Annotated in this window: 200 protein-coding genes, 1 tRNA gene, 2 pseudogenes and 1 riboswitch (1 of these 204 running past the window's edge); of the genes and pseudogenes, 104 read left to right on the top strand and 99 right to left on the bottom strand. The window is 72.0% G+C overall.

Annotated elements, in window-relative coordinates:
- Positions 1-725: the end of a catalase gene (locus tag IE108_RS04000; RefSeq protein WP_064731959.1), read on the top strand. The gene continues 727 nt to the left of window position 1, outside the view; 725 of the gene's 1,452 nt are visible here — the last part of the coding sequence; its start codon lies beyond the left edge, outside the window; the stop codon is at positions 723-725.
- Between the two features lie 82 nt (positions 726-807).
- Here the strand turns inward: IE108_RS04000 and IE108_RS03995 are convergent, their stop codons facing one another.
- Both IE108_RS03995 and hisN read right to left on the bottom strand, forming a co-directional pair.
- A complete protein-coding gene (locus IE108_RS03995; protein WP_064729739.1) occupies positions 808-1,218 on the bottom strand; it encodes a CBS domain-containing protein in 411 nt (136 codons plus the stop codon).
- Between the two features lie 133 nt (positions 1,219-1,351).
- The gene (gene hisN / locus IE108_RS03990) at positions 1,352-2,152 is read right to left on the bottom strand and encodes a histidinol-phosphatase (RefSeq protein WP_064729740.1); all 801 of its coding nucleotides are present in this window, start codon (positions 2,150-2,152) and stop codon (positions 1,352-1,354) included.
- A 181-nt stretch (positions 2,153-2,333) separates the two neighbouring features.
- Here hisN and IE108_RS03985 point away from each other — a divergent pair, with 181 nt between their 5' ends.
- Positions 2,334-2,945, top strand: a complete 612-nt coding sequence (locus IE108_RS03985) for a TetR/AcrR family transcriptional regulator (RefSeq protein ID WP_064729741.1) — start codon at positions 2,334-2,336, stop codon at positions 2,943-2,945.
- A gap of 18 nt (positions 2,946-2,963) precedes the next feature.
- On the opposite strand, the gene IE108_RS03980 is transcribed toward IE108_RS03985, so the two are convergent.
- The 4 genes from IE108_RS03980 to IE108_RS03965 form a co-directional block, all read right to left on the bottom strand.
- Positions 2,964-3,287 (bottom strand): DMT family transporter, encoded by a 324-nt coding sequence (locus IE108_RS03980; RefSeq protein ID WP_064729742.1) that lies wholly within the window; start codon positions 3,285-3,287, stop codon positions 2,964-2,966.
- Between the two features lie 161 nt (positions 3,288-3,448).
- Positions 3,449-4,462 (bottom strand): ribosome small subunit-dependent GTPase A, encoded by a 1,014-nt coding sequence (gene rsgA, locus IE108_RS03975; RefSeq protein WP_064729743.1) that lies wholly within the window; start codon positions 4,460-4,462, stop codon positions 3,449-3,451.
- 12 nt (positions 4,463-4,474) lie between these two features.
- Positions 4,475-5,791 (bottom strand): 3-phosphoshikimate 1-carboxyvinyltransferase, encoded by a 1,317-nt coding sequence (aroA, locus tag IE108_RS03970; RefSeq protein ID WP_064729744.1) that lies wholly within the window; start codon positions 5,789-5,791, stop codon positions 4,475-4,477.
- An 86-nt stretch (positions 5,792-5,877) separates the two neighbouring features.
- Positions 5,878-6,600: a M50 family metallopeptidase gene (locus IE108_RS03965; protein ID WP_064729745.1), complete on the bottom strand. Its 723-nt coding sequence runs from the start codon at positions 6,598-6,600 to the stop codon at positions 5,878-5,880.
- A 50-nt stretch (positions 6,601-6,650) separates the two neighbouring features.
- Here IE108_RS03965 and IE108_RS03960 point away from each other — a divergent pair, with 50 nt between their 5' ends.
- The 10 genes from IE108_RS03960 (at position 6,651) to IE108_RS03915 (ending at position 16,707) form a co-directional block, all read left to right on the top strand.
- On the top strand, positions 6,651-7,466 hold the full coding sequence (locus IE108_RS03960; protein WP_064729747.1) for an SOS response-associated peptidase: 816 nt from the start codon (positions 6,651-6,653) through the stop codon (positions 7,464-7,466).
- Positions 7,467-7,476: 10 nt separating this feature from the next.
- Entirely contained in the window at positions 7,477-8,115 is a 639-nt protein-coding gene (locus tag IE108_RS03955; RefSeq protein ID WP_064731960.1) for an alpha/beta hydrolase family protein, read from the top strand.
- Between the two features lie 261 nt (positions 8,116-8,376).
- Positions 8,377-9,060, top strand: a complete 684-nt coding sequence (sigR, locus tag IE108_RS03950) for an RNA polymerase sigma factor SigR (RefSeq protein WP_064729748.1) — start codon at positions 8,377-8,379, stop codon at positions 9,058-9,060.
- Positions 9,057-9,368, top strand: coding sequence for a mycothiol system anti-sigma-R factor (rsrA, locus tag IE108_RS03945; protein ID WP_064729749.1), 312 nt, complete (start codon positions 9,057-9,059; stop codon positions 9,366-9,368). Before sigR ends, rsrA begins: the two co-directional genes overlap by 4 nt.
- A gap of 129 nt (positions 9,369-9,497) precedes the next feature.
- Positions 9,498-10,844, top strand: coding sequence for an HD-GYP domain-containing protein (locus tag IE108_RS03940; protein WP_064729750.1), 1,347 nt, complete (start codon positions 9,498-9,500; stop codon positions 10,842-10,844).
- A complete protein-coding gene (locus tag IE108_RS03935; RefSeq protein WP_064729751.1) occupies positions 10,841-12,100 on the top strand; it encodes an HD-GYP domain-containing protein in 1,260 nt (419 codons plus the stop codon). The genes IE108_RS03940 and IE108_RS03935 overlap by 4 nt, the downstream gene beginning before the upstream one ends.
- Positions 12,101-12,213: 113 nt before the next feature.
- Positions 12,214-13,194 (top strand): tetratricopeptide repeat protein, encoded by a 981-nt coding sequence (locus IE108_RS03930; RefSeq protein WP_064729752.1) that lies wholly within the window; start codon positions 12,214-12,216, stop codon positions 13,192-13,194.
- A 153-nt stretch (positions 13,195-13,347) separates the two neighbouring features.
- Entirely contained in the window at positions 13,348-13,998 is a 651-nt protein-coding gene (gene def / locus IE108_RS03925) for a peptide deformylase (RefSeq protein WP_064729753.1), read from the top strand.
- A gap of 250 nt (positions 13,999-14,248) precedes the next feature.
- Positions 14,249-15,334, top strand: a complete 1,086-nt coding sequence (gene cyc1, locus IE108_RS03920) for an epi-isozizaene synthase (protein WP_064731961.1) — start codon at positions 14,249-14,251, stop codon at positions 15,332-15,334.
- The gene (locus IE108_RS03915) at positions 15,331-16,707 is read left to right on the top strand and encodes a bifunctional albaflavenone monooxygenase/terpene synthase (RefSeq protein ID WP_064729754.1); all 1,377 of its coding nucleotides are present in this window, start codon (positions 15,331-15,333) and stop codon (positions 16,705-16,707) included. Before cyc1 ends, IE108_RS03915 begins: the two co-directional genes overlap by 4 nt.
- A 3-nt stretch (positions 16,708-16,710) precedes the next feature.
- Here IE108_RS03915 and IE108_RS03910 read toward each other — a convergent pair whose 3' ends face one another.
- A complete protein-coding gene (locus tag IE108_RS03910; protein ID WP_064729755.1) occupies positions 16,711-17,679 on the bottom strand; it encodes a GlxA family transcriptional regulator in 969 nt (322 codons plus the stop codon).
- Between the two features lie 92 nt (positions 17,680-17,771).
- Here IE108_RS03910 and IE108_RS03905 point away from each other — a divergent pair, with 92 nt between their 5' ends.
- Positions 17,772-18,029: a hypothetical protein gene (locus IE108_RS03905; RefSeq protein WP_064729756.1), complete on the top strand. Its 258-nt coding sequence runs from the start codon at positions 17,772-17,774 to the stop codon at positions 18,027-18,029.
- Here IE108_RS03905 and IE108_RS03900 read toward each other — a convergent pair.
- The 6 genes from IE108_RS03900 to IE108_RS03875 form a co-directional block, all read right to left on the bottom strand.
- Complete coding sequence (locus tag IE108_RS03900; protein ID WP_064729757.1) at positions 17,942-18,955, bottom strand: ribonucleotide-diphosphate reductase subunit beta; 1,014 nt, start codon at positions 18,953-18,955, stop codon at positions 17,942-17,944. The genes IE108_RS03905 and IE108_RS03900 overlap by 88 nt on opposite strands.
- Entirely contained in the window at positions 18,955-21,342 is a 2,388-nt protein-coding gene (locus tag IE108_RS03895; RefSeq protein ID WP_064729758.1) for a ribonucleoside-diphosphate reductase subunit alpha, read from the bottom strand. Before IE108_RS03895 ends, IE108_RS03900 begins: the two co-directional genes overlap by 1 nt.
- Positions 21,343-21,465: 123 nt before the next feature.
- Positions 21,466-21,609, bottom strand: a riboswitch (cobalamin riboswitch).
- A gap of 64 nt (positions 21,610-21,673) precedes the next feature.
- Entirely contained in the window at positions 21,674-22,180 is a 507-nt protein-coding gene (locus IE108_RS03890; RefSeq protein WP_064729759.1) for a GNAT family N-acetyltransferase, read from the bottom strand.
- A 72-nt stretch (positions 22,181-22,252) separates the two neighbouring features.
- On the bottom strand, positions 22,253-23,863 hold the full coding sequence (mctP, locus tag IE108_RS03885; protein WP_064729760.1) for a monocarboxylate uptake permease MctP: 1,611 nt from the start codon (positions 23,861-23,863) through the stop codon (positions 22,253-22,255).
- A complete protein-coding gene (locus IE108_RS03880; RefSeq protein ID WP_064729761.1) occupies positions 23,860-24,135 on the bottom strand; it encodes a DUF3311 domain-containing protein in 276 nt (91 codons plus the stop codon). The genes mctP and IE108_RS03880 overlap by 4 nt, the downstream gene beginning before the upstream one ends.
- Before the next feature lie 147 nt (positions 24,136-24,282).
- On the bottom strand, positions 24,283-25,047 hold the full coding sequence (locus IE108_RS03875) for a GntR family transcriptional regulator (protein ID WP_064729762.1): 765 nt from the start codon (positions 25,045-25,047) through the stop codon (positions 24,283-24,285).
- A gap of 453 nt (positions 25,048-25,500) precedes the next feature.
- Between IE108_RS03875 and IE108_RS03870 the strand changes: the two genes are divergently transcribed.
- The 4 genes from IE108_RS03870 (at position 25,501) to IE108_RS03855 (ending at position 30,188) form a co-directional block, all read left to right on the top strand.
- Positions 25,501-26,778, top strand: a complete 1,278-nt coding sequence (locus IE108_RS03870; protein WP_064729763.1) for an extracellular solute-binding protein — start codon at positions 25,501-25,503, stop codon at positions 26,776-26,778.
- Positions 26,779-26,874: 96 nt separating this feature from the next.
- Positions 26,875-27,861 (top strand): carbohydrate ABC transporter permease, encoded by a 987-nt coding sequence (locus IE108_RS03865; RefSeq protein WP_064729764.1) that lies wholly within the window; start codon positions 26,875-26,877, stop codon positions 27,859-27,861.
- Positions 27,858-28,688 carry a carbohydrate ABC transporter permease gene (locus tag IE108_RS03860; protein ID WP_064729765.1) on the top strand — a complete coding sequence of 277 codons (831 nt, stop codon included), beginning with the start codon at positions 27,858-27,860 and terminating at the stop codon, positions 28,686-28,688. The genes IE108_RS03865 and IE108_RS03860 overlap by 4 nt, the downstream gene beginning before the upstream one ends.
- A 9-nt stretch (positions 28,689-28,697) precedes the next feature.
- Entirely contained in the window at positions 28,698-30,188 is a 1,491-nt protein-coding gene (locus IE108_RS03855; RefSeq protein WP_064729766.1) for a glycoside hydrolase family 3 protein, read from the top strand.
- A gap of 62 nt (positions 30,189-30,250) precedes the next feature.
- Here IE108_RS03855 and nagB read toward each other — a convergent pair whose 3' ends face one another.
- On the bottom strand, positions 30,251-31,036 hold the full coding sequence (gene nagB / locus IE108_RS03850) for a glucosamine-6-phosphate deaminase (RefSeq protein ID WP_064729767.1): 786 nt from the start codon (positions 31,034-31,036) through the stop codon (positions 30,251-30,253).
- A 501-nt stretch (positions 31,037-31,537) separates the two neighbouring features.
- Between nagB and IE108_RS03845 the strand changes: the two genes are divergently transcribed.
- On the top strand, positions 31,538-33,013 hold the full coding sequence (locus IE108_RS03845; protein WP_064729768.1) for a sensor histidine kinase: 1,476 nt from the start codon (positions 31,538-31,540) through the stop codon (positions 33,011-33,013).
- 244 nt (positions 33,014-33,257) lie between these two features.
- On the opposite strand, the gene IE108_RS03840 is transcribed toward IE108_RS03845, so the two are convergent.
- Complete coding sequence (locus IE108_RS03840) at positions 33,258-33,515, bottom strand: WhiB family transcriptional regulator (protein WP_003973730.1); 258 nt, start codon at positions 33,513-33,515, stop codon at positions 33,258-33,260.
- Positions 33,516-33,834: 319 nt separating this feature from the next.
- On the bottom strand, positions 33,835-34,803 hold the full coding sequence (locus IE108_RS03835) for a diacylglycerol/lipid kinase family protein (RefSeq protein WP_064729769.1): 969 nt from the start codon (positions 34,801-34,803) through the stop codon (positions 33,835-33,837).
- A gap of 128 nt (positions 34,804-34,931) precedes the next feature.
- On the opposite strand from IE108_RS03835, the gene IE108_RS03830 reads away from it, so the two are divergent.
- Positions 34,932-35,378: a hypothetical protein gene (locus tag IE108_RS03830; protein WP_064729770.1), complete on the top strand. Its 447-nt coding sequence runs from the start codon at positions 34,932-34,934 to the stop codon at positions 35,376-35,378.
- Between the two features lie 58 nt (positions 35,379-35,436).
- On the opposite strand, the pseudogene IE108_RS03825 reads toward IE108_RS03830, so the two are convergent.
- The 3 genes and pseudogenes from IE108_RS03825 to IE108_RS03815 all read right to left on the bottom strand — a co-directional run bounded on the left by IE108_RS03825 (position 35,437) and on the right by IE108_RS03815 (position 37,454).
- A pseudogene (locus IE108_RS03825) lies at positions 35,437-36,500 on the bottom strand (RNA polymerase sigma factor SigF).
- A gap of 29 nt (positions 36,501-36,529) precedes the next feature.
- Entirely contained in the window at positions 36,530-36,943 is a 414-nt protein-coding gene (locus tag IE108_RS03820; protein WP_003973726.1) for an ATP-binding protein, read from the bottom strand.
- Between the two features lie 250 nt (positions 36,944-37,193).
- Entirely contained in the window at positions 37,194-37,454 is a 261-nt protein-coding gene (locus IE108_RS03815) for a UBP-type zinc finger domain-containing protein (RefSeq protein WP_064729771.1), read from the bottom strand.
- A gap of 61 nt (positions 37,455-37,515) precedes the next feature.
- Here IE108_RS03815 and IE108_RS03810 point away from each other — a divergent pair, with 61 nt between their 5' ends.
- The gene (locus IE108_RS03810) at positions 37,516-39,108 is read left to right on the top strand and encodes a Na+/H+ antiporter (protein WP_064729772.1); all 1,593 of its coding nucleotides are present in this window, start codon (positions 37,516-37,518) and stop codon (positions 39,106-39,108) included.
- 28 nt (positions 39,109-39,136) lie between these two features.
- Here the strand turns inward: IE108_RS03810 and IE108_RS03805 are convergent, their stop codons facing one another.
- Positions 39,137-40,045, bottom strand: coding sequence for a 1-aminocyclopropane-1-carboxylate deaminase/D-cysteine desulfhydrase (locus tag IE108_RS03805; protein WP_064729773.1), 909 nt, complete (start codon positions 40,043-40,045; stop codon positions 39,137-39,139).
- A gap of 67 nt (positions 40,046-40,112) precedes the next feature.
- On the bottom strand, positions 40,113-40,691 hold the full coding sequence (locus tag IE108_RS03800) for an N-acetylmuramoyl-L-alanine amidase (protein ID WP_064729774.1): 579 nt from the start codon (positions 40,689-40,691) through the stop codon (positions 40,113-40,115).
- Between the two features lie 328 nt (positions 40,692-41,019).
- On the opposite strand from IE108_RS03800, the gene IE108_RS03795 reads away from it, so the two are divergent.
- The 4 genes from IE108_RS03795 (at position 41,020) to IE108_RS03780 (ending at position 45,227) form a co-directional block, all read left to right on the top strand.
- Positions 41,020-42,426, top strand: a complete 1,407-nt coding sequence (locus tag IE108_RS03795) for a family 2B encapsulin nanocompartment shell protein (RefSeq protein ID WP_064729775.1) — start codon at positions 41,020-41,022, stop codon at positions 42,424-42,426.
- 87 nt (positions 42,427-42,513) lie between these two features.
- Entirely contained in the window at positions 42,514-43,674 is a 1,161-nt protein-coding gene (locus IE108_RS03790; RefSeq protein WP_064729776.1) for a family 2 encapsulin nanocompartment cargo protein polyprenyl transferase, read from the top strand.
- Positions 43,675-43,946: 272 nt separating this feature from the next.
- Entirely contained in the window at positions 43,947-44,567 is a 621-nt protein-coding gene (locus tag IE108_RS03785; RefSeq protein ID WP_064729777.1) for a GNAT family N-acetyltransferase, read from the top strand.
- 75 nt (positions 44,568-44,642) lie between these two features.
- Positions 44,643-45,227 carry a dihydrofolate reductase family protein gene (locus tag IE108_RS03780; RefSeq protein WP_064729778.1) on the top strand — a complete coding sequence of 195 codons (585 nt, stop codon included), beginning with the start codon at positions 44,643-44,645 and terminating at the stop codon, positions 45,225-45,227.
- 126 nt (positions 45,228-45,353) lie between these two features.
- Here IE108_RS03780 and sodN read toward each other — a convergent pair whose 3' ends face one another.
- Positions 45,354-45,749 (bottom strand): superoxide dismutase, Ni, encoded by a 396-nt coding sequence (gene sodN / locus IE108_RS03775; protein ID WP_064729779.1) that lies wholly within the window; start codon positions 45,747-45,749, stop codon positions 45,354-45,356.
- Positions 45,750-45,894: 145 nt separating this feature from the next.
- Here sodN and sodX point away from each other — a divergent pair, with 145 nt between their 5' ends.
- Positions 45,895-46,332, top strand: coding sequence for a nickel-type superoxide dismutase maturation protease (sodX, locus tag IE108_RS03770; protein WP_064729780.1), 438 nt, complete (start codon positions 45,895-45,897; stop codon positions 46,330-46,332).
- Here the strand turns inward: sodX and IE108_RS03765 are convergent.
- Positions 46,236-46,865 carry a CGNR zinc finger domain-containing protein gene (locus tag IE108_RS03765; protein ID WP_064729781.1) on the bottom strand — a complete coding sequence of 210 codons (630 nt, stop codon included), beginning with the start codon at positions 46,863-46,865 and terminating at the stop codon, positions 46,236-46,238. The genes sodX and IE108_RS03765 overlap by 97 nt on opposite strands.
- Positions 46,866-46,964: 99 nt before the next feature.
- Here IE108_RS03765 and IE108_RS03760 point away from each other — a divergent pair, with 99 nt between their 5' ends.
- On the top strand, positions 46,965-47,753 hold the full coding sequence (locus tag IE108_RS03760) for a class I SAM-dependent methyltransferase (RefSeq protein WP_064729782.1): 789 nt from the start codon (positions 46,965-46,967) through the stop codon (positions 47,751-47,753).
- 68 nt (positions 47,754-47,821) lie between these two features.
- Here IE108_RS03760 and IE108_RS03755 read toward each other — a convergent pair whose 3' ends face one another.
- Genes IE108_RS03755 through IE108_RS03745 form a run of 3 tightly spaced genes read right to left on the bottom strand, consistent with a single transcriptional unit; the run spans position 47,822 to position 50,520 of the window.
- Complete coding sequence (locus IE108_RS03755) at positions 47,822-48,583, bottom strand: amino acid ABC transporter ATP-binding protein (protein WP_064729783.1); 762 nt, start codon at positions 48,581-48,583, stop codon at positions 47,822-47,824.
- On the bottom strand, positions 48,580-49,530 hold the full coding sequence (locus IE108_RS03750; RefSeq protein WP_064729784.1) for an amino acid ABC transporter permease: 951 nt from the start codon (positions 49,528-49,530) through the stop codon (positions 48,580-48,582). The genes IE108_RS03755 and IE108_RS03750 overlap by 4 nt, the downstream gene beginning before the upstream one ends.
- 30 nt (positions 49,531-49,560) lie before the next feature.
- Complete coding sequence (locus IE108_RS03745) at positions 49,561-50,520, bottom strand: ABC transporter substrate-binding protein (protein ID WP_064729785.1); 960 nt, start codon at positions 50,518-50,520, stop codon at positions 49,561-49,563.
- Positions 50,521-51,158: 638 nt separating this feature from the next.
- Between IE108_RS03745 and IE108_RS03740 the strand changes: the two genes are divergently transcribed.
- The 4 genes from IE108_RS03740 (at position 51,159) to IE108_RS03725 (ending at position 54,374) form a co-directional block, all read left to right on the top strand.
- A complete protein-coding gene (locus tag IE108_RS03740; protein WP_064729786.1) occupies positions 51,159-52,388 on the top strand; it encodes an NAD(P)-dependent malic enzyme in 1,230 nt (409 codons plus the stop codon).
- A 175-nt stretch (positions 52,389-52,563) separates the two neighbouring features.
- On the top strand, positions 52,564-53,529 hold the full coding sequence (locus IE108_RS03735; RefSeq protein WP_064729787.1) for a zinc-binding dehydrogenase: 966 nt from the start codon (positions 52,564-52,566) through the stop codon (positions 53,527-53,529).
- Positions 53,530-53,586: 57 nt separating this feature from the next.
- Complete coding sequence (locus tag IE108_RS03730) at positions 53,587-53,796, top strand: helix-turn-helix domain-containing protein (protein WP_064729788.1); 210 nt, start codon at positions 53,587-53,589, stop codon at positions 53,794-53,796.
- Positions 53,796-54,374 (top strand): Clp protease N-terminal domain-containing protein, encoded by a 579-nt coding sequence (locus tag IE108_RS03725; protein ID WP_064729789.1) that lies wholly within the window; start codon positions 53,796-53,798, stop codon positions 54,372-54,374. The genes IE108_RS03730 and IE108_RS03725 overlap by 1 nt, the downstream gene beginning before the upstream one ends.
- Positions 54,375-54,471: 97 nt before the next feature.
- Here IE108_RS03725 and IE108_RS03720 read toward each other — a convergent pair whose 3' ends face one another.
- The gene (locus IE108_RS03720; RefSeq protein ID WP_064729790.1) at positions 54,472-55,518 is read right to left on the bottom strand and encodes a PadR family transcriptional regulator; all 1,047 of its coding nucleotides are present in this window, start codon (positions 55,516-55,518) and stop codon (positions 54,472-54,474) included.
- Position 55,519: 1 nt separating this feature from the next.
- A complete protein-coding gene (locus IE108_RS03715) occupies positions 55,520-56,470 on the bottom strand; it encodes a DUF4097 family beta strand repeat-containing protein (protein WP_159394653.1) in 951 nt (316 codons plus the stop codon).
- Between the two features lie 137 nt (positions 56,471-56,607).
- Here IE108_RS03715 and IE108_RS03710 point away from each other — a divergent pair, with 137 nt between their 5' ends.
- Positions 56,608-57,417: a hypothetical protein gene (locus tag IE108_RS03710; protein ID WP_064731963.1), complete on the top strand. Its 810-nt coding sequence runs from the start codon at positions 56,608-56,610 to the stop codon at positions 57,415-57,417.
- Positions 57,418-57,501: 84 nt separating this feature from the next.
- Here the strand turns inward: IE108_RS03710 and IE108_RS03705 are convergent, their stop codons facing one another.
- The 5 genes from IE108_RS03705 to IE108_RS03685 form a co-directional block, all read right to left on the bottom strand.
- The gene (locus IE108_RS03705; protein WP_064729792.1) at positions 57,502-57,687 is read right to left on the bottom strand and encodes a DUF6104 family protein; all 186 of its coding nucleotides are present in this window, start codon (positions 57,685-57,687) and stop codon (positions 57,502-57,504) included.
- A gap of 172 nt (positions 57,688-57,859) precedes the next feature.
- On the bottom strand, positions 57,860-61,678 hold the full coding sequence (locus tag IE108_RS03700) for a multifunctional oxoglutarate decarboxylase/oxoglutarate dehydrogenase thiamine pyrophosphate-binding subunit/dihydrolipoyllysine-residue succinyltransferase subunit (protein WP_064729793.1): 3,819 nt from the start codon (positions 61,676-61,678) through the stop codon (positions 57,860-57,862).
- A 281-nt stretch (positions 61,679-61,959) separates the two neighbouring features.
- Positions 61,960-63,084 carry a sensor histidine kinase gene (locus tag IE108_RS03695; RefSeq protein ID WP_064729794.1) on the bottom strand — a complete coding sequence of 375 codons (1,125 nt, stop codon included), beginning with the start codon at positions 63,082-63,084 and terminating at the stop codon, positions 61,960-61,962.
- On the bottom strand, positions 63,081-63,821 hold the full coding sequence (locus IE108_RS03690; protein WP_064729795.1) for a response regulator transcription factor: 741 nt from the start codon (positions 63,819-63,821) through the stop codon (positions 63,081-63,083). The genes IE108_RS03695 and IE108_RS03690 overlap by 4 nt, the downstream gene beginning before the upstream one ends.
- Before the next feature lie 113 nt (positions 63,822-63,934).
- Positions 63,935-64,633, bottom strand: coding sequence for a spermidine synthase family protein (locus IE108_RS03685; RefSeq protein WP_064729796.1), 699 nt, complete (start codon positions 64,631-64,633; stop codon positions 63,935-63,937).
- A gap of 173 nt (positions 64,634-64,806) precedes the next feature.
- Here IE108_RS03685 and lon point away from each other — a divergent pair, with 173 nt between their 5' ends.
- Positions 64,807-67,239 carry an endopeptidase La gene (gene lon / locus IE108_RS03680; RefSeq protein WP_064729797.1) on the top strand — a complete coding sequence of 811 codons (2,433 nt, stop codon included), beginning with the start codon at positions 64,807-64,809 and terminating at the stop codon, positions 67,237-67,239.
- Positions 67,240-67,299: 60 nt separating this feature from the next.
- On the opposite strand, the gene IE108_RS03675 is transcribed toward lon, so the two are convergent.
- Positions 67,300-68,118, bottom strand: coding sequence for a lysozyme (locus IE108_RS03675; RefSeq protein WP_064729798.1), 819 nt, complete (start codon positions 68,116-68,118; stop codon positions 67,300-67,302).
- A gap of 249 nt (positions 68,119-68,367) precedes the next feature.
- Here IE108_RS03675 and IE108_RS03670 point away from each other — a divergent pair, with 249 nt between their 5' ends.
- The gene (locus IE108_RS03670; RefSeq protein ID WP_064729799.1) at positions 68,368-68,862 is read left to right on the top strand and encodes a MarR family winged helix-turn-helix transcriptional regulator; all 495 of its coding nucleotides are present in this window, start codon (positions 68,368-68,370) and stop codon (positions 68,860-68,862) included.
- Between the two features lie 38 nt (positions 68,863-68,900).
- Here IE108_RS03670 and IE108_RS03665 read toward each other — a convergent pair whose 3' ends face one another.
- On the bottom strand, positions 68,901-69,692 hold the full coding sequence (locus IE108_RS03665; protein ID WP_064729800.1) for a protein phosphatase 2C domain-containing protein: 792 nt from the start codon (positions 69,690-69,692) through the stop codon (positions 68,901-68,903).
- A 440-nt stretch (positions 69,693-70,132) separates the two neighbouring features.
- On the opposite strand from IE108_RS03665, the gene IE108_RS03660 reads away from it, so the two are divergent.
- Genes IE108_RS03660 through IE108_RS03640 form a run of 5 tightly spaced genes read left to right on the top strand, consistent with a single transcriptional unit; the run spans position 70,133 to position 75,953 of the window.
- Positions 70,133-73,078, top strand: coding sequence for a sensor histidine kinase (locus IE108_RS03660; RefSeq protein ID WP_064729801.1), 2,946 nt, complete (start codon positions 70,133-70,135; stop codon positions 73,076-73,078).
- Positions 73,075-73,614 carry a roadblock/LC7 domain-containing protein gene (locus IE108_RS03655; protein ID WP_064729802.1) on the top strand — a complete coding sequence of 180 codons (540 nt, stop codon included), beginning with the start codon at positions 73,075-73,077 and terminating at the stop codon, positions 73,612-73,614. The genes IE108_RS03660 and IE108_RS03655 overlap by 4 nt, the downstream gene beginning before the upstream one ends.
- Positions 73,611-74,051, top strand: coding sequence for a DUF742 domain-containing protein (locus IE108_RS03650; protein ID WP_064729803.1), 441 nt, complete (start codon positions 73,611-73,613; stop codon positions 74,049-74,051). The genes IE108_RS03655 and IE108_RS03650 overlap by 4 nt, the downstream gene beginning before the upstream one ends.
- Positions 74,032-74,673, top strand: a complete 642-nt coding sequence (locus IE108_RS03645) for a GTP-binding protein (protein ID WP_161340986.1) — start codon at positions 74,032-74,034, stop codon at positions 74,671-74,673. The genes IE108_RS03650 and IE108_RS03645 overlap by 20 nt, the downstream gene beginning before the upstream one ends.
- Positions 74,674-74,687: 14 nt before the next feature.
- Entirely contained in the window at positions 74,688-75,953 is a 1,266-nt protein-coding gene (locus IE108_RS03640; protein WP_064729805.1) for a styrene monooxygenase/indole monooxygenase family protein, read from the top strand.
- On the opposite strand, the gene IE108_RS03635 is transcribed toward IE108_RS03640, so the two are convergent.
- The 9 genes from IE108_RS03635 to IE108_RS03595 form a co-directional block, all read right to left on the bottom strand.
- A complete protein-coding gene (locus IE108_RS03635) occupies positions 75,914-77,077 on the bottom strand; it encodes a C40 family peptidase (RefSeq protein ID WP_064729806.1) in 1,164 nt (387 codons plus the stop codon). The two genes, IE108_RS03640 and IE108_RS03635, sit on opposite strands and share 40 nt — an antisense overlap.
- Before the next feature lie 103 nt (positions 77,078-77,180).
- Positions 77,181-77,504, bottom strand: a complete 324-nt coding sequence (locus IE108_RS03630) for a DUF8847 domain-containing protein (RefSeq protein WP_064729807.1) — start codon at positions 77,502-77,504, stop codon at positions 77,181-77,183.
- A gap of 31 nt (positions 77,505-77,535) precedes the next feature.
- Positions 77,536-78,189, bottom strand: a complete 654-nt coding sequence (locus IE108_RS03625) for a TetR/AcrR family transcriptional regulator (protein WP_064729808.1) — start codon at positions 78,187-78,189, stop codon at positions 77,536-77,538.
- Positions 78,190-78,241: 52 nt separating this feature from the next.
- Positions 78,242-79,180, bottom strand: a complete 939-nt coding sequence (locus IE108_RS03620) for an AurF N-oxygenase family protein (protein WP_064729809.1) — start codon at positions 79,178-79,180, stop codon at positions 78,242-78,244.
- A 129-nt stretch (positions 79,181-79,309) separates the two neighbouring features.
- Complete coding sequence (locus tag IE108_RS03615; RefSeq protein ID WP_064729810.1) at positions 79,310-80,812, bottom strand: penicillin-binding transpeptidase domain-containing protein; 1,503 nt, start codon at positions 80,810-80,812, stop codon at positions 79,310-79,312.
- The gene (locus IE108_RS03610) at positions 80,809-82,170 is read right to left on the bottom strand and encodes an FtsW/RodA/SpoVE family cell cycle protein (protein WP_064729811.1); all 1,362 of its coding nucleotides are present in this window, start codon (positions 82,168-82,170) and stop codon (positions 80,809-80,811) included. Before IE108_RS03610 ends, IE108_RS03615 begins: the two co-directional genes overlap by 4 nt.
- Positions 82,171-82,213: 43 nt before the next feature.
- Complete coding sequence (locus tag IE108_RS03605; RefSeq protein WP_064729812.1) at positions 82,214-82,654, bottom strand: SH3 domain-containing protein; 441 nt, start codon at positions 82,652-82,654, stop codon at positions 82,214-82,216.
- Between the two features lie 125 nt (positions 82,655-82,779).
- Positions 82,780-84,024 carry an ATP-binding protein gene (locus IE108_RS03600; protein WP_064729813.1) on the bottom strand — a complete coding sequence of 415 codons (1,245 nt, stop codon included), beginning with the start codon at positions 84,022-84,024 and terminating at the stop codon, positions 82,780-82,782.
- Positions 84,021-84,827, bottom strand: a complete 807-nt coding sequence (locus tag IE108_RS03595) for a hypothetical protein (protein ID WP_064729814.1) — start codon at positions 84,825-84,827, stop codon at positions 84,021-84,023. The genes IE108_RS03600 and IE108_RS03595 overlap by 4 nt, the downstream gene beginning before the upstream one ends.
- 253 nt (positions 84,828-85,080) lie before the next feature.
- Between IE108_RS03595 and IE108_RS03590 the strand changes: the two genes are divergently transcribed.
- Positions 85,081-85,884 carry a nuclease-related domain-containing protein gene (locus tag IE108_RS03590; protein WP_064729815.1) on the top strand — a complete coding sequence of 268 codons (804 nt, stop codon included), beginning with the start codon at positions 85,081-85,083 and terminating at the stop codon, positions 85,882-85,884.
- A gap of 11 nt (positions 85,885-85,895) precedes the next feature.
- Here IE108_RS03590 and ligD read toward each other — a convergent pair whose 3' ends face one another.
- A complete protein-coding gene (gene ligD, locus IE108_RS03585; protein WP_064729816.1) occupies positions 85,896-86,780 on the bottom strand; it encodes a non-homologous end-joining DNA ligase in 885 nt (294 codons plus the stop codon).
- Positions 86,781-86,907: 127 nt separating this feature from the next.
- Between ligD and ku the strand changes: the two genes are divergently transcribed.
- The gene (gene ku / locus IE108_RS03575; protein ID WP_064729817.1) at positions 86,908-87,951 is read left to right on the top strand and encodes a non-homologous end joining protein Ku; all 1,044 of its coding nucleotides are present in this window, start codon (positions 86,908-86,910) and stop codon (positions 87,949-87,951) included.
- 46 nt (positions 87,952-87,997) lie between these two features.
- On the opposite strand, the gene IE108_RS03570 is transcribed toward ku, so the two are convergent.
- The 10 genes from IE108_RS03570 to IE108_RS03525 form a co-directional block, all read right to left on the bottom strand.
- Complete coding sequence (locus IE108_RS03570; RefSeq protein WP_064729818.1) at positions 87,998-88,597, bottom strand: hypothetical protein; 600 nt, start codon at positions 88,595-88,597, stop codon at positions 87,998-88,000.
- Between the two features lie 167 nt (positions 88,598-88,764).
- On the bottom strand, positions 88,765-89,511 hold the full coding sequence (locus tag IE108_RS03565; protein WP_064729819.1) for a DUF4142 domain-containing protein: 747 nt from the start codon (positions 89,509-89,511) through the stop codon (positions 88,765-88,767).
- A gap of 115 nt (positions 89,512-89,626) precedes the next feature.
- Complete coding sequence (locus IE108_RS03560) at positions 89,627-90,061, bottom strand: PPOX class F420-dependent oxidoreductase (protein ID WP_064729820.1); 435 nt, start codon at positions 90,059-90,061, stop codon at positions 89,627-89,629.
- Between the two features lie 169 nt (positions 90,062-90,230).
- On the bottom strand, positions 90,231-90,566 hold the full coding sequence (locus IE108_RS03555) for a TcmI family type II polyketide cyclase (protein ID WP_064729821.1): 336 nt from the start codon (positions 90,564-90,566) through the stop codon (positions 90,231-90,233).
- Between the two features lie 46 nt (positions 90,567-90,612).
- On the bottom strand, positions 90,613-91,092 hold the full coding sequence (locus IE108_RS03550) for an SRPBCC family protein (RefSeq protein WP_064729822.1): 480 nt from the start codon (positions 91,090-91,092) through the stop codon (positions 90,613-90,615).
- A gap of 1 nt (position 91,093) precedes the next feature.
- The gene (locus IE108_RS03545) at positions 91,094-91,363 is read right to left on the bottom strand and encodes an acyl carrier protein (protein ID WP_064729823.1); all 270 of its coding nucleotides are present in this window, start codon (positions 91,361-91,363) and stop codon (positions 91,094-91,096) included.
- 69 nt (positions 91,364-91,432) lie between these two features.
- Positions 91,433-92,701 carry a ketosynthase chain-length factor gene (locus IE108_RS03540; protein WP_064729824.1) on the bottom strand — a complete coding sequence of 423 codons (1,269 nt, stop codon included), beginning with the start codon at positions 92,699-92,701 and terminating at the stop codon, positions 91,433-91,435.
- A complete protein-coding gene (locus IE108_RS03535; protein ID WP_064729825.1) occupies positions 92,698-93,981 on the bottom strand; it encodes a beta-ketoacyl-[acyl-carrier-protein] synthase family protein in 1,284 nt (427 codons plus the stop codon). Before IE108_RS03535 ends, IE108_RS03540 begins: the two co-directional genes overlap by 4 nt.
- Complete coding sequence (locus IE108_RS03530; protein ID WP_064729826.1) at positions 93,978-94,418, bottom strand: cupin domain-containing protein; 441 nt, start codon at positions 94,416-94,418, stop codon at positions 93,978-93,980. Before IE108_RS03530 ends, IE108_RS03535 begins: the two co-directional genes overlap by 4 nt.
- A 148-nt stretch (positions 94,419-94,566) precedes the next feature.
- Positions 94,567-95,811 carry a SchA/CurD-like domain-containing protein gene (locus IE108_RS03525; RefSeq protein ID WP_079163663.1) on the bottom strand — a complete coding sequence of 415 codons (1,245 nt, stop codon included), beginning with the start codon at positions 95,809-95,811 and terminating at the stop codon, positions 94,567-94,569.
- Positions 95,812-96,142: 331 nt separating this feature from the next.
- Here IE108_RS03525 and IE108_RS03520 point away from each other — a divergent pair, with 331 nt between their 5' ends.
- From IE108_RS03520 to IE108_RS03500, 5 genes are all read left to right on the top strand, one after another.
- Positions 96,143-98,065: an FAD-dependent oxidoreductase gene (locus tag IE108_RS03520; RefSeq protein WP_064729827.1), complete on the top strand. Its 1,923-nt coding sequence runs from the start codon at positions 96,143-96,145 to the stop codon at positions 98,063-98,065.
- Positions 98,066-98,180: 115 nt separating this feature from the next.
- Positions 98,181-99,035: a patatin-like phospholipase family protein gene (locus IE108_RS03515; RefSeq protein WP_064729828.1), complete on the top strand. Its 855-nt coding sequence runs from the start codon at positions 98,181-98,183 to the stop codon at positions 99,033-99,035.
- A gap of 85 nt (positions 99,036-99,120) precedes the next feature.
- A complete protein-coding gene (locus IE108_RS03510; protein WP_064729829.1) occupies positions 99,121-99,678 on the top strand; it encodes a dihydrofolate reductase family protein in 558 nt (185 codons plus the stop codon).
- Between the two features lie 113 nt (positions 99,679-99,791).
- Positions 99,792-100,232, top strand: coding sequence for a VOC family protein (locus IE108_RS03505; RefSeq protein ID WP_064729830.1), 441 nt, complete (start codon positions 99,792-99,794; stop codon positions 100,230-100,232).
- Positions 100,233-100,274: 42 nt separating this feature from the next.
- Positions 100,275-100,868, top strand: a complete 594-nt coding sequence (locus IE108_RS03500) for a DinB family protein (protein WP_064729831.1) — start codon at positions 100,275-100,277, stop codon at positions 100,866-100,868.
- 453 nt (positions 100,869-101,321) lie between these two features.
- Here the strand turns inward: IE108_RS03500 and IE108_RS03495 are convergent, their stop codons facing one another.
- Positions 101,322-102,839: an AAA family ATPase gene (locus IE108_RS03495; RefSeq protein WP_064729832.1), complete on the bottom strand. Its 1,518-nt coding sequence runs from the start codon at positions 102,837-102,839 to the stop codon at positions 101,322-101,324.
- Positions 102,840-103,439: 600 nt separating this feature from the next.
- Between IE108_RS03495 and IE108_RS03490 the strand changes: the two genes are divergently transcribed.
- Positions 103,440-103,967, top strand: a complete 528-nt coding sequence (locus IE108_RS03490) for a hypothetical protein (protein WP_064729833.1) — start codon at positions 103,440-103,442, stop codon at positions 103,965-103,967.
- 295 nt (positions 103,968-104,262) lie between these two features.
- Here the strand turns inward: IE108_RS03490 and IE108_RS03485 are convergent, their stop codons facing one another.
- From IE108_RS03485 to IE108_RS35195, 3 genes are all read right to left on the bottom strand, one after another.
- Positions 104,263-106,623, bottom strand: a complete 2,361-nt coding sequence (locus IE108_RS03485; RefSeq protein ID WP_079163664.1) for a UvrD-helicase domain-containing protein — start codon at positions 106,621-106,623, stop codon at positions 104,263-104,265.
- The gene (locus IE108_RS03480) at positions 106,620-113,897 is read right to left on the bottom strand and encodes a DEAD/DEAH box helicase (RefSeq protein WP_064729834.1); all 7,278 of its coding nucleotides are present in this window, start codon (positions 113,895-113,897) and stop codon (positions 106,620-106,622) included. Before IE108_RS03480 ends, IE108_RS03485 begins: the two co-directional genes overlap by 4 nt.
- Before the next feature lie 175 nt (positions 113,898-114,072).
- Entirely contained in the window at positions 114,073-114,258 is a 186-nt protein-coding gene (locus IE108_RS35195; RefSeq protein WP_308433738.1) for an ATP-binding protein, read from the bottom strand.
- 449 nt (positions 114,259-114,707) lie between these two features.
- Between IE108_RS35195 and IE108_RS03470 the strand changes: the two genes are divergently transcribed.
- Entirely contained in the window at positions 114,708-115,577 is an 870-nt protein-coding gene (locus tag IE108_RS03470) for a helix-turn-helix domain-containing protein (RefSeq protein ID WP_064729835.1), read from the top strand.
- Complete coding sequence (locus tag IE108_RS03465; RefSeq protein WP_064729836.1) at positions 115,574-115,786, top strand: DUF397 domain-containing protein; 213 nt, start codon at positions 115,574-115,576, stop codon at positions 115,784-115,786. The genes IE108_RS03470 and IE108_RS03465 overlap by 4 nt, the downstream gene beginning before the upstream one ends.
- A 68-nt stretch (positions 115,787-115,854) precedes the next feature.
- Here the strand turns inward: IE108_RS03465 and IE108_RS03460 are convergent, their stop codons facing one another.
- From IE108_RS03460 to IE108_RS03445, 4 genes are all read right to left on the bottom strand, one after another.
- Complete coding sequence (locus tag IE108_RS03460) at positions 115,855-121,554, bottom strand: Eco57I restriction-modification methylase domain-containing protein (protein WP_064729837.1); 5,700 nt, start codon at positions 121,552-121,554, stop codon at positions 115,855-115,857.
- Positions 121,555-121,672: 118 nt separating this feature from the next.
- Positions 121,673-124,879: an SNF2-related protein gene (locus IE108_RS03455; protein ID WP_064729838.1), complete on the bottom strand. Its 3,207-nt coding sequence runs from the start codon at positions 124,877-124,879 to the stop codon at positions 121,673-121,675.
- 250 nt (positions 124,880-125,129) lie between these two features.
- Positions 125,130-126,515, bottom strand: coding sequence for a serine/threonine-protein kinase (locus IE108_RS03450; RefSeq protein ID WP_189397572.1), 1,386 nt, complete (start codon positions 126,513-126,515; stop codon positions 125,130-125,132).
- 179 nt (positions 126,516-126,694) lie between these two features.
- Positions 126,695-127,198: a hypothetical protein gene (locus tag IE108_RS03445; RefSeq protein ID WP_064729840.1), complete on the bottom strand. Its 504-nt coding sequence runs from the start codon at positions 127,196-127,198 to the stop codon at positions 126,695-126,697.
- Positions 127,199-127,497: 299 nt separating this feature from the next.
- Here IE108_RS03445 and IE108_RS03440 point away from each other — a divergent pair, with 299 nt between their 5' ends.
- The 3 genes from IE108_RS03440 to IE108_RS03430 all read left to right on the top strand — a co-directional run bounded on the left by IE108_RS03440 (position 127,498) and on the right by IE108_RS03430 (position 132,526).
- A complete protein-coding gene (locus IE108_RS03440; RefSeq protein ID WP_079163666.1) occupies positions 127,498-128,073 on the top strand; it encodes a hypothetical protein in 576 nt (191 codons plus the stop codon).
- A gap of 94 nt (positions 128,074-128,167) precedes the next feature.
- The gene (locus tag IE108_RS03435) at positions 128,168-131,980 is read left to right on the top strand and encodes an ATP-dependent DNA helicase (RefSeq protein WP_064729841.1); all 3,813 of its coding nucleotides are present in this window, start codon (positions 128,168-128,170) and stop codon (positions 131,978-131,980) included.
- Positions 131,981-132,103: 123 nt separating this feature from the next.
- Positions 132,104-132,526, top strand: a complete 423-nt coding sequence (locus IE108_RS03430) for a hypothetical protein (RefSeq protein ID WP_159394626.1) — start codon at positions 132,104-132,106, stop codon at positions 132,524-132,526.
- Here the strand turns inward: IE108_RS03430 and IE108_RS03425 are convergent.
- Both IE108_RS03425 and IE108_RS03420 read right to left on the bottom strand, forming a co-directional pair.
- Entirely contained in the window at positions 132,451-132,699 is a 249-nt protein-coding gene (locus tag IE108_RS03425) for a hypothetical protein (RefSeq protein WP_159394627.1), read from the bottom strand. The genes IE108_RS03430 and IE108_RS03425 overlap by 76 nt on opposite strands.
- A 449-nt stretch (positions 132,700-133,148) precedes the next feature.
- Positions 133,149-133,220: transfer RNA gene (locus IE108_RS03420), tRNA-Arg, on the bottom strand.
- Between the two features lie 130 nt (positions 133,221-133,350).
- On the opposite strand from IE108_RS03420, the gene IE108_RS03415 reads away from it, so the two are divergent.
- The 26 genes from IE108_RS03415 (at position 133,351) to IE108_RS03290 (ending at position 161,453) form a co-directional block, all read left to right on the top strand.
- A complete protein-coding gene (locus IE108_RS03415) occupies positions 133,351-133,830 on the top strand; it encodes a response regulator (RefSeq protein ID WP_079163853.1) in 480 nt (159 codons plus the stop codon).
- Positions 133,831-133,930: 100 nt separating this feature from the next.
- Positions 133,931-135,001 (top strand): ArgS-related anticodon-binding protein NrtL, encoded by a 1,071-nt coding sequence (nrtL, locus tag IE108_RS03410; protein WP_064729843.1) that lies wholly within the window; start codon positions 133,931-133,933, stop codon positions 134,999-135,001.
- Positions 135,002-135,026: 25 nt separating this feature from the next.
- A complete protein-coding gene (gene lysA, locus IE108_RS03405; RefSeq protein ID WP_064729844.1) occupies positions 135,027-136,418 on the top strand; it encodes a diaminopimelate decarboxylase in 1,392 nt (463 codons plus the stop codon).
- Positions 136,419-136,591: 173 nt separating this feature from the next.
- Positions 136,592-137,884, top strand: coding sequence for a homoserine dehydrogenase (locus IE108_RS03400; protein WP_064729845.1), 1,293 nt, complete (start codon positions 136,592-136,594; stop codon positions 137,882-137,884).
- 6 nt (positions 137,885-137,890) lie between these two features.
- The gene (gene thrC, locus IE108_RS03395) at positions 137,891-138,949 is read left to right on the top strand and encodes a threonine synthase (RefSeq protein ID WP_064729846.1); all 1,059 of its coding nucleotides are present in this window, start codon (positions 137,891-137,893) and stop codon (positions 138,947-138,949) included.
- A gap of 271 nt (positions 138,950-139,220) precedes the next feature.
- Positions 139,221-140,150, top strand: a complete 930-nt coding sequence (thrB, locus tag IE108_RS03390) for a homoserine kinase (RefSeq protein WP_064729847.1) — start codon at positions 139,221-139,223, stop codon at positions 140,148-140,150.
- A 411-nt stretch (positions 140,151-140,561) separates the two neighbouring features.
- Positions 140,562-142,601, top strand: coding sequence for a transcription termination factor Rho (rho, locus tag IE108_RS03385; protein WP_189397571.1), 2,040 nt, complete (start codon positions 140,562-140,564; stop codon positions 142,599-142,601).
- A gap of 206 nt (positions 142,602-142,807) precedes the next feature.
- The gene (locus IE108_RS03380; protein WP_064729849.1) at positions 142,808-144,580 is read left to right on the top strand and encodes a trypsin-like serine protease; all 1,773 of its coding nucleotides are present in this window, start codon (positions 142,808-142,810) and stop codon (positions 144,578-144,580) included.
- Between the two features lie 344 nt (positions 144,581-144,924).
- Entirely contained in the window at positions 144,925-146,070 is a 1,146-nt protein-coding gene (locus tag IE108_RS03375) for an LCP family protein (RefSeq protein ID WP_064729850.1), read from the top strand.
- Between the two features lie 136 nt (positions 146,071-146,206).
- Positions 146,207-146,431: a 50S ribosomal protein L31 gene (gene rpmE / locus IE108_RS03370; protein WP_064729851.1), complete on the top strand. Its 225-nt coding sequence runs from the start codon at positions 146,207-146,209 to the stop codon at positions 146,429-146,431.
- Positions 146,432-146,539: 108 nt separating this feature from the next.
- Positions 146,540-147,616, top strand: coding sequence for a peptide chain release factor 1 (gene prfA / locus IE108_RS03365; protein WP_064729852.1), 1,077 nt, complete (start codon positions 146,540-146,542; stop codon positions 147,614-147,616).
- 51 nt (positions 147,617-147,667) lie between these two features.
- On the top strand, positions 147,668-148,513 hold the full coding sequence (gene prmC, locus IE108_RS03360) for a peptide chain release factor N(5)-glutamine methyltransferase (protein WP_064729853.1): 846 nt from the start codon (positions 147,668-147,670) through the stop codon (positions 148,511-148,513).
- A gap of 50 nt (positions 148,514-148,563) precedes the next feature.
- Entirely contained in the window at positions 148,564-149,211 is a 648-nt protein-coding gene (locus IE108_RS03355; RefSeq protein WP_064729854.1) for an L-threonylcarbamoyladenylate synthase, read from the top strand.
- On the top strand, positions 149,208-149,888 hold the full coding sequence (locus IE108_RS03350) for an arsenate reductase/protein-tyrosine-phosphatase family protein (protein WP_064729855.1): 681 nt from the start codon (positions 149,208-149,210) through the stop codon (positions 149,886-149,888). Before IE108_RS03355 ends, IE108_RS03350 begins: the two co-directional genes overlap by 4 nt.
- A gap of 157 nt (positions 149,889-150,045) precedes the next feature.
- Positions 150,046-151,311 (top strand): serine hydroxymethyltransferase, encoded by a 1,266-nt coding sequence (gene glyA / locus IE108_RS03345; RefSeq protein ID WP_064729856.1) that lies wholly within the window; start codon positions 150,046-150,048, stop codon positions 151,309-151,311.
- 130 nt (positions 151,312-151,441) lie between these two features.
- Positions 151,442-152,743, top strand: a complete 1,302-nt coding sequence (locus IE108_RS03340) for an MraY family glycosyltransferase (protein WP_161346887.1) — start codon at positions 151,442-151,444, stop codon at positions 152,741-152,743.
- 288 nt (positions 152,744-153,031) lie between these two features.
- On the top strand, positions 153,032-153,466 hold the full coding sequence (locus tag IE108_RS03335; protein ID WP_064729857.1) for a Cg1360 family ATP-synthase-associated protein: 435 nt from the start codon (positions 153,032-153,034) through the stop codon (positions 153,464-153,466).
- A gap of 210 nt (positions 153,467-153,676) precedes the next feature.
- Complete coding sequence (gene atpB / locus IE108_RS03330; protein WP_064729858.1) at positions 153,677-154,516, top strand: F0F1 ATP synthase subunit A; 840 nt, start codon at positions 153,677-153,679, stop codon at positions 154,514-154,516.
- A 75-nt stretch (positions 154,517-154,591) separates the two neighbouring features.
- The gene (atpE, locus tag IE108_RS03325) at positions 154,592-154,816 is read left to right on the top strand and encodes an ATP synthase F0 subunit C (RefSeq protein ID WP_030545783.1); all 225 of its coding nucleotides are present in this window, start codon (positions 154,592-154,594) and stop codon (positions 154,814-154,816) included.
- Between the two features lie 40 nt (positions 154,817-154,856).
- Positions 154,857-155,417 carry a F0F1 ATP synthase subunit B gene (locus IE108_RS03320; RefSeq protein ID WP_181849295.1) on the top strand — a complete coding sequence of 187 codons (561 nt, stop codon included), beginning with the start codon at positions 154,857-154,859 and terminating at the stop codon, positions 155,415-155,417.
- A gap of 5 nt (positions 155,418-155,422) precedes the next feature.
- Positions 155,423-156,238: a F0F1 ATP synthase subunit delta gene (locus tag IE108_RS03315; RefSeq protein ID WP_064729859.1), complete on the top strand. Its 816-nt coding sequence runs from the start codon at positions 155,423-155,425 to the stop codon at positions 156,236-156,238.
- A gap of 157 nt (positions 156,239-156,395) precedes the next feature.
- On the top strand, positions 156,396-157,985 hold the full coding sequence (gene atpA / locus IE108_RS03310; protein ID WP_064729860.1) for a F0F1 ATP synthase subunit alpha: 1,590 nt from the start codon (positions 156,396-156,398) through the stop codon (positions 157,983-157,985).
- Between the two features lie 21 nt (positions 157,986-158,006).
- Complete coding sequence (locus tag IE108_RS03305) at positions 158,007-158,924, top strand: F0F1 ATP synthase subunit gamma (protein WP_064729861.1); 918 nt, start codon at positions 158,007-158,009, stop codon at positions 158,922-158,924.
- Positions 158,924-160,372 (top strand): F0F1 ATP synthase subunit beta, encoded by a 1,449-nt coding sequence (gene atpD, locus IE108_RS03300; RefSeq protein WP_064729862.1) that lies wholly within the window; start codon positions 158,924-158,926, stop codon positions 160,370-160,372. The genes IE108_RS03305 and atpD overlap by 1 nt, the downstream gene beginning before the upstream one ends.
- A gap of 130 nt (positions 160,373-160,502) precedes the next feature.
- Positions 160,503-160,877: a F0F1 ATP synthase subunit epsilon gene (locus tag IE108_RS03295; protein WP_064729863.1), complete on the top strand. Its 375-nt coding sequence runs from the start codon at positions 160,503-160,505 to the stop codon at positions 160,875-160,877.
- A gap of 129 nt (positions 160,878-161,006) precedes the next feature.
- Positions 161,007-161,453, top strand: coding sequence for a DUF2550 domain-containing protein (locus tag IE108_RS03290; RefSeq protein WP_064729864.1), 447 nt, complete (start codon positions 161,007-161,009; stop codon positions 161,451-161,453).
- A 73-nt stretch (positions 161,454-161,526) separates the two neighbouring features.
- Here the strand turns inward: IE108_RS03290 and IE108_RS03285 are convergent, their stop codons facing one another.
- The 3 genes from IE108_RS03285 to IE108_RS03275 form a co-directional block, all read right to left on the bottom strand.
- Positions 161,527-163,350, bottom strand: coding sequence for a glycoside hydrolase family 18 chitinase (locus IE108_RS03285; RefSeq protein ID WP_064729865.1), 1,824 nt, complete (start codon positions 163,348-163,350; stop codon positions 161,527-161,529).
- Positions 163,351-163,484: 134 nt separating this feature from the next.
- The gene (locus IE108_RS03280; protein WP_064729866.1) at positions 163,485-164,126 is read right to left on the bottom strand and encodes a response regulator; all 642 of its coding nucleotides are present in this window, start codon (positions 164,124-164,126) and stop codon (positions 163,485-163,487) included.
- A complete protein-coding gene (locus tag IE108_RS03275; protein WP_064729867.1) occupies positions 164,123-165,319 on the bottom strand; it encodes a sensor histidine kinase in 1,197 nt (398 codons plus the stop codon). Before IE108_RS03275 ends, IE108_RS03280 begins: the two co-directional genes overlap by 4 nt.
- A 152-nt stretch (positions 165,320-165,471) precedes the next feature.
- Here IE108_RS03275 and IE108_RS03270 point away from each other — a divergent pair, with 152 nt between their 5' ends.
- The gene (locus IE108_RS03270) at positions 165,472-166,146 is read left to right on the top strand and encodes a hypothetical protein (protein ID WP_229851594.1); all 675 of its coding nucleotides are present in this window, start codon (positions 165,472-165,474) and stop codon (positions 166,144-166,146) included.
- Here IE108_RS03270 and IE108_RS03265 read toward each other — a convergent pair.
- From IE108_RS03265 to IE108_RS03255, 3 genes are read right to left on the bottom strand one after another with little or no spacing between them, the layout of a single operon-like run.
- Positions 166,143-166,715 (bottom strand): cob(I)yrinic acid a,c-diamide adenosyltransferase, encoded by a 573-nt coding sequence (locus IE108_RS03265; protein ID WP_064729868.1) that lies wholly within the window; start codon positions 166,713-166,715, stop codon positions 166,143-166,145. The genes IE108_RS03270 and IE108_RS03265 overlap by 4 nt on opposite strands.
- A 13-nt stretch (positions 166,716-166,728) precedes the next feature.
- Positions 166,729-167,478, bottom strand: coding sequence for an ABC transporter permease (locus IE108_RS03260; RefSeq protein ID WP_064729869.1), 750 nt, complete (start codon positions 167,476-167,478; stop codon positions 166,729-166,731).
- Between the two features lie 43 nt (positions 167,479-167,521).
- A complete protein-coding gene (locus tag IE108_RS03255) occupies positions 167,522-168,304 on the bottom strand; it encodes an ABC transporter ATP-binding protein (RefSeq protein WP_064729870.1) in 783 nt (260 codons plus the stop codon).
- Positions 168,305-168,385: 81 nt separating this feature from the next.
- Here IE108_RS03255 and IE108_RS03250 point away from each other — a divergent pair, with 81 nt between their 5' ends.
- The 4 genes from IE108_RS03250 to IE108_RS03235 all read left to right on the top strand — a co-directional run bounded on the left by IE108_RS03250 (position 168,386) and on the right by IE108_RS03235 (position 173,386).
- The gene (locus IE108_RS03250; protein WP_064729871.1) at positions 168,386-169,027 is read left to right on the top strand and encodes a TetR/AcrR family transcriptional regulator; all 642 of its coding nucleotides are present in this window, start codon (positions 168,386-168,388) and stop codon (positions 169,025-169,027) included.
- A 136-nt stretch (positions 169,028-169,163) separates the two neighbouring features.
- On the top strand, positions 169,164-170,012 hold the full coding sequence (locus IE108_RS03245; RefSeq protein WP_064729872.1) for a 3-hydroxyacyl-CoA dehydrogenase family protein: 849 nt from the start codon (positions 169,164-169,166) through the stop codon (positions 170,010-170,012).
- 173 nt (positions 170,013-170,185) lie between these two features.
- Positions 170,186-170,509, top strand: a complete 324-nt coding sequence (locus IE108_RS03240) for an STAS domain-containing protein (protein ID WP_003973611.1) — start codon at positions 170,186-170,188, stop codon at positions 170,507-170,509.
- A 276-nt stretch (positions 170,510-170,785) separates the two neighbouring features.
- A complete protein-coding gene (locus tag IE108_RS03235; RefSeq protein ID WP_064729873.1) occupies positions 170,786-173,386 on the top strand; it encodes an ATP-binding protein in 2,601 nt (866 codons plus the stop codon).
- A 93-nt stretch (positions 173,387-173,479) separates the two neighbouring features.
- Here the strand turns inward: IE108_RS03235 and nucS are convergent, their stop codons facing one another.
- Positions 173,480-174,151, bottom strand: coding sequence for an endonuclease NucS (nucS, locus tag IE108_RS03230; RefSeq protein WP_064729874.1), 672 nt, complete (start codon positions 174,149-174,151; stop codon positions 173,480-173,482).
- Between the two features lie 279 nt (positions 174,152-174,430).
- Between nucS and IE108_RS03225 the strand changes: the two genes are divergently transcribed.
- Positions 174,431-174,823, top strand: coding sequence for an SCO5389 family protein (locus tag IE108_RS03225; protein WP_055421911.1), 393 nt, complete (start codon positions 174,431-174,433; stop codon positions 174,821-174,823).
- A gap of 76 nt (positions 174,824-174,899) precedes the next feature.
- On the opposite strand, the gene IE108_RS03220 is transcribed toward IE108_RS03225, so the two are convergent.
- The gene (locus IE108_RS03220) at positions 174,900-175,928 is read right to left on the bottom strand and encodes an LLM class flavin-dependent oxidoreductase (protein WP_064729875.1); all 1,029 of its coding nucleotides are present in this window, start codon (positions 175,926-175,928) and stop codon (positions 174,900-174,902) included.
- Positions 175,929-176,183: 255 nt separating this feature from the next.
- Here IE108_RS03220 and IE108_RS03215 point away from each other — a divergent pair, with 255 nt between their 5' ends.
- Complete coding sequence (locus tag IE108_RS03215; RefSeq protein WP_064729876.1) at positions 176,184-176,516, top strand: Rv1322 family protein; 333 nt, start codon at positions 176,184-176,186, stop codon at positions 176,514-176,516.
- A 6-nt stretch (positions 176,517-176,522) separates the two neighbouring features.
- Here the strand turns inward: IE108_RS03215 and IE108_RS03210 are convergent, their stop codons facing one another.
- The 7 genes from IE108_RS03210 to mce all read right to left on the bottom strand — a co-directional run bounded on the left by IE108_RS03210 (position 176,523) and on the right by mce (position 186,393).
- Positions 176,523-177,392 carry an ABC transporter permease gene (locus IE108_RS03210; protein WP_064729877.1) on the bottom strand — a complete coding sequence of 290 codons (870 nt, stop codon included), beginning with the start codon at positions 177,390-177,392 and terminating at the stop codon, positions 176,523-176,525.
- Entirely contained in the window at positions 177,389-178,645 is a 1,257-nt protein-coding gene (locus IE108_RS03205) for an ABC transporter ATP-binding protein (protein WP_064729878.1), read from the bottom strand. Before IE108_RS03205 ends, IE108_RS03210 begins: the two co-directional genes overlap by 4 nt.
- Before the next feature lie 166 nt (positions 178,646-178,811).
- Positions 178,812-179,582, bottom strand: coding sequence for an ABC transporter permease (locus IE108_RS03200; protein WP_064729879.1), 771 nt, complete (start codon positions 179,580-179,582; stop codon positions 178,812-178,814).
- A gap of 2 nt (positions 179,583-179,584) precedes the next feature.
- The gene (locus IE108_RS03195) at positions 179,585-180,568 is read right to left on the bottom strand and encodes an ATP-binding cassette domain-containing protein (protein WP_064729880.1); all 984 of its coding nucleotides are present in this window, start codon (positions 180,566-180,568) and stop codon (positions 179,585-179,587) included.
- Between the two features lie 96 nt (positions 180,569-180,664).
- On the bottom strand, positions 180,665-181,597 hold the full coding sequence (locus IE108_RS03190) for a coiled-coil domain-containing protein (RefSeq protein WP_064729881.1): 933 nt from the start codon (positions 181,595-181,597) through the stop codon (positions 180,665-180,667).
- A 207-nt stretch (positions 181,598-181,804) separates the two neighbouring features.
- Positions 181,805-185,719 (bottom strand): polarized growth protein Scy, encoded by a 3,915-nt coding sequence (gene scy, locus IE108_RS03185; protein ID WP_064729882.1) that lies wholly within the window; start codon positions 185,717-185,719, stop codon positions 181,805-181,807.
- Positions 185,720-185,952: 233 nt separating this feature from the next.
- Positions 185,953-186,393, bottom strand: coding sequence for a methylmalonyl-CoA epimerase (mce, locus tag IE108_RS03180; protein WP_064729883.1), 441 nt, complete (start codon positions 186,391-186,393; stop codon positions 185,953-185,955).
- A 149-nt stretch (positions 186,394-186,542) separates the two neighbouring features.
- On the opposite strand from mce, the gene IE108_RS03175 reads away from it, so the two are divergent.
- The 3 genes from IE108_RS03175 to IE108_RS03165 all read left to right on the top strand — a co-directional run bounded on the left by IE108_RS03175 (position 186,543) and on the right by IE108_RS03165 (position 190,294).
- Positions 186,543-187,748 carry an acetyl-CoA C-acetyltransferase gene (locus IE108_RS03175; protein ID WP_079163667.1) on the top strand — a complete coding sequence of 402 codons (1,206 nt, stop codon included), beginning with the start codon at positions 186,543-186,545 and terminating at the stop codon, positions 187,746-187,748.
- A 56-nt stretch (positions 187,749-187,804) separates the two neighbouring features.
- A complete protein-coding gene (gene meaB / locus IE108_RS03170) occupies positions 187,805-188,761 on the top strand; it encodes a methylmalonyl Co-A mutase-associated GTPase MeaB (RefSeq protein WP_064729885.1) in 957 nt (318 codons plus the stop codon).
- A 237-nt stretch (positions 188,762-188,998) separates the two neighbouring features.
- Positions 188,999-190,294 carry an MFS transporter gene (locus IE108_RS03165; protein WP_107420281.1) on the top strand — a complete coding sequence of 432 codons (1,296 nt, stop codon included), beginning with the start codon at positions 188,999-189,001 and terminating at the stop codon, positions 190,292-190,294.
- Here the strand turns inward: IE108_RS03165 and IE108_RS03160 are convergent.
- Entirely contained in the window at positions 190,230-190,967 is a 738-nt protein-coding gene (locus IE108_RS03160) for a PepSY domain-containing protein (RefSeq protein ID WP_064729886.1), read from the bottom strand. The two genes, IE108_RS03165 and IE108_RS03160, sit on opposite strands and share 65 nt — an antisense overlap.
- A gap of 124 nt (positions 190,968-191,091) precedes the next feature.
- Between IE108_RS03160 and IE108_RS03155 the strand changes: the two genes are divergently transcribed.
- Together IE108_RS03155 and IE108_RS03150 are read left to right on the top strand one after the other, a co-directional pair.
- Positions 191,092-191,814, top strand: coding sequence for a response regulator transcription factor (locus IE108_RS03155; protein ID WP_064729887.1), 723 nt, complete (start codon positions 191,092-191,094; stop codon positions 191,812-191,814).
- Entirely contained in the window at positions 191,811-193,241 is a 1,431-nt protein-coding gene (locus IE108_RS03150) for a sensor histidine kinase (RefSeq protein ID WP_064729888.1), read from the top strand. The genes IE108_RS03155 and IE108_RS03150 overlap by 4 nt, the downstream gene beginning before the upstream one ends.
- Positions 193,242-193,257: 16 nt before the next feature.
- On the opposite strand, the gene IE108_RS03145 is transcribed toward IE108_RS03150, so the two are convergent.
- The 4 genes from IE108_RS03145 to IE108_RS03130 form a co-directional block, all read right to left on the bottom strand.
- Positions 193,258-193,734: a MarR family winged helix-turn-helix transcriptional regulator gene (locus tag IE108_RS03145; protein WP_064729889.1), complete on the bottom strand. Its 477-nt coding sequence runs from the start codon at positions 193,732-193,734 to the stop codon at positions 193,258-193,260.
- 101 nt (positions 193,735-193,835) lie between these two features.
- The gene (locus IE108_RS03140; RefSeq protein WP_064729890.1) at positions 193,836-194,612 is read right to left on the bottom strand and encodes an AIM24 family protein; all 777 of its coding nucleotides are present in this window, start codon (positions 194,610-194,612) and stop codon (positions 193,836-193,838) included.
- Positions 194,609-195,259 (bottom strand): AIM24 family protein, encoded by a 651-nt coding sequence (locus IE108_RS03135; protein ID WP_064729891.1) that lies wholly within the window; start codon positions 195,257-195,259, stop codon positions 194,609-194,611. Before IE108_RS03135 ends, IE108_RS03140 begins: the two co-directional genes overlap by 4 nt.
- Before the next feature lie 2 nt (positions 195,260-195,261).
- Positions 195,262-195,894 carry an AIM24 family protein gene (locus IE108_RS03130; RefSeq protein ID WP_064729892.1) on the bottom strand — a complete coding sequence of 211 codons (633 nt, stop codon included), beginning with the start codon at positions 195,892-195,894 and terminating at the stop codon, positions 195,262-195,264.
- 174 nt (positions 195,895-196,068) lie between these two features.
- On the opposite strand from IE108_RS03130, the gene IE108_RS03125 reads away from it, so the two are divergent.
- The 5 genes from IE108_RS03125 to icmA all read left to right on the top strand — a co-directional run bounded on the left by IE108_RS03125 (position 196,069) and on the right by icmA (position 199,522).
- Positions 196,069-196,413 carry a DUF3817 domain-containing protein gene (locus IE108_RS03125; protein ID WP_064729893.1) on the top strand — a complete coding sequence of 115 codons (345 nt, stop codon included), beginning with the start codon at positions 196,069-196,071 and terminating at the stop codon, positions 196,411-196,413.
- Complete coding sequence (locus tag IE108_RS03120) at positions 196,410-196,703, top strand: MTH1187 family thiamine-binding protein (RefSeq protein ID WP_064729894.1); 294 nt, start codon at positions 196,410-196,412, stop codon at positions 196,701-196,703. The genes IE108_RS03125 and IE108_RS03120 overlap by 4 nt, the downstream gene beginning before the upstream one ends.
- Before the next feature lie 96 nt (positions 196,704-196,799).
- Entirely contained in the window at positions 196,800-197,309 is a 510-nt protein-coding gene (locus IE108_RS03115) for a MarR family winged helix-turn-helix transcriptional regulator (RefSeq protein ID WP_064729895.1), read from the top strand.
- 98 nt (positions 197,310-197,407) lie between these two features.
- Positions 197,408-197,746: a DUF3817 domain-containing protein gene (locus IE108_RS03110; protein ID WP_064729896.1), complete on the top strand. Its 339-nt coding sequence runs from the start codon at positions 197,408-197,410 to the stop codon at positions 197,744-197,746.
- A gap of 75 nt (positions 197,747-197,821) precedes the next feature.
- Entirely contained in the window at positions 197,822-199,522 is a 1,701-nt protein-coding gene (icmA, locus tag IE108_RS03105) for a coenzyme B12-dependent isobutyryl-CoA mutase large subunit (RefSeq protein ID WP_064729897.1), read from the top strand.
- 46 nt (positions 199,523-199,568) lie between these two features.
- On the opposite strand, the gene IE108_RS03100 is transcribed toward icmA, so the two are convergent.
- Positions 199,569-200,204 carry a TetR/AcrR family transcriptional regulator gene (locus IE108_RS03100; protein ID WP_064729898.1) on the bottom strand — a complete coding sequence of 212 codons (636 nt, stop codon included), beginning with the start codon at positions 200,202-200,204 and terminating at the stop codon, positions 199,569-199,571.
- 247 nt (positions 200,205-200,451) lie between these two features.
- On the opposite strand from IE108_RS03100, the gene IE108_RS03095 reads away from it, so the two are divergent.
- The 4 genes from IE108_RS03095 to IE108_RS03080 all read left to right on the top strand — a co-directional run bounded on the left by IE108_RS03095 (position 200,452) and on the right by IE108_RS03080 (position 204,853).
- The gene (locus tag IE108_RS03095) at positions 200,452-201,429 is read left to right on the top strand and encodes a tetratricopeptide repeat protein (protein WP_079163668.1); all 978 of its coding nucleotides are present in this window, start codon (positions 200,452-200,454) and stop codon (positions 201,427-201,429) included.
- A 618-nt stretch (positions 201,430-202,047) separates the two neighbouring features.
- Entirely contained in the window at positions 202,048-202,680 is a 633-nt protein-coding gene (locus tag IE108_RS03090) for a DUF6230 family protein (protein WP_064729900.1), read from the top strand.
- Positions 202,681-202,797: 117 nt separating this feature from the next.
- A complete protein-coding gene (locus IE108_RS03085; protein WP_064729901.1) occupies positions 202,798-203,436 on the top strand; it encodes a DUF6114 domain-containing protein in 639 nt (212 codons plus the stop codon).
- Complete coding sequence (locus IE108_RS03080; RefSeq protein ID WP_064729902.1) at positions 203,426-204,853, top strand: prolipoprotein diacylglyceryl transferase; 1,428 nt, start codon at positions 203,426-203,428, stop codon at positions 204,851-204,853. Before IE108_RS03085 ends, IE108_RS03080 begins: the two co-directional genes overlap by 11 nt.
- 116 nt (positions 204,854-204,969) lie before the next feature.
- Here IE108_RS03080 and pyk read toward each other — a convergent pair whose 3' ends face one another.
- The 3 genes from pyk to pta form a co-directional block, all read right to left on the bottom strand.
- Positions 204,970-206,400, bottom strand: a complete 1,431-nt coding sequence (pyk, locus tag IE108_RS03075) for a pyruvate kinase (protein WP_064729903.1) — start codon at positions 206,398-206,400, stop codon at positions 204,970-204,972.
- A 91-nt stretch (positions 206,401-206,491) separates the two neighbouring features.
- Positions 206,492-207,706: an acetate kinase gene (locus tag IE108_RS03070; protein WP_064729904.1), complete on the bottom strand. Its 1,215-nt coding sequence runs from the start codon at positions 207,704-207,706 to the stop codon at positions 206,492-206,494.
- Positions 207,703-209,796, bottom strand: coding sequence for a phosphate acetyltransferase (pta, locus tag IE108_RS03065; protein WP_064729905.1), 2,094 nt, complete (start codon positions 209,794-209,796; stop codon positions 207,703-207,705). Before pta ends, IE108_RS03070 begins: the two co-directional genes overlap by 4 nt.
- A gap of 203 nt (positions 209,797-209,999) precedes the next feature.
- On the opposite strand from pta, the gene IE108_RS03060 reads away from it, so the two are divergent.
- Positions 210,000-211,025: an ATP-dependent 6-phosphofructokinase gene (locus tag IE108_RS03060; RefSeq protein WP_064729906.1), complete on the top strand. Its 1,026-nt coding sequence runs from the start codon at positions 210,000-210,002 to the stop codon at positions 211,023-211,025.
- 41 nt (positions 211,026-211,066) lie between these two features.
- Here IE108_RS03060 and IE108_RS03055 read toward each other — a convergent pair whose 3' ends face one another.
- From IE108_RS03055 to IE108_RS03040, 4 genes are all read right to left on the bottom strand, one after another.
- Complete coding sequence (locus IE108_RS03055) at positions 211,067-211,780, bottom strand: helix-turn-helix domain-containing protein (protein ID WP_064729907.1); 714 nt, start codon at positions 211,778-211,780, stop codon at positions 211,067-211,069.
- A gap of 129 nt (positions 211,781-211,909) precedes the next feature.
- Complete coding sequence (locus IE108_RS03050) at positions 211,910-212,758, bottom strand: carbohydrate ABC transporter permease (protein WP_064729908.1); 849 nt, start codon at positions 212,756-212,758, stop codon at positions 211,910-211,912.
- Positions 212,759-212,762: 4 nt separating this feature from the next.
- A complete protein-coding gene (locus IE108_RS03045; protein ID WP_064729909.1) occupies positions 212,763-213,719 on the bottom strand; it encodes a carbohydrate ABC transporter permease in 957 nt (318 codons plus the stop codon).
- Complete coding sequence (locus IE108_RS03040) at positions 213,716-215,086, bottom strand: extracellular solute-binding protein (protein WP_064731970.1); 1,371 nt, start codon at positions 215,084-215,086, stop codon at positions 213,716-213,718. Before IE108_RS03040 ends, IE108_RS03045 begins: the two co-directional genes overlap by 4 nt.
- Before the next feature lie 224 nt (positions 215,087-215,310).
- On the opposite strand from IE108_RS03040, the gene IE108_RS03035 reads away from it, so the two are divergent.
- Positions 215,311-215,850, top strand: coding sequence for a hypothetical protein (locus IE108_RS03035; RefSeq protein WP_064729910.1), 540 nt, complete (start codon positions 215,311-215,313; stop codon positions 215,848-215,850).
- A gap of 31 nt (positions 215,851-215,881) precedes the next feature.
- Here the strand turns inward: IE108_RS03035 and IE108_RS03030 are convergent, their stop codons facing one another.
- Together IE108_RS03030 and IE108_RS03025 are read right to left on the bottom strand one after the other, a co-directional pair.
- The gene (locus IE108_RS03030; RefSeq protein WP_064729911.1) at positions 215,882-216,568 is read right to left on the bottom strand and encodes a response regulator; all 687 of its coding nucleotides are present in this window, start codon (positions 216,566-216,568) and stop codon (positions 215,882-215,884) included.
- Positions 216,565-218,232, bottom strand: a complete 1,668-nt coding sequence (locus tag IE108_RS03025; RefSeq protein ID WP_064729912.1) for a sensor histidine kinase — start codon at positions 218,230-218,232, stop codon at positions 216,565-216,567. Before IE108_RS03025 ends, IE108_RS03030 begins: the two co-directional genes overlap by 4 nt.
- Positions 218,233-218,386: 154 nt before the next feature.
- On the opposite strand from IE108_RS03025, the gene IE108_RS03020 reads away from it, so the two are divergent.
- The 4 genes from IE108_RS03020 to IE108_RS03005 all read left to right on the top strand — a co-directional run bounded on the left by IE108_RS03020 (position 218,387) and on the right by IE108_RS03005 (position 223,034).
- Positions 218,387-219,781 (top strand): cation:dicarboxylate symporter family transporter, encoded by a 1,395-nt coding sequence (locus IE108_RS03020; RefSeq protein WP_064729913.1) that lies wholly within the window; start codon positions 218,387-218,389, stop codon positions 219,779-219,781.
- A 137-nt stretch (positions 219,782-219,918) separates the two neighbouring features.
- On the top strand, positions 219,919-220,317 hold the full coding sequence (locus IE108_RS03015) for a MerR family transcriptional regulator (RefSeq protein WP_064729914.1): 399 nt from the start codon (positions 219,919-219,921) through the stop codon (positions 220,315-220,317).
- 11 nt (positions 220,318-220,328) lie between these two features.
- Positions 220,329-220,643: a thioredoxin family protein gene (locus IE108_RS03010; protein WP_064731971.1), complete on the top strand. Its 315-nt coding sequence runs from the start codon at positions 220,329-220,331 to the stop codon at positions 220,641-220,643.
- A 120-nt stretch (positions 220,644-220,763) separates the two neighbouring features.
- Complete coding sequence (locus IE108_RS03005; protein ID WP_064729915.1) at positions 220,764-223,034, top strand: HelD family protein; 2,271 nt, start codon at positions 220,764-220,766, stop codon at positions 223,032-223,034.
- Positions 223,035-223,094: 60 nt separating this feature from the next.
- On the opposite strand, the gene glgB is transcribed toward IE108_RS03005, so the two are convergent.
- The 4 genes and pseudogenes from glgB to IE108_RS02985 form a co-directional block, all read right to left on the bottom strand.
- A complete protein-coding gene (gene glgB, locus IE108_RS03000; protein WP_079163669.1) occupies positions 223,095-225,581 on the bottom strand; it encodes a 1,4-alpha-glucan branching enzyme in 2,487 nt (828 codons plus the stop codon).
- Positions 225,582-225,622: 41 nt separating this feature from the next.
- On the bottom strand, positions 225,623-227,011 hold the full coding sequence (locus tag IE108_RS02995; RefSeq protein WP_064729916.1) for a maltokinase N-terminal cap-like domain-containing protein: 1,389 nt from the start codon (positions 227,009-227,011) through the stop codon (positions 225,623-225,625).
- Positions 227,012-227,099: 88 nt separating this feature from the next.
- Complete coding sequence (treS, locus tag IE108_RS02990; RefSeq protein ID WP_064729917.1) at positions 227,100-228,800, bottom strand: maltose alpha-D-glucosyltransferase; 1,701 nt, start codon at positions 228,798-228,800, stop codon at positions 227,100-227,102.
- Positions 228,797-229,295 (bottom strand): annotated as a pseudogene (locus IE108_RS02985) (DUF3459 domain-containing protein); the annotation flags it as partial. The gene treS and the pseudogene IE108_RS02985, both read right to left, overlap by 4 nt.

Here is a 229,295-nt window from a genome sequence, read left to right as displayed (position 1 = left end):
ACCTGCGTCAGGCGATCGAGCGGGGCGAGTTCCCGTCCTGGACCGTCGGCGTGCAGATCATGCCCGTCGCCGAGGCCGCCAAGTACCGCTTCAACCCGTTCGACCTGACCAAGGTGTGGCCGCACGCGGACTACCCGGTCATCGAGTTCGGCAGGCTGGAGCTGAACCGGAACCCGGAGAACGTCTTCGCCGAGGTCGAGCAGTCGATCTTCTCCCCGGCGCACTTCGTGCCCGGCATCGGCCCCTCCCCGGACAAGATGCTCCAGGGCCGCCTCTTCGCCTACGGCGACGCCCACCGCTACCGCGTCGGCATCAACGCCGACCACCTCCCGGTGAACCGCCCGCACGCCACCGAGGCGCGCACCCACTCCCGTGACGGCTTCCTGTACGACGGCCGGCACAAGGGCGCGAAGAACTACGAGCCGAACAGCTTCGGCGGCCCGTTCCAGACGGACCGCGCGCTGTGGCAGCCGGTCGCGGTCTCCGGTGTCACCGGGGAGACCGAGGCTCCGTCGCACGCCGAGGACAACGACTTCGTCCAGGCGGGCAACCTCTACCGGCTGATGACGGAGGAGAAGAAGGGGCGGCTGATCGACAACCTGGCCGGCGCCCTCTCCGACGTCTCGCGCGACGACATCGTCGAGCGCGCGGTGAACAACTTCCGTCAGGCCGACGGTGACTTCGGCAAGCGGCTGGAGGCCGCGGTCCAGGCCCTGCGCGGCTGACGTCCGGCACTGGACCGCTTGTCGCGGCGGCGGGCCGGATCCCCGGGGACGGGGGTCCGGCCCGTTCGGCGTCGGTGTGGGGTCAGGCCGTCACGGCCGGGGCGGCGGCCGGGCGGGAGCGCTGCGGCGCCCAGTGGCGGATGATGTCGCGGACCGAGACGATGCCCACCGGCTCGCCGCCGTCGAGCACGATGAGGTGGCGGAAGCCGCCGTGCGCCATCGCCGCCGCGGCCTCCTCCACGGTCCACGACGGTGCGGCGAAGACGACGTCGGTGGTGGTGTGGGCGTGGGCCCGCTCGGTGTCCGGGTCCTGGCCCCCGCCCACGGAGACCAGGACGTCGCGTTCGGTGAGGATGCCGATGCCGTCGGCGTCCGGGTCGTGCACCACGGCCGCGCCGACGCGGCGTGCGGACATCAGGGCGGCGGCCTGACGGAGTGTGTGGGCGGGGCCGATGGTGAGGACTACCTTGCTCATGACTTCGCGGACGAGCATGGGGTGGAGCCACCTCCTGCCGGTGATCCATGAGTTAGTTCATGGATTCACAAGTTCACAAGTGGGGGAACTCTCAGGGTGGCAGGTAAAGCGGGGGTCAACAAGGGGGCGTGAAGGGCGAGTCGGCGGGTGCTCAGCGGTGTTGGCCGAGATGGCCGAGGAGCTCGTCGTGGAGGTGGCCGTTCGACGCGGCCGCGTTGCCGCTGTGCGGGCCGGGGCGGCCGTCGAGGCCGGTGAAGGAGCCGCCCGCCTCCGTGACGATGATGGCGTTCGCCGCCATGTCCCAGAGGGACAGCTCGGGTTCGGCGCAGATGTCCACCGAGCCCTCGGCGACCATCATGTACGGCCAGAAGTCGCCGTACGCGCGCGTGCGCCACACCTTGCGGGTGAGGTCGAGGAAGCCGTCCAGCCGGCCCCGCTCCTCCCAGCCGCCGAGCGAGGAGTACGCGAACGAGGCGTCGGAGAGGCTGGAGACCTGGGAGACCTGGAGCCTGGACGCGGAGGTCAGGCTGCGGCCGGTGAACGCCCCGTGGTCCTGGACCGCCCACCAGCGGCGCCCGAGGGCCGGGGCGGAGACGAGCCCGACCACCGGCCGGTAGCCGCCCTCGCCCGCCTCCATCAGGGCGATGAGCGTCGCCCAGACCGGGACGCCCCGGACGTAGTTCTTGGTGCCGTCGATCGGGTCGACGACCCAGCGGCGGGTGCCGGCGCCGGTCGTGCCGAACTCCTCGCCCTGCACCGAGTCGCGGGGCCGGGCGCGGGCGAGGTGGCCGCGGATGAGTTCCTCGGCGGCCTTGTCCGCCTCGCTCACCGGGGTCATGTCCGGCTTCGTCTCGACCTTCAGGTCGAGGGCCTTGAAGCGGTCCATCGTCGCCGCGTCGGCGGCGTCGGCGAGTACGTGGGCGAGGCGGAGGTCGTCGAGGTAGTCGGGCATGCGGCAACCGTATCGGGCCGGGACTGCGGGGGGCCACCAGGGGTTTGGCGGGCGTGGCGGACCGCGGCCGGAGCGAAACGGGGCGGGGGCACCGCCGGCCGCCGGGCGCGAGGACCCTTGACAGTGTCCCCATACCCGTCAAATCTGGGCACGGAAGCCGCTCGGCCCGAGGGAGGCGACGGTGCCCGCAGCCCGGGAGTCCCTGCTCGACGCCGCCTACCAGGCGTTGGCGCGCCGGCCGTGGTCCGCCGTGCGGATGGTGGACGTGGCCGCGGCGGCCGGGGTGTCCCGGCAGACCCTGTACAACGAGTTCGGCAGCAAGGACGGCCTCGCGCGGGCGCTCGTGCGGCGGGAGGCCGACGGCTACCTCGCGGGCGTGGACCGCGCGCTCGCCGGGCCCAGCGACCCGCGGGACCGGCTCGCCGCGACCGCCGAGTGGATGATGTCCGCGGCCCACCAGAACGCCCTGGTCCGCGCGATGCTCACCGGCTCCTGGAGCGAGCGGCTGCCCGCGCCCGTGCCGGCGGCCGTGCCGTCCACCGCCACCGCGCCGGCCCAGCGCCGGGCCGACGGCCCGCTGCCCTCGCCCGGCGACTTCGTCGCCCTGGTCCGCGACCGCGCCGTGGCCGTGCTGTACGGCGCCGACCCGCTGGCCCCGCCGGACACCGCCGAACTGGCCCGCTCCTGCGAACTGGCCGTGCGGCTCGCCCTGTCCTGCGTCGCGGCACCCCCGGCCGGGGGCGGGGTGGCCGACCTCGTACGCGCCGCCCTGCCGGCGAGGCCGAGAGCCTAGGGCCCGCCCTGCCGGGGCTCAGTGTGCCGAGCCCGACAACTGGAGTCCGATCACGCCGATGATGACGAAGCTGATCGAGACGATCTTCAGGGTCGAGACCAGGTCGCCGAGGAAGACCATGCCGTAGATCGCGGTGCCCGCCGCGCCGATGCCCGTCCAGACGGCGTAGGCGGGTCCGACGTCGAGCCGCTTCAGGGCGAGCGTCAGCAGTCCGAAACTGCCCAGCGCGAAGGCGCAGAAGGCGACGGTCGGCCACAGCCGGGTGAAGCCGTGCGACAGCTTGAGGCAGACGGCGAAGCCGGTCTCGAGCAACCCGGCCACTATGACCAGCAGCCACGCCATGTCTTGTCCTCCCGTGGTTCCGTACCGTGACCGCTGCGTCGTCCGGAGTTCCGGCCGGTGTCCGGCGCGAGGGCGCTTTCGTCCGGCTTTGCTCGGGGTTGGTTCCGGCTTGGTGCGATTATGCACTTACCGGTGCCACGGCACGGCAAACAACGCGGAGGTCAGTCGCCTTCCTTCCGTTCGCGCGTCGACAGCAGCCGGCGCAGCGAGTACAGCCGCGCCGGATCGGCGTGGCCGTCGGCGACCCACGCGTCCAGCGCGCAGTCCGGCTCGTCGTGGCTGCACGCGCGCGGGCATCCCTCGGTGCCGGGCACCAGGTCGGGGAAGGCGTTGATGACCCGCGACGGGTCGATGTGGGCCAGCCCGAACGACCGTACGCCGGGGGTGTCGACGACCCAGCCGCCCGCCTCGGACGACAGCGGCAGGGCGAGCGCCGAGGTCGTGGTGTGCCGGCCGCGGCCCGTCACCGCGTTCACATGGCCCGTCACCCGGCGGCGGTCCTCCGGCACCAGGGTGTTGACGAGCGTCGTCTTGCCCACGCCGGAGTGGCCGACGAAGGCCGTGATCTTCCCGTCCAGGTGCTCGCGCACCAGGCCGGCCGCCGCGCCGTTCTCCAGCTCCTCGCGGCTGGTGACCACGTACGGGATGTCCAACGCGCCGTACAGCTCCAGGAGTTCGTCCGGCGGTGCCAGGTCCGACTTGGTCATGACCAGCAGCGGGGTGAGACCGCCGTCGAACGCCGCGACCAGGCAGCGGTCGATGAGGCGGGGGCGCGGCTCCGGATCGGCCAGGGCGGTGACGATGGCCAGCTGGTCGGCGTTGGCCACGACCACGCGCTCGTAGGGGTCGTCGTCGTCCGCGGTGCGGCGCAGCACCGAGTCGCGCTCCTCGATGCGGACGATCCGCGCGAGCGTGTCCTTCTTGCCGGACAGGTCGCCGACCAGGGCGACCCGGTCGCCGACGACGGCCGCCTTGCGCCCCAGTTCCCTGGCCTTCATGGCCATCACGACCCGGTCCTCGACCAGGCAGGTCAGCCGGCCCCGGTCCACGGTCAGGACCAGGCCCTCGGCGGCGTCCTCGTGCTTCGGGCGGATGTGGGTCCGCGGCCGGTTGCCCTTGCGGTTGGGGCGGGAGCGGATGTCGTCCTCGTCGGTGTGCTTGCCGTAGCGGCGCATGGCGAACGGTCCCTACGCCCCGAGCATCCCGGTCCACAGGTCGGGGAAGTCGGGCAGGGTCTTGGCGGTGGTCGCCACGTTCTCGATGCTCACGCCCTCGACCGCGAGGCCGAGGATCGCGCCCGCGGTGGCCATGCGGTGGTCCTCGTAGGTGTGGAAGACGCCGCCGTGCAGGGGGCGCGGGCGGATGTGCAGACCGTCGGCGGTCTCGGTGACGTCGCCGCCGAGTTCGTTGATCTCCTTGGTGAGCGCGGCCAGCCGGTCCGTCTCGTGCAGCCGCAGGTGGGCCACCCCGCGCAGCGTCGAGGGGGAGTCCGCGAGGGCGGCGACCGCCGCGATGCCCGGGGTCAGCTCGCCGACCTCGCCGAGGTCGACGTCGACGCCGTGCACGGCACCCGATCCGGTGAAGGCCAGTCCGGCGTCGGTGAGTTCGCAGGAACCGCCCATCTCGGTGAAGATCTCCCGCAGCCGGTCGCCGGGCTGGGTGGTCTGGGAGGGCCAGTCGGGGATCAGCACCTTGCCGCCGGTGATCAGGGCGGCGGCCAGGAACGGCTGGGCGTTGGACAGGTCCGGCTCGACCGTCAGGTCGCGGCCCAGCAGGGCGCCCGGGGTGACCCGCCAGACGTTCGGCTCGCCGCCGGACTCCGGGGTGTCGACCTGGGCGCCGATCGAACGCAGCATGTCGACGGTCATCCGGATGTGCGGCATGGACGGCAGCGCGGACCCAATGTGGCGCACCTCGACGCCCTGGTTGAAGCGCGGGCCGGAGAGCAGCAGGGCGCTGACGAACTGCGAGGACGACGACGCGTCGATGTCGACCGGCCCGCCCTCCAGCGCACCCCCGCCGTGCACGGTCAGCGGCAGCGAGCCGCGCCCGTCGTCGTCGACGCGGGCGCCGAGGACGCGCAGCGCGTCGATCACGCCGTGCAGCGGGCGCTCGTAGGAGCGCGGGTCGCCGTCGAAGCGGACGGGGCCGTCGACTAGGGCGGCGACCGGGGGCAGGAAGCGCATGACCGTGCCGGCGTTGCCGACGTCGACCGTGGCCGGGCCGCGCAGTCCGGCCGGGATGACCCGCCAGAACTCGCCGCTGCCGTCCGGGCCGACGCCCTCCTCGATCTCGACGCCCATCGCGCGTAGGGCCTCGGCCATCAGGAGGGTGTCGCGGGAGCGCAGCGGACGGCGCAGCCAGCCCGGCTCGGAGGCGAGGGCGGCGAGCACCAGGGCGCGGTTGGTGACCGACTTGGACCCGGGCACATGGACGGTGGCGTCGACGGCTCCGGTCGCGTGCGGTGCGGGCCAGAGGGCGGTGTGCGTGGGGTTCACGGTCATGGGGCCCACTTTAATGGCTGGGGGCGACCGGAGATCTTGATCAAAAGTGTCGAAGCCCGACCGAAAGCGCGACGGTGCGCCTGCCCTCACAGCTCCAGCAGCCAGCGCCCCCCGCCGACCAGCGCGCACAGCGACACCGCGTGGAACAGGAAGAACCACACCCCCGCGGGTGCGTGGGTGAGCCGCGCCAGCTGGTCCGCGTCCGAGTCGCCGGCGCCGCCCCGCGACCGCTTGGCCTGCAGCTCGAAGGCCGGACGCACCCCGCCGAGCAGCAGGAACCAGACCACCGCGTACGCGAACGCCGCCTGCACCTGCGGCCCGGCCAGCCAGGAGACCAGGACGAACGTGCCGCCGGTGAGCACCACCGTCAGCACCCCGTACGCGTTGCGCACCATCACCAGCAGGGCGACCAGCAGCGCCGTCGCCAGCCACAGCAGCAGGGTGATGCGCCCCGCGGCCAGCAGCGCGGCCCCGCCGAGACCGAGCAGCGGGGGAGCGGTGTAGCCGGCCACGGCCGTGAGGATCATCCCGACGCCGGTCGGCTTACCGCGGCTCACCGTGAGGCCGCTGGTGTCCGAGTGCAGGGTGATCCCGGTCAGCGTGCGACCGGTGAGCAGCGCCACGAGCCCGTGGCCGCCCTCGTGCGCGATGGTGATCGCGTTGCGGGCTATCCGCCAGGGCCGGTGCGGCACGACGACGACCAGCGCGGCCACCAGGGTCGCGACCACCACCCACAGGTCGGGGTCGGGCTGGGTGCCGGATACCTCGTCCCACAGAGAGGGGAGCGAGGCCGTTGCGAGGTGGTCCATGTTCGGTGAGGGCTCCTCGTGTCTGCGCGGGGTCTGGCAGTGTGGCACGTATGTGCGGACGGTATGCGGCGAGTCGTCGACCCGAGGATCTCGCGGGAATCTTCGAGATCGAGAAGTGGGAGCCCGAGGAGCGGCTGGAGCCCGACTACAACGTGGCTCCCACCAAGGAGGTGTACGCGGTCCTGGACCGCCCCCTCAAGGACGCCGAGGACCCGAAGCCGGTTCGGCAGCTGCGGAAACTGAAGTGGGGCCTCGTCCCGTCCTGGTCCAAGACGCCCGAGGGCGGCGCCCGGATGATCAACGCCCGCGCGGAGACCGTCCACGAGAAGCCCTCCTACCGGCGCGCCTTCGGCAGCAGGCGCTGCATCCTGCCCGCCGACGGCTACTACGAGTGGGTCACCGGCAAGCAGGAGCGGGACCTGGAGGTCGAGGGGCGCAAGAAGCGTCCCCGCAAGCAGCCGTACTTCGTGACGCCCGCCGACGGGTCCGTGTTCGCCATGGCCGGGCTGTACGAGTTCTGGCGGGACAAGACGCTGCCGGACGACCATCCGCAGGCCTGGTGGGTGACCTGCTCGGTGATCACCACCGAGGCCGAGACCACCCCGCTCGCGGTGGCCCCGGCCGACGGCCCGCACGCGCTCTCCGACATCCACCCCCGGATGCCCCTGATGCTGACGCCGGACCGCTGGGACGACTGGCTCGACCCTACGCGCACCGACCCCGACGCGCTGACCTCCCTGCTGGCGCCCCCGCCCGCCGGCCTGATGCGCGCGTTCCCGGTCTCCACGGCGGTGAGCAACGTCCGTAACAACGGACCGGAGCTGCTCAAGGAGCTGGAGGCACCGGAAGAGGGCACACTCTTCTAACGTGACGCATGTGACGACGGATCCGCCCGAGGCGGTCGAGACCGAGGCGGGGACCGCCCGCATCACCTGGCACCGGGCGCCGCGCCCCCGCCTCGTCCTCGCCGCGAGCCACGGCGCCGGCGGCGGCATCGAGGCGCGCGACCTCCGGGCGCTGGCGGCCGCGCTGCCCGCCCACGGAGTCAGCGTGGCCCTGGTCGAGCAGCCCTGGCGGGTGGCCGGCAAGAAGCTGGCGCCCGCGCCGAAGACCCTCGACACCGGCTGGCGCGGCGTCTGGCCCGCGCTGGCCGCACCCGGGCTGCCGGTGATCGCGGGCGGCCGCAGCGCCGGCGCCCGCGTCGCCTGCCGCACCGCCCGCGACCTCGGCGCGCACGCGGTGCTCGCGCTGAGCTTCCCCCTGCACCCGCCCGGCAAGCCGGAGAAGTCCCGGGCCGACGAGCTGCTCGGCGCCGGCGTCCCCACCCTCGTCGTGCAGGGCGGCAACGACCCGTTCGGCAGACCGGCGGAGTTCCCCGAGGGCGCGTACGACCGGATCGAGGTGGCGTACGCCGACCACGGTTTCGCCGTGCCCAAGCGGGCGGCGACCACCCAGGAGCGGGCGCTGGAACTGATCACCGGTGGTGTCGCGAAGTGGGCCGGTTCACTCGGCTGAACGCCCCGGGAATGCCCGGCGCGCGGTCACTGTTGTCCTCGACGTACGTTGCTGGGAGCCAGCACCGACGCCGTAGGAGAGGAAGTCCGCCGCATGGGTTCGACCTTCTGCCCTCGTCGCAGCAGCAGCCGCGCCGACCTCGACTGGACGGTGCTGCACGCGACGAAGACCGCCCCTATTCGGGCGGCGGGCGGACCGGATCGTCGTCTATCCTCCGATTCGAGTGAGACCGGTCTCGGTCTCACGACGTCACTGGAGGAGGTGGGTCCGGTCACTGGGACCGACGCAGGGACCGAACACGGCCAGGCGGAGCAGCCCGAGGGCCGGGGCGAGAGCGCGGAGTCGACCGCCGAGCGCAGCGCGCGCTTCGAGCGGGACGCGCTGGAGTTCCTCGACCAGATGTACTCGGCCGCGCTGCGCATGACGCGTAATCCGGCCGACGCCGAGGACCTGGTGCAGGAGACCTACGCCAAGGCGTACGCGTCCTTCCACCAGTTCCGCGAGGGCACCAACCTCAAGGCGTGGCTGTACCGCATCCTCACCAACACCTTCATCAACTCGTACCGCAAGAAGCAGCGCGAGCCCCAGCGCAGCGCGGCCGAGGAGATCGAGGACTGGCAGCTCGCGCGCGCCGAGTCGCACATGTCGACCGGTCTGCGCTCCGCCGAGTCGCAGGCGCTCGACCACCTGCCCGACTCGGACGTGAAGCAGGCGCTCCAGGCCATCCCCGAGGAGTTCCGCATCGCCGTCTATCTGGCGGACGTCGAGGGGTTTGCCTACAAGGAGATCGCCGACATCATGGGGACACCCATCGGTACGGTGATGTCCCGGCTGCACCGTGGACGCCGTCAGCTGCGCGGCATGCTGGAGGACTACGCCCGCGACCGCGGCCTGGTCCCCGCCGGCGCCGGAGAGTCGAACGAAGCGAAAGGCTCGGGGTCATGAGCTGCGGAGAGCCGCACGAGACGGATTGCAGCGAAATCCTCGATCATCTCTACGAGTTCCTCGACAAGGAGATGCCGGACTCGGACTGCGTGAAGTTCGAGCACCACTTCGAGGAGTGCTCGCCCTGCCTGGAGAAGTACGGGCTGGAGCAGGCCGTGAAGAAGCTGGTCAAGCGGTGCTGCGGACAGGACGACGTGCCGAACGACCTGCGGGCCAAGGTCATGGGCAGGCTCGACCTGATCCGGTCGGGGCACTCCGTCCCCGAGCACGACGTCACGGCGACCCCGCCGACTCCCCAGGAGTCCTGAGCGGGGATCCCGGGCCCCGCGCCGCCCGGCTTTTCACCCGTACGTGCTAATCCGCGGGTTGTCTTCCCGCACCTCCCCGCCGCCGTCCTAGGCTCCGGAGCCTGACAGGCATGGCCGGGGGAGGGGCTCATGGACGCGGTACCGGCGCGGGCGCGCGCGTACGTCGGCGGCATCGCACTCCTCGCCCTCGTCGCCCTCCTGTGCCCGCGACCGCCGGCCGAGGTGCGGACGTCCTGGTGGGCGGTGCTGCTGCTGGCCGGTCTCTACGCCGGTTCCGAGCTCGTCGCGCGGTCCCGGTTCGTCGGGACCTGCTACCCCGTCCTGCTCGCCGGGGCCTTCCTGCTGCCGCCGCCCGCCGCCGCGCTGGTGGCGCTGCCGGGGGCCCTGCTGGCCCCGGTGACCCGCCGCCCGGCCGGCCTGCGGCGGATCTGGCGGGCCGCGTGGCTGACGCTCGCCGTGTGGGCCGCCGCGCGGGTGCACTGGCGGCTCGGCGGGCGGGACGCGGTCGCCGGCGCCGACCTCCCCGGCGCGCTCGTGCCCGCCGGCGCCGCGGTGCTCGCCTTCTGCCTGGTCCTGGCGGTGCTCGACGCCGGCATCCGGACGCTGACCGGCACCTCACCCCGCGTGGCCCTCGGCCGGCCGGGGCTCCTCACCCGCTCCCTCGGACCCGTCGCCGTGCACGGGCTCGCCGGGCTGATGATGGCCGTCCTCTGGCTCAGTCCGTACGGCCCCGTGGCCGCGCTGCTCGTGCTGCTGCCGATGTGCGTCGCCTGGTGGGCCTTCGCGCAGTACCACCGGGAGCGGGCCGCGCACCAGGCGACCATCCGCGCACTCGTGCAGGCCGTCGACATCAAGGACGGCTACACGCGCGGACACAGCGAGCGCGTCGGCCGGGCCACCATGATGATCGCCCGCGAGCTGGGCATGGACGACGAACGGGTCGAGACGCTCCGCTTCGCCGGGATCCTCCACGACGTCGGCAAGCTCGGCGTCCCCACCCGGCTGCTGCGCAAGGAGGGGGCGCTCACGCCCGAGGAGCGCCGGGTGATCGAACTGCACCCGGAGTACGGGCACGAGATGGTGCGCGGCATCCGCTTCCTGGGAGAGGCCCGCGCCGCCGTCCTCCACCACCACGAACGGCTGGACGGCAGCGGCTACCCCTACGGCCTCGTCGGCGACCGCATCCCCGAGTCCGCCCGGGTGGTGGCCGTCGCCGACGCCTTCGACGCCATGACCTCCACCCGCTCCTACCGCAGGGCGCGTCCCGTCGCCGCGGCGCTCGCGGAACTCCAGCGCTGCGCCGGACGCCAGTTCGACCCCCGGATGGTGGGCGCCCTGGTCCGCGCCCTGGCCCGGCACGGCTGGCACCCCTCGGTGACGGCCGACTCCCACCCGGTGCCGCCCCCGGCCACGCCGCTCCCGGGGCGGCGCCGCGGCGAGAGCGCACGCGACGGCTCCGGACGGCGTGCCGTATGACGACGCCCCCGCCGCGCGGCCGGCCGCCAGCGATACCCCGGCTCGCCCGCGCCGCCGCCGCGCTCGTCGCCGTGGTCTGCCTGGCCCACGTGCTCTGGTCGGGGCTCGCCCACCGGCCCGTCGCCCTCGCCTTCGGCGCGCTGGTGGCCCTCGGCGAGCTGACCCGCCGCGCCGACGCCGAGGCCCGCGAGGCCGCCCCGCTGGGCGCCGCCGGGGCGCTGGCGTACGCCCTGCTCGGCGAGGTCGCCGGGCACGCCGCCCCGCACGGCGTCGCCCAGACCGTCGCCGTCGTCCTCGCCGCGTCACTGGCCGGCAGCGTGCCCTACACCGCGCGCGGCAGCGGCCCCGTCCTCGACCACCTGGCCCGGCGCGTGCTCACCGTCGCCTTCGCCGCCGTGTGCTTCCAGCCCCTGGCCGCACAGGGCACCTTCCGGGACTGGAGCGGCCCCGCCCACGCCCTGCTGCTGATCGCGCTGCTCGCCCTCACCACGCTGTGCGACGCCGTGCTCGCCGCGGCGACCGCCCACGCCCGCACCGGCTGGCCCTTCGGACCGCTGCTGCGCGAGGAACTGCGCGGCATGGTCGGGATCACCTCCGCGGTGTGCGCGACCGGCGTGGTGATGGCGCTCGCGGTCGGCGTCGCGGGCCTGTGGGCGCTCCCCGTCTTCTGCGTGCCGCTGCTGCTCGCCCAGCTGTCCTACCGCCGGTACGCCGCCGTCCGGGCCACCTACCGGCAGACGATCGCCTCCCTGGCCAGGGCCACCGAGATCGCCGGGTACACCCCGGCCGGACACGCGCACCGCGTCGCCGAGCTGAGCGGGGCCGTGGGACGCGACCTGGGGCTCTCCGGCGCCGAGCAGAGCGTGCTGGAGTACGCGGCGCTGATGCACGACATCGGGCAGCTCAGCCTGGTCGACCCGGTCCCCGCCGGCGCCACCGCCTCGCTCCCCGTCCCCGAGCAGCGGCGGATCGCGCTGCTCGGCGGCGCCGTGGTCCGCCAGACCGGCGTCGACCCGGCCGTCGCGGTGGTCGTCGAGCGGCAGGCCGACCCCTGCCGCGACCAGCCGCCGGCCGCGCGGATCGTGCGGGTGGTGAACGCCTACGAGGAGAAGGCGCGGGACGCCGGACCCGGCGGCGGGCTGGCCGCCCTGGAGGAGCTGCGCCTGGCCCCCGCGGACGACTACGCTCCGGACGTGGTGGAGGCACTGGCCCGAGTGCTTTCACGCGGCAGCCTTACCGGGCCCGCGGCTGGGTAACCCATGGGTAATGAGCGCCTCTCCAGCCGTACGTGGTTTGATGCGCAGGAGAGGGTGTCCGGGGGCGCGAAAGGCACAGCCAGCCCACAGAACGGAACTGGCAGGCGGGAATCGTGAGGATCTTCGGCAAGGCACGGCACCGGCCCTCCGCCTCCTGGCGGCAGGCCACCGACCGCGCGTTCACGCTGATCGGCGACGGTCGCTACGAGGACGCGGGGGCACTGCTGACGCGGGCCGCCGACCTGGAACCCTGGCTGTCCGAGTCGTGGTTCAACCTCGCCCTGCTGCACAAGTTCCGGCACGACTGGGAGCAGGCCAGGGCGGCCGGGCTGCGCGCCGTCGCCCTGCTCGACCGCGACGCCGGCGCCCCCGACTGGTGGAACGTCGGCATCGCGGCCACCGCCCTCCAGGACTGGCCGCTGGCCCGCCGGGCCTGGCAGGCGTACGGACTGCGCACCCCCGGGGACGCGACGGACGCCGGAGAGCCGCTCGGGATGGAGCTGGGCAGCGCCGCCGTACGGCTGTCCCCGGAGGGGGAGGCCGAGGTCGTCTGGGGGCGGCGCCTGGACCCCGCCCGGGTGGAGGTGCTGTCCATCCCGCTGCCGTCCTCCGGGCGCCGCTGGGGCGAGGTCGTCCTGCACGACGGGGTGCCGCACGGTGAGCGGACCACCGCCGCCGGGCACTCCTTCCCGGTCTTCGACGAGATCGAGCTGTGGGCGCCCTCTCCCGTGCCCACCTGGGTGGTGCTCCTGGAGGCGGCCACCGAGTCCGACCGCGACGCGCTGGAGCAGCTGGCGGCCGACGCCGGGTTCGCCGCCGAGGACTGGTCGTCGTCGGTCCGGCTGCTGTGCCGGATGTGCTCGGAGTCCCGGATGCCGTCGGACGAGGGCGAGGGCGAGCACCTCGACCCGCACGACCACAGCGAACCGGGCCACCCGGGGCCGCTGGGCCACCGCACCGACGGGCAGCTGTGGGTGCCGGAGCGGGAGTGCGGGGTGGCCGCGCCGGCCGCGCTGGTGAAGGGGTTGCTGGACGGGTGGGTCGCGGACAGTCCCGACTCCCGGGACTGGCGGGATCTGGAAGAGGTCTGCTGAGGTTCCCGGCCGACCGCGGGTTCGTCATGGCTGGTCGCGCCCACGCGGCGGAGCCGCGTATCGACACAGTCCCGCGCCCCTGACGGGGCGCATCCCCCGTACCCTGTATCAGGCATCAACCCCCTGTTTCATCCAGGAAGGCATACGTCGGTCATGGCCCAGCAGGACACCGATCAGCAGCACGCGGGCGTGCTCCCCGTGGACGACGAGGGCTTCGTCGTCGACACCGAGGACTGCGAGGAGCGCGAGGCGGCCTGGCGTGAGCGGGGCACCTCCCGGCCGATCACCGTGGTCGGCAACCCGGTGCTGCACACGGAGTGCGCGGACGTCACCGACTTCGGCGAGGAGTTCCAGCAGCTGGTGGCGGACATGTTCGCCAGCCAGCGCACCGCCGAGGGGGTCGGCCTGGCCGCCAACCAGATCGGCGTCTCCCAGAAGGTCTTCGTCTACGACTGCCCCGACGACGAGGGCGTCCGTCACGTCGGCGTGGTCTGCAACCCGGTCCTCGTCGAGCTGCCCGCCGACCGGCGCCGCCTGGACGACAGCAACGAGGGCTGCCTGTCCGTGCCGACCGCCTACGCGCCGCTGGCCCGCCCCGACTACGCCGAGGTGACCGGGCAGGACGAGAAGGGCAACCCGGTCAAGGTGCGCGGCACCGGCTACTTCGCACGGTGTTTGCAGCACGAGACGGACCACCTGTACGGGTACCTGTACATCGACCGGCTCTCCAAGCGGGAGCGCAAGGACGCCCTGCGGCAGATGGCCGAGAACGAGCCGCGTTACCCCGTGGTCGCGAACGACTGACACCGCCCCACCGGTCACACATCTCCCTTGCGCACGGCGCCTGTTCGGGTCTCACCCCGGGCGGGCGCCGTTCGTCTGCCCGAACCTGCCACACAACAGGAGAATTCAGGCATCAGGGGGTAGTGAATGGAGCAAATCCGTTCCCAGAACGGTCAGTTGTGGTGCTGAATGGGAAGTGCGGGGATACGCAACGGCGCACGCCCCGCTCAGCGAGAGGGGTGCGCCACCGGCGGCTGAGAGGGGTTTGTTCGTGCATGCTTTCCCACACGGCACCACAGCGACACCGACCGCGATCGCAGTACCGCCATCGCTCCGTCTTCCGGTGATCGAGGCGGCATTTCCCCGGCAACTGCACCCGTATTGGCCGAAGCTCCAGGAGAGGACCCGTACCTGGCTGCTCGAAAAACGGCTCATGCCGGCGGACAAGGTCGCGGAATATGCCGACGGCCTGTGCTACACGGACCTCATGGCGGGCTACTACCTGGGCGCCCCCGAGCCGGTGCTCCAGGCGATAGCGGACTACAGCGCGTGGTTCTTCGTCTGGGACGACCGGCACGACCGGGACATCGTCCACGGCCGCACCGGCGCCTGGCGGCGGCTGCGCGACCTGCTGCACACGGCACTCGACTCACCCGGGGACCACCTGCACCACGAGGACACCCTGGTGGCCGGGTTCGCCGACAGCGTGCGGCGCCTGTACGCCTTTCTGCCCGGAACCTGGAACGCCCGGTTCGCCCGGCACTTCCACGCGGTGATCGAGGCGTACGACCGGGAATTCCACAACCGCACCCGCGGTATCGTGCCGGGCGTCGAGGAGTATCTCGAACTCCGGCGGCTCACCTTCGCCCACTGGATCTGGACCGATCTGCTGGAGCCGAGCGCGGGCTGCGAATTCCCGGACGCGGTGCGACAGCACCCCGCATATCGCAGGGCCGCGTTGCTGAGTCAGGAATTCGCCGCCTGGTACAACGACCTCTGCTCCCTTCCCAAGGAAATCGCGGGCGACGAGGTCCACAATCTCGGGATCAGTCTCATCACGCATCAGGGACTCACCCTCGAAGAAGCCATCGTGGAAGTCAGACGCCGCGTCGAGGAATCCATCACCGAATTCCTCGCGGTGGAGCAGGACGCGTTACGTTTCGCCGACGGGCTCGCCGACGGAACCGTGCGCGGAGAAGAACTGAGCGCTGCCGTGCGGGCCGGCGTCGGCAATATGCGGAACTGGTTCAGTTCCGTGTACTGGTTCCACCACGAGTCCGGCCGCTACATGGTCGACAGCTGGGACGACCGGTCCACACCCCCCTACGTCAACAACGAAGCGGCAGGTGAGAAATGACCATCGAGTCCGTCAACCCCGAGACCCTCGACCCGGCCGCGCGGGAGCTGCGCGAGCCGCCGTTCGCGGGCGGCGGCGTCCCGCTGCTCGGCCACGGCTGGCGGCTTGCCCGCGACCCGCTGGCCTACATGTCCCAGCTGCGCGACCACGGCGACATCGTGCGCATCAAGCTGGGCCCGAAGACCGTCTACGCGGTCACCGCCCCCGAACTCACCGGCGCCCTCGCCCTGAGCCCCGACTACCACATAGCCGGCCCGCTGTGGGAATCGCTGGAGGGCCTGCTCGGCAAGGAGGGCGTGGCGACGGCCAACGGCCCGCTCCACCGGCGCCAGCGGCGCACCATCCAGCCGGCGTTCAAGCTCGACGCGATCCCGGCCTACGGGCCGATCATGGAGGAGGAGGCGCACGCGCTCGCCGAGCGCTGGCGGCCGGGGCGGACCGTGGACGCCACCTCCGAGTCCTTCCGGGTGGCCGTGCGCGTCGCGGCCCGCTGCCTGCTGCGCGGGCAGTACATGGACGAGCGCGCCGAGCGGCTGTGCGTCGCCCTCGCCACCGTCTTCCGGGGCATGTACCGGCGCATGGTCGTCCCGCTGGGGCCGCTCTACCGCCTGCCCCTTCCGGCCAACCGCAAATTCAACAGCGCGTTGGCCGATCTGCACCTGCTGGTGGACGAGATCATCGCCGAGCGCCGGGCATCCGGTCAAAAGCCGGACGATTTGCTCACGGCATTGCTGGAGGCGAAGGACGACAATGGGGACCCGATCGGGGAACAGGAGATCCACGACCAGGTCGTCGCGATACTCACCCCCGGAAGTGAGACCATCGCCTCCACGATCATGTGGTTGCTGCAGGCACTTGCCGACCACCCGGAACATGCCGACCGCATACGTGACGAAGTCGAAGAGGTCACCGGCGGCCGCCCGGTGGCATTCGAGGACGTGCGGCGGCTCAGGCACACCGGCAATGTCATCATCGAGGCCATGCGTTTGCGTCCGGCCGTATGGGTATTGACCCGCCGCTCCGTGGCCGAGACCGAACTCGGTGGCTATCGCATTCCGGCCGGTTCGGACATCATCTACAGTCCGTACGCAATCCAGCGCGATGCGAAGTCGTACGCCGACAACCTGGAGTTCGACCCGGACCGCTGGCTCCCGGAACGCGCGGGGAATGTGCCGAAATACGCCATGAAGCCGTTCAGTGTGGGCAATCGCAAGTGCCCCAGCGACCACTTCTCGATGGCGCAGCTGACGCTGATCACGGCCGCGCTCGCCGCGAAGTACCGCTTCGAGCAGGTGGCGGGCTCGAACGACGCGGTCCGGGTCGGCATCACGCTGCGTCCGCACGACCTGCTGGTCAGGCCCGTGGCGCGGTGAGGCTCAGGCGGCGGCCTCCGGGCCCCGGAAGGTGCGCCGGTAGGCGTGCGGGGTGGTGTTCAGGGCCCTGACGAACTGGTGTCTGAGGGCTGCCGCCGTGCCGAAGCCGGTGCGCCAGGCGATGGCGTCCATCGTCTCGTCCGTCGCCTCCAGCAGCCGCTGGGCCAGCAGCACCCGCTGGCGCAGGATCCAGCGGTAGGGGGTGGTGCCCGTCTCCTGCTGGAAGCGGCGGGCGAAGGTGCGCGGGGACATGTGGGCCCGCACCGCGAGCTGCTCGACCGTGACCTCCTCGTCGAGGTGCTGGTCCATCCAGGCCAGCACCTCGCCCACGGTGTCGCAGGAGGAGCGTGGCAGGGGGCGCTCGATGTACTGCGCCTGACCGCCGTCCCGGTGCGGCGGCACCACCATGCGCCGGGCGATCCGGTTGGCGACCTCCGGTCCCTGCTCCTTGCGCACGATGTGCAGGCAGGCGTCGATGCCGGCCGCGGTGCCCGCCGAGGTGATCACCGGGTCCTCGTCGACGTAGAGCACGTCGGGCGCGACGGCGGCCCGCGGGTACTGGCGGCCCAGCTCGGCCGCGTGGTGCCAGTGCACCGCGCACCGCCGGCCGTCCAGCAGCCCGGCGGCGCCCAGCACGAACACCCCGGAGCACACGCTCAGTACGCGCGCCCCCCGGTCCACGGCCCGCCGCAGGGCGTCCAGCAGCGCGGGCGGGTACTCCCGGCGTACGAAGTCGCTGCCGGCCGGCACGGTGATCAGGTCGGCCTCCTCCAGCCGGTCGAGGCCGTACGGCGTCGAGACGGTCAGACCGCCGACGTGCGTGCCGAGCGAGGGCCCCTCGGCGGAGACCACCGCGAAGTCGTACACCGGCAGGCCCTCGTCGCTCCGGTCGATGCCGAAGACCTCGCAGACCACGCCGAGTTCGAAGGGATGCACACCGTCGAGCAGGACGGCCGCCACGTTTTCCAGCATGCCGCCAGTGTGCCCCGGAACTGGCAGGAAATCGAGGCCCTACGGCAGTCCTGCCACTCCCGGTAAGGAGTCAGGGGCGCGACAGTGGTGTCATGACCGGAAACCAGATGGAAGCCCTGATCGGAATGTCACTGACCTTCGGACTCCTGGTCCTCATGGTCCTCCCCTCGGTGATCGGCATCGTGCGCGACCGGCGCATCGACCGTCAGCTCAGGGAGGCCCGGGAGAACGTCCGGGAGAACGTCCGGGAGGGAGAGGAGACTCAGAAGTCCTCGTCCAGGTCGACGGTGCCCTCCACCGCCACCTGGTACGCGGAGGGACGCCGCTCGAAGAAGTTGGTCAGCTCCTGAACCCCCTGGAGCTCCATGAAGGAGAAGGGGTTCTCCGAGCCGTAGACCGGAGCGAAGCCGAGGCGCGTGAGGCGCTGGTCGGCGACGCACTCCAGGTACTCCCGCATCGAGTCGGTGTTCATGCCCGGGAGGCCGTCACCGCACAGGTCGCGCGCGAACTGCAGCTCGGCCTCGACGGCCTCCCGCAGCATGTCGGTGACCTGCCGCTCCAGCTGGTCGTCGAAGAGGTCCGGCTCCTCCTTGCGCACGGTGTCGACCACGTCGAACGCGAAGGACATGTGCATCGTCTCGTCCCGGAACACCCAGTTGGTGCCGGTGGCCAGACCGTGCAGCAGACCGCGGCTGCGGAACCAGTAGACGTACGCGAACGCGCCGTAGAAGAACAGGCCCTCGATGCACGCGGCGAAGCAGATCAGGTTCAGCAGGAAGCGGCGGCGGTCGGCCCGGCTCTCCAGGCGGTCCATCGACTCGACCGAGTCCATCCACTTGAAGCAGAACCCGGCCTTCTCCCGGATGGAGGGGATGTTCTCCACGGCCGCGAAGGCCGCGGCGCGGTCCTCCGGATCGGGCAGGTAGGTGTCCAGCAGGGTCAGGTAGAACTGGACGTGGACGGCCTCCTCGAAGAGCTGCCGGCTCAGGTAGAGCCGCGCCTCGGGGGAGTTGATGTGCTTGTAGAGGGTGAGCACCAGGTTGTTCGCCACGATGGAGTCGCCGGTGGCGAAGAAGGCCACCAGGCGCCCGATCAGGTGCTGCTCCTCGGGGCTGAGCTTCGCGAGGTCGGCGACGTCGGAGTGGAGGTCCACCTCCTCGACGTGCCAGGTGTTCTTGATGGCGTCCCGGTAGCGCTCGTAGAAGTCGGGGTAGCGCATGGGGCGCAGGGTCAGCTCGAAGCCCGGGTCGAGCAGGTTCTTCGTGTTCTCGGACATTACTGGCAGGCCTCGCAGGACTCGGGGTTTTCCAGGGAGCAGGCGACCGCCTCGGGATCCGGGACGGCCTGGGCGGGGACGGTGGCGCGGCCGGCGGCGCGGGCGATCCTCGTCGCGGGGCGCGAGCGCAGGTAGTACGTGGTCTTCAGGCCCTGCTTCCAGGCGTACGCGTACATCGAGGAGAGCTTCCCGATGGTCGGCGTCTCCAGGAACAGGTTCAGCGACTGCGCCTGGTCCAGGTACGGGGTGCGGGCGGCGGCCATGTCGATCAGGCCGCGCTGCGGGATCTCCCACGCGGTGCGGTACAGCGCCCGGACGTCCGCGGGGATCCAGCTGAAGTCCTGCACCGACCCGTTGGCCTCGCGCAGCGCCTCGCGGGTGCGGGCGTCCCAGACGCCGAGCCGCTTGAGGTCGTTCACCAGGTAGGAGTTGACCTGGAGGAACTCGCCGGAGAGGGTCTCGCGCTTGAACAGGTTGGAGACCTGCGGCTCGATGCACTCGTAGACGCCGGCGATCGAGGCGATGGTGGCGGTCGGCGCGATGGCCAGCAGCAGGGAGTTGCGCAGCCCGGTGGTGGCCATGCGCTCGCGCAGCGCGGCCCAGCGCTCCGGCCAAGCGGGCTCGACGCCGTAGTGGTCGGGGTGCAGCACGCCCCGGGCCGTGCGGGTCTTCTCCCAGGCGGGCAGGGGGCCGTTGCGCTCGGCGAGGTCGGTGGACGTCTCGTACGCGGCGAGCATGATCCGCTCCGCGATGCGAGTGGACAGGGCCTTCGCCTCGGGCGAGTCGAAGGGCAGGCGGAGCTGGAAGAAGACGTCCTGGAGCCCCATCGCGCCCAGGCCCACCGGGCGCCAGCGGGCGTTGGAGCGGCCCGCCTGCTCGGTCGGGTAGAAGTTGATGTCGACGACCCGGTCCAGGAAGGTGACCGCGGTGCGGACGGTGGCGTCCAGCCGCTCCCAGTCGATGTCGCCCCGGGCCGCGTCGACGAAGGCGCCGAGGTTGACCGAGCCCAGGTTGCAGACCGCGGTCTCCCCGTCGTCCGTGACCTCCAGGATCTCCGTGCAGAGGTTGGAGGAGTGGATGACGTTGCCCGGCTCGGCCGTCTGGTTGGCGGTGCGGTTGGCGGTGTCCTTGAAGGTCATCCAGCCGTTGCCGGTCTGCGCGAGGGTGCGCATCATGCGGCCGTACAGCTCGCGGGCGGGCAGGGTCCTGCGGGCCAGCCCGGCGGCCTCGGCCTTGCGGTAGGCCGCGTCGAACTCCGCGCCGTACAGGTCGGTCAGCTCGGGCACGTCGGCCGGCGAGAAGAGCGACCACTGGCCGTCGGCGTCCACGCGGCGCATGAACTCGTCCGGGATCCAGTGCGCCAGGTTCAGGTTGTGCGTGCGGCGGGCGTCCTCACCGGTGTTGTCCCGCAGCTCCAGGAACTCCTCGAGGTCCGCGTGCCAGGTCTCCAGGTAGACCGCCGCCGCGCCCTTGCGCCGGCCGCCCTGGTTCACGGCCGCCACCGAGGCGTCCAGCGTCTTCAGGAACGGGACGATGCCGTTGGAGTGCCCGTTGGTGCCCCGGATCAGGGAGCCGCGGGAGCGGACGCGGGAGTAGGCGATGCCGATGCCGCCGGCGTGCTTGGAGAGCCGGGCGACCTGGTGCAGGCGGTCGTAGAGGGAGTCCAGCTCGTCCTTGGGGGAGTCGAGGAGGTAGCAGGACGACATCTGGGCGTGCCGGGTGCCCGAGTTGAACAGGGTGGGGGAGGAGGGCAGGTAGTCGAGGCGGCTCATCAGGCCGTAGAGCGCGGCGACCTCGTCGACGGAGCGGGCGCTGTCGTCCTCGGCGAGTCCGGCGGCCACCCGCAGCATGAAGTGCTGGGGCGTCTCGACGACCTTGCGGGTGATCGGGTGCCGCAGCAGGTAGCGGCTGTGCAGCGTGCGCAGCCCGAAGTAGCCGAAGCGGTCGTCGGCGCCCGTGTCCACCAGCGCGTCCAGCCGCTCCCCGTGCAGCCGCGCGAACTCGGCGGTGCGGTCGGCGATCAGGCCCTCGCGGTGGCCGGTGGCGACGGACTCGCTGAAGCACGTGACGCCCTGGGAGGCGGCCTCCGCGCGGATGGAGATGGTCAGCAGCCGGGCGGCCAGCCGGGAGTAGACCGGGTCCTCGGAGATGAGACCGGCCGCCGACTCGGTGGCCAGCTCGCGCAGCTCGGCCTCGTCGGCGTGGGCGGACCGGCCGCGCAGCGCGGCGGCGGCGACCCGGCCGGGGTCGGCGCCGGGGAGGTCGGCGGTCAGCTCGGTCAGCGTCCGCAGCAGGGCGGCACCGGGTCCGTCGGACTCCTCGGTCACCGGCATCGCTGAAGTCGTCACCGGGGTCGCGGTGGCCGGATCGGCTGGCGCGATGGTCACGTGGGGCACTCCCTCGCTCGGCACGGGGCCTGGCGGAGGGCAGGGGGCAGCTCACGAGCGCACGCGGCGTCGCGTCCACCGGCCCACTCCACGAGGCCCGGACGTCATGGCACCCGGGCCGGGAGGCCGGGCGCGCTGTCGGCAGGTCCTCGGACTGGACACGCGGGCGCGGACGCCGGGGGGCGTTCGGATGCACGCATGTACACCGTTGCGGGACAGTTCCGGATTCGCACCGGATTCCCCTGCGGCGACAGCGAGCACGAGCATACATCTTGTGCCGGGCTCCGCCAGCACCCCCAGATGTTGTGTCCGTGAGCGTGTCGGCGTGGTGTCAGAGCGTCAGTTCATAGGTGAGCAGAGTGATGTCGTCCAGCTCCGGCAGGGGGTTCCAGTCGCGGTCCGGGGTGCGGGTGAAACCCAGGCGCTCGTAGAGGCGGTGGGCACCGTGCATGGTGCGCTGGGTGGACAGCACGACCCGCACGCAGCCCGGCACCGACCGGGCGCGCTCGACGCAGGCCCGCACCAGTGCCTCGCCGGCCCCGCGTCCGCGCGCCTCGCGGGCGACGGCGAGCATGCGTATCTCGGCCTCGCCGGGCCGGGCGATGTCCGCCATGGGCCCGCCGGAGGGCACGAAGGTCGCGCCGCCGAGCACCCCGCCGTCCGCCGCCGCGACCAGCACCTCGGCGGCCGCCGCCCGCTTGGCCACGGCACGCAGCTCGTGCAGGTACGCGTCGTCGTCCCCGAAGTCGAGGAGGCCGTCGCCCAGGTAGGCGTGTGCGGTGATCTCGCCGAGGGTGTCGTACTCCTCGGCCGTCGCCCGCCGGATCACGAAGTCCATGCCCCGAGTGTGCCCGACGGGTACGACAGCGGGCCGCCGGATGTCTCCGGCGGCCCGCTGACGAGAAGGGGGCTAGTGCGAGGTGCCCGCCGTGGCCGGGGGCAGTTCGACCTCGACGCCCGGGTCGCCCGCGTCCGCCGTGTAGTCGCCAGGCTTGGTCTCGTCGACGCCGTCGGGCGCCTTGACCGCCCGCAGGACGAAGGTGAGGACCACGGTGACCAGGACGTTCAGCACGAAGGCGGTGAGACCGATGTAGCCGATCTCGCCGATGCCGGGGATCTCGTCGGAGGAGCCGCCGAAGTGCTTCTGCGTCGGCGAGGCCACGCCGTACGCGGCGACCGTGCCGTAGACCATGCCGACCGCCCAGCCGCCGAGCAGCGCCCAGCGGTGGAACCAGCGGGTGAACAGGCCGCCCACCAGGGCCGGGAAGGTCTGGAGGATCCAGATGCCGCCGAGCAGCTGGAAGTTGATCGCGACCGTCTTGTCCATGCCGAGGACGAAGATCAGCGCGCCCACCTTCACCAGCAGCGACACCAGCTTGGAGACCTTGGTCTCCTGGGCCGGGGTGGCGTCCGGCTTGATGAAGTCCTTGTAGATGTTGCGGGTGAAGAGGTTCGCGGCGGCGATGGACATGATCGCCGCCGGGACCAGCGCGCCGATGCCGATGGCCGCGAAGGCCACGCCCGCGAACCAGTCCGGGAACATGTTCTCGAACAGCTGCGGGATCGCCAGCTGCCCGTTCTCCACCTTGACGCCCGCCGCGATCGCCATGAAGCCCAGCAGGGCGAGCAGGCCCAGCATCAGCGAGTACAGCGGCAGGATCGTGGTGTTGCGCCGGATCACCTCACGGCTGCGCGAGGACAGCGTCGCGGTGATCGAGTGCGGGTACATGAAGAGCGCCAGCGCCGAGCCGAGCGCCAGTGTGGCGTACGTCCACTGCCCGCCGTGGTCCGGCACCAGGCCGCCGTTGCCCGAGGCGGTGAACTTGTCGTTCGCCGCGGCGAAGATGTCGTCGAAGCCGCCCAGCTTGATCGGGATGTAGATGATCGCCACCGCGATGACGATGTAGATCAGCGTGTCCTTGACGAACGCGATCAGCGCGGGCGCGCGCAGCCCCGACGAGTAGGTGTACGCCGCGAGCACGCCGAAGGCGATCAGCAGGGGCAGGTCCTTGATGAACCAGTTGGTGTCCTCGCCGCCGCCGACGCCCATCACGTCCAGCACGGCCTGGATGCCGACCAGCTGGAGCGCGATGTACGGCATCGTGGCGAGGATGCCGGTGACGGCCACCGCCAGCGAGAGCCCCTTCGAGCCGAAGCGGCCGCGCACGAAGTCCGAGGTCGTCACGTACCCGTGCTTGTGGGAGACCGACCACAGGCGCGGCAGGAAGGTGAAGATCAGCGGGTAGACCAGGATCGTGTACGGCACCGCGAAGAAGCCGGCCGCGCCCGCCGCGTAGATCGCCGCCGGGACGGCCACGAAGGTGTACGCCGTGTACAGGTCGCCGCCCAGCAGGAACCAGGTGACCCAGGTGCCGAAGGAGCGGCCGCCGAGGCCCCACTCGTCGAGGCTGTGCTCGTTGGCGGCCCGGCGCCAGCGGGCCGCCAGGAAGCCCATCGCGGTGACGAGGACGAAGAAGAAGATGAAGACGCCGAGCGCGACGCCGTTCACGCCGTCGTTCATCGCGGCTCACCGCCCTTCGCGGCTCCGTGGGCGGCCCGTCCGCGCTGGTCGCGCCGCCACAGCTGGTACGCGATCACGGTCAGCGCGGTGGAGATGAGCACCCACGCCATCTGGTACCAGTAGAAGAACGGGATGCCGATGAAGGCCGGGTCGGTCTTCGCGAACGAACCCACCCACAGCATGGCGACGAACGGTGCGACTAGGCAGAGGCCGATGACGACGCGCACCGGCGTCACCACCGGGCCTCTGCTCACTTCCGGGGCTTGTGACATGCGGTGGCTCCGTCCCCTCGCTGATCACCTCGTGCAGTGCGCACGAAATGTAGGTGACGGTGTCGAGACAGCGGAAGCCCTCGTCCGCATATCGGTCCTGAACTGCAACTTCGCAGCCGGGAGCGGCATGTTTTCGTCGGGTATGCGTCAGTCCTGCGGGCGCTTGAGGCGGGCCACGAACTTGTAGCGGTCGCCGCGGTACACCGAGCGCACCCACTCCACCGGCTGGCCGGTGCGGTCCAGGGAGTGGCGGGAGAGCATCAGCATCGGCAGGCCCACGTCGGTGCCGAGCAGGCCGGCCTCCCGGGGGGTGGCCAGCGAGGTCTCGATGGTCTCCTCGGCCTCGGCGAGATGGACGTCGTACACCTCGGCGAGCGCGGTGTAGAGGGACGTGTACTTCACCAGGGACCGGCGCAGCGCGGGGAAGCGCTTCGCCGAGAGGTGGGTGGTCTCGATGGCCATCGGTTCGGCGTTGGCCATGCGCAGCCGCTCGATGCGCAGCACCCGTCCGCCGGCCGTGATGTCGAGGAGCCCGGCGAGCCGGTCGTCGGCGGTGATGTAGCCGATGTCCAGCAGCTGCGAGGTGGGTTCGAGGCCCTGGGCCCGCATGTCCTCGGTGTAGGAGGTGAGTTGCAGCGCCTGCGACACCTTGGGCTTGGCGACGAAGGTGCCCTTGCCCTGGATGCGCTCCAGGCGGCCCTCGACCACCAGTTCCTGGAGGGCCTGGCGCACGGTGGTGCGCGAGGTGTCGAACTCGGCGGCCAGGGTGCGCTCCGGCGGGACCGGTGTCCCCGGCGTCTGCGTCCGGGTCATGTCGAGCAGATGCTTCTTCAGACGGTAGTACTTGGGCACGCGCGCGGTACGGACGGTCGCCCCACCCTCGTTCTCCGCACTGCTGACGTCGGTGCTCATGCTCTGCCTTCCCGGCTCCGGGTGCCGAAGTGACCGGCATTCCTGTCGGCCACGGCTCACATCGTGGCACGGCTCCGCGCCGGGATGGCCCCGCACGCTCCGTGATCCCTTCTGTATACCCCTGGGACCCCCCTTGGTCTAGTCCACAGCAGGGTCGGACGTCGCTGGTACGCGCGTTCGGACCCCGGTCGGCGGGCCCTTCGGCCGGGGGTGGTACACCCGGTCCCGGTCCGCCCGATCTGGGGCTTGCGCAATGAAAGGTCCCTGCATATCTCGGTCGCATCACGGACGCGGGGAGCGTGGTTGCACACCCTTGACAGCCCTATTGGTCTGGGCCAAGCTCCCCGTACTGGTCTACACCATTGGTCCAGGTCCCGGCCCCATGGGCGGTCCGCGTCGACGAGCAACCGCGGGGAGGCAGGGGGGTTTTGTGGCATCCCTGAGGAGGGTGGCGTGAAGCGCAAGCTGATAGCCGCGATCGGTATCGCGGGCATGATGGTCTCGATCGCGGCGTGCGGGGGCGACAGCGGCGACGACGGCAAGAAGGCCGGGGCGGACGGTTACGCCGGCGAGACGCTCACCGTGTGGGTGATGGACGGGTCTTCGCCGGACCAGTGGCAGAAGGACGTGGCGGCCGCCTTCGAGAAGAAGACGAAGGCCAAGGTCAAGTTCGAGATCCAGACGTGGAACGGTATTCAGCAGAAGCTGACGACCGCCCTGTCCGAGGAGAACCCGCCGGACGTCTTCGAGATCGGCAACACCCAGACGCCGGCCTACGCGAAGACCGGCGGTCTGGCCGACCTGGCCGACCTGAAGAGCTCGATCGGCACGGACTGGTCCGAGTCGCTGAACGAGTCCGCCGTCTTCGACGGCAAGCAGTACGCCGCCCCGTGGTTCGTGGTCAACCGCGTGGTGGTCTACAACAAGAAGGTCTGGGCCGACGCGGGCATCAAGGAACTCCCCAAGACCCGCGACGAGTTCTACGCCGACCTCAAGACCATCGGCGACAAGACCGATGCCGAGCCGATCTACCTGCCGGGCCAGAACTGGTACCACTTCGTGGGCCTGGCGATCGGCGAGGGCGCCGAACTGGTCAAGAAGGACGGCGACAAGTACGTCTCCAACCTGGCCGACCCGAAGGTCGCCGCGGCCATGGAGACCTACAAGAAGTTCCAGGCACTCTCCAAGGCGCCCAAGGACAAGGACGAGGCCACCCCGCAGCAGGGTGAGGTCTTCGCCAAGGGCAAGACCGGCGCCTTCATCGGCATGGGCTGGGAAGCCGGCATCGCGATCGAGACCAACCCGGCGATCGAGAAGGACCTCGGCTACTTCACCATCCCGGGCGCGACGGCGGAGAAGCCCGAGGGCGTCTTCCTCGGCGGATCCAACCTCGCCGTCGCCGCGGGCAGCAAGAAGCAGGAGCTGGCCAAGGAGTTCCTTAAGGTCACGCTCTCCGACGAGTTCGAGGGCGCGCTGGCCAAGGCCAACGGCGTCATCCCGAACAAGGACTCGCTCCAGTCCAACCTGAAGGGCAACGCCGCCGCCGAGGCCGCCGCGCCGGCCGCCGGGGGCGGTGGCACCACGCCGCTGATCCCGGAGTGGGCCGCGGTCGAGAACGCGCCCAACCCGATCAAGACCTACATGACCGCCGTGCTCAACGGCAAGAGCACCGCCGAGGCGGCCAAGCAGGTCGAGGAAGAGTTCAACAAGCGCCTGTCGCAGCAGCAGTAACACCGGGTGTGCCGGGGCGGGGTGGCCGGTGACGGCTCCCGCCCCGGCGACCGTACGCGGGTCGACGTACACAGGTCGAGAAGAGAGAACGCGAGCATGACCGTGCAGACCGAACGGCCGCCCTCGGGCCCGGCGGACGTCCGCAAGGCGGACGGCGGGGGATCCGGCGGACCGAGAACGAGAGCCGCGTCGCGCGCCGGCGCCCTCGCCCCGTACCTGTTGCTGCTGCCCGCCGTCGCGGCCTCCGTGCTGCTGCTCGGCTGGCCGCTGCTGAAGGACGTCCTGCTGTCCTTCCAGAACCTCAACATGGCGCAGCTGATCCAGCACGTCACCGAGTGGAACGGCGTAGAGAACTACAAGGAGACCCTCACCAGCGAGCAGTTCTGGCGGGTCACCCTCCGCTCGATCCTCTTCACGGCGGCCAACGTCGCCCTGATCATGGTCCTCGGCACCCTGATCGGCCTGCTGCTCGCGCGCCTCGGCAGGCGGATGCGGTTCACCCTGCTGATCGGCCTGGTGCTGGCCTGGGCGATGCCCGTGGTGGCCGCCACCACCGTCTACCAGTGGCTCTTCGCCACCCGCTACGGCGTCGTCAACTGGGTCCTGGACAAGCTCGGCTGGCACTCCATGGCCGACTACAGCTGGACCAGCAGCCAGATGTCGACGTTCTTCGTCGTCACCCTGCTGATCGTCTGGATGTCCATCCCGTTCGTCGCGATCAACCTGTACGCGGCGACCACCACCATCCCGGGCGAGCTCTACGAGGCCGCGTCCCTCGACGGCGCCGGCGTCTGGCGGAGCTTCACCACGGTCACCATGCCCTTCCTGCGGCCCTTCCTCTACGCCACGACCTTCCTGGAGATCATCTGGGTCTTCAAGGCGTTCGTGCAGGTCTACACCTTCAACGAGGGCGGCCCGGACCGGCTCACCGAGATCCTGCCCGTGTACGCGTACGTCGAGGGCGTCGGCAACCAGCACTACGGCATGGGCGCGGCGATCGCGGTCCTGACCATCCTGATCCTGCTCGGCCTGACCGCCTACTACCTCAGGATCGTGCTCAAGCAAGAGGAGGACGAGCTGTGAAGCGCTCGCTCTTCGGCCGCGTCTGGCCCAACGCCACGGCGGTCGTCCTGTTCATCGGCTTCGTCTTCCCCGTGTACTGGATGTTCGCCACGGCCCTCAAGCCGCGGGGCGACATCCTCGCGGACAACCCGGTCTGGTTCCCGACCGACATCACCTTCGAGCACTTCGAGACCGCGACGGGCGCCGACCACTTCTGGACGTACGTCACCAACTCGCTCACGGTGACGGTCCTCGCGGTCGTCTTCTCCCTGATCATCGCCCTGGCCGGGTCCTTCGCCCTGGCGCGGATGCGGTTCAAGGGGCGGCGCGGCTTCATCATCGGCTTCATGCTGGCCCAGATGGCGCCCTGGGAAGTCATGGTCATCGCGATGTACATGATCGTGCGGGACGCGTCGATGCTGAACAGCCTCGTGCCGCTGACGCTCTTCTACATGATGATGATCCTCCCCTTCACCATCCTGACGCTGCGCGGCTTCGTCGCCGCGGTGCCCAAGGAGCTGGAGGAGTCCGCGATGGTCGACGGCTGCACCCGCGCCCAGGCGTTCCGCCGGGTCATCCTGCCGCTGCTCGCGCCGGGCCTGATGTCCACCTCGCTGTTCGGCTTCATCACCGCCTGGAACGAGTTCGCGCTCGTCCTGGTCCTCAACAAGGACACCGAGGCCAAGACGCTGCCGCTGTGGCTGTCCAGCTTCCAGACCCAGTTCGGCGACGACTGGGGTGCGACCATGGCCGCGTCGTCCCTCTTCGCCATCCCGATCCTGATCCTCTTCGTCTTCCTCCAGCGCAAGGCCGTCAGCGGCCTGACCGCCGGCGCCGTGAAGGGATAACGCCACCCGATGACGACCATCGCCAGCGGCACCGACACACTCACGCAGAACGCGCTCACCGTCCTCCAGCCCGGCTTCTCCGGCACCACCGCCCCCGACTGGCTGCTCCGCCGGCTCGGCGAGGGCCTGGCCTCCGTCGCCCTGTTCGGGCGGAACGTCAGCACGCCCGAGCAGGTGGCCGCGCTGACCGCGCAGCTGCGTGCCGAACGCGAGGACGTCCTGGTCGCCATCGACGAGGAGGGCGGCGACGTCACGCGGCTGGAGGTCCGCACCGGCTCCTCCTTCCCCGGCAACCACGCCCTCGGCGCGGTGGACGACGTGGGCCTCACCCGCGCGGTCGCCGCCGAACTGGGCCGCCGGCTCGCGGACTGCGGCGTCAACTTCAACTGGGCCCCGTCCGCCGACGTGAACTCCAACCCGGACAACCCCGTCATCGGCGTCCGCTCCTTCGGCGCGAGCACCGACCTGGTCGCCCGGCACACCGCCGCCTACGTCACCGGCATGCAGTCGGCCGGCGTCGCCACCTGCACCAAGCACTTCCCGGGGCACGGGGACACCGGCATCGACTCGCACCACGCCGTGCCCCGCATCGACGTGGACGCGTCGGTGCTGGCCGAGCGCGACCTGGTGCCGTTCCGCGCGGCCATCGCCGCCGGGAGCCGCGCGGTGATGAGCGCCCACATCCTCGCCCCGGCCCTGGACCCGGACCGCCCGGCGACGCTGTCCCGGCGGATCCTGACCGACCTGCTCCGCGGCGAGCTGGGCTACGAGGGCCTCATCGTCACCGACGGCATCGAGATGCGGGCCATCTCCGGCACCTACGGCATCGAACGCGGCAGCGCCCTGGCCATCGCGGCGGGCGCCGACGCGATCTGCGTGGGCGGGGGCCTGTGCGACGAGGACACTGTGCGGCGGCTGTCCGACGCGCTGGTGGACGCCGTCCGCTCCGGGGAGCTGCCCGAGGAGCGGCTGGCCGACGCCGCCGACCGGGTGCGGGCGCTGTCCCGCTGGACCGCGGCGAACAGGCCGGACGCCCGCACGGCCGGCGCCCCGGACGAGGAGGTCGGTCTGCGGGCCGCCCGCCGCGCCCTGCGGGTCACCGCCACCGAGGGCTTCGGTCCGGTCACCGAGCCGCCGTTCGTCGCCGCCTTCACCCCGGTCGCGAACATCGCGGTCGGCGACGAGACCCCCTGGGGCGTCGCCGCCGAACTCCGCCGCCTGCTCCCGGGCACGGAGACGGGCAGCTTCACCGGCCCCGACGCCGGGCAGGGGGCGCTGGCCGCCGCGGGCACCCGCCGGATCGTCGCCGTCGTCCGCGACGAGCACCGCCACCCCTGGATGGCGGCGGCCCTCGACACCCTGCTGGCGGCCCGCCCCGACACGGTCGTCGTCGAGATGGGCGTGCCCCGGGCCGAGCCCCGCGGCTCCCTCCACCTGGCCACCTACGGCGCGGCCCGGGTCTGCGGCCGCGCGGCCGCGGAGGCCGTGGCCGGCGCCTGACGGACGCGCGCACGACGAAGGCGCCGGACCCCGCACGGGTCCGGCGCCTTGGTCGTGGTGGATCAGATGCCCTGCCAGTCGGGCTTGTGGGCGTAGGCGTGCCGGAAGTAGTCGGCGAGCTTGAGCTTGCCGGCGGCGGCCTCGTCGACGACGACCGTCGCGTGCGGGTGCAGCTGGAGCGCGGAGGCCGGGCACAGGGCCGCGACCGGCCCCTCCACACTGGCGGCGACCGCGTCCGCCTTGCCCTCCCCGGTGGCGAGCAGCACCACGTGCCGGGCCTCCAGGATGGTGCCGATGCCCTGCGTGATCACGTGGTGCGGGACCTGCTCGATGTCACCGTCGAAGAAGCGCGCGTTGTCGACGCGGGTCTGCTCGGTGAGCGTCTTGATCCTGGTCCGCGAGGCCAGCGAGGAGCACGGCTCGTTGAAGCCGATGTGCCCGTCGGTGCCGATGCCCAGCAGCTGGAGGTCGACCCCGCCGGCCTCGCCCAGCGCCCGGTCGTACTCCTCGCAGGCCGCCTGGACGTCCTCGGCCGTGCCGTCGGGGCCCAGGAACGCGTCCATGCCGATCCCCAGCGGTTCGAGCACCTCGCGCCGCAGCACCGAGCGGTACGACTCGGGGTGGTCCGCCGGGAGCCCCACATACTCGTCGAGCTGGGCGATCCGTGCCCGCGCGGTGTCCACGGCACCGGAGCGCACCCTGGCCGCCAGCGCCTCGTACACGGGCAGCGGCGTGGAACCGGTGGCCACCCCGAGCAGGGCGTCGGGCTTGCGCCGCAGCAGCTGCGCCATGGCCTCGGCTATGAGTTCGCCGCCCGCCTTGGCATCGGGAACGATGACAACTTCCACGCTGGCCTGCCGTTTCGAAGAGAGGACTGACCCGGGGCCCGGGACTGGCATGTGGTGCTGTGTGGTTTAGACCAATCTAACAGAGCAGGGCCCGCCGGGCGCGGGGAACGATCGGCTAAATTGCCCCCGCGCTCCGGCCCCGCGGGTGCGCCATCAGGGTTAGGCTTCTGGCGGATGCCGACGCCCGGACGACGGGCGGAACGCGCAAGAACAAACACGGTCCACCGCATGGACACGCTTAGTGGTCTAGTCCAGAATGGTGACGAGACGCTGACCGTGTCCCTCACGCGAGGTGACCGTCAGGCCTCCGCCTTCCCCGCACAGGAGGGCGGACCGAGGAACCGGTGCTCTCTGCCCTGACTGCCCCGGCTCCTCATCCTTCGGCCGACCGGGACCGCACACCCCACGGCCGATGTTGCTCCGGGCTGCGGTGCCGGGAGGGTTGAGGGTCCCTCCCAGGCGCCGCGGCCCGCGGGTGTACCGCCAGGTACGCTCGGCCCCGTGCCCTCCATGAACGAACTCGTACGCCAGCACACCGCGCTCGACGACTCCGACCTCGAGTGGCTCCACCTGCTGGTCTCGGAGTGGCAGCTCCTCTCCGACCTCTCCTTCGCCGACCTGGTCCTGTGGGTCCCCACCCGGGACGGCACCCGGTACGTCTCGGTCGCCCAGATGCGGCCCAACACCGGCCCCACCTCCTACCAGGACGACATGGTCGGCCACCTGGTGCCGCGCGGCCGGCGCCCCATGCTGGACGCCGCCCTGGACGAGGGCCGGATCGTGCGCGAGGGCGACCCCGAGTGGCGCGAGGAGGTCCCGGTCCGGGTCGAGTCCATCCCCGTACGCCGCCAGGGACGCGTCCTCGGCGTCATCGCCCGCAACACCAACCTGCTCACCGTGCGCACCCCGAGCCGCCTGGAGCTGACCTATCTGCAGAGTGCCTCGGACCTCGCGCAGATGATCGCGGCCGGCGCCTTCCCGTTCGAGAACCAGCAGGTCGACATGGACGCCTCGCCCCGCGTCGGCGACGGCCTGATCCGGCTCGACGCGGACGGCCTCGTCCAGTACGCCTCCCCGAACGCGCTGTCGGCCTACCACCGCATGGGACTCGCCGCGGACCTGGTCGGCTGCCACCTGGGCCGGACCACCGCCGAACTGGCCCCGTCCCGCGGGCCGGTGGACGAGGCGCTGGCCAAGGTGGCCAGCGGGTGGGCACCGCGCGAGTTCGAGATCGAGGCGCACGACGGGGTGATCCAGTTCCGGGCCATCCCGCTCAAGCCCAAGGGCACCCGCATCGGTTCACTCGTACTGCTGCGCGACGTCACGGAACTGCGCCGCCGCGAACGCGAGTTGATCACCAAGGACGCCACCATCCGGGAGATCCACCACCGGGTGAAGAACAACCTCCAGACGGTGGCGGCCCTGCTGCGCCTCCAGGCCCGGCGCATCGAGTCCGACCGGGGCCGCGAGGCGCTGGAAGAGGCGGTGCGCCGCGTCGGTTCCATCGCGATCGTGCACGAGACGCTGTCCCAGAACCTGGACGAGCGGGTGGAGTTCGACGAGATCGCCGACCGGGTGCTGGCCATGGTCGCCGAGATCTCGCCGGGCAGGGTGGCCGGCCGGCGCACCGGCCGCTTCGGCATCCTCGACGCCGAGGTGGCGACCCCGCTGTCGATGGTGCTGACCGAGGTGCTGCAGAACGCCCTGGAGCACGGTTTCCGGGAGAGCGACACCGGCACGGTCGAGGTCTCCGCGGTCCGCGGCGGCACCGCGAAGGAGGCCCGGCTCAGGGTCACCGTGCAGGACGACGGCGTGGGACTGCCCGCCGGCTTCGACCCGCACCGCTCCGGCAACCTCGGCCTGCAGATCGTCCGCACGCTGGTGGAGGGCGAGTTGGGCGGCACCTTCGACATGGTCCCGGCCCCGGAGCGTGGAACTCAGGTCATTCTGGACATTCCGGTGCCCGTCGCGAAGTAGTGGTGAGATGGCGACGATCTCGCGGAGATCCGGCGACGGAGAGTATCCGGGGCCCGGTCCGGGGCCGCGCCCGCCCTGCCAGGGGCGGGAACGACAAAAGGCCGGGAACAGCAAAAAGCCCCGGACCGGTGAAGGTCCGAGGCCAGTGCTCGTGCGGTCGCATCGGGGGTACTGCGCGCTGCGGCTCGGGAGCGGGGGATGCGTACTCGCTGTACGCGCCGCCAAGCTCAGGCAGGGTGGCTGGTCAGGCGGATGCCTGACGGGCCCGGTTGCGGGCGGCACGGCGCTTCATCGCGCGGCGCTCGTCCTCGCTGAGACCACCCCAGACGCCGGAGTCCTGACCGGACTCGAGCGCCCACTGCAGGCACTGCTCCATGACAGGGCAGCGACGGCAGACGGCCTTGGCTTCCTCGATCTGCAGCAGCGCGGGACCGGTGTTGCCGATGGGGAAGAAGAGCTCGGGGTCTTCCTCGCGGCAAACGGCGCGGTGACGCCAGTCCATGGCTGCTACCTCTCCTTGGTATTACATGCGGGTTGCTTGTGAATGTGAACGCTTTCACGAATCCCTCAACAAGGGAAGGGCCGACAGCCAGGTTCCCTGGCGTGGTCCTGTGGTTTGAAGAGGGGTTCCGGTGATCTGTGGAGGCCGGTCTTGCGGGCCGTCCCGATCGCCAAGAAGAGACTCGCAAACCTCGGCGGCGGATACAACCCCTTCCGGAAAGTTTTTTTTGATTCTTCGGTGTCGACTAGGTCACAGCCGTACTTCCATGGGGTGGACCCTGGTCTAAACGTTCGAGTGAAAGGACTTTCGCCCCTTCTGCTCACACAATCACACGCAGTGCACGGCGTACGCCTGTGAACGTCACGCTGGTTCGCAGCCCCAGGTGGTCACCGTCCATCTGGAGGGGGAGCGGCACCTTCGAATGCAAGGTGAAGTCGGTCTGGTCGTGCAGGGAGACCGCGTGCCGGCCACGGGGTCCGCGCTCGGGGGACGAAGTGAGCAACTGGGTGCCATACCGGGCGACGGCGGCCGTGGACAGGCGGCTGAGACCGAACACGTCCAGCGCGGTGTCGAACGAGGCCTCGGGCGACGCGTAGATCGGGCGGTTGCCGAGGAACGTCCAGGGGCACGTGTTCGAGACTATGGAGAGCACCAGATCGGTGATCGGGTCCTCGCCCGCCCGCTCCAGGGTGATCGTCCCGCTGCGGCGGTGCGGCTCGCCGACGAGCGCGCGCATCACCTGGCGGACGTAGAGCGCGTGCGTCGACTTCTTGCCGCGCTCGCGGTGCTGCTCGACGCGGCCCACGACGCCGGCGTCGAAGCCCAGTCCGGCGTTGAAGGTGAACCACCGGGACGGCACCGCCTCGTCCTCCGTCCCCGGAGTGCCGGAGGCCAGCCCCAGGCCGACGGTCCGCTCACTGCCCTCGCGTATCGCGTCCAGCAGGGCGCCGGTCGCCTCCACCGCGTGGTTGGGCAGGCCGAGGGCGCGGGCGAAGACGTTGGTGGATCCGCCGGGGACCACGGCGAGGCCGGGCAGGTGCTCCGGATCGGGGCCCGCGTGCAGCAGGCCGTTGACCACCTCGTTCACCGTGCCGTCGCCGCCGAGAGCCACCACCAGTTCGATGTCGTCGCTCTGCGCGGCGTGCCGGCCGAGGTCGCGGGCGTGCCCGCGGTACTCGGTGGTGACGGCCTCCAGCTTCATCTCGCTCGCGAGCGCGTGGATCAGCACGTCGCGCGTACGCGCACTCGTGGTGGTTGCCGCCGGGTTGACCACGAGAAGTGCACGCATGGTCTGCAGGGTACCTACTGGGTGGTACTCGGCCCAGCCCGAGGGGAAGATCGCCACCGGCGAAGCGCGCACGTGGTAGGGGCGGGCACCCCCGCGGGCGCTTGTGCGCGGAGGGCTACCCTTCAGGGGTGAGCAGTGAGCCGAACCCCGTTACCGAAGCCGCCGAAGAGGCGGGCCCCCGTCCCGGCCGGCTGACCGCCGCGGCCGCGCTCGCCGCACTGGAGGGGCTGGCGCTCGTCGTGGGCGGCGCCTGGATGGTCGTCGGCGGCCTGACCGGCCATCCCGACGACCGGACCGCCGCGATCACCGGCGGAGTCACCCTGATCGTCCTCGCCCTGCTGCCGCTGCTCGCCGCGCGCGGGCTGCTCGGCCGGCGGGGCTGGAGCCGCGGACCCGCCGTGATCACGCAGATCATGGCGCTGCCCGTGGCCTACAACCTGCTGACGACCAACGGCCCGGCCATCCCCGCGGGCATCGTCCTCGCCGCGGTCGCCGTCATGGCGCTGGTGCTGCTCGTCAACCCGGAGACCACCCAGGCCCTCGGCATCCGGGGCCCCGGCCGCGCCGGCAAGTAGCCGGGAAGGGGCCCGGAGCGCCGGGAAGGGCCGCCGCCCGCCGGTGCGGGCCGGGCGGCTACTCCTCGACCAGCAGCTTCTCCCGCAGCTGCGCCAGCGTGCGGGCCAGCAGCCGGGAGACGTGCATCTGCGAGATGCCGACCTCCTGCGCGATCTGCGACTGCGTCATGTTGCCGAAGAAGCGCAGCAGCAGGATCCGCTTCTCCCGCGGCGGGAGATCCTCCAGCAGCGGCTTCAGCGATTCCCGGTACTCGACGCCCTCCAGGGCCTCGTCCTCGGCGCCGAGGGTGTCCGCGACCGCCGGGGACTCGTCGTCGGTGTCCGGCACGTCGAGGGAGAGCGTGGAGTAGGCGTTGGCCGACTCCAGGCCCTCCAGGACCTCCTCCTCGGAGATCGCGAGCTTCTGGGCCAGCTCGTGCACCGTGGGGGAGCGCCCGTGCAGCTGGGACAGCTCCGCGGTGGCCGTGGTCAGGGCCAGCCGCAGCTCCTGGAGCCGGCGCGGTACGCGCACCGCCCAGCCCTTGTCCCGGAAGTGGCGCTTGATCTCGCCGACCACCGTCGGTGTCGCGTACGTGGAGAACTCCACCCCGCGGTCCGGGTCGAAGCGGTCGACCGACTTGATCAGTCCGATGGTGGCGACCTGGGTCAGGTCGTCCAGCGGCTCGCCGCGGTTGCGGAAGCGGCGGGCGAGGTGCTCGACGAGGGGCAGGTGCATGCGGACGAGCCGGTTGCGCAGCTCCGCGTAGGCGGGGCTGTCCTTCTCCAGCGTCCGCAGCTCGGTGAAGAGCACGCGCGCGCCCCGCTGCGGTCGTGCGGGTCGTGCCGCGTGCCCCGGGTGCCCCCGGAACCCGGCGCGTCGTCCTCGGCGTGTCGCTCGTGCTCGCTCATCGTCCCCGTTGCCCTTCCCCGAGCCTTCACCTCCGGCCGGACGGGCGGGACGGGGGTGTCCCCGCCCCGCTGCCCGTCACCCGGAACGACGCCCTCGGGCGAGGTCTCGTCCTCCGGGTGCGGCCGGGCCTGCTCGGGGATGCCGTCGATGCCGTCCGCCGTGCGCCGGGCCTCGTTCGAGGAACGCGCGCCCTCGGCCGGCCGCTCCCGTGTGCCGCGCTCGTCGTCCCGCACCGGCCCGTCCCCGTCCCCGTTTCCGTCCCTCACGTCGGCCCGGGTCCCGCGCCGCGCTGTTTGTAGAGGCTGATCGAAACGGTTTTGTCCTCGTCCACGGCGGAGGAGACCTTGCCCGCGAGGGCGGACAGCACCGTCCAGGCGAAGGTGTCCCGCGAGGGGGCGTGGCCGTCCGTGGTCGGCGCCGAGACGGTGACTTCGAGCGAGTCGTCGACGAGGCGGAAGACACAGCTGAGCACCGAGCCGGGCACGGCCTGCTGGAGCAGGATCGCGCAGGCCTCGTCGACTGCGATGCGCAGGTCCTCGATCTCGTCGAGGGTGAAGTCCAAACGGGCTGCGAGGCCGGCCGTCGCCGTACGCAGCACCGACAGGTAGGCACCCGCGGCCGGCAGCCGGACTTCGACGAAGTCCTGGGTCGCGGGCTCGCCTGCGATCTGGGACACCCTCACCTCCAAGGTGGTACAAGCGTTACAGGGCCAGGGGGTCGCCCTCGGGGTAACGCGATACGTGGTTCAGCGGTGACGTTATCGCGCTCCGAAGTTTCCTGTCCCCGAGACCCCAACCCCTTGCTGTCACTCATAGTAAACACGCGAACACGCACAGTGGCTAGGGGTTCGGCGGGCCCAAATCGGAAGAGCGCGCGCCGGGTTGACGTACCCAGGCGTCAGACGGTCGAACCGTACCCGGCCGAGGTCACACGAGGACGTGGTCGACGAAGCACCAGCGCCAGTTCTCGCCGGGTTCGAAGGTGCGCATCACCGGGTGGCCGCTCTCCTTGTGGTGCGCCGTGGCGTGCTGTCCGGGCGAGGAGTCGCAGCAGCCGACGTGACCGCAGTCGAGGCACAGCCGCAGCTGCACCGGGTCCGTGCCCTCGGCCAGGCACTCCGGACAGGTCTCGCCGCGCGGCTCCGGTTCGGGGTGCGGCAGCGCGTCGGCGTGCGTGCACTGTTTCATGATTGCCAGGTTACGACGGGTGTGCGGATCACCGCGCGGAAAACGAGGGCGGGCGAGGACGATGGACGTGATGCCGCTGCTGTTGCTGGTGGCGGGGAGTGCCGCGGTCGCCGCGGCCGGACGGCGGGTGCCGGTGCCGGTGCCGCTGCTGCTGGTGGCGGTGGGCCTGATGGTGAGCTACGTGCCGGGCGTGCCCGACTACACCCTCGACCCGCACATCGTCCTGCCCCTGCTGCTGCCGCCGTTGCTCTACACGGCGGCCACCGACAGCTCCTACCTGGACCTGCGCGCGCAGCTGCGGCCGGTGGCCCTGCTCTCCGTGGGCTACGTCCTCTTCGCGACCTTCGTCGTCGGCGCCGCCGCCTACCTGATCGTGCCGGGGCTGCCGCTGACCGCGGCCCTGGTGCTCGGCGCGGTGGTCGCGCCGCCGGACGCGGTCGCCGCCACGGCCGTCGCGCGCCGCGTGGGGCTGCCCTCCCGGATCACCACGATCCTCCAGGGCGAGTCCCTGGTGAACGACGCCACCGCGATCACCGCCTTCCGGGTGGCGCTCGCGGCCGCGGTCGGCGAGGGCGCCACCTGGGCCGGCGGAATCCTGGAGTTCGTCGTCGCGGCGATCGGCGGCATCGGCATGGGACTGGTGCTGATGGTGCCGCTGCACTGGCTGCGCACCCACCTGCGGGAGGCGCTGCTCCAGAACACGCTCTCCCTGCTCATTCCGTTCGTGGCCTACGCGGTCGCCGAGCAGGTGCACGCCTCCGGGGTGCTCGCGGTGGTCGTCGTCGCGCTCTATCTCGGCCACCGCGCGTGGGAGGTCGACTTCGCCACCCGGCTCCAGGAGGAGGCGGTGTGGAAGATGGTCGCCTTCGTGCTGGAGTCGGCGGTCTTCGCCCTGATCGGCCTCCAGCTGCCCGTCGTCCTCAAGGGACTCGGCGAGTACGAGGGCGCCGAGGCCGCCTGGTACGCCGTGGCCGTCTTCCTGGTGGTCGCGGCGGCGCGGTTCGTGTGGGTGTATCCGGCCACCTTCCTGCCGCGCCTGTCGGCACGCGTACGCGCGCGCGAGGGGGAGATGTCCTGGAAGGGGCCGTTCATCATCGGCTGGGCGGGGATGCGGGGCGTGGTCTCGCTGGCCATCGCGTTCTCCATCCCCCTCACGGTGCACGACGGCGGTCCCTTCCCGGAGCGCAACCTCATCCTGTTCCTCACCTTCACCACCGTCATCGGCACGCTGGTCGTCCAGGGCGTGACCCTGCCGCCGCTGATCCGGCTGCTGAAGTTCCCCACCCGCGACGTGCGGACCGAGACGCTGGCCGAGGCCAACGCCCAGGCGCAGGCCTCCCGGGCCGCCGAGCAGCGCCTGGACGACCTGCTCGCCGACGAGCGCAACGCCCTGCCGGGCCCGCTCGCCGACCGCCTGCGCAGGGTCCTGGAACGCCGCCGCAACGCCGTCTGGGAGCGGCTCGGCCAGGTCAACCAGGTCAGCGGCGAGACCGTCGACGACACCTACCGGCGGCTGTCCCGGGAGATGATCGGCGCCGAGCGCGACGTCTTCGTCCGGCTGCGGGACGGCCGCTACATCGACGACGAGATGCTGCGGACGCTGCTGCGCCGCCTCGACCTGGAGGAGGCGGCGGCCTACCGGGAGACCACGTGAGCGGCGGTTCGCCGGGTGCCGGAGCGGTTCAGGGGAAGGGGCGGCCGGTGACGACCGCGGCCAGGGTCGTCCCGCGCGGGAAGGCGCCCTCCCGGACGAGGGTCACCAGGGCGTACAGCAGCTTGGCGACGTAGACGCGCTCCACGGGGAGACCGTGGCGGTGCTCGAAGTCGTCGGCGAAGGCGTCCAGCTCGGGAGTCGAACGGGTGTAGCCGCCGCAGTGGAAGCGGTCGTCGAGACTCCAGTCGCCGCGCGGCCCGCCGAACGCGCGGTCCTGGAGTCGCCGTATGTCGCCGGACAGGAAGCCGCCCTTGAGGACGGGGATCCCCAGGGCCCGCGCGCCCCGGGGCAGCCCCGCGGCCAGACCGGCCATCGTGCCCCCGGTCCCGCAGGCCACGGCGGCCACGTCGGCGTGGCCGCCCAGCTCCTCGCCGAGGGCCCGGCAGCCGCGGACGGCCGGGCCGTTGCTGCCGCCCTCGGGCACGACCAGCGCGTCCTCGGCGCCCGCCGCGCGCAGCAGCGCCGCCAGGGCCCCGGGCTCGTCCTTGCGGCGGTACGTCGCGCGGTCGACGAAGTGCAGCCGCATGCCGTCCGCCGCGCATCGGGCCAGGGAGGCGTTGAGCGGCCGCTCCGCCAGCTCCTGGCCGCGCACCACGCCCACCGTGGACAGGCCGAGCAGCCGGCCGGCGGCGGCCGTGGCGCGCAGGTGGTTGGAGTAGGCGCCGCCGAACGTGACGACGGTGCGGCCCCGCGCGGTGGCCAGATTCGGCGCGAGTTTGCGCCATTTGTTGCCCACCAGGTCGGGGTGGATCAGGTCGTCCCGCTTCAGCAGCAGCCGGACGCCGTGCCGCTCGAACCGCTCGTCGGCGACCTCCTGGCACGGTGACGGCAGACGGGGGCCCAGGGCGGCTAGGTCGGGGGTGTCGGTGCCGGTCACCGGGCCATTGTCACGCGGCCGCCCGTCCCGCGCCGCCGGGTGTGCGGCACCGCGCGCGGTGCGTGCGTCACTTCAGGCGGTCCCGGATCCGGCTCCGCATGGACGCCATCGTGAACCCGCGCGGGTCCACCTTCCCGGGCTGCCACTCCAGGTGACCGATCACGGACCGTTCGTTCCACCCGTGGTAGCGGCAGACCGCGGCCGCGGCCCGCTCGATCGCCTCCAGCTGCGCGGCCGGCCAGGGGTCGTCGCCGTCGCCCAGGTTCTCGCACTCGAACCCGTAGAAGTGCCGGTTGCCGTCGGTGTTCGCCTCGTTGTCCGCCGGCAGCGCCTTCTCCGCGATCACCGCGCGCAGCACGTCGTCGTCGCCGAGTCCCGCGTGGTTGGCCCGGCCGTACCCGACCAGGTGGACCCGGCCGTCCTTCGTGATGACGCCGTGGCACAGGGGGCCGGGCAGCCCCTCGTAGCCCTTGCGGCAGATGTCCACCGTGCGCGCGCTGCCCTTGGTGACCGTGTGGTGGATCATCACGCCGTTCACGGGCCCCCACGGGCCCTTGTGGTTGCGGTTGTGGTCGCGCCAGTCGCCGACCTCGACGACGGTGAGTCCCTCCGCCTTCAGTGCCTTGAGGAAGCTGCTCGCGGACATGGGTGTGGCCACGGCCGACTCCTTCACCCTGAGTGACGACCGCCCGGTGCGACCGCCTCGTACGGTGCTTGTACCGAAACGGAGCCCCCGCTATTACTTGTTCGGCCCGTGAGCGAGCGTTTTCGGACAACCTTCTCCCGGCCAGCCGCGTCGAACCGGGCCGGACAAGAGCGCCCGAGCGCGAACAAGCTCCCATATCTGCCCCGGCTCCCGGTGATCCATTCCCGCTCTTTCGTGTAATAGCACCGGCACGCTCCGTGAGGAAGGCTGGTCCACGCACATCGATGCCGGGCGCAGCCGTCCGGCATGACCGGGAGGGCAATTCCTTATGTCGGTAGGCGAAGAGGTCCGCACCGAGCAGACCAGGCCGCAGCAGAGCCTCGGCACGGCGGCCGCGCGGAACCTGGCCACCACCACCAAGTCCGTTCCTCAGATGCAGGAGATCAGCTCGCGCTGGCTGCTGCGCTCGCTTCCCTGGCTGGACATCCAGGGCGGCACGTACCGGGTGAACCGGCGTCTGACCTTCGCCGTCGGCGACGGCCGCGTCACGTTCGTGAAGACCGGAGACCGCGTCGAGGTCGTCCCCGCGGAGCTGGGCGAGCTGCCGGCGCTGCGGTCGTACGAGGACGACGAGGTCCTGTCGGAGCTCGCGCAGCGCTGCGAGCAGCGGGAGTTCGGCCCCGGCGAGGTGATCGCGTCCTTCGGCGGCCGGGCCGACGAGGTGTACCTGCTGGCGCACGGCAAGGTCGAGAAGATCGGCACCGGTCCCTACGGCGACGACGCGGTGCTCGGAGTCCTCGCCGACGGCGCCTACTTCGGCGACCAGGCGCTGCTCGACGCGGACGCCATCTGGGAGTACACGGCCCGCACGGTCACCGCCTGCACCGTCCTCGTGCTGCCCCGCCAGGAGGTGGAGCAGGTCGCGGAGCGCGCGGAGACCCTGAGCGCGCACCTGGAGGAGCAGCGCTCGCGCCCCGAGCAGAACACCAACAAGCACGGCGAGAAGGCGATCGACCTCTCCGCCGGCCACAGCGGCGAGCCGGACATCCCGCACACCTTCGTCGACTACGAGGCCCGGCCCCGCGAGTACGAGCTGAGCGTCGCCCAGACCGTGCTGCGCATCCACTCGCGCGTGGCCGACCTGTACAACCAGCCGATGAACCAGACGGAGCAGCAGATCCGGCTCACCGTCGAGGCGTTGAAGGAGCGCCAGGAGCACGAGCTGGTCAACAACCGCGAGTTCGGCCTGCTGCACAACTGCGAGTACGACCAGCGCATCCAGCCGCACGACGGCGTGCCCGGCCCGGACGACCTCGACGAGCTGCTCAGCCGCCGCCGGGGCACCAAGCTGCTGCTCGCCCACCCGCGCGCGATCGCCGCGATCGGCCGGGAGCTGAACCGGCGCGGACTGGTCCCCGAGACGATCGACGTCGCCGGCCACCGCATCCCCACCTGGCGCGGGGTGCCCATCTACCCGTGCAACAAGATCCCGGTCACCGAGGCTCGCACGACCTCCATCATCGCCATGCGCACCGGCGAGCAGGAGCAGGGCGTCATCGGGCTGCGGGCCACCGGCATCCCGGACGAGATCGAGCCGAGTCTGTCGGTGCGCTTCATGGGCATCAACGAGCAGGCCGTCATCAAGTACCTGGTCACGGCCTACTACTCGGCCGCGGTCCTCGTGCCGGACGCGCTGGGCGTCCTGGAGAACGTCGAGATCGGCCGCTGGCAGTGACGCCAGTCCACCCGACGCCGTGTCCCCGCCCTCCCGGGCGGGTACACCCCCGGGGTACGGGAGCGCGCTGATGGGGGAGGTGAGTCCATGACCGAGACCGGGTGCGGCACGACCGCGACCCGCGGCCCCACCGGAGCGCCGGAAAGGCACGGGACCATCGGCACACAGCGCGCGGGCGAACCGCCCACCCCGGCCGGCCGGCCGGACCCGGCGGAGTCCGAGGGCCAGGAGGCGGCGGCGCTCCTGCGCGAGTCCCGGGCGTCGGTCGACCCCGAACTGCGCTCCGCCATCGCCACCCTGCCCCCGACGATGAGCCGCGTCGCGCTCTACCACTTCGGCTGGCAGCACGCGGACGGCACCCCGGCCGAGGGCAACGCGGGCAAGGCGATCCGCCCGGCACTCGTCCTCACCGCGGCCGCCGCGCTCGGCGGGGCCGCGGCCCGGCAGTCGGCGGTGCGGGCCGCCGCCGCGGTGGAGCTGATCCACAACTTCACGCTGCTGCACGACGACGTGATGGACCGCGACACCACCAGGCGCCACCGGCCCACCGCCTGGACCGTGTTCGGCGACGCCGACGCGATCCTCACCGGCGACGCCGTCCAGGCGCTCGGCATGCGGCTGCTCGCCACGGACCCGCATCCGGCGTCCGCGGCGGCGGCCGTCCGGCTGGCCGACTGCGTCATGGAGCTGTGCGAGGGCCAGCACACGGACACGGCGATGGAGCGGCGCGCCCCGCACGAGGTGACCCTCGACGAGACGCTCGCCATGGCCGAGGCCAAGACGGGCGCCCTGCTCGGGTGCGCCTGCGCGCTGGGCGGCCTGTACGCCGGTGCCGCCGAGGAGGACGTCGAGGCGCTGGACGCCTTCGGGCGGCAGGCCGGGCTGGCCTTCCAGCTCATCGACGACGTCATCGGCATATGGGGCGACCCGCGCCACACCGGCAAGCCGGCCGGCGCGGACCTGGCCGTCCGCAAGAAGTCACTGCCGGTGGTCGCCGCCCTCACCTCCGGCACCCCGGCCGCCGCCGAACTGGCCGCGCTCTACGCCGCGCCGTACGACGAGGAGAAGGAGGACCTGGAGCGCACCGCCCTGGCGGTGGAGCGGGCCGGCGGCCGGGACTGGGCGCAGGCCCAGGCGGCCGACCGGATGGCCCGGGCGATGCAGGAACTGGCCCGTGCCGTGCCGGACCCGGAGGCGGCGGGCGGACTGCTCGCGCTGGCCGAGTTCGTGACCCGCCGCACCACCTGAGGGCCGCCCGGCGCACCACACGGCCACCGGGGACGCCCCGGCCGGCCGCGCAAGACCCCGGAGTCCGTGCCGGGCCGTACGGCACCTGACCCGACGTACGGCCGCACCGCCGACGGCTCCGGCCCGGCGGGTCCCGCACTTCCCCACGGTGTGCGGGGCCCGCCTCCTTCGCGTATCCGCCGGGGTGATGCCCCGTCCGGTGCGCACGGCTTCCCGGATAGGCTCAACCGCCGTACGTACCAGCGAGGTTGAGCCGAGGGGGCGGGGCGGTCATGGGCGTGGTGATCCGGACGGCGGGGGAGGACGACCGGGAGCGGGTGGTCCGGCTGCTGGACGAGGCCTTCCAGGACGACCCGGTGAGCAGCTGGGTCTTTCCCGGCGCGGAGTACCGCCGGGCCACCCACCACCGGCTGATGGCCGCCTTCACCGACGCCGTCCTCGCCGAGGGGCGCGTCGACCTCACGGAGGACGGCGCCGCCTGCGCGCTGTGGCTGCCCGTGCCAGCGGAACCCCCGACCGGGGCGGAGCCCGTCGAGGACGGCCCCGCGCTGGTGCGCCGCGCCGTCGACCCGGACAACGAGCGGGTCGAGCTGATCGCCCGCCTCACCGAGGGCATCCATCCCACCGGCCGGGCGCACGAGTACCTGTGGATGATCGGCGTGGCGCCCGGACGCCAGGGCCAGGGTCTGGGCACCGCGCTGATGGCGCCGGTCCTGGACCGGTGCGACGGCGACGGGACGCCCGCGTACCTGGAGGCGAGCAGCGCGCGCGGACGCGTGCTGTACGAGCGCCTGGGCTTCGAGTTCACCGGGCAGGCGCTCCGGCTCCCCGACGGTCCCCCGATGTGGCCGATGTGGCGCGAGCCGAGGGCGGGAGTGGACCGCGCGCGATAATCGGATGCCGGACAACTACGACTGGAGTACTGTGATCGTAGTGGTCAAGCGGTGGCCACCACGGAGGGGACCAATTTGCGCAAGCTCACGTACTTCATCGCCTGTTCGATCGACGGCTTCATCGGCGGCCCGGACGGCGACGCGTCGTTCATGTACCGGTTCGTCGACGAGGAGTTCTTCGAGTTCCTGAAGGAGGAGTACCCGGAGACGGTGCCGACCTTCGGCCGGCGGCACAGAGGCATCGACGACCTGCCGAACAAGCGGTTCGACACCGTCGTCCAGGGCCGCGGCAGCTACGACCTGGCGCTGAAGGAGGGCATCACCAGCCCCTACGCCCACCTGCGGGAGATCGTCGCCTCGCGCACGCTGACGGAGTCGCCCGACCCCAACGTCGAGATCGTCTCGACGGACCTGGTCGGCCGGGTCCGCGAACTGAAGGCGGAGGAGGGCGGCCTGGACATCTACCTGTGCGGCGGAGCGGCCGTCGCGGGGGAGCTGGCCGACGAGGTCGACGAGCTGGTCATCAAGACCTATCCCGTGGTGCTGGGCACCGGCATGCCGATGTTCGCCTCTGGGTTCGACGTCTCCGAGTTCACCACCGGCCGGGTGCGGACCTTCGGCAACGGCGTCGTGGTGCGCACCTACGAGCGCAGGCGCTGAACCTCCCGCGCGAGGACGCGAGGGGCCCGGACACGCGAAAGGGCCCGGCCGGGTTGCGGCCGGGCCCCTCCGGTGTGTCCTGAGGCCCGCGATGGTGCACCGATCGCCGGCCCGAGACGCAGGCGGTCAGGCCTTCTTGGTCTCCCAGAAGATCTTGTCGATCTGGGCGATGTAGTCCAGGGCCTTCTGGCCGGTCGCCGGGTCGGTCGAACCCTTGGCGGCCGAGAGGGCCTTCAGGGTGTCGTTGACCAGCTGGTGCAGCTCCGGGTACTTCTCGAAGTGCGGGGGCTTGAAGTAGTCGCTCCACAGCACGGACACGTGGTGCTTCGCGAGCTCGGCGCGCTGCTCCTTGATGACCGTGGCGCGGGCCTGGAAGTGCGGGTCGTCGTTGCCGGCCATCTTCTCCTGGACGGCCTTGACCGACTCCGCTTCGATGCGGGCCTGGGCCGGGTCGTACACGCCGCAGGGCAGGTCGCAGTGGGCGCTGACCGTGACCTTGGGGGCAAACAGGCGGGAAAGCATGAAGCGTTCCTTCCTCGTGATCGTCTTCTCAGGGGGGACATTACTCCCTGGGTGGCCCGATTTCGCGAGTGCCCCCGTGGGCTTAGGACAAAAGTCCGGGGTGAGACTGAGACTGGTGGAGGAAAGACCGGGGAGGTGCCGGGTGATGCCGGAGCGGCTGTCGCAGGAGACCGAGCACGCGAGAGGGGCGTTGCCCTTCGGACCGGCCGAGGTGACCGGGCCCTCGATGGTGCCCACGCTGCACCACGGGGACGTGCTGCTGGTGCACTGGGGCGCACGGGTCCGGCCGGGTGACGTCGTGGTGCTGCGCCACCCGTTCCAGCAGGACCTGCTGGTGGTCAAGCGCGCGACCGAGCGGCGCGGCTCCGGGTGGTGGGTGCTTGGGGACAACGCCTTCGCGGGCGGGGACAGCACCGACTACGGCGTCGTCCCGGCGGACCTCGTGCTCGGCCGGGTGCGGCTGCGGTACCGGCCGCCCAGGGCGGGTCAGCGCTCCCCGTTCGCCGTGGCCCGCTGGGCGCTGTCCGCGGTCAGGCCGGTGCCGGCCGACCGGTCCGCCTCCAGGCGCTTGCGGGCGCGGTAGGCCGCCACGTTGGCGCGGGTCGCGCAGCGGTCGGAGCAGTAGCGCCGGGAGCGGTTGGTGGAGGTGTCCAGGTAGGCGTTGCGGCAGGGGGAGGCCTCGCACAGGCCGAGGCGGTCCACGCCGTACTCGGTGAGGTGGAAGGCGAGGCCCATCGCGGCGATGGCGGCGAAGCCGGCGGTGGCGTTGGACGGGTGGTCCGCCAGGTGCATGTGCCACAGCGGCCGGCCGTCGTCGTCGCGGTGGTCGTGGCCGGAGATCTGCGGGCTCACCGGGAACTCCAGGAGCAGCGAGTTCAGCAGGTCCACGGCGAGGGTCTCGTCACCGGCGTCGGCCGCCTCGAACACCGCCCGCAGGCGTCCCCGGACCGAGCGGAAGCGCGTCACGTCCGACTCCGCCGCCCGCCGGGCCGCCGACTGGTTGGCACCGAACAGCTCGCGGACGGCCTCCACGGAGGTCAGGGAGTCCTGCCCCCGGGACGGTTCCTCGGTGTTGACGAGACGTACGGCGTAATCCGAGTAATAGGCCAGTTCCACTTGTAGTCCTTACGAAGGGGCTCTAGGGTCGTGCCTGCGGTCAGGTAACAGCTGATCGTGCTTCCAGGGTATTACGTCACGCATGCACGGAGGGGCCCGATGACGGACGCGGACACCACGAACACCACCCACGCCACCACGGCAGGCGCGGACTGGCGGGCCTGGCAGGAGAGCTGGGACCGGCAGCAGGAGTGGTACATGCCGGACCGGGAGGAGCGCTTCCGGATCATGCTCGACATGGTCGAGGCGCTCGTCGGCACCGCACCCCGGGTGCTCGACCTGGCCTGCGGCACCGGCACCATCACGGCCCGGCTGCTGGCCCGCTTCCCCGACGCCACCAGCACCGGCGTCGACCTCGACCCCGCGCTGCTCGCGATCGCCGAGGGCACCTTCGCCGGCGACGACCGGGTCTCCTTCGTCACCGCCGACCTCAAGGACCCCGACTGGCCGGCGAAGCTGCCGCACGACTCGTACGACGCCGTCCTCACCGCCACGGCGCTGCACTGGCTCCACGCCGAACCCCTCGCGGATCTCTACGGCCGGGTCGCGGGCCTGGTCCGCGACGGCGGTGTCTTCATGAACGCGGACCACATGATCGACGAGACGACACCCCGGATCAACGCGGCCGAGCGGGCGCAGCGGCACGCGCGGATGGACGCGGCCAAGGGCGGGGGCGCGCTCGACTGGGCCGAGTGGTGGCAGCTCGCCGCCAAGGACCCGGTCCTCGCCGAACCGACCGCCCGCCGCTTCGAGATCTACGGCGAGCACGCCGACGGCGAGATGCCCTCGCCGGCCTGGCACGCGCGCGTGCTGCGCGAGAAGGGCTTCGGCGAGGCGCGGCCGGTGTGGTGCTCGCCGTCGGACACGCTGCTGCTCGCGGTGAAGTAGGACGCGGAACAGGGGAGGGGCGGTACGGATCTTCCGTACCGCCCCTCCGTGTGCGCGACCGCCGGTCCTCAGAGGACCTTGGACAGGAACGCCTTCGTGCGCTCGTGCTGCGGGTCGGTCAGGACCTCGCGCGGGTTGCCCGACTCGACGACGACGCCGTCGTCCATGAAGACCAGGCTGTCGCCCACCTCGCGGGCGAAGCCCATCTCGTGGGTGACGACGACCATCGTCATGCCGGACTCAGCCAGGTCGCGCATGACGTCGAGGACGTCACCGACCAGCTCCGGGTCCAGGGCCGAGGTCGGCTCGTCGAACAGCATCAGCTTCGGGTCCATCGCGAGCGCCCGCGCGATCGCGACCCGCTGCTGCTGGCCGCCGGAGAGCTGCGAGGGGTAGTTGCGGGCCCGGTCGGCCAGGCCCACCCGCTCCAGCAGGGCGCCCGCGCGCTCCCGCGCCTGCGCCTTGCTCACGCCCTTGACCTGGACCGGCGCCTCCATGACGTTCTCCAGCGCCGTCATGTGCGGGAACAGGTTGAAGCGCTGGAAGACCATGCCGATGTCCCGGCGCTTGACCGCGACCTCGCTGTCCTTCAGCTCGTAGAGCTTGTCGCCCTTCTGGCGGTAGCCGACCAGCTCTCCGTCGACGTAGAGCCGTCCGGCGTTGATCTTCTCCAGGTGGTTGATGCACCGCAGGAAGGTGGACTTGCCGGAGCCGGAGGGGCCGATCAGGCAGAACACCTCACCGGACTTCACCTCCAGGTCGATGCCCTTGAGGACCTCGATGGCGCCGAAGGACTTGTGGACGCCCTCGGCCTTGACCATGGCGGTCATGCGGCACCTCCCTTCGTGCTGGAGCGGGTCGACAGGGAGAACAGGTTCGCCCTGATCTTCTGCATCGGCGTCGGCGGCAGGCTGCGGCTGGAGCCGCGGGCGTAGTACCGCTCCAGGTAGTACTGGCCGACGCTGAAGATCGAGGTCAGCAGCAGGTACCAGGCCGCCGCCAGGAACAGCATCTCGGCCGGTGCGCCCGAGGTCTGACCGATGTCCTGGGCGGCGCGGAGCAACTCGGGATACTGGACGACCGACACCAGCGAGGTCGTCTTCAGCATGTTGATGACCTCGTTGCCCGTCGGCGGCACGATCACACGCATCGCCTGCGGGATGACGATGCGGCGCAGCGTCTTGGTGTGGCTCATGCCGAGGGCGTGCGACGCCTCCGTCTGGCCCTCGTCGACCGCGAGCAGACCGGCGCGGCAGATCTCCGCCATGTACGCGGCCTCGTTGAGGCCGAGGCCGAGCAGCGCCGTCAGGAACGGCGTCATGAAGTCGGACCACTCGTCGCGGTAGAACGGGCCGAGGTTGATGTACTCGAAGACCAGGCCCAGGTTGAACCAGACGATCAGCTGCACCAGGACCGGCGTGCCGCGGAAGAACCAGATGTAGAACCACGCGATGGACGAGGTCACCGGGTTCTTCGACAGCCGCATCACCGCGAGCATGACGCCGCCGACGATGCCGATCAGCATGGCCAGGACGGTGATCAGGAGCGTCTTGCCCATACCGGACAGGATCCGGTCGTCGAAGAAGTAGTCCGGGATCGTGCCCCAGTTGATCTTGCCCTGGGAGAACGCGTACACGACCGCGGCCAGCAGCGCGATCGCGACGACCGCGGTGAGGTAGCGGCCGTAGTGTCGGACCGGGATGGCCTTGATGGCCTCCGGGCCGGCCGGCGGGGTGTCCGCCGGGCCGGAGCCCGTCTTGTCGATGTCAACAGTCACGGAGGTTGCCTTTCAGTGCCCGCCGCGCGGTCACTTGCCGCCGTTGATGGTGGCCTCCGTGACGGCACCTTCCGCCACGCCCCACTTGTCCATGATCTTCTTGTACTCGCCATTGGCGATCACCGCGTCCAGCGCCGCCTTCAGGGCGTCGCGCAGCTGGGTGCTCTCCTTGGCGACCGCGATGCCGTACGGCGCGGCCTCGACCTGCTCGCCGACCATCTCGAAGTCCTTGCCGCCGCCGGAGGTCTTCACCGCGTACGCCGCCACCGGGAAGTCGGAGGAGCCGGCGTCGGCGCCGCCCGCGCGCAGGCGGGTCTGGGCCTGCTGGTCGTTGTCGAAGGCCTCCATGGAGATCTTCTTGCCGGCCGGGCACTTCTCGTTCTCGGCCTTGGCGAGGTCCTCGGAGACCGTGCCGCGCTGGAGGACGAGCTTCTTCCCGCACAGGTCGGACCAGGTCTTGATGCCCTGGTCGTCGCCCTTCTTGGTGTAGATCGAGACACCGGCGGTGAAGTAGTCGACGAAGTCGACGCCCTGGCCGACCTTCTTGCCGGTGTCCGAGTCGATGCCCTCCTGGCGGTCCTTGGTGTCGGTCATCGCGGACATGGCGATGTCGTACCGCTTGGAGCGCAGACCCGTGATCAGGGTGTCGAAGGTGCCGTTCTCGAATTCGAACTTCACGCCGAGCTGCTTGCCGAGGGCGTCGGCGAGGTCGGGGTCGATTCCGACCGTCTTGCCGGAGTCGTCCTTGAACTCGACCGGCGCGTAGGCGATGTCGGAGCCCACCTTGACGGTGCCCTTGTCGCGGATCGACTTCGGCAGCTTGTCGGCGAGCGGAGCGCTGCTCGAGGACTGGCTGTCGCTGCTGCCGGAGTCGCTGTTCTCGGTCTGGTCGCCGCATCCGGCGAGCAGCAGCGCGCCTGCGACCGCGATCGCACCGACCGCTGCTGTCCGGGAGTGCGCGGTCGTACGACGGGTGGAGCTTGCGGTCATGGGGTTCCTCCGGCGGATGAATGGAGTTGCCGATGGGGACGGTGGTGTTCCGGTGGAGCGGGCGCCCGCCGGGGGACCGGTGGGCGCCGTGGGTCGACGAGAGCACACGCCTTCGAGTGCCGCGACCTCGTGTGATTACGGCATCTTGCCATTCGGACTCGGCCATTCAGGGGGCCGTCATGTCAAAATCGGATAACGGGTGACCCCCCGAACCGGACCAGGTCGGTACATCACGACCGAACCTTTACGGGAATCTGCCCCTCCGGCCGGAAGATCTGCGGAATTTCTCGTTATCCGGGCATGGATCGTGAGCGTTCACGGCCGATGAAGGCCGCTTCTCCCGCTCTGTCAAGAGGCCGCGCGAGGTTGTCCTGATCCCCGGCTATGAGCCATGTCACCGACATGCGGCGTTCGGGGTCCGACATGTGAGCTTGCGCTTATCCGACTCGTCGCCGGGGGCGTCCGTCGGGTAAGAAGGTTCTTTACACCCCTCATCAGGGGCTCAGGGCGCGTGTGCGGCGCGCCCGTCGTGCGGGGTCCTCGTGGCCCGTACAGCCATCCTCCCGCGCGGTGCCCGCCCATTCCTCACCAGGAGTGGACAAACCCTCAAACCATGAACTCTTAAGGGGTAAGACAAAGTGGCAGCGGAGATCGTCAATCCTCGCAGCGACAACGGCGCCGGTGCGGAGCAGGAGGCGGGCGGGCAGCCCCTCGACTCCTTCGACCCCGCGTTCGCGCTGCACCGCGGCGGCAAGATGGCCGTGCAGGCCACCGTGCCGGTCCGCGACAAGGAAGACCTGTCCCTGGCGTACACGCCCGGCGTCGCGAAGGTGTGCAGCGCGATCGCCGAGCAGCCCGACCTCGTCCACGACTACACGTGGAAGTCCTCGGTCGTGGCGGTCGTGACGGACGGTACGGCGGTGCTGGGACTCGGGGACATCGGCCCCGAGGCCTCCCTTCCGGTGATGGAGGGGAAGGCGATCCTCTTCAAGCAGTTCGGCGGGGTGGACGCGGTCCCGATCGCTCTGGCCTGCACGGACGCCGACGAGATCGTCGAGACGGTGGTCCGTCTCGCGCCCTCCTTCGGCGGCGTGAACCTGGAGGACATCTCGGCGCCGCGCTGCTTCGAGATCGAGCGCAAGCTCCAGGAGCGCCTGGACATCCCGGTCTTCCACGACGACCAGCACGGCACGGCGGTCGTGACGCTGGCGGCGCTGCGCAACGCGGTGCGGCTGAGCGGGCGGACGCTGGGCGAGCTGCGCGCGGTGATCTCGGGCGCCGGCGCGGCCGGTGTCGCCATCGCCAAGATGCTGGTGGAGGCCGGCATCGGGGACGTCGCCCTCGCGGACCGCAAGGGCATCATCTCCGCGGGCCGGACGGACCTCACGCCGGTCAAGGAGGAGGTGGCCTCCTTCACCAACAAGGCGGGGCTGACCGGTTCGCTGGAGGACGCGCTCGCGGGCGCCGACGTCTTCATCGGCGTCTCCGGCGGCACCGTGGCCGAGGACGCGGTGGCCTCGATGGCGAAGGGTGCCTTCGTCTTCGCGATGGCCAACCCGAACCCCGAGGTCCACCCGGAGGTCGCCCACAAGTACGCGGCGGTCGTCGCGACGGGGCGCTCGGACTTCCCGAATCAGATCAACAACGTGCTGGCGTTCCCCGGCATCTTCGCGGGCGCGCTCCAGGTGCGGGCGTCGCGGATCACCGAGGGCATGAAGCTCGCGGCGGCCGAGGCGCTGGCCTCCGTGGTCGGCGACGACCTCGCCGCGGACTACGTCATCCCGTCGCCGTTCGACGAGCGGGTCGCCCCGGCCGTCACGGCGGCGGTGGCCGCCGCGGCCCGTGCCGAGGGCGTCGCGCGCCGGTGACGGTGTGACCCGCGTGTGCGCCGGGCGGCCCCGTCCTCCTCCGGGAGGGCGGGGCCGCTCCCTTGTGCGGGGAGGCGGCTGCCGCCCGGTCCGGCCGTGGACGTGATGGCAAGAGGGTGTGTGTCACAGGGCGTCGTGGTTCCGGTCGGCGGGTGCGGAACCTATCGTCAGGGCCATGTTCGCTGTCTACGCCGCCCGAATCGACCGCGACGAGCCGCTGACCGGCCTGGAGTTGGGAGAGCTTCCCGCTCCCGGGGCCCGTCCGGGCTGGAGCGTCGTCGATGTCAGGGCCGCCTCCCTCAACCATCACGACCTGTGGTCCCTGCGCGGCGTCGGCCTCCCGGAGGACCGGCTGCCGATGATCCTGGGCTGCGACGCGGCCGGCGTCGACGCGGACGGCAACGAGGTCGTCCTGCACTCGGTGATCGGCCAGACCGGCCACGGGGTCGGTCCCCGGGAGCCCCGCTCCATCCTCACCGAGCGGTATCCGGGGACCTTCGCCGAGCAGGTCGCCGTGCCGACCTGGAACCTCCTGCCCAAGCCGAAGGAGCTGTCCTTCGCGGAGGCCGCCTGCCTGCCGACCGCCTGGCTGACGGCGTACCGCATGCTGTTCACCAACGCCGGGGTGCGTCCCGGTGACTCGGTGCTGGTGCAGGGCGCCGGCGGCGGGGTGGCCACGGCCGCGATCGTGCTCGGCCGGGCCGCGGGGCTGCGGGTCTTCGCCACCAGCCGGGACGAGGCCAAGCGCAAGCGGGCCCTGGAACTGGGCGCGGTCGAGGCGGTGGAGCCGGGCGCGCGGCTGCCGCAGCGGGTGGACGCCGTCATCGAGACCGTGGGCGCCGCCACCTGGTCGCACTCGGTGAAGTCGCTGCGACCGGGCGGCACGCTCGTCATTTCCGGCGCCACCAGCGGCGACCGGCCCTCCCACGCGGAGCTGACCCGCATCTTCTTCCTGGAGCTGAAGGTCGTCGGCTCCACGATGGGCACCAAGGACGAGCTGGAGGACCTGCTCTCCTTCTGCGCCGCCACCGGCGTACGCCCCGTCATCGACGACATCCTGCCGATGGACCGGGCCCGGGAGGGCTTCGAGCGGATGGCCTCCGGCGAGCTGTTCGGGAAGATCGTGCTCAGCGCCTCCTGACTCCCGCGTTTGTCAATGAGGGTTGACGCCGGACAGGTGTCAACCTAAGTTGACCGTATGAGTGAAGCAACGGATCTCGCCACGCGTGCGGGTGACCGCGACCCCAGGGTCGGGCTGCGGGCCGTCGCCGCGCTGCGAAGGCTGCTGGAGCAGCTGGAGGCGGTGCAGGTGCGCAGCGCGCGCAACCAGGGCTGGTCGTGGCAGGAGATCGCCACGGAACTCGGGATCAGCAGGCAGGCCGTGCACAAGAAGTACGGGAGGCGTTGATGTTCGAGCGATTCACGAAGGACGCGCGGGCCGTCGTGCAGGGGGCCGTCGAACAGGCCGAGGCGGCCGAGGCGCGGACCGTCGACACCGGGCATCTGCTGCTCGCCCTGCTGGAACGGGAGGGCAGCCGGGCCTCCTTCGCGCTGACGGCGGCCGGCGCCGGCGGTGCGGGACGGGACTCGGTGCGGCGGGCGCTGGCCGAGGCGCGGCGGCACGCCGGACTGTCGCGGGCCGAGACGGACGCGCTCGCCGGACTGGGGATCGACGTCTCGGAGATCGTCGCCCGGGTGGAGGAGGCGCACGGCGCCGGCGCCATGTCCGGCGGCGGGAAGCCCGGACGCCGGTGGTCCGGGCACCGCGGCTTCGACCGGGACGCCAAGCGGGTGCTGGAGCAGGCGCTGCGCGTCGCCGTGGCCCGGCGCGACCGGCACATCGGCGACGAACACCTGCTCCTCGCCCTGACGATCCTCCCCGGCGTGCCCGCCGAGGTGCTCGCCGACCACGGGGTGACCCACGCGTCGGTGACCAGGGTGCTGGGCGGCGGATCCGGCGAGGACACGGGCGCGGCCTGCGCCTGACCCCGCCCCCGGCACCGGGCCCCCGACCGGATACCGGGGGCCCGTGCCGGCGGAGTCGGGTGCGTGTCCGCCGCCACCGGGAGGCGGCCGCCCGGGTTCAGGCCTGCGGCGTGCGCAGGACCGCCCCGATGTGGGCCGCGGCGGCCGACAGGTGCCGGCGGGCGTCGCGGAGCTGGTCGGGAGAGACACCCCGGTCGCGGGCCGCGTCCCGGATGTCGTCCCGGAACCGGTCGAGCAGCCGCTCCAGGTCGCGGGCCGGGTCCCCGGTGGACTCCGCGGCGTCCTCGTGGGCCCAGGCCGGGGCGTACCCGGCGGGGAAGTCCTCGGGGGTGGTGGAGTAGTCGGGCCGGGAGGCCGCAGTGCCGGTTTCGGTGCGGCCGAAGCCCCAGTCCTTGCCGAACTCCTTCCCGAAGTCCTTGCCGAAGTCGCCGACCTCCTTGGCCAGTTCGCTCAGCCCCTCGCGCAGCCCCGTGGGCCAGTCGCCCCGCGCGAAGTGGTCCTGCACCTGCTCCTGGACCCGCTGTGCGATGCGCTGCACCTCCTCCTGCGCCTGTGTCCGGGCCCGCTCCTGGGCCTCCTTGGCCTGACGCCGGGCCCGCTGGGCCTCGTCGCGGGCACGGCGGCTCTCGTCCTTGGCGCGGCGGGCCTGCTCCTTCCACTCCTGCTTGACCCGGCGCATCTCCTCCTTGGCGGCCCGCCAGGCCTCCCGGTCGTCGGCGCCGCCCGCCTCGTCGTGCGCGTCCGGTCCGTTGCCCTGGCGCGCCGCGCCGGCGGCGGCCCGCATCTCCCGCCGCAGGTCGCCCGCCGCGCCGCGCACGTCCGCGCGGATCTCGGCGGCCAGTTCGGCGACCGACTCCCGGATCTCCAGCTCCAGGTCGGCCAGTTCACCGCTGCGCTCGGCCAGCTCGGCGCGGCCGGCGTCCGTGATGGCGTACACCTTCCGGCCGCCCTCGGTGGTGTGGGTGACCAGCCCTTCCGCCTCCAGCTTGGCCAGGCGCGGATACACCGTGCCGGCCGAGGGGGCGTAGAGGCCCTGGAAGCGCTCTTCGAGGAGCCGGATCACCTCGTAGCCGTGGCGCGGGGCCTCGTCCAGGAGCTTGAGGAGGTAGAGGCGCAGGCGGCCGTGGGCGAAGACGGGGGGCATGTCAGAGCACCTTCTTGTCGGTCGTGCCGTCCGACGGGGCGGCGGTGTCGCCGGGGTCCGGGACGGAAGCGGAATTGTCCCCCGAGTCGCCCGGCGCCGCGTCCGCCGGGCCGCCGTCCCACGGCTCCCGCTGCCACGGGGTGTCCTCCTGGGCCGGGCGCCGCAGCAGGGCGATCGAACCGGAGATCGTGGTGGCCTTGAGCCGCCCGTTGCCCTCGCCGAGCCGTCCGGTGATCCGCTTGGCGCCCCACTGGCCGCCCACCCGGAGGTCTTCGAAGGCGCTGGTGACCGCGCCGCCGGCGGTGTTGGCCTCCACCCGGGTGTCGGCGGGCTGCGGCAGCCGGATGGCGATCTCGCCCGACACACTGGTCAGGCTGATGTCCGTGGGCCCGCCGGCCGGGTCCAGGTCGACGATCATCGAGCCGCTCACCGAGTCCGCCCGCACGGAGGAGCCCGCCTCGACCACGGTCAGGTCACCGGAGACGGAGTTGAAGCGCAGGTCGCCGGTGAGGGCCTGGGCCTCCACGTTCCCCGAGACGGTGTCCGCGCGGACCGGGCCCGCGAGGCTCACCAGGGTGGTGTCGCCGGAGACGCCCTTGACCTCGGTGTGCCCTTCGAGGCCGGAGACCACCGCCGCGGCGCTGACCGCGCCCACCTCCACGCGGGTGCCGGCCGGCACCGTCAGGGAGACCACCGCGCTGCGGCGCCACCCCTTGCGGTCGAGCCACTTGAGGAAGCCCTTCCAGGGCAGGTCCTCGTAGGCCACGGTCAGCGCGCCGTCCTCGTGGGTGACGATCAGCGGCGCCCCCTCGATCTCGGAGATCTCCAGCCGGGCGGAACCCTCGTCGGTGCCCACGACGTTCACAGTTCCGTTGACGATGCGTACCTGCAGACGGTTCACGGGCTCGTCGAAGGTGAGCTTCCCGGGCTCCGCGACGGACCACTCGGACATGGTGCAGACCTCCTCGACCGAACGCGCCATATCGCGTCCTCCGCCATTCACGATATATCGCGGGCAGGGAAAGTCAAGACACCCGTTCTGACGATCAGCGATCGGCCGGGCGGCCCGGATTGCCCTAGCTTGTGATCATGTCGACGTCCGAGTCCGGGGGAGAGCACGCTGCCGGCGCCCTGCTGCTGTGCCGCGCCGCGCCGGACTCCGTCGCCGCTGTCGCGCCGCTGCTCGGTGAGCGCATGACGCTGGTCGGCGCGGGTGCGGGGTGGAGCGTCCTCGTTCCGGAGGGCGGGCCCTGGCGGCAGGGCGGCGAACCGGTCGACCGGGTGGTCGCGGGCTGGGCCGCCGCGCTGGCGGTCGGCGCGCCCTGGCCCGTGCTCGCCCTGTGGTGGGACGCCGACCGGGCCGGGTGCACCCTGGCGTCCGGTTTCCACCGGCCGGTCGGTTACGTGTGGCTCGCGGACGGCACGCCCGTCGCCGAGGGCGAGGGGATGCGCACGGTCGCCGCCCGGCTCGGCCTGGACTCCGTACTGGATCTGCAGTCGCTGGAGGCGCTGACGCGGCCGGACGACGGCGCCGACGCGCGCGTCCGGCTGCGCGGGCTGCTGGCCGTGCTCACGCGCGCGGGTGCCGCCCTTCCCGTCGCGCTCGCCCCCGGTGAACCGGCCGCCCGGCTCGGCGCCGCCGCCGGCGCCCTGCCCGGCGCCCGTCCGACGGCCGCCGCGGCACATCGGCCGACGGCCGGGGAGAGCCGCCTCGCGCCCTGGATGCCCTGGGTGGGCGGCCCCGGGGCCCGCGCCCTCGCCCTCGCCCAGATGGCGGCCGGCCTGCCGCTCACCGCCTGGGGCCTGCGGCGCGGCAGCGGCGGCTGGACCACCGCGGGGCTGCTGCTGCTCGCCCACGGGGCGGTGGGGGCGGGGTACGCCCTGTCACGGCGGCCCTGAGGGCATAGGCGAGCCCCGCCGTCCAAAGGGCGCTCTTCGCGGCGCGCCCGGCCCCCTCGTGGCGCGACCGGCCGAGCCGTCCGCTCAGTCCTCGTCCTCGTCCTCGTCGTCCAGCCGGGCCAGCCAGGTCGCCAGACGCTCGACCGGTACCTCGAAGTCCGGGTTCAGGTCGACGAAGGTGCGCAGCTGCTCGGCCAGCCACTCGAAGGTGACCTCCTCCTCGCCGCGCCGCTTCTCCAGTTCCTCGATGCCTCGGTCGGTGAAGTACAACTCATGCTCCTGATGCGGGTGGGGCGGCCCACGGGCGTGCCCACGGCGTGTCGTCCCAGCGTAGACCGTGCGCCCGGACCCGCCGCCGCCGAGATCCGGGACCGGCCCACCGCACGCCGGAGGGGCCGGCCCCGTTCCCGGGACCGGCCCCTCCTGTCGGACGCGTGTGCGGTCAGGCCTCGAAGACCTCACGCACCAGCTGCTCCTGCTCCGCCTGGTGGCGCTTGGCGGAGCCGACCGCCGGGGACGAGCCGTGCGGGCGCGAGATGCGCCGCAGGCGCTCGCCGTGCGGGATGTCGGCGCCGACCGCGAGGTCCAGGTGGTCGATCAGGTTGAGCGCGATGAACGGCCAGGCACCCTGGTTCGCCGGCTCCTCCTGGGCCCACAGGTACTTCTCGGCGTTCGGGTACTTGGCGATCTCCGCCTGGAGTTCGGCACCCGGCAGCGGGTACAGGCGCTCGATGCGGATGATGGCCGTGTCGGTCACGCCGCGCTTCTTCCGCTCGGCGTCGAGGTCGTAGTAGACCTTGCCGGCGGTGAAGACGACCTTCTTGACGGCGGCCGGGTCGACCGAGTCGTCGCCGATGACCGGGCGGAACTGGCCCGTCGTGAACTCCTCCGCCTTCGAGGCCGCGGCCTTCAGGCGCAGCATCGACTTCGGGGTGAAGACGACCAGCGGCTTGTGGTGCGGGTTGTGCACCTGCCACCGCAGGAGGTGGAAGTAGTTCGACGGCAGGGTCGGCATCGCGACCGTCATGTTGTTCTGCGCGCAGAGCTGGAGGAAGCGCTCCGGGCGGGCCGAGGAGTGGTCCGGGCCCTGGCCCTCGTAGCCGTGCGGGAGCAGGAGCGTCACGCCGCTCGTCTGGTTCCACTTCTGCTCGGCCGACGAGATGAACTCGTCGACGACCGTCTGCGCGCCGTTGACGAAGTCGCCGAACTGCGCCTCCCACATCACCAGCGCGTCCGGGCGGGCCAGCGAGTAGCCGTACTCGAAGCCCATCACCGCGTACTCGGAGAGCAGCGAGTTGTAGACGTTGTACCGGGACTGGTCCTCGGACAGGTACAGCAGCGGCGTGAACTCGTCGCCCGTCTCGCGGTCGATGACGACCGCGTGGCGCTGGCCGAAGGTGCCGCGCTGCGAGTCCTGGCCGGAGAGCCGGACCGGCACGCCCTCCAGGAGCAGCGAGCCGACGGCGAGGGTCTCGCCCATGCCCCAGTCGATCGTGCCGTCCTCGACCATCGCCGCCCGGCGCTGGAGCTGCGGCAGCAGCCGCGGGTGCACGGTGATGTGGTCGGGGATGTTGACCTGGGACTCGGCGATCCGCTTGACCGTCTCGGCGCTGACCGCGGTGGTCACGGCGACCGGGAACTCGGCCTGCGGCTCCGACGGTTCGGCGGAGGCGGGCTGCGAGGCGGCCTCGCGGACCTCGGTGAAGACCTTCTCCAGCTGCCCCTGGTAGTCCTGGAGCGCCTGCTCGGCCTCCTCCAGGGTGATGTCGCCGCGACCGATGAGGGACTCGGTGTAGAGCTTGCGCACCGAGCGCTTCTTGTCGATCAGGTCGTACATCAGCGGCTGGGTGAAGGCCGGGTTGTCGGTCTCGTTGTGACCGCGGCGGCGGTAGCAGATGAGGTCGATCACCACGTCCTTGTTGAACGCCTGGCGGAACTCGAAGGCCAGCCGCGCCACGCGGACGCAGGCCTCCGGGTCGTCGCCGTTCACGTGGAAGATCGGGGCCTCGATCATGCGGGCCACGTCGGTGGCGTACATCGAGGAGCGCGAGGACTCCGGGGCGGCGGTGAAGCCGACCTGGTTGTTGATGACGACGTGGACCGTGCCGCCGGTGCGGTAGCCGCGCAGCTGCGACATGTTCAGGGTCTCGGCCACCACGCCCTGGCCCGCGAAGGCCGCGTCGCCGTGGATCGCCACCGGCAGGACGGTGAAGTCCGTGCCGCCCTTGCCGATGATGTCCTGCTTGGCGCGCGAGACGCCCTCCAGGATCGGGTCGACCGCCTCCAGGTGCGAGGGGTTGGCGACCAGCGAGACCTTGATCTGCTCGCCGTCCAGGCCGGTGAAGGTGCCCTCGGCGCCCAGGTGGTACTTCACGTCGCCGGAGCCGTGCATCGACTTCGGGTCGAGGTTGCCCTCGAACTCGCGGAAGATCTGGGCGTACGACTTGCCGACGACGTTGGCCAGCACGTTCAGCCGGCCGCGGTGGGCCATGCCGACGACGACCTCGTCCAGGCGGGACTCGGCCGCCGAGTCGATGACCGCGTCGAGCAGCGGGATGACGGACTCGCCGCCCTCCAGGGAGAAGCGCTTCTGGCCGACGTACTTGGTCTGCAGGAAGGTCTCGAAGGCCTCCGCCGCGTTCAGCCGGCGCAGGATGCGCAGCTGCTCCTCGCGCTCCGGCTTGGTGTGCGAGCGCTCGATGCGGTCCTGGATCCACTTGCGCTGCTTCGGGTCCTGGATGTGCATGAACTCGATGCCGGTGGTGCGGCAGTACGAGTCGCGCAGCACGCCGAGGATGTCGCGCAGCTTCATCAGGGACTTGCCCGCGAAGCCGCCGACCGCGAACTCGCGCTCCAGGTCCCACAGGGTGAGCCCGTGCTCGGTGATGTCCAGGTCGGGGTGCTTGCGCTGCTGGTACTCCAGCGGGTCGGTGTCGGCCATGACGTGGCCGCGGACCCGGTAGGAGTGGATCAGCTCGAAGACGCGGGCGGCCTTGGTGACGTCGTCGTCGTGGCTGGCGTCGATGTCCTTGAGCCAGCGGACCGGCTCGTAGGGGATGCGCAGCGCCTTGAAGATCTCGTCGTAGAAGCCGTTCTCGCCGAGGAGCAGGTTGGCGACCTGGCGCAGGAACTCGCCGGAGGCGGCGCCCTGGATGACCCGGTGGTCGTAGGTCGACGTGAGCGTCATGACCTTCGAGATGCCGAGCTTGTTCAGGGTGTCCTGGCTGGTGCCCTGGAACTCCGCGGGGTAGTCCATGGAGCCGACGCCCATGATGACGGACTGGCCGGGCATCAGACGGGGCACGGAGTGGACGGTGCCGAGGCCGCCGGGGTTGGTCAGGGAGACCGTGACGCCGGAGAAGTCGTCCATCGTCAGCTTGCCGTCGCGGGCGCGGCGGACGATGTCCTCGTAGGCCTGCCAGAACTCGAAGAAGTTCAGCGTCTCGGCCTTCTTGATCGCCGCGACGACCAGCTGGCGGTCGCCGTTGGGCTTGACCAGGTCGATGGCGAGGCCGAGGTTGACGTGCGCCGGCTTGACGAGGGTCGGCTTGCCGTCCTTCTCGCCGAATGCGTAGTTCATCGTCGGCATGGCCTTGATGGCCTGCACCATCGCGTAGCCGATCAGGTGCGTGAAGGAGATCTTCCCGCCCCGGGCGCGCTTGAGGTGGTTGTTGATGACGATGCGGTTGTCGAACAGCAGCTTCACCGGGACGGCGCGCACGGACGTGGCCGTGGGCAGCTCCAGGGAGGCGTTCATGTTCTTCGCGACCGCGGCGGCGGGGCCGCGCAGGGTCACCATCTCGGGGCCCTCGGGGGCGGCGGCGTCCTTGCCGTCCTTGGCGGGCGCGGCGGCCTTCGCCTGCGGCTGGGCGGCGGGCTTGGCCGGCGCCTGCGCGGGCTTCGCGGCCGGAGCCGCGGCGGCGGGCTTGGCGGCCGGCTTCGCGGGGGCGGCCGGCTGGGGCGCCGCCTTCGGCTGCGCCGGGGCGGGGGCCTGCGCCTGCGGCGCGGGGGCGGCCTGCGGTGCGCTGCCGGCGTCCGTGGCCGTGGCACCGGGGGCGGCGGCCGGGGTCGCGGGCGCTCCGGGCTTGTAGTCGGCGAAGAAGTCCCACCAGGCTCGGTCCACGGAATTCGGGTCCTGGAGGTACTGCTGATAGATCTCGTCAACGAGCCACTCGTTGGCACCGAACGCCGCGGCGGGGTTCTTGCCCGCTTGGTCGGTGTCGGTCGAGATGCTCGAGTTACTGGGGGACTGTGGCGACACGGCGAGAACCGCCCTCTTCCGCTTCACAAGATGGTGGACAGCGGGAATCAAGGCTACGCCCCCCGGACCCCGAAGGTCAGGCCGGGCCCGTTCATCGTCGCGTAAGTCACATTGCAGACGGTGTTTCGGCGCTGGAAATGGCGGGAAACAAGCGAGGTTCTGCTGCGTGTGGGAAGGGAGAAGCGGGACCCGGCGCCGGGAGAACGCGGGCCTGTCCCTGATCACACGTGTCCGCCAGGGCGGATGCCCGTGGATCTTGAAGCTCCGCTTCGAACCCTACGTCAACCCGGCGTCGAGGGAAGGCCCGGAAGAGTGATGAGAATCCGGCACCCCCGCTCGGATTCGGCCACGCCGATCCGGCCGCCGTGCAGATCCACCGCCCAGCGCGCGATCGCCAGGCCCAGACCGGTGCCGCCGTCGCTGCCCGGACCGTGCGGCCGGGAGACCGACCCCCGGTTGAACCGCTCGAACACCCGGCGCCACTCCGAACGCGGAATGCCGGGGCCCTCGTCGAGGACCTCCAGTTCGAGTGATTCGGGCAGCTCGCCGCGGCGTGCCCTGACCGTCACCCGGCCGTGCGGCGGGCTGTGCTTGACCGCGTTGTCGATCAGGTTGGCGACGACCTGGTGGATGCGTTCGGGGTCGGCGTGCGCGGTCAGCTCCGGCGGGAAGACGTCGAGCGCCAGGTGCACGTCGGTGCGGGTGTGGCTGCCCGAGCCGGAGGCGATGCCCGCGCGGGCGGAGGCGACCATGTTGGCCTCCTTGAGCACGCCGGACAGGTACGGCCAGACCTCGAAGCGCCGCTTGCGCAGCGGTATCACGCCGTTGTCCAGGCGGGAGAGGTCCAGCAGCGTCTCCACCAGCCGGCCGAGCCGCTCGGTCTGGCCCAGCGCGGTGCGCATGGTCTCCGGGTCGGCCTCGGTGACGCCGTCGACGATGTTCTCCAGCACCGCGCGCAGGCCCGCGATGGGGGTGCGCAGCTCGTGCGAGACGTTCGCGACCAGCTCCTTGCGCTGGAGGTCCTGGGCCTCCAGGTCGTCCGCCATGCGGTTGATGGTGACGGCCAGGTCGCCCAGCTCGTCGCGGCGGTTCTCGCGCACCCGGCGGGTGTAGTCGCCGTGCGAGATGGACCGGGCCACGGCGTTCATCTCGTCCAGCGGCGCGGTCAGCGAGTGCGCCACGAACTGGGTGATCAGCAGCGTGGCGATCATCGAGAAGACGGTGATGAAGCGCAGCTCCGTCTTGGTGTGCACCGCGATCACCGACAGACCCGTGGTGATCAGCACCGACGTGACGACCAGCGCGCCCAGCTTGGTCTTGACCGAGAACGGGCGTACGCCGCCCCAGGGCTCCCCGGCGATGCGGGGGCCGGGGCTCCTCCGTGCGGCCTCCCGCCCTCGGCTCATGGCGTCGGCGTCTCCAGCGCGTACCCCACGCCGTGCACGGTGCGGATGCGCTCGGCGCCGATCTTCCGGCGCAGCGCCTTGATGTGGCTGTCCACGGTCCGGGTGCCGGAGGCGTCCGCCCAGTCCCACACCTCGGCCAGCAGCTGCTCGCGGGAGAGCACCGCGCGCGGGGTGTTCGCCAGGCAGACCAGCAGGTCGAACTCGGTGGGCGTGAGGTGGACGTCCTCGCTGCGCACCCGCACCCGGCGCTGCGCGTGGTCGATCTCCAGCTCGCCCAGGCGCAGGATGCCGCTGCGCGGCGTCGAGGCGGCCACGACCGCCCGCTCCACCCGGCGCAGCAGCACGTGCACGCGTGCGGCCAGCTCGCGCATCGAGAACGGCTTCGTCATGTAGTCGTCGGCGCCCACGCCGAGCCCGACCAGCATGTCCGTCTCGTCGTCGCGCGCGGTGAGCATCATCACCGGCACCGGCCGCTGGGCCTGCACGCGGCGGCAGACCTCCAGGCCGTCGAAGCCCGGCAGCATGATGTCCAGGATCAGCAGGTCGGGCTGCCACGCCTCGGCCGTGTCCACGGCGGAGGGGCCGTCGCCCGCCGTCTGCACCAGGAACCCCTCGGCGCGCAGGCGGGTCGCGATGGCGTCCACGATCGTCTGGTCGTCCTCGACCACCAGCACCCGGCGCTGTGCGCCCTGGGTGGCCGCGGCCGAGCCGTTGTGGGAGGTCTGTGTCTGCTCCATCGCCCGCCCCTGAGGTGTGCTTTCCGGAATCCGTGGGGTGATCCCATGCCTGCGATTGACGCTTGAATGATCCGCGTCAGAGCAGCAGCGTACGGGGAGTCGCCACGGCATTGCTATCCAGGACCGACGCCGAGGTGGACGACGTCCGGAACGCCCCGGGCAACGGGGATCTCTTCGGTACGCACCTGCTGGAAACCGGCATTACGCAAGGTTTCTTCGAATTCCGGAGAGGGCTGCGCCGACCATACGGCGAGGACCCCGCGGGGCCTCAACAGCCGTGCGCAGCCCGCCAGTCCGGACGGTGCGTAGAGCCCGTCGTTGCCCTCGGTGACGGTCCAGCCGGGGCCGTTGTCGATGTCCAGGCAGAGCGCGTCGTACGTGTCGGAAGTCTCATTGACGTGGGTGACCAGGTCCGCCTCGACGATCTCCGTGCGGGGATCGGCCAGGGCCCGCGCCGTCAGCGCGGAGAGCGGTCCGGCGCGGTGCCAGCCGATGACGGCGGGCTCGCGCTCGACGACCGTGATCCGGCCCCAGCGCGGGTCGGCCGCCGCGTGGGCGAGCGAGAAGCCGACGCCCAGCCCGCCGAGGAGCAGGCGCGGCGCGGTCCGCCCGCCGGACGCCGCGAGCGCGTCGGCCGCCGCGTCCACCAGCCGGCGCTCCGAGCGCCCGTCGGAGGTGTCCATGAGGAAGCAGCCGTTCGCGATGATCTGGAGGAGCGCCCCGTGCCGGCGCAGGACGACCTCGCCGTACGGGCCGTCCCGGCGGTCCAGCACCTCGGGGGCCTCGCGGGCGTCGGGCGGTGTGAGGGCCATCGACCCATCCTGGCAGGAATGACGCGCGGGCCGGGAGTGCTTTTCGGGTGCGGGCGGCGGCGCTCCGGCCAGTGCTCGCAGTGATCGCTCACAGCGAACACCGCCGTGGGAACAATCGGGGACTCCCTTTCATTGAGTCGATGTAACTCAACTTGACTGCCGAAGGGGAGATCATGGCTGCTGAGTCCGCTGCCTTCACACCGCTCACCCTGCCCGTGCTGCCGCTCGACGACGAAGTGGTCCTGCCCGGCATGGTCGTCCCCCTGGACCTGAGCGACGCCGAGGTGCGGGCCGCGGTGGAGGCCGCCCAGGCCGCCGCCCGGTCCGAGCCCGGCAAGCCCAGGGTCCTGCTCGTCCCGCGCATCGACGGCACCCACGCCGCCACCGGCGTCCTCGGCACCGTCGAGCAGGTCGGCCGCCTCGCCGACGGCGACCCGGGCGCCCTGATCCGCGGCCGGGGCCGGGTGCGGATCGGCGCCGGCACGACCGGTCCCGGCGCCGCGCTCTGGGTCGAGGGCACCCGCGTCGACGAGACCGTGCCCGACCCCCTGCCCGGCCAGGTCGCCGAGCTGGTGAAGGAGTACAAGGCGCTCGCCACCGCCTGGCTGCGCAAGCGCGGCGCCTGGCAGGTCGTCGACCGCGTCCAGGCCATCGACGACGTCTCCGCGCTGGCCGACAACTCCGGTTACTCGCCGTTCCTCACCACCGAGCAGAAGGTGGCGCTGCTGGAGACCGCCGACCCGGTGGCCCGTCTGAAGCTCGCCACCCAGCAGCTGCGCGACCACCTCGCCGAGCAGGACGTCGCCGAGACCATCGCCAAGGACGTCCAGGAGGGCGTCGACAAGCAGCAGCGGGAGTTCCTGCTGCGCCGCCAGCTGGAGGCGGTGCGCAAGGAGCTGCGCGAGATCAACGGCGAGGCAGGCAAGGACGCTGCTGAGGAGTCCGACGACTACCGTGCCCGCGTCGAGGCCGCCGACCTGCCCGAGAAGGTCCGCGAGGCCGCGCTCAAGGAGGTCGACAAGCTGGAGCGGTCCTCCGACCAGTCGCCCGAGGGCTCCTGGATCCGCACCTGGCTCGACACGGTCCTGGAGATGCCGTGGAGCGAGCGCACCGAGGACGCCTACGACATCCAGGGCGCCCAGGCCGTGCTCGACGCCGAGCACGCGGGCCTGGAGGACGTCAAGGAGCGCATCACCGAGTACCTCGCCGTGCGCAAGCGGCGCGGTGACCGGGGCCTCGGCGTGGTCGGCGGCCGGCGCGGCGGTGCCGTGCTGGCCCTGGTGGGCCCGCCCGGCGTCGGCAAGACCTCGCTCGGCGAGTCCGTCGCCCACGCGATGGGCCGCAAGTTCGTCCGCGTCGCCCTCGGCGGCGTCCGCGACGAGGCGGAGATCCGCGGCCACCGGCGCACCTACGTCGGCGCGCTGCCCGGCCGGATCGTGCGGGCGATCAAGGAGGCCGGGTCCATGAACCCGGTCGTCCTGCTCGACGAGATCGACAAGGTGGGCTCCGACTTCCGCGGCGACCCCGCCGCGGCCCTGCTCGAAGTCCTCGACCCGGCCCAGAACCACACCTTCCGGGACCACTACCTGGAGGTCGAGCTGGACCTGTCCGACGTGGTCTTCCTGGCCACCGCCAACGTCCTGGAGGCCATCCCGGAGGCACTGCTCGACCGCATGGAGCTGGTCCGCCTGGACGGCTACACGGAGGACGAGAAGGTCGTCATCGCCCGGGACCACCTGCTCCCGCGCCAGCTGGAGCGGGCCGGACTCGGCGGCGACGAGGTCGCGGTCGACGACGGCGCGCTGCGCAAACTGGCCGGCGAGTACACCCGTGAGGCGGGCGTGCGCACCCTGGAGCGGTCGATCGCCCGGCTGCTGCGCAAGGTCGCGGCCCAGCACGAGCTGGGCGAGCGGGAGCTGCCCTTCACCGTCACCGAGGCCGACCTGCGCGGTCTGATCGGCCGGCCGCACCACGTGCCCGAGTCCGCCCAGGACCCGGCGGAGCGCCGCACCGCGGTGCCGGGCGTGGCCACCGGCCTCGCGGTCACCGGCGCCGGCGGCGACGTCCTCTACGTCGAGGCGTCGCTGGCCGACCCGGAGACGGGCGCGGCGGGGCTGACCCTGACCGGTCAGCTGGGCGACGTGATGAAGGAGTCGGCGCAGATCGCGCTGAGCTTCCTGCGCAGCCACGGCGCCGAGCTGGAGCTGCCGGTGGGCGACCTGAAGGACCGGGGGGCGCACATCCACTTCCCGGCGGGCGCGGTCCCCAAGGACGGCCCGAGCGCCGGCGTCACCATGACCACGGCCCTCGCCTCGCTGCTGTCGGGCCGGCTGGTCCGCACCGACGTGGCGATGACCGGCGAGGTCTCGCTCACCGGCCGGGTCCTGCCGATCGGCGGGGTCAAGCAGAAGCTGCTCGCGGCGCACCGGGCGGGGGTCACCACGGTGATCATCCCCAAGCGCAACGAGCCCGACCTGGACGACGTCCCGGCGGAGGTCCTGGACAAGCTCGACGTCCACGCCGTCACCGACGTCCGCCAGGTGCTGGAACTGGCGCTCGCCCCCGCCACCAGCGGGGCGGAGCGTGCGACTCCGGTGGCGGCGTGACGGACGCCGCCGGACGGGTCGGAGGCCCGGACCCCGCGAGGGGTCCGGGCCTCCGCCGCGTCAGCCGTTGGCCAGAGCCTGCACGCGGTCGAGCGCGCCGTTGAACCGGTTGTGGTCGCCGACCGTCGGACCGGACGAGGTGTACTGCCACATCGTGTAGACGCCCCAGCCGGCCGGCAGGGTGCCCACGGACGCCGCGTACCGGGCGATCCACAGGGGGTTGTTCGCGGCGAAGCCGGAGTAGTCGCCGGTGCACTGGGTCCACCAGCTGGTGGCCGTGTAGATCACGGCGTCCCGGCCGGTGCGCGCCTTGTACGTGGTCAGGAAGTCGCGGATCCACGACACCATCTGGCTCTGCGTCTTGCCGTAGCAGGCGGCGCCGTACGGGTTCCACTCGATGTCCAATGCGCCCGGCAGCGTCCTGCCGTCGCGGGACCAGCCGCCCCCGTGGTCCACGAAGTAGTTGGCCTGGGCCGCGCCGCTCGTGCTGTCGGGGGTGGCGAAGTGGTACGCGCCGCGGATCATGCCGACGTTGTACGAGCCGTTGTACTGCTGGGCGAAGTACGGGTTGGTGTAGTAGGTCCCCTCGGTGGCCTTGGCGTAGGCCCACTTGACCCCGCTGCCCCACAGGGTCGACCAGGCGACGTTGCCCTGGTGGCTGGAGACGTCGACGCCCTCCGTCTGGGTGGCGCCGCCCGGGACCGGGGTGCCGTGGCTGCCGTCGTGCTCGACGACGCCCATGCCCATGTGGGCGGAGCCGCGGGGCGGGGTGTCGGCGGCCTGCGCGGGGAGGGCGGACGCCAGGGAGAGGGCGGCGAGCAGGATCCCGGTGAGGGCGAAGCGCCGGCCGCGGGCCGGGCCGGATCTGTGCACGAGCATGACGTTGCCTCCGATGGCTCGGTGGTGCTCGGTGGGGGATGCGCGCGCGGAGAGGATCCGTGTGTGGCGTGAGCATGCCATTCGTGGATCCGGTGAAGACGCTACGCACGTAGAACCGGAGGTGGGAAGGGGGGCCGGAAGCTGCCGTTGGTCTAAGCCTGCGAAATACTTGCCGAGCTGCGGCGATGACGGGCCGTGGCGGAAACTTTCAGGGCCGGGAAGACCGGACGGACCGAGGCAGGGGCTGACGTGCACGAAGACGGGAACGGCGACGGCCACGGAGTCGCATCCGAGCCCGCGGGCAGTGGTGTGAACCAGCCGGAGTTCCTGGCACTGGAGCGGGAGTTGACGGTGCTGCTGCGCCGCGCCCGCGCCAACCAGGGCGAGATGGCCCGCGAGGTCCACCCCGACCTGGAGTCGTCCGCGTACGGCCTCCTCGTGCGGCTCGGCGAGTGCGGCGGGCAGCGCGCCACCGACCTCGCCGGCTACATCGGCGTCGGCAAGGCGACCATGTCCCGGCAGCTGCGCGCCCTGGAGGAGCTGGGCCTCGTCGCCCGCGAACCCGACCCCGCCGACGGCCGGGCCTGGCTGGTCACCCTCACCGCCGAGGGCCAGGACCGCGTGGGCCGCGTCCGCGAGGCCCGCCGCGCCCGCTACGCCGGCCGGCTCGCCGACTGGGACCGGCGCGAGGTCTCGGAACTGGCCCGGCTGCTGCACGAACTGAACCGGGGGATGGAGAAGTAGCCCCGCCGCGAGGGCGGGGCCGCGGCCCGGGCGGGCGGTCACAGCTCCGCGTACACCACCGTCGCGTCGTCGTGCGTCTTGCTGCGGCCGAGGTGCGCGCGGCCGCCCGCCGCGTCCGTCCGCTCCAGGTCCCGTACGCGGTCCACCAGGGCCTGCGCGCCCTGTTTGCGCAGCAGGGCCAGGCAGTCCGCCCAGTCGCCCTCCCGGAACTTCTCCACCCACCGGGCCGCGCCGTCCGTGAGCGCCGCCAGGGTCCGCACGGCGTCGCGCGGCAGCACGCCCGTCACCGCCCGCGCCGCCACCGACGGATCGGCCGCCGCCGTGAAGAAGCCGCCCTCCTTGTTGCGCAGGCCGGCGTCGATCATCGCGTCCGTGGCGAGGGCCGAGCGGGGGAGCCGGGCCAGCCGGTCGTCCAGGACGGCCGAGACCGCGCCGTCGGGGCCCTCCACCAGCAGCGCGGAGTCGGAGAGGACCAGGTACTCGACGCGGACGGGGGACCAGCGGGCGAGGACCACGGTTGCCTGCGGGGTGCGCGGGTGAGAAAGGTCACAGGTTTCCGCGTGGGCGGCGGAGGTACGCGCGATGGCGCGGGACAGCGCGTCGGCGAGGGGGGCATCGGGCAGTGAAACGGTCAGTTCGGTCAGTGCGCCGCCGAGGCGGGCCGTGAACCAGGGCACCGAATGCAGACACCCCGTCCCGGTCCGCGGGGGCGTCACGCCGTCCAGGACGACGAGTGAGCCGCCCTGCCCCGAGGCCGGTAGCCCGACGCTCGCGAAGTCCTCGTTGGGGTGGTCGGCCAGTCCGGGTTCCGAGACGAGTTCGGTGCGCATCCGGCCAGTCTGCACGACCCCTTCACAGCGTCCGCAAAAGCCCGGCAACTTCACCGGAACCCACGCACCGGTGCAGGTCAGGCGCCTGGTTTGGGGTGGAATCACATGCCCGGGCGACACGTGGCGGCACATAGTGCCACCGCCCGTCGCGGACGTCCAACCGGCCCGCCGCACACCCGCGTCGCACGCGCCGGGGGAACTTGCCCCCCAACTCCCGTCCGGGGTTCACTCCTTCGGGTGGCGGGTCGGATGATGCATGCTCACCGCCCACCGGCACTGGGAGGGTCGGGAAACTGTGAGGGGCCTGACCCGCTCACGCGGTCTCCCGGCCCGACGCGCTGCCGGCGGCCGGAGAACGGCCCGGAGCTCGGCGGAGGAAGCCCGCGCCGACCGGCCAGTTGACGGAGCGCCACCCGGGCCCACGGGTACACGAGTGAGGAATGCGAGCACCGGTGCAGAAGACGCGGCCTCGTCGCACAGACAAGCAGACGGCCCCCGCGGGGAGCGCGGAGCGCACCCCCGGCACCTCCACCCCCGCGCCGCCGGAACCCCCCGTCGGCAAGGGGCGCCCCACCCACGTGCGCAACCGCCTCATCGTGGCCGTGGCGGTCGTGGCCGCCGCCGTCGCCGCGGCCGGCACCCCCTCGGTGGTGGCCGCCTCCGGGCAACTGCACGACTCCCAGGAACTGGTGACGCTCGCCGCACGCACCCAGGACGCGCTCAGCCTCGCCCACTCCCTCGCCGACGAGCGCGACGAGGTCACCCCCTACATCGCCGCCGGCCGGCCCGAGGACAAGGCGCCCTCCGAGCAGCGCAGCGCCCGAGTGGACCGGCAGGTCGAGGAGTTGCGCGCCGACACCGACACGCCCGCCTCCCTGCGTGCGGACCTGGACGCCATCGCCGCCCTGCGCCGCGCCGCCCTCACCGGCAAGAGCACCGCCCTCGAGGCCCACGAGGCGTACTCCGAGGCCGTCACCGAACTCCACGCCCTGGCCGAGGAGCTGGCCGAGGAGATGCCGCCCCGTGCGGGCGCCGGTGCCTACGCGCTGGCCGAGCTGGACACCGCCGTCCAGCAGGCCGCCGCCACCCGGGGCCTGCTGCTCGCGGCGCTCGCCGTGCCCAGCAGCACCGAGACGGTCATCGACCCGGTCACCGGCCTGCCGACCGAGAGGACCAGCTCCTCGGACGCGGACGCCGAGCAGCGCGACGCGCTCGCCGCCGCCGCCCAGCAGGCCCGGGTCCGCTCCGACGCGGCCCTCGCCGACTTCCGCGAGGGCGCCCCCAAGGAGGCCCGGAGCAGCTTCGACGCCACCGTCGCCGGGCCCGAGGTCAACTCCGCCGAGAAGTACCTCGCCGGACTCACCGACGAACCGACGCTCTCCGACGACGACCTCGGCACCAGCGCCAAGCGGCTGGACGCCGCGCTCTCCGCCCGCGTCGACGCGATGCGCGGTGCCGAGTCCGCCCTCTACGAGAAGCGCACCACGGCGCTGGAGCAGCTGCGCGACGACGACGTCACCGCGCTGGAGATCCGGGTCGCCGCCCTCGGCGCCCTGATCCTGCTCGCCCTCGGCATCGCCACCGCCATGGCCCGCACCCTCACCCGCCCGCTGTCGGTGCTGCGCCGGGGTTCGGCCCGGCTGGCCGGCGCGGAGGACCCGGCCGCCGAGGAGCCGGTCGCCTTCACCGGCCGCAACGACGAGTTCGCCCAGGTCGTCCGCTCCGTCAACGCCCTGCACGCGCACGCCGCGACGCTCGCCGCCCGGGTCAACACGCTGGAGTCCGACCGCAAGCACCTGGTCGGCCAGCGCCAGAAGATGGCCGACGCCCGCGAGGAACTGCGCGCGGAACTCACCGAGTCGGCCGCCCACCTCGAGGTGGTGCGCAAGAGCATCGGCTCCACCTTCGTCAACCTCGCGCTGCGCACCCTCGGCCTGGTCGAACGGCAACTCGCGGTCATCGAGAGCCTGGAGGAGCGCGAGCAGGACCCGGACCGGCTGTCCACCCTGTTCAAGCTCGACCACTTCGCCACGGTCATGCGCCGGCACAGCGAGAACCTCCTCGTCCTGGCCGGCACCGAGCACGTCCAGCACAGCGCCTCCCCGGTGCCGCTGGTCGACGTGGTCCGGGCCGCGGTCAGCGAGATCGAGCGGTACGAGCGGGTCCGCATCGCCGCGCTGCCGCCGCACGCGCACGTGGCCGGGTTCGCCGCCGACGACCTGTCCCACCTGCTCGCCGAACTCATGGAGAACGCCACCTCGTTCTCGCCGCCCGACCTGCCCGTCGAGGTCTCCGGCTGGCTGCTGGAGAACGGCGAGGTGATGCTCTCCGTCCAGGACGAGGGCATCGGCATGGCCACCGACCGGCTCCAGCGGCTCAACGCCCGCCTCACCGACTTCGACCCGCAGGCGCCGTACGACCAGGAGGGCGAGGACGGTCTCGGGCTCGGCCTCTACGTGGTCGCCCGGCTCGCCCACCGGCACGGGGCGCGCGTGCGGCTGCGGGAGCAGAAGCAGGGCGGGGTCGCGGCCGTCGTCGTGCTGCCCGCCCCGCTGCTCGCACCGGCCCCGCCGGCCGCGCTGGCCCCGACGGTGCCCGTGTCCGACGGCACCGGTTCCTTCTCCCTGCCGGGCGCGGACGCGGAGGCCAACTCCAACGTCCTGCACGGGCGGGCGGAGAAGCGCACCCGCGGCGAGGACCCCCTGGTCGCCTCGGCGGAGGAGGCCGTACGGCGCGCGGAGGCGGAGGCGGATGCCACCGGCCCGCAGGACACCGCCGCCACGCCGGACACCCCCGCAGCGCCGGGCCTCGCCGACGATCCGGCCACCCCGGACGCCGCGCCGGCGCCGGGACCGGCGTCCGAGCGGGAGCCGCGGGAGGCGCCGGCCGCACCGGACGCCGAGGGCGCGGACACCGCCGACGCGGACCGGGACGCCGAAGCACCGGCCGCCGCCGGCCGGGACCTCCCCGACGACACCACCATGGCGCTGCTGCTCCCGGCCCAGGCGGGGCCGCCCGAGTCCCGGACCGCACCCGGCCCGGAGCCGACCGCGCCCGAGCCGTCCGCCGCGCCCGGGCCGGCCGCCGCACCGGAGCCCGCCGCCGACCCGTACGCCGTCGGCCCCGACGCACACGACCGCGCGCCGGACGAGGCCGAACCCGTCACCGACAAGGGTCTGCCCAAGCGGACCCCGAAGCTCAGCACCCCCGCCGCGGCCCCGCGGCCGCGCGTCGCGGGCTCCGTGGACGCCGAGGCGCTCCGCCGCCGTCTGGGAGGATTCCGCCAGGGGGCGGAGGCCGGCCGGCGCGACGTCGAGGCGGAGATCGCCGCGGGGGACACAACCGAAGAAGCCACGGGGGGCACCGTCGAGGAGGCAAGCAGTTGACCGCGCCCAGTACCTTCGGACTGAGCAGTGAAGCCCGCAATCTCCACTGGCTGCTGACCAACCTCGTCGAGGAGGTGCCCGGCATCCAATCGGTCGCGGTGGTCTCCTCCGACGGCCTCCTGCTCCTCTCCTCCGACCCCGGTCGCAACGAGGAGGCCCGGCAGGGCCTGGAGACGCCCCGCACCGGTCCGCGCGGCTCCGCCGCCGACCTCGCCACCGTCGTCTCCGGCGTGGGCAGCCTGACCATCGGCGCCGCCCGGCTGATGGACTTCGGCACGGTCAAGCACACGATGGTCGCGATGGACGAGGGCAGCCTGTTCGTGATGTCGATCAGCGACGGCTCGCTGCTCGGCGTGCACGGCTCCGCCGACTGCGACATGAGCGTCGTGGCGTACCACATGGCGCTCTTCGTCGGCCGCGCCGGCCATGTCCTGACCCCGGAACTCCGCACCGAGCTGCGGAAGTCGCTGGAGTCAGAGTCGTCTGAGCCGTCTGAGTCTTCTGTGTCGTCCGAGTCGACGGGGAGCGCCCGATGAGCAGCAGTCCCGGAAGCAGCCGGGGGCACCTCCCCGTACGCGGCGCCGACCGCAAACCCGCCCGCGTACGCCCCTATTCGCTCACCGGCGGCCGGACCCGCTTCGGCCACGTCCTGCTCGTCGAGACGTTCGTCGGCGCCACCGCCGGCACCGCCGCGCTCGAAGCCGCCGAGGAGCGCAAGGAACTGACGAACGGCGGCCTCACCTCCCGCGTGATGCCGGAGATGCGGGCCATCGTCGAACTGTGCCGCCGTATGCGTACGGTGGCCGAGATCGCCGCGCTGCTGAAGATGCCGCTCGGCGTGGTCCGCGTGCTCCTCAGCGACCTGGCGGACCAGGGAAAGATCCGTGTGTACGGCACCGGGACCGGCCACGGCACGGGCCGCCCGGACCGCGCTCTGCTCGAAAGGGTGCTCAGTGGACTCCGTCGTCTCTGACGCCGCCGCCTCCGGCGTCCCCCCGCTCGTCGACCCCGACGAGCCCGTGCAGCCCTGGCAGACGGACCGCACCCGCGCGCCCGTCGCCACCAAGATCGTGGTGGCGGGCGGGTTCGGGGTCGGCAAGACCACCCTGGTCACCGCCGTCTCGGAGATCACGCCCCTGCAGACCGAGGCGCTGATGACCGAGGCGAGCGAGGAGACCGACGACCTCACCGCCACCCCGGGCAAGCTCACCACCACCGTGGCCATGGACTTCGGCCGCATCACGCTCGACGACGACCTGGTGCTCTACCTGTTCGGCACGCCGGGCCAGCAGCGGTTCTGGTTCATGTGGGACGACCTGGTGCGCGGCGCGATCGGCGCCGTCGTGCTGGCCGACACCCGCCGTCTGAAGGACTGCTTCCCGGCCCTCGACTACTTCGAGAGCTGCGGGCTGCCCTACGTCGTCGCCGTGAACCACTTCGACGGCAGCGAGGTGTTCGGGGCGGAGGACGTACGGGAGGCGCTGACGATCCCCGCGCACATACCTGTAATGATCATGGATGCGCGCCGTCGGATCTCGGCCATCGAGACCCTCTTGTCCCTCGTGGGCCACGCGCTCGACGAAACCCCCGAGTAGGAGTCGGAAACCGCATGCGGAAGATACTCGTCGTGGGAGCCGGCCAGTCCGGTCTCCAGCTCGCCCTCGGCCTCCAGTCGCACGGCTACGAGGTCACCCTGATGTCCAACCGGACCGCGGACGAGATCCGTACCGGCCGGGTCATGTCGACGCAGTGCATGTTCCACACGGCACTCCAGCACGAGCGCGACCTCCAGCTGAACTTCTGGGAGTCGCAGGCCCCGAAGATCGAGGGACTCGGCGTCTCGGTGGCCGCCCCCGGCTCCTTCGACCCGGGCCCCTCGCAGCGCGCGATCGACTGGCTGGGCCGGCTCGACGGCTTCGCCCAGTCGGTCGACCAGCGGGTGAAGATGGCCGGCTGGATGGAGACGTTCGCCCAGCGCGGCGGCCAGCTGGTCATCCACGGCGCCGCCGTCGGCGACCTCGACTACTTCTCCCGCGCCTACGACCTGGTGCTCGTCTCGGCGGGCAAGGGCGAGCTGGTCCAGATGTTCGGCCGCGACGCCTCCCGCTCCCCGTACAGCGAGCCGCAGCGCGCGCTCGCGGTGGCCTACGTCCACGGCCTGGGCCCGCGCCCGGAGCACCCCGGCACCGAGGCCGTCCGCTGCAACCTGGTCCCCGGCGTCGGCGAGCTGTTCATCATGCCGACGTTCACCACCTCCGGCCGCGCGGACATCCTGTTCTGGGAGGGCATACCCGGCGGCCCGCTGGACGCCTTCAAGGACGTCAAGGATCCGGCCGAGCACCTCTCCCTGACCCTGGAACTCATGGAGAAGTTCGTGCCCTGGGAGTACGCCCGGGCCACCAAGGTCGAGCTGACCGACGCCGGCGGCACGCTGGCCGGCCGCTACGCCCCCACCGTCCGCAACCCGATCGGCCGGCTCCCCGGCGGCGGGCTGGTGCTCGGCGTGGCCGACGTGGTCGTCGCCAACGACCCGATCACCGGCCAGGGCTCCAACTCCGCCTCCAAGTGCGCCGCCGCCTACCTCGCGTCGATCCTGGAGCACGGCGACGCGGAGTTCGACGAGGCCTGGATGCGGGGCACCTTCGAGCGGTACTGGCAGACCGCCCAGCACGTCACCAAGTGGACGAACGCCATGCTCGCCCCGCCGCCGGAGCACATCCTGAACCTGATCGGCGCCGCCGGTCAGCTCCAGCCCGCCGCCGACCGGTTCGCCAACGGCTTCAACGACCCGTCCGACTTCGAGAACTTCTTCTACGAGCCGGAGAAGACCGGGGCCTACCTCGCCGAGATCTCGGGGGCGCCGGCCGGCGCGTAGGCGGCGGCGTAGCCCTCGTCCGACCCGTCCGCCGCCCCCGCCGGGAGCGTCGGCGGGGCGTACCGCGCCAGGGGCTCGCCCGCGGGGTCGGGGCGTACGGCGCCCAGGACCGGGTTGGCGGCGATCGGGGAGACCTTGACCGCCGCACCCGGCCGGGGCGCCTGGACGACCTTCCCCTCGCCCAGGTACATCGCCACGTGGGTGGCCTCGGGGAAGTACACGACCAGGTCGCCGGGGCGCAGTTCGCTCAGCGGCACCCGGTCCAGGCGGGCCCACTGCTCCTGGCTGGTGCGGGGGATGCGGGTGCCGGCCCGCTCCCAGGCGACCGAGGTCAGTCCCGAGCAGTCGTACGCCGCCGGGCCCTCGGCGCCCCACTCGTAGGGTTTGCCGAGCTGCTCCACGGCGAAGCGCACGGCCCGGTCGCCCGCGTCCGACGGCTTGGCGTCGTCGTCCAGCGTGCCGGACGCCATGAACCGCTCCTGGGCGTCGGCGATCCCGCCGCGTTCGAACTCCGCCAGCGCGGCCAGCTGCTCGGGGCCGAGGGAGGCGAGCAGCTCCTCGACGGCGCGCAGCCGGTCGCGTACGTCGTCGCGCTCGCGCACCTGGCGTCCGGCGAGGGTGCGCTGCGCGTCCAGGGCCGCGCGTGCCCGCCTGGCCAGCTCGTCGGCCTTCTTCGTGTCGCCGGTCAGGCGGCCGACCGTCTCCGCCCGTTCCCGGGCCAGCTGCCCGATCACGTGCCCCTGGTCGAGCGCGTGCTGGGGGTCGCGGGCCAGCAGGAGCCGCAGGTAGGGGGAGAGGTTGCTGCTGTTCTGGTACTGCTGCCGGGCCAGCCGGCCGGCCGCGCCCCGGCTGTCGCTGAGCGAGTGCCGGGTACGGGCCAGCTCGGCCTCCAGGCGCCGGACCTCGGCCCGCTGCCGGGTCAGCCGCACCTCGGTGCCGTTGTAGGTCTCGGTGGCCTTCTCCGCCTCCCGGTAGACCTCCTGAAGGTCCGTCAGCAGCTCGGAGAGGGTGCGGTCGCCGGTGGCCCCGGCCGGTTCCGGTTCGGCCGCGGCGGGGCCGGGCGCCAGGGCGAGCCCGGCCGCCATCGCCGCCGTACACACCAGGCGCAGAAGCCTTCCTGACACGTCATCACCTCCGCTGCGCAGCGGCGGGTCCGCTCCGCACCGCGAGCCTGTGGCGTGCCCGCCGGGTCCGCGCGCCGAGTGTGCGCGGTTCGGCGCAACGGGATCACCCGTCGGCGTCGTCCGGCTTGCCGCGCGGCGTGGCGTCTGGATCGGCGGCTCGCCCCCTCCTCGGGCCCGACCAGGGCCACCTGCGGCCGGAGCCGCGGCCGCCCTCGGGGTCGTAGGCGTACTTCCAGCGGGCGAACCCCAGGCCGCCGCGGCCGGCGCGGGGCACCCGCCGGTAGACCAGCACCGTGGGCGGGCCGCCGTCCGGGCCGGGGACCGGGATGCGGTAGGTCTTCGGCGGGTGACCGGTCATGCCGACCAGGACGGGCAGCACCCGCCCGTCCATCGGGCCGCCCTCGAAGGGGGTGTCTTCGCTCTTCACGGCACCAGTGTCGGCGATCGGCGCGGCACTGTCAGATGTCCGCCGCCAGCGCCTCGACCAGCGCAGCGGTCTGCGCGTCGCGCCGCGCGGTGACCGTCAGGACGGCCAGGAACTGCTCCACCAGCCAGTCCCGCAGCTCGTTGAGGGGCGGCTGCTTGTCCTCGTCCAGCCAGATCAGCGAGGCCGCCTCCACCGCCGTGATCCACATCCGGACCGTCATCCGCAGCCGGGGGCCGGGGTCGGTCACGGCCAGGTGGCTCATGATGTGCTCGGCGGCGGCCCGGCGCACTCCGTCCACGATGGAGGAGGTGCGGGAGGTCTCCGCCACGCTGCCCCCGCGCAGCAGCGCGCTGAAGCCGGTGTCGTGCTGGTCGACGAAGGCCAGGTAGCGGTCGAGCGCCCGGGACAGCCGGGCCAGCAGCGGTCCCTCGCGGGGTTCGTCGAAGCACAGCCGCAGCTCGTCGGCGGCCGACCGCAGCGCGGCCTCGTACAGCTGCTGCTTGCCGCCCGGGAAGTACCGGTACACCAGCGGCCGCGAGACCCCGGCCTGCTCGGCCACGTCGTCCAGGGAGACCTCCTCCGGCGCCCGGTGCGCGAAGAGCGCGAGCGCCGCCTCCAGCAACTGGACGCGGCGCTCCTCGACGCTGAGCCGGCGGTAAGCGGGGGTGGGAGCCTGCGGGGTCATGAACCGCAGCGTAACCCGCATGCCCCCCACGCCCTTCACGCGAGCGTCACAGCTAGGCCAGCAGCCCCGACGACCTCCACAGCCGCCGCCCGACGCCCCGCAGCACCCCGATGTCGTCCAGGAAGTCGGTGAGCCGCTTCGCGCCGGTCTGCATGATCTCCTTGCGGTGGCCGCTGGCCTTGACCTGCGCCAGCGCCTCGCGCCGGTCGAGGCCCACGTTCGTGTAGACCTCGGGGTTGACGAAGGCGACGGAGAAGACGCGGGCGAACTCGCCGGAGGTGATCCGGGTGAACTCCTGCGACCACTTCGGGGCCGTCACCATCTGGCGGCGCAGTTCCTCACGGGCGTAGCGCACGTGCCGGGCCTCCTCCACGACGTGGATGCGTGTGACGCCCCGCACCAGCGGCTGGATCCGCTCGTCGGGGAAGGTCAGGCGCTGCATCCAGTCCAGGACCTCCTCGCCGAGCAGGGTGGCTGTGAAGGAGCCGGGCGTGGTCGAGATCGTCTTGAAGAGGCGGCCGAGGTGCTGGTGGGCCGGGCTCACCGGGTACCAGGGCGTCTCGCCGCGGGTTATCAGCCGGGCGAACATCTTCGAGTGCCGGCACTCGTCCTCGATCTCGGTCAGCGCGTAGCGCACGTGGGCGCTCGTCGCGGCCTTGTCGTAGATGTGCCGCACCAGGAGCTGCATGAGGATCAGCTCGAACCAGATGCCGAGCGAGGCGAGGGCCGCGGCCTCGTGCTGGGAGAGCACGATGCGCTGCTCCTCGCTCATCCGCTTCCACATCGGGGTGTCGTACAGCGACACCAGCTCCGGCGGCCAGAACCACTTGCCGTCCTCGAACGGCGCGTCCCAGTCCAGCTCCTTGTCCGGGTCGAAGGAGTGCTTGGCGGACGAGTCGAGCAGCCGTTCGGCCACCTGCTCGCGGTCCTTGAGCAGGCCGAGCGCGTCGCGCAGACCGTCGAGCGCGTCGGCTTCCGTCAGGGTCGTCATGACTGTCCCACCTCGTCGTACGGTTCGGTTACCCGCGGTCACTCGCACGTCTTATGAGACTGCCTGTCAGCAAGCGCGTCAATCCCCCGCGCAGGACTTGTTGACCGCGAGTAAAGAAGTGCGGTGCCCTCAGCGCCCGCCGGCCCGGCCCCGGCCGCCGGGCGCCCCGCCCTTCGCGCCGCCCAGCACCGCCTCCATCACCGACCGCGCGATCGGCGCCGCCAGCCCGCCCCCGCTGATCCCCTCGCGGTCCGCCGCCGAGCCCTCGACCACCACGGCGACCGCGACCTTCGGCTCCACGTCCCCCGCGCGCTGGGCCCAGGACACGAACCAGGCGTACGGCGTCCCCGAGTTGCCCACGCCGTGCTGGGCGGTGCCGGTCTTGCCCCCCACGACGGCCCCGCGGATCGCGGCGTTCGCACCCGTGCCGTTCTCGACCACGCCGGTCATCAGCTCCTTGAGCCGCGCCGCCGTCGACGGCCGCATCACCTCGCGCGAGGGCCGGGACCCGGCCGTCGCCACCAGGCTGCCGCCCGCCCGCTGGGTCCGCTCCACCAGGTACGGCGAGCGCACCTGGCCCCCGCCCGCCACCGCCGCCGCCACCGTCGCCATCTGGAGCGGCGTGGCCCGGGTGTTGTACTGCCCGATCGAGGACAGCCCGAGCTGCGCCCGGTCCACCGAGGTGTCGAAGGTGGAGCGCGCGACGGCGAACGGGATCCGCACCCCGTCGTCGTTGAAGCCGAACGCCTCCGCCGTGGCGGCCATGTCCGGCACCCCCACGTCCACGCCGAGCTTGGCGAAGACCGTGTTGCAGGACCACTCGAACGCCTCCCGCAGCGAGGCGTCGCGGCAGCCGTCGGCCTCGTTCGTCAGCCGGGTGCGGGTGCCGGGCAGGGTGTACGGGTCGGGGGAGCGGGTGGGCGCGTCCAGGTCGCGGACCACGCCCGCGTCCAGCGCCGCCGCCGCGGTGACCACCTTGAAGGTCGAGCCCGGCGGATAGGTCCGGCGCACCGCCCGGTTGAGCATCGGCTTGTCCGGGTCGCCGTTCAGCCGGTCCCAGGTCCGGTTGGCGTCCGCGCTGTTGCCGGACAGCAGCCCGGGATCGTACGACGGGGTCGACACCAGCGCCAGGATCCGCCCCGTGGCCGGCTCGATCGCCGCCACCGCGCCGGTGCGCCGGCCGAGCCCCTCGAACGCCGCCCGCTGCGCCGCCCCGTCGATCGTCGTCACGACGTCGCCCCCGGGGTTGTGGGCCCCGGTCACGTCGTTCCACAGCGGCAGCGGCGCGAGCATCGGGTCGGCGCCGGAGAGCAGGCCGTCCTCCGCGTGCTCCAGCAGGCTCGTGCCGTACGCCTGCGAGGCGAAGCCCGTGACCGGCGCGTACATCGGCCCGTCCGCGTAGGTCCGTTCGTAGCGCAGGTGCTCCCCGGTGTCCCGGGAGCCCGTCACCGCCTCGCCGCCGACCAGGATGTCGCCGCGCGGCTGCTGGTAACGGGCGATGTCCGGGCGGCGGTTGGCCGGGTTGCCGTCGTACTCCGGGGCCTGGACGATCTGCACCCGGGCCGCGTTCACCACCAGGGCGACCAGCAGCAGCGCGCAGAAGAGGGCCGCGTGCCGGATGTGCCGGGTCACGCGGACGCCCCGCGCCGGGCCGCGTGACTGACCCGGATCAGCAGCGCCACGATCGCCCAGTTGGTGACGACCGAGGAACCGCCCTGCGCCAGGAACGGCATCGCCATGCCGGTCAGCGGGATCAGCCCGGTCACGCCGCCCGCGATGACGAACACCTGGAGCGCCACGATCGAGGAGAGCCCCACCGCGAGCAGCCGGCCGAAGGGGTCGCGCGCGGCGAGCCCCGCCCGGTAGCCGCGCTCCACCAGCAGCCCGTACAGCAGGAAGACCGCGGTCAGGCCGAGGAAGCCCAGCTCCTCACCGGCGGTCGCGAGGATGAAGTCGGACTTGACGGCGAAGCCGATCAGCACGGAGTGGCCGAGGCCCAGGCCGGTGCCGGTCACCCCGCCGGCCGCGAACGCGAAGAGGGACTGCGCCAGCTGGCCCGGCCCGTCGCCCGCCTCGATGGACGCGAAGGGGTGCAGCCAGTCCTCCACCCGGCTGTGCACGTGCGGCTCCAGCCAGCCCACGGCCACCGCGCCCAGCGAGGCCAGCAGCAGGCCGACGGCGATCCAGCCGGTGCGGCCGGTGGCGACGTACAGCAGGACGACGAACAGGCCGAAGAACAGCAGCGAGGTGCCGAGGTCGCGCTCCAGGACCAGCACCCCCACGCTGACCAGCCACACGGCGAGGATCGGGCCGAGGACCCGCCCGGTGGGCAGCTGCATCCGCCACACCCGGCGTCCCGCGTACGCCAGCGCGCTGCGGTTCGCGGCCAGGTAGGCGGCGAAGAACACCGCGAGGAGCACCTTGGCGAACTCGCCGGGCTGGATGGAGAAGCCCTCGATCCGGATCCAGATCCGGGCGCCGTTCACCGCCGGGAAGAAGATCGGCACGGTGAGCAGGGCCAGCGCGGCGGCGACGCAGACGTAGGCGTAGCGCGTCAGGACCCGGTGGTCGCGCAGGAGCAGGACGACCACGATGAACAGCGCGACGCCCAGCGTCGACCACACCAGCTGGGTGGGGGCCGCCCGGTCGCCCGGCGTCTCCAGGTCGAGCCGGTAGATCAGCACCAGGCCGAGCCCGTTGAGCAGCACGCCGATCGGCAGCAGCAGCGGGTCGGCCCAGGGGGCGCGCAGCCGTACCGCCAGATGGGCGAGGAGCGCGAGCACACCGAGGCCGGCGCCGTAACCGGCGGCACCGGGCGGGAGGGTGCCGTGCTGGGCGAGGCCGACGTTGCAGTAGCCGAACACCGACAGCAGGACGGCCATGACGATGAGCGCGAGTTCGATGCCCCGGCGCCGGGGGAGCCGGGCGACGGGTGCGGGCGTGTCCGCCTCTGCCACGGTGATTCCGGTTCCGGTTCCGGCCTTGGTCATGTCCGGAACTTACCCAGATGATGTGGTGTGGAGGGCTTCGGCGTCAGCACCAGCGCGGCGCCGGGCCGATGTTGTCGATGTAGCGGGCCGCGCCCCAGGCCCAGGTGCCGTCCGCCAGCAGGTACCAGAGCGGGTTGCCGCGCACCGTGTCGCCGGGGGCCTTGCAGTGGATGCGGACGGTCTCGCCGCGACGGGCGTACCGGATGACCTCGCTGCCGCGCGCCGGCGAGGTGCGCAGCGGAAGCCGGTCGGTGGTCACGACGCCCCGGTACCGGCCCTGGTCCCGGCCTCCGTCGTCGCCGCCCCAGTCGTCGCCCCGGTTCACCCCGGCGGGCACGCTGGCGGCGGAGTCCGCGCCGCCCCGGTCGTCGGTCGCGGCGGCGGGCGTGACGGCGAGGGCGCCGGCGAGCGCGCCGGCCGCGAGGGCGGTGGCCAGACCGCGGGCCAGCGGCGCGCGCGAGGAGGGTGCGGACAGCAGGGGCATGGGAGTACCTCCCGGAGCGAACGGGTCTTCAGCTGACTGATCGCCACATTAGGAGCGCCCGGTGCGGACCGCCCGTCACGCTGAGCCATCGGGGCGCGCCACGCGCCCCCCGGGCAGCCCCCGGGTCAGGGCTGCTGAGGCAGCGTCAGCGCCGCCAGCGCCCCGCCGTCCGGCGGATTGGTGAACTCCAGCCGCGCGCCCAGCACCTCGGCCTGCCCGAGCGCGATCGTGAGCCCGAGGCCGTGCCCCTTCGTGCCGCTCTCGGTCCGGAACCGCTGCGGGCCGTGCGCGAGGAGGTAGTCGGGGTACCCGTCCCCGTGGTCCCGCACGGTGAGCACCGGCCCGTCCACGGTGAGCACCACCGGTGCCCGGCCGTGCCGGTGCGCGTTGGCCACGAGGTTGCCCAGCACCCGCTCCAGCCGCCGCCGGTCGGTCTCCACCCGCGCGTCCCGCACGACGTCCACCCGCGTGTCGGTGCCCGAGCCCCGCACCACCCGCCGTGCCAGCTCGCCCAGCGGTTCCGGCTCCACCTCGAGACGCTCCCGCCCGCTGTCCAGCCGGGAGATCTCCAGCAGGTCCTCGGTGAGGGTGCGCAGGGCCGCCACCCGGTCCCGCACGAGTTCGGTGGGTCGCCCCGGCGGCAGCAGCTCGGCGGCCGCGTGCAGACCGGTGAGCGGGGTGCGCAGCTCGTGCGCCACGTCCGCGGTGAACCGCTGCTCGGCCAGCAGCTTGCCCTGGAGCGAGGCGGCCATCGAGTCCAGCGCGGCGGCCACCGAGGCCACCTCGTCCTGCGGCCGTGTCGGGTCCTGCGCGCGGGGATCGCCGACCCGCGCGTCGAGGTCGCCCGCGCTGATCCGCCGCGCCACCCGGGCCGTCGTGTGCAGCCGCCGCGTCACCCGGGTCACGGCGAACGCGCCGACCAGCAGCGTCGCCCCGATCGCCAGCGCCGAGGACCACACGATCGCGCTGTCCAGGCCGTCGATGGTGCGTTCGCCCTGCGAGTGGTCGACCCGCACCGCCAGCGCCCGGCCACCGCCGGCCGGGCCCGCCGCCCACATGGTGGGGCGTCCGTCGGTCTCGGCGACCACCGTGCCCCGCCGGCCCGAGACGGCCAGCTCACGCAGCGGAGCCGGCAGGCCCCGCGGATCGAGGCCGGCGCCCCGGCGCAGCGGATCCCCCGCCTCGTACGCCTCCGTCGCCTCCTCCAGCCGGGACAGGGCGGTGTCCCGGGCCTGGCCGACCGTCTGGTTGGTGACCGAGACGTGCACCAGGACGCCGAGCAGCGCGGCGAGGGCGCAGCACATCACCGTGATGAAGACGGCCGCCTTCACGGCCAGCGGGCCGGTCCACCGGGGGAGCGCGAGCCTCACCGGGCGCTCGCCGGGGGCGAGGCGGACGGCGAGGCGGACGGCGAACCGGAGCGGGAGGCCGGCGGGGAGGCCGAGGGCGACGGGCGTCCCGTGTGCAGGCCGCCGTCGTCGGTGCGCAGCATCTCGTCGCTGGTGAGCAGCATGGCCCGCTGATCGGCGTCCCAGGTCCACTGCAGGCGGTACTCGTAGCCCGCGACCTCCGACGGCGAGCGGACGATCACCGTCCGCCCGGCCAGTTCCACCTCGCTCACCGCGTCGTCGTAGGACATGACCCGCACCAGACGCCCCCGCTCGACGGTGTAGACGCGCACGGCGGTCAGCTTCTCCGGCAGCAGCCGGAAACCCAGCGCCATCTCGGGCCGTCCGTCACCGGTGAGGTCGCGGTAGTACGGACGCAGCACCGGGCACCCGGCCCGCCCGGCGCCCGTGCCGTCGTCCCCGCAGTCCGCCATCCGGACGGACGTCTCGTGGTAGGGCGCCTTCGCGCCCGCGTAGTCGGCCGGATGCGCGTCGATCTCCTCCCGCACCGCGGCCACCGGGTCCACCTCGCGGATGTCGCCGTGGGGCACCTTCACGCCCTTGACGACCTCGTTGTCCACCTCGCCGATGTCGTACGCGGGACTCGACGCCGGCGTCAGGTCCGGCCACAGCCGGGCGGGGCTCCGGGCGGCCGGGGTGGCGCCCGCGCTCCGCAGCCCGCCCGCGTCGCCGCAGGCGGCCAGCGCGCCGGACGCCGCGGCCGCCAGGAGCAGCGCCGCGACGGCGGGGACGCGGGCGGGGCGCCCACGGCGGATCGGGAGCACTGCACTCCTGGGGTCGGGTCGGCGGCGCCCGCGGTCCCGCACGACCGCGGGAACCGCCGTACGCCTGTCGGTACGGAAGGCCATTTTGCGTGCGTCCGGGCGCGCCGGGCTACTCGGCCGGGTCCTCCCGGCGGCCGGACGGCGGTCGGCGCGGTGGCCTGCCGGGCCCCGCCGCTTCGGGCGGCCGCGGGGGCGGCGGCCCGCTTGCCCCCGCGGCACCCGCCTGGTCCCATGGACGAGGGGGTGGTGGCGCATGAGCGGACTGCGCGTCGTACCGGCGCGGCGGCACGGCCGGGAGCGGCTGTACGTCTGCCTCCCGGACGGCGGGAACGTCGCCTGGTACGACCGTGAGTCGGCGCGGGTCAGTCTGCTGAGCGACGACCGGCGGGACGAGGTCCTCCGCGCGCTCGGCCCGTTCCTCACCGGCCCGGTCGCCGTCGGCCCGCCCCCGGTCCCGACGCCGGCCGAACTGGCCCGGCTCTCCCTCCACCCGGACGACGACCTCGCCCCCAACCGGCCCGGCGAGGCCCTGCTGATCTCCCTGGAGCGGGATCCGGCGCCCGCGCACCGGCTGCGCCCGGACCCGCGCCGCCGGGCCCTCGCGGCCGAGCGCCTGACGGGCGCCGTCCTCGACCGCCTCGACGGCGCCGGCTGGCACACCCTGCACTCCGTACCGCTGCCCGGCGGCGACCGCGTCCATCACCTGCTGATCGGCCCCGGCGGACTCTTCGCCCTGCACGTGCTGCCCGCCCGCGGGCAGCGGGTGCGCGTCGGCGACCCCCAGGTCGCGCTGGGCCGCCGGGAACCCCGCCCGCTGCTGCGCAGGGTCCGCGCCGACGCCGACCGGGCCTCCCACGCGCTCACGGCCGAGGTCCGTGCCGTCCTCGTCCTCGTCGACCCGGCGCAGGTCGCCGTCCCGGTACCGCCCCGCGCGGTCCGCGTCCTCACCGACCGCGAGCTGCCCGGCCTGGCCCGCGGGGGCGGGGTGCTCAAACCGGCCGACGTGGAGGCCCTGCACGCCATGGCCCGCGACCGCGCCACCTGGACCCGCCTCTAAGGGCTTCCCGGCTACCGGGGCAGCTCCGCCGCCCGTTCGGGGTCGAGCAGCGGAGCCAGCAGGTCGCCGTCCTCCTCCACCCGGGCCCCGACGTCCGCCGCCCGGAACACGAACTCCTCCGCCCGGCGGCACCCGGCGACCTCGTCCCAGGTCACCGGAGTGGAGACGGCCGGGACCTCGCGGGCCCGGACCGTGTAGGGGGCTGCGGTGGTCTTGCGGGCGGCGTTCTGGCTCCAGTCCACGAACACCTTGCCCGGCCGCAGGCTGCGCGTCATCCGGTGCACCACCAGCCGCGGCAGGGCCCGCTCCGCCTCCACGGCGAGCGCCTTCGCGTACTCCGAGACGCGCTCCGACGACGCCCCGCGCACGCCGGCCAGCAGGTGCAGCCCCTTCGCCCCGGACGTCTTGGCGTAGGCCTCGATCCCGTCCGCCGCCAGCCGCTCCCGCAGCCACTGGGCGACCTCGCAGCACTGCACCACCGTCGCGGGCGGGCCCGGGTCGAGGTCGAACACCAGCCGGTCGGCCTCGCCGGGGTCGTCCGCCGTCCACTGGTGGGTGTGGAACTCGGTCACCAGGTTCGCCGCCCACATCAGGCTCGGCAGGTCCTGCACCAGCACCATCCGGGCGGGCCCCTCCGAGCGGGGCACCTCGGCCGTGGTGACCCAGTCGGGCGTACCCGGCGGCACGTTCTTGGTGAAGAAGAGCTGGCCGTCCGGGCCGTCCGGATAGCGCAGGAAGGAGACCGCGCGGTCCCGCAGATGCGGCAGCAGCACCCCCGCGGCCGTCGCGTAGTAGTGCAGCAGCTCGCCCTTGGTGAAGCCGGACGCGGGATACAGCACCTTCTCCAGATTGCTGAGGGCCACCCGCCGCCCCTCCACCTCCGTGATAGGCGCCATACCATGAGAATCGCACGGAACTTAGACAAACCGCCCGACAAACCGCCCGACAAACCGCCCGACGGACCTCCCGGCAAACCGCCCCACGGGCCGTCCGACGAACCGCCCGACCGGAAAGGTGCTGCACGTGCGATCGATCTGGAACGGCGCCATCTCCTTCGGCCTGGTCAGCATCCCGATCAAGCTGGTGAACGCCACCGAGAGCCACTCGGTCTCCTTCCGCCAGATCCACACGGAGGACGGCGGCCGGATCCGCTACCGCAAGGTCTGCGAGCTGGAGGACCGCGAGGTCACCCAGGCCGAGATCGGCAAGGCCTACGAGGACGCCGACGGCTCGATGATCCCGATCACCGACGAGGACCTGTCCCACCTGCCGATCCCGACCGCCCGGACCATCGAGATCGTCGCCTTCGTGCCCGAGGAGCGGATCGACCCGCTCCAGATGGGCTCCGCGTACTACCTCGCGGCGAGCGGCGCCCCCGCCGCCAAGCCCTACACACTGCTGCGCGAGGCGCTCAAGCGCAGCAACCGCGTCGCCATCGCCAAGTTCGCGCTGCGCGGCCGGGAACGGCTCGGCATGCTCCGGGTCGTCGGCGACGCGATCGCCATGCACGGCCTGCTCTGGCCGGACGAGGTGCGGGCCCCCGAGGGCGTCGCCCCCGACGCCGGTGTCACCGTCCGCGACCAGGAGCTGGACCTCGCGGACGCCCTCATGGACACGCTGGGCGAGATCGACCTGGACGACCTGCACGACGAGTACCAGGAGGCCCTGGAGGAGGTCATCGCCGCCAAGTCGGCCGGCGAGACCCCGCCCGAGTCCCGCGCGGAGGAGAAGCCCGGCAAGGTGCTGGACCTGATGGCCGCGCTGGAGAGCAGCGTGCGGGCGGCGCGGGAGTCCCGGGGCGGCGAGGAGGCCGAGGTCCGCTCCCTGCCGCAGGGCGAGAAGTCGTCCCGGCGCGCCCCCAAGGAGACCGGCGGCAAGAAGTCGACGTCCGCGGCGGCGAAGAAGACGGCGGCGAAGAAGGCGGCGCCCAAGAAGTCGACGGCCACCGCCGGGAAGACCGCGGCGAAGAAGGCGACGGCGGGCGGCACCGCCAAGAAGGCCACCGGCAGGAGCGCGACGGGCAAGGGCACGGCCAAGAAGACGGCGTCCCGCAAGCGCAGCGCCTGACCCGCGCCTCGCGTCGCCCGCGCCGCACGGGCACGGCCGCCCCGGCTCAGCCGATCCTGGCGGAGGCGGAGGCAGAAGCGGCCGCGGCCGCGGACTCGGAGACCCGGGGTATCGCGGAGGGCGCGGAGTCGAAGGCGGCCGGACTCGCGGTGCCGGACCGGGTCGGCGCCGGGGAGGCCAGAGTGGGCAGCACGGGGCTGTCGTCCAGGGGCCGCCCTATGGTGTCGGCCGGTGCGCGCCCCGGGGTCGCCGGGCCGGTGGCCAGCTGCGACCACGCGGTGAGGGCGAGGGCGACCGTCGCCGCGGTGCCGAAGACCCGTCCGGCCCGCCGCAGCCGGGCCCGGCGGTCCAGTCCGCGCCAGGCGGGTGCGGGACGCGGCTCCTCCGGCCGCCAGGGCTCCCCGACCGTCCCGGCGAACGGGCCCGGCCGGACGCCGAGCGGCTCCGCGGCGGCCCCGGGTCCGGTGGCCGGCGGGGCGGGCGGCAGCCCCGGGATCCGGTCCCGCGCGGCGGGCTCCCTGGGCGCGGTGGCCCGGATGGCCCGCTCGTCGTCCTCCAGGAACATGCGCCACACGTGCTCCGGCACGCCGGGAGCGCCCTCCGGCCCGTCCGGCGCGTCACCGCGATCCGGCCCCCAAGCGGTCATGGTCCCGCTCTCCCCATCTCGTTCACCCAGGCCTCCGGCCGTACGGTCCCCCGCGACTTCCGGAGCCGAATGGTCCTGCCCGGCGGCGGCCTCCCTCGACCGCCACCCTCATGAACGCGCGACGGCGCCGGGCCGTTCCCGGTGCCGCACCGGCCGTCGGCCGGGGCTCAGTTCGCCGCCGGCGACGGAGTGGGCGTGGGGGACGCCGTGTTCACGTTCAGGTCGGGGCGCGGCTTGAGGACCAGTACCTGTTCGCCGGGTCCGGGAGGGGGCGGGGTGACCCGGTCGCGCGGCAGTTTCGCCGGTCCGGTCTGCTTGAAGGTGACCTCGTCGTACTCGACCATGCCGGTCTTCTCCAGCACCGTGATGTGGTCCAGGACGGTGTCGTTGGCCAGGTCGGCCAGCTGCCGCACCAGCGTGTTCTTGGTGGAGGCCCGGATCTTGGCGATCGCCGGGAAGATCTGGCCGTGCGTCACCCGCATGATGTTGACCGCCGACGAGTCGAACTCCTTGCCGGTCTTCGCGTCCACCGTGGCGACGAAGTCCTCCTGCTGCGGCGAGGCCCGGTTGGGCAGCGTGATACCCAGCTCGGGGGAGATCTCGCGGCACATCGCGTCGAGGCCGGCGTGCCCGACGATCAGGTGCTCGCCGGCCGTCTTCATCTCCTTCGTGGTGCCCCGCTCCCGCACGATCTCGCCCAGCGGGTACTCCCACAGCCCGGCCGCCCGCACCTTGACCACGAAGTCCCGGTCGGCCTCCGTGAGCGGCCCGAACTTCGTGCTGGCGATGACCCGGTCCTGACCGCCGTCTGCCTTCTCCAGACCGAGCACGGCCGGAAAGGCCAGCGCGGTGAGGGTCAGGGTCATCACGCCGAACAGGACGACGACTCCGATCCTGCTGCGGGACGGGCGCATGGTGCCTCCAGGGCGACACGGGGGACTCGCACGCGTACGTGCCGGTTCGCCAGGAGGTACGCAAACGGCGGGCGGATCGATCAGCCCCGGGCAGAGAAATCCGGATCCTGCCGGCTCAGCCGATGTCGGCCCCGTAGACCCGCTCCACGGCGATGGTCAGCAGCACCCTGCGGTCGGCCACCATCGTCGACCGGTACTCGTCCCAGTCCGGGTGCTCGCCGGCCGCGGCGCGGTAGTACTCCACCAGCGCCTCGACCTCCGGCCCGTGCGGGTCGGTCCCCGGCCCGGTGAGCGTGGCGGTCCCCTCGGCGGTGGCCCAGGACCTGCCGTCCGGTGCCGTCACCTCGAGCGCGGCCCGCGGGTCGCGGCGCAGGTTGGCGGTCTTGGCCAGTCCGTCGCGGGTGGAGACGCGGATGACGCCCGCCTCCGCGTCGTAGGCGGGCATGACGGGCGAGAGCTGCGGGCGGCCGTCCGACTTGATCGTCGCGAGCACGCCGAGCCGGCTGCGGGCGAGCAGGGCGTGCGGGTCGAAGCGCGATGCGTTGGTCATGGTCCGATCATCACCCGCCGCGCCGGCACCTGTCCCGGGAACGTCCGCCGAACGCCCGCGGCACCAGGGGCCGGAGGGCGCTCCGGCCCCCGCGCGGCACGCGCCACCACGCCCGTCGGGGCCGCCCGGCGGTTGCCGGGCGGCCCCGAGGCGGAGCGTGGCCGGGCCGTCAGCCCGCGGCGGCCCGGTCCCAGCGGTAGAAGCAGCGCGCCATCGCGTCCTTCGGACCGCGCCAGGTCGCCGGGTCGTACGCCGAGACGTACGGCTCCAGTTGCTCGCTGACCTGGCGGAACTCCGGGTGCCCGGTCAGCCGGCCGATGGCCGGGGCCGGGTCCTCGTCGCTCTCGATGAGGTGCAGGTACACACCGTCACCGAACTCGAAGAGACTGCGCCGGTTGACACCCACCAGGTGCGGCAGCTCGCCGCGGTCGGACTCCGCGAACACCTTCGCGATGTCCGGGGCCGCGCCGGGTGCCATCCGGGCGACGATCAGTGTGTGGTGCATGGGGTGATGCCCTTCGCCGGTGTCGTTCGGTGTCGGTCGGCCGGGGTCAGTCGGCCAGCACCGACGCGGTCCGCCGCTCGCCCGCGGCCTGCTCGATCCGGTCCCGGATCAGCGCCATCTGCGTACGGGAGTTGCGGTTGATGTTGTCCGTCATCCAGGCGTCGTCCACCGGCGCGTCCGGCTTCATGGCGAAGTCCTGGATCCAGCGCATCAGGGTGCCCTCGGCGGTCTCGGCGTACTCCCAGACGATGTTCATGTACTGGAAGGGGCCGGTCTCCACGCGCTGGGCGCGGACGTTGCGGGTGACGGGGTCGGCGACCCGCTCGGAGACCCAGCTCCACACCTTGCCGTCCGCGTCCGGGTGCATGGTGAGGCGGAAGGTGACGCGGTCGCCGTCGCGCTCCAGCACGTCCACGGAGGCGTACTCGCTGAAGAGCCGGGGCCAGTTCTCGATGTCGTTGGTCATGTCCCAGACCAGCTCCATCGGGGCGGCGATGGTGATCTCGTTGTCGGTGTGCCCTGCCATGTCACACTCCCGTCTTCAGGGCGCCGTTGATCAGCGCGAGGAAATCGGCGGGCGTCTTGCAGCGCTCGGCCTGCTCGGGCAGGCCCAGGCCGTACCGCTTCTCCAGCTCGGCCACGATGCCCAGCAGCCCGAGGGAGTCGAGGCCGAAGGTGTCGAAGCCGTCGTCGGCCTGCGCGCGCAGGGTCTCCGGCTCGACGTGCACGCCGGCGGTGCGCTTCATCAGCGCGGCCAGCTCCTCGATGGTCACCTGGTAGGCCAGTTGATCGGTCATGGGGGTGTCCTCCTTCACTCAGGTGGCGCGCGCCCACACGCGGCGCTCACTCGGATCGGCGTCGGTCGGTCAGTTCGCGGCCGGGGCGCTGCCGCCCCGCCGCAGGACGAGGGCCGAGTTGGAGCCCATCAGCCCGCGGCTGAGCACCAGCGCGGTGCGCGGCTCGGCGGGACGGGCCCGGCCGGTCACCAGGTCCAGCTCGTGGTCCACCTCGAACACGTTCGGGGTGGGCGGGATCAGCCCGTGCTCCATGGCCAGCACCGCGGTCGCCACGTCCAGCACCGGTGCGGCGCAGTACGCCCGCCCGGTCCCGGTCTTGGGCGCGGTGACCGGCACGCGCGCGGCGTGCGCGCCGAGCGCGTCGGCCAGGGCCAGGGCCTCGGCCCGGTCGGCCTCCGGGACCCCGAGGGCGTCGGCGAAGACCACGTCGACCTCCTCGGGCCGGCAGCCCGCCTCGGCCAGCGCACCCCGGATCGCCCGGGCCAGCCCCTCCCGGGACTCCGCCCAGCGGCCGGCGCCGGTGAAGGTCGCCGCATGACCGGCCACCGTCGCCCGCGCGTCCGCGCCGCGCTCCAGGGCCGCCCGCTCGTCCTCCACGATCAGCACCGCCCCGCCCTCCGCCGGCGCGAACCCGCAGGCCGCACCGGTGAACGGACGGTAGGCGCGGTCGGGTTCGGCGGAGCGGCTCAGCTCGGGGTAGCCCAGCTGGCAGACGATCGAGTACGGGGCGAGCGGAGCCTCGGTCGCGCCGCAGACCACCGTGTCGGTGCCGCCGCGCACGGCCAGCGCGGCGTGCGCCAGCGCGTCCAGGCCGCCCGCCTCGTCGGCGGCGACGACCCCGCAGGGGCCCTTGAAGTCGTTGCGGATGGAGACCTGGCCGGTGCTGGCCGCGTAGAACCAGGCGATCGACTGGTAGGGGCCGACGTACCGGGAGCCCTGGCCCCACAGGTTCTGGAGTTCGCGCTGCCCGAACTCGCCGCCGCCGGAGCCCGCCGCGGTGACCACGCCGACCGAGTACGGCGACTCCACGTCCGCCCTGCCGAACCGGGCGTCGTCCAGCGCGAACTGCGCGGCGGACAGCGCGAAGTGCGTGAACCGGTCGGTCTGCACGAGGTAGCGCTCCTCGACCGTCTCGGCCGCCTCGAAGCCCCGCACCTCGCCCGCCACCCGCAGCGGCATGGCCTCGCAGCCCTCCCGCGTGACGGGCCCCAGGCTGCTGGTGCCGTCCGCGGTGGCCTTCCAGTGCGCCTCGACGCCGACACCGTGCGGCGACACCACGCCGAGCCCGGTGACGACCGCGCGGCGGCCTCCCTCGTTGGTCCGTTGCCGTCCGCTCATCGCGGCCCTCCTTCGGATCCGGAACCGGAAGCGCTGAGCACGACCGCCGACTGGAAGCCGCCGAAGCCGCTGCCGACCGACAGCACGTGCCGCAGCGCCCGCTCCCGGGCTTCGCGCGGCACGTAGTCCAGGTCGCACTCGGGGTCCGGCGTCGTGTAGTTGGCCGTGGGCGGCACCACCTGGTGGGCCATGGCCAGGACGCACGCGGCCAGTTCGATCGAGCCGATCGCGCCGAGCGAGTGGCCCACCATCGACTTGATGGAGCTCATCGGCGTCTCGTAGGCGTGCTCGCCCAGGGAGCGCTTGACGGCCGCGGTCTCGTGCCGGTCGTTCTGCTGGGTGCCGGAGCCGTGCGCGTTGACGTAGTCGACGGCCGAGCCGTCGATCCGGGCCATGTCCAGGGCGGTGTCGATGGCCCGCGCCATCTCCAGGCCCTCCTTGGTGAGCCCGGTCATGTGGTACGCGTTGCCGAAGGTCGCGTAGCCGGAGATCTCGCAGTACACGTCCGCCCCGCGGGCCCGGGCGTGTTCCAGGTCCTCCAGGACGAGCACCGCCGCGCCCTCGCCCATCACGAAGCCGTTGCGGTCGGCGTCGAAGGGCCGGGAGGCGTGCGCCGGGTCGTCGTTGTTCGGGGAGGTCGCCTTGATGGCGTCGAAGCAGGCCATCGTGATCGGGGATATGGGGGAGTCGGCGGCGCCCGCCAGGCAGACGTCGACGCGTCCGTCGGCCACCGCGTGGTAGGCGTACCCGACGGCGTCGAGCCCGGAGGTGCAGCCCGTGGAGACCGTCTGCACCGGCCCGCGCACGCCGAACTCCTCGGCGACCGCGGAGGAGAGCGTGGCCGGGGTGAAGGCCCGCTCCAGGTGCGGCTCGGCCCGCTTGTCGTCCACGTCCCAGCGCGAGCCGCGCTCGCTGACCAGGACGTAGTCGTGCTCCAGCCGGGTGGTGCCGCCGACCGCGGTGCCCAGCGTGGCACCCGCCCGCCAGGGGTCCTCGCGGCTCAGGTCCAGGTTCGCGTCCCGGACCGCCTCCGCGGCGGCCACCAGCGCGAACTGCACGTACCGGTCCGAGCGTTGGACCGTGGCCAGACCGAGCCCGTGGTCGGCCGGCTCGAAGTCGCACTCGGCGGCGATCTGCGACCGCAGCCCGGCCGGGTCGAAGAGGGAGATGCGGCGCGTCGCCGTACGGCCTTCGGACAGCAGGCCCCAGAACTGGGGCACGCCGATCCCGCCCGGGGCGACGACGCCTATGCCCGTGACGGCCACCCGTCGCCGGTTCACGACACGGCCTCGGCGGCCGCGGCGGGACGCTCGTGCGGGATCGCGTTGCCGGCCGCGTCCTCGGTGTCGACGTGGCCCAGCTCCGGGCGCGGGGCCAGCGGGCCCAGGTGGAAGACGAGCCGCGCCTCCACGTCGCCGACGTTGCGGAAGCGGTGGCACATGTCCTGCGGGATCAGCATCCCCTGCCCGACGGTGAGCGCGTGCGGCGTCCCGTTCAGGTCCACCTCCAGGGCGCCCTCGGTGACGTACACGAACTCCTCGGAGTACGGGTGGTAGTGCTCGGCGATCCGCTCGCCGGGCTGCACGATGGCCACGCCCATGAAGCCGCTGGTCGCACCGGCGCTGGTCGGCGTGAGCACGGCGCGGATGTCTCCGCCGCGGCGGCGGTTCGGCGCGACGTCGCCGATCGAGATGATGTTCACCTGCTGGTCTGTCATGTCGTTCACTCCGGGGTCGCGGGAAGCGGTGGGGTGGGAGAGGGGTCACGCGGACCGGGGGCGCGGCGTCGGGCCGTACCGGACGCGTCGTGCGGGAAGGGGTGGGTTCGGGAGGGCGCCGTGTGGAGCGGCACCCGCGGGACGGGGGTCAGGCGTCGGGCGCGAGGCGGTCGGTGAGGGGCGTCATCCGGGCCCGCGCCAGCAGCACCGACTGGGTGCGGGGGTCGCCGAGGGGCCCTTCGACCCCGTACTCGGCGGTGTCCAGGAGCCGTTCGGCGGCCTCGATCACGGCGGCCGCGGCGGCCCCGGCCGTTCCGCCGGATCCGTCGGACACCGGCAGGCCGAGCAGCGCGGCGGCGGGCGCGCCGTCCGGGTCGCCGTCCACGTCGACGAGCCGTACGACGAGGTCGTCGCGGTGGAAGACGGTGGCGGCGAGGACCGTGCCGTCCCCGTCCCGCAGGGCGGTCGCGTCCCGGTGGGCCAGCAGCCGGGCCAGTTCGGAGCCGGCGCCGGGGCGCACCGGGTAGAGCAGCGCCAGCCGCCGCCCGGGAGCGCCGCTGCGGCCGCGCGAGGACACGTGGTGCACGGCCGGCATGGCGGCCCGGGTGAAGAACTCCCGGGCGGACCGCGGGTCGCACAGGTCGCGTTCCTGTTCCAGGTGCGGGTTGAGGGCCTCCTCGACCGCACGCACCCCCGGCTGCCGGGCCACGTGCCGCAGCGCGCTCTGCAGGTCGCCCCGCACCTCCACCGCCCGGACGACCCGGTTGCCGTGCAGGAACAGCGAGGTCCGCAGCAGCCGGCCGGCCTCGTCGACCTGGGTGTCGGGCGACGCGTAGTCGGACAGCAGCCGGGCCGCCTCGGGCTCGCTGCCGGGCTTCACGGTGAAGGTCAGCGCGTGCCGGACGACGTTGGTCCCGATCCGCGGCGCCGCCCGCAGCGGGCCGCCGGCCGCCTCGGTGGCCGTCTGGTCGCCCTCGGTCTCGCGCAGCACGCTGTAGCGCAGCGAGCGGGTGTCCCGGACGCAGTGCTGCAGGGGTTCGACGGTCGCCAGGTGCTCCTCGCTGCTGACCCAGTTCAGGAACGGCTCGGCGGTCTCCCACTCGCTGGTGAGCAGCCACTGCGTGGGATTGTCGACGCACTGGCACAGCTGGTCGCTGACGTGTCCCGGAACGGCGGCGACCCGGTCGCGGATGCCGTCGTAGGCGTCCAGGAACTCCTGCTGCATTCCGTCGTGGACGTCCAGCATCAGGACGACCCGTACGCGGGATCCGTCGAACGCCGACGTGGAGACGCCGCCCGCGTCCGCGGCCGGGGCGAACGGCGTCGCCGTGGCGTCCGTGGGCAGGGCATCCGCCGTCACGTCATCCGTTGCTTCGACGGGAGAGACCGTCATCCGGGCCACCTCTTCTCCGGGGAACTTCCTCTGGGACTGGGGTGAGCGTCGCGTCGCACGCCATGGCTCGGGCGGGTGCGCCGGTCGCGACAAGCACGATCGTCTGCCGTGCCCGCGAGGACCGCGCGCCGGGAGTGTTAAGCGGGTGAAAGCCTCGGCGGCCGCGGGCCCCGCCGCGGCGCGCGTGGAAGGCATGAGGGCCCCGGCGCACATCTGGCGCGGGGTGAATCACCCGACGACGGTCCGGCACACGAGGACGCACGTCGATCCACAGCGAGGACGGCGCCCGCCGCACCGAACGGCGCGCGTACGTCACAACGGAGGACGAACCATGAACGCAAGAGCCGACCGGACACCGGGTGCCGCCTCCGCGGTGCACCGGGTCCCGGTCCTCATCGTCGGCGGGTCCCTGGTGGGCCTGTCGGCCTCGGTGTTCCTCGGGCGCCTCGGCGTCCGGCACACCCTGGTGGAGCGCCACGCCGGCACCTCCATCCACCCCCGGGGACGCGGCAACAACGTCCGCACGATGGAGATCTTCCGGGTCGCCGGCACCGAGCCGGACATCAGGAAGGCCGCCGCCACGCTGGCCGGCAACCACGGCATCCTCCAGACGCCCACGCTGGTGGGCGACGCGGGGGAGTGGCTGTTCAAGGAGATGGACCCGGGCGGCGGACTGGCCCGCTTCAGCCCCAGCGGCTGGTGCCTGTGCAGCCAGAACGACCTGGAGCCGGAACTCCTCACCCACGCCGCCAACCTCGGCGGCGACCTGCGCTTCGGCACCGAACTGCTGTCGTTCGAGGACGACACCGACGGCGTCACGGCGGTCGTCAAGAGCCGGGACACCGGTGAGCACACCACCATCCGGGCGGACTACCTGATCGCCGCCGACGGCCCCCGCAGCCCCGTCCGTGAGCAGCTCGGCATCGGCCAGAGCGGCCCGGGCGACCTCTTCCACAACGTCAGCGTCACCTTCCGCTCCCGCCGCCTGGCCGACGTCGTGGGCGACCGCCGCTTCATCGTCTGCTACCTGACCACCGAGGGGGCCGACGGCGCCCTGCTGCCCGTCGACAACCGCGAGAACTGGGTCTTCCACGCCCCGTGGCACCCTGAACAGGGCGAGACGGTCGAGGACTTCACCCCGGAGCGCTGCGCCGAGCACATCCGCCGCGCGATCGGCGACCCCGACCTCGACGTCGAGATCACCGGCAAGGCCCCCTGGCACGCCGCCCAGCGCGTGGCCCGCAGCTACCGCTCCGGGCGCGTCCTGCTCGCCGGCGACTCGGCCCACGAGATGTCCCCCACCGGCGCCTTCGGCTCCAACACGGGCATCCAGGACGCCCACAACCTCGCCTGGAAACTGGCCGCGGTCCTGGAGGGCTGGGCGGGCGAGGGCCTGCTGGACACGTACGACGCCGAACGCCGCCCGGTCGCCGAGGCCACCAGCGCCCGCGCCGCCGGCCGCTCCGTGGAACACAGCCACCCGGGCTTCGCACCGCCGCCGGGGATGGGGGGAGGGGCGCCGGGTGGGCCCGGTGGACCGGCTGGTCCTGGTGGTCCTGGTGGTCCTGGCGGGCCGGGTGCGGCCGGTGCGCCGGGCGGACCCGGTGGACCTGGTGGCGTCGGCGCGCCCGGCGGTCCCGGCGGACCGGCCGGTGCCGGAGGGCCGGGTGGCCCCGGTGGACCGGCCGGCCCCGGCGACCTGCGCGGCTTCGGCGGCGCGCCCGGAGGCCCCGGCGGCGGGGCACCCGGCGCGGGCCCCGGCGGCGGCGCCCCGCAGCGCGGCATCCTCAACGTCGCCCTCGGCTACCGCTACCCCCAGGGCGCGGTGGTCGGCGCCGACCCGGCGACCCCGGTGGTGCCGGAGGGCCTCGACCTCACCGGCGCGCCCGGCAGCAGGGCCCCGCACCTGTGGCTCCTGAGGGACGGCACCCGCGTCTCCACCCTGGACCTCTACGAGGACGCCCTGGTGCTGCTGAGCGACGCGGCCCAGCCCACCGGCTGGCACGAGGCGGCGACCCGGCTCGCCGACGAGCTGCGGATCCCGCTGAAGCCGTACCGCGTCGGCGGCACCCCGGAGGCCGACCTGGTCCAGGAGGACGAGGAGCAGGACTGGGCGAAGGCCCACGGCGTCACCCGCGGCGGCGCGGTACTGGTCCGCCCCGACGGCTTCGTGGCCTGGCGCTCCCCGGGCCCGGCCCCGGACCCCGACGCGATGCTCCGCCAGGTGGTCAAGGCAGTCCTGTCCCGCCCCTGACCTGCCCGGAAACTAAACGTGGACCACTCCCCACTTATTTGCTACGGTCGCGATGACGAGCGAATCGGGGAGTGGTCCCCGTTTGTTGAACCGATCTGGGCAAGGGGCGGACGCGATGAGGGAGCCGGCGAAGGAGCCGAGCAGGGCACTGGTCATGGGCGGCGGCGGCCTGACCGCGTACGGCTGGCAGGTGGGCGTCCTGGCGGGACTGGCCGACGCCGGTCTCCACCCCGGCGACGCCGACGTCCTCGCCGGCACCTCGGCCGGCTCCCTGCTCGCCCTCGACCTGGCCAAGGGCTCAACCCCGGCCGACCTCTACGCGGAGCAGATCAACCGCCAACGCCCCATGATCGACGTGGACTTCACCCTTTCGATGACGGCGAGGTACCTGTGGGCGTCCCTGCGCTCGCGCGACCCCGACAGGACGCTGCGCCACCTCTCCCGCCTGGCCCTCTCCGTACGGGACGTCCCGGAGACCGCGGTCCTGGAGGCGATAGGCCCCCACATCCCGGTCGAGGACTGGCCGGCCCGCCCGGTGCGCCTCTTCGCGGTGGACGCCCTCACGGGCACGCCCAAGGGCTTCACGGCCACCGACGGCGTCGACCTGGCCCACGCCATGGCCGCCACCTGCGCCCTGCCGCCCCTCTTCCCGCCGATCACCATCGGCGAGGGCCGCTGGATGGACGGCGGCGTCCGCTCCACGACCAACGCCGACCTGCTCGCGGACTGCGCGAGGGTCGTCGTCATGGCGCCCATCCCCAAGGCGGCGGGAGCCACGCCGAGCGCCCGCACCCAGGTGCGGACCCTGCTCTCCCAGGGCACCCGGGCCACCCTGCTGACCCCCGACCGGACCTCCCTGCGGGCCTTCGGGCGCAACCCCCTGAACGCGGCGCGGATCCCGGGGGCGGCACGGGAGGGCCGGCGCCAGGGCCGGGAGTACGCGGAGGCCGTACGGGCGGTGTGGGAGTAACCGCGGGCCGCATGCGAAGTCGTCCCGGAACGGGTGTCATGGCAGAGGACGAGAGGTCTCCGACACGACAGCCCGGAGGAGCGACATGCGCACACTCGCGATCACCGAGAACATCACCGTCGACGGTTCGATCGAGATGCTCACCGACTGGTTCGACCCCCAGGCCCAGGCCGACATGGCCGACGTCCTGGAGGAGAGCCACCGCCAGGACGAGAACGCCGACGCGCTCCTGGTGGGCAGGCGGACGTTCGAGGACTTCCGCGGCTACTGGCCGGAGCAGACCGACGACCCCACCGGCATCACCGCGTACCTGAACCAGGTCCGGAAGTACGTGGTGTCGACGACGCTCACCGACCCGATGTGGGACAACTCGACGATCCTGAGCGGCGACCCCGTCGAGGAGGTCCGCGCCCTCAAAGCACAGGAGGGCGGCAAGGACATCGTCCTGACCGGCAGCATCCGGCTGGCCCACACGCTGATCGCGGCCGGCCTGGTGGACGAGTACCGCCTCTTCGTCTACCCGGTGGTCCAGGGCGGCGGTCGCAGGCTCTTCCCGGACGGCTTCGAGATCCCGAGACTGACCCTGGCCGAGGCGAAGCCGTTCCGCGGCGGCATCGTGCTGACGCGGTACGTGCCGGCGTGAGCCGCCCGCATTCTCCCGCCGGACGGATGTCGAGAACGCGCGACCGGCTCCGTCCCAGCCCCGGAAGGGCGACCACCGCCCGCCGCCCGCACAACCGACAGGGAGAAACCACCATGGCAATTCAGCGAATGGACAACGTCGGCATCGTCGTGGAGGACATGGACGCCGCCGTCGCGTTCTTCGAGGAACTCGGCATGGAACTGGAGGGCAGGACCGAGGTCAAGGGCCCCGTCGCCGACCAGTGCACCGGCCTGGACGGCGTCCACTGCGACATCGCGATGCTCAGGACCCCCGACGGCCACAGCCGCCTGGAACTGTCGAGCTACCGCACCCCGAAGGCCACGGCCGACACCCCCCGCAACCGCCCCCACAACATCCTGGGCACCCACCGCGTCATGTTCGCCGTGACCGACCTGGAGGACACGGTCACCCGCCTACGCCTCCACGGCGCCGAACCCCTCGGCCGGATCGCCCGCTACGAGGACAGCTACCTCCTCTGCTACGTCCGCGGCCCGGAGGGCATCATCGTGGGCCTGGCGGAACAACTGCACTGAAACGCACGTGCCTTTGGTGAGGGGATGACAGGCTGACTCGCCATGACCGACGACTCGGCGATGAAGGACACCCTGCACGGAAGACTGCGCCGCGACCGCGAGGCCCTGCTCTGGAAACTGGACGGCCTCTCCGAGTACGACGCCCGTCGCCCCCTGACGGCGACGGGCACCAGTCTCCTGGGCCTGGTCAAACACGTGGCCACGGTCGAGGCCAGATACTTCGGAGAGGTCTTCGCCCGCCCCTCCCCGGAACCCCTGCCTCCCTGGCAGGCCCACAAGGGCGAGGACCACTGGGCAACGGAGCACGAAACCCGCGAGCGGATCACGGCCTTCTACCAACGCACATGGGCACACTCGGACGCGACCATCACGTCCCTCCCCCTCAACACCCCAGGCCACGTCCCCTGGTGGCCGGACCCCCACCCCAACACCGACCTCTTCGCCACCCTCCTCCACGTCCTGGGCGAAACCACCCGCCACGCAGGCCACGCGGACATCCTGCGCGAAACCTTGGACGGCCGCACGGGAATGCGCCCGGAGTACGAACAGCCTGCCGACGAGAAGACCCGAGCGGCACACCGCGCCAACCTCGAACGGTCCGCCCGATCGGCAGCGGCCAAGACAGGACACCGCTAGCGAGGCGAAGCCCCCGGGACGGAGTCACCTCGTCCACGCCAGGGAGAACGCCCGACGCCCAGAACACCATCTCGTTCCGGGGTCACCCCACCCCCTGAGGAGTGGCGGTACACCGACTGAGCGGCACCACGCCCCGCCCATACACGAAGACCCCGACCTCGGCGTCTCCGCCTGATTCGGGGTCTTGGACACACTCACACAGTGTGCCCCCGGCAGGATTCGAACCTGCGCACACGGCTCCGGAGGCCGGACAGTTCCCAGGCGTTTCAGCAGGTCAGCGAGCTGCCTGACGGAATGTTAGCCCCGTCGTCCCGCGTATGTCCCGCTGCAATGAAATATCCTACTGGGGACAGTGGTCGCGCGTCCGTGTGCCGGTCAGCGACGATCCCGCCCCGGTCGGCCACCAAGGCTGGGCCCATGGCGCCCCCGTGACTCACGCAACCCCGGCTTATGTCATGTCAGGCCGTGGATGGGGCCTTCGCCGTACAGTGCGCTGATGTCGACCAGGAGGACATCGCGGCGGTGTTTGGCGGCCTCGATGGCATCGGGATGGAAACCGTGCAGGGAGAACAGGGCGAGGGTCGCGTCATCGGGCCGGTGCCCCTGGTCGGCGAGGAGGGTCCGGATGTGTTCGAGGCGCTCGAGGTCCTGGAGTCCTCGGGGTTGGACGGTGGCCTTGGCCTCACCGATCAGGGTGATGGCGGCTCGCGGGTTTTGAGGGCGTTCGCCGGGGGCCATGGCGAGCAGGTCGACCTCGTGCTTGGTCCGGGCGGTCGGGTCGGCGATCTCCGCTGTGCCCACCGCGCCGAGCGACAGCCCCGTCTCGTCGATGGCAAAGGAGCGGGCCCACTCGCGCGCGGTCTCCTCGAAATGCGGGCCGAGGATCTTCGAGTGGTACGTCGGCCGGGACGACTGCCACACCTGGGCACCGCGCCGTCGTTCCACCAGGTCCACCATGGGCAGGGTGATCAGCTGGTTGAAGCGGATCACCGGGTCCGCCACGCTGATGGCCGGGTGCCGCGCTTTGAGCAGGTCCTGCTCCTTGTGGACGTAGCCGGTGGACTCGAGCACCTCAAGCGGGGCGACCATGGCGGAGCGGGACCGTTCCAGCATCGAGCCGACCTTCGCCGGGGTCGAGGCGCCCCGGGCGACCGCGGACAGTACGTCGTAGTACAGCGTGCGGTGGGTGATCCGCGGGTCCTCGCGCAGCAGGTACTCCGCCTCCACCCGGGAGTACAGGGCCCGTCCCGGGTCCAGCAGGGTGCGTTCCACCCAGGGCGCGAACTCGGCCTCCCTCTGCGGGGGGTGCCCGGCGGCCAGCGGCCGATAGCCGGGGGCGCCGCCCAGCACGGAGTCGACCTGCAGTGCCACCGCCGGGTCTGCGATCCCCCAGTGGGTGCGGGCCGTGCGGTAGTCGAAGGCCGGCAGACGCAGGTCCAGAACGGCTCGGCCGCGCAGCGGCTTGGTCCCGGACAGCAACTCGGACATCACGCTCATCGCCGAGCCGCACAGCACGATCCGGCCGCCTGGCGCCTTGCCGGACTGCGACTGGTCGTAGAGCAGTTGCAGGAACCCGGGGATCTCCGGGGAGTGCTGCAGCAGGTACGGCAGCTCGTCGATGATGATCAGCGGCGCCCCCGAGGCCCGGTTCACCACGTCCAGCGCGGCGGTGAGCACATCCCGCCAGTCGTCCAGTCGCATCGCCCCGGGCCGCACACCCGCGTGCGCGGCGATCGTCTCGGTGAACCGGTGCAGCGCGGGAACCCGGCCTTCCTCCTGTACAGCGGTCAGGTACAGCCCGCCCACCGCTTCAGCGAGCGCCTCGAGCAGGAACGACTTCCCGTTTCTCCGGCGCCCCGAGACGATGGCCAGTCGCAGCTCGGTGGCTGGATCGGCGAGAAAATCGTTCAGGAGGGCCCACTCGTGATTGCGGTCCAGCAGCCGCCCCGGCTTTGTGAGTTGTTCACCCATGACCTTCCCTCTTCTGTTTAGGTATATCTAAACAAGATTGGTATAGGTCGAGCTTAACTCTCTTCCTCACCCACAGCGCCACGCTGCGTGTTACCCGCTCACATTGGGTTTTGCCGACCGACGGCCGTGTCCGTCCGGCTTCGCTATGACCCGCAGGGTGGGCTGCCTGTGATCGAGGCGAGTTGGTCGAGGCCGCAGTCATTGTGGAGAACGTCGTCCGGGCTGCAGCCCGAGAGCTGCCGCGATCCGGCAAGCGGACCACGGCAGCCCGAAGCGGACTGCGGAGTTCCTGCATGCTCCCGCTCCGAAAGCCCGAGGGTGGGCCGTCGGATTCGCGGATCGCCCAGCGGAGCGTCGGCGTCCCTGCCGGGCAGAGTGGATGCAATCGGTGCTCTCCATTGCTCAGCGCCGACACCGGGCCTGTAGGGCGTGGGAGTGTGCCTCCTGATGGCGTTCCGCGAGCAGTGCGCGACGGACAGGAGTGGCTCCACGCCGGGAATGGCTCTGTACGGCGTTCGGGTGACACGCGAAGCGGAATCCGGTCTGGCCGTCTGCTCTCTTCTTTCCTGGGGCACGGAGCACGGCGAACGTCTTGATCCAGTGGCAGCGGACGCGGTCGTGCATCTGCTCGCCCTGAGCGGCGCCAAGGTGCGCGACGGGCTGCCCGAGGCCACCCCCGACCTGGTACGGGCCGTGCTGCTCGAGGCGCTGCCACGGTTCCTGTCCGTCGCACCGGGCGAGGAGGGCGCGGCACTCGCGGTACTGCGCGTGCTGGGGGACCGCACCAGAGCGGACGGGCGGCTCAACACCAAGCGGCACGCGCGGTTGCGCGAGGCGATCGACACGTGCGCTGAGGAGCACCTGCCGGTGATGTGCGACCCGCGCGAGTTGACGCGCCCTCGCTTCTGGGGCGGCCTGCTGCGAGCGCGCGGTGTCGACGTTCGGGACGCGCAGGCGGTGCGGGGAGAGTTGGAGGAACTGGCGCGGTTGCCGTACGCGGAGCGTGCCGGGCTGCTGTCCCTGTCCGACGCGACGGAGAGCGCGGAGTCGGACGCGGGCCTCCTGTGCGCGGGTCCGGTGGCGCTGGCGCTCCGCCCCTACCGGCGCGCACTGGCGATGGAACGGTAGGCGGTGGCCGCGACGCTGCTGGGGCAGCGCCTCGCTCTGTGTCTGACCGAGTCGGACGAGACGCCAAGGGTGCTGGACCTGCTGGGCTCCGAGCAGGTGGCGCGTCTGATGGATGCCGATGGTGCTCACGAGTGGACCGAGGCGGTCACGAAAGCCGGGTTGCGCGTGGCCCGCTGCTGGTCGCTGGGGCAGGCCGAACTGCCGTCGGCGGCAGCCGGCTCAGAACGCAGCCAAGCAGTCAAGAGGTTTCCGAAGAGCACTCGGCCAGGCCGTGCGAGCCGCTTGTCCTGGCCGACTATGCCGCTGCCGATCCGGATGGCGGGCCGTCGTCCACCAGAAGTTCCGTGGCGTGCCCGGCGCTCCTTGTGGCGTGATCCGGGAGGAAACGGCTGGCCTTCCCGTTCCACGTGATCACCAGTTCGTCGCGTGCCCGTGTGGCCGCCACGAAGAGCAGCGAACGGGACCGCTGTTCCTCCTGCCGGTAGCGTTCCACCTGTTCGTGCCGGTAGGTTTCGAGCCGCTGATGCGGAATCAGGCCCTCGCTCACCCCGGCGAGGAAAACCCGTTGGAACTCCAGACCCTTGAAGCCGTGCAACGTGCCGATGCGCACGGCGTCAACCTCTGCCGGGATGTCCCTGCCGATCTCGCAGGCGTGGATGCCGTACCGCTCATTCGCCAGGGTGACGGCCAACTGCCTGGCCGCGTCCCGCGACGGGACACCGACCGCCATCGCCGCGTAGGGCGTTCCGTAACGGTCGTGGCGTTCCCTGAGAAGCACGGCGATCGCCCGCATCTCGGTCTGCCAGTCGGGGGCGCGCCAGTACTGCGGTGCCAGTCCGGTGAGCACGGACCGGTAACCGTCGAGGGTGTCCGGGCTGTCGTCGAGGTCGTCGAACCGCTCGCCGGTCATCAGCCCCTGCGCGCTGCCCAGGATTTCGCGCGTGGTCCGGTAGTTGAGGGTCAGCCGGCGTGAGGCCCGGCCGGGCGTGCTGATGCCCAGCCGTCCCAGCACCACCTGATGGGCGTAGATGCGCTGGTGGGCGTCACCGACCAGGAAGATGTCGTCAGGGCCGGGAGTCACCATCGCGCGCAGCATGCGCCAGTGGGAGGCGGACAGGTCCTGCGCCTCGTCCACGACCACGTGCCGGTAACGGGGCCTGAGCCACATACCGCTTCCGGCCTCGCGGTGGATCAGGTCGAGGCCACCTTGTTCGGCCTTGTAGCGGGCCTGCGCCGTCACCTTGGCCATCCGCCTGCCCTCCGCACGGGCGGCCTCGTCGGCGATGAGCGCGTGCGTGGTGCGGTGTCGCTGGTCCAGATGCGCCCGGTAGCGCTGGACCAGCTCCCACACCCGGTGACGCGGGAGACGCTGCAGAACGCCCCTGCCCTCGCGTTTGGCCCGGAGGTACATCTGTTCGGTGCCGCACCCCAGGGCGAGGATCACATGTTTGAACTCCCAGTCCAGGAACTCGGCGTCGAACGCGTACTCCTCGGCCTCGGCGCACACGGTGTGCCAGAGGCTCAGCGCCTGCTCGTCGCTGAGCGGAGGGGGGAGCGGGGACCCGGGGTGCGTCTCCTGGACGACTTCCCGGGCGAGCCGGTCGATCGACTTCACGTCGACCCGGCGCACCAGCTCGTCACCGCCGAGCCGGTACAGCCTGTCCTGAAGGTCCTTGGCGAGGTTGGTGTTGTACGTGGTGAGCAGTACCGGCTTGGTGTGCCCCGAAGGAAGCCGCTCCACCAGGTGACGCACCCGGTGCAGCGCCACCACCGTCTTGCCGGTCCCGGGGCCGCCGGTCACCTTGGCCGACCCCTTGAACGAGGTGGTGGCCAGGCGGTGCTGCTCGGGGTGGAGGAACAGCCGCCAGGCTTCGAACCCGTCGCCGAGCGCGTCGAGCACGGCGGCGTCCTCGGTGCTGACCCGGGACACCGGACGGCGTGCCGCCTTCGCCCAGTCGTGTGGATCCACCTTGTCGTCGGCGCGCCAGGCGTCGGTGATGTGGACCCGGACGTCGGCGGGCTCCATTCCGTCGCTCAGGGCGAGCAGGACGTCGCGGGTGAGAGCGGGGAGGTTGTGGCCCAGCAGCGCGTCCAACTGTGCCCGGTCCGTGATCCGCCGAAGCGCCGGAAGCAGCGAGGCGGACACGCCGAGGCGGAGCAGGCCCGTGTCGTCGTGCCTGGCGAACAGGGGCACCGGCAGCGACCGGGGGGCCGGATGAGCGGTGCCGTCGGCCGGCGACGGCGACCCGCCCCCGGTGTCGCCCGCGTCCTCTCGGGGCGGAAGCGCGACGACCTCACGGCTGACCACGCTCTGGTCCACGAGTTCGACCCCCCCGGAGATCTCGTTGATCTCCACGGTGATCCGGGCGAGTTCGTCACGGGCCGTGTCGCCGACCCGCACGGCGAGGAGGCTGAAGCGGTTCTCGTCGGTCTCCAGCAGCAGAGCCGTCCCGCGGCTGTCGACCCTCGCGAGGAAGAGCCGGCCGTTGCGGCCCGTGTCCCGCAGCGGGGTGAGCCGCAGGGCGCGGTTGGAGCGGTCGTCGCGCAACCTGCGGACGAAGTCGCCGACGGCGTTCTTGTCGCCGGGAGCCAGGCCTTTGATGTCCTCGTTGGCCTGCGGGGTCGGGATGACCTGTGTCCTGACCGGGGTGTTCACGCTCCTTCGCCTCCCTCGTCCGTCGCGCCGGACCGTGCCTGGCGGACCAGGGCGGCCAGCTCGGTCTCGTCCCAGGCACCCGCGTCCCCGACCCGCCAGCCCGCGGCGTGGCACTCGGACAGATAGCCGGTGTCCTGCGCGTCCTCGGCCAGGACGACGGCGATCCTCGCCGCGGGCCAGGCCAGTTCCAGCGGGCGGGAGACGCCACTCGTGTCCCACCCGGCCTCGGGCGGCGGTACGTCACCCCGCTCCGCGAGCGCGAGCGCGAGCTTCTCGACGGCCGGGTCACCCATGTACGACAGCTCCCGCAGCACGAGTTGCCAGGCGGTCGTCCGCTCCAGAGCCGTGGGTGTGGTGGCGTCGGCGTGCGCGACCGCAGCACCGGTGCGGGAGCCCGTGAGGCGGACGCCGGCGCCCGGCCCGGCACCCCGCCCGGGCTCCGCGTCGCCCCCGGCCGGGACCGCGCCGATATCGGTTAGCCCGCTACCCTGCCGGTCCTCGCCCAGGGCGGCCAGGAGCCCGCCGGCCTGTCCGGCGGTCGCGGCCAGCAGACTGGCGTCGAATGCGTCCAGCGCGGTGCGGGCCAGCTGCAGTCCGTCCGCCCGGCCTTCGCCCGACGGGTCGAGGAACTGCAGGACGTTGCCCCAGCACAGCCACGCCTTCCAGCGCCGCCGGTGCTCGGCACCGTCACCGGCGACGGCCTCCGGACGGTCGTCGAGGACCGCCAGTGCGCTCAGCCCCTGCGGTCTGACGCGGGAGTCCCCGATCAGCAGCAGGGGCAGCCCCGAACCGTCGCGTACCGGATACAGCCGCAGCCCGCCCGAGTCCCCGCCGACCGCCGGGCGTTCCTCGCCGCGCAGCGCGGCCTCCACCCACGGCACCGCCGCCTCGGGCCCGGCGTCGACGACGTCCTCGCGCCGCGCCATGCTCATCAGGCCCGCCACGGCGAGCCGTGCCAGCACCTGCCACCGGCGGGGGTCCGGATCGGCCAGGAAACCCAGCAGCGCGGGGATCGCACCGGCGAACAGCTGGTCCATGTACGCCGGGTCCTGCCGCTGCCGCACCCACCGGGCGCGCGCCTTGCCGCCCGGCGTGTTGTCGCCGTCCACCGGGTACGGAGGCCAGGCGCCCCGTGCCTGCGGCCCGGCCAGCGCGGGGGCGAGCGCTCCTGCTGCCTCGTCCGCGTCGGCGCCGCCGACGCGCCCGGACCGCTCGCGCAGTTCCTTCTCCCAGGCGATGACGTCGTCCCAGGTGATCTGCCACACCAGCGTGCCGTCGGCCCGCAGGCGGGCGCGTTTCGCAGCGTCCCCGGCGATCCGGTTGACGGCTTCGGAGGCGTGCCAGCGGTAGCCGTCGAGATACACGGCCACGGGAACCGGGCGCGGCCCGTCACCGGTGGCCGTGTCGCCCGCGGGGCGCAGCAGCAGGTCCGGAACCGTGCCGTGGGCGTCGAGCGGCTTCTGCGCGACGACCTCCCAGTGGACGGGTGAACCGTCCCGTCCGCGCAGGGTGAACTGCTTGCCCTGGCGACCGGTCGGCGTGTCCTCGTGCTCGACCCCGGCGCCGTCGGCGGCGCTCTCCAGCCACCGGTCCAGGCAGTCGATGAACCGCCGCTCCAGGTCGCTCTGCGCCTGCTTCGCGAAACGTCGACGGTCCACATCCTCGCCGCCCTCACCGATTCGGGCCCGCCCGTCCGGTTCCCTGCGGGCGCGGCGGACGTCCCAACGGCTGTGCCCGTCCACGCCGAGGACGTCGTCCAGCATCCACAGGGCCTCGCGCCGGTCGAGCAGGGGGTAGTCCCGGTCGGGCGCGTAGCCGAGCAGACACAGGTGGCAGGCGCGGCGTCGCGGCTCCTTCCCACAGGGGCAGTCGCGCAGATACGCCTGGGCGCGGGCCAGTACGGCCCTGAACTCCTCGCCGTTGCGTTCGACGAGCCGCTGGAGATAGCCGGTGCCCCCGGGCAGGGAGTCGTACAGTACCAGGTGGTTGCGGGTCAGGCCGGTCGCCCGGTCCGGTTCGCCGGTCGGGGCGGAGCGGATGTGCGCGGGGTCGCCGCCGTAGCGCAGGGCCAGGCCGAGGTGGAGCGCGGCGGAGAACGACGCCAGCCGCTCGGGGACCTGCAGGGTCGCGGCCGGCAGCAGGACCCGCAGGGCCTCGGTGCGGTGCTCGGCGCACGTGATCACCCGCGCGTCCGCCGCCTGCACGGGCCGGGCCCGGCGACGGGTGGGACACCAGGGCCGGTGGTGCGCCAGCTCGGGCCGGGCCGCGATCGACTCGCTCACCTGCTCCTGCACGGGCGGATGCCCCGCATCCCGGTCGGTGGCCCCGCCGCACTGCGGGCACACGGTGAACGGGCTGACGCTCACCTCACGCCCGGCGAAGAACGTGTCCGGACGTCGCCCCGGCCTGGCCCTACCCAGGTTGAAACGGCGTACGACCGCCTCCCGTACGTGGTCGAACCCGAAGACGGCGCTCTCGTGCCGCCAGCTCTCCTTGACCGCCGCCGGGTCGACGTCGACCGCCGTCACCGTCGAGTGGTAGCGGCGACTGCGGGACTCCTGGTCGTCGATGATCCGGGCGTCGTCCCGCCGGTCGCGGGAGGTGACCTTGCGCGGCACGATCACCGAGAACCTTGCCGACCGGCCGCCGATGCCGGGCCCGGCGCAGCGCGGGCACGGCGAGGTGTCCGCCTCGGCGTCCCGTCCGGTGCGGACGTGACCGCACTCCGGGCACACCCGCCACACCGCGATCGCCGGGCGGCTCTCCTCCCCGGTGCCGTCCTTGGTCTGCTCGCCGCCGCGGGGCCGGGCGCCGAGGTCGAACCCGTCGACCTCGTGCCGGTAGCCGAGTACGTAGTACGAGTTGCCCGGTGCCAGTTCGGTCAGCGCGGCCTCGGCGGGCCGGTGGTACAGGCGGGTCTCGGTGCGCCACTGGCTCTTCGGCGCGCGTTCCCCGTCCGCCCCCCGGGCCCGCCGGGCCGGTTCCTTGCGGGTGAGGACCGCCTCCAGCCGGACGCCGTCCTCCACCAGGGTGTAGTTGGGCAGCAGTCCCCGCTCGACGAGGAACGCCTGCGCGCCGGACTGGGCGAGGGTCTGCAACTGCCCGCGCACGGCCCCGGCCTCCCGGCCCAGAGTCCGCTTCTCGCGGGCCTCGTCCTCGACGGTGTCGTGCAACGCCTCGGCGGCCTCAGCGATCGCGGCGAGCCGGTCCACCAGCTCCGTCCGCTCCGCCTCCCAGACCCTCTCGGCGTCCCGCAGCCGCCAGGCCAGCCACCGCTCGGGCGACCGCGCCGCCGCGTCACCGGCGTCGGGCAGCGGTTCCACGTACCGGCGCAGCTCCTTGTGGGCGTCACGGGAGGCTCCCGAGTCGGGGACCCCCTCGACCTCGGGGAACAGCCGCAGGAAGTCGTCCACCAGGTCGGTGCGGCCGACGACGGCCCGTGCGAAGTGGCGCAGCCAGCCCGCCGGACCGAACAGTGCCGTCGCCCGGTCGGGCAGCGGCAGCACGCCCTCCAGTCTGCCCCGCCCCGCGAGGTCGAGCAGATGGGCGGTGAACTGACGGCGCAGCAGCTCGGTGGCGGACAGGAAGCAGCCCGGCGGAAGGATGCGCCCGGCGATCAGGTGCCGGGGCTCTGCCAGGTGGTAGAGGGAGCGCGGGCTGGTGTCGGCGAGGGACACCAGCAGCGCGTTGCCGGTGGAGCGCCCCGCCCGGCCGGACCGCTGTACGTACGCCGCGGTCGTCGGCGGCAGCGAGGCCAGCAGCACCGCCTCCAACTGGCCGATGTCGATACCGAGCTCCAGGGTGGGCGTGCAGGACAGCACGTTGGGGTCGGTGTGCCGCACCCCTTCGCGGAAGCCCTTCTCGACCTGTTCGCGTTCCTTGCGGGTCAGTAGGCCGGTGTGCTCGGCCGCGACCACGTTGTAGGGGTCGGCCTCCCGGTACAGACGGCGGTAGTAGTCGCCGCGGAAGTCACGTCCGGCCCGCCCCGCGTCCGCCGCCGGGGGCCGCCGCAGGGCGCCGGCGCAGCCCTTGAGCGGGCAGGGCAGCCCCGCCCACACCCCGACCCGCTCCGGCGGCACGGTCTGCGTCCAGCCGCATTCGCGGCACACCAGCGCGGCGTCGGCCGTCTCGTCGTCGGCGAGCGGACGCACCCGGACGTGCCCGGGGGTCAGCCCGTACACCCCGGCCCGGTCCTGGCCGCGTCCGGCGCGCTGCTCGCCGGTACGCCGGTACGCCAGCGCGCCGATGCCCGGTTCGGCGAGCCGGGGGAGCAGCCTGGCCAGGTAGTCGCCGGCCAGGGAGCGGTCCATATCCAGGCAGCGGGCCGTGAAGTCGGTGTACCAGCTCTCCCGGGTGTCGACCCGTTCGAAGTCGGTCCGGCCGGGCCGGGCGCCGACCAGGACGAAAGCCGGGGCCTCGGAGCCCCGCCCGAACGCCTGCATTCCTTCCGGGCGACCGCCCCACACGCTGTAGCGGTTGCGGCCCTCCTCGCGGATGAAGGTGTCCAGCCAGGCGTGCCGTATCCCGCCGCTGACCCTGACGTGTTCCAGCAGCCCGCGCACGAACCCCTCGAAGCGGCGCAGCCGTTCGGGCCCCGCCGCGGGCACCCCGACCGGGACGCCCGCGTCCGGGCCGGCGTCCCGAGCGTCACCCGGGCCGCCGTCCGGGGCGTTGCCGAAGTCGCCGTCAGAGCCGCCGTCCCCGGCTTCCGGGCGGGCGGGGGCTCCCTCGGCCGGTGCCGCCTCGTCGAACGGCAGCTGCTGCCGCAGGACCTCCTCGTAGAGGGCCTCGGCGGTCCTGGCCGTCGTCCCCGGGTCCGGCAGGTGGACCTCGGCGGCAACGGTCCGGGTCAGTTCCAAGGTGCGGCCCAGCCGGGCGTGCAGCCCGAACTCCAGCAGTGTGTTGAACGCCAGACGCTCACCGACCAGATTCCACGTGCCCTTCGGCAGCCGCTTCCGCCCGGCCAGCAGCCGCCGTACCCCGTCCACGTCGTGCAGGTCCGGCGGGACGACGGAGGCCAGCAGCTTCTCCTTGTCGACCGACGCCCGCCGCACCAGCGCCGCGATCAGCTCGTTCAGCGGCACGCCGTCCTTCGCGAACTCCGCTTTCCCCGCCGCCTGTTCGGTCAGCTGCTCGTGCACCAGAGAACGCAGGGAGAACTTCCACGCCCGGCTGGCCACGAACCCGGCCAGGTGCGCGGCGTCCTGCACCGAGTCGTTGAAGACCAGGGTGCGGCGCCGGTCGTTGCCGTCGGCGTCCTTCGCGGGCAGCTCGCCACCGGTGAACAACTGGGTGACCGCCACCGACGCGAGCGGCGCGACGCCCGCGCCGAGGAAACGGATGCCCTGCGCCTGACCGCAGGCCGGGCAGCGGTCCTGCCGGGCGAACTCGTCGGCGTCCGACTGGAGATACCACATCTTGACGAACACCCCCTTGTCCGGGGCGTCGGCGATCCGGTCGCCGGGCAGCAGCACCTCGTCCGGGTCGACGGGCCGCAGCCGCTCCCCGTTGTCCTCCAGGACGAGCACGCTCGCGTCCCGCGAGGCCGCGGCACGCCGCCGCCGGGCCCGCGCGAGGGCCCGGCGAGCCTCCTCGGCCGCCTCGGCGGGCGTCGCCGCGATCATCGCCCGCACCCGGGCCTTCCCGGCGCCGCCGCCCGCGCTCAGCCGGTAGACGTCGTCGGGGGCGGTCACCAGCTCGGACGGGTTGCGCTCGGGGCACACGGCGCTCCACCCGGACCGCCCGCAGTGCCGGCAGTAAGCCGACGGCAGCCGTCCCGACCGCCGCACCGAACGCCGCCGCTCCTCCTGCGCGGCCGACGCCACGGCGGAGGCGGCGGCCTGGTCGGCGTCCGACCAGGAGAACACCGGCCGGGGCGCCACGAACCGCAGCACCCGCGACAGCGACCGCACCCACAGGTGGCTCTCGACCAGCAGCAGGGGCCGCCGCTCCCCGTCCGGGGCGTCCGGATCGCGGGCCTCGGAGACCAGCGCCACGAACCGGGCCAGCGCCTCCACGGCGGTCACCGGGTCCTGCTCCACCGCAAGACGCCAGGGCGAACTCGCCGGGAAGCCCCGCAGCACCTCCTCGAAGGTGAGGGGCTGATCCACCCCCGTGGCCAGCAGGTCGTGGGTCACCGGGTGCGCGAGCAGCCGGCGCCCCAGCTCCCGGGCGTCGGACGCGTCGCAGCCGAGCACGGCCCGCGCCAGCCGGTCCATCCCGCCGGCCGTGGCCGCCGGGTCGGGCAGCGCGGCCATCTCGCCGGGCGGCGGCACGGGCGGCAGCGAGGCGTCCAGCGGCTTCAGGAAGGCACCCGGCTCCCGCCGGTCCTCCCCGATCACCGCGTCGTCGGGGAAGTACGTGCCGAACACCCGCGAGGCCACGTCCAGCATGGCCCGCGCCCCGCCGGCCCCCGCGGTCTGCGGATCGGCCTCCGGCCCGGACTCGCCGAGGGTCGCCGACGTCGCCACCGGGCACACCGACCCGAGCGGCCGCCCCTCCTCGGCCGCCCCCGCGACCGCGCCGAGGCGCCGCAGCAGCATCGCCACGTCCGTGCCCTGCGCGCCGTCGTAGGTGTGGAACTCGTCGATCACCACGTACGCGAGGTCCGCGTCCGCCCACAGCGGGGCGTCGAGCTGCCGCTGGAGGAGCAGGTCCAGCATCTTGTAGTTGGTGATCAGGATGTCCGGCGGATTACGGCGTATCTCCGCCCGGTCCACCATCACCCGCCCGTAAGGGGATGCCGTCCCCCGGGCGCTCGCCTCGCCGATGTACAGCCCGGCGGTCACCTCGGCGAGCCGCGGGTCCTCGTCCAGCAGCTTGCCGAGCCGCCCCGCCTGGTCCCCGGCGAGCGCGTTCATCGGATACAGCAGCACCGCCTTGACGCCGGCCCGTCCCGCCGCCCGCTCCCGGCGGCAGTGGTCGATCACGGGCACCAGGAACGACTCGGTCTTCCCGGACCCCGTACCGGTCGTCACGAGGGTGGGCCGGGGAGCATGCCCGTCCTTGGTGGTGAGCCGCGCGAAGGCTTCCGCCTGATGCGCGTACGGCCGGAAACCGTCCTGCCACCAGTCCAGGTGCCGCTCCCAGCCGCCGGGCGCGGACCGGAACGGCCGCCGGATGCGCAGGTACGGCCCCCGGAAGAGCCCGTCGGCCGGATCGGTGAGGAAGTCGGTGAGCGCCTCCTGCGTGGCCGGTTCGGCCAGCGCGAACGTGGTGGTCAGGTACTCGACCGCCGTGTCGCGCAGCGCCTGCGCGGCGAGTGTGGGTCTCATGGCGGTCGCGCCCCTCCCGTACGGCCAGACACGGGACGCCCGCCGACGGTTACCCCGGCCCCGCCGCCCCGCACACGATCTCCACCACCTTACGTGTGAGCACTGACAGTAAGGAACGAATCAGCCGGAACGGACTGGTGAGGGGCCTGCCGGACCTGACTGGCGTCCAACCCCGTCAGGAGGGGACCGGTGCCGCGTACTCCGCCCACACGGTCTTCCCCGGCGCCCCGCTCTCCCGGGGCCGCCATTCCGAGCGGGCGGCGAGCGCCGCCACGATCGCGAGTCCGCGCCCGGTGTCGTCCAGCGGCCGGACCGGACGGGTGACGGGGAGCCGCTCGCCGACGGTGTCGGTGACGGCCACGCGGAGGACGACGGGCCTCCCGCCGGGGGCGGCGCCGGGGTCGGGGGGGCGGGGTGCGCGCCGAGGTCCAGCCGGAAGTCCCGGCCGGGCACCCGCGCGTGCCGCACGGCGTTGGCGCACAGCTCAGCGACGATCAGCGACACGTCGTCGTGCGCGACCGTGCCGTACGCCCACCCCCACGCGTCCAGCCGCACTCCGGCCAGCCGCCGGGCGAGCCGGGCGCCGCGCGGGGTACAGCTGAACCGCATCCCGAAGTGTCGGATGGGGATGAGGGGTTCGGGGTCACCGGTGAGAGTGGTGCCAGGGGTGGTTTCCTTCGTCATGCGGACAGCATTCGGGCCGGTCGCGTAGCGTGACCAGTGGTGACGCGCTGACGCGGGCCGGTTGTACGCGGCCGTCGGCGACGTTGTCGGCGGGGCTGGGCGTACGGGACGGGCGGGTGAGGGCCGATGGAGCCGACGGAACTGGGCACGGACGTGGAGGACACGGCGGGGGAGACGGGCTCCCGGCCGGAGGACGATCCGGGTACGGGGGTGGTGGCCGCGTTCGGCCGCCAGCTGAAGCTGCTGAGAACGGCGGCGGGCATGGAGCGTACGGAACTGGGCGGCCGGCTGGGCTACTCGGCCTCCAGCATCGCCTCCTACGAACAGGGGCGCCGCATCCCGCCGCCCCGGTTCATCGAGCGGGCGGACGAGGCGCTGGGCGCGGGCGGGGTGCTGAGGGCGCTGAAGGAGGAGGTGGCTCGGGCGCAGTATCCGGCGTTCTTCCGGGACGCGGCGAAGTTGGAGGCCGAGGCCGTCGAACTTCACATCTACGACACTCACGTGGTCAACGGCCTCCTACAGACCGAGGATTACGCACGAGCGGTGTTCCGGATGAGGCGTCCACCCCTGGACGAGGACACGATCGAGCAACGGGTCGCAGCGCGCATGCTCCGCCAGGAGATCTTTGCGCGCAAGCCTCTGCCGACGCTTAGCTTCGTGATCGAGGCGTCCGTGGTCACGCGACCGATTGGCGGACGAGAGGTCACGCGCGGTCAGCTGGAGCAGCTTCTGTTGTACGCGCAGCATCGCAACGTCGAGATCCAGGTCATGCCTCACGACAGAGAGGAACATGGCGGTCTGGCGGGACCGTTCACCTTGATCGAGACGCGCGAGAGCCGCAGGATGGCCTACGTGGAGGTGCAGCGTCACAGCCGTCTTTACACCGATCGTGAGACGGTGAGGGAGATGGAAGTGCAGTACGGCATCCTGCGTGCGCAGGCACTACCGCCCCGTGAATCTCTGACGTTCATCGAGAAGCTGCTGGGAGAGACATGACCTACAGGATGGGCGAGCAGTCGCTGGGCCTTGCCTGGTTCAAGAGCAGTTACAGCAGCGGTGAAGGGGGCCAGTGCCTGGAAGTCGCAACCGCCCCCGGAACGGTCCACGTACGGGACTCGAAGCGACCGACGGACGCGATCATGACCGTCTCCCCGCAGGCGTGGGCCGGGCTGGTCGCCTTGGCCGTCACGGACCTGAGTGTGTGACTCACCGCAGGATGTGAGCCCTGCCACCCGTCTCGGTGGCAGGGCTCACGTTATGCGGCGCCGAAGATCTACTTCTCTCCGGGCGGCTCGGTGTCGCCGGGCTCCCAGCCGGCCGCCCGCATCCGTCGCTCGAACTCCTTGTGCGCGGCCCGCATCTCCTCCACTCGGTTCGCCCGGTACAGCGGCCCTTCGTACCCCTCGGGTACGTTGCCCTTGAGCGGGAAGTCCTCATGCGAAGTGAGCTGCTTCCACGCGTCCTTGGGCTGACCGTAACCGTGCTGCTGATGCGCTTCGGCGATCCGCCGCCCACTGCCGTCGAACCACATGTTCTCCTCGTACTGCTGAAGTACGGGGAAGCGGGCCCGGTAAATGGCGGCCAATTCAGCCGCGCTGACGCCGAGCCACACGGCCACAAGGGCGTCCATCTCGACCAGGGCGGCACGCCGCTCCAGCTCGGTGCGCAAGGGGGTATTGGCATCCCATGTCGGGCTGATTCCTGCAGCAAGCGGTGCACATGCTGTCTCCCCGCCTGAGAAGATTGCCCACTCGTCGAGCAACCAAGCTGCCGAGTAAAGGCCATTCCACAGGGGGGAGTAGGCGGCGGTTTGACAATTAAGTCTGAGTGCTCGGAGTACCAGCGCATCCTGCAGAGGGTGATGTGATGTGGGTGCAGGCATAACCTGCGCTTCGGCCTTCTGGATGTCTGAACGTCCACTTACGCGGATGAAGTAGTCGAGCGGTAGAGCGGCCCAGAATCCGGCATTCATCACAGTTTCGAGCGGGGACTTCCCTGCCCAGCTGTACACAGTGTGTACATGGGTGGGGCCTGGGGGAACCAGGGATGCGAAGACACTGCGCTCGTTCTTTGGTCGTTGCTGACGTCGCCATGCCATGCGGAAAAACTCTGAGGACGGACGCTCTGCTGCCGATGCAAGAAGGTCCTGCACGGCTTGTCTGTGTGCTGTCGGGTCGCCAGCGAGAGCAGGTTGCTTAATTAGCAGGTCGGCTTCCGCTGCACTCACGGCGGTTCTCGACGATCGGAGCTGTGCCAGTCGCTCATGGTCAACCCATCGATCCTGCGCCTTCACGAACCGTGACTTGGAGGTGGCCCGCCGGTAATTGGTACGCGGCACCGCGTCCTCTGCAAGCCCCGCGACATCCCAGGGCTCCATCTGAAGCGAAGTCCGCGCCCCCTCCACCGGCCGCTTCGCGAACGGCGTGGCGATGCCGAAGAACGGCCCCTGGAAGATCACGTCCTCCCACGCCTCCGCCGGGCCGGAATCCCAGGTGAAGTAGCCCGCCGTACGGTCGTTCTTCTCGTGGAAACCGGGGCTGATACGCGGCCGGAGCGCCCCAAGCCGGTGCGGCCACCTGGCCAGTGCCGAGATGGCAGACTCCTCGGACACGGTCACGGGAAACAGCAGCTTGGCCTCCTCGGCGGGCCCCTCCTTGTCACCCGTCAGCTTCTGCCAGTCGGTGAGCGTCGCCTCGTTCACGGTCACGACCCGCTTCAGATGAGGGCGCGTGTCCCAGGTGCCCTCGTGCTTGATCCCAGGAGTATCCCCCTCACCGTCGTGGCGCAGCGACTCGGAGAGCACCGACGGGTGGACCAGCCAGCTGAGATGTTGGAAGCCGACAGCCCGCTTCCTGCCGTAGACGTTCACGCTGAAGTGCGTGCTGTGGTCGACCGGCTTGGCGAAGAGATACAACTCGTTCACGAAGTCGGCGTGCAGCCGCAGGTGCTGATAGGCGGCGCGCCGCAGGGGGCCTTCCTTGGCGCCTGTCAGGTGGGTGGACGGGTGAATGAGCCCCACGGCCCCGCGTTCTCCCGTCGCCCTCCACGAGAGCAGCATGAACCCCCGATACACATCCGGCTGCGTCCCGACGAGCTCCGGACAGGTGTCCGGCGAAGCCAGGAACTCGGTCGTCCCCGCCGCCCCCGCCAGCTCCCCCAAAAATGCCGCCCATGCGTCCCCCCGCTCCAGCACCGCCGACTTCCGCTCGGCCCACGCCTCGTTGCCCGGCTTTTCCGCCAGCTCGAACCACGGCTCGAACTCGGCGAGGACCTCGCTCTCCTTCCACTCCTGCTTGACCCACGGCGGATTCCCCACCATCACGTCGAACCCGCCCTCCGCGAACACGTGGGCGAAGTCCAGCTCCCAGTGGAAGAACCCCCGGTCCCGGGCGATCTGCACGGCCGTCCCGTGCCACGGGAACAGGTCGCCCAGGTCGAGGAAGGACACCCAGGCCGACAGGCGGGTCATCCGCCCGTCGAGTTCCTGCTCGAAGGTGTCCAGGTCCCGCAGGCCGGTCACCTTCGGCATCTCGAAGAGCGAGGTCGTCCCCTTGGCCTTGGCCTCCGCCTCGGAGTCGGCGTCGACGCGGCCGACGAGGGCCTCGGCGAACTCGATCCAGTCGTCCAGCGACCGCAGGGCCACTCGGCGGTCGCCGCCGCCCCGGGGGGCCTTCTTCAGGTCCCGGCCGTCACGGAAGTAGTCCGGTGCCGTGCCGTCCAGCAGGGCGACCTGCTCCAGCGGCCAGAACCACAGGGCGCACCAGGCGTCCATGAGCTGCCGCAGCCGCCAGTACGGGCTGCCGGGCGCGCGCAGGGCGGCGACGACCGCCGCACGGTCCATGACGGGCCCGCCCGTCTCGCCGGACGGCGCGTCCGCGCCCCACACGGGAACCTGCCGCGAGATCTCCCGCTCGGAAAGCTCCAGACGGAGCCGTACCAGGCCCCACAGGTACTCCACCCGCTCGGCCAGCGCCATCAGCCGGCCGGTCTGGGACCGCCCGCCGGGCCTTTCGTCGTCCTCATCGCCGGCGGTGGCGGTCCGGGCGGACACCTGGGCCCGCGCCGCACGAGCCGACGGCACGGAAGCGGCCGGGACGGCCCGGGCACCGGAGCGCCCGGAGCCCTGCGCGCCACCGGAACTCTCCGGCTCCCCGGAACCGCCGAAGTCCAGCCCCGCCTGCTCCCAGATCTCCAGCCCCAGCTCGAACGCCCCCTGCCCGGACCGGGCCTCCGACTTCGCGGCCCGTTCCTGCGGCGTCACCCGGACCACCTGCACGGCAGCAGCCGACGTACTCGCACCCGAACCCGAAGCCGCCCGCTTCGACGGCTTCGAGCCCTCCGGCGCCCGCCGGATGCGCGACCGCCACCGCTTCAGCGCCTCGATCCGCTCCGGCTCCAGCCACTCCGCGACCGCCCCAGCCACCACACTCACCGGCGTCTGGTCCGCCGCATGTTTCTTCGGCTTGCGCACCGACACGGACTCGGCGACCGAGCCCCAGCCCAGCGCCGGCAGCAGGAACTGGTGCACGGCGCGTCCTGGCAGCTTCTGGGGGAACGGCAGCGCACGCGGCTTCTGCTGGTCCCCGGCCTTCAGCCAGCCGCCCTCGCTCAGCCCCTTGCCCGGGTACACCTTCCGGGACGCGCCGACGAGCGAGTTCCCCCGGTGCAGGTGCAACCCGTACCAAGGGGCCCGCATCCCGGGGTACATGGTGTTCAGCCACAACGAGATCTCCGCCAGCTCCACCGCCGTACGGTTCAGGTCGACGCCGTAGGCGTTGTGCAGGGCGATGTACGCCTTCGCCTTCTGCAGCTCGCGCGGATACTCCTCCGGGTCGATCTGCTCGCCCCGCTCGTGCTGGGCCAGCCTCAGGTACAGCTCGGCGAGCTGGTTCACGGCCTCGTTGAGGAACGCGCCCGAGCCCAGAGCCGGTTCACACACCCGCCAGCGCAGTACCTCGGCGGCCGTGACCCGGGACTTCTCCGGCTCACGGGGGTCGATCCGGCCCTTGTCGTCGAGCCGGAAGCGCAGGGTCTGCTCCACCGTGGCCTCGGTGAGAGACTTCGGGGTGTAGTAGGAGGCGCTCGTCTGCCGCTCACGGCCCGCCAGCCGGTAGACGTACGAACCCACCGGGTGCACCACCGAGTCCGGTACGCCGGTCTCCGGATTGATGCCCTCCGCCTTGACGAAGACGCTGTCACCCGGCGTGTCCGGATACAGTCCGGAACGCACCTGCGCCTGATTGATCAGCCAGCTCCCGCCCTCCGGGTCGCCGCCCTTGGCGACCTCGTACAGCGGCTCGGTGGCGACTAAACCCGAGTACGCCATCAGGCCCTCGTACACCGCGCCGAGTTGGTCGATACTCAGGTTGGCGTAGCTGATGAAGCCTCCGCGTCCCTTGCTGCCCTTGCCCTCCACCAGGGTCAGATGGCGCAGCACCTGGTGGAGCACCTCGTTGCGCAGGCGCAGGTCCAGCGGGGTCGCCGGGGCGGGAGAGCCGTCGGGGCGCACCCGGTCCGGGTAGGGGACGCGGCGGCCGACCAGCCTTATCGACCCGGGGTCGAACAGGCGGGAGCGCAGGGCCTCCACGCGGACGTCGTCATGGCCGTCGTCGTCGGCCAGCGCCGGCGCCTCCTCGGCGAGTACGGAGGCCGAGGCACGGTCGGTGACGGTCCCGGCCAGCGGATGCCCGTGGTAGACCCGGTCGAAGAGCAGGGCGAGCGACTCGTGGAAATGGTGGCGCCGGCGTGAGGCGCTGCCCAGCTTGTCCGGCACGGCCAGCTCGCGCAGCCGGGCCACGCTGTAACCGGTGGTGTACGCCTCCGACTTCACCGGCAGGATGTTCAGCTCCGGCCGGGCCTCCGCGTACAGCAGGAACAGGATGCGGTACAGGTAGCGCAGCGACTCCTCGGTGAGCAGGCGCGGCAGGTCGCCCGGCTCACGCAGCTCGTCGGGCAGCCACTCGGGCAGGTCCTCGGGGTGCACGCCGTGCTCGGTACGGGCCCGCTCCAGGACCTCGTTGGCGATGAGCTGCACCGACTTCTGCAGGCCGACGCGGAGTTCGGCGGTGACCCCCACCGAGTGGTCCCGGGAGGCGGAGACCAGACGGGCGATGCCGTCGTCCGTGCCGCCCTCGCCAGGCCGCAGCGAATCCGCCGCGAAGACCGCCGCGATCAGGTCGATCTCGTTCGCGCGCGCCCCCTTGGCGGCCTTGCGAGGCAGCGCGGTGTCCAGCCGTACCGCCAGATAGCGGCCCCGGGAGAAGGCGTGCCGGTCGGCGAGGATCATCACGCCGCCGAAGAGCAGCAGCGCGTACCGGGGCGCGTTCTTGGCGCTCAGCAGCCAGGACGCCAGTTCGCGGACGGTGGTGAGGGTCTTCGACGCGGACAGCCGTACCGGGACCGGCAGGAGGTTCGCGGTCCCGTCGCCCCGGGTGGCGTCCAGATCCTCCGCGAACCCACCCGTCAGGACGACGATCCCGGGCTCGTGATGAGCGACGGGGGCGGCGACGGGCCCGGTCGGAGTACGGACGGTGAAGTGACCGGGGGAGGGGGCGAACCCGAGGGCGGACAGCAGCCGGCGGTGCCAGCCGTCCAGCGCCTCGCGCCACTCGTCCTCCACGTCCGGTACGTACGGCTCGTCCGGGTCGTCCGTGACGGGCTCCGCGGGCTGGAAGGCCGGGGGATCGGCGTCGGGGCCGACCGCTCGCAGTACCACGGTCGCCGCGAGCTGCGCGGCCATGTCGGGCGCGTACGGGAGCCGGTTGTACTTGTCTGCCTCCGGACCTAGTACGGCCCGTACGTCCATGTACGGGCGGGTCAGGTCGCGCAGCGCCTGCCGGGGCGTGGTCGCACCCTGCCGCTCCAGCGCCGCCCACTCCTTCAATGGACCGCTCGCCAGCTCCTTGGGCAGGATGTCGTCCAGATAGAACGAGGGGAAGTACTCGTTCTCGTTGATCAGGGAGTCGAACGTCATGCCTGAGGCTCCTGCGGACTGCTCGGAACGGGGAGGGATGGGGGTGGTGGCGACACCACCGGGGCGGGGAGGGAGACGAGGCCGTGAGGGGGACCGGCGCGGCGGAGGGCGGAGCCGCTCATGAGCCGGCCTCCAGCACGGCCAGCACCCGGACCATGGGCTCGCCGGCCGTCCGCAGCCGGGCGGCGATCCGGGCCAGCCGGTCCGCCGCCTCCCGCTGCTTGGGCTTGCCGCCCTCGAAACCCGGCAGCGTCTGCTGCCGCCACTCGCCGATCCCGCGTTCGAGGTCACGCAGCGGGGCGTCCACCCGCTCCTCCGCCACCTCCCTGACCCGCTTCATCGCCCGCCGGGTCTCCTCCACGGCGAGTCGCACCAGTGGCTGGAGCGTCGTCGCGGCGTCGGAGGGGGTCCAGTGGTCCGGCATCCCCGGACCCACCCCGACTGCCGCGAGCAGGTCGGGGGTCAGCTCGCGGGCGCGGGGCGCGGCGGAACCGAGCCGGTCGATCGCCAGCCAGGCCACGGCGGTGGGGCGGCCCTCCGCGTTGGACCACACTCCCTGCGTCAGGAACACCGGGTCCGGTGCCTTGTCCGGCCCCACCTGGAGCACCAGGGCCCGCTGACGTCCGTACTCCATCAGCACCTTGTCGGTGATCCACTCCACCACCGGGTGCAACTCGCCCACGTAGTGCGCGTCCGGCCACAGAGACGTCGAACCGGCGTCCTCCCGGGCCCGCCGCAGCGAGTCCGCGGCGTCCTCCCGGCTGAACGTGAGGTTGATCCGCCGTGTGATGCCCTGGTCACGGACGTAACCGGGCGGCAGGACGTCGAAACGGTCGGCCAGGTCCCGCGGCGGCTCGAAGCTCAGGTCGGTGCCCGCGACGGTGAGCCCGGCCCGCAGCCCGCCGAGATCCGGCAGCTCGGCGAGACCGGCCAGGACGAACTCCTGCCGGTTGCGCTCGGGGGATCCGGAGAAGAAACGCAGCTCCTCCACCGTGGGGACCGTGGGGGTGTCCGAGGCGGGGGCCTCCGACGAGCCCGAGCCCGCGCCCAAGCCCGCCCTCGTAGTGTCGCCGTTCTCCTCCGTCCCCTCCCCGGGCGCCGGCGGGGCGAACTCCCCGAAGTCGTCCAGGTCGATGTCCAGGTCCAGTTCGGAGGCCGCGCCGAAGGCGCTCCCGTCCGGCGTACCGTCCTCGGCCACCGTCGCGGCGACGTGGGCCGGACCGTCGACGGGCGCGGGACCGGTGCCGAACTCGCTCATCGTCAGCCGCTCGACCGGAAGGGCGGCGGCGTCCGTAACCGGTGCCCCCTCGCCCTCACCCGGCGCGAACGCCTCCACGGGGACCGCCTCCAGGTCCGCCACGGCCTCCTCGGACGTGGCCCGGCCCAGCAGCGCCTCCATGACCCTGCGTTCCTCGCGGGCCCCGTCGTTCTCCCGGGTGACGGCCTCCACCGCGCCCAGCACCTCGTGCACCCTGGCCTCGCGGGCCAGCACCTTCTCCGCGACGGTCCGGTCGTCGAGCGCCCCCTCGACCTCGCTGGTGAGCAGCAGAGCGCGGAACTCGGGCCGGCAGGTCTGGCCGTAGCGGTCGATACGGCCGTTGCGCTGCTCGACCCGGATCAGGCTCCACGGCAGGTCCCAGTGGATCAGGTGGTGACACTGGCGGTGCAGGTTGACGCCCTCGGAGGCGCCGTCGCCGGTGAGCAGCACCCGGATGTCCCCGCCCGCGCGGGCGAACTCGTCGACGTAGCCCATCTGGACCGTGTCGGAGACCCCGCTGTGCATCACCTTGACGGCCGCCTCGCCGTCCTTCGGGTCCGTCCAGCCCAGCAGCGGCGGCAGCACCGTACCGAGCCAGTTGAGGGTCTCGCGGCGCTCGGAGAACACGACGGCGCGGGCCGCGCGGCCCGGCCCCACCCTCACCTCGTCGCGCAGCTCGGCGACGAGTCCGGCGAGCTTGGCCGTGGCGCCCGTACCGTCCGCCGCCGTCAGCTCGATGCGCCGGGCCAGCTCGGTGAGCCGCAGCAGGGACGACACCTCGCGCGCCGCCGGGGACTCCGGCGGACCGGAGGGGGAAGGGTCCGTCACCTGCTTGTGGCCCTCGGGAAGCGCGTGCCCCAGCGTGGCCAGCTTCTCGCGGGCCGTCGCGAACAGTGCCCGGTGCGAGGAGAGGAACGACTTCAGCAGCACGTACGGGAACAGGCGCTCGTCGCCCCGGGTACCGGACCGGCCGGACCCGGGGTCGGCCAGCCACACCGCCGCCAGCTCGGCGAAGACCTCCTCCTCCAGCTCGCTCGCCCTCACCCGCAGGGGGCGGGACTCACCACGCGGTGCCCACTTGTTCTCCAGCACCCGTGCGACCTCGTCGCTCACCTTGGTCCGCCGCACCATCAGGTGGTGCAGCTCCTCGGCCCTGGGACGGGCGGCATCCCGCACCGCCATCGGGTCCAGCAGCCGGACCAGGCCGGTGAAGGCCTGCATGTCCCCGTTGTGCGGAGTGGCGCTCGCCAGCACCAGCGCGTCGGCCCGGTGGGCCAGCACCTCGGCGAGCTCCCGGCGTTCGCTGCGGTTGAGCAGATTGTGCGACTCGTCCATCACCACGGCGTCCCATTCGACGTCCCGCAGCCAGGGCCCGTAGCGCTTCTGGTTCTTCAGGGTGTCCATCGACACGATGACGCGCTTGTAGTACGTGAACGGGTTGCGCCCCACCGGGATCTTCCGCTCGATCCGCGAGATGCCCGCGCTGTCCAGGCGGACCAGGGGCAGGGAGAACCGCGTCCACATTTCGTGCTGGAACTGCTCCAGCACGGGAGCCGGCGTCACCACCAGGATGCGCTCGCCGCGGCCGCGCCGAACCAGCTCGCCGAGCAGGATCCCGATCTCCAGGGTCTTGCCGAGGCCGACGACGTCGCCGATCAGCAGCCGCGGCTGGAAACGGTTGGCGAGGGCCTTCACCGCGGGCCGCAGCTGGTAGTCCAGGCGGTCCAGCAGGAATCCCTCGGTCAGCGCGAGACCCTGCTCGCTCTGCGGGAGCGGCAGCCTGCGCCGCACCGCTTCGAGGAACAGCCGGCCGACCCGGTATCCGTCGGACCTGTCGACCTCCAGCCTGGTGTCCTCCGGCAGCAGAACCCGCGGCATGCCGTCGAGTGCGGTCAGGAACCGCGCGGCGTGCCCGCGGACCAGCTCCGAGGCGCCGATCGCGTCGATCGCGTACTCGCCCGCCCGCAGCTCGTTGCTGCTGCGCACCAGCCATTCCTCGTCCCGGACCTCGATCAGCGTCCCGGCCGGAGGCGCGCCGGAGGGAAGACCGGAGGCGGTCTCGGACATGACGGACGTTCCTTTCGACGGAGGCCGCGGGGCGACACCCGGGTCGCGGGCACGGTCTCGGTGTGAGTGTTCCTTTGTACCGTTCGCCGCCCGTCGGCCGGGCGGGCACCCCGGAATCGGTCACGGCGGCGGGGACGCCGTGCATGGGGGTGGGGCCGGTGTGGTCACGTGCCCCGCACGGCGGGACCGGCGTGACCGAGCCGTCGACACCGGGGACACCGGCCCCCGGTGTTGCCGGTGGGCACCCCGCTCACAGACGTCCGCTGTGCGCGTACGCGCGTCGCAGGGACTCCGCCGCCTTGAGCGCGGCCGGCGGCGGACCGGCCGCCACCGGCTTTGCCGGCACCGGGGGCGGCGCGGGCTTCGGCGGGGCAAGACGGTAGCTGGTGACCTTGGCGGGGTCCCCGGCGGGAGCCCCGCCGCCCGGTGTCCGCCCCGCCTCCTCGTCCACGACGGTCGGTACGTACCCGGCGGGAGGAGCGTCGTCGGGCGCGGGCGCAGGGGCGTCGGCGAGGTCGGCCGCCGCCGGAAGCTCCTCCGCCGCGTCCTCGTCGGCCAGGAACTCGGCGAACAGGTCGTCGGCGTCGGCGGGCGCCCACGGCGCGTCCGGACGGTCGCCCTCGTCCACGGCCCGCTGGGCGGCCGGCCGCACCTCGGGGTCGGGCCCGTCGGCGAGCGCGCCGGGGGGAAGGACCGGCACGAGCCCGGACGAGTCGACCAGGGCCCGGAGCTGTCCGGCGGCGTCCTGCGGGGTGAGGCCGTGCTGGGCGAGCAGCTGCACCAGACCCTGCTCGATCTCCCCGAGCAGCGGCCGCTGGACCGCGACGTGCACCAGCATCCGGGACAGCAGCGGCACGAAGGGTGACGGCACCCGCTCCCAGCCGGGCTCCACCGGAAGGGGGCCGTGGGGGAAGGCCGCCCTGCCCGTCGCGGCGTAGTAGAGCACCGCGCCGAGGGAGTAGACGTCGGCCGGCTCGTTGACGTGCTTGGCGTCGGTCGCCTGCTCCAGGGACATGTAGGCCAGGGTCCCGAAGCCCGTACCGGTCTTCGTCAGTGCCTCGGCGCTGTCGCGCTCCGTCAGCACCGCCAGGCCGAAGTCGAGCACCACCGGGCCGTCCGGGCCGATCGCGATGTTGCCCGGTTTGAGGTCCCGGTGCAGCAGCTTCACCTCGTGGATGGCGCGCAGGGCCTCGACGAGGGCCAGCCCGACCGCCGCGTACGGGCCGACCTCCAGAGGACCGCGGGCGTGCACGAGGTGGTGGAGCGTCGGGCCGTGCACGTAGTCCATGGCCAGCCAGGGCCGTGCCGCGTCGGCGTCCGACGCCAGGAGGGACGGCACCCGGGCGCTGACGACGGTCCGCATCGTCTCTATCTCCTGCCCGAAGCGGGCACGCGCCTGCTGCTCGGAGTGCTCGCTGCCGTCCGTCAGCTTGTCCGGCTTGATCACTTTGACCGCGGCGAGCACAGGACCGCCGTCCGGCCGCTGGTCGACGTCCGTCAGGTGATAGGCCGCCTCCAGCTCCGGCGGGAGGTCCTCCAGCCGGAGCCTGCGCGCCAGATAGGTCCTGCCCATGCCTCCCTGACCGAGGACGGCGAGCAGCTCGAACGGGCCCAGCACAGCCGGGTCCCTCTCCATGTCCAACGCCTGCATGCCGCTCCGCGTCCCCCCGCCCCTCGTCCTTGGATCAGATCCGGCCGGCGGCAGAGGAACGGCTCGGGAGCCCGTACGGTTCCCGGACGGCCGTGTCGCGCCGGCCACGCACACAGCGTGTCGATCAGTGTACGGACGTAGTAGCCATGATCGGCCGGTTCCGGTCAGGTTCCGTCATGCCACTCGGTCCCGCGCGTGTAGTCGGCGAGGTGTTCCGATCGCCGTCCGAGCAGCGGCCGCAGCTCGCGGGTGAGGAGACGCGCGTCCGCCGGCGGAAGGGGGAGCGAGGCCCGCCGCATCCGTACGCTCCAGGAGCGCTCCTCCGGGAAGACCTCCAGCCGCGGGACCAGGTCGGCGAGCACGACACCGTCGCGCACCGGCGCCAGCCCTTCGACCCGCAGGGCACACCCCGAGGTGAAGCGCCGCTCGCCGAAGACGACCGGTTCCGTGAGTGTCTCGACGGGCGAGGTGACGACGGTCAGCCCCATGACCCGGCCGCGGTCACGGGTCAAATTCCGGTAGCAGCCCCGCGTCGTGTAGAGGAGGGCCTGGTCGCCCTCGGCGGGCAGCCCGCTCGCGGCCCGGCCGGCCGGAAAGGCCATCCGCTGGGTCCCCAGGACCCATGCCAGCGGTTCACGGTCACTGATGATCACCAGATGAGTCGCCATACCCTCGTCCCCGCACCGTACGGCCGGCCCCGTGCCGCACCTCGTCGAGCCGCATCCGCCGACGGCACACCACCCTAACCGTGTCACGCTTCGTCGACGGGATCATCACTTCCCCCGCCAACTCCCTGCATCAGGTGCTATATCCGATGCAGGACGAACGGATGTGGTCACCGGCCGCTCCGTCCCGAAGGCGGGGGCCCAGGGCACTGCGACATCACGGACTCCGAGTGTCACAGCCCTTGAGCGTCCTCAGGTCTGCGATGTACCCGGGTCCTCGGTTCCGCACAGGAGAAGGCACTTTGACCGTACTCGGCTCCAACCTCACCCTGAAACACGCTCGCGACTACGTCCCCAAGCAGGGCACCACGACCTCCGGCGCCCAGGACGCGGGGTTCGCCACCGAATGGCACCTGGAGGCCGCCGGCCGCCCACGGCTGACGATCCACGACACCCGGTGGGACGGCGGCGAACGGGACGTGGTCCTGCAACAGGGCGCTCTGTTACCGAAGATGCCGGCCGGACTGGCCAACCTGCATGGCCGGCACCGGGCCGGGATCACCGAGGTGTCCACGGAGCGCCGACGGATCACGGCCTTCCTCTCCCTGCCCCAGCCGGACGGACGGCCGAAGCAGAAGCGCGCCCTGACCACGGCGCAGCTGGCGCAGGGCTGTGGGGCGCCGCTCCTGTGCCGGCTGGTGGCCCGCGCCGGAGTGTCGCTCAGCCCGTCCTTCGATCCGGCCGACCCGCAGGACACCGAGCGGTTCCAGCACGCGATCGTGTTCGAGGACGAGGACCGGGAGACTCCCGTCGTCGCCTACGTGCTCACCCGCCTCATGCCGACGCTGAGGCAGACCGGCTGGACGGGCGACACGTGACGGCGCCCCGGACCGGCGGCGGCCACCCGGCACGACCGCACGCGGAGCGCTCCGCCACCCGGAACCGTACGAACCCGGACGACAGGACACCAGCATGAGTGGCGTGAAGCATCTGTCGATGAGGATCCCGTGGCGGGACCGTCCCTGGGACCAGTTCCTCTGCGACGACCCGAAGGGCAACTCCTCGTGCACCCTGTTGGCGGCGATCGGCAAGGGCCGCGACGACGAGTTCGAGGCGGAACACGCGGGCGCCCCCGTCGGCAGCCTGGACCACGACCGGCTGCCGTGCCTGAGCGAGCGGGCCACCTTCATGTCGCCCGTCGGATACACCGTCGTCAAGGAGCACCCCTACAGTTACAACCAGGCGCTGCGCGGCAGTCTGCTCCCCACGTCCCTCAGCGTTCCCGGGTACGCGTTCGAGGCCATCCCCTTCCGCTGGCTGAACCGCGCCTCCCTGAACGACGAAATCGGCCACGCCAGGGTGCCCGCCTTCGAACAGCTCGCCGAGGACCACACCGATCGCGTCCTGAACTCCCGCGCCAATTGGGTGATGGACGGCGGCAACCAACAGGCGGTCATCGAGTCCTTCTTCGAGCCGGTCGCACCACGCGACAGCCTGGTGTTCGTCTACCTCAAGCACTCCCCGCTCCAAGAGCAGCGCACCGACCGCCTGCTGGTGGGCGCCGCACACGTCACGGCCCTGACCCGGCCGCCGATGTGGAACCAGGGGGGGAAACCGCCGTTCGACTCCTCCATGTGGGAGACGATCGTGCAGCACTCCCTGCGCCCCGGCATGACGGAGGGCATCCTGCTGCCCTATCAGGAGCTCGTGTCGCTCCTGGATGGGGGCACCGACATCGACAGGGCACTGGCCTGGGCGCCCGAGGGTCGCGACGTCGAGTTCTCCTACGTCACGGAGCACCTCTCCGACGACGCCGCCATCGAGTCCCTGGCCTCGCTGCGGTCGGCGGCCGAGGGCATGCGCGAACTCGGCATCGACGTCCCCGAGTCCGCCACGACCTGGCTGACCGAGCAGACCGAACGGCTCTGGCAGCTGCGCGGTCCGGTCCCCGGCCTGCCCGGCGTCCTCGCTCTCATCGGAGTCCAGCAGCCCTACGTCGCCGCGCGAGCGGTGCTCACGGAGGCCGGCGAGGCCACCGACCCGTGGGACCTGCTGCACGGCGTCTTCACCGATCCCGCGCGCGCCCCGCGGGCGCTGCGGGCCCATGTCGGCCCCATCCAGGCACGGGTCTGGAACAGGATCCCGGCCGAGCGTCAGGCGGTCCTGCGCCTGCTGTCCGGGTTCGACATCGGCCCGGACCAGGTGCGCATGCTGCTCGAAGGCGACACCGAGGTCGAGCTGAGCACCGAGGAACTCCTGGATAACCCGTACTACGCCGCGACCTGCACGTACGGCCAACCCCTCCACGTCCCGTTCACCGCCGTCGACCGCGCGGTGTTCCCCCCGGCGCACGTCACCTGGCGACCGCCCGTCCCGGACGAGGCGGGCCTCGACGACCCCCTGGACCGCCGGCGGGTCGAAGCCCTCCTCACCGAGGTGCTGGAACGGCAGTGCGACCAGGGAGACACCCTGCTCCCCGTCGGCGAGGCCCTGGAGCACATCCGGCTCATGGCAGCCACGGGACTGCCGGCCCTGAACCACGACCTCCTCACCGGGCTCGACCTCCACCACGACGGGGTCGTCGACTGCCCGGACTGGTCGCCGCTGACCGCCGTACGCCTCGCCGACGGCACGCCCGCCTACAAGCTGGCCCGGCTGGAGGAGACGGCGGACGTCGTCCGGGAGTGGGTGGCGGCGCAGCAGGCACGCCCGCCGCTGGGCGGCATCGATGACGCCCGCGCCGTACTCGACGCCGTACTCGACCGGGACAGTGACCGGGACGGCGCAGGGGACGCCGTGCACGCCGCCGAGCTGGAGGAGCGGGCCCGCGCGGAGAAGGCCGCGGGTCTGGCTGCCCTGCACGACGCACCCCTGTCCGTCCTGGTCGGACCGGCGGGCACCGGCAAGACGACGCTGCTGCGGGCCCTCGTCGACTACCCCGGCGTGGCCGCGGGGGACGTCCTGCTCCTCGCCCCCACGGGCAAGGCGAAGGTGCAGCTGGAGACCAAGGTCGGGCGGCCGGCGAAGACCCTCGCCTCTCATCTGAGCGCCACCGGCCGCTACGACGCCGAGAGCGGTCGGTACCTGGTGTGGGGCGAGGCCCGCGCACGGCGCGGCTACGGCCTCGTGGTGATCGACGAGGCGTCCATGCTGACGGAGGAGATGCTCGCCGCGGCGCTGGACTCGTTCACCGGCGTCAAACGGCTGATCCTGGTGGGCGACCCCTGCCAGCTGCCCCCGATCGGAGCCGGACGGCCGTTCGTCGACCTGGTCGACAGACTGCGCCCGGACGACTTCCCGACCGCGGTGCGGGTCGCCGCCGGATACGTGGAGTTGCAGGTGCCCCGGCGCCAGTTGCCGGACGGCAGCCACGGCACCCGCCACGACCTCGAACTCGCCGCCTGGTTCGGCGGGGGCACGCGCGGCGCCGGCGACGAGGCCATCTGGGACGAACTGGCGGCCAACCCCGGCCTTCCCACGCTCCAGTACATCCCTTGGGGCGGGCGCACCGCCGTGCAGGCCCTCACGGATGCCCTCGGCCAGGTCCTCGGTCTCGGCGACAAGGAGGATCCCGTGCGGGCGTTCGCCCTCACCTACGGCGGCAGCGTCAACGGCGACTACCTCAACTGGCAGCGCGGCGCCGGCATCCACGCGGAGGCGTGGCAGATTCTCTCGCCCACCCGGTCCCGTGCCTTCGGGACGGTCGAGCTGAATCGCCACATCAAACGTGTGTACCGGGCCGGCGACACCGAGTGGGCGAAAAAGTACCGGCGTGCGAACATCCCTTTCCCGATCGGGCCCGAAGAGATCGTGCGCGGCGACAAGGTCATGCAGACGACCAACAAACGCATGAAGGCGTGGCCGCGCGAGAACGCGATGGACTACGTCGCCAACGGGGAGATCGGTGTCGCCCTCGCCTGGCCCACGCCCGCCGCCAAACGGAAGAAACACACTCTGAAGCTGGGTGTGGAGTTCTCCTCCCAGCCCGGCCACGAATACAGCTACCAGCCGTCGGACAAGGACGACGCCCCACTGGAGCTGGCCTGGGCCGTCACCGTGCACAAGTCGCAGGGCTCCGAGTTCGGCACGACGTTCCTGGTCCTGCCCGCCAGGGCCAACCTGCCCAGGGAACTCCTGTACACGGCGCTGACCCGGCAGAAGGACAGAGTCGTCATCCTCCACGAGGGCACCCTGGCGGACCTGCGCGCCTTCGCCCACCCGAGCAACTCCGAGACCGCCCGCCGGCTGACCGACCTCTTCGAGGCACCGCAGCCGTTCGCCCTCGACGTACGGGGGCAGACCCGCCGCTTCGACCGCAGACGGATGCACGTGTCCGCCGACGGAACGCCCATGGCCTCCAAGAACGAGGTCATCATCGCGGGTCTCCTCGACCGCCTGGCGCCGGGGCGATGGCTCTACGAAGAGCCGCTCACCGGCGCCGACGGCCGCGTCGTCCGCCCCGACTTCACCGTGGCAGCGGAGGACGGCCGCACGGTCTTCTGGGAACACGCCGGCATACTCGACCTCCCCGACTACGCGCGCAAGTGGGAGCTCAAGAAGGAGTGGTACGCGAGGAACGGCATCGAGCCGTGGGACAAGGGCGGGGGCCCTGCCGGCACCCTGATGTGGACCGACGACCTCGACGGTGCGGACGCCCGGGCCTGGCTCGCGCTCGCCTCCCAGGTCCTGGACACGGAGCCCGCGGACTCCGGGTCCGCGACCGCGACCGGGACGGGTCCGGCGAGGAGGGCCAAGAAGACCGCCACCCGGCGGAGAAGGCCGTGACCGAGCCGCAGGCCGCCGCCCGGTGGCGTGCGCGTACGGTCCCCACGAAGGACGAGGACCCGCGCGAGACGCGGGCGAGCGTGGCGCAGCGCGGAAGGGAACGACGGGACGGTGAACGGCGTCATGCTGAACTACGGTGCGGCGTACGACAGAACAGTGCACGACAGGGCATTGAAGGGTGGGACGGGCCTCAGGGCCGAGGCGCTGGCCCTCCTGCTCGAACCGCTGGGCGCGGACGCCGTCGCGGGCCCGGCCGCACTCCAGCGCTTCGCCGAGGACGTCGCCGCGGTCGCCCGGGCGCGGGGATACCCGGACCTGCCGGCGTCCGGGAGCACTCTCCCACCGGTGTCTGAGGCGGTGGTCAGCTCCGTGACGTACCTCGACACGCCGGGCGTCGCTGCCAAGGACGATGACCACGGCGCCACGCGCGCCCGGGCCGCCTGCGACGACGCCGACGCGGTCACATGGAACTACGCCGACACCTTGCACGACGAGGAGGCCGCCGAGCTGCCGCTCGCGGGGTCGGTCACGCTCAGCCGTGTGTAGGTGTGCTCGGGACTCTGATGGGTCAGTTCCACAGCGAACCCCGCTGCCTCGTAGGCGGTGATGACGCGCTCGGTGGCGGCGGGCATCTCGGCGGTGGCCCGGCCGAACGGGGCGAAGAGGTCGGCGAGCGCGTCGAACCCGATGTGGATGAGGCGGCGGTGCAGCTCGTCCACTACGTTGCGACCGCCGCGGACGGGAGTTCGGGGAAGCGGTCCTGCCAGGCCGTCCGGGCCGGTGCCGGCAGGCTAACCGGCGGCGCGCTGGGGCCAAGGCGCGGGATCGACTTCGATGATGGCGCTCGCCACCCTGCCCGGCATCGGCCCGCCAAGGAGAAACGGCCCCCTCTCCGTATGCGTCCGACCCGCGCTGGCTGGAAAACCTGCAGATCAACGAGGGTGTGAGGGGACACCACTGTTTCCGGCGGCCCAGGCGTCCCGCGTATGTCCCGCGGTGTCGGTTTCGCGGGATCGGACATAAGGGATCTCGTGTGGGTGGCTCGATAAAAGCCCAGGTCAGGGTGGGTGATGCAGGAGCGGCAACGGCAAGACAGGCCGTTGCCGTTTTGGTGTGCGCAAATAAAGCCCTGACCGGCATTTCTGCAGGTCAGGGCTTCTTTCCGAAGTGCCCCCGGCAGGATTCGAACCTGCGCACACGGCTCCGGAGGCCGTTGCTCTATCCCCTGAGCTACGGGGGCGTGGTCGTCGCGTTCGGTGTTGCTCGCGGCGACGGGTAGAACACTACCAGCTTGCCCGGGGTGGTCAGGAACGGGTTTTGGCGGGTCGCGGGGGTGGCGGTGTGGGGTGCTGTCCCCCGCGGGGGTGGAAGTGGGGAAAAGCCGGACGCGGTGGCCGGTCCGGACCTACTCTCGAGTGGTGCCTAGGGCGTCCGGCCGGGTTCTCGTTGTCGACGACAACAAGGTCATCCGGCAGCTGATCAGGGTCAATCTCGAGCTGGAGGGCTTCGAGGTCGTGACCGCGGGCGATGGTGCCGAGTGTCTGGATGTCGTCCATCAGGTGCGGCCCGACGTGGTCACCCTGGATGTGGTGATGCCGCGTCTCGACGGGCTTCGGACGGCTGCCCGGCTCCGTGCCGATCCGCGCACGCGGGAGCTTCCGATCGCGATCGTCAGTGCCTGTACGCGGTACGAGGTCGACGCGGGGTTCGCCGCCGGCGTCGACGTGTTTCTGTCCAAGCCCTTCGAGCCCGCCGAGCTCGTGCGCGTCGTACGGGAGTTGGCCGAGCGGACCGTCACCGGGGTCGGGGTGCCCGGTGCGGGGGAGAGCGAGTCGTCCGCCCAGGCGTGATCGCCCGCCTTTTCGCCGCCCGGGATCCGCTCGTCCACATCCCGGGACTTACGGGAAACCGGTTGGCCTCCCCACCCCCCTCCTCCCATACGCTTGACCCGTGACCCCCGTAGAGCTCTCCCGTACCGTGCTGCGCGCGGTGCGTCGCGCTGTCGACGTCGGGGAGCTGGACGTGGACGTGCCCGCGCGGGTCGGGGTCGCGCCGCCGGGGCCCGGGGGATGCGGGGACTACGCCACCGGCGTCGCCCTCCAGCTGGCCCGGCCGGCCGGGCAGCCGCCGTACCGGGTCGCCCAGGTGCTGCGCGCCCACCTCGCCGACGCCGACGGCATCGCCGACGTCGTACTCACCGGGCCCGGGTTCCTCAACATCAGCCTCCACCGCACCGCCCCGGCCGACCTGGTCGCCGAGGTACTGGGGCGGGGCACGCGGTACGGATTCGCCGACGCCGACGCCGACGCGAATGCATCAACGGCCGCCGGCGGCACCCTGCAGCTGCGCTGCGCCCCCGACCCCCGCGCCCTCGTCGTCGCCGACGCGGCCGCCCGCATCCTGCGGTCCCAGGGCGTCGCCGTACGGGTCGGCTGCACCTCGCCTCCCGCGTCCGAATGGACCACCGTCTTCGGTGTGCACCTCGACGCGGACACAGACGCCGGCGCGCACTCGCGGCCGGTGGAAGAAATCAGGCCCGTCCCCGCCCCCGGCGACGTCCTCGCGCTCGGCCGGGACGCCGGACGCTGGGCGCTGCTCCACCCCGCCGCCCACGACCGGCCCCGGACCGGCGGCGAGCACCTGGTGCAGCGGGAGAGCAACCCCCTCTTCCGCGTGCGGTATGCCCACGCCCGCTCCCGCGCCCTCGCCCGAAACGCGGCCGACCTCGGGTTCGCCGCCGAACCGGGGCCCGTCGACCACGCGCACGGGATCCACGCGCTGCTCGCCGACCACCCCCGCATCCTCGCCGCCGCCGCGGCCCACCGCGCCCCCGACCGCCTCGCCCGGCACCTCGTCGCCGTCGCCGATGCCGCGCTGCCCTTCCTGCCCACCGTGCTGCCCCGCGGTGGGGAGAAACCCTCGGCCGCCCACCGTGCCCGGCTCGCCCTCGCCGAAGCCGCCGGGACGGTGCTGGCAGGCGGCCTGACCCTGCTCGGCATCGACGCACCCGACCACCTGTGAAGCCAGCGAGAGAGCCAGCGAAGACATGAGCCGTTCCGCACACCCCGCCGGGCCCCGTCACGCCGACGTCCTCACCGATGGGCACTATTCCGCGCCGCCCGCCGATCTCAACGCCCTCGATCCCAAGGTGTGGGCCCACACCGTCGGACGGGACGCGGACGGTGCCGTCACCGTCGGAGGGCTCCCCGTCACCCGGCTCGCCGAGGAGTACGGCACCCCCGCCTACATCCTCGACGAGAGCGACTTCCGTGAGCGGGCGCGGGCCTGGCGCACCGCCTTCGGGGCCGACGCCGACGTCTTCTACGCGGGCAAGGCCTTCCTGTCGCGCGCCGTCGTGCGGTGGCTGCACGAGGAGGGGCTCAACCTCGACGTGTGCTCCGGCGGCGAGCTGGCCACCGCGCTGTCCGCGGGCATGCCCGCCGAGCGCGTCGCCTTCCACGGCAACAACAAGTCGCCCGAGGAGATCGAGCGGGCCGTCGCCGCGGGGGTCGGGCGGATCGTGCTCGACTCCTTCCAGGAGATCGTGCGCGTCGCCCACACCGCCCAGGCGCTGGGCAAGCGGCAGCGGGTGCAGATCCGCATCACCGTCGGCGTCGAGGCGCACACGCACGAGTTCATCGCCACCGCGCACGAGGACCAGAAGTTCGGCATCCCGCTGGCCGGCGGGCAGGCCGCGGAGGCCGTGCGGCGGGCTCTTCAGCTCGACGGGATCGAGCTGATCGGGATCCACTCCCACATCGGGTCGCAGATCTTCGACATGTCCGGCTTCGAGGTCGCCGCGCACCGGGTGGTCGGGCTGCTCAAGGACATTCGCGACGAGCACGGCGTCGAGCTGCCGGAGATCGACCTGGGCGGCGGGCTCGGGATCGCGTACACGAGCGACGACGACCCCCGCGAGCCGCACGAGATCGCCAAGGCGCTGACCGAGATCGTCACGCGGGAGTGCGAGAGCGCCCGGCTGCGCACGCCGCGGATCTCCGTCGAGCCCGGGCGGGCCATCGTCGGACCCACCGCCTTCACGCTGTACGAGGTGGGCACCGTCAAGCCCCTCGACGGGCTGCGGACGTACGTCTCCGTGGACGGCGGGATGTCGGACAACATCCGGACCGCCCTGTACGACGCCGAGTACAGCGTCGCCCTCGTCTCCCGCACCTCCGACGCCGAGCCCATGCTGGCCCGCGTCGTCGGCAAGCACTGCGAGAGCGGCGACATCGTGGTGAAGGACGCCTTCCTGCCGGGCGACCTGGCACCCGGTGACCTGATCGCCGTACCCGCGACGGGCGCGTACTGCCGTTCCATGGCCAGCAACTACAACCACGTGCTGCGCCCGCCGGTCGTCGCCGTGCGGGACGGCGAGGCGCGGGTCATCGTGCGCCGGGAGACCGAGGAGGACCTGCTGCGCCTCGACGTCGGGTGACGGCGGGACCCGAAGGAGGCGGCGGCCACGGGTGCGGGCGAAGCGGTGAAGATCTTCCGTTCCGCACCCGTCGGAAAATGAAATAAACGTCTCACGATCCGGACGAAAGGCAGAAAATCCCGTCCGGTGAGTGAGACTGGTCCAACCGTGACGGTATGAGGAAACGAGGTCGGATGATGCGTACGCGTCCGCTGAAGGTGGCGCTGCTGGGCTGTGGAGTGGTCGGCTCAGAGGTGGCGCGCATCATGACGACGCACGCCGACGACCTCGCCGCCCGCATCGGGGCACCGGTGGAGCTGGCGGGCGTGGCCGTGCGGCGGCCGGACCGGGTGCGCGAGGGCATCGACCCGGCCCTCGTCACCACCGACGCCACCGCCCTGGTCAAGCGCGGGGACATCGACGTCGTCGTGGAGGTCATCGGGGGCATCGAGCCCGCCCGGACCCTCATCACCACCGCCTTCGAGCACGGCGCGTCCGTGGTCTCCGCCAACAAGGCGCTCATCGCCCAGGACGGCGCCTCGCTGCACGCCGCGGCCGACGGGCACGGCAAGGACCTCTACTACGAGGCCGCCGTCGCCGGCGCCATCCCGCTGATCCGCCCGCTGCGCGAATCGCTCGCCGGCGACAAGGTCAACCGCGTGCTCGGCATCGTCAACGGGACGACCAACTTCATCCTGGACGCCATGGACACCACGGGCGCCGGCTACCAGGAAGCGCTCGACGAGGCCACCGCCCTCGGGTACGCCGAGGCCGACCCGACCGCCGACGTCGAGGGCTTCGACGCCGCGGCCAAGGCCGCCATCCTCGCCGGGATCGCCTTCCACACGCGCGTGCGCCTCGACGACGTCTACCGCGAGGGCATGAGCGAGGTCACCGCCGGCGACTTCGCCTCCGCCAAGGAGATGGGCTGCACCATCAAGCTGCTCGCCATCTGCGAGCGGGCGGCGGACGGCGGATCGGTCACCGCGCGCGTGCATCCCGCGATGATCCCGCTCAGCCACCCGCTCGCCAACGTGCGCGAGGCCTACAACGCCGTCTTCGTCGAGTCCGAGGCCGCAGGTCAGCTCATGTTCTACGGTCCCGGCGCCGGCGGCTCCCCGACCGCCTCCGCCGTGCTCGGCGACCTGGTGGCCGTGTGCCGCAACAGGATCGGCGGTGCCACCGGCCCCGGCGAGTCCGCGTACGCCGCGCTGCCCGTCTCGCCGATGGGCGAGGTCGTCACGCGCTACCACATCAGCCTCGACGTGGCCGACAAACCGGGCGTCCTCGCCCAGGTCGCGACCGTGTTCGCGGAGCACGGTGTCTCCATCGACACCGTGCGGCAGTCCGGCAAGGACGGCGAGGCCTCCCTCGTCGTCGTCACCCACCGCGCGTCCGACGCCGCCCTCGGCGGTACGGTCGAGGCGCTGCGCAAGCTCGACACCGTGCGGGGTGTCGCCAGCATCATGCGGGTTGAAGGAGAGTAACCAGCAATGACCCACCAGTGGCGCGGAATCATCGAGGAGTACCGGGACCGGCTGCCCGTCTCCGACAGCACGCCCGTCGTGACGCTCCGCGAGGGCGGCACGCCGCTCGTGCCCGCACAGGTGCTCTCCGAGCGCACGGGCTGCGAGGTCCACCTCAAGGTCGAGGGGGCGAACCCGACGGGGTCCTTCAAGGACCGCGGCATGACCATGGCCATCAGCAAGGCCAAGGAGGAGGGCGCGCAGGCCGTCATCTGCGCCTCCACCGGCAACACCTCCGCCAGCGCCGCCGCGTACGGCGTCCGCGCGGGCATGGTGTCCGCCGTGCTCGTGCCCCAGGGCAAGATCGCGCTCGGCAAGATGGGCCAGGCCCTCGTGCACGGCGCGAAGATCCTCCAGGTCGACGGCAACTTCGACGACTGCCTCACGCTGGCCCGCGCGCTCAGCGACAACTACCCCGTGGCGCTGGTCAATTCGGTCAACCCGGTGCGGATCGAGGGCCAGAAGACCGCCGCCTTCGAGATCGTGGACATGCTCGGCGACGCGCCCGACATCCACGTCCTGCCGGTCGGCAACGCGGGCAACATCACCGCGTACTGGAAGGGCTACCAGGAGTACGCCGCCGACGGCGTCAGCACGAGGAAGCCCCGCATGTGGGGGTTCCAGGCCTCCGGCAGCGCCCCGATCGTGCGCGGCGAGGTCGTCAAGGACCCGTCGACCATCGCCACCGCCATCCGCATCGGCAACCCGGCCTCGTGGGACTTCGCGCTCGCCGCGCGGGACGAGTCCGGCGGCGCCATCGACGAGGTGACGGACCGTGAGATCCTGCGCGCCTACCGGCTGTTGGCCTCCCAGGAGGGCGTCTTCGTCGAGCCCGCGTCCGCCGCGTCGGTCGCCGGTCTGCTGAAGGCCGCCGAACTGGGCAAGGTGGACCCCGGGCAGCGGATCGTGTGCACCGTCACCGGCAACGGCCTCAAGGACCCGGACTGGGCCGTCGCCGGCGCCCCGCAGCCGGTCACCGTCCCGGTCGACGCGGCGACGGCGGCCGAGCGGCTCGGCCTGGTCTGAGCCGGCGGCACCACTCCCACCGGCGTACGAGGGCGTAAGCGACGTCCGGCCGGGAAAGCCATGGATGGGGGGTGCACAGGGGGCTTGCGACACGCATCGTGCGCCTCCTGTGCGCCCTATGTCGCCACGGAACCTTCCTTCGATAGGCTGTACCCGAACCCGCCTCCCGCATATGCCGCCCAGCCGCGCCGCGCGACGGTGGCCGCCGAGGGTTCCGTACGTCTTCGCATGTCATTCGACAACCACGCAGCTCAAGGAGAGACAACGAGCGATGGCCGGTCCAGCCTTCCGCGCCGCCGCCGTCAGGGTGCGCGTCCCCGCCACCAGCGCCAATCTGGGCCCGGGCTTCGACGCCCTGGGGCTCGCGCTGGGTCTGTACGACGACGTGGTCGTCCGGGTGGCCGACTCCGGGCTGCACATCGACATCGCGGGTGAGGGCAGCGAGACGCTGCCGCGCGACGAGAAGCACCTGCTGGTCCGCTCCCTGCGCACCGCCTTCGACCTGCTCGGCGGCCAGCCACGCGGCCTGGAGATCGTCTGCGCCAACCGCATCCCGCACGGCCGCGGCCTCGGCTCCTCCTCCGCCGCCATCTGCGCCGGCATCGTCGCCGCGCGCGCCGTGACCATAGGCGGCGAGGCCCGCCTCGACGACGCCGCGCTGCTCGACCTCGCCACCGAGATCGAGGGCCATCCCGACAACGTGGCGGCCTGTCTGCTCGGCGGTTTCACCCTGTCCTGGATGGAGTCCGGGGCCGCCCGCGCGATCAGGATGGAGCCCGCCGATTCCATCGTTCCGGTGGTTTTCGTGCCCGGAAAGCCGGTACTGACGGAGACGGCGCGCGGACTGCTCCCGCGCCACGTCCCGCACGTCGACGCCGCCGCCAACGCCGGCCGCGCCGCGCTGCTCGTCGAGGCCCTGACCAGGCGCCCCGAGCTGCTGCTGCCGGCCACCGAGGACCGCCTCCACCAGGAGTACCGGGCGCCGGCCATGCCGGAGAGCGCGGCGCTGGTGGAGCGGCTGCGCGGCGACGGCATCCCCGCGGTGATCTCGGGTGCCGGACCCACCGTGATGGCACTCGCCGACGCCGACACGGCCGACAAGGTCGAGGCGTTGGCCGGGACGGACTGGGCGGCCAACCGGCTGAGCCTGGACCAGCAGGGCGCGAGCGTGCTGCCTCTGGCGACCCCCAGTGACATTTAGACGCGCGGGGTTGCCGGATTTCGAGAGGGGGAATGTTTGTTGGATCCGGTAGTGTTAATCTCAAGTCTGCACCCGACCCCACCATGGCGAGGTGCCTCGTGTCCCCGTCCGGGACAGACATTCTTCCGGGAGCCCCCCAAGCCGCACTGTGTGGTGGATGTCGTACGTGATCAGTACGGCCGACACGGACACTGAGCGGCCCGCCGGGCACGCTTCGGAACCGGTGCGACCACGCCGCATGTCCCAGACACTGGGTGCCGCGGCCAGGGGGCGCGCCATCACCAGATATCTCTTCCGCCGTTCAGGCGGACCACCGCCCCGGCACGGTTCGCACAGCAAGAACCGAAGCCGGACAGCACAACCGGTCGCCGAGCCAGACAGGCCGACGTCCGCTCCAGGGAAGGACCCTTCGTGAGCGACACCACCGATCTGATGGGCGCACGTGTCGAGGAGACCGCTGCCGCGCCCGCCACGGACGCCTCCGCGCCTGCCACCGGTGCCGGCTCCCGGCGGCGCCGCGGTACCGGCCTCGAGGGCATGGTGCTGGCCGAGCTGCAGCAGGTCGCATCCGGCCTCGGCATCAGGGGCACCGCGCGTATGCGCAAGAGCCAGCTGATCGAGGTCATCAAGGAGGCGCAGGCCGCGGGGGGATCCTCCGCCAAGGCCGCGCCCGCCGCCGCGGACACCGCCGGCGAGACCAAGCCGAAGCGCCGCAGCACCTCCCGGGCCCGGACGGGCGACGAGGCCCCCGCCGAGAAGGCGGAGAAGGCCGGCAAGGCCGAGAAGAAGGCGGAGAAGGCGACCGCCGACCAGCAGCAGATCGACATCCCCGGCCAGCCGTCGAAGGTCTCCTCCGCCGCCGAGCAGGCCGGCGACGACGCCCCCTCCGAGCGCCGTCGTCGCCGCGCCACCGCCGACGCGGGCAGCCCGGCCGGCGACACCGCCGCCGAGACCCGCGAGCCGAAGGCCGACGCCTCGGCGCAGCAGCAGCCGCAGGGCCAGGGCGACGCCCGCTCCGACGCCGACGGCGGCGAGGGCCGTCGCCGCGACCGTCGTGACCGTGGTGACCGGGGCGATCGCGGTGACCGTGGTGACCGGGGCGGCCGCGACCGCCGCGGCAAGGGCGACGAGCAGCAGGGCCAGGGCGGCGGCCAGCAGCGCCAGCAGCAGGGCGGGGGCCGCCAGGACCGTCAGCAGCACGACGACGACGATTTCGAGGGCGGCCGGCGCGGACGCCGCGGCCGCTACCGGGACCGCCGGGGCCGTCGCGGGCGCGACGAGATCGCCTCCGAGCCGCAGATCAACGAGGACGACGTCCTCATCCCGGTCGCAGGCATCCTCGACATCCTCGACAACTACGCGTTCATCCGGACCTCCGGCTACCTGCCCGGCCCCAACGACGTGTACGTCTCCCTCGCCCAGGTCCGCAAGAACGGCCTGCGCAAGGGCGATCACCTCACCGGTGCCGTGCGCCAGCCCAAGGAGGGCGAGCGCCGCGAGAAGTTCAACGCGCTGGTCCGCCTGGACTCGGTCAACGGCATGGCCCCCGAACACGGCCGCGGACGCCCGGAGTTCAACAAGCTGACGCCGCTGTACCCGCAGGACCGCCTGCGCCTTGAGACGGACCCCGGGGTCCTCACCACCCGCATCATCGACCTCGTCGCGCCCATCGGTAAGGGCCAGCGCGGTCTGATCGTGGCCCCGCCGAAGACCGGCAAGACCATGATCATGCAGGCGATCGCCAACGCGATCACGCACAACAACCCCGAGTGCCACCTGATGGTCGTCCTCGTCGACGAGCGTCCGGAAGAGGTCACCGACATGCAGCGGTCGGTGAAGGGCGAGGTCATCTCCTCGACCTTCGACCGCCCGGCCGAGGACCACACGACGGTCGCGGAGCTGGCCATCGAGCGCGCCAAGCGCCTGGTGGAGCTGGGTCACGACGTGGTCGTGCTGCTCGACTCGATCACCCGTCTGGGCCGTGCGTACAACCTCGCCGCCCCGGCCTCCGGCCGCATCCTGTCCGGTGGTGTCGACTCGACCGCCCTGTACCCGCCGAAGCGCTTCTTCGGTGCGGCCCGCAACATCGAGGACGGCGGCTCGCTGACCATCCTCGCCACCGCCCTGGTGGACACCGGGTCCCGCATGGACGAGGTCATCTTCGAGGAGTTCAAGGGCACCGGCAACGCCGAGCTGAAGCTCGACCGCAAGCTCGCCGACAAGCGCATCTTCCCGGCGGTGGACGTCGACGCGTCCGGCACCCGCAAGGAGGAGATCCTGCTGGGCAACGAGGAGCTGGCCGTCACCTGGAAGCTCCGCCGGGTGCTGCACGCCCTCGACCAGCAGCAGGCGATCGAACTGCTCCTGGACAAGATGAAGCAGACCAAGTCGAACGTCGAGTTCCTGATGCAGATCCAGAAGACGACCCCGACGCCGGGCAACGGCGACTGAGTCGGCGCCGGCCGTCTGCACATCCCGGAAGTCCCGCTCCGTCACTCGGGTGATGGAGCGGGACTTCCGGCTTGTAGGATCAGCGCACTGCAGTGGGGGGGAACGTGTTTTCGGATACGCCCACAGGGTGATCAGTGCTGCCTCGACGCGCCTGCGCCCGCCGGTGGCTTCTCTCCTGCCTGCATTCACAGCGACAGGAGACCTGAGTGACCTCAACCCCTCGAAGACGCCGTCTGGCTCTTCCCGCGGCCGCGGCCGCACTCGCCCTGTCGGGCGCGGTCCTCTCGACCGTTCCCGCGCAGGCCGCCGGCGCCACGCCGGCACCCCCGCAGCCCGCCCCGACCGAGCGGCCCACCGCCTCGGACGCCGAGCTGCTCCGCCGGATCCAGGGCTCCGGAGCCGCCCTCGCGGACAACACCGCCGCGCCCGGGGCCACCCCGGAGGTCCAGGCGCCGTCCGGCCGCGTCGACCCGAAGATCATCGGCGGTAAGAACGCCACGATCACCGAGGCGCCGTGGATGGTGCAGCTGCACTACTGGGACGGCAAGGGCACCTCCAGCACCGCCGACGACGAGGGCTACTTCTGCGGCGGCACCCTGGTGGCCCCCAAGAAGGTCCTCACGGCCGCGCACTGCGTGTACGGCCTGGACTGGTCGGAGAACGGAGTCGTCGTCGGCGGCACCGCTCAGCTGCCGGAGGGCGACGACCTGCACGGCGGCCGGCTCGCCGGCGTGTACCGCCAGTGGGTCAACCCGACGTACCGGCCGAGCACCACCTCGGGCGGTGACCTCGCGGTCCTCACGCTGACCGAGGCGCTGCCGTACAAGACGCTCCAGCCCACGTCGAGCGGTGACAACGCCTCGTACGCGAACGGCACCCCGGCGACGGTCTACGGCTGGGGGCGCACCGACTCCGCCCGCCAGGAGATCTCGCCGACGCTGAAGAAGGCGACCGTGCCGATGCGCCCGGACAGCGCCTGCTCCGGGTACTGGGGCGCCGACTTCGTGCCGGGCCAGATGGCCTGTGCCGGGGACGCCGCCTCCGGCCAGAACGCGGGCACGGTCTCGCCGTGCAACGGAGACTCCGGCGGCCCCCTCGTGGTCAACGGGCGGATCGCGGGCGTCGTGTCCTGGGGCGTCAAGGACTGCGTCGCGTCCGGCGCCTACGCCGTCTACGCCAAGACCCGCTCCTACGTCGGCGAGATCAACGCCCGCGTCGACGACAGCGACCTCGACTTCGACGGTCTCGCCGACCTCTTCGTCCGCACCCCGGGCGGCGAGGCCTACGAGTACTACTCGCGCGGCGACCGGGCGCCCTACCTGGCCGGCCGGATCTCGCTCGGCGACTGGAGCGGGCTGAGCCTGGTGCGCCAGGCCGACCTGAACCGCGATTCCTACCAGGACTACCTGTACCGGACCCCGGACGGTGTGCTGTACGACTTCGCGTTCAACGGCGACGACCGCTACGAGTCGGTCCGCGTCGGCGGCGGCTGGAACGCGATGGCGGACCTCCGCGTCCCCGGCGACCTCTCCGGCGACGCCCTGCCCGACCTGGTGGCGAAGGACAAGTCCGGCGTCCTGTGGCTCTACCCCGGCAAGGGCAACGGCCTCTTCGGCACCCGCGCCCGCATCGGCGGCGGCTGGTCGGCGTACACCATCACGGGCAAGGGCGACTACAACCGCGACGGCAGGTCCGACCTGCTCGCGCGGGACGGTTCCGGCGTCCTGTGGATGTACCCCGGCACTGGCAAGGCCGCGACGGCCCTCGGCGCCCGCGTCCGGGTCGGCGGCGGCTGGTCGGCGTACAACGCCCTCGCCACCGCCGGTGACGTCACCGGCGACGGCAGGCCCGACCTGCTGGCCCGGGACACCTCCGGGGTGCTGTGGCTGTACAAGGGCACCGGCTCCACCGGCTCGGCGGCCTTCAAGGCGCGCGTCAAGGTCGGCGGCGGCTGGGGAGCGTTCAACCTCCTCGGCTGATCCCGGCGAGGCCTCCACGGCCGTCAGGGGCCGCTCCCACCACGGGGGCGGCCCCTTCCGCGTTGCGACCTTCGCCACACGCTCCAAAGCCGGGGCGGGACGGGCGTCCCCGGAGCGGTGTCCGTGGATCCCCAGGTCAGCGAGGCGGACCCGGCCGATTCGGACACGTTGAGTGACGATCACCCCACCCGGCGACCACAGAACGTTGTGCAACCCTGTCCCGAGTTCCCCCGTCCCAGCTACGGGGGGACGATAGGTGAGGTACCGGTGGAAAGCCGCCGGAGCCGACCGACCCCGACCCCGAGCGCAGGGGGTAGACCGACCGGACGAACACCGAGGAGCCCATGTCAGCCGAGAGCACGCCGGACCCCGCGATACCCGGCACCGGGGAGTCCCGCAGCACAGGACCCGGCCGCCGGGGCAAGGGCCGCCGCCGCAAGCCCAGGGCGAAGCGGCGCAAGGCCCTGCTCGTCGCCGCCTGGAGCGCCGCGGGCGTCGTGGTGCTGGGCGGCACCGGTGCCGGCGTCCTGTACTTCAAGCTGAACGGCAACCTCACCAGCGTCGACATCGACCAGGCGCTCGGCGCCGACCGGCCGGAGAAGGCCGACAACGGCTCCGAGAACATCCTGGTGCTCGGCTCGGACACCCGCGCCGGCGGCAACGACAAGCTCGGCGGCGGCACCGACGACGGCACCGCCCGGTCGGACACCGCGATGATCGTGCACGTCTACAAGGGGCACAAGAAGGCCAGCGTGGTCTCCATCCCGCGCGACACCCTCATCCACCGTCCCGCCTGCACCGGCAGCGAGGGCGGCGAGCAGCCCGCCGCCGACGACGTGATGTTCAACTCCGCCTACTCCACCGGCGGCGCCGCCTGCGCCGTGAAGACCGTGGAGTCGATCAGCGGCCTGCGCATGGACCACTACCTGGAGGTCGACTTCAGCGGCTTCCAGAACCTCATCGACGACCTCGGCGGCGTGAAGATCACCACCACCGAGAACATCAAGGACCCCGACAGCCACCTGAACCTCACCGCCGGGACCCACACCCTCGACGGCGAGCAGTCGCTCGGGCTGGTCCGCACCCGGCACGGCGTCGGCGACGGCTCCGACCTCGGCCGCATCCAGCTCCAGCAGGCCTTCGTGAAGGCCCTGGTCCAGCAGGTCAAGGACATCGGCGTGCTCGGCAACCCGAAGAGGCTGTACGACCTCGCCGACACCGCCACCAAGACCGTGACCACCGACTCCGACCTGGGCTCGGTCAACTCGCTGATGTCCTTCGCGAGCGGCCTCAAGGGCATCGAGCCGGACGGCATGCACATGGTGACCATGCCGGTGATCTACGACCCCGCCGACGCCAACCGCGTCCTGATGCAGAAGGACAAGGCCCAGCAGGTCTGGACGGCCCTGAAGAACGACCGCCCGATCCCCGCGAGCGCCACCGAGGGCACCGCGGCCGGCGGGGCCAAGGGCGTCGTGAACGCCTCGTGAGCGCCCCGGAATAGATGACGGCCGCCCCCGGTTTTGGGGAGTGACGCCAGTGCTGGCAGACTGGTACGTCGGCCCCGGTTCACGCTCCCGCACCCCGCGGCGGCGACCCGGTGCCCTCCCGAACCTAGGAGACACCTTGAAGCGCGACATCCACCCCGAGTACGTCGAGACGCAGGTCAGCTGCACCTGCGGCGCGTCGTTCACCACCCGCAGCACCATCGAGTCCGGCACCGTCCGGGCCGAGGTCTGCTCCGAGTGCCACCCGTTCTACACGGGCAAGCAGAAGATCCTCGACACCGGTGGCCGCGTGGCCCGCTTCGAGGCCCGCTTCGGCAAGGCTTCCGCCGGCTCCAAGAAGTAGCGAGCCCCCAACCGCCGGTCCACGGCCGCATCCCCCGCCCGGGGGAGCGCCGGGACCGGCGTTTTTGGTCGCCCGCCTTCCCCTTCCCCCGCAGTGCAGGAGCCCAAGATGTTCGAGGCCGTCGAGGAACTCGTCGCCGAGCACGCCGACCTGGAGACGAAGCTCGCCGACCCGTCGGTCCACGCCGACCAGGCCAACGCCCGCAAGCTGAACAAGCGTTACGCCGAGCTGACCCCGATCGTCGCCACGTTCCGCTCCTGGAAGCAGACGGGCGAGGACATCGAGACGGCCCGCGAGCTGGCGGCCGACGACCCCGACTTCGCCGCCGAGGTCAAGGAGCTGGACAAGCAGCGCGAGGAGCTCACCGAGAAGCTCCGCCTCCTGCTCGTCCCCCGCGACCCCAGCGACGACAAGGACGTCATCCTGGAGATCAAGGCCGGCGCCGGCGGCGACGAGTCCGCCCTCTTCGCCGGCGACCTGCTGCGCATGTACCTGCGCTACGCCGAGCGGGTCGGCTGGAAGACCGAGGTCATCGACTCCACCGAGTCCGAGCTGGGCGGCTACAAGGACGTCCAGGTCGCCGTGAAGACCAAGGGCGGCCAGGGCGCCACGGAGCCCGGCCAGGGCGTCTGGGCGCGGCTCAAGTACGAGGGCGGCGTGCACCGCGTGCAGCGGGTGCCGGCCACCGAGTCACAGGGCCGGATCCACACCTCCGCGGCCGGCGTGCTCGTCACGCCCGAGGCCGAGGAGATCGACGTCGAGATCAACCCCAACGACCTGCGCATCGACGTCTACCGCTCCTCCGGGCCCGGCGGCCAGTCCGTCAACACCACCGACTCCGCCGTGCGCATCACGCACCTCCCGACCGGCGTCGTCGCCTCCTGCCAGAACGAGAAGAGCCAGCTCCAGAACAAGGAGCAGGCGATGCGTATCCTGCGCTCCAGGCTGCTCGCGGCCGCGCAGGAGGAGGCGGAGAAGGAGGCCGCCGACGCCCGGCGCAGCCAGGTCCGCACCGTGGACCGCTCCGAGAAGATCCGCACGTACAACTTCCCGGAGAACCGCATCTCGGACCACCGCGTCGGCTTCAAGGCGTACAACCTGGACCAGGTCCTGGACGGCGACCTCGACTCGGTGATCCAGGCCTGCGTCGACGCCGACTCGGCCGCCAAGCTCGCCGCCGCCTAGGCTCCGCCGCACCACCCGCACCGGACAACAGCTCAGCCCCGGAGGACCAGCGTGAACCTGCTGCTCATGGAGGTGGCCCAGGCCACCCAGCGGCTGGCCGACGCCGGCGTGCCCTCGCCGCGCACCGACGCGGAGGAACTCGCCGCGCACCTGCACGGCGTCAAGCGGGGCGAGCTGCACACCGTGCCGGACGCGGAGTTCGACGCCCGGTACTGGGAGGTCGTCGCCCGCCGCGAGGCGCGCGAGCCGCTCCAGCACATCACCGGCCGCGCCTACTTCCGCTACCTGGAGCTCCAGGTCGGCCCCGGCGTCTTCGTGCCCCGCCCCGAGACCGAGTCGGTCGTCGGCTGGGCCATAGACGCGGTACGCGCCATGGACGTCGTCGAGCCCTGCATCGTCGACCTGTGCACCGGCTCCGGCGCCATCGCGCTCGCGCTCGCCCAGGAGGTGCCCCGCTCGCGCGTGTACGCCGTGGAGCTGTCCGAGGACGCCCTGGTGTGGACGCGCAAGAACATGGAGGGGTCCAGGGTCGAACTGCGCCAGGGAGACGCCCTGGCGGCCTTCCCGGACCTCGACGGCCAGGTCGACCTGGTCGTCTCCAACCCGCCGTACATCCCGCTCACCGAGTGGGAGTACGTCGCCCCCGAGGCCCGCGACCACGATCCGCAGATGGCCCTGTTCTCCGGCGAGGACGGCCTCGACCTGATCCGCGGCCTGGAACGCACCGCGCACCGTCTGCTGCGCCCCGGCGGCGTGGTCGTCGTCGAGCACGCCGACACCCAGGGCGGGCAGGTGCCGTGGATCTTCACCGAGGAGCGGGGCTGGGCCGACGCGGCCGACCACCCCGACCTGAACAACCGCCCGCGGTTCGCGACCGCCCGCAAGGCACTGCCGTGAGCACCGCCCCGACTTCGATCCCGCAGCACGTGTACGAGGAGGCCAGCTAAATGGCACGGCGATACGACACCAACGACGCGACCGACCGAGTGACCGGTCTGCGCGAGGCCGCGTCCGCCGTCCGCCGTGGCGAGCTGGTGGTGCTGCCCACCGACACGGTGTACGGCATCGGCGCGGACGCCTTCGCGCCGGAGGCCGTCGGCGACCTGCTGGAGGCCAAGGGCCGGGGCCGGAACATGCCCTCGCCCGTCCTCATCGGCTCCCCGAACACCCTGCACGGCCTCGTCACCGACTTCTCCGAGATGGCCTGGGAGCTGGTCGACGCCTTCTGGCCGGGCGCGCTGACGCTGGTCGCCAAGCACCAGCCGTCGCTGCAGTGGGACCTCGGCGAGACCCGGGGGACGGTCGCCGTGCGGATGCCGCTGCACCCCGTGGCCATCGAGCTGCTCACCGAGTTCGGCCCGATGGCCGTCTCCTCCGCCAACCTCACCGGACACCCGGCGCCCGAGGACTGCGACGCCGCCCAGCAGATGCTCGGCGACTCCGTCTCCGTCTACCTCGACGGCGGCCCCACCCCCGGCATCGTCCCGTCGTCCATCGTCGACGTCACCCGGGAGGTGCCGGTGCTGCTGCGTGCGGGCGCGCTCTCCGCCGAGGAGCTGCGCAAGGTGGTACCCGATCTCGAGGTGGCGAATTGACGGCCCCTGGGACGGGGCGTGGCATAGGCAACGGGGAACGTGCCGCGGAGATCACGACGACGTTCGTCGGGCTTCCGCGCGACAGCTTCCGCATCCTCCACGTCAGCACCGGCAACGTCTGCCGCTCGCCCATCACCGAGCGGCTGACCCGGCATTTCGTGACGGAGCGGCTCGGCGTGCTGGGCGGCGGGCTCATCGTGGAGAGCGCGGGCACCTGGGGCCACGAGGGCGCACCGATGGAGGCGAACGCCGAGACGGTCCTCGCGGACTTCGGCGCCGACGCGGCCGGCTTCACCGGGCGCGAGCTGCTCGACGAGCACGTGATCCGCGCCGACCTGGTGCTCACCGCGACGCGGGACCACCGGGCGCAGGTCATCTCGATGGGCCACTCGGCCGGACTGCGGACCTTCACCCTCAAGGAGTTCACCCGCCTGGTCAACGCCATCGACCCGGCGACGCTCCCGTCGCTGGACGAGGGCGTGGTCACCCGGGCGCGCGCCCTGGTCCGCGCGGCCGCCGCACTGCGCGGCTGGCTGCTGGCGCCCACGGCGGAGGCGGACGAGGTCTACGACCCCTACGGGGCGCCGCTGCCGTTCTTCCGGTCCGTGGGGGACGAGATACACCAGGCCCTGGACCCGGTGGTGACGGCGCTGACCGGGGTTCCCACCCGGGCATGACGAGGCGGGGCCGGACGCGGGGCGCGGCGGGGGCGGCGCCCCGGTGGTCACGGCGCCGACGGGGGCCGCGGCGCGGGCGCGGCCGACGCCGGGCGGCTTTCGCGCCCCGGGCCTACATTGGTCGTACGTCACCGTCGACGCACGCCCGGAGCGCACCATGTCGGTTACCCACGACGTCCCCACGGCCGAGGACGGCGACCTCGGCCTGCTCGGGGCCCTGGGCCGCCAGGATCCGGAGCTGGCCGAGGTCCTGTACGCCGAGCGCCGCCGGCAGTCGACGACCCTCCAGCTGATCGCCGCCGAGAACTTCACGTCCCCCGCCGTGCTGGCCGCTCTCGGCTCCCCGCTGGCCAACAAATACGCCGAGGGCTACCCGGGCGCCCGGCACCACGGCGGCTGCGAGATCGCGGACGTCGCCGAGCGGCTGGCCGTGGACCGCGCCCGGGACCTCTTCGGCGCCGAGCACGCCAACGTGCAGCCCCACTCCGGCTCCTCCGCCGTGCTGGCCGCCTACGCCGCCCTGCTGCGCCCCGGCGACACCGTCCTGGCCCTCGGCCTGCCCCACGGCGGCCACCTCACCCACGGCTCGCCCGCCAACTTCTCCGGCCGCTGGTTCGACTTCGTCGGCTACGGGGTGGACGCGGAGACCGGGCTCGTCGACCACGACCAGGTGCGCGCCCTGGCCCGCGCACGCCGGCCCAAGGCGATCGTGTGCGGCTCGATCGCCTACCCCCGCCACGTCGACTACGCCTTCTTCCGCGAGGTCGCCGACGAGGTGGGCGCCTACCTCATCGCGGACGCGGCCCATCCGATCGGGCTGGTCGCCGGGGGAGCGGCGCCCAGTCCGGTGCCGTACGCCGACATCGTGTGCGCCACCACGCACAAGGTGCTGCGCGGGCCGCGCGGCGGCATGGTGCTGTGCGGGAGCGAGCTGGCCGAGCGGGTGGACCGGGCGGTGTTCCCCTTCACCCAGGGCGGGGCCCAGATGCACACCATCGCCGCCAAGGCCGTCGCCTTCGGGGAGGCGGCCACCGGGGCCTTCGCGGCCTACGCGCACCAGGTGGTCGCCAACGCCCGGGTCCTCGCCGCCCACCTGGCCGCCGAGGGCCTGGCCGTCACGACCGGCGGCACCGACACCCACCTGATCACGGCCGACCCGGCCCCGCTGGGCGTCGACGGCAGGACCGCGCGGAGCCGGCTCGCGGCGGCCGGGATCGTGCTGGACTGCTGTGCGCTGCCGCACGCGGACGACCGCGGGCTGCGCCTGGGCACGGCCGCCGTCACCACGCAGGGCATGGGGGAGCGGGAGATGCGGGCGGTCGCCACGCTGCTCGCGGGGGTGCTGCGCGGGGACGCCGACCCGGTCTCCGCCCGGGACGACGTGCGGGCCCTGGTCACGGAATTCCCGCCGTATCCGGACTGAGGCGGGGCGGGCGCGCACACGCGCACAGCCACTCGTGCAACCATCGTCGATACCCGGAAGTCCTCAACCGTATGCGTGCATCGCTAGGGTGTGGGGCTGAGGATGGCCAGCGAGACCTGTGGGGAAGCCCGTGCGTGAATACCTGCTGACGCTCTGCATCACGGCCGCGGTGACGTATCTGCTGACAGGGCCGGTACGGAAATTCGCGATCGTGGCGGGGGCGATGCCGGAGATCCGGGCACGTGACGTGCACCGGGAACCCACTCCGCGGCTCGGCGGGATCGCCATGTTCTTCGGGCTGTGCGCGGGCCTGCTGGTCGCGGACCACCTCACCAACCTGAGCGAGGTCTTCGAGAAGTCCAACGAGCCGCGCGCCCTGCTCTCGGGCGCCGCCCTGATCTGGCTGATCGGCGTCCTGGACGACAAGTTCGAGATCGACGCCCTGATCAAGCTGGGCGGGCAGATGATCGCCGCCGGCGTGATGGTGGTGCAGGGTCTGACCATCCTGTGGATCCCGCTGCCGGGCGTCGGCACGGTGGCGCTCACCCAGTGGCAGGGCACCCTGCTGACGGTGGCGCTGGTCGTCATCACCATCAACGCGGTCAACTTCGTGGACGGCCTCGACGGCCTCGCGGCCGGCATGGTCTGCATCGCGGCGGCGGCGTTCTTCATGTACGCGTACCGGATCTGGTACTCGTACGGCATCGAGGCCGCGGCGCCCGCCTCGCTGTTCGCGGCCATCCTGATGGGCATGTGCCTGGGCTTCCTGCCGCACAACATGCATCCCGCGCGGATCTTCATGGGCGACTCGGGCTCGATGCTGATCGGGCTGGTCCTCGCGGCCGGCGCGATCTCCGTCACGGGCCAGGTGGACCCCGACGTGATGAAGCTCTTCTCCGGGTCCGAGCGCAACGCGGTGCACCAGATGGTGCCCGTCTACATCCCGCTGCTGATGCCGCTGACCATCATCGCCATCCCGGCCGCCGACCTGATCCTGGCGATCGTGCGCCGCACCTGGCGCGGCCAGTCGCCGTTCGCCGCGGACCGCGGCCACCTGCACCACCGGCTGCTGGAGATCGGGCACTCGCACAGCCGCGCGGTGCTGATCATGTACTTCTTCTCGGCGCTGATCGCCTTCGGGGCGCTCGCCTACTCCGTGAACGCCGCGTCCATGTGGATCGTGCTGGGCGTGGTCTTCCTCAGCGCGATCGGGCTGGTGCTGCTCCTGCTGCCGCGCTTCACGCCGCGCGCCCCGCGCTGGGCCGAGCGGTTCGTGCCGCCCCGCTACCGGCGCCACCGGAGTGCCGTGCCGGCCGGGGAGACCGCCGTCGCCGAGGACGAGGCCGCCGAGGAGGAACGGGTGCCGGTCGCCGCCGGCGTCTCGGGCGTCAACGGGGCCACCGCCGTCGGACCCCGTTCGCGCACAAGGTAAGAATCTGACTAGAGCATTGCCAACTCGTGGTGGAGCGAATCGCCCCATTACCAGACAAGCGGGTGCAGTGATTGCACAGACGCGCACTGTCACTCTCATGTGTGACAGCAAGCACACCCACAGGTAAAGACCTCATCAAATAGTTTGTGATACGGTTCACGAGAACTCCCGGGTAGAGCCTAAGGACCGTAGTGCGACGGTCTCTTGGGCGTGAGGACTCCGTTCGGCCCGGGACTACGCTCGTCCATGACGACACCCTGCCCCCTGTGAAAAAGCGGAGTTGCCGCCATGCCGTCCAATGACGTCCGGACCTTGCTTCAGGCTGCCGTGCCCACGGCTGCCGTCGGCGCAGTAGCCGCCGTCGTCAGCGCCGTGGCCGCCGGCGGCAAGGGCGCGGTCGGAGCCGTCGTCGCGACCTTGGTGGCGATGCTCTTCATGGGGATCGGGCTCTATGTCCTCCAGCGCACGGCGAAGTCACTTCCGCACCTTTTCCAGGCGATGGGCCTGATGCTCTACGCGGCACAGATCCTGCTGCTGTTCGTCTTCCTCGCCGCGTTCAAGAACACGACGCTGTTCAACCCCCGGTCGTTCGCGATCACTTTGGTCGTCGTCACACTCACGTGGATCGCCGCCCAGACGCGGGCCCACATGAAGGCCAAGATCCTCTACGTCGAGCCCGATTCCTCGAGCGACAAGCCCGAGAAGACGGGCCACTCGTCGTGAGGGGTAGGGCCGGGATAAAGAGGCATGTGAAGTCCTGCTATCGTCCGGTGCCAACTGCGGCATCGCGGGCGCGGGCATCCGAGCTGACGCCTGCTCATTCGCGAGGCGAGATGCCCCACAGCCGCCCCCACATCCGTAACACCAGTCCCGTGCCGAACTGCGGCCCCGCGCCGCGCCGACACAACGAGGTTGCCGTACCCATGCGCCACGATGAAGGAGCCCGCGGTGAGTGCTGACCCGACGCAGGTGCTCGCCTTCGAGACCGACTGCCACATCTTCGACGGTTGTGGCTTCCCGGCTCCCGGCCTGCACTCGTTCCTCTTCGAGCCGCTCTGGGGCAACGCAGACGGCAACGGCATGTACTTCAACAAGCCGATGCTGCTGGCCCTGCTCGGCTCGATCATCATCGTGGGCTTCTTCTGGGCCGCCTTCAACAAGCCGAAGGTCGTCCCGGGCAAGCTCCAGATGGTCGCCGAGGCCGGCTACGACTTCATCCGCCGCGGCGTCGTCTACGAGACGATCGGCAAGAAGGAGGGCGAGAAGTACGTCCCCCTGATCGTCACGCTGTTCTTCTTCGTCTGGATGATGAACCTCTGGTCGATCATCCCGGTCGCCCAGTTCCCGGTGACCTCGATCATCGCCTACCCGATGGTCCTGGCCCTGGTCGTCTACGTGCTGTGGGTGTCGCTGACCTTCAAGCGGCACGGCTTCGTCGGCTTCTTCAAGAACGTCACCGGGTACGACAAGTCCCTCGGTGCGGTGCTGCCGCTGTCGATGACCATCGAGTTCTTCTCGAACCTGCTGGTCCGCCCCTTCACCCACGCCGTGCGGCTCTTCGCCAACATGTTCGCGGGCCACACCCTGCTGCTGCTCTTCACGATCGCCAGCTGGTACCTGCTGAACGGCATCGGCATCGCCTACGCGGGCGTCTCGTTCGTGATGACGATCATCATGACGGCCTTCGAGCTCTTCATCCAGGCCGTGCAGGCGTACGTGTTCGTCCTGCTGACCTGCACCTACATCCAGGGCGCGCTCGCCGAGCACCACTGAGCACGTCCCGCCTCACACCCCCGAGTCGTCCGGTGGCCAACCCCCACCGGTCCGTAAAGAGAAGGAAGAACTGGCATGTCCCAGACCCTTGCTGCCGTCGAAGGTTCGCTCAGCTCCGTCGGTTACGGCCTGGCGGCCATCGGCCCCGGCGTCGGCGTCGGCATCATCTTCGGTAACGGCACCCAGGCCCTCGCCCGCCAGCCCGAGGCGGCCGGTCTGATCCGCGCCAACCAGATCCTGGGCTTCGCGTTCTGTGAGGCGCTCGCCCTCATCGGTCTCGTCATGCCGTTCGTCTACTAAGACGAGCTGACGACCGACCCTTTCGACGAAAGGCACTGATGTGAACTCCGCCCTGGTACTTCTGGCGGCTGAGGGTGAGAAGGAGAACCCCCTCATCCCGCCGTGGCCGGAAGTCGTCATCGGCCTCATCGCTTTCGTCATCGTCTTCGGCTTCCTCGCCAAGAAGCTGCTCCCGAACATCAACAAGGTTCTGGAAGAGCGTCGCGAGGCCATCGAGGGCGGTATCGAGAAGGCCGAGGCCGCGCAGACCGAGGCCCAGAGCGTCCTTGAGCAGTACAAGGCCCAGCTCGCCGAGGCCCGTCACGAGGCCGCGCGCCTGCGCCAGGAGGCGCAGGAGCAGGGCGCCACGCTCATCGCCGAGATGCGCGCGGAAGGCCAGCGGCAGCGTGAGGAGATCATCGCCGCCGGCCACGCCCAGATCCAGGCCGACCGCAAGGCCGCCGCGTCCGCGCTGCGCCAGGACGTCGGCAAGCTGGCCACCGACCTGGCCGGCAAGCTCGTCGGCGAGTCCCTCGAGGACCACGCCCGCCAGAGCCGCGTCATCGACCGCTTCCTGGACGAGCTGGACGACAAGGCGACGACGGCTGAGGCAACCCGATGAGTGGGATGCACGGCGCGAGCCGCGAGGCCCTGGCCGCCGCACGTGAGCGTCTCGACGCGCTGACGGACTCCACGTCCGCCGACGCCGCGACGCTCGCCGGCGAGCTGGCCGCCGTCACCGCGCTGCTCCACCGCGAGGTGTCGCTGCGTCGGGTCCTCACCGACCCGGCGCAGGCCGGCGAGGCCAAGGCCGAACTCGCCCAGCGCCTCCTCGGCACCCAGGTCAGCGGCCCCGCCGTCGACCTGGTGGCCGGCATGGTGCGCTCCCGCTGGTCGCAGTCCCGCGACCTGGTGGACGCGCTGGAGGAGCTGGCGAACACCGCCGACCTCACCGCGGCCCAGAAGGCGGGCCGGCTCGACGACGTCGAGGACGAGCTGTTCCGGTTCGGCCGGATCGTCTCCTCGAACACCGAGCTGCGCGCCGCCCTGACCAACCGCTCCGCCTCCACCTCGGCCAAGGGCGAGCTGCTGCGCAGCCTGCTCGGCAACCGTGCGGACGCGAGCACCGAGCGTCTGGTCACGCGTCTCGTGACCGCGCCGCGGGGACGTAGCCTGGAGACGGGACTCGAGTCCCTGTCCAAGCTCGCCGCCGACCGGCGGGACCGGATGGTCGCCGTGGTCACCTCCGCGGTGCCGCTCAGCGACACGCAGAAGCAGCGCCTCGGCGCCGCTCTCGCGAAGGTCTACGGCCGTCCGATGCACCTCAATCTCGACGTGGACCCCGAGGTCGTCGGAGGCGTCCGGGTGCAGGTCGGTGACGAGGTCATCAACGGTTCCATCGCGGACCGTCTGGAGGAGGCCGGCCGCCGCATGGCGAGCTGACCCCCCGCGCGAGACAACAGCACAGCAAGCAGTACGTACTTACGACGGCCCTGGTTGGGCCGTGCAGAGGATTCACCTCTTACTGGGGGGAGTCCCCGACTCGTGGAATACCCCCCAAGTGAAACTTCGGGCCCAACAAGGAGAGCAGGGAACTCAGATGGCGGAGCTCACGATCCGGCCGGAGGAGATCCGGGACGCACTGGAGAACTTCGTCCAGTCGTACAAGCCGGACGCGGCCTCGCGCGAGGAGGTCGGTACGGTCACCCTTGCCGGCGACGGCATCGCGAAGGTCGAGGGCCTGCCCTCGGCCATGGCCAACGAACTGCTGAAGTTCGAGGACGGCACCCTCGGCCTCGCCCTCAACCTCGAGGAGCGCGAGATCGGTGCCATCGTCCTCGGTGAGTTCAGCGGTATCGAGGAGGGCCAGCCGGTCAGCCGCACGGGCGAGGTCCTGTCGGTCGCCGTGGGCGAGGGCTACCTCGGCCGCGTGGTCGACCCCCTCGGCAACCCGATCGACGGCCTCGGCGAGATCGAGACCGAGGGCCGCCGCGCCCTCGAACTGCAGGCCCCCACGGTCATGCAGCGCAAGTCGGTGCACGAGCCGATGGAGACGGGCTACAAGGCCGTCGACGCCATGACCCCGATCGGCCGCGGTCAGCGCCAGCTGATCATCGGCGACCGCCAGACCGGCAAGACCGCCCTGGCCGTCGACACGATCATCAACCAGCGCGACAACTGGCGCACCGGCGACCCGAACAAGCAGGTCCGCTGCATCTACGTCGCCATCGGCCAGAAGGGCTCCACCATCGCGTCGGTCCGCCGCGCGCTGGAGGAGAACGGCGCGCTGGAGTACACGACCATCGTGGCCGCCCCGGCGTCCGACCCGGCCGGCTTCAAGTACCTGGCGCCGTACACCGGCTCGGCCATCGGCCAGCAGTGGATGTACGAGGGCAAGCACGTCCTGATCATCTTCGACGACCTGTCGAAGCAGGCCGACGCCTACCGCGCCGTGTCGCTGCTGCTGCGCCGCCCGCCGGGCCGCGAGGCCTACCCGGGTGACGTCTTCTACCTGCACTCCCGTCTGCTGGAGCGCTGCGCCAAGCTCTCCGACGACATGGGCGCCGGTTCGATGACCGGTCTGCCGATCGTCGAGACCAAGGCCAACGACGTCTCGGCGTTCATCCCGACCAACGTCATCTCCATCACCGACGGCCAGTGCTTCCTGGAGTCCGACCTGTTCAACGCCGGCCAGCGTCCGGCCCTGAACGTCGGTATCTCGGTCTCCCGCGTCGGTGGCTCCGCCCAGCACAAGGCCATGAAGCAGGTCTCCGGCCGGCTCCGCGTGGACCTCGCCCAGTTCCGCGAGCTGGAGGCGTTCGCCGCCTTCGGTTCCGACCTGGACGCCGCGTCGAAGTCCCAGCTGGAGCGCGGTCAGCGCATGGTCGAGCTGCTGAAGCAGGACCAGTACCAGCCGATGGCCACCGAGGACCAGGTCGTCTCCGTCTGGGCCGGCACCACCGGCAAGATGGACGAGGTGCCCGTCAACGACATCAGCCGCTTCGAGAAGGAGCTGCTCGAGTACCTGCACCGCCAGGAGCAGGGCCTCATGACCTCCATCAAGGAGGGCGGCAAGATGTCCGACGACACCCTGCAGGCCGTCGCCGAGGCGATCGCGTCGTTCAAGAAGCAGTTCGAGACCTCGGACGGCAGGCTGCTCGGCGAGGACGCCCCGTCCGCCGCCAAGTGACGTAAGGAAGGGACCTGACTCATGGGAGCCCAGCTCCGGGTCTACAAGCGTCGCATCCGATCCGTCACCGCGACCAAGAAGATCACCAAGGCGATGGAGATGATCGCCGCCTCGCGCGTCGTCAAGGCGCAGCGCAAGGTGGCGGCCTCCACGCCGTACGCGCAGGAACTCACCCGCGCGGTCACGGCGGTCGGGACCGGGTCGAACACGAAGCACCCGCTCACCACGGAGGCGGAGAACCCGACCCGTGCCGCGGTCCTGCTCCTCACGAGCGACCGCGGTCTGGCCGGCGCCTTCAACTCCAACGCCATCAAGGCGGCGGAGCGGCTCACCGAGCGCCTCGAGCGCGAGGGCCGGGAGGTCGACACGTACATCGTCGGCCGCCGCGGTCTGGCCCACTACAACTTCCGCGAGCGCAAGGTCGCGGAGTCGTTCTCGGGCTTCACCGACGAGCCCTCGTACGCGGACGCCAAGAAGGTCGCGGCGCCGCTGATCGAGGCCATCGAGAAGGAGACGGCGGAGGGCGGCGTGGACGAACTCCACATCGTCTACACCGAGTTCGTCTCGATGATGACGCAGACGGCGGCCGACTCCCGGCTGCTGCCGCTGAGCCTCGAAGAGGTCGCGCAGGAGTCGAAGGCGAAGGACGAGATCCTTCCGCTGTACGACTTCGAGCCGTCGGCGGAGGACGTCCTCGACGCCCTGCTGCCCCGCTACGTGGAGAGCCGCATCTACAACGCGCTGCTCCAGTCGGCCGCCTCCAAGCACGCCGCCACGCGGCGCGCGATGAAGTCGGCCACCGACAACGCGGGTGAGCTGATCAACACGCTCTCCCGTCTTGCCAACGCGGCCCGCCAGGCCGAAATCACCCAGGAAATCAGCGAGATCGTCGGTGGCGCCAGTGCCCTGGCCGACGCGACCGCGGGGAGTGACAACTAATGACCACCACTGTTGAGCCGACCGCTGCGTCGGGCGTGGCCACCGGCCGCGTCGCGCGCGTCATCGGCCCGGTCGTCGACGTGGAGTTCCCCGTCGACGCGATGCCGGACATCTACAACGCGCTGCACGTCGAGGTCGCCGACCCGGCCCAGGAGGGTCAGCTCAAGACCCTGACCCTGGAAGTCGCCCAGCACCTGGGTGACGGCCTGGTCCGCACCATCTCGATGCAGCCCACCGACGGCCTGGTCCGCCAGGCCCCGGTGACCGACACGGGCTCGGCCATCTCCGTCCCCGTCGGCGACTTCACCAAGGGCAAGGTGTTCAACACCCTCGGTGAGGTGCTGAACGTCGACGAGCAGTACACGGGTGAGCGCTGGCCGATCCACCGCAAGGCCCCGAACTTCGACGAGCTCGAGTCGAAGACCGAGATGTTCGAGACCGGCGTCAAGGTCATCGACCTGCTGACCCCGTACGTCAAGGGCGGCAAGATCGGTCTGTTCGGCGGCGCCGGCGTCGGCAAGACGGTGCTCATCCAGGAGATGATCTACCGCGTCGCCAACAACCACGACGGTGTCTCCGTGTTCGCCGGTGTCGGTGAGCGCACCCGTGAGGGCAACGACCTCATCGACGAGATGAGCGAGTCCGGCGTCATCGACAAGACCGCGCTGGTCTTCGGTCAGATGGACGAGCCGCCGGGCACCCGTCTGCGCGTCGCGCTGGCCGGCCTGACCATGGCCGAGTACTTCCGCGACGTCCAGAAGCAGGACGTGCTGTTCTTCATCGACAACATCTTCCGCTTCACCCAGGCGGGCTCCGAGGTGTCGACCCTGCTCGGCCGCATGCCCTCCGCGGTGGGCTACCAGCCGAACCTGGCCGACGAGATGGGTCTCCTCCAGGAGCGCATCACCTCGACCCGCGGTCACTCGATCACCTCGATGCAGGCGATCTACGTCCCCGCGGACGACCTGACCGACCCGGCCCCGGCCACCACCTTCGCCCACCTCGACGCGACGACGGTGCTCTCCCGTCCGATCTCCGAGAAGGGCATCTACCCGGCCGTGGACCCGCTGGACTCGACGTCCCGCATCCTCGACCCGCGGTACATCGCGGCGGACCACTACCAGGCCGCGATGCGCGTGAAGAACATCCTGCAGAAGTACAAGGACCTGCAGGACATCATCGCGATCCTCGGTATCGACGAGCTCGGCGAGGAGGACAAGCTGGTCGTCCAGCGTGCCCGCCGCGTGGAGCGCTTCCTGTCCCAGAACACCCACGTCGCCAAGCAGTTCACCGGCGTGGACGGCTCCGACGTGCCGCTGGACGAGTCGATCACCGCGTTCAACGCGATCTGCGACGGCGAGTACGACCACTTCCCGGAGCAGGCGTTCTTCATGTGCGGTGGCATCGAGGACCTGAAGAAGAACGCCAAGGAGCTCGGCGTCTCCTGAGCCTCGCGCTCGTGGTGGGCCCCACGGCTCACACCGGAGGGGGCGGGCGCGTCCCGCCCCCTCCGTCACGCCCCTTAGACTTGTAACCAACACCCGGCTCTCCCGCCGGGTGGTGACCCGAGGAGCCACCTTGGCTGCTGATCTGCACGTCGCGCTGGTCGCGGCCGACCGAGAGGTCTGGTCCGGCGAGGCCACCCTGGTCGTCGCGCGCACCACGTCCGGCGACATCGGCGTCATGCCCGGTCACCAGCCGCTGCTCGGTGTGCTGGAGTCGGGCCCGGTGACCATTCGTACGAGTGACGGTGGGACGGTCGTCGCCGCGGTGCACGGCGGTTTCATCTCGTTCGCCGACAACAAGCTGTCCCTGCTGGCCGAGATCGCCGAGCTGTCGGACGAGATCGACGTCCAGCGTGCGGAGCGGGAGCTCGAGCGCGCGAAGGCGGAGGGCGACGCCCACGCCGAGCGCCGCGCGGACGTCCGACTGCGCGCGGCGGCGGGGCGCTGATCGACGGCGCTGTGCTATGACGTGACTCAGCCGCGGCTGGGACCGGAGCAATCCGGACCCGGCCGCGGCTGAGGCAGATCCGGGTGTTTTTTCCGTTCCGTTACCTAGGAGACGAGGAGGTCGGTGTCGATGGTCCTCGCTCTGACCGTGTGCGGAATCGCCGTCGCCCTGGTGGTGATCGGGCTCTTCGTCTTCGGTCTGCGCCGCCGGCTGATCCAGCGGTCGGGCGGTACCTTCGACTGCTCCCTGCGCTGGGACGCGCCCAAGGAGGGCGACGGCGGCGGCAAGGGCTGGTCCTACGGAGTCGCCCGGTACAACGGCGACCGGGTGGAGTGGTACCGCGTCTTCTCGTACTCCCCGCGCCCCCGCCGGGTCCTGGAACGCTCCGCGATCGAGGTGGCCGGCCGCCGGGTGCCTGACGGCGAGGAGGAGCTGGCGTTGCTCTCCGACGCCGTGGTCCTGGCCTGTCTGCACCGGGGCACCCGGCTCGAACTGGCGATGAGCGAAGACGCGCTGACCGGATTCCTCGCGTGGCTGGAGGCAGCCCCGCCCGGTCAGCGAGTGAATGTGGCGTAGCCACATTCACTCGCTGGTTGGGGGTCCCCCCGGACGGAGTCTGGGGGAGCGTCAACGTCGCTTGAGGTGCTGGTTACTTCAGACCGCTGTTGATGGCGCTCACCAGCTCGCCGTTGGCGGTGTCACCGCTGAACTCCCAGAAGAAGGCGCCGCCCAGGCCCTGGTTCTTGGCCCAGGTCATCTTGCCCGCGATGGTCGACGGGGTGTCGTACGACCACCACTGGTTGCCGCAGTGCGCGTACGCCGTGCCGGCGACCGTGCCGGTGACGGGGCAGGCGCTCTTCAGGACCTTGTAGTCCTCGATGCCGGCCTCGTAGGTGCCGGGTGCCGCGCCGGTCGCCGTGCCGCCGGGGGCCGACTGGGTGACGCCGGTCCAGCCGCGGCCGTAGAAGCCGATGCCGAGCAGGAGCTTGGCGGAGGGCACGCCCTTGGCCTTGAGCTTGGCGATCGCGTCCGCGGAGTTGAAGCCCGCGGTCGGGATGCCGGAGTACGAGGTCAGCGGGGAGTGCGGGGCGGTCGGGCCGGTGTTGGCCCAGGCGCCGAAGTAGTCGTACGTCATCACGTTGTACCAGTCGAGGTACTGGGAGGCGCCGCCGTAGTCGGCCGCGTCGATCTTGCCGCCGCTGGAGCCGTCCGCGGTGATGGCCGCGGTGACCAGGTAGTTGGAGCCGAACTCGTTGCGCAGCGCCTGGGAGAGGTTCTTGAAGGCCGCCGGACCGGAGGTGTCGCAGGTCAGGCCGCAGGCGTTCGGGTACTCCCAGTCGATGTCGATGCCGTCGAAGACGTCGGCCCAGCGCGGGTCCTCCACCACGGCCTTGCAGGACTTGGCGAACGCCGCCGGGTTCTGCGCGGCCTGGCCGAAGCCGCCGGAGTAGGTCCAGCCGCCGAAGGAGTACAGCACCTTGATGTGCGGGTACTTGGCCTTCAGCTGGCGCAGCTGGTTGAAGTTGCCGCGCAGCGGCTGGTCCCAGGTGTCGGCGGTGCCGCTGACGGACTGGTCGGCGGTGTAGGCCTTCTCGTACGCGGCGAACGTGTCGTCGACGGTGCACTGGCCGTTCTTGACGTTGCCGAACGCGTAGTTGATGTGGGTGATCTTCGAGGCGGAGCCGGAGGTCACCAGGTTCTTGACGTGGTAGTTGCGGCCGTAGATGCCCCACTCGGTGAAGTAGCCGAGGTTGACCTTGCCGCTCGGGCCGGGCTCGCCTCCGCCGCCGCCGGTGGTGCGGACCTGGACGGCGCCGCTGGCCGGGCCGGTCTGGTCGGCGGTGTCGCGGGCCTGGACCGTGTAGGAGTAGTCGGTGCCCTTGGTCAGGCCGGTGTTGGTGTAGGTGGTGCCGGTGACGGTGGCGACCTTCGTGCCGTCGCGCAGGACGTCGTAGTTCTTGATGCCCTTGTCGTCGGTCGCCGCCGACCAGGACAGCTTCACCGAGGTGTCGGTGACGTCCGAGGCGGTGGGCGTGCCGGGGGCGGAGGGGGCGGCGTCGCCGGGGGTGGACCCGCCGTCGCAGCTGCCGCCGTTGAGCTTGCAGTTGGAGGGGGAGCCGGGGCCGCTGCCGTTGAAGCCGAAGGAGACCGAGGCGCCGGGGGCGAGCGTCCCGTTCCAGCCGACGTTCTTGGCGGTCCAGTGGTCGCCGGAGTTGGTGACCGTGGCGTCCCAGGCGGAGGTGACCTTGGTGCCGGAGGGGAAGTCCCACTCGACGGTCCAGGAGCTGAGGGACGTGGTGCCGGTGTTCTTCACCGTCCAGCTGCCGCCGAAGCCCGTGCCCCAGTCCGAGGTCTTGCTGAACGTGGCCGTGGCACTCGTCGCGGCCTGGGCCGGACTCGCCAGGCCGACCAGTCCGGCCAGCGGGAGTGACAGACACGCGGCGAGGGCCGCGACTCTGTGTCTGAAGCGCATGCTGCGCCTCCTTATGTGAGGTTGTGTTGTGGCCATGACTGAGCCTCATGTCCACAGTGCCGCGAGAATAGAAAGGTCTGGACCTTAGGTCAATAGGTCTGGACCAGTGCTGGCCATCGTGGTTGAAGCGGGAACTAGATCCCCAACTCCTGCGCGAGGACCGCGGCTTGCACCCGGCTGCGCAGCGACAGCTTCCCCAGCATGCGGCTGACGTGCGTCTTCACCGTCGCCTCCGCCATGTCCAGCCGCTCGGCGATCGCGGCGTTGGACAGTCCCTCACCGAGGCAGGACAGCACCTCGCGCTCCCGCCGGGTCAGGTCCCGCAGCACCGCCGGATCGGCGGCCGGCTCCCGCACCGGCTTCGCGGCGAACTCCGCGATCAGGCGCCGGGTGACGGCCGGGGCGACGACGCCCTCGCCGGCCGCCACCGTGCGCACGGCCGTGAGCAGGTCCGCGGCCTCCGTGTTCTTCAGCAGAAACCCGGCGGCTCCCGCCCGCAGGGCCCCGAAGACGTACTCGTCCAGGTCGAAGGTGGTCAGCACCAGCACGTCGGCCAGGCCCTCGCCGACCACCGCCGCGGTCGCGGACACACCGTCGAGGCGCGGCATCTGGACGTCCATCAGCACCAGGTCGGGGCGCAGTTCACGGGCGAGCGCCACCGCCCGTTCGCCGTCCGCGGCCTCCCCGACCACCTCGATGTCCGGCGCGCTGCCGAGGATCAGCACCAGTCCCGCGCGGACGGCGGACTGGTCCTCGGCGACGACGACGCGGATCATCCCAGGTCTCCTTCGGTCAGGGGCAGCACGGCGCACACCGCCCAGATCTTGCCGTCCGGCCCGCCCGGGTCCGCCACCGCCCCGGCCTCGAAGCTGCCGCGGAGCAGCGCCGTCCGCTCCCGCATGCCGACCAGGCCCGCGCCGGAACCGGGGGCGCGCGGGGTGTCCCGGCCGCCGTACGGACTGGTCACCCGCACTCGCAGGGCCGCCCCGTCCCGGGTGAGCCGCACCAGGACCGGGCCCGGGGAGGCGTGCTTGAGGGCGTTGGTCAGCGACTCCTGCACGATCCGGTACGCGGCCAGCTCGACCGGCGCGGGCAGGCCGACGCCGGGGCGCGCGTCCAGCGTGACGTCGAGCCCGTTGGCCCGCGCGCCGTCGACGAGGGCGCCGAGCCCGTCGAGGGTGGGGGCGGCGGCGGGCTCGGTGTCCCCGCCGTCGTCCCGCAGGATGCCGATCAGGCGGCGCATCTCGGCCAGTCCCGCCACGCTGTTCTCGCGGATCACGCCGAGCGCCTGCCGGGTGGTGGCCGCGTCGTCCAGGGAGAGCGCGGCGGTGGAGTGGATGGCGATCGCGGAGAGGTGGTTGGCGACCATGTCGTGCAGCTCGCGGGCCATCCGGGAGCGTTCCGCGGCCACCGCCTGGACCCGGTCCATCTCGGCCAGCAGCGCCGTCTGCTCGGCCCGCAGCAGGGCGGCGTCGGCGGCCTCGCGGTGGTTGCGCACGATCAGGCCGGTGGAGGCGGGGGCGAAGGACACGATGCCCACCGCGACCCCGATCAGCAGCGCCTCGGGCTGCCGCCACAGGGCGAACGGCACGACGGTGCCGGCCACGGTGAGGAGCCCGGTGATCCAGGGGATGCGGCGGGCCGAGGCGGGCGGGCCGTAGAGCACGGCGGCGTACATCACGTCGGTGTACATGATCACCGTGACGAGGCTGCCCTGGGTGAGCGTGTCCCCGACCAGCGCGACCGTGCCCACCAGCACGCCGGTGCGGGGAGCGGACCGGCGCAGCAGCTCGCAGGCCGCCATGACCACGAGCGGGACCAGCAGCGGCCACTTGCCGTCGAACAGGACGACCGGCTCGTCGGCCGGACGCACCCCCAGCCCGATGCCCCACAGCAGCAGCCCGCCCAGCAGGCCGGCCGCGGCGACGTAGCAGTCGAAGCGGCGCGGGCGGGGGAGTCGTACGGCCATGCCCCCATCCAACACGGCCCCGGGCCCGCACGCCTGATGCCCGGGAAGGGTCCCGCACTGCATCTTTCGATGTACCGGAGGTTCGTCACCGGCGACGACGATCCGCGGCGGGCGGCACGGGAGCCTGGAAGGGCGATCGAGAGGAGCGAACCGTGATCGTCACCCTGATCATCGTCTGCGAGATCGGCTTCTGGGTGCTGCTCGCCGCCGGGCTGGCCGCGCGCTACCTGCTGCGGATGCCGCGCACCGGCATGGCCTTGCTGCTGTGCGAGCCGCTGCTTGAGGTCGTGCTGCTGGTGGTCACCGCGCTGGACCTGAAGAACGGCGCCGACCCGAGCTGGAAGCACGGCCTCGCGGCGCTGTACATCGGCTACACCGTCGGCCACGGTCACCGCACCGTGAAGTGGCTCGACGGACACGCGGCCCACCGGATCGGCGGCGCCCCCAGGCCGGCCGGGCCCCCGCGCTACGGCATGGCCCGCGCCCGGCACGAGGGCAGGGTGTGGCTCGGCACGCTGGTCGCGGCCGCGGTGGCGACCGGGCTGCTGCAGCTCGCCATGTGGTACGTGGACGACCCGAGCCGCACCACGTCCCTGGAGAGCTGGCAGTACACGGCCTGGCGCGCGGCCGGCATCCACGGCCTGATCGCCCTCACCTACGCGATCTGGCCGAAAAGGGCCCCGTCGGGCGAGCGCCCCGAGGAGCGCCCCGAAGGGGCGCGGGGCCCTGATCCGACATGCGGCTCCGCCGCGTGGGCGCGCCCAGCCACGACGGACCCGCAGCCGTACGACGACACGGCCCCCCGCCCCACCGAGCGGAGCGTCTAGCGCTCGCCGCCCGGCACCCACAGCACGTCCCCGACCTCCTTGTTCGCCGTGCGGGCCAGGATGAACAGGAGGTCGGACAGCCGGTTGAGGTAGGTCGCGGTGAGCGGGTTCATGGTCTCCCCGTGGGCCTCCAGGGCCGCCCAGGTCGAGCGCTCGGCCCGCCGCACCACCGTGCACGCCTGGTGCAGCAGCGCCGCGCCGGGCGTGCCGCCGGGCAGGATGAAGGAGCGGAGCTTCTCCACCTCGGCCAGGTAGCGGTCGCAGTCCGCCTCCAGCTTGTCGACGTAGAACTGCTCGACCCTGAGCGGCGGGAACTCCGGGTTCTCCACCACCGGCGTCGACAGGTCCGCGCCCACGTCGAACAGGTCGTTCTGGACCCGGACGAGGACCTTGACGACGTCCTCCGGCAGCCCGCCCAGCGCGATCGCGGTGCCGATCACCGCGTTCGCCTCGTTGGCGTCGGCGTACGCCGAGATCCGGAGGTCGGTCTTCGGGACCCGGCTCATGTCACCGAGGGCGGTGGTGCCCTGGTCGCCGGTCCGGGTGTAGATGCGCGTCAGGTTGACCATGGGGCCAGCCTAGTTACGCACCGGCGGTGCGGAACACGCGTGTGCCCGCCGTCACGGCCAGTGCGGTGAACGCGAGCGCCACCAGCGTGCCGTACAGCATGTGCTCCGTCGCGTAGCTGCCGACGTACGCGTCCCGCACCGCGTCCACCAGATAGCGGAACGGCATCAGGTGCGACAGCACGTCCAGCCACGCAGGTCCCAGGGTCATCGGCAGCATCAGGCCGGACAGCAGCATCGACGGCATGGTCAGCGCGTTGACCGTCGGCCCGAACTCCTGCGGGGTCCGCACCTTCATCGCCAGCGCGTACGACAGCGACGCCAGCGACACCGTGAGCAGGGCGACGAACGCGAAGCCGATCAGCACGCCGAACAGCGGCGCCCGCAGGCCCATCGCCACGGCCGCCAGCACCAGCAGCACCGCCTGGAAGGCGAAGACCGTGGCGTCCCGCAGCACCCGGCCCAGGAGCAGCGCCGGCCGGCCGACCGGCGTCACGCGCATGCGTTCCACCACGCCCTGGCCGTTCTCGATAATGACCGAGAAGCCGGCGAAGGAGGCGCCGAAGAGCCCCAGCTGGAGCAGCAGGCCCGGCACCAGCACCTGCCAGGAGCTGCCCCGCCCGCCGAGCGGCAGACCGGTCAGCAGCGGACCGAAGAAGAGCAGGTACAGCAGCGGCATCAGCACGCCGAACAGCAGCGCGAAGCGGGACCGCAGCGACTGGCGCAGATAGCGGCCGTAGATGAGCGCGGTGTCGTGGAACAGCATCGGATCAGCCTCCGGTCTCGGGGTTCTGTTCGGCCACCGGGCGCTATACGGCCACGGGCGCGGCGTCGGCGGGCGCGGCGGCGCGGCCGGTGATGGCGAGGAACGTGTCCTGGAGCGGGGCGTCGACCGAGCCGCCGTACTCCAGCTTCAGGGCGCTCGGCGTGCCCTCGGCGACCACCACACCGCCGTCCACGACCACCAGCCGGTCGGAGAGCGCGTCGGCCTCGTCGAGGTAGTGGGTGGTCAGGAAGACGGTGGTGCCCTGCTCGTCGCGCAGCCGGCGGACCAGGTCCCACAGGCCGGCGCGGCTGCCCGGGTCGAGTCCGGTGGTCGGCTCGTCCAGGAAGAGCACCTTCGGGCGGTGCGTGAGCGCCATGGCGATGTCCAGCCGGCGCCGCTGGCCGCCGGAGAGGGCGCCGCACTTGCGGTCCAGGAGGCCGGTCAGGTCCAGGTCGCGGGCGAGTTCGTCCGCGCGCTCCTCCGCCCGTGCCCGGCTCAGCCGGTACAGGCGGCCCTGGGTGACCAGCTCCTCCCGCACGCTGATCTGCGTGTCCACCCCGCCCGACTGCGCCACGTACCCGCACGCCCGGCGCACCCCCGCGGCGTCGGTCGCCAGGTCGTGGCCGGCCACGGTGGCCGCGCCGCCGGTGGGGGCGAGCAGCGTGGTGAGCATCCGCAGCGTGGTCGTCTTGCCGGCGCCGTTGGGGCCCAGGAAGCCGAGGATCTCGCCCTCGTGGACGGTCAGGTCGATGCCGCGCACGGCCTCGACCGGGCCGCGCGCGGTCGCGAAGGTCCGGGACAGGCCCGCCGTACTGATGATTGCCATGCGCCCCAGAAAAACAGAGTCACTTAAATTTTGCAACGCCCCCAAGTTTTGACCGGTACCAGCGAAGCCTAGGATGGCGCCATGGCCGAGGGACTCAGGGAGCGGAAGAAGCGGCAGACCCGGCAGTACATCTCGGATGTAGCCACGGGGCTGTTCCTGGAGCGCGGTTTCGAGGCGGTGACGGTCGCCGAGGTCGCCCGCGCCGCGGACGTCTCCGTGAACACCGTCTACAACTACTTCCCGGCCAAGGAGGACCTGTTCCTCGACCGCTCCAAGGGTGTGACCGACCGGCTGTCGCGCTGGGTGCGCGGCCGGCCCGACGGCGAGTCCGCCGCGTACGCCGTCCTGCGCGAGCTGCGCGACGAGGTCGAGTCGGTCTCTCCCCGCGTGGGCCTGATGGACGGATACGCCGGGTTCATGAAGGTCGTGCAGGAGTCGCCCGCGCTGCGGTCCAGGATGTGGGCCATCGGCCAGGAGGTCCTCGTCAACCTGGAGGTGACCCTCCGGGAGGAGACCGGCGCCGCGCCCGGCGACCCGCTGCCCGGTCTGATGGCCGGTCAGATCAACTGGCTGCACGGCACGGTGATGATGGGGATCGGCCAGCGCATGGTGGCGGGCGGGAAGCCCGCCGAGGTCTCCCGCGAGATGCTGCTGCTCCTGGACGAGATGGAGGAGCTGTTGAGTGCGAGGGTGCTCAACTACGCCGTCCGGGGCGCGGAGTGACACCCGAATGACACACGTCGGTGTGATGTCCGTCATGTGAGACGTGACGCGCGTTACTAACCGGTCACACAGCCCGCCATGCCCGCTAATCTCCGGCCGAGAGACCAAGGACAGCTTGTATCAGGGGAGTCGCACAGTGGCACGGAAGCTCGCCGTCATCGGAGCCGGCCTCATGGGGTCCGGCATCGCCCAGGTCGCCGCGCAGGCGGGCTGGGAGGTCGTCCTGCGGGACGTCACCGACGAGGCGCTGCGGCGCGGCACGGACTCCATCCGCACCTCGTACGACAAGTTCGTCGCCAAGGGGAAGCTGGCGGCCGAGGAGGCCGACGCCGCCCTCGCGCGGATCACCGCGACCAGCGACCTGGAAGCCGTCGCGGACGCGGACGTGGTCGTGGAGGCCGTCTTCGAGAAGCTCGAGGTCAAGCACGAGATCTTCCGCGCGCTCGACAAGCTGGTGAAGGACGGGGCGATCCTCGCGTCCAACACCTCCGCCATCCCGATCACCAAGATCGCGGCCGTGACGGAGCGCCCCGAACGGGTCGTCGGCACCCACTTCTTCTCGCCGGTCCCCATGATGCAGCTGTGCGAGCTGGTGCGCGGCTACAAGACCAGCGACGAAACCCTGGCCACCGCACGGGAGTTCGCCGAGTCCACCGGCAAGACCTGCATCGTCGTCAACCGCGACGTCGCCGGCTTCGTCACCACCCGCCTCATCTCCGCCCTCGTCGTCGAGGCCGCGAAGCTGTACGAGTCGGGCGTCGCCACCGCCGAGGACATCGACCTCGCCTGCAAGCTGGGCTTCGGCCACGCCATGGGGCCGCTGGCCACCGCGGACCTGACGGGCGTCGACATCCTGCTGCACGCCACGGGCAACATCTACACCGAGTCCCAGGACGAGAAGTTCGCCCCGCCGGAGTTGATGCGCCGGATGGTGGACGCCGGTGACATCGGCCGCAAGAGCGGGCAGGGCTTCTACAAGCACTGAAGTCCCATCGGCCCCGGGAGACATCACACGCCGGGGTGAATTCGGTATCGGTTCGCTTACAGGCGGCAACCTCCGGTCGTTTCGGCCAGTCAGAGGTTGCAACACCTGATATCGCCGAGAGATCACGTCGAAGAGTCGAAGAGACGAACAAGGACGCACGCCGGGGAGCGCATATGCACATCAGGGGCGACCACGTCGAGCTGGTCGTCGGGGGCCGCCTCGACGTCCGCAGCGCGGCGGACGCCCGTACGGTCCTGCACTCGGCCGTCGACGACGGAGTCGGCGACCTGGTGCTGGACCTGTCAGAGCTGGACTCCTGGGACGCGACCGGCCTCGGCGTGATCATGGGAGCCCACCGGCGGGCCGGCCGCTGCGGCCGGCGGCTGGTGCTGCGCGGGGTCCCACCCCAGATGCAGCGCCTGCTGGTGGCCACCAGGCTCCACCGGATCCTGGCCATCGAGGGCGGCATCGGCGTGGAGACCCTCCCCAGGGTCTGAGCCCGTCCGGTGCGGCCCCGGCGGGCCGGGAGCGACCCGGACACCGCCCGGCGAACCATCCCGACACACACAATCCTCACGACACCGTGACGTCTCGGACGGGACGGCACCCCGGGCTGTCGGAGACGCCGAGGGAAGGTTTAGGGTCGGGCTGCCCGCCCCTTTGTGAACCCATCGGCGGGACCGGACCAGAAGCGACAGCGCGGAGTGCGGCAAGGCCGGGAGGGTGGTCCCGACCGGGGCCCTGCACACGACGCTTTTGGGGGGCTTGAACCGATGGACCCGAACACCCGGGGACCCGAGGAGTACGGCCACGACGGCGACACGCCGCGCCCGCGGCCGCCCAGGGATCCCCTCACCTCCGACTTCGGCCAGCCCGCGCAGGCCCGCACGGTGCAGCTGGCCGCCGGCGACTTCCTGCTCACCGTCAACCCCGTCGACGGCAGCGAGATCGAGGTCTGCCCGCCCGCCGAGCGGCCCCCCGCGCCGCGGAAGCTCACCGCCGCTGAACGCGCGGAGACGGCCCGGGCCGCCCTGCCGCCCGTCCCGCCGGGACCCACCCGGACCGTGCTGGGCCTGCTGGCCCGCGAGGACGAGCGCGAACGCCTGGTCCGGCTGCTCGCCCGCGGCCGCTCCGTCCGCCTCACCGGCCCCGGCGGCTCCGGCCGCACCAGCCTCCTCGACCTCGTCGCCGAGGACTGCGCCGGCCTCGCCCCCGACGGCGTCGTCCGCCTGAACGGCTTCCACCGCTCCGCCGACGACCTCCTGCACGACCTCTTCCACGCCGTCCACCGCGCCCCCCTGCACCGCCCCGGCCGCGAGGAGCTGCTCGGGCACCTGCGGGCCGTGGGCGCCGTCGTCGTCCTGGACGACATCGAGTTCGGCGGCGCCGCCCTCGACGAGCTGCTGGAGGCCACCCCCGAGTGCGCCTTCCTCATCGGCGCCACGCCCGACGTCCCCGCCCCCTCCGCCGACTCGGCCGTCGAGGAGGTCTTCCTCACCGGCCTGGACCGCTCCGACGGCGTCGAGCTGCTGGAGCGCGCCGCCGGCCGCACGCTCACCGAGGAAGAGGCCAACTGGGCCGGCGACCTCTGGTTCGAGTCCGAGGGCCTGCCCCTGCGCTTCGTCCAGGCCGGCGCCCTGCTGCGCCGCCGCGACCGGCTGCGGGCCGGGGCGGAGGCCGTGGACGAGTTCGGCGTCTTCGCCGACGCCCGCCCGGCCGACGACACGCCCCACGACGCCGACCCGGCAGACGACGTCTCGCCCCTGCCGTCCCTCGGCGAGGCCGCCGCGCCCGCGCCGCTGCTCGCCTCCCGGCTGAGCGCCTCGGCCCGCGCCACCCTGGAGTTCGCCGTCGCCCTCGGCGGCGAGCTGCCGCACCAGGCGCACCTGCCCGCGCTGGTCGGCGACACCCACGCGGACGCCGCCCTCGGCGAGCTGGCCGACTGCGGACTGGTCTCGCCGGTCGGCTCCCGCTACCGGCTGGCCGCCGGGGTCCTCACCCAGCTGGAGAGCGCCGGATACACCGACGGCGTACGGGACCGCGCGCTGGAGGCCGCCCAGCACTACGCCTGGTGGACCGGGCACCCCTCGGTCACCCCCGAGCGGGTCTGCGCCGAGGCCGACGCCGTGCTGGCCGCCCTCGCGGTGCTGGTGCCGGCGACCACGCGGACGGCGGACGACGAGGAGAGCCCCGCCGTCCAGCTGGCCCGCACCGCGGCACCCGCGTTCGCCGCCGGGCTGCACTGGAGCGCGTGGGAGCGGGCCCTCAGGTCCGGCACCGAGGCCTCCCGGCTCGCCGGCGACGTCGCCGAGCAGGCCTACTTCCACCACGAACTCGGCGTCCTCGCCCTCTGCGAGGACCAGCTCGACCGGGCCCGCGCCGAGCTGGAGGCCTCCATCGGGCTGCGCGGCGCGCTCTCCGACAAGCGGGGCGCCGTCGCCGGCCGCCGTGCCCTCACCCTGGTCGCCGACCGGGCCGGGGACACCCCGGGGCCGGGCGCCGGCGCCGTCGCCCTCGGCGCCGCGGCGGGCCCCGGGGCCCTCGCCGCCGGCTTCGGCCCGACGGCCGGGGAGGAGCCGGCCGAGACCGGGCAGGAGGGACCCGTGACGCCGTCCCTCGGTGTCCCCGCGCCCTTCCCGCCGCTCCAGCCGCCCCCGCAGTCCCCGACCCTGGTCACCAGCCGCGAGCGGGCCGAGGAGCCGTCCCGGACGGTCGGCAGCGGCATCAAGGGCTTCGCGCGGCGCAACCTCGTCGCCGCCGGTGCGGGCGCGCTGCTCGTCGCCGTGCTCGGCACCGTCGTGACCCTCGGCGCCACCTCCGAGAACGACCCGGGCGACCCGTCCAACGAGGTCGGCGTCAACCCGTCGGCCAGCCAGGGCATCGACGACGGCGACCTCGGCGCCGACCGTCCGTCCGACGACGGGCAGGGCCAGGGCACCACCGGCCGGCCGAGCGACTCGGGCACGCCCGGCGCGCCGACGCCCTCCGAGTCCGGGCGGCCCTCCCAGTCGCCGAGCGGCCCCGGCAGCACCGGCGCCCCCGGCGACGACGAGAGCCCGGACGACCCGGACTCGCCGGACACGCCCACCAAGTCGCCCAGTTCGCCGACGACGAGGCCGTCCTCGCCCAGGCCGACGGAGACCGAGCCGACCGAGCCGACGCCGTCGGATTCCGAGCCGACCTCGCCGGAGCCCACCGACACCGAGACCACCTCGCCGTCGGCGCCGGAGACCTCCAACAGCGCCGGCGGACCGGTGTCGCCGACCAGCACCGCCGGTTCGCCCGGGGACACCCCGAGCGCCACGCAGAGCAGTGCCGGCACGGGCACCGGTACGCCGGGCGGCGCGGACCCGGCGGCGGAACAGATCATCTGAGGTGCCCGAAGGCGGCACGACGGGAGGGCCGGGTCCTTGTGCGGACCCGGCCCTCCCGTACGCCGTGCCCCCACGCCGTGGGGGACGCGCGGCTCAGAACAGCCGCAGCTTGTCGTCCTCGATGCCCCGCATGGCGTTGTAGTCCAGCACCTGGCAGCCGATGCCGCGGTCCGTCGCCAGCACGCGCGCCTGCGGCTTGATCTCCTGGGCGGCGAACACGCCGCGCACCGGGGCGAGATGGGGATCGCGGTTCAACAGCTCCAGGTAGCGCGTGAGTTGCTCCACGCCGTCGATCTCGCCGCGGCGCTTGATCTCGACCGCGACCGTCCCGCCGTCGGCGTCCCGGCACAGGATGTCGACGGGGCCGATGGCCGTCATGTACTCGCGGCGGATGAGGGTGTAGCCCTCGCCCAGCGTCTCGATGCGGTCGGCGAGCAGCTCCTGGAGGTGCGCTTCCACGCCGTCCTTGATCAGGCCGGGGTCGACGCCCAGTTCGTGCGAGGAGTCGTGGAGGACCTCCTCCATCGTGATGATGAGCTTCTCGCCCGCCTTGTTGACGACGGTCCAGACGCCCTCCTCCTCGCCCGTGCCCTCCTTCAGGGTGCAGGGCGGCGACATCCAGTTGAGGGGCTTGTAGGCCCGGTCGTCGGCGTGGATCGAGACGCTGCCGTCCGCCTTGACCAGGATCAGCCGGGGGGCCGAGGGCAGGTGGGCGGTGAGCCGTCCGGCGTAGTCGACGGAGCAGCGGGCAATGACGAGACGCATGGTCGGCAACGCTACTCGACGTGCCCGGCCCGACGCGATTCGCCCGTACCCGGGCACCCCGCGGGCTGTCCCACTTCTCCCATTGACCCCGTCTTGCGCACTGGCCGATTGTGCGCCGGTCGGATGGTGCCCATCTCGGCATTCTCCTGGTGCGGTCACGATCGGTTGCTTACGGTATTGAACGGGAGGTCGCGAACTGTGTACGCAGCGTGTTCGGTATCGCGAATTCCCTCAACTGTCCGGCAACCCCCGCCCGTCGGGGGTGCGAGAGGAGAACCCATGTCGCTCGACGTCTCACCGGCCCTACTCGAACAGGCCGAGCGAGGCGAGGTCGACGAAGCAGCCTTCGTCGACTGCGTCCGGACTTCCCTGCCCTACGCATGGGAGATGGTCAGCTCCCTGGTGGCACAGCTGAAGGTCGACGGCGGTGCGTTCGCCGACAACCAGACGCCTCCGCCGGACGAGCAGGCGCGCGGTCAGCTGCTGCGTGCGCTCGCGAGTGACGCCATACGCGGCGCACTGCAGCGGCACTTCGGGGTGCGGCTGGCCTTCCAGAACTGCCACCGGGTGGCGGTGTTCCCGTTGGACTCCTCCGTCGACGAGAAACTGACCCGCTTCACCTCGGTGCGCAGCCAGGTGCTGAACCAGTCGCCCGAATTCCGCGACTGCTGACCGAGTCGTCCGCTTGCCGCTCCGTACGCGGGAGGTGCAGTTCTGTACCGGAGCGGCAAGCTCCCCGCCCACGGCCTCAGCTGAGCTGGGGGAGCACCTCGGCGCCGAGGCGCCGTACGTTCTCCTCGGTCGCCGCGAGGTCCCCGGAGCCCTCGACGAGCAGCGCGAAGCGGGAGATGCCGGTGCGCTCGGAGGTCGCCGCCAGCCGGTCCGCGCAGAGCCGGGGCGTGCCCACCGGGTGCAGCCCGCAGAGCAGTTCGGTGTACTCGTGCGGGTCGCGCATGCGCCGGGTCCGGCCGTCCACGGTGACGTGCGCGCCCAGGCCCTGCCGCAGCCAGCCCGGCATCGCCTTGAGCAGCGTCTCCGCCGCGTCGGTGCGCCGGTCGGCGATCTGGCAGACGCCGGCCGACACGTGGGCCGCGCCGTCGACCTCCGCCGCCGGGCGTCCGGCAGCTCGCGCGTGGCGCCGCCACAGGGCGACCATCTCGGCCTTCTCCTCGTCGCCGACGTGCATGCCCAGCAGCATGGGCAGCCCCCGCTCGGCCGCCGTGCGCACGCTCGACGGAGAGGTGCAGGCGACGACGACCTCCGGCCCCGCCGCCTCCGAGAGCGCCTCCGAGGGGCGCGGGACGACGGGCACCTCGCGGAAGCTGAAGCGCTCCCCCGAGGCGCCCACGGCCGGCTCGCGCAGCCAGCGGACCAGGAGGTCGAGCGACTCCGGGAACCCCTGCTCGTACGCCTCCAGGCCCGCGCCGAAGACCTCCAGGTCGACCCACGGGCCGCCCCGGCCGACGCCCAGCGAGAACCGGCCCCCGCTCGTGACGTGCAGCAGCGCGGCCTGCTCGCCGAGCGCCACGGGGTGGACGGTGGGCAGCACGCTGACCGCGGTGCCGACCCGGATGCGCCGGGTGCGGCCCAGCAGCAGCGCGGCCAGCGTCACGGCCGACGGACACGTGCCGTACGGCACGAAGTGGTGCTCGGCCAGCCAGACGGCGTCGAGCCCGGCCTCCTCGGCGACCTCGGCCGAGCGGACCGCGCGGTGCAGCGCCTCCCCCTGACCCTGGCCCGGGAACTGGGCCCCCAACACGAAACTTCCAACGCGCATTGCTTTTCCCGCTTCCTCGGCCCCGACACGGAGCTCCCCCACACGGCATAACCGCCTGACACGTGCCGAGGACACGGCCGGACGGAGGATTTTGCGGATTGTCTGGAGAATCGGCCGTCGCGGCGGGGCGCGCGGGGCGCCGACGGAAACACCGCACGGGGGAGTTGCGGTGTTTGGCGGCGTACGCGTACCCCTGTCCGTGCCGCGTAGGCTGGACGCCGCCCGTACTTCCTGTATAGCTCCGTGAGGTGTCCCGTGTCCCCGCGTCGCAACCGACCCAACGGATCCGGTTCGTCCGGCCGGAGCGCCGAGGACGACGGTGCCGGACGCTACGGCGGCTGGCAGTCGTCGGAGAGCTGGCAGGGCGAGGAGTGGAACGTCCGGCACGTGGCGGGCGCGAGCGCACAGGGGAAGTCGTACCGCTGCCCGGGCTGCGACCAGCTGATTCCGGACGGCGTCCCGCACGTGGTGGCCTGGCCCGCGCACTCGGGTGTCGACGACCGCCGGCACTGGCACAAGGCCTGCTGGAACGCGAAGGACCGCCGCACCACGCGGGTGCAGCGGTCCCGTAACGCGCCCAGGTTCTGAGCCGCCTCAGACGTCCCGCTTCTCCAGCAGCGCGAAGGCGCCGGCGAACGCGGCCGCCGTCACACCGAGCAGGATCCACAGCGGATCCCAGCCCGAGGGGCCCGACTCGGAGAGCGAGTTGGCGTAGAAGATGCTCATCTGGTTCGGGATCGAGTACTCGAACAGGGCCTGCTGGACGTCCTTCAGGGACTCCGAGAACATGAACAGCGCGATCACAAGCGGCGCGAGCAGCACGCCGATCATGATGGTGATGGCGCCCGCCGAGTGCCGGATGACCGAGCCGACGGCCAGCGAGAGCAGGCCGAGCAGCGCGATGTACAGCGAGACGCCGACGGTGCCCTTCAGCCACTCGGTGCCGGTGGGGTCGGCCGCGCCGTTGCCCTCCAGCATGGCGACGTGCGCGAGGGCGACCAGCGTCGCGGAGACCAGCGTCACCACGAAGGCGACCAGGAAGAAGACGATCGCCTTCGCCGTCAGCACCCGGCCGCGGCTCGGGCAGGCCGTCATCGTCGTACGGATCATGCCGGTGCCGTACTCCGAGGCGGTGGTCATCACGCCGAGCGTGATCACGCAGATGCTGCCGAGCAGCAGCCCGAAGAAGCCGAGGCTCAGCGCGCTCTCGCCGGCCAGGTCGGAGGACGAGTTCGCCACCACCGCGCCGGTCAGCAGCCCGATGCCGATGACCAGCAGGACGAACACGCCGAGCGTCCACATCGTCGAGCGCACTGACTTGATCTTCGTCCACTCGGAGGCGAGCGCGTGCACGAGGGTCGTGCGCACCACCGGGATCGGCGACGTGTAGGTGGGGTACGGCGAGGCGGGCGCCGGGTGCCAGTCGGGGGCGGCCTGCGGGGTCGGCGGCTGGGGCGTGCTCATCGGGCGTCCTCGGGCTTGGTCGGGTTGGTGACGGGCGCGGAGGCGGGCAGCGGGGCGGGGCTCGCGGCGGGCGGCGCGGGGGCCGGGGCGGCGGGCCCGGACGGCCGCGGCGGCTGCTGGGCCGCGTACGGGTTGGCCGGCGGTGCGCCGGGCGCCGCCGGGGCGCCGTACGGACCCGCGGGGGCGTGGCCGGGCGCGCCCTGCGCCGCCGCGAAGGGCTGACCGCCCTGCTGGGGCGGCGGCGGGGCGTACCAGCCGGGCTGGCCCTGACCGGGCACCGGCATCGGCGGCTGCGCGCCCGGCGGCAGCGGCTGCTGGAGGCCCGCCTTCTGGTCCGCGGTCGACCGGTAGTCCACGGCGCCCTGCGTCATCCGCATGTACGCCTCCTCCAGGGAGGCCTGGTGCGGCGACAGCTCCCACAGCCGGACGTCGCTGCCGTGCGCGATGTCGCTGATCCGGGGGAGAGGGAGGCCGGTCACGCGCAGCGCGCCGTCCTGCTCGGGCAGCACGTGGCCGCCGGCCTCGGTCAGCGCGCCGGTCAGCTTCTCGCGCAGCTGCGGCTCGGAGTCCGGCGTCCGCACCCGCGCGAAGTCGGCGGAGTTGGCCGAGATGAACTCCGTCACGCTCATGTCGGCGAGCAGCTGGCCGCGCCCGATGACGATCAGGTGGTCCGCGGTGAGCGCCATCTCGCTCATCAGGTGCGAGGAGACGAAGACGGTGCGGCCCTCCGCCGCGAGCGCCTTCATCAGATTGCGCACCCAGTGGATGCCCTCGGGGTCGAGGCCGTTGACCGGCTCGTCGAAGAGCAGCACCTGGGGGTCGCCGAGCAGCGCCGCGGCGATGCCGAGCCGCTGGCCCATGCCGAGCGAGAAGCCCTTGGAGCGCCGCTTGGCCACGTCCTGGAGGCCGACCACGCCGAGCACCTCGTCCACCCGGCGGGCCGGGATGCCGGACAGCTGGGCGAGGCTGAGCAGGTGGTTGCGGGCGGCCCGGCCGCCGTGCACCGCCTTGGCGTCCAGCAGCGCGCCGACGTGGCGCGCCGCGTTGGGCAGCTTGCGGTACGGGTGGCCGCCGATCGTCACGTGCCCCGCGGTGGGGTTGTCCAGGCCGAGGATCATCCGCATCGTCGTCGACTTGCCGGAGCCGTTGGGCCCGAGGAAGCCGGTGACGGCACCGGGCCGCACCTGGAAGGAGAGGTTGTACACGGCGGTCTTGTCGCCGTATCGCTTGGTCAGGCCGACAGCCTCGATCATGCTCCGCACCCATCGAAAGGTTCAGGACAGCAGGGCACACGCCCCCGTAAGGCTTAGGAGGATATCCAGGCCCTGACGGTTCCGTTCAAGCCCGGGCAAAATCAGACGCCCCACGGAACCGTCCGGTACACCTGCCGGCACCCCGCCCCTGACCCGTCCCGGCGCCCTAGGCGTCGCGCCGCTTCAGGACCACGTAGCCGCCGATCAAGGACACGATCACCCACAGGACCATGATGCCGAGGCCGCCCCACGGGCCGTACGGGACGTCGTCGTCGACCGGCGTGACCACCTGCATGATCCTGCTGCCGGCCTGGTCGGGCAGGAAGCGGCCGACCTTCTCCGTGGCCGGGACGTTGCCCAGGATGTTGGAGATCAGGAAGAAGAACGGCATCAGGATGCCCAGCGACAGCATCGGCGAGCGCAGCATCGCCGCGACGCCCATCGAGAACATCGCGATCAGCGTCATGTAGAGGCCGCCGCCGATCACCGCCCGCAGCACGCCCGGATCGCCGATCGAGGCCTTGAGGTCGCCCAGCATCGCCTGCCCGAGGAAGAAGGTGGCGAAGCTGGTGATCATGGCCACGACGAAGGCGAGGGCCGTGGCCACCGCGATCTTGCTGAACAGGAAGCTGCCCCGCCGGGGCACGGCCGCCAGCGAGGTGCGGATCATCCCGGAGCTGTACTCGTTGCCCACCACCAGCACGCCGAACACGATCATCGCCAGCTGGCCGAGGCTGGTGCCGGCGAAGCTGATGAAGGTCGGGTCGAAGGCGAGCTGGTCCCGCTCGCTCATGCCGTCGAACTCGCTCTTCGACAGCGCCGAGATCAGCATGCCGAGCGCGATGGTGACGACCACGGCGAGGGACAGCGTCCACACCGTGGACGCGACCGAACGGATCTTGGTCCACTCCGACCGGACCACCTGTGCCGTCGCCATGCTCAACCCCTCTTCCAGTCGCTGCCCCACGGCTGCTGAGGCTGTTGCTGCTGCTGCGGCGGCACCGGGCCGGCCGGCTGCCCGTCGTGCGCGTGGTACTCCACGGACTCCGCCGTCAGCTGCATGAACGCCTCCTCCAGCGAGGCCCGCTGCGGACTCAGCTCGTGCAGCACGACCTGGTTGCGCGCCGCCAGCTCGCCGACCGCCTCCGACTTGTCGCCGTCGACCTCCAGCACCTCGGCGCCGCTGTCGACGACCTCGATGCCGGCGCCGTGCAGCGCGTCGAGCAGCCGCTCGCGGTGCGGGGTGCGGATCCGGACGAAGCTGCGCGAGTTCTCCGCGATGAAGTCGGCCATCGAGGTGTCCGCCAGCAGCCTGCCCTGGCCGATGACCACCAGGTGGTCCGCGGTCAGCGCCATCTCGCTCATCAGGTGGGAGGAGACGAAGACCGTGCGGCCCTGCCCGGCCAGGGTCTTCATCAGGTTGCGGATCCAGTGGATGCCCTCGGGGTCGAGGCCGTTGACCGGCTCGTCGAACATCAGGATCCGAGGGTCGCCGAGCAGTGCGCCGGCGATGCCGAGCCGCTGGCCCATGCCGAGCGAGAACCCCTTGGTCTTCTTCCTCGCCACCGCCGACAGCCCGACCGTGTCCAGCACCTCGCGGACCCGGGTCGCCGGGATGCCGTTGCTCTGCGCCAGGCACAGCAGGTGGTTGTAGGCGCTGCGCCCGCCGTGCCAGGCCTTGGCCTCCAGCAGCGCCCCGATGTACGTCAGCGGGTCCGTCAGCTGGTCGTAGTGCTTGCCGTTGATCCGCACGTCCCCGGCGGTCGGCCGGTCCAGGCCCAGCACCATGCGCATGGTGGTGGACTTGCCCGCCCCGTTCGGGCCGAGAAAGCCCGTGATGATGCCGGGTCTGACGGTGAAGGAGAGATTGTTGACCGCCACCTTCTCGCCGTACCGCTTGGTCAGCCCCTCGAGCTCGATCATGGCGCCCACGCTAGAACGGGACGAGGCCCACTGCCACCCCAGTGACAGAAGGCCTCGTCCTTTGTTCCGCTCGTGTTCCGCCGCGGTACGTCCGCGTCAGCGGGACTGCTGGGCCGGCACCCCGCGGGAGACCGACTCGTCCTCGGCCGGCGTACCGGCGGCCACCGCGGCGCCCGTGAGGGACGCCAGCATCTCGCGCACGTTGGTGAGCTGCGCGTTGATGGAGTCGCGGCGGTTGGTGAGGGCGGCCAGCTCGCGCTCCGATTCCGAACGGATCCGGTCGGCCTTGGCGTTGGCGTCGGCCACGATGTCCTCGGACTGGCGCTGCGCGGTCTCGACGGTCTGGCGGGCGCGGCGCTCGGCGTCCGTGCGCAGCTTCTCCGCCTCCAGGCGCAGCTGCTCGGCGCGGTGCTCGATCTCCGCGAGGCGCTTCTCGGCCTTGGCCTGACGGGAGGCCAGGTCGCGCTCCGACTGCTCGCGGCGCTTGGCGAGGTTCGTCTCGAAGTCGGCGGCGGCCTGCGCGGCCTTGGCGCGGGTCTCCTCGAACAGGGCGTCGGCCTCGTCGCGCTTGGACTGCGCGTCCTTCTGCGCCTCGGAGCGCAGCTGCGAGGCGTCGCCCTTGGCCTTCTCGACGATCCGGACGCCCTCGTCCTCGGCCTTGGCCTTGCGCTCGGCGGCGTAGGACTCCGCGTCGTTGCGCACCTGCTGGGCCGAGGACTCGGCCAGCTCGCGGTGCTGCTCGGCCGCGCGACGGGCCTCCTCGCGCAGGTCCTTCGCCTCTTCCTCGGCGAGCCGCAGGATCTTCTCGACCCGGGCGCCGAGACCGGCGTACGACGGCTCGGCGTCGTTGACCTGGGCCTGGGCGTTCTGGGTCTCGAGGTGGAGCTCCTCGATGCGCTTTTCCAGAGCGGTGATGCGGGCGAGAGCGCTGTCACGGTCGGAGACGAGCTTGGAGATTCGTTCGTCCACCTGAGCGCGGTCGTACCCACGCCGCACAAGCTCGAAGCCGTAGGGGGAAGTGTCGCTCATGGGGTTCCTGTCGAAAGAGACCGGGTGAGGTGATAGAGGGAATCCTAGGCGCCAATGCGGTGTGTCATCGAGCGGATGCACGTTTGATACGGAGAATGACACCTCTTTTGAGTGGCTGACCCGCGGATGGCTTGCCAAAGTTCTGGTCAAGGGTCTGACGGGGAGTCGGCCAAAGACCTCCAGGAGACACCGAAACCGCCCCGCACGCTAGCCGTCTGACGACTTGCCACCCGAACGTGGGGCGCCCACCGTGGCTCCGGCCTTCACCCCGTTCTCCTTGCCGCCCGCCGGCGTCTCGAAGGACTCCAGCGCCTCCAGCACGTCCTGCACCCGCGAGATCTCCGCGTTGATGTCCTCGCGGCGCCGCACCAGGACCTCCAGCTCCCGCTTGCCCTCGTCGACCGTGCGCTTGGCCTCCTGGACCGCCTCGGCCTTCAGCTCCTCGGCCTCCCGGACCAGGGTGGCCTTCTTCTGCTCGGCCTCCTTCAGCAGCCCTTCGGCCTTCTTGACGGCGGCGATGCGCACCTTGCCGGCCTCGGAGTTGGCCTCCGACACCAGCTCCTTGGCCTTCGCCTCCGCCTTGGCCAGCTGCTCCTCGGCCGCCTTGATCAGCGCGTCGCAGCGGTCGCCCGCCGACTTCATCGTCTCGGCGGCCTCGCGCCGCGCCCGCTCGTGCAGCTCCTCGATCTCCGACGTCAGACGCTCGCGCAGCTCCTCCGCGCGCTCCCTTATGGCGGTCGCGTCCCGGCGGGCGCCGACCAGCAGTTCGTCCGCGTCGGTACGGGCCTTTTCCACCCGGGTGTTGCCCTCGACCGTCGCCTCCGAGACCAGCCGGTCGGCCTCCGTGCGCGCCGCGCCGACCATCGTGTCGGCCTGCGCCTCGGCGTCCGCGGTGGTCTTCTGCGCCTGCTGCTGAGCCTCGGCGAGCAGCTTGTCCGCCTCGGACGTGGTCTCCGTGATGAGGGTGTCGACCTGCTCGGCCGCCTCCGAACGCCGCTTGTTGGCGTCCTTGCGGGCCTCGTCCAGGGTGCGCTCGGCCTCCTCGCGAGCGGCCGTGGTGACCCGCTCGGCCTCCGCCGCCGCCTCGGTCCGCACCCGGTCGGCCTCGGTGCGGATCCGCTCCGCGTGCTGCTGGGCGGAGCCCACGGTGTCGGCGGCCTCGGCCCGCAGCCGCTCCGCCTCCCCGGTGGCGTCGGAGAGCAGCCGCTCGGCCCGGGCGCCCGCCTCGGACCGCACCCGCTCAGCCTCGTCCGCCGCCTCCGTGCGGACGCGCTCCGCCTCCGCGGCGGTCTCGGTGCGGATCCGGTCGGTCTCGGCCGCCGTCTGCGTGGTGAGCCGCTCCGCCTCGGCGCTCGCCTCGGTGATCAGGGTGTCCGCCTGCGTCGCCGCGTCGGACCGGATGCGGTTGGCGTCCTCGCGGGCGTCGGCCCGGGTGCGGGACGCGGCCTGCTCGGCCTCGGCGATGGCGTCGGAGGCCTCGGTGCGCACCCGCTGGGCGTGCTCCGAGACGTCGGTGCGGATCCGGTCGGCCTCCGTGATGGCCTCGGACACCGTCCGCTCGGCCAGCGTCTTGGCCGCCTCGGTCTCCTCCCGCGCCTCGCGCCGCAACCGCCCGGCGTCCTCGGCGGCCCGCTCGCGCTCGGCGTGCGCGTCGGCGCGGACCCGGTCCGCCTCCTGCTCGGCCTCGTACCGGGTGCGCTCGGCCGCGTGCTCGGCCGCGCTGCGCAGCCCGGTGATCTCCTCCTGGGCCTGCTCGTGCAGCCCGGCGACGGAGTCCCGCACCTGCTGCGCGTGCTGCTCGGCGGCGGACACCATCTCGGTCGCGCGCCGGTCGGCCTCCTCGACCAGCCGGACCGCCTCGGCCTGCGCCTCCTCCACCCGATTGCGCGCCGAGGCCAGCAGCTCCTCGCTCTGCTCGCGGGCCCGCTCGCGCTCCTGGTCGGCCTCCTGCCGGGCGGACCCGAGCAGCTCCTCCGCCTCGCGGCGGCGCCGGGCGGCCTCCTCCTGGGCGGCGGCCAGCGCCTCGGACGCCTCGGCGGCGATCCGCTCGGCGGCGCTCTGCGCCTCCGCCCGCACCCGGTCGGCGCTCTCCTGCGCCTCCGACTTCAGCCGCTCGGCCTCGGCCGCCGCCTCCGACCGCAGCCGTACGGCGACGGACTCGCCCTCCGCGCGGGAGGCGGATGCGTCGGCGGCGGCCTCGGTGCGCAGCCGCTCGGCCTCCGTCTCGGCCTGCTGCTGGAGCGTGCGGATCCGCTCCGCGGCCTCGGTGCGCAGCCGCTCGCTCTCCTCGGCGGCCTCGCGACGGAGCCGCGCGCCCTCCTCACGGGCCTCGGACAGCGCCTCCTCGGCGGCCGTGCGGTGCTCCTCGGCCTCGGTGCGCAGCCGCGTCAGGTCCTCGGCGGCCTCCGCCTTGCGGGCCTCGACGGCGCGCTCGGTCTCCTCGCGCAGCTCACGGGCGGCGCGCTCGGCGTCCGCCTGCAGCTCCTCGGCGCGCTCGGCGGCCTCCGCGCGGTGCCGCTCGGCCTCCGCGCGGGTGCGCTCCAGGGTCTCCTCGGCCTGCCGGCGCAGGGTGGTGGCCCGCTCGATCGCCTCGGTGCGGACCTTCTCGCTGTCCGTCGTCGCGGTCTGCCGCAGCTCGTCCGCGTCCGCCTTGGCCTTGGCGAGCAGCTCCTCGGCGGTCCTGGCGGCCTCCTCGATCTGCGCCACGGCCTCCTTGCGGGCCTCGGCGCGGATCTTCTCGCCCTCGGCGACCGCGTCGGAGCGCAGCTGCTCGGCCTCGCCGCGCAGCCGGCGCGCCTCCTCCTGCAGCTCGACCGTCTTGGCGCGGTACTCCTTGGTGTCGTCCTTCGCCGCGCCCTTCAGCTCGGCCGCGATGTCGTGGGCCTCGGCGCGCAGCCGGTCCGCCTCGGCCTCGGCCTCGGTGCGGATCCGCTCGGCCTCCTCGGCGGCGGCCTTCGTGGTCCGCTTGGCGTCCTCCGACGCCTTGTTCAGCACGTCCTCGGCGGTCTTGGCCGCCTTGGAGAGCTGGGTGGCCGACTCCTCGGCGGTGAGCGTACGGGCCTTCTCGGCGGCCTCGGCGACGATCCGCTCGGCCTCGGCACGGGCCTCCGCGACCAGCTGCTCCGCCTCGGACCTGGTGTTCTCGGCGTCCTTGGTGGCCTCGCCGACCAGCCGGGCGACCTGCTCCTTGGCGGTACGGGTGCGCTGCTCGTTGGTGGCCTCGGCGCCGGCCAGCGCCTTGGCGGCGGCCTCCTTGGCCTCGGTGACGACCTTCTCGGCCTCGGTCTGCGCCTTGCGCAGCGCCTCCTCGGCCTCGGACATGCGCCGCTCGGCGGCCCGGCTCAGCTCCTGGGACTGGCGCCGCGCGGACTCCGACTCGTCGGCGGTGGAGGTGCGCAGTTGCTCGGCGTGGTCGGTGGCCTCCTGGGCCTGAGTGGAGGCGGCGTTCAGCAGCCGCTCCGCGTCGGTGCGGGCGCGGCGCAGCAGCTGCTCGGCCTCGGCGCGGGCACTCTCCGCGTCGTTCGTCAGCCGCTGCCGGGCCTCGGAGGTCAGCCGCTCCGCCTCCGCGCGGGCGGCCGCCAGGGCCTGCTCCGCCTCGGTGCGGGACTCGTCGAGGAGCCGGCGGGCCTGCTGCTCGGTGCGGGCCCGCAGCTGCTCCGCCCAGGCCACGTTCTCGTTGACGTGCGACTCGACGGTCTGCCGGCGCTCGGCCAGCTCCTGGTCCAGCTGCTGGCGGCGGGTCACCGCCTCCTGGTGCAGCTCCGCCTGGAGCCGGGCGGCCTGCTCGGCGTGCTCCTGGAGGATGCGCTGGGTCTGCGCCCGGGCCTGGCTCAGCTCCCGCTCGGCGTCCGAGCGCAGCTGGTCGGCCTGCGTCTGCGCGTTGCGCAGCAACTGCTCGGCCTGGTACCCGATGTCGCCGCCGTCGAAGGCGGGCCGGGACATGATGGTGCGCCGCGCCTCGTGCAACTTGGCGCGCAGCACCTCGACCTGGTAGCCGAGGTCCTCGGCGTGCTGGATCGCCTTTTCCCGCTCGGTCTTCAGCCGCTTCATCTCGGCCTCGAACCGAGAGAGGTGGTCGACGTCAGCCGCCGGCTCTCGCTCCTGGCTCTCGTAGCCCCGCACTGCGCGGTCCCATCCGTCCCCTGGTCGCAAATCTTCCCGACTGAGCTCCGTCCGTCCGACGGACGGGGCCCCCGGGGAATGGTGTCAGATCAACGGCGGGGCATGTGCCGCTGCCCCGTCGCCCGCCCCCCGAAACACGACCCCGGCGATCCCGCCGTCGCCGACGACAGGACCGGGTCACCCTGGATTGAGCGGCGACCGCACCCAACCCTACCGGCCCCTATGTACGGGAGTCAGTGCTCAGGTGACTCAACGGCCGCCGAAGTGACCAGTTCTGTCAGTACGCCATGGCAGTCCTTGGGGTGCAGGAAGGTGATCCGCGACCCCATGGAACCTCGCCGGGGCTCGTCGTACAGAACGCGTACGCCCTTCTCCCGGATGTCCGCGGCGTCCGCGTCCACATCCGCCGTACCGAAGGCGATGTGGTGGACGCCCTCGCCGTTCTTCGCGAGCCACTTGCCGACCGCGGAGTCCTCGCGGGTGGGCTCCAGCAGCTGGAGGTACGAGGCGCCGCCGTCGGACGTACCGTTGATCTTGAGCATGGCCTCGCGGACGCCCTGTTCCTCGTTGACCTCGGTGTGGAACACCTCGAAGCCGTAGGTGGCACGGTAGAACTCGACGGTGGTGTCGAGGTCGTGGCAGGCGATTCCGATGTGGTCGATTCGCGTCAGCATGGAATCAGTGCAGCGCTCCGGCGGCGGTTACGCAACGTGCGCGCGATCACACCGACCGCCGGGTGACGGGCGGGATACCGCTCAGTACATTCAAGTAAACCCTCGTTCACTCCTCGGCCTGTGCGGGCCGGAAAAGGGGATCGCAGCTCATGTCTTCTGCAACGAACGGCACGACCTCCGTCATCGTCGCGGGTGCCCGCACCCCGATGGGGCGGCTGCTCGGCTCGCTGAAGTCCTTCTCCGGGGCCGACCTCGGCGGGTTCGCGATCAAGGCGGCCCTGGAGCGGGCGGGCGTCACCGGCGACCAGGTCCAGTACGTGATCATGGGCCAGGTGCTCCAGGCGGGCGCCGGGCAGATCCCCGCCCGGCAGGCCGCCGTCAAGGCCGGCATCCCCATGAGCGTCCCGGCGCTCACGATCAACAAGGTGTGCCTCTCCGGCCTCGACGCCATCGCCCTCGCCGACCAGCTCATTCGCGCGGGTGAATTCGACGTGGTGGTGGCCGGCGGCCAGGAGTCGATGACCAACGCCCCGCACCTGCTGCCGAAGTCCCGCGAGGGCTACAAGTACGGCGCGGTCCAGATGATCGACGCCATGGCGTACGACGGTCTGACCGACTCCTTCGAGGGCATCGCCATGGGCGAGTCCACCGAGAAGCACAACACCCGCCTCGGCATCGAGCGCGCCGCCCAGGACGAGATCGCGGCCCTGTCCCACCAGCGCGCCGCCGCCGCCCAGAAGAACGGCGTGTACGACGCCGAGATCACCCCGGTCGAGATCCCGCAGCGCAAGGGCGACCCGGTGGTGTTCAGCAAGGACGAGGGCATCCGCGGCGACACCACCGCCGAGTCGCTGGGCAAGCTGCGGCCGGCGTTCTCCAAGGACGGCACGATCACGGCCGGCTCCTCCTCGCAGATCTCCGACGGCGCCGCCGCCGTGGTCGTGATGAGCAGGGCCAAGGCCGAGGAGCTGGGCCTCGAGTGGATCGCGGAGATCGGCGCGCACGGCAACGTCGCCGGCCCGGACAACTCTTTGCAGTCGCAGCCCTCCCACGCCATCCGGCACGCGCTCGGCAAGGAGGGCCTGGACGTCGAAGACCTCGACCTGATCGAGATCAACGAGGCCTTCGCCGCCGTCGCCGTGCAGTCAATGAAGGACCTCGGCGTGTCCACCGAAAAGGTGAACGTCAACGGTGGTGCCATCGCACTGGGCCACCCGATCGGCATGTCCGGCGCCCGGCTGGTGCTCCACCTCGCACTGGAGCTGGGGCGGCGCGGCGGCGGGATCGGCGCTGCGGCCCTGTGCGGCGGCGGCGGTCAGGGCGACGCGCTGATCGTCCGGGTCCCCAAGTCCTGACAGACCCGCGGTCCCACGCAGTCGAAAGTAGCCGGACGGAGCTGAACGGAGCTGTGATGCAGGACGTCTCCTCGCTGGTGGCCCAGGCCAGGGAAGGCCGACCGCGGGCCGTGGCCAGGCTGATCTCCCTGGTGGAGGGGGCGTCCCCGCAGCTCAGGGAGGTCATGGAAACGCTCGCGCCGCTCACCGGCGGGGCGTACGTGGTCGGACTGACCGGTTCGCCGGGCGTCGGCAAGTCGACCTCCACCTCGGCGCTGGTGACGGCGTACCGCAAGCAGGGCAGGAGGGTCGGCGTCCTCGCCGTCGACCCGTCCTCCCCCTTCTCCGGCGGCGCGCTGCTCGGCGACCGGGTGCGGATGTCCGAGCACGCCTCCGACCCCGGCGTCTACATCCGCTCGATGGCGACCCGCGGCCACCTCGGCGGCCTCGCCTGGGCGGCGCCGCAGGCCATCCGCGTGCTGGACGCGGCGGGCTGCGACGTGATCCTGGTCGAGACGGTCGGCGTCGGCCAGTCCGAGGTGGAGATCGCCTCCCAGGCCGACACCTCCGTCGTCCTCCTCGCCCCCGGCATGGGCGACGGCATCCAGGCGGCCAAGGCCGGAATCCTGGAGATCGGCGACGTCTACGTCGTGAACAAGGCCGACCGGGACGGCGCCGACGCCACCGCCCGCGAGCTGAACCACATGCTCGGCCTCGGCGAGGCCCGCGCCGCCGGCGACTGGCGCCCGCCCATCGTGAAGACCGTCGCCGCGCGTGGCGAGGGCGTCGACGAGGTCGTCGAGGCCCTGGAGAAGCACCGCGCCTGGATGGAGGAGCGGGACGTCCTCGCCGAGCGCCGCCGCGCCCGCGCCGCCCGCGAGGTCGAGACCATCGCCGTCACCACCCTGCGCGAGCGCATCGGCGACCTGCACGGCGACCGCCGCCTCGGCGCGCTGGCCGAGCGGATCGTGGCCGGCGAACTCGACCCGTACCGCGCGGCCGACGAACTGGTGGCGGGGCTGACGAACGCCTGACGCCGGACGCCGCCTGACGAGCGCCTGACGCCGCTGACGAACGTCTGACGCCACTGACGAGCGCCTGACGCCGCCGCCGACCTTGTCCGGAAAAGCCGCGCGAAGACGGAGTCCGCGCTGCTACCTTGACCGCGTGTTCCTCCTCTTGGCCTAGGGCCCGCCCCGCACGCGACCGCCGCATCCGGCCGTCGCGCGCCTCGGCGTCCCCTTGTCGCCTCTCCGCAGAGGAACCTTCGCGTGTCCACGCCCCTTCCGCGGCCCTCGTACGCCGCCGTGCTCCGTGTCCCCCATGCCCGCCGCACCTTCGCGGCCGCCCTCGTCGGCCGGCTGTCCTACGGCACCGTCTCCCTCTCCCTGATGCTCGCTCTGACCCGGTCCACCGGGTCGTACGCCGTGGCGGGCCTCGTCATGGCGCTCTTCGGCGCGACGAGCGTCTTCCTCTCCCCCTACCGAGCCGGCCTGGTCGACCGGCACGGGCCGCGCCGGGCCCTGCTCCCGATGGCGCTGCTCTACGCCGCCCTGCTCTGCGTGACGGCGGCGGTCTGCTGGCGTCCGGGTGTCCCCGCCGCCGTCCTCGCGGTGACCGCGGCGGCCGCCGGTGCCTGCACGCCGCCGCTCGGTCCCTCGATGCGGGCCGTGTGGGCCGGCATGCTCCCCGACCGCGCCCTCCTGCGGCGCGCCTACAGCCTGGACGGCGTCGCCGAGGAACTCCTCTTCGTCTCGGGACCGCTGCTGGTCGGCGTGGTGGTCGGCGTCGCCCCGCCGGCCGTCGGCGTCCTGCTCAGCGCCGCGCTGGTGACGGCGGGCACCCTCGGCTTCGTCACGTCGCCCGCGACGGACGGCCCGCGACCGGCGCAGGCGGAGAAGGACCGCTCCGGAGTGCCCGCGGGCCGGGCGGGAGCGGGGCAGGCGGGCGCGCTGCTGCAGCCCGTCGTCGTGGCGGCGGCGGTCGGCGTCTCGGTGAGCGCAGTCGACCTGCTCGCCGTCGCCTACGCGGGGGAGCGCGGACTCGGCGGCGGCACCGTCGCCTGGGTGCTCGCGGCGCTGTCCGCGGGCAGTGCCGTCGGCGGGCTGCTCAACGGCGCCTTCCCCTGGAAGTCCGCCGCCCGGTCCCGGCTGCCCTTCTTCGTCGCCGGCCTCGGCGTCTGCCTGGCCGCCGCCGGTCTCGCACCCGGACTGGGCACGCTGGTCCTGGCCGTCACGGGTGCCGGTCTGTTCGTGGCGCCGGCGCTGACGACGGCGTACCTGATCGCCGACGAGAGCGCGGCGCCCGGCTTCCGGGTCCGCGCCGGCGCCTGGTGCAACACGGCGGTCAACGCCGGGGGCTCCGCCGGGGCCGCCGCGGTGGGCCTGCTGGTGGAGCGGCTGCCGCTGCCGGTGTGCTTCGCGGTGTCCGGCGCGGTCGCGGCGGTGGCGGCGCTGGTGCCCGCCCGCCGCCGTGCCGCGTCCGCCGGACGGTCCGCGCGGGTCAGTCGTCGTCCGAGCCGGAGTCGTCCGAGCCGGAGTCGTCCGAGTCCGAGCGGTCGGCCGTGACCTTGCCGGTGCCCGGGTCGACCCGCCAGTCCTGCTCGCCCTTGCTGTCGGTGCGGGTCTCGACCTCCCAGGCGGCCCGCCCGTCGCCGTCGTCGTCACCGTCGTCGTCCAGGTCCACGGAGGTCACCGTGCCCTTGCCGGCCGCGGCCCGTGCCGCGTCCGCCGCGTCGACGGAGGTGCCCTTGAGGGCGGCCCGCACCTCGGCCGTGTCGTCCTCGTCGCCGTCCCGGTGGGAGCCGAGGACCTTGCCGGTGCCCGGGTCGATCCGGACGCTGTGCCAGGTGCCGTCGCCGGCGAGGACGTCGACCTCCCAGGCGGCGCGCTCACGGCGGTCGTCGCCGTCGGTGTCGTCGTCGCCATCGTCGTCCGCGGCGTCCAGGTCGGCGGAGACGGCGGTGCCCGGGGTCTCGCGCAGGGCCGCCGCGATGGCCTCGGCCGCCGTCACCTTCGCCGAGGACACGCGGTCGGCGTCGTCGCGGTCGTCCCGCTCGCCGGCCGCGTCGTCGCCTTGGCCGTCGGCCTCGTCCCGGACGCCGCCGTCGTCGGACACGCTCACGTCCGCGCGCGGCGCCGTTCCCCGGTCGTCGTCGCCCGTGGTCGCCAGGGCGGTCGCCGTGCCGCCTCCGATCAGTGCGGCGGCGGTGACGGCTGCGATGACGATGTTGCGCCTCATGCTGGTTCCTCCCGAGTCGTACGGAGTGCTGTCGTTTCGACTCCCTCACCGTCGCGCACCGACGCTGAGCCGAAGCTGAAGCCTCCTGAAGGAATCTTCAGACGCCCTTTGCCACTCTTTACACATGCGCCCACCCGTCGCCCACCACCACCCTGCCCGAGGCGCTTCGCGCCGCCCCTCTCGAATCTTGATCGTGGAGGACGAGAAGCGTCTCGCGGTGTCGCTCGCCAAGGGCCTCACCGCCGAGGGATACGCCGTGGACGTCGTCCACGACGGCATGGAGGGACTGCACCGGGCGGGCGAGGGCGCCTACGACCTCGTCATCCTCGACATCATGCTGCCCGGCCTCAACGGCTACCGGGTCTGCGCCGCCCTGCGCGCCGCCGGCCACGACGTGCCGATCCTGATGCTCACCGCCAAGGACGGCGAGTACGACGAGGCGGAGGGCCTCGACACCGGCGCCGACGACTACCTCACCAAGCCCTTCTCGTACGTCGTCCTGGTCGCCCGTGTGAAGGCCCTGCTGCGCAGGCGCGCCCAGGGCGGCGGGGCCTCGCCCGTGCACGTCCACGGCGACCTCAAGGTCGACACCGCGGCACGGCGGGTCTTCCTCGGCGAGGACGAGGTCACCCTGACCGCCAAGGAGTTCGCGGTCCTGGAGCAGCTCGTGGTGCGCGCCGGGCAGGTCGTGTCCAAGGCGGAGATCCTGGAGCACGTCTGGGACTTCGCCTACGAGGGCGACCCCAACATCGTCGAGGTGTACGTCAGCGCCCTGCGCCGCAAACTGCGCGCCGAGCTCATCCGCACCGTGCGCGGTGCCGGTTACCGGCTGGAGGCCGGGCGATGAGCCGCCTCCTCGGCTCGGTGCGGGCCCGCGCCACGCTCGGCGCCACCCTCGTGGTCGCCGTCGCCCTCGTCGCGGCCGGCACCGCCGTGCTGCTGTCCCTGCGCTCCAACCTGCTCGGCGAGGCCGGCACCCAGGCGGAACGCTCCGCCCGGGAGGTCGCCACGGAGCTGGCGGTCGGCACCCCCTACGCCGACCTGTCGCTGGACGTCGACGACCGCCCCGTGCAGGTCGTCGACGAGGACGGCACCCTGGTCGCCGCCGGCGAGGACCTGGAGCGCATCACCGGCACCGGCGTCGACGCGGTGAAGCCGCAGCCCGCCGCCTCGCCCGGGGACGCGGGCGACGACGACGGCGACGACGATGAGGACGCGGGCGAGCCCCTCGAACCCGGCGAGATCGGCGAACGGACCACCATCAGCGACGGTTCGGCGACCATCGACGGCGACGCGGAGGACTACCGCTTCGCCGCCGTCCCCGTGGAGACCGAGGACCGGGGTCGCCTCACCGTCTACGCCGGGGCCCCGCTCTCCGCCGAACACGGCGCCGTGAACACCGCGCTGACCGTGATGCTGATCGGCTTCCCGGTGCTCCTCGCGGTCGTGGGGTGGGTGACCTGGCTGGTGACCCGGCGCGCGCTGCGCCCGGTGGAGGGCATCCGGCGCGAGATGGCCGCGATCACCGCGAGCGAGGACCTGGCCCGCCGCGTCCCCGTGCCGGGCACCCACGACGAGGTGGCGCGGCTCGCCTCGACCACCAACGAGACGCTCGCCGCGCTGGAGGCCTCGGTGGAGCGGCAGCGGCGGTTCGTCGCCGACGCCTCGCACGAGCTGCGCAGCCCGATCGCCTCGCTGCGCACCCAGCTGGAGGTGGCCGCCGCCCATCCCGAACTGCTCGACCTGGACGGCGCGGTGGAGGACACCGTACGGCTCCAGCGCCTCGCCGCCGACCTGTTGCTGCTGGCCAGGCTGGACGCGGGGGAGCGGCCCGCCGACGCGCGGGTCGACCTCGCGGTGCTGGCGCGGGAGGAGGCCGCGGGACGGGCCGGGGTGAGCGTGCGGGAGGAGGGCGGCGAGACCGGCGCGGTCACGGTGGCCGGCTCGCGCGGACAGCTGGGGCGGGTGCTGGCCAACCTGCTCGACAACGCCCAGCGGCACGCCCGCTCGGCGGTCGTGGTGTCCGTACGGCGGGACGGCGGCCTGGCCGTGGTCGGGGTGGCCGACGACGGCGACGGGGTGCCGGAGGCCGACCGGGAGCGGATCTTCGAACGTTTCGTGCGGCTCGACGACGCCCGCAGCCGCGACGACGGCGGGGCGGGGCTCGGGCTGGCCATCGCCCGGGACGTGGCCGTGCGCCACGGCGGCACGCTCACCGTGCACGGCGGGCCGGCGGGCGGAGCCCTGTTCGAGCTCCGCCTGCCGGCCGCCTAGGACGCGCCGCGCGACGTCAGGGACGTCCCCGCTGTCCGCGCAGGTGCTCCGCGATGGGTTTGAGCGCCTTGTCCAGCTCGGTCAGGGTGTCGGGGGCCAGCAGATCGATGAAGTGCCGGCGCACCGAGGCCACGTGGTGCGGGGCGACCTTCCGCATCGTCTCCATCCCGTGCTCGGTGAGCACGGCGTAGAGGCCGCGGCGGTCGGACTCGCAGTTCTCCCGGCGGACCAGGTCCGCGTTCTCCATGCGGGTGATCTGGTGGGAGAGGCGGCTCTTGGACTGCATCGTGGCGCTGGCCAGGTCGCTCATCCGCATGCGGTCGCCCTCCGACTCGGACAGGTTCACCAGGATCTCGTAGTCGTTCATCGTCAGCCCGAACGGCTGCAGGTCCTTCTCCAGCTGGTGCGTCAACAGTCTGTTGACCTCCAGGTGGGTGCGCCAGGCACACTGCTCCGTATCGGTCAGCCAGCGGGTGGCCGTCTCGGTCTCCATGAATGAAGTCTACCTAAAAGGTTGAAAGGCGAACTAGTGAGGGTTTTCCGGTGACGGTGACGGTGCGCACGCGTTCGATGTCACACTCCGCAGATTACCGCTCACAGCCCGAAGCGGCGCTGGAGGTCCCCCAGCTGTCCGGGAAGCCCCGGTACCCCGGAGCGCCCTCCCTGAGCCCCCGGCGCACCACTGCCGGGCACCCCCGCCTGCTGCGGCGGAGCCCCCGTGGTCTGCTCCGCCATCAGCGCCTCGCTCGACTGGAGGAGCACCGTGCCGGCGCCCACGAACTCGAACTGGTGCTCCTCCCCGGAGGCTCCGCCGAGCCCCGTCATCGCACGTAGACCGCCCATCAGGCCGGTCATGTACCCGTGGTCGTAGTGATGGCACGGGGACGGGCAGTCGGCCCAGCCGACCAGGGCCTGCGGGTCCACCCGGATCGGCGGTTCCATGAACACCACCGGACCGTTTGACGCGGCCACGAACTTTCCGGTTCCGATCAGCGTCAGAAAGCCCGGCACGATCGACTGCTTGAGCGCGAGACTTGGCTGAAAAGCGAGCAGGTTGCCCGAGCGAATGGTCAGATTGCCGTCCTCGAGGTCGTACGAATTCACGTCGAAGGCCCGGTCGGCGAGGAGCATCTTGCCCGAGCCCTCGGCCACGACCCAGTCGCTCGCGTGCAGTGGCGAATGGAACGACGTACGCACCAGACGGTCCAGCCGGCCGTGCCCGATCCCGTTGAAGTCGATCGTCCCGTAGTAGGCGATCATCTTCCCCTTCTGCAGGAACCACTGGCTCCCCTTCAGCTCCACGCAGAAGGTGTACGGGTTGACGTTGTCGTCGGCCGGCAGGGTCGACGGGTCGTGGTGGACCGTGCTCACAGCTTCTCCTCCGAGGCCTGGACGAACACCGTGCCGCTGCCGCTCAGCTCCAGCTGGAACGCCTCGCCCGAGCCGCGCCCCACCATGTCCCGCCAGCCCATGGCGGTGGACAGCTTGTTGCGCACGTCGCCGTGGTGGGCGACGTACGCCTGGGGGTCCACGCGCACCGGCCGCTGCGGGGTGATCGGGACCTCGAAGACGCCGCCGTGGGCCATCACGGCCACCGAGCCGTGGCCCTTCAGCGTCGTGGTGAACAGGCCCTGCCCGCTGACCTGCCCGCGCACCATGCCCATGACGCCGCCCTGCGAGCCCAGGAACACCGTGCCCTGCTCCAGGGTGCCCTCGAAGGCCAGCAGGCGGTCCGCCTCGACGTAGAGGGTGTCGCCGGCGAGGTTGATCACCTGGACGTGGTGGCCGCCGTGCCCGAAGAGCACCGTGCCGCTGCCCTCGACGGTCATCAGCGGCGTGTCCTCGTTCGCCACCCGGCGCCCGATCATCGACATGACGCCGCCCTGGCCGCCCCGCAGGTTCGGGGTGAAGGACACCTCGCCCCGGTAGGCGAGCATCGCGCCGCGCTGACTGAACAGCCGCTGCCCCGGTGCGACGGTCGCCTGCACCATCTTGGAGTTGATCTCCTGGAAGGCCATCGTCAGACATCCCCCGCGATCGTGTTCCGCTCGCTGGGCTGGACGTACACCAGGCCGTCGCCCTCGAAGCGGATCTGGAAGGCCTCGCCGCCGCCCTCGCCGAGCAGGGTGCGGAAGGTCACACCCGACTGGAAGGACTGCCGCAGGTTCCCCTGGTGGGCTACGTACGCCCCCGGGTCGACGGTCAGCGGGTAACTCGCGCTCACCCGCAGCGCCACCGCCGGGCCGTCCGACATGATCGCCACCTGGCCGTGCCCCTCGACGGTCGTGGTGAACAGCCCGTTGCCCTGCGAGGCGCCGCGCGTCCCCGTGAAGCTGGTGCCGGTGCGCAGCCCGGCGTCCGCCGCCAGGAAGTTGCTCGACTCGACGTACAGCTTGTCGCCCTGGAGACCCACGAGGTTGATCTCCGAGGCCCGGTCCGCGAACCAGCAGGTGCCCTGCCCCCTCACCTCCATCACCGTCATCTGCTCGCCGGTGATCCGCCGGGTCACCATCCCCCGGATGCCCTCACCGCCACCGCTCAGCTTCTTGAAGGCCATCTCCCCGTCGTACGCGACCATCGAGCCGTTCTTCGCCTTCACGGCGTCTCCGGTCATGTCGACGGCGAGTACCTTGCTTCCTTGAAGTCGGAACATCGCCACAAATGCGAAGGTAGCCCGACTGGCGGGTCCGCCGACAGGGATCGACCCCCTCACCCGGGCGCGTCGGGGGGTTTGCCACAATGGACGCGCGCTTGTGCGTGCGTTCACAAACCGCCACCGCCCGGCGGTGCGCCCGAGTACCGATTCCCCTCCCACCGAAGGTGACCCGTGGACCTCAAGACCGCCTCCGCCCTCCGCCGCCTCCGCCTGGTCTCGGGCCCCGAGGCGATCTCCTTCCTGCTCCTGCTCGTCTGCTCGGTGCTGAAGCGGACCACCGACTTCAACGCGGTGCCCGTGATGGGCGCGGTCCACGGTTTCCTCTTCGTCCTCTACGTGCTCTTCTGGGCCGACGCCTGGAACCGCGCCAAGTGGCCGCTGAAGACCGCCGCCCTCTACTTCGTGCTCTCCGTCCTGCCGACCGGCGGCTTCTTCGCCGAGCGCATGCTGAAGCGCGAGGCCGAGAGCGCGGTCATCGCCTCCCGCGCCCGCCGGGAAGGGGTCGTCGGCGCATGATCGTCGCCTTCTCCGTGACACCGCTCGGCGTCGGCGAGGACGTGGGGGAGTACGTCGCCGACGCGGTCCGGGTGGTCCGGGAGTCGGGGCTGCCCCACCGCACCGACGCCATGTTCACCTCCGTCGAGGGCGAGTGGGACGAGGTCATGGACGTCGTCCGGCGGGCCGTCGCGGCGGTCGAGGCGCGGGCGCCGCGGGTCTCCCTCGTCCTCAAGGCCGACATCCGCCCCGGCGTGACGGACGGACTCACCTCGAAGGTGGACACGGTGGAGCGGTACCTCGCCGAGTAGCCCTGCGCCCCGGCCGGTGGTACCGGAACCGGCCGGTGGTACCGAAAGGCGAGACGGGGCTGACCGGCATATGACCGGCCGGTAAGGTCTGATGCCGTGTCCAAGCCCCTCAGTCTCTCCTTCGACCCCATCGCCCGTGCCGACGAACTCTGGAAGCAGCGCTGGGGCGGCGTGCCCTCGATGTCCGCGATCACCTCGATCATGCGGGCCCACCAGATCCTGCTGGCCGAGGTCGACGCGGTGGTCAAGCCGTACGGGCTGACCTTCGCGCGCTACGAGGCGCTGGTGCTGCTGACCTTCTCCAAGTCGGGCGAGCTGCCGATGTCCAAGATCGGTGAGCGTCTGATGGTGCACCCCACCTCCGTGACGAACACCGTCGACCGCCTGGTGCGCTCCGGTCTGGTGGGCAAGCGCCCCAATCCCAACGACGGCCGCGGCACCCTGGCCTCCATCACGGACCGCGGCCGCGAGGTGGTCGAGGCCGCCACCCGCGACCTGATGGCGATGGACTTCGGCCTGGGCGCGTACGACGCCGAGGAGTGCGGCGAGATCTTCGCGATGCTCCGCCCGCTGCGGGTCGCCGCCGGCGACTTCGACGAGGACTGACCGGGCCGACCAGGACCGACGAGGGCCGGGGAACCGGCCCGGGCGCGTCGCCGGGGCCGCCCGAAGATCGCGTGAAACGGGCGGTTACGCTCGTACGCATGAAAAAGAGCGTGCTGACCCGCTACCGGGTCATGGCGTACGTCACCGGTGTGCTGCTGATCGCGCTGTGCCTTGGCATGATCGCCAAGTACGCCCTGGAGATGGACGGCGCCGCGGACTTCACCCAGGTCGTCAGCATCGCCCACGGCTGGCTGTACGTCGTCTACCTCATCTTCGCCTTCGACCTGGGGTCCAAGGCGAAGTGGCCGGTCAAGAAGCAGCTCTGGGTGCTGCTCGCCGGGACCGTTCCGACGGCCGCCTTCTTCGTGGAGCGGCGGATCAGCCGGGAGCTGGACGCGAAGGTCGCCGGGGCCGAACCGGTGGCCGCCAAGGTCTGACCCCACCGCCGTACGGACACCCGTACGGCGGTCCCCCATCGACATTTACTTGGACGTCCTAGTAAATTCGAGGGTATGGACGCTGACGCCATTGAGGAAGGCCGCCTTCGGTGGCAGGCCCGGTACGACGCGGCGCGCAAGCGCGACGCGGACTTCACCACGCTCTCCGGCGACCCCGTGGAGCCGGTGTACGGGCCCCGGCCCGGGGACGAGTACGAGGGGTTCGAGCGGATCGGCTGGCCGGGGGAGTACCCCTTCACCCGGGGCCTGCACGCGACCGGCTACCGGGGGCGTACGTGGACCATCCGGCAGTTCGCCGGGTTCGGCAACGCCGAGCAGACCAACGAGCGCTACAAGATGATCCTCCGCAACGGCGGCGGCGGGCTCTCCGTCGCCTTCGACATGCCGACCCTGATGGGCCGCGACTCCGACGACCCGCGCTCGCTCGGCGAGGTCGGCCACTGCGGGGTGGCCATCGACTCGGCCGCCGACATGGAGGTCCTGTTCAAGGACATCCCGCTCGGCGACGTGACGACCTCCATGACGATCAGCGGGCCCGCCGTGCCCGCCTTCTGCATGTACCTGGTCGCCGCCGAACGGCAGGGCGTGGACGCCTCCGTCCTCAACGGCACGCTCCAGACCGACATCTTCAAGGAGTACATCGCGCAGAAGGAGTGGCTCTTCCAGCCCGAGCCGCACCTGCGCCTGATCGGCGACCTGATGGAGCACTGCGCGGCCGGCATCCCCGCCTACAAGCCGCTCTCCGTCTCCGGCTACCACATCCGCGAGGCCGGGGCGACGGCCGCGCAGGAGCTGGCGTACACCCTGGCGGACGGCTTCGGGTACGTGGAGCTGGGTCTGTCGCGCGGCCTCGACGTCGACGTCTTCGCCCCCGGCCTGTCCTTCTTCTTCGACGCGCACCTCGACTTCTTCGAGGAGATCGCGAAGTTCCGCGCGGCCCGGCGCATCTGGGCCCGCTGGATGCGGGACGTGTACGGCGCGAAGACCGACAAGGCGCAGTGGCTGCGCTTCCACACCCAGACCGCCGGCGTCTCGCTGACCGCCCAGCAGCCGTACAACAACGTGGTGCGTACGGCCGTGGAGGCGCTCGCGGCGGTGCTCGGCGGCACCAACTCGCTGCACACCAACGCGCTCGACGAGACCCTCGCGCTCCCCAGCGAGCAGGCCGCCGAGATCGCCCTGCGCACCCAGCAGGTGCTGATGGAGGAGACCGGCGTCGCCAACGTCGCCGACCCGCTGGGCGGGTCCTGGTTCATCGAGCAGCTGACGGACCGGATCGAGGCCGACGCCGAGAAGATCTTCGAGCAGATCAAGGAGCGGGGCCTGCGGGCCCACCCGGACGGGCAGCACCCGATCGGGCCGATCACCTCCGGCATCCTGCGGGGCATCGAGGACGGCTGGTTCACCGGCGAGATCGCCGAGTCCGCCTTCCGGTACCAGCAGTCGCTGGAGAAGGACGACAAGAAGGTGGTGGGCGTCAACGTCCACACCGGGTCCGTCACCGGTGACCTGGAGATCCTGCGGGTCAGCCACGAGGTCGAGCGCGAGCAGGTACGGGTGCTCGGCGAGCGCAAGGCCCACCGGGACGACGCGGCGGTGCGCGGCGCGCTGGACGCGATGCTGGCGGCGGCGCGGTCCGGGGCCAACATGATCGCCCCGATGCTGGACGCGGTGCGCGCGGAGGCGACGCTCGGCGAGATCTGCGGTGTGCTGCGGGACGAGTGGGGGGTGTACACGGAGCCGGCGGGCTTCTAGGCCCCGGCGGGCTTCCCGGTTCTGTCCGCGAAGTCCCGCCGTCACGTCACCCGGCCGGCGACTCGGCCGGCCGGGAGGCCAGCCCCCACAGCAGGACCTGGGTGAAGCCCCGTACCCACTCCCCGTCCGCCGGCTGGGCGCTGACCAGGGTGCGGTGCACCACCGCGCCCGCGACCACGTCGAAGATGAGGTCCGCGGTGCGGGCCGCCTCCGCCGGGTCGGTCTCGGGCGGCAGTTCGCCCCGGGCCTGGGCCCGCGCCCTGCCCTCCAGGACCAGCCGCTTCTGCCGCTCCACGATCGAGGTCCGGATGCGCTCGCGCAGCGCGTCGTCGCGGGTCGACTCGGCGACCACCGCCATCAGGCCGCTCTTCGCCTCCGGCCGGGCCAGGATCGCCGCGAACTGGAGCACCACGCCCTCGATGTCGGCGGCCAGGGAGCCGCGGTCCGGGAGCCGCAGTTCGTCGAACAGCTCCGCCACCGCGTCGACCACCAGCTCGTTCTTGCCGGCCCAGCGCCGGTAGAGCGTCGTCTTGGCGACCCCGGCCCGGCCCGCGACGTCTCCGAGGGTGAGTCTCGACCAGCCGAGGTCGACCAGGGCCTCCCGCGTCGCGGCCAGGATGGCGGTGTCCGCCGCGGCGCTGCGCGGGCGCCCGGCACGGCCGGCGTGGGTGCTGCTCTGCATTCCCCGACCATAGATGCCCCGCCACGATCGGCGGGTTCCGTGCGGCCGTGAGGGAGATCACCGGGGCGGGGTGTTCCGACGGCCCCTCCCGGTATTACGCTACGACTCGTAGCGAAAGCGCGGGCAGACCCGCGCCCCAGCGACGACCACGGGCGCAGGGTGGGGACCCGGCGCCGAACAGCACACATCAGGGCGGGCTTTCGACCCGCTTTTCACACGCGCGCGCGGTACGGGGGAGGATAGGCCCATGCAGCCACGGAACATGTCCATGAGCGGGGTCGTCGACCTCGCCGCGGTGAAGGCGGCCCAGGAGGCCAAGACGAAGGCGGAGCAGGCGCGCGCCGAGGCCGCCCGGCACGGCGGGACGGGGGCGGTCTCCCCGGCCGACCTCGTCATCGACGTCGACGAGGCGGGCTTCGAGAGCGAGGTCCTGCAGCGGTCCACCGAGGTCCCGGTCGTCATCGACTTCTGGGCCGAGTGGTGCGAGCCCTGCAAGCAGCTCAGCCCGGTCCTCGAACGGCTCGCCGTGGAGTACGGCGGGCGCTTCCTGCTCGCCAAGATCGACGTCGACGCCAACCAGATGCTGATGCAGCAGTTCGGCGTCCAGGGCATCCCGGCCGTCTTCGCGGTCGTCGCCGGGCAGGCGCTGCCGCTCTTCCAGGGGGCCGCCGGCGAGGCGCAGATCCGCCAGACCCTGGACCAGCTGGTGCAGGTCGCCGAGGAGCGCTTCGGCCTGACCGGTCTCGTCGTCGACCCCGAGGCGCAGCCCGGCGCGGCCCGGCCCGCCGCCGAGGAGCGTCCGGCCGGACCGCACGACGCGGCGCTCGAGGCCGCCGTGCGGGCGCTGGACGCGGGCGACCTGGGCGGTGCCGTCCAGTCGTACAAGAACGTGCTGGCCGAGGACCCGGGCAACACCGAGGCCAAACTGGGTCTCGCGCAGGCCGAGTTGCTCCAGCGGGTGCAGGACGCCGACCCGCAGAAGGTCCGTCAGGACGCGGCCGACAAGCCCGGCGACGCACAGGCGCAGATCGCCGCCGCCGACCTGGACCTGGTGGGCGGTCACGTGGAGGACGCCTTCGGCCGCCTCATCGACACGGTGCGCGTCACGGCCGGCGACGACCGAGACGCCGTACGGGTGCGGCTGCTGGAGCTGTTCGAGGTGGTCGGCGCGGACGATCCGCGGGTGACCGCCGCACGCAGGGCCCTGGCTCGCGCGCTGTTCTAGAGGTGTCCACCGGGGTGTTGCCGGTGTGAAGGAGCTGTCGACGAGGCGTCATTGCGGCCGCGCTTTACCAAAACTTGGTAATCGCGGCCGCTGTTACTGCCAGTAAGTCGACGGCGTCGATCTGTCGGACTCTGTCCATCGATCAACAGTTTTGTTCCGCCCCCATGGCACACCCAGCGTCGCCGTTCGGGACCGGTCTGTCGTCCCGTGGTTATCCGGCCGTTACTAGCGAGTAACGAACCCCCTTGTGTCGGCGGCGAGAATGCACCACGATCGGCGACGCTCGGTCCATTCCCGTACCCCGAAAGCCAGTCGGGTCGCGGGGGTTCCTGGGTCCCCACCGAGCAGGGTCGGCGGCAGTGGAGCCGGCCCTTGGGCAGGGGGGTCTTCGCTCACCCGGCGAAGCCTGTCCAGCAGGGTTGTGCGTGATGCGTGTCAGGCGCGACCAGTGGTTGTCGCTCGGGGGTGATCGCCGGTTATTCGGGCGCGTCGTACGCGCCGCCGAGTGCGGGCGCTCTCCTTCCCGAGGACGTAGCACTTCTCCCATCCCTGCCAGACCGGGCCGTCGAACCGGCGGCCGGCCGAGGCCAGGAGATGTACGTCCGAGAAGGAGGAAATATGGAGTCCCAGGTGCGTGGCGGGACCAGATGGAAGCGGTTCGCTGTGGTCATGGTGCCCAGCGTTGCCGCCACGGCTGCGATAGGCGTCGCGCTCGCGCAGGGCGCTCTCGCCGCGTCGTTCAGCGTTTCCGGCCAGTCGTTCAAGGTGACGGCTGACCAGCTCGACGGCACGGGCTTCTCCCAGTACGGGGCGATCGACTCGGGTTACACGCTCAAGGGCGAGAAGACGGCTCACCCCGTCGCCGTCTCGGCGTTCAAGTCCGCGTCGATCAAGAACATGTGCCAGTCCGTGGTCACCCCGGACATCCCGTTGATCGGTTCCGTCAGCCTCATGCTGAAGGCCGGCGGCGGCGGTACGGCGGTCGAGGCCGAGAACCTCTACATCGACGTCGAGGACCTGCAGGCCGACGCCACCTTCCGTGGCATCGACATCGGTGTGGCCGCCAAGGACGCCAGCAAGGGTCCGGGCATCAAGAAGGGCGACACCACGAATCCGTACGGATTCGCGCAGCAGGCCGACTCGGCCACGCTGAAGAACGTGAAGCAGACGGCGTGGGCGACCACCGCCGGAACCTTCAAGCTCAGCGGTCTGAAGATGTCGCTGTCCAAGGGTGTCAAGGAGTGCTACTAAGCACCCCCTGACGGGCGGGGGAGCCTTCGGCGCCCCCGCCCGTCCGCTCTCCGGCCGCATCTTCACGCGCGGCCCACATCTCCACCACAGCAAAGCCGTACCAGGGAGCTGTTTTCCATGAGCGCCGAGACTCCTGCCGCAGCCGGCCAGTTCACCCGCCGGAGGCTGCAGTTCCGTGCCTGGCGAGGCGGGCGGCCGTTCTGGGCCGGCCTGTTCATCGCGCTCGGCGGTATCCCGATCGCCTACTTCCCGTACGCGAACCTCCAGATCGGTCACCTGACCCTCGCGATGGCCACCACCGCGGGTTCCGGGTCCCTGATCATCGGCGTGCTGCTGGTCGTCCTGGGCATCAGCCTGTGGTTCCAGAAGCACGTCCGCGTCTTCGCGGGTGTGGCGGCGATCCTGCTGGCCCTGGTCTCCATTCCCGTGTCCAACCTCGGCGGCTTCCTCATCGGCTTCCTGCTCGCGCTGGTCGGCGGGGCCATGGCCGTGTCGTGGGTGCCGGGCGAACCGCCGCAGGACGAGCGGCCGGTGGACGGCAGGAGCACCGGCGACGCGCCCGAGGGCGCGGTTCCCGGCACCGCTCTTCCCGGCATCCCGGCCCCCGGCGCGACGGCGTCCGACGCCGCGGTGCCGCGGCAGCGGGAGGGCACGGAGGACGGGAGCCCCACCCAGACCTACGAGGCACTGGGGGCGAACGATCTGTCAGGAACGAGCCCGGCCAACGGGGCGAACGGGAGGCACAGTGCCGGCTGACGAGGTGACCCGCGGGACTGACGTGGAGTCGTCCCGTGCGAGAACCGGGCCGCGCCACGCGGCACCCAAGAAGCCGTTGTTCACCAGGTTCCACATGCCGGCCGGCAAGGCGATAGCCCTGGCGGCGATGCCCACGGCCGTGCTCATGGGGATGGGGTTCACCCCCACGCTGGCGCTCGCCGACGGCAACGACTCGGCGCCGCCGGCCTCCAACAGCCTGACGGCCGACGAGTACAAGGACTGCGTGGCGGCCCTGGAGGACGCCGAGAAGGACACGTCCGCGTCGCCCACCCCCTCGCCCTCGGCGACGGAGGGGAAGGACGCCGACGACGCCGACGACGCCGGGAACGCCGGCAAGGGCGAGGACGGGGCCGAGGAGCCCGAGGCCTCGGACACCGGCACGGACAAGGACGGGTCCTCTTCGTCGGATTCAGGTTCCGACGACGAGGACGGCAAGGGCGAGGAGGCCGGCAAGGACGACAAGTCCCAGCCCGCCCCGAGCCCCTCCGCGTCCGACGGCGGGGACGTCGCCGGCCAGGACGCACCGGCACCCTCGCCCTCCGAGTCGGAGGAGAAGGACGGGCTGCTGGAGGGCATCGGCGACGCCATCGAGGGCATCTTCACCGGCGGCAAGAAGGCCGAGGAGACCCCGAGCCCGGAGGCCAGCCCCTCCGCGTCCCCGTCCGAGGACGCGGGCGAGGACGCCTCCGGCACCGTGAAGGACACGGCCGACGAGGTCACCGACACGGCGAAGGACACCGTCGAGGACGCGACCGACGCCGCGTCGAAGGCGGCCGAGGACACCGGCAAGTCGGTGGACGAGGCGGCCGAGAAGGCGAAGGAGGAGGCCGAGAAGGCCGAGGAGGCCGCCGAGAAGGCGAAGGAGGAGGCCACCGCCTCACCGTCGCCCAGCGCCTCCGAGAGCGCGGGTGTGGACGCCGACGACTGCCCGGCCGCCACCGACGACGAGGGCGGCGTCGACAACAAGGTGCCGCTGCCCGACGACCCCTGGTACCTCAACGCCAGCTCGCTGCTCCTCAAGGGCGCCTCCTACAAGGGCGTCGTCGAGGTCAAGACGGCCAACGGCACCACCAAGAAGGTGCTCAAGTACGTCATATCCAACGGCACCGACATCGGCGACCTGCACCAGACGGTGAAGGACAAGCAGGCCGGCAAGACCTACCACGTCCAGGCGTCCCAGGGCTCGACGTCCACGATCCGCGACGGCCAGACGGTGATGTACACCGAGAGCATCTCGGGCAACCTGCTCGGGCTGATCCCGATCACCTTCGACCCGGAGAACCCGCCGCCGCTGGACATCCCGCTCATCTACTTCACCAAGGTGACGGTCGTCCAGGCCGGTCAGTTCGGCGGCACGCTCCACGTGCCGGGCCTGCACCAGTACACGACCGACTGACGGCCGGCCGGCCGAGCAGCAGACCGCGCAGCCGTCCGGGAGTCGCGGGAACGACCGAGGGCGCCCCCTGTCGCAGGGGGCGCCCTCGGTGTCGTTCACGACCTTGCCGTGCGGTGTCAGCCGCGGCGGGTCTCGCCCAGGTGCAGGACGCGGACCATGTTGGTGGTGCCGGGGACGCCGGGGGGCGAGCCGGCGGTGATCACGACGATGTCGCCGTCGCTGAACAGGCCCAGGCGGGCGGTCTCCTGGTCCACCAGGTCGACCATCTCGTCCGTGCTGTTCACGAAGGGCACCACGTGCGGCTCCACGCCCCAGCTGAGCGCCAGCTGGTTGCGGGTGGACTCGTCGGTGGTGAAGGCCAGCACGGGCTGGGCGGCGCGGTAGCGGGACAGCCGGCGGGCGGTGTCACCGGACTGGGTGAAGGCCACCAGGCCCTTGCCGCCCAGGAAGTCGGCGATCTCGGCGGCGGCCCGGGCCACCGAACCGCCCTGCGTGCGCGGCTTCTTGCCCGGCACCAGCGGCTGGAGGCCCTTGGAGAGCAGCTCCTGCTCGGCGGCGGTGACGATCTTCGACATCGTCTTGACCGTCTCGATCGGGTACGCGCCCACCGACGACTCCGCGGAGAGCATCACCGCGTCGGCGCCGTCCAGGATCGCGTTGGCCACGTCGGAGGCCTCGGCGCGGGTCGGCCGGGAGTTGGTGATCATCGACTCCATCATCTGGGTCGCCACGATCACCGGCTTGGCGTTGCGCCGGCACAGCTCGATCAGGCGCTTCTGCACCATGGGGACCTTCTCGAGCGGGTACTCGACGGCCAGGTCGCCACGGGCGACCATGACGGCGTCGAAGGCCGCGACGACGCCCTCCATGTTCTCCACCGCCTGCGGCTTCTCCACCTTGGCGATGACGGGGACCCGGCGGCCCTCCTCGTCCATCACGCGGTGCACGTCGTCGACGTCCTTGGCGTCCCGGACGAAGGAGAGGGCGACCAGGTCGCAGCCCATGCGGAGGGCGAAGCGGAGGTCCTCGACGTCCTTCTCGCTCAGCGCGGGCACGTTCACCGCGGCGCCGGGCAGGTTGATGCCCTTGTGGTCGGAGATGACGCCGCCCTCGATGACGATCGTCTTCACCCGCGGGCCCACGACCTCGGTGACCTTCAGCTCGACGTTGCCGTCGTTGATGAGCACCTGGTCGCCCTTGGTGACATCACCGGGCAGGCCCTTGTACGTCGTGCCGCAGATCGTCCTGTCGCCCGGCACGTCCTCGGTGGTGATGGTGAACTCGTCACCGCGCACCAGCTCGACGGGGCCCTCCGCGAAGGTCTCCAGGCGGATCTTCGGGCCCTGGAGGTCGGCGAGGACACCGATGGCCCGGCCGGTCTCCTTGGCGGCGGCCCGCAGACGGTCGTAACGCCCCTGGTGCTCGGCGTGCGTGCCGTGGCTGAAGTTGAAGCGGGCCACGTTCATGCCGGCTTCGATCAGCGTGACGAGCTGCTCGTGGGAGTCGACCGCGGGGCCGAGAGTACAGACGATTTTCGAACGGCGCATGGGGCGATCCTATCGGTTTGTTTCGCTGCGGAATATTCCGTCTGGCGGAAAATACAAAAGGGCGGGATGCCGCTCAGGTGAGATTCCCGGCTCAGGCAGGATTCCCGGATTCCTTTACCAGCGCGTAGGTCTGTGTCGCGATCTCCATTTCCTCGTCGGTCGGTACGACGGCCACCGCCACCCGCGCGTCCGGGGGCGACACCAGCCGCGCCCCGTCGCCCCGCCCGGCGTTCAGTTCGCCGTCGACCGCCAGGCCCAGCCCCTCCAGGCCCGCCACGGCGGCCTCCCGCACCGCCGCCGCGTTCTCGCCGACCCCGGCGGTGAAGACCACCGCGTCCACGCGCCCGAGAACGGCGTAATAGGCGCCGATGTACTTCTTCAGCCGGTGAATGTAGATGTCGAAGGCCAGCCGGGCCCGTTCGTCGCCGGCGTCGACGCGGCGGCGGATCTCCCGCATGTCGTTGTCACCGCACAACCCGATCAGACCGCTCCTCTTGTTGAGGAGAGTGTCGATCTCGTCGGCGGACATTCCTCCAACACGCATCAAATGGAAGATGACGGCCGGGTCCAGGTCTCCCGAGCGCGTACCCATCACGAGCCCCTCCAAAGGCGTCAGCCCCATGGAGGTGTCCACGCACCGCCCGCCCCGCACCGCCGAGGCCGACGCCCCGTTGCCCAGGTGCAGCACGATGACGTTCACGTCCTCGGGCGCCCGGCCCAGCAGCCGCGCCGTCTCCCGGGAGACGTAGGCGTGCGAGGTGCCGTGGAAGCCGTAGCGGCGGATCCGGTGCGCGTCGGCGGTCTCCACGTCGATCGCGTAGCGGGCCGCGGACTCCGGCATCGTGGTGTGGAAGGCGGTGTCGAAGACCGCGACCTGCGGAAGGTCCGGCCGCAGGTCGCGCGCGGTGCGGATGCCGGTGAGGTTGGCCGGGTTGTGCAGCGGGGCGACCGGGATCAGCCGCTCGATCTCGGCGAGCACGGCGTCGTCGATCACGGTCGGCTCGGTGAACCGCCGGCCCCCGTGCACCACGCGGTGTCCGATCGCGGCCAGCTCCGGCGAGTCCAGGCCGAGGCCGTCCTTGGCCAGCTCGGCGGCCACGGCCTTCAGCGCGGACTCGTGGTCGGGGACGGCGCCGCTCCACTCACGGCTCTCGCCGCCCTCCGGCGTGTGCTTCAGCCGCGAGGTCTCCTCGCCGATCCGCTCGACGAGGCCCACGGCCAGCCGGTCGCCGCCGCGCATGTCGAGCAGCTGGTACTTGACCGACGAGGAGCCGGAGTTGAGGACGAGGACGCGGGTCGGGCTCACTGGTCGGAAACCTTTTCGGTGGGGGACTGCTGGGCCTGGATCGCCGTGATGGCGACGGTGTTGACGATGTCCTGCACGAGCGCGCCCCGGGACAGGTCGTTGACCGGCTTGCGCAGACCCTGGAGCACCGGGCCCACGGCGATGGCGCCGGCCGAGCGCTGCACGGCCTTGTAGGTGTTGTTGCCGGTGTTCAGGTCGGGGAAGATCAGCACGCTGGCCTGCCCGGCGACCTCGGAGTCCGGCAGCTTGGTCGCGGCCACCGACGGCTCCACCGCGGCGTCGTACTGGATCGGCCCCTCGATCCTGAGGTCCGGGCGGCGCGCGCGGACCAGCTCCGTGGCCTCGCGCACCTTGTCGACGTCGGCGCCGGAACCGGAGGTGCCGGTCGAGTAGGACAGCATCGCGATCCGCGGCTCCACGCCGAACCGGGCCGCCGTGGCCGCCGACTGGATCGCGATGTCGGCGAGCTGCTCCGCGTCGGGGTCCGGGTTGACCGCGCAGTCGCCGTAGGCCAGGACCTTGTCGGCCAGGCACATGAAGAAGACGGAGGAGACGATGGAGGCGTCCGGCTTGGTCTTGATGATCTCGAAGGCGGGCCGGATGGTCGCCGCCGTCGAGTGCACCGAACCCGACACCATGCCGTCCGCGAAGCCTTCCTGCACCATCAGGGTGCCGAAGTAGTTCACGTCCGACACCACGTCGTACGCCAGCTCCACCGTCACGCCCTTGTGGGCCCGCAGCTCGGCGTACTTCTCGGCGAAGGAGTCCCGCAGCTCGGAGACCGCGGGGTCGGTCAGCTCGGCGCCCTCCAGGTCGATGCCGAGGTCGGCGGCCTTCTTGCGGATCTGCTCGACCGGGCCGAGCAGGGTCAGCTCGCACACGCCCCGGCGCAGCAGCACCTCCGCGGCGTGCAGCACCCGCTCCTCCGTGCCCTCCGGCAGGACCACCCGGCGCAGGTCGGAGCGGGCCTGCTCCAGCAGCTTGTGCTCGAACATCATCGGCGTCACGCGGTCGCTGCTCGGGGCGGAGACCCGGCTGCTCAGCTCGGCGGTGTCGACGTACCGCTCGAACAGGCCGAGGGCGGTCTCCGCCTTGCGCGGGGTGGACGCGTTGAGCTTGCCCTCCAGGGAGAACAGCTGCTCGGCGGTGGGGAAGCTGTTGCCGGTCACCGACAGCACCGGAGTGCCGGGGGCGAGGCGGGCGGCCAGGGTGAGGATGCCCTCGCCGGGCACCTCGTCCAGGGTCAGCAGCAGACCGGCGATCGGCGGCGTGCCCGCGCTGTGCGCGGCGAGGCTGCCGATCACCAGGTCGGCGCGGTCGCCCGGCGTGATGACCAGGCAGCCGGGGGTCAGCGCGCCCAGCAGGTTGGGCAGCATGGCCCCGCCGAAGACGAAGTCCAGCGCGTCGCGGGCGAGCCCCGAGTCGTCGCCGAGGACGACCCGGGCGCCAAGCGCGTGCGCGATCTGGGAGACGGTCGGCGCGGACAGCGCGGGCTCGTCCGGCACCACCCAGCACGGCACCGGCAGCCGGTTCGCCAGCCGCTCGGCGATCTCGTCCCGGTCCTCGCGGGCGACCCGGTTGGTCACCATCGCCAGGACGTCGCAGCCCAGCCCGTCGTAGGCGCGGAAGGCGTTGACGGTCTCGGCGAGCACCGACTCGGCGGTCTGCTTGCGGCCGCCCACGACCGGCACGACCGAGGCGCCGAACTCGTTGGCCAGCCGGGCGTTCATCGACAGCTCGTCCGGGAACTGGGTGTCGGCGAAGTCGGTGCCCAGGACCAGGACGACGTCGTAGTCCCGGGCGACCAGGTGGAAGCGGTCGACCAGCGCGGAGACCAGCTCGTCGGTGCCCTGCTCGGCCTGGAGGGCGGACGCCTCCTGGTAGTCCATGCCGTAGACCGTCGCCGGGTCCTGCGAGAGCCGGTAGCGCGAGCGCAGCAGCTCGAAGAGGCGGTCGGGTCCGTCGTGCACCAGGGGGCGGAAGACGCCGACCCGGTCGACCTGCCGGGTCAGAAGCTCCATGACCCCCAGCTCGACGACCTGGCGGCCGTCCCCGCGGTCGATTCCGGTCACGTACACGCTGCGCGTCACGCGTGCTCTCCGTTTCGTCTTCGTCCTGTGGCGCTCCGGCGGCGGCCCGCCCCTGCACAAAAATCGCCCACCGGGGTGAGCGGAACCCTCTTGACAATACCTCTCGCAGTAGCTAAGGCGCCCGTCAGTGCCCCTCGGCCCCCGGGCCGTGGAACAATTGCATCGGCTCACCGGTGTCCACAGCGAGCAGGAGACACAGCACGATGCGTATCGGAGTTCTCACCGCAGGCGGCGACTGCCCCGGCCTGAACGCAGTGATCCGGTCGGTCGTGCACCGAGCGGTCGACAACTACGGCGACGAGGTCATCGGCTTCGAGGACGGTTACGCGGGCCTGCTGGACGGCCGTTACCGCACCCTGGACCTGAACGCCGTCAGCGGCATCCTGGCCCGCGGCGGCACCATCCTCGGCTCCTCCCGGCTGGAGCGCGACCGGCTCCGCGAGGCCTGCGAGAACGCCTCGGACATGATCCAGAACTTCGGCATCGACGCGCTGATCCCGATCGGCGGCGAGGGCACGCTGACCGCCGCCCGGATGCTCTCCGACGCCGGCCTGCCGGTGGTCGGCGTGCCGAAGACGATCGACAACGACATCTCCTCCACCGACCGCACCTTCGGCTTCGACACCGCCGTCGGCGTCGCCACCGAGGCCATGGACCGGCTCAAGACCACCGCCGAGTCCCACCAGCGCGTGATGGTCGTCGAGGTCATGGGCCGGCACGCGGGCTGGATCGCCCTGGAGTCCGGCATGGCCGCCGGCGCCCACGGCATCTGCCTGCCCGAGCGCCCCTTCGACCCCGCCGACCTGGTCAAGATGGTCGAGGAGCGGTTCTCCCGCGGCAAGAAGTTCGCCGTCGTCTGCGTCGCCGAGGGCGCCCACCCCGCCGAGGGCTCCATGGACTACGGCAAGGGCGCGATCGACAAGTTCGGCCACGAGCGGTTCCAGGGCATCGGCACCGCCCTCGCCTACGAACTGGAGCGCCGCCTCGGCAAGGAGGCCAAGCCCGTCATCCTCGGCCACGTCCAGCGCGGCGGCGTGCCGACCGCCTACGACCGGGTGCTCGCCACCCGCTTCGGCTGGCACGCGGTGGAGGCGGCGCACCGCGGCGAGTTCGGGCACATGACCGCCCTGCGCGGCACCGACGTCGTGATGGTGCCGCTCGCCGAGGCCGTCACCGAGCTGAAGACGGTGCCGAAGGACCGGATGGACGAGGCGGAGTCGGTCTTCTAGCCGCCGGTCCGGACCGGTGCCCGGCCGCCCGCCGGCGGTGTTCACGGGTGCCTCTCGACCGCCGACCAGAAGTGCTCCACGATCCGGTCGAGGAAGTCGCGCCCCCCGGCGCCGGCGTCACCGGTGCCCCCGCCCCAGCTGAGGGTGGACGCCATGTGCCCCTGGTAGTCCTGGTGCAGCACCTGGAGGACGTTCTCCAGCACCCGCCGGTCCAGCGGCGCCAGCTTGGCGACCGGGCGCACATAGCCCTGCCAGCGGGTGCTGACCGCGCTGGTCAGCAGGTCGGCCAGCTTCTCCTCGCGGCCCGTGACGGTCACGAAGTCCGGCAGCGACAGGCCGAGCACGTCGGCGAGCTGGGCCGACTGGCGGTCGGTGCCGCGCCAGTCGTCCGTCTCCTCCATCCGCAGGTACGCCGCGAGGGCGAGCCCCACGGTGCGCGCCACGTCCTCGGGCGCGAGGCCGCGGGCCACCCGGTGCTCGCGCAGGGTCTGCGGCCGGCCGATCAGCTCACCGGGGGAGCACCAGAGCACCCCGGCGAGCGCGGTCAGCTCCGGGTTCTGGGGGGCGATCGTCCCCCGCTCCCAGGCGACGACGAGGTCGGGCGTGACGTACGGCAGGCCGTACGAGACGCGTATGCCGTGGGCGACGTGCTCGGGTCCCATGTTGAGGGCGGCACGCAGCCGGCGGGCGGCGAGGGCGTTGAACGGGGGACCCGACTGGTTCGGGTGGGATGAGGGTCGGCGCACGCGGCACACCGTAGGGGTACGGGGCCCCGCTGACTACGGGCTGTTCAGCCAGCGATACGGATTGTGCGAACCTACGGGCGCGCACGGACCCCCGCACGCCCCCCCCGCGCCGCCCTCGCCCCGCCGCGCCCGCCCCGCTCACCCCTTGACCGCCCCGCCCAGCGCGAAGCCGCCGCCCAGCCGCCGGGAGATCAGCACGTACAGCAGCACGACCGGCGTCGAGTAGACGATGGAGAACGCCGCCAGCTGACCGTACGCGACCATGCCCCGGTTGCCGAAGAAGTCGTTGATGCTGACCGAGGCCGGCATCTGGTCCGGGGAGAGCAGCAGCATGAAGGGGACGAAGAAGTTGCCCCACATCATGACGAACGAGAACACCGTCACCACCGCCACCCCCGGACCCATCAGCGGCAGCACGATGCGCAGCAGGGACTGGAAGGAGGAGGCCCCGTCCGTCCACGCCGCCTCCTCCAGTTCCTTGGGCACGCCGTCCATGAAGTTCTTCATCAGCCAGATGGCGAAGGGCAGTTGGGAGGCGGCGAAGAAGAAGACGGTCCCCTGCATGGTGTCGATCAGGTTCACCCGCACGAACAGCGCGTAGACCGGCACCATGATCGCCGTGATCGGCAGGCTGGTCGCGAAGAGCACGGTCAGCAGGAACGGCCGGTTGAGCCGGGAGCGGAAACGGGAGAGCGGATACGCGGCGAGCGCCGCGCAGGCCACCGTCAGCAGGGTCGCGCCGCCGCACAGGACCAGGCTGTTGAGCAGCGGGGTGAAGGTGATCTCCGGGGTGAGGATCGCGTCGAAGTTGTCCAGGGTCAGCCCGTCGGGCACCTTCACCCGCAGACCCGCCTGCGGGTCGAGGGCGGACAGCACCACCCAGGCCAGCGGCAGCACGAAGGCCGCCGCCACCACCAGGAGTCCCGCGTCGGCGGCCAGCCGGCGCCGGGTGCGGCGCCCGGCGGGCGTGCGCGTCTTCACGGCCATCGGGTCAGACCTCCGTCCGGAGCAGGCGCAGGTACACGACCGAGAACAGCGAGCCGATCAGCAACAGCAGCAGGGCCACCGCGGTGCCGTAGCCGATCAGACTGTTCTGGAAGGCCTGTTCGTACATGAACAGCGGCAGGGTCTGGCTCCTGCCGCTGGGGCCGCCCCGCGTCATCACCCAGATCAGCCCGAAGACCGACAGCGTCTGGAGGGTGTTGAGCATGAGGTTGGTGCCGATGGAGCGCCGGATCATCGGCAGCGTGACGTGCCACATGCGGCGCCAGCCACCCGCGCCGTCGACCTCGGCGGCCTCGGTGACCTCCTTGGGGATCTCGTTCAGGGCGGCCGAGTACACCAGCATCGAGAAGGCGGTGCCCCGCCACACGTTGGCGAAGGACACCGCGAGGATCGGCAGCGTGAACAGCCAGTTCTGCGAGGGCAGATGGAGCCAGTCCAGGACCGCGTTGAGGGTGCCCTCGCGGCGGAAGAAGGCGTAGAGCAGGAAGCCCGCCACCACCTCCGGCAGCACCCAGGCGGTGACAACGATGCCACCGGTGAGCGTGCGGACCGGCTTCGAGGCCCGCTGCATCAGCGTGGCCAGCGCGAGCCCCAGGGTGTTCTGCCCGATCAGCGAGGACAGCACCGTGAACACCAGGGTCAGCCACACGGCGTTGAGGAACGCCTCGTCCTGGAAGGCCCGCCGGAAGTTCTCGAAGCCCACGAAGGACTCCTCGGCCTGCCCGGTCAGCTGGAGGTCGGTGAAGGCGATGACCACGCAGTAGGCGATGGGCCCGGCCAGGAAGAGCAGCAGCAGGAGGACCGCGGGGGAGACGGGCAGGGCGCGCAGCAGGGACCGGCGGGCGCCGGCCCCCCGCCCGCGCCCGCCCGGCCCCGGGGCGGGCGAGCCCGGCGGCTGCTTGGCGACCTCCGGGCCCGCGTGCCGCGGCGCGGCCGCGGTCACCTGCTCACCACCTGGTTGTCGGTGGCCTCCTTGAGCGCCTCGTCGTAGCCGCGCGCCGCCTCCTCGACCGAGAGGTCGCCGGTCGTCACGCCCTCCATCGCCTCCTGGACCGCCACCGACACCTTCGGGTACGCCGGGTAGGCGGGCCGGTAGTGGGTGCTCTCGACCAGGTCGGTGAAGAACTTGATGCCCGGCTGGGCGGCGGTGTAGGCGGGGTCGTTCGCGACGTCCTCGCGGACCGCGATGCCGGAGTTGGCGACGTACCACTTCTGGGCGTTGGCCCTGGTCTGCATCGTCTTGACGAACTCGAAGGCCAGGTCGGGGTTGGCCGCCTTGGCCGGGACCGACCAGGCCCAGCCGCCGGACATGCTCACCCTGCCGGGCGCCTGGCCGTGCTGCGTCGGCATGGCCGCCAGGCCCAGCTCCTTCGACCACTCGGGCCACTCGTGCCCGCTGCCCTCCAGCCAGTCCTGCGGCAGCCAGGAGCCGTCCAGGGCGATGCCCAGCTTGCCCTGCGGCAGCAGCTCACCGCGCACCTTGGTGCCGAAGTTGGGGTCGAGCGCGTCGGAGACCTCCGGGCCGAGCTTCTCCTTGTACACGCTCTCGACGAAGGCGAGGGAGTCCTCGAAGCCCTTCCCCGCCGTGATCCACTTCTTGGTGTCCTTGTCGTACATCGGGTCCGAGGCCCCGTCGTTCGTGCCGTACAGCAGCATCTGGAAGCCCTGCATGGTGGCGGCCTCGCCGGCCGGCTTGCCCGTGTACACGTTGAGGGGTGTGACGCCCGGGACCTTCTCCTTGATGGCGCGGGCTGCGTCGAGGACCTCGTCCCACGTCTTCGGCTGCCAGTTGGCCGGCAGCCCTGCCTTGGCGAACACGTCCTTGCTGAACCAGAGCCCGCGTGTGTCGGTGCCGTCCGGGACCCCGTAGGTCTTGCCGTCCTCGCCCTCGGTCGCGGCCTTGGACGTGTCGATGAACTGGCCCCAGTCCTTCCACTTCTCCAGGTACGGGTCGAGGGGCTTCAAGTACCCGCTGGTGATGTCGGAGTTGATGAGGAAGGTGTCCTCGTAGACCAGGTCCGGCGCCGTCTTGGGGGAGCGGAGCATCTGCTGGAGCTTGGTGTAGTACTCCGCGTCCGGGGCCTTGATGGGGACGAGCTCGACCTTCTTGCCCGGGTTGGCCTTCTCGAACTGCTTCTTGATGCCGGCGAGATACGTGTCCATCACCTTGATGGAGTTGTCCGTCGACTGCTTGAAGGAGACCTTCACCGTGTCCGGATCGCTGCCGGAGCCGCTTCCGCAGGCGGCGAGCGCCGTGGAGGTGAGCGCGGTGAGGGTGAGCAGAGCGGTGAACCGGAAGCTGGGACGCACGGACACGACCTCCTACGGGCACGACACTGTGGCCGGGACGGCTGCTCGGCGAACGTAAGAGGAGTGGTCTAGTCAGGTCAATGCTCCTGCGAGTGGGGATTCGGGGGAGCCGGTTCCGGGACCGCACGGGCACGGACCGCGCGGCTCCGCCCGGGAGCCGGACCGGCACAGGGGGCCGGGTCTCCGGCATAGTCATGGGCTACCGCCGGGAAAGGGAGGGCCGAGTGCCGGAACAGGACGTCACGGTAGGGCAGTTGCTGCTCGCCGAGTACGAGAGCGTCAAGAGCGAGCAGAGGGCGAGGATCGGGTTCCGGGACAATCTCCTCTACGTGACACTCGCGGTCGTGGCGGCCGTCATCGCCGCGGCGGCCCAGGCGAAGCAGCCCTCGATGCTCCTGGCGCTGCCGCCGGTCTGCGTCGTCCTCGGGTGGACCTACCTCGTCAACGACGAGAAGATCTCGGCGATCGGGCTCTACGTCCGGGACGACCTGGGCCCCCGGCTGGCCGAACTCGCCGCGCGCGGGGGCGGTTTCACCACCTTCGGGTGGGAGGCGCACCACCGCGGCGACACCCGGCGCCGGTCCCGCAAGGCGATACAGGCCGTGATCGACCTGACGGCGTTCTGCGCGGTACCGCTGGCCGCGCTGACCGTCTTCTGGTCCAACGGGAACGTCGGAGGCCTGCTCGTCGGGCTCTCGGCGCTGGAGGCGCTCGCGGTGGCGGGGCTCGCCTCGCAGGTGGTGCGGTACGCGAGGGCGGCGTGAGTCTGAGCGGGGGACGACGGCGGACGGCCCGCTACCGGCCCCGCGCCCACCGGTACACCAACTCCGGCCGCCCCACCTGGCCGTAGAGCGGGCTCCGCCCCGCCCGGCCCGCGTCCACCAGGTGTTCCAGGTAACGCCGGGCCGTGATGCGGGAGATGCCCACCGATTCGGCGACTCCGGCCGCGGTGAGTCCCTCCTCGGAGGCCCGCAGCGCGCCCGTGACGCGTTCCAGGGTCGGGCCGCTCAGGCCCTTGGGGAGGGCGGCGGGGCCGGGGGCGCGGAGGGTGGCGAGGGCGCGGTCCACCTCGTCCTGGCCGCTCGCCTCGCCGGCCGTGCCGCGGAACTCCGCGTACCGCACGAGCCGGTCGCGCAGGGTGGCGAAGGTGAACGGCTTCAGGACGTACTGGACGACGCCCAGCGACACGCCCTCCCGCACGACCGTCAGGTCCCGTGCCGACGTCACGGCTATCACGTCGGTGTGATGTCCGGCGGCGCGCAGCGAACGGGCCAGCTGCAGGCCGTGCACGTCCGGCAGGTGCAGGTCCAGCAGCAGCAGGTCCACCGGCGTACGGTCGAGCAGGCGCCGGGCCTCCGCGCCGGTGTGCGCCTTGCCGACGGCCACGAACCCCGGCACCCGGCCGACGTACATCACGTGCGCGTCGGCGGCGACCGGGTCGTCCTCGACGACCAGCACCCGGATGGGCTGCTCCGCCGTCATACCGAGCCTCCCGGCCCGGGTCTGCCCGCCAAGGTGGCCGGCGTCGCCGTGCCGCTCCCGGCGTCGCCCAGCGGCAGCCGCGCCTCGAACAGGGCGCCGCCGCCCTCCGCCTCCGTGACGGTGAGGGTGCCGCCGTGGCGCCTGACCGCCTGCCGGACCAGCGCCAGTCCCAGGCCGCGCCCGCCCTCGCCGGCGGGCTTGGTCGAGAAGCCCCGCTGGAAGACCAGGTCGGCGTGGGCGGGGTCGACGCCGGCACCCGTGTCCGACACCCGCATCACCAGCTCCGGGCCGTCCGCCACGGACTCCGTGTAGGCCGCCACCGTCACCCGCGAGGGCACCGCGCCCTGCGCCGCGTCCACCGCGTTGTCCACCAGGTTGCCCAGGATCGTCACCAGGTCCCTGGCGGGCAGCGACGGCGGCAGCAGACCGTCGTCCAGCCGGCTCTCCCGCGCCACGACCAGCTCCACGCCGCGCTCGTTGGCCTGCGCGGTCTTGCCCAGCAGCAGCGCCGCCAGCACCGGCTCGCCCACGGCCGCCACCACCTGGTCGGTGAGCGCCTGGGCCAGCTCCAGCTCGGCCGTCGCGAACTCCACGGCCTCCTCGGCACGCCCCAGTTCGATCAGCGACACCACCGTGTGCAGCCGGTTCGCGGCCTCGTGCGCCTGCGAGCGCAGCGCCTGGGTGAACCCCCGCTCGGAGTCCAGCTCGCCCGTCAGCGACTGCAGCTCGGTCACGTCCCGCAGGGTCACCACCGTGCCCCGGCGCTCACCGCCGGAGACCGGCGAGGTGTTGACCACCAGCACCCGCTCCGCCGCCAGGTGCACCTCGTCCACCCGGGGCTCCGACGCCAGCAGCGCCCCCGTCAGCTGCGCGGGCAGCCCGAGGTCCGCCACCGAGGCGCCCACCACGTCACCGCTCACGCCCAGCAGCTCCCGTCCACCGTCGTTGATCAGCGCGACCCGGTACTGCCCGTCCAGCATCAGCAGCCCTTCGCGCACCGCGTGCAGCGCCGCCTGATGGTAGTCGTGCATCCGGCTCAGCTCGTCCGCGTTCATGCCGTGCGTGTGCCGGCGCAGCCGCGCGTTGATCACGTAGGTGCCGACCGCGCCGAGCAGCAGCGCCCCCGCGGCCACCCCCGACAGCGCGGTGAGCTGCTCCTGCGCCCGTTTGCTGATCTCCTCGACCTTGATCCCGGCGCTGACCAGGCCGACGACCCGGTCGCCGTCCAGCACCGGTGTGACCGCCCGCACCGAGGGCCCGAGCGTGCCGGTGTAGGTCTCCGTGAAGGTCTCGCCCCGCTGTGCCCGCTCGATGTGCCCCTGGAAGGGGTGGCCGATCTGCGCCGGGTCGGGGTGGGTCCAGCGGATGCCGTACGGGTCCATGATCGTCACGAAGTCCACGTCGGTGTCCCGCATGACCCGCACCGCGTACGGCTGGAGCCGCGCCGTCGGGTCCGCGGTGCCGATCGCGGCCACCACCGAGGGCGAGTCCGCGATCGCCAGCGAGACCGCCCTGGCCTGCCGCCCCGCCGCGTCCTCCGCCTGCCCCCGGTCGCTGATGTAGGTGAACAGCGCGTACCCGACCACGACGACCGCTATCAGGACGGCCTGCATGGCGAAGAGCTGCCCGGCCAGGCTCCGGGGTCTCGGGACGCGCAGGTGCATGCGGTCAGTCTGCCTCGTGGCTGGATTGTGAACTAAATGAACGCAAGGGTGACCGCCCTCACACGCCGGGAGATAGTCACCGCATCCCCGATACACACCCCCGGACGTGAGCCGCACGCCGGTGATGCCGACGACGTCGTCAAGGAGGGCCGCCGTGACCAGCAAAGCCGCTACGGCACCTGCCGCACCCAAAGCCAAGCGGGACCGCACGCACTATCTCTACATCGCGGTGATCATCGCGGTCGCCCTCGGTATCGCGGTGGGTCTGATCGCTCCGGACTTCGCCACCGAGCTGAAGCCCCTGGGCACCGGCTTCGTGAACCTGATCAAGATGATGATCTCGCCGATCATCTTCTGCACGATCGTGCTGGGCATCGGCTCCGTCCGCAAGGCCGCCAAGGTCGGCGCGGTCGGCGGCATCGCGCTGGTCTACTTCCTGGTGATGTCGCTGGTGGCGCTCGCCATCGGCCTGATCGTCGGCAACATCCTGGACCCGGGCACCGGCCTCGCGGTCACCGACGCCGTCAAGGAGACCGGCCAGGCGCAGGTCGACGCGGAGGCCAAGGGCACCGTCGACTTCCTGATGGGCATCATCCCGACCACCATCGTCTCCGCGTTCACCGCCGGCGAGGTCCTCCAGACCCTGCTGATCGCGCTGCTGTGCGGCTTCGCCCTCCAGGCGATGGGATCCGCCGGGCAGCCCGTCCTGCGCGGCATCGAGCACATCCAGCGCCTCGTCTTCCGCGTCCTGGCCATGATCATGTGGGCCGCCCCGGTCGGTGCCTTCGGCGCCATCGCGGCCGTCACCGGCTCGGCGGGCGTGGACGCGCTCAAGAGCCTGGCCGTGCTGATGCTCGGCTTCTACGTGACCTGCTTCCTCTTCCTCTTCCTGGTGCTGGGCGCGATGCTGCGCCTGGTCGCCGGGGTGAACGTCCTCTCGCTCTTCAAGTACCTGGGCCGCGAGTTCCTGCTGATCCTGTCCACCTCCTCCTCGGAGTCGGCGCTGCCGCGCCTGATCGCCAAGATGGAGCACCTGGGCGTCAGCAAGCCGGTGGTCGGCATCACCGTCCCGACCGGCTACTCCTTCAACCTCGACGGCACCATGATCTACATGACCATGGCCTCGCTCTTCATCGCCGACGCCATGGGGACGCCGATGTCCATCGGCGAGCAGATCCCGCTGCTCCTGTTCCTGCTGGTGGCCTCCAAGGGCGCCGCGGGTGTCTCCGGCGCCGGTCTCGCGACGCTGGCCGGCGGCCTCCAGTCGCACAAGCCCGCCCTGGTGGACGGCATCGGCCTGATCGTCGGCATCGACCGCTTCATGAGCGAGGCCCGCGCCCTGACCAACTTCGGCGGCAACGCCGTCGCCACGGTCCTGATCGGCACCTGGACCAAGGAGATCGACAAGGACCGGGTGACCGAGGTGCTCGCCGGCCGGGCCCCCTTCGACGAGAAGACCCTGCTGGACGACCACCACGGCGCCGACGGCTCCGACGACGCGCCGGACCTGCCCGAGCAGGGCGGCGAGAAGGAGCTGGCGCGGGCCTGACCCCGCCGGACGCCCGCACACTCCGGGCGGCTGAGGTGCTCCCCCCGTTGCTCAGCCGCCCGGCCCCCCAAGAGGCCCGCGCCCCCCGGCGCCGGGCCTCTTGCCTTGACGTCCGGGTCAAGGCCTACGTTCGTGCCATGCGAATCGGCGAGCTGGCCGCGCGGGCCGGGACCACCACGCGGACGCTGCGGTACTACGAGACGCGGGGCCTGCTTCCGGCGCGGCGCACCGGCAACGGCTACCGGACCTACGACGAGGACGACCTGAGGCTGCTGCGGCAGATCAGGACGCTCCAGGACTTCGGGTTCGACCTGGAGGAGACCCGCCCCTTCGTGGAGTGCCTGCGCGCCGGGCACCCCGAGGGCGACTCCTGCCCGGCGTCCCTGGTGGTCTACCGGCGCAAGCTGGCGGAGCTGGACGCGCTGATCGAGCAGCTCTCGTCGGTCAGGGCGCAGGTCGGCGCCCAGCTGGCGCGGGCCGAGGCGGCGGTTTTGGGGGGTCCGGAGCCCAAGTGCGAACTGGGAGGACACGGATGACGAGCGACGGGGTGCCCGAGGTGACGGACGCGGAGTTCGGCGCCGAGGTGCTGGGCAGTGAGCTGCCGGTGCTGGTGGAGTTCACCGCGGACTGGTGCCCGCCGTGCCGGCAGATGGCGCCGGTGCTCAGTGCCGTGGCCGAGGAGGAGGGCGAGCGGCTGCGCGTCGTGCAGCTGAACGTGGACCGCAATCCGGCGACGACGAACGCGTACAAGGTGCTGTCGATGCCGACCTTCATGGTGTTCCGCGGGGGTGAGCCGGTGAAGTCGATGGTCGGCTCCCGGCCCAAGCGGCTGCTGCTGGCGGAGCTGGCCGACGTGCTCTGACCCGCGGCGCGATACGAGAAATCCCCCGAGCAATTGCGCTCGGGGGATTTCTTTGCGTATATTCGGGGATTCATGACTTCAGGGAAATGAGGCCATGAAGAAGTTCAGTGAGCACAGTATATCCGGGCGGGAGTGGAATTGTCAAACACCGAATTTCCGGACGATGAATTGCGGCAGGAGCAGGAATTCATCGACGGGCTGTACGCGCGCGTGGACGCGCTGCGCGGCGACGCCGAGGTCTCGGTCACGGACGCGCTCGCGCAGGGCAACACCCCGCAGCAGGCGAGGCTGGAGCGGGACATCCTGGTCGCCGAGCGCTCCGGGCTGCTCGCCGCGCTCAACGCGGTGGACGGCTCCCTCTGCTTCGGCCGGATCGACCTGGCCTCCGGGCAGGACCACCACATCGGCCGCATCGGGCTGCGCGCCGACGACGCCGAACGCACGCCGGTCCTGATCGACTGGCGCGCCGACGTCGCCCGCCCCTTCTACCTGGCGACCGGCCACACCCCGATGGGCCTGCGCCGCCGCCGGCACCTCACCACCGAGGGCCGCCGGGTCACCGCACTGCACGACGAGATCCTGGACCTGGGCGACGAGACGCGCACCGGCCACGAGGACCCGGCCGGCGACGCCGTGCTGCTCGCCGCGCTCAACTCCGCGCGCACCGGCCGCATGGGCGACATCGTGCAGACCATCCAGGCCGACCAGGACCGCATCATCCGCGCCCCGCACCGGGGCGTGCTGGTCGTGGAGGGCGGGCCAGGCACCGGCAAGACCGCCGTCGCCCTGCACCGGGCCGCCTACCTCCTCTACGAACACCGCGAACTGCTCGCCAAGCGCGCGGTCCTCATCGTCGGCCCCAACCCCGCCTTCCTCGGCTACATCGGCGAGGTCCTGCCCTCCCTGGGCGAGACCGGCGTCCTGCTGTCGACGGTCGGCGAGCTGTACCCCGGCGTGCGGGCCACGGCGGCGGACACGCCGCAGGCGGCGGTGGTGAAGGGCCGGGCCGGCATGGCCGACGTGCTCGCCGAGGTGGTCCGGGAGCGGCAGGCGCTGCCCGACCCCGTGATCGCGATCGAGCACGACCGCGAGATCCTGATGCTCGACGACGACCTGGTCAACGTCGCCCGCGAACGCACCCGGGCCGCGCGGCTGCCGCACAACGCGGCCCGCGAGCACTTCGAGGGCCACATCCTCAACACCCTGACCGACATGGTCGCGGAGCGCATCGGCACCGACCCCTACGACGGCTCCAACCTCCTCGACCCCAGCGACATCACGCAGATCCGCGACGAACTCGCCGAGAACCCCGAGGTCTGGTCGGCCATCGACCAGCTGTGGCCGCGCCTGACCCCGCGCCGCCTGGTCGCCGACTTCCTCGCCGCGCCCGAGCCGTTCCTGTCCGCCGAGGACGCCGCCGCCGTGCGCCGCCCGGTCACCCGGCGCTGGACCGTCGCCGACGTCCCCCTGCTGGACGAGGCCGCCGAACTGCTCGGTGTGGACGACCGGGTGGCCCGCACCCGCGCCGAGCGCGAGCGGGCCGAGCAGATCGCCTACGCGCAGGGCGTGCTGGACGTGTCGTACGCGTCCCGGACCTACGAGTTCGAGGACAAGGACGAGGAGGACGCCGAGGTCCTGTCGGCGCACGACATCATCGACGCGGAGCGGTTCGCCGAGCGGCAGGAGGAGGACGACCACCGAAGCGCCGCCGAGCGCGCGGCGGCCGACCGCACCTGGGCGTTCGGGCACATCATCGTGGACGAGGCGCAGGAGCTGTCCCCGATGGCCTGGCGGCTGCTGATGCGGCGCTGCCCCACCCGCTCGATGACCCTGGTCGGCGACCCGGCGCAGACCGCCGAGGCGGCCGGCGTCGGCTCCTGGTCGAAGATCCTCGCCCCCTACGTCGAGGACCGCTTCGAGCACACCCGCCTCGGCGTCAACTACCGCACCCCGGCCGAGATCATGGACGTGGCGGCGGCCGTCGTCCGCGCCGAGGACCCGGGGTTCGAGCCGCCGAGTTCGGTGCGCTCCACGGGCGTACGCCCCTGGATCCGTGCGACCGGGGACCTCCCGGCCGCGGTCGCGGAGGCGGTGCGGGAGCTGACCCCCGAGGAGGGACGCCTCGCCGTCATCGCCCCGCGGGCGCTGCACCGGGTTCTCGCGGCCCGGCTGGACGGGGTGACCCCGGACGCCGAACCGGACCTGACGCACACGGTCGTGCTGCTGGACCCGCGTCAGGCCAAGGGCCTGGAGTTCGACTCCGTCCTGGTCGTCGAGCCCGGCGACTACGGCACGAGCGACCTCTACGTCGCCCTCACCCGCGCCACCCAGCGCCTCGGCGTCCTGCACACCGGGGAGCTGCCGAAGGGGCTGGTGGACGCGGCCGGGTAGCAGCCGGGGCCCGCCCGGCGGGACCGGGGGCGGGAGGCGTGCCCCGCACCCTCCCGCCCGTCACGCCGGGCGCAGCCACACCGTCGCCAGGGGCGGCAGGGTCAGCCGGATGCTCGCCGGGCGGCCGTGCCAGCCCTGCGGCTCCGGCTTCACCGGGTCGGGGTTGGTCACGTCGCCGCCGCCGTAGCGCGCCGCGTCGGTGTTGAGGACCTCGTGCCAGGCGGGGACCTCGTCGGGGACGCCGAGGCGGTAGTCGTTGCGCACGACCGGGGCGAAGTTCGACACCGCGAGCAGCGGGGTGCCGTCGGCGTCCAGCCGCAGGAAGGCCAGCACGTTGTCCTCGGCGGCGTCACCGACCACCCAGCCGAAACCGGAGGGGTGGGTGTCGAGCCGCCACAGCGCGGGCGTCGACCGGTAGACCGCGTTCAGGTCCCGCACCAGATCCCGCACGCCCCGGTGGTCCGCCGCCGCCCCGTACTCCGGGTCGAGGAGCCACCAGTCGGGGCCGTGCGCCTCGGACCATTCGGCGCCCTGCGCGAACTCCTGGCCCATGAACAGCAGTTGCTTGCCCGGATGGGCCCACATGAAGGCCAGGTAGGCCCGCTCGTTGGCGCGCTGCTGCCACCAGTCGCCGGGCATCTTCGACACCAGCGACCGCTTGCCGTGCACGACCTCGTCGTGGGATATCGGCAGCACGTAGTTCTCGCTGTAGGCGTACACCATGGAGAACGTCATCTCCCCGTGGTGGTACCTGCGGTGCACCGGCTCGTGGCTCATGTACTGGAGCGAGTCGTGCATCCAGCCCATGTTCCACTTCAGCCCGAACCCGAGCCCGCCGAAGCCGCTCGGCCCCTTGTGGTGGGTGGCCCGGGTGACGCCGTCCCAGGCCGTGGACTCCTCGGCGACGGTCACCACGCCCGGTACCCGCCGGTACACGGTGGCGTTCATCTCCTGGAGGAAGGCCACCGCGTCCAGGTTCTCCCGGCCGCCGTGCTCGTTGGGCGTCCACTGCCCCGGCTCGCGCGAGTAGTCCAGGTAGAGCATCGAGGCGACCGCGTCGACCCGCAGCCCGTCGATGTGGAACTCCTCGCACCAGTACACGGCGTTGGCGACGAGGAAGTTGCGCACCTCGCGGCGCCCGAAGTCGAACTCCAGCGTCCCCCAGTCCGGATGCGCCGCCCGCAGCGGATCGGAGTGCTCGTACAGCGGGCGGCCGTCGAACTCGGCCAGCGCCCAGTCGTCGCGCGGGAAGTGGGCCGGCACCCAGTCCATCAGCACACCGATGCCGGCCTGGTGCAGCCGGTCGACCAGGTACTTGAAGTCGTCCGGGTCGCCGAGCCGGGCCGTGGGCGCGTAGAAGCCGGTGACCTGGTAGCCCCAGGAACCGCCGAAGGGGTGCTCGGCGACCGGCATCAGCTCGACGTGCGTGAAGCCGAGGTCGGCGACGTAGGCGGGGAGCTGCTCGGCCAGTTCGCGGTACGTCAGCCCCGGCCGCCAGGACGCCAGGTGGACCTCGTACACCGACATCGGCGCCTCGTGCGCGGGCGCGTCGGCGCGGCGGGCCAGCCACTCCGCGTCGCCCCACGTGTGGTGCGAGGAGTGCACGACGGACGAGGTGGCGGGCGGGACCTCGGTGGCGCGGGCCAGCGGATCGGCGCGGAAGGTGCGCGAGCCGTCGGCGCGGGTGATCTCGAACTTGTACAGCTCGCCCGCGCCGACGCCGGGCAGGAACAGCTCCCACACGCCGGTGGCGCCGAGGGACCGCATGGGATGGCCGGTGCCGTCCCAGAAGTTGAAGCCGCCGGCCACCCGCACGCCGCGCGCGTTCGGCGCCCACACGGTGAAGCGGGTGCCCGCGACGCCGTCGTGCGTCATGGGATGCGCGCCGAGCGCCTGCCACAGCTGCTCGTGCCGGCCCTCACCGATCAGGTGCAGGTCCAGGTCGCCGAGGGTGGGCAGGAAGCGGTACGGGTCCTCGACCTCCTGCACCGTCTCCCGGTACGCCACCCGGAGCCGGTGCGGCGGGGCCTCCGGCAGCGGCAGCAGCCCGGAGAAGAAGCCGTCCCCGTCGTCGTGCAGTTCGACGCGCAGGTCGCCGCAGACGACGGTCACCTCGCGGGCGTACGGCCGCAGGGCCCGGAAGGCGAGACCGCCGGGGACCCGGTGGGCGCCGAGGACGGAGTGGGGGTCGTGGTGCGTGCCGGCCAGCAGCCGCTCCCGGTCGGCCGCGTCCAGGGCGGGGGAGACGGCGGCCCCGGCGGCGGGAGCGGTGACCTTCCGGACGGCCGGCTTCTTGGCGGCGGCCTTCTTCGTCACGGCCTTCTTCGCCACGGCATTCTTCGCGGCGGTCTTCTTCGTGGCGCTCTTCTTCGCCGCGGCCTTCTTCACGCCGGCCTTCGCCGTCCCGGCCTCCTCGGTCGTCTTGGCCGTCTTCGTCGAGGGCGTCTTCTTCGCGGCGGCCTGCTTGCCGGTCGTCTTCTTCGCGGCCGCCTGCTTGGCGGCCGTCTTCTTCGGGTCTGGACCGCTGGACGTGGGGCGGGGGGTCACGGGCGGAGCCTCCTGGGCGAGTGGGTGCGACAGCTCGGGCGTCAGGCCGGTTCGGGTGCCGACAGGCGGCGGACCGCGGCCAGCGGCACCTGGAGCCAGTCGGGGCGGTGCCGGGCCTCGTACAGGACCTCGTAGACCGCCTTGTCGGTCTCGTGGGCGCGCAGCAGCACCGGGTCGGTGCGCGGGTCGACGCCGGCCGCCTCGGCGTACCCGGTGCAGTACGCCGCCCGGCAGCCCGCGGCCCACCCCGGCACCGGGGCCTCGGCCGAGTGCGCCGCGTAGTCGAAGGAGCGCAGCATCCCGGCGACGTCGCGCACCGTCGGCTGCGGCAGCCGGCGCTCGGCCAGCGGTTTCGCGGGCTCCCCCTCGAAGTCGATCAGCGACCACTCTCCGGAGGGCGCGCGCAGGCACTGGCCGAGGTGCAGGTCGCCGTGGACGCGCTGGGCGGTCCAGGTGCGGCCCTCGGCGGCGAGGTCGCCCAGCGCGGTGAACGTGGTGCGCAGGGCGGGCGCGTGGGGCCGCAGCGCCGGCACCGCGCGGGCGGCCTCCTCCAGCCGCGCGATCATGCCGTCGGCGAGCTGCCGCACCTGGGCGTGGCCGAGGGTGACGGTCGGCAGCGCGCGGGCCAGCGCCGTGTGCACCTCGGCGGTGGCCCGGCCGAGCGCCCGGGCCTCGGCGGTGAAGTCCTCGCCCTTGGCCAGTTCGCGCAGGGCCAGCTCCCAGCCGTCCGTCGAGCCCTGCAGGTACGGCTGGAGCACACCCAGCACCCAGGACCGGCCGTCCGGCTCGGCCACCACCCACCCCGCGGGGGCGGGCACCGGCGCGCCACCCTCGCGGGCCAGCGCCAGCGGCAGCTCCAGGTCGGGGTTGACGCCGGGCACGATTCGGCGCAGCACCTTGAGAATGAACGTATCTCCATAGACGACCGAGGAGTTCGACTGCTCGGCGGTCATTAGGCGCGGTACGAGGCCGGCCCGTATCTCCTGGTCCTCCTCGCGCTCGAAGCGCAGCCCGCCGATGCGGGCCCGGGTGCGTATCGCCTCCAGGAGGACCTCGGCGGGCCGGGTGTCGTACAGCGCGTCGTAGGCGGTGCGGCCGGCGGCCGGGCCCCCGGTCACGTGTCCGATCAGCGCGGGCACCAGCCGGGGCGGCAGCGCCTCGCGCGTGCCTATGAGCAGCTGGTAGCAGTCGCCGGGCTCCTCGGGGCCGCCCGGGGCGGACTGCTGGTGGGCGCGGACCAGCACGTGGTGCAGGCCGAGACGGGAGTCGGCGGGGAGCAGATCGGTGGCGGCGACCAGCGAGAAGCCGGTGACCGGGCGCCCCTTGCCGGCGAACCAGCGCTGCCGGGGCAGCCAGTCCCGCAGGAGTGGATCAAGTGACGCTAGGAGGCCTGGCGGGCTCGTGACGGTGCGTGTGACGGCTTCCGGCATGGCGTAGCGTCCTTTCCCCGGGTCGTCGGGGTGTTACTGATGCGTGCCCCGGGCGGGACGGGGGAAACCGCCCCGCCCGGGGGCTCGGTCAGACGGCGTCCTTGCGGAGCCGGAACCAGTAGAAGCCGTGGCCCCCGAGGGTCAGCAGGTACGGCAGCTCGCCGACCGCCGGGAAGCGGACTCCGCCGAACAGCTCCACCGGGTGGCGTCCCCCGAAGGCGCTGAGGTCGAGTTCGGTGGGCTGCGCGAACCGCGAGAAGTTGTGGACGCACAGCACCAGGTCGTCCTCGTACTCCCGCAGGAAGGCCAGGACGGCCGGGTTGGAGGAGGGCAGTTCGGTGTAGGTGCCCAGCCCGAAGGCGGGGTTCTGCTTGCGGATCTCGATCATGCGGCGGGTCCAGTGCAGCAGCGACGACGGCGAGGCCATGGACGCCTCGACGTTCGTCACCTGGTAGCCGTGGACCGGGTCCATGATCGTGGGCAGGAACAGCCGTCCCGGGTCGCACGAGGAGAAGCCGGCGTTGCGGTCCGGCGTCCACTGCATCGGGGTGCGCACCGCGTCGCGGTCGCCGAGCCAGATGTTGTCGCCCATGCCGATCTCGTCGCCGTAGTAGAGGATCGGCGAGCCGGGCAGGGAGAGCAGCAGCGCGGTGAACAGCTCGATCTGGTCGCGGTCGTTGTCCAGGAGCGGGGCCAGGCGGCGCCGGATGCCGATGTTGGCGCGCATCCGCGGGTCCTTGGCGTACTCCGCGTACATGTAGTCGCGCTCTTCGTCGGTGACCATTTCGAGGGTCAGCTCGTCGTGGTTGCGCAGGAAGATGCCCCACTGGCAGCCGGACGGAATCGCGGGGGTCTTGGCGAGGATCTCCGAGACCGGGTAGCGGGACTCCCTTCTGACCGCCATGAAGATGCGGGGCATGACCGGGAAGTGGAAGGCCATGTGGCACTCGTCGCCGCCCGCGGAGTAGTCGCCGAAGTAGTCGACGACGTCCTCGGGCCACTGGTTGGCCTCCGCCAGCACCACCGTGTCCGGGTACTGCGCGTCGATCTCCTTGCGCACCCGCTTCAGGAACTCGTGGGTGCGCGGCAGGTTCTCGCAGTTGGTGCCCTCTTCGGCGTACAGGTACGGCACCGCGTCCAGCCGGAACCCGTCGATGCCGAGGTCCAGCCAGAACTTCAGCCCGGAGATCATCTCCTCCTGCACGGCCGGGTTCTCGTAGTTGAGGTCCGGCTGGTGGGAGAAGAACCGGTGCCAGAAGTACTGCTTGCGCACCGGGTCGTAGGTCCAGTTGGAGGCCTCGGTGTCGACGAAGATGATGCGGGCGTCGGCGTACTGGGTGTCGTCGTCGGCCCAGACGTAGTAGTCGCCGTAGGGGCCGTCGGGGTTCTTGCGGGACTCCTGGAACCACGGGTGCTGGTCGCTGGTGTGGTTCATGACGAAGTCGATGATGACGCGCATGCCGCGCTGGTGGGCGGCGTCGACGAACTCCACGAAGTCGGCGAGGTCGCCGAACTCGGGGAGGACGGCCGTGTAGTCGGAGACGTCGTAACCGCCGTCGCGCAGCGGTGACTTGAAGAAGGGCGGGAGCCAGAGGCAGTCCACGCCCAGCCATTGCAGGTAGTCCAGCTTGGCGGTCAGTCCCTTGAGGTCGCCGACGCCGTCCCCGTTGCTGTCCTGGAAGGAGCGGACGAGGACCTCGTAGAAGACGGCTCGCTTGAACCAGTCGGGATCGCGGTCCTTGGCCGGAGTGTCCTCGAAGGTGTCCGGCACGGGCTCGTTGACGATCATATGGTGGGTGACCCTCCGATCTGCGGGTGGGACGGTCGCAGAACCGTGCAGACGTGGGCGGGCGAACGGCCCGGCTCCAGGCGCACATAGTTGGCCCTGCCCCAGTGGTAGGTCTCGCCGGTCAGCTCGTCGCGCACCGGCACCGACTCGTGCCAGTCCAGGCCGAGTTGCGGCATGTCCAACGAGACCGTCGCCTCCTGGGTGTGGTGGGGGTCGAGGTTGGCGACCACCAGAACCGTGTTCGAGCCGTGCCGCTTCGAGTAGGCGATCACCTCCTCCTTGTCCGTGGGATGGAAGTGCAGATCGCGCAGTTGCCGGAGTGCCGGGTTCGCACGCCGGATGGTGTTGAGCTTGGCGACGAGGGGGGCGATGGTGCGGCCCTCGCGGGCGGCGGCCTCCCAGTCACGGGCTTTGAGCTGGTACTTCTCGCTGTCGCGGTATTCCTCGCTGCCTTCGCGCAGGGGGGTGTGTTCGCACAGTTCGTAGCCGCTGTAG

Origin of the sequence: Streptomyces parvulus (assembly GCF_014648855.1) — a bacterium.
Taxonomy (GTDB): domain Bacteria; phylum Actinomycetota; class Actinomycetes; order Streptomycetales; family Streptomycetaceae; genus Streptomyces; species Streptomyces parvulus.
Note: the sequence above shows the minus strand (reverse complement) of the source record. Positions and strands in the feature narration are given on the sequence as shown.

What these genes read in the sequence shown, in the direction of transcription:
- IE108_RS03995 (WP_064729739.1), bottom strand. Translation starts at nt 1,218, where the DNA reads ATGCTCGTCCGCGAAGTCATGAGCAAGGTAGTCCTCACCATCGGCCCC.
- hisN (WP_064729740.1), bottom strand. Translation starts at nt 2,152, where the DNA reads ATGCCCGACTACCTCGACGACCTCCGCCTCGCCCACGTACTCGCCGAC.
- IE108_RS03980 (WP_064729742.1), bottom strand. Translation starts at nt 3,287, where the DNA reads ATGGCGTGGCTGCTGGTCATAGTGGCCGGGTTGCTCGAGACCGGCTTC.
- rsgA (WP_064729743.1), bottom strand. Translation starts at nt 4,462, where the DNA reads ATGCGCCGCTACGGCAAGCACACCGACGAGGACGACATCCGCTCCCGC.
- aroA (WP_064729744.1), bottom strand. Translation starts at nt 5,791, where the DNA reads ATGACCGTGAACCCCACGCACACCGCCCTCTGGCCCGCACCGCACGCG.
- IE108_RS03965 (WP_064729745.1), bottom strand. Translation starts at nt 6,600, where the DNA reads ATGGACCACCTCGCAACGGCCTCGCTCCCCTCTCTGTGGGACGAGGTA.
- IE108_RS03960 (WP_064729747.1), top strand. Translation starts at nt 6,651, where the DNA reads ATGTGCGGACGGTATGCGGCGAGTCGTCGACCCGAGGATCTCGCGGGA.
- rsrA (WP_064729749.1), top strand. Translation starts at nt 9,057, where the DNA reads ATGAGCTGCGGAGAGCCGCACGAGACGGATTGCAGCGAAATCCTCGAT.
- IE108_RS03940 (WP_064729750.1), top strand. Translation starts at nt 9,498, where the DNA reads ATGGACGCGGTACCGGCGCGGGCGCGCGCGTACGTCGGCGGCATCGCA.
- IE108_RS03935 (WP_064729751.1), top strand. Translation starts at nt 10,841, where the DNA reads ATGACGACGCCCCCGCCGCGCGGCCGGCCGCCAGCGATACCCCGGCTC.
- def (WP_064729753.1), top strand. Translation starts at nt 13,348, where the DNA reads ATGGCCCAGCAGGACACCGATCAGCAGCACGCGGGCGTGCTCCCCGTG.
- IE108_RS03915 (WP_064729754.1), top strand. Translation starts at nt 15,331, where the DNA reads ATGACCATCGAGTCCGTCAACCCCGAGACCCTCGACCCGGCCGCGCGG.
- IE108_RS03910 (WP_064729755.1), bottom strand. Translation starts at nt 17,679, where the DNA reads ATGCTGGAAAACGTGGCGGCCGTCCTGCTCGACGGTGTGCATCCCTTC.
- IE108_RS03905 (WP_064729756.1), top strand. Translation starts at nt 17,772, where the DNA reads ATGACCGGAAACCAGATGGAAGCCCTGATCGGAATGTCACTGACCTTC.
- IE108_RS03900 (WP_064729757.1), bottom strand. Translation starts at nt 18,955, where the DNA reads ATGTCCGAGAACACGAAGAACCTGCTCGACCCGGGCTTCGAGCTGACC.
- IE108_RS03890 (WP_064729759.1), bottom strand. Translation starts at nt 22,180, where the DNA reads ATGGACTTCGTGATCCGGCGGGCGACGGCCGAGGAGTACGACACCCTC.
- mctP (WP_064729760.1), bottom strand. Translation starts at nt 23,863, where the DNA reads ATGAACGACGGCGTGAACGGCGTCGCGCTCGGCGTCTTCATCTTCTTC.
- IE108_RS03880 (WP_064729761.1), bottom strand. Translation starts at nt 24,135, where the DNA reads ATGTCACAAGCCCCGGAAGTGAGCAGAGGCCCGGTGGTGACGCCGGTG.
- IE108_RS03875 (WP_064729762.1), bottom strand. Translation starts at nt 25,047, where the DNA reads ATGAGCACCGACGTCAGCAGTGCGGAGAACGAGGGTGGGGCGACCGTC.
- IE108_RS03865 (WP_064729764.1), top strand. Translation starts at nt 26,875, where the DNA reads ATGACCGTGCAGACCGAACGGCCGCCCTCGGGCCCGGCGGACGTCCGC.
- IE108_RS03855 (WP_064729766.1), top strand. Translation starts at nt 28,698, where the DNA reads ATGACGACCATCGCCAGCGGCACCGACACACTCACGCAGAACGCGCTC.
- IE108_RS03840 (WP_003973730.1), bottom strand. Translation starts at nt 33,515, where the DNA reads ATGGACTGGCGTCACCGCGCCGTTTGCCGCGAGGAAGACCCCGAGCTC.
- IE108_RS03835 (WP_064729769.1), bottom strand. Translation starts at nt 34,803, where the DNA reads ATGCGTGCACTTCTCGTGGTCAACCCGGCGGCAACCACCACGAGTGCG.
- IE108_RS03815 (WP_064729771.1), bottom strand. Translation starts at nt 37,454, where the DNA reads ATGAAACAGTGCACGCACGCCGACGCGCTGCCGCACCCCGAACCGGAG.
- IE108_RS03810 (WP_064729772.1), top strand. Translation starts at nt 37,516, where the DNA reads ATGGACGTGATGCCGCTGCTGTTGCTGGTGGCGGGGAGTGCCGCGGTC.
- IE108_RS03800 (WP_064729774.1), bottom strand. Translation starts at nt 40,691, where the DNA reads ATGTCCGCGAGCAGCTTCCTCAAGGCACTGAAGGCGGAGGGACTCACC.
- IE108_RS03795 (WP_064729775.1), top strand. Translation starts at nt 41,020, where the DNA reads ATGTCGGTAGGCGAAGAGGTCCGCACCGAGCAGACCAGGCCGCAGCAG.
- IE108_RS03790 (WP_064729776.1), top strand. Translation starts at nt 42,514, where the DNA reads ATGACCGAGACCGGGTGCGGCACGACCGCGACCCGCGGCCCCACCGGA.
- IE108_RS03785 (WP_064729777.1), top strand. Translation starts at nt 43,947, where the DNA reads ATGGGCGTGGTGATCCGGACGGCGGGGGAGGACGACCGGGAGCGGGTG.
- sodN (WP_064729779.1), bottom strand. Translation starts at nt 45,749, where the DNA reads ATGCTTTCCCGCCTGTTTGCCCCCAAGGTCACGGTCAGCGCCCACTGC.
- sodX (WP_064729780.1), top strand. Translation starts at nt 45,895, where the DNA reads ATGCCGGAGCGGCTGTCGCAGGAGACCGAGCACGCGAGAGGGGCGTTG.
- IE108_RS03760 (WP_064729782.1), top strand. Translation starts at nt 46,965, where the DNA reads ATGACGGACGCGGACACCACGAACACCACCCACGCCACCACGGCAGGC.
- IE108_RS03755 (WP_064729783.1), bottom strand. Translation starts at nt 48,583, where the DNA reads ATGACCGCCATGGTCAAGGCCGAGGGCGTCCACAAGTCCTTCGGCGCC.
- IE108_RS03745 (WP_064729785.1), bottom strand. Translation starts at nt 50,520, where the DNA reads ATGACCGCAAGCTCCACCCGTCGTACGACCGCGCACTCCCGGACAGCA.
- IE108_RS03735 (WP_064729787.1), top strand. Translation starts at nt 52,564, where the DNA reads ATGTTCGCTGTCTACGCCGCCCGAATCGACCGCGACGAGCCGCTGACC.
- IE108_RS03730 (WP_064729788.1), top strand. Translation starts at nt 53,587, where the DNA reads ATGAGTGAAGCAACGGATCTCGCCACGCGTGCGGGTGACCGCGACCCC.
- IE108_RS03725 (WP_064729789.1), top strand. Translation starts at nt 53,796, where the DNA reads ATGTTCGAGCGATTCACGAAGGACGCGCGGGCCGTCGTGCAGGGGGCC.
- IE108_RS03720 (WP_064729790.1), bottom strand. Translation starts at nt 55,518, where the DNA reads ATGCCCCCCGTCTTCGCCCACGGCCGCCTGCGCCTCTACCTCCTCAAG.
- IE108_RS03715 (WP_159394653.1), bottom strand. Translation starts at nt 56,470, where the DNA reads ATGTCCGAGTGGTCCGTCGCGGAGCCCGGGAAGCTCACCTTCGACGAG.
- IE108_RS03710 (WP_064731963.1), top strand. Translation starts at nt 56,608, where the DNA reads ATGTCGACGTCCGAGTCCGGGGGAGAGCACGCTGCCGGCGCCCTGCTG.
- IE108_RS03695 (WP_064729794.1), bottom strand. Translation starts at nt 63,084, where the DNA reads ATGAGCCGAGGGCGGGAGGCCGCACGGAGGAGCCCCGGCCCCCGCATC.
- IE108_RS03690 (WP_064729795.1), bottom strand. Translation starts at nt 63,821, where the DNA reads ATGGAGCAGACACAGACCTCCCACAACGGCTCGGCCGCGGCCACCCAG.
- IE108_RS03685 (WP_064729796.1), bottom strand. Translation starts at nt 64,633, where the DNA reads ATGGCCCTCACACCGCCCGACGCCCGCGAGGCCCCCGAGGTGCTGGAC.
- lon (WP_064729797.1), top strand. Translation starts at nt 64,807, where the DNA reads ATGGCTGCTGAGTCCGCTGCCTTCACACCGCTCACCCTGCCCGTGCTG.
- IE108_RS03675 (WP_064729798.1), bottom strand. Translation starts at nt 68,118, where the DNA reads ATGCTCGTGCACAGATCCGGCCCGGCCCGCGGCCGGCGCTTCGCCCTC.
- IE108_RS03665 (WP_064729800.1), bottom strand. Translation starts at nt 69,692, where the DNA reads ATGCGCACCGAACTCGTCTCGGAACCCGGACTGGCCGACCACCCCAAC.
- IE108_RS03660 (WP_064729801.1), top strand. Translation starts at nt 70,133, where the DNA reads ATGCGAGCACCGGTGCAGAAGACGCGGCCTCGTCGCACAGACAAGCAG.
- IE108_RS03650 (WP_064729803.1), top strand. Translation starts at nt 73,611, where the DNA reads ATGAGCAGCAGTCCCGGAAGCAGCCGGGGGCACCTCCCCGTACGCGGC.
- IE108_RS03640 (WP_064729805.1), top strand. Translation starts at nt 74,688, where the DNA reads ATGCGGAAGATACTCGTCGTGGGAGCCGGCCAGTCCGGTCTCCAGCTC.
- IE108_RS03625 (WP_064729808.1), bottom strand. Translation starts at nt 78,189, where the DNA reads ATGACCCCGCAGGCTCCCACCCCCGCTTACCGCCGGCTCAGCGTCGAG.
- IE108_RS03620 (WP_064729809.1), bottom strand. Translation starts at nt 79,180, where the DNA reads ATGACGACCCTGACGGAAGCCGACGCGCTCGACGGTCTGCGCGACGCG.
- IE108_RS03610 (WP_064729811.1), bottom strand. Translation starts at nt 82,170, where the DNA reads ATGACCAAGGCCGGAACCGGAACCGGAATCACCGTGGCAGAGGCGGAC.
- IE108_RS03605 (WP_064729812.1), bottom strand. Translation starts at nt 82,654, where the DNA reads ATGCCCCTGCTGTCCGCACCCTCCTCGCGCGCGCCGCTGGCCCGCGGT.
- IE108_RS03590 (WP_064729815.1), top strand. Translation starts at nt 85,081, where the DNA reads ATGAGCGGACTGCGCGTCGTACCGGCGCGGCGGCACGGCCGGGAGCGG.
- ligD (WP_064729816.1), bottom strand. Translation starts at nt 86,780, where the DNA reads ATGGCGCCTATCACGGAGGTGGAGGGGCGGCGGGTGGCCCTCAGCAAT.
- IE108_RS03570 (WP_064729818.1), bottom strand. Translation starts at nt 88,597, where the DNA reads ATGACCGCTTGGGGGCCGGATCGCGGTGACGCGCCGGACGGGCCGGAG.
- IE108_RS03565 (WP_064729819.1), bottom strand. Translation starts at nt 89,511, where the DNA reads ATGCGCCCGTCCCGCAGCAGGATCGGAGTCGTCGTCCTGTTCGGCGTG.
- IE108_RS03560 (WP_064729820.1), bottom strand. Translation starts at nt 90,061, where the DNA reads ATGACCAACGCATCGCGCTTCGACCCGCACGCCCTGCTCGCCCGCAGC.
- IE108_RS03555 (WP_064729821.1), bottom strand. Translation starts at nt 90,566, where the DNA reads ATGCACCACACACTGATCGTCGCCCGGATGGCACCCGGCGCGGCCCCG.
- IE108_RS03550 (WP_064729822.1), bottom strand. Translation starts at nt 91,092, where the DNA reads ATGGCAGGGCACACCGACAACGAGATCACCATCGCCGCCCCGATGGAG.
- IE108_RS03545 (WP_064729823.1), bottom strand. Translation starts at nt 91,363, where the DNA reads ATGACCGATCAACTGGCCTACCAGGTGACCATCGAGGAGCTGGCCGCG.
- IE108_RS03540 (WP_064729824.1), bottom strand. Translation starts at nt 92,701, where the DNA reads ATGAGCGGACGGCAACGGACCAACGAGGGAGGCCGCCGCGCGGTCGTC.
- IE108_RS03530 (WP_064729826.1), bottom strand. Translation starts at nt 94,418, where the DNA reads ATGACAGACCAGCAGGTGAACATCATCTCGATCGGCGACGTCGCGCCG.
- IE108_RS03525 (WP_079163663.1), bottom strand. Translation starts at nt 95,811, where the DNA reads ATGACGGTCTCTCCCGTCGAAGCAACGGATGACGTGACGGCGGATGCC.
- IE108_RS03520 (WP_064729827.1), top strand. Translation starts at nt 96,143, where the DNA reads ATGAACGCAAGAGCCGACCGGACACCGGGTGCCGCCTCCGCGGTGCAC.
- IE108_RS03515 (WP_064729828.1), top strand. Translation starts at nt 98,181, where the DNA reads ATGAGGGAGCCGGCGAAGGAGCCGAGCAGGGCACTGGTCATGGGCGGC.
- IE108_RS03510 (WP_064729829.1), top strand. Translation starts at nt 99,121, where the DNA reads ATGCGCACACTCGCGATCACCGAGAACATCACCGTCGACGGTTCGATC.
- IE108_RS03505 (WP_064729830.1), top strand. Translation starts at nt 99,792, where the DNA reads ATGGCAATTCAGCGAATGGACAACGTCGGCATCGTCGTGGAGGACATG.
- IE108_RS03500 (WP_064729831.1), top strand. Translation starts at nt 100,275, where the DNA reads ATGACCGACGACTCGGCGATGAAGGACACCCTGCACGGAAGACTGCGC.
- IE108_RS03495 (WP_064729832.1), bottom strand. Translation starts at nt 102,839, where the DNA reads ATGGGTGAACAACTCACAAAGCCGGGGCGGCTGCTGGACCGCAATCAC.
- IE108_RS03480 (WP_064729834.1), bottom strand. Translation starts at nt 113,897, where the DNA reads ATGAGACCCACACTCGCCGCGCAGGCGCTGCGCGACACGGCGGTCGAG.
- IE108_RS03470 (WP_064729835.1), top strand. Translation starts at nt 114,708, where the DNA reads ATGGAGCCGACGGAACTGGGCACGGACGTGGAGGACACGGCGGGGGAG.
- IE108_RS03465 (WP_064729836.1), top strand. Translation starts at nt 115,574, where the DNA reads ATGACCTACAGGATGGGCGAGCAGTCGCTGGGCCTTGCCTGGTTCAAG.
- IE108_RS03460 (WP_064729837.1), bottom strand. Translation starts at nt 121,554, where the DNA reads ATGACGTTCGACTCCCTGATCAACGAGAACGAGTACTTCCCCTCGTTC.
- IE108_RS03455 (WP_064729838.1), bottom strand. Translation starts at nt 124,879, where the DNA reads ATGTCCGAGACCGCCTCCGGTCTTCCCTCCGGCGCGCCTCCGGCCGGG.
- IE108_RS03450 (WP_189397572.1), bottom strand. Translation starts at nt 126,515, where the DNA reads ATGGAGAGGGACCCGGCTGTGCTGGGCCCGTTCGAGCTGCTCGCCGTC.
- IE108_RS03445 (WP_064729840.1), bottom strand. Translation starts at nt 127,198, where the DNA reads ATGGCGACTCATCTGGTGATCATCAGTGACCGTGAACCGCTGGCATGG.
- IE108_RS03435 (WP_064729841.1), top strand. Translation starts at nt 128,168, where the DNA reads ATGAGTGGCGTGAAGCATCTGTCGATGAGGATCCCGTGGCGGGACCGT.
- IE108_RS03430 (WP_159394626.1), top strand. Translation starts at nt 132,104, where the DNA reads ATGCTGAACTACGGTGCGGCGTACGACAGAACAGTGCACGACAGGGCA.
- lysA (WP_064729844.1), top strand. Translation starts at nt 135,027, where the DNA reads ATGAGCCGTTCCGCACACCCCGCCGGGCCCCGTCACGCCGACGTCCTC.
- IE108_RS03400 (WP_064729845.1), top strand. Translation starts at nt 136,592, where the DNA reads ATGATGCGTACGCGTCCGCTGAAGGTGGCGCTGCTGGGCTGTGGAGTG.
- thrC (WP_064729846.1), top strand. Translation starts at nt 137,891, where the DNA reads ATGACCCACCAGTGGCGCGGAATCATCGAGGAGTACCGGGACCGGCTG.
- thrB (WP_064729847.1), top strand. Translation starts at nt 139,221, where the DNA reads ATGGCCGGTCCAGCCTTCCGCGCCGCCGCCGTCAGGGTGCGCGTCCCC.
- IE108_RS03375 (WP_064729850.1), top strand. Translation starts at nt 144,925, where the DNA reads ATGTCAGCCGAGAGCACGCCGGACCCCGCGATACCCGGCACCGGGGAG.
- prfA (WP_064729852.1), top strand. Translation starts at nt 146,540, where the DNA reads ATGTTCGAGGCCGTCGAGGAACTCGTCGCCGAGCACGCCGACCTGGAG.
- IE108_RS03355 (WP_064729854.1), top strand. Translation starts at nt 148,564, where the DNA reads ATGGCACGGCGATACGACACCAACGACGCGACCGACCGAGTGACCGGT.
- glyA (WP_064729856.1), top strand. Translation starts at nt 150,046, where the DNA reads ATGTCGGTTACCCACGACGTCCCCACGGCCGAGGACGGCGACCTCGGC.
- IE108_RS03335 (WP_064729857.1), top strand. Translation starts at nt 153,032, where the DNA reads ATGCCGTCCAATGACGTCCGGACCTTGCTTCAGGCTGCCGTGCCCACG.
- atpB (WP_064729858.1), top strand. Translation starts at nt 153,677, where the DNA reads ATGAAGGAGCCCGCGGTGAGTGCTGACCCGACGCAGGTGCTCGCCTTC.
- atpE (WP_030545783.1), top strand. Translation starts at nt 154,592, where the DNA reads ATGTCCCAGACCCTTGCTGCCGTCGAAGGTTCGCTCAGCTCCGTCGGT.
- IE108_RS03315 (WP_064729859.1), top strand. Translation starts at nt 155,423, where the DNA reads ATGCACGGCGCGAGCCGCGAGGCCCTGGCCGCCGCACGTGAGCGTCTC.
- atpA (WP_064729860.1), top strand. Translation starts at nt 156,396, where the DNA reads ATGGCGGAGCTCACGATCCGGCCGGAGGAGATCCGGGACGCACTGGAG.
- IE108_RS03305 (WP_064729861.1), top strand. Translation starts at nt 158,007, where the DNA reads ATGGGAGCCCAGCTCCGGGTCTACAAGCGTCGCATCCGATCCGTCACC.
- atpD (WP_064729862.1), top strand. Translation starts at nt 158,924, where the DNA reads ATGACCACCACTGTTGAGCCGACCGCTGCGTCGGGCGTGGCCACCGGC.
- IE108_RS03290 (WP_064729864.1), top strand. Translation starts at nt 161,007, where the DNA reads ATGGTCCTCGCTCTGACCGTGTGCGGAATCGCCGTCGCCCTGGTGGTG.
- IE108_RS03285 (WP_064729865.1), bottom strand. Translation starts at nt 163,350, where the DNA reads ATGCGCTTCAGACACAGAGTCGCGGCCCTCGCCGCGTGTCTGTCACTC.
- IE108_RS03280 (WP_064729866.1), bottom strand. Translation starts at nt 164,126, where the DNA reads ATGATCCGCGTCGTCGTCGCCGAGGACCAGTCCGCCGTCCGCGCGGGA.
- IE108_RS03275 (WP_064729867.1), bottom strand. Translation starts at nt 165,319, where the DNA reads ATGGCCGTACGACTCCCCCGCCCGCGCCGCTTCGACTGCTACGTCGCC.
- IE108_RS03265 (WP_064729868.1), bottom strand. Translation starts at nt 166,715, where the DNA reads ATGGTCAACCTGACGCGCATCTACACCCGGACCGGCGACCAGGGCACC.
- IE108_RS03260 (WP_064729869.1), bottom strand. Translation starts at nt 167,478, where the DNA reads ATGCTGTTCCACGACACCGCGCTCATCTACGGCCGCTATCTGCGCCAG.
- IE108_RS03255 (WP_064729870.1), bottom strand. Translation starts at nt 168,304, where the DNA reads ATGGCAATCATCAGTACGGCGGGCCTGTCCCGGACCTTCGCGACCGCG.
- IE108_RS03250 (WP_064729871.1), top strand. Translation starts at nt 168,386, where the DNA reads ATGGCCGAGGGACTCAGGGAGCGGAAGAAGCGGCAGACCCGGCAGTAC.
- IE108_RS03240 (WP_003973611.1), top strand. Translation starts at nt 170,186, where the DNA reads ATGCACATCAGGGGCGACCACGTCGAGCTGGTCGTCGGGGGCCGCCTC.
- IE108_RS03235 (WP_064729873.1), top strand. Translation starts at nt 170,786, where the DNA reads ATGGACCCGAACACCCGGGGACCCGAGGAGTACGGCCACGACGGCGAC.
- nucS (WP_064729874.1), bottom strand. Translation starts at nt 174,151, where the DNA reads ATGCGTCTCGTCATTGCCCGCTGCTCCGTCGACTACGCCGGACGGCTC.
- IE108_RS03225 (WP_055421911.1), top strand. Translation starts at nt 174,431, where the DNA reads ATGTCGCTCGACGTCTCACCGGCCCTACTCGAACAGGCCGAGCGAGGC.
- IE108_RS03220 (WP_064729875.1), bottom strand. Translation starts at nt 175,928, where the DNA reads ATGCGCGTTGGAAGTTTCGTGTTGGGGGCCCAGTTCCCGGGCCAGGGT.
- IE108_RS03210 (WP_064729877.1), bottom strand. Translation starts at nt 177,392, where the DNA reads ATGAGCACGCCCCAGCCGCCGACCCCGCAGGCCGCCCCCGACTGGCAC.
- IE108_RS03205 (WP_064729878.1), bottom strand. Translation starts at nt 178,645, where the DNA reads ATGATCGAGGCTGTCGGCCTGACCAAGCGATACGGCGACAAGACCGCC.
- IE108_RS03200 (WP_064729879.1), bottom strand. Translation starts at nt 179,582, where the DNA reads ATGGCGACGGCACAGGTGGTCCGGTCGGAGTGGACCAAGATCCGTTCG.
- IE108_RS03195 (WP_064729880.1), bottom strand. Translation starts at nt 180,568, where the DNA reads ATGATCGAGCTCGAGGGGCTGACCAAGCGGTACGGCGAGAAGGTGGCG.
- IE108_RS03190 (WP_064729881.1), bottom strand. Translation starts at nt 181,597, where the DNA reads ATGAGCGACACTTCCCCCTACGGCTTCGAGCTTGTGCGGCGTGGGTAC.
- mce (WP_064729883.1), bottom strand. Translation starts at nt 186,393, where the DNA reads ATGCTGACGCGAATCGACCACATCGGAATCGCCTGCCACGACCTCGAC.
- IE108_RS03175 (WP_079163667.1), top strand. Translation starts at nt 186,543, where the DNA reads ATGTCTTCTGCAACGAACGGCACGACCTCCGTCATCGTCGCGGGTGCC.
- meaB (WP_064729885.1), top strand. Translation starts at nt 187,805, where the DNA reads ATGCAGGACGTCTCCTCGCTGGTGGCCCAGGCCAGGGAAGGCCGACCG.
- IE108_RS03160 (WP_064729886.1), bottom strand. Translation starts at nt 190,967, where the DNA reads ATGAGGCGCAACATCGTCATCGCAGCCGTCACCGCCGCCGCACTGATC.
- IE108_RS03155 (WP_064729887.1), top strand. Translation starts at nt 191,092, where the DNA reads ATGCGCCCACCCGTCGCCCACCACCACCCTGCCCGAGGCGCTTCGCGC.
- IE108_RS03150 (WP_064729888.1), top strand. Translation starts at nt 191,811, where the DNA reads ATGAGCCGCCTCCTCGGCTCGGTGCGGGCCCGCGCCACGCTCGGCGCC.
- IE108_RS03145 (WP_064729889.1), bottom strand. Translation starts at nt 193,734, where the DNA reads ATGGAGACCGAGACGGCCACCCGCTGGCTGACCGATACGGAGCAGTGT.
- IE108_RS03135 (WP_064729891.1), bottom strand. Translation starts at nt 195,259, where the DNA reads ATGGCCTTCCAGGAGATCAACTCCAAGATGGTGCAGGCGACCGTCGCA.
- IE108_RS03130 (WP_064729892.1), bottom strand. Translation starts at nt 195,894, where the DNA reads ATGTTCCGACTTCAAGGAAGCAAGGTACTCGCCGTCGACATGACCGGA.
- IE108_RS03120 (WP_064729894.1), top strand. Translation starts at nt 196,410, where the DNA reads ATGATCGTCGCCTTCTCCGTGACACCGCTCGGCGTCGGCGAGGACGTG.
- IE108_RS03110 (WP_064729896.1), top strand. Translation starts at nt 197,408, where the DNA reads ATGAAAAAGAGCGTGCTGACCCGCTACCGGGTCATGGCGTACGTCACC.
- icmA (WP_064729897.1), top strand. Translation starts at nt 197,822, where the DNA reads ATGGACGCTGACGCCATTGAGGAAGGCCGCCTTCGGTGGCAGGCCCGG.
- IE108_RS03100 (WP_064729898.1), bottom strand. Translation starts at nt 200,204, where the DNA reads ATGCAGAGCAGCACCCACGCCGGCCGTGCCGGGCGCCCGCGCAGCGCC.
- IE108_RS03095 (WP_079163668.1), top strand. Translation starts at nt 200,452, where the DNA reads ATGCAGCCACGGAACATGTCCATGAGCGGGGTCGTCGACCTCGCCGCG.
- IE108_RS03090 (WP_064729900.1), top strand. Translation starts at nt 202,048, where the DNA reads ATGGAGTCCCAGGTGCGTGGCGGGACCAGATGGAAGCGGTTCGCTGTG.
- IE108_RS03085 (WP_064729901.1), top strand. Translation starts at nt 202,798, where the DNA reads ATGAGCGCCGAGACTCCTGCCGCAGCCGGCCAGTTCACCCGCCGGAGG.
- pyk (WP_064729903.1), bottom strand. Translation starts at nt 206,400, where the DNA reads ATGCGCCGTTCGAAAATCGTCTGTACTCTCGGCCCCGCGGTCGACTCC.
- IE108_RS03060 (WP_064729906.1), top strand. Translation starts at nt 210,000, where the DNA reads ATGCGTATCGGAGTTCTCACCGCAGGCGGCGACTGCCCCGGCCTGAAC.
- IE108_RS03050 (WP_064729908.1), bottom strand. Translation starts at nt 212,758, where the DNA reads ATGGCCGTGAAGACGCGCACGCCCGCCGGGCGCCGCACCCGGCGCCGG.
- IE108_RS03030 (WP_064729911.1), bottom strand. Translation starts at nt 216,568, where the DNA reads ATGACGGCGGAGCAGCCCATCCGGGTGCTGGTCGTCGAGGACGACCCG.
- IE108_RS03025 (WP_064729912.1), bottom strand. Translation starts at nt 218,232, where the DNA reads ATGCACCTGCGCGTCCCGAGACCCCGGAGCCTGGCCGGGCAGCTCTTC.
- IE108_RS03015 (WP_064729914.1), top strand. Translation starts at nt 219,919, where the DNA reads ATGCGAATCGGCGAGCTGGCCGCGCGGGCCGGGACCACCACGCGGACG.
- IE108_RS02995 (WP_064729916.1), bottom strand. Translation starts at nt 227,011, where the DNA reads ATGCCGGAAGCCGTCACACGCACCGTCACGAGCCCGCCAGGCCTCCTA.
- treS (WP_064729917.1), bottom strand. Translation starts at nt 228,800, where the DNA reads ATGATCGTCAACGAGCCCGTGCCGGACACCTTCGAGGACACTCCGGCC.